The sequence below is a fragment of the Niameybacter massiliensis genome, assembly GCF_001282685.1.
In the GTDB taxonomy this organism is placed as follows: Bacteria; Bacillota; Clostridia; order Lachnospirales; family Cellulosilyticaceae; genus Holtiella; species Holtiella tumoricola.
Window position 1 is genome coordinate 1,535,437 of the sequence record NZ_LN875035.1, and the last position, 230,686, is coordinate 1,766,122.

The window sequence follows — 230,686 nt, forward strand, 5'->3', positions numbered from 1 at the left end:
CACCCATGCAAAAAATGAGTATTACAATACTTATAACCTGAACTTTACTATTATGTACTTGCCATTTTTCAGGAAAGATGTAAGCTCCCAATGCTACACCTAAACACATTATTAATAAAATAATCATATCATTTACTCCTTATTTCTAAACTTAAAATGCCATTTATCCAAATAAAAAGGGCTGTTTAATGACAGTCCTTTTATTAGCTATTCAATAAATACTTGATAACGGCATATTGCATCCCTTTGAGCTGCCTCACGTATCGCAACTAAATTATCATAGTTCTGCTTCAGTACTTCCACTAAACAACTAAATTCCTCATCTTCTTCATCTTGCTCAACACGTTTAAAAATTTCTAATACTTTTTCTGATTTCATCGGTTCTCTATAGGGTCTTTCTTCTGTTAATGCTGTAAATATATCTGCTACTTTCATAATTTTACAGCCCTCATCCAATCCACTATCTTGTATTCCAAATGGATATCCTGTTCCTTTTATATTTTCATGGTGGTATGCTGCCCACTCTTTTACTTTTCCTATTCCTTCTATATGACTTAAAATCTGATAAGTATAATAGGGATGTATTTTCATGATACTATATTCTTCATCTGTAAGCTTATCTGGTTTTTCAATAATTTCTATCGGTACTGCCAACTTACCAATATCGTGAACAAACCCTGCAAATCGCATTAATGTACATTCATATTGACTATATGCTCTTAACTTTGCTAACTCACTTGCAACTGCTGCAATACCACTTGAATGAGTTGCCGTAAATCTACACCTAAAGTCAATTATTTGTGAAAAGAATAGCCCCATTTGAATCATAACATCTTCTGTAAAGGCTATGTTTTTATAATATTCACATCTAGGTGCCAACATCATAGCACTCATACTATCTAGCCAAAAAGCTTCATTTTTACTAATCCTCATAAAAGCTTCTACTACTTTAGGATTAAACATTTTACCACGTTCTTCAATAATCTGTGTTCTTATTTCTTCACTTTTTAGCAAAATATTACTTTGCTGCTGAGCTAATACATCTACTCTATCAGCTAAATATAATATATTCCCCCCTAACATTTCCTCTTGCTTAGGATATTCATCCCACCTTATATGATGATACCGTACATGTACTGCAACATCTTTAAATGATTCTAATATACTTAAAAGCTTATAGCCCTTTTCCGCATGAATCCCCCCATTCATTCCTTTAAAGTCAAAAATATCTACACGATCTTGAGTTGATAATGCCCCTACATCATGAACTAATCCAGCTAATACCATCTCATCTCGTTCCTGTGTGGTTAGCCCAAGCTCTTCCGCTATCCTACCTGCAATATATGCTACTCTTCTATGATGCCCTGTTAGCTGAGAATCTACTAAATCAGCTATTCTTCCCACAGAATAAGCAATATTAAAGATGGATACATTATATTCCCCCATATTAAATTCCTCTCTAGTATATATTTCATTTTTTAATATTAGATACTAGTATATCATTATTCTTATAGCATTGAAATACTTCAAATATACAAAAAAACTTGCTAGGTCAGCTCTAACCTAGCAAGTTTGCTTATTCTGCTATATCTATTTTTTCATCTTTAGGTAAGATAAAGTTTAAAATTGCCGCTACTAAAAATGCCACAACTATACCACTTTGTGCAAAGATTAATCTTGCCCATTCTGGTAAATATTGAAGTGCATCAGGCACATTGCCTAACCCTAAACCTAATCCTAAAGCAATAGCAACAATCATTCCATTACGTCCACTCATATCTTGTTTAAATACAAGTTGCATACCACTTACTGCAATCATGGCAAACATAATAACTGTTGCACCACCAAGTACTGATTGTGGTGTAGCTGCTACAACTGCTCCTAATTTAGGGAAAAACCCTGCTAAAATAAGGAAAATGGCACCTGTCATAATTGTAAAACGGTTAACTACTTTTGTCATACTTACAAGACCAACATTCTGACTAAATGATGTATTTGGAAGTACTCCAAAGACCGCTGCAATAGCGCTTCCAAATCCATCTGCAAGTACACTACCACCTACTTCTCTATCCGTTGGTTCGCGGTCAAGGCCACCCATAGTAATACCTGAAACATCCCCTACTGTTTCTACTGCTGTTGCAATATACATAATGCACATTGGTATAATAACTTCTATTTTAAATTCAAATGGGAACATAAATGGTTGTGGCATACTAAACCATGCTGCATTTGTAACACCACTAAAATCTACTTTTCCCATGAAAACAGCCACAATATAACCTACAATAATTCCTATTAGTATAGCTGAAACACTTGCAAATCCTTTTGTAAATTGTTTTAAACCTATAATAATGAACATAACTAAGAATCCTAAAAATAAATTAGATAAAGATCCAAAGTCATCTGCCCCAATTCCTCCTGCTAAGAATTTCACCCCTGTAGGAATAAGTGAAAAACCAATAGCAATAACAACTGTACCTGTTACAACAGGTGGAAAGAATCTTTTAAGTGGTTTAATAAAGAAACCTAATATAATCTCAAGGATTGCACCTGTAAAAGATGCGCCCATAATGGCACCATAACTATAACTTCCAGCTGCAGCTTGTACAGTTGGTAAAAATCCTGAACTTGTACCCATAACAATGGGTAGCTTTGCTCCAATACGACCTAGTGGATAAAGTTGAATCAATGTAATAAGCCCTGCAATAAACATGGCATTTTGCATCAAAGCAGCTTTTTGTTCTGCTGGAATACTCATGACACCACATACAATAATAAGTGGTGAAACATTTCCAACAAACATAGCTAAAACGTGTTGCATCCCTAATGGTATAGCTTTTTTCAAAGGCACTCTGCCATCTAACTCATAAATACTTTCTTTTCCCATATTTTTCTTTTTCCTCTTCCTCTTATATTTCATTGGGAAGGTGAACATTTCGTAGTCTACTTATTTACGGCAAGTAGGTAGAAACCTTCGGTCCTTATCACCAAATTTATACGATATAATATATGTATACATAAGTCGATTTTATTATAGCATAGCCTTTTATATTTGTGAACTATTTTTTTGTATCTAATCATAATGTTCGAGTTTCATATTTATATTTTATTTTTTACACTTCTCTTTCTTATTCAAAAACAATTCTATAATTTAATTAAGTAATCACTTAATTAAATGGAGGCAGTATGGTTAATCCTATTCAGCTTTTCAAAGCACTCTCTGACGAGACAAGACTTCACATCCTTTATTACTTGCTCACAAAAATGTGTGTACAAAAGGTATTTCTAAACATCTTAACATTTCTGAAACTGCTGTAACACAGCATATTAAAATTCTCAAATATGCCGAGATTATTATAGATGCCAAACAAGGTTATCGTATTCATTATACTCTTAACCCCAACACACTTAATATTTTATCTAAATTTATAGATGAGTTAAGATGTCCTAGTACTATGAAGCAACATACTTCTTATCCCCTCAAAGAAAGTTGCACTAAAAGTTGCTGTCATTTCAAGCAAGAAGGGATTTATAATGAAAATATGTTTTCTAATCAATCAAGCTAACGACCTACAAAGCATACCTTATGGGCACTTTGGTTCAGCTCCAAATTTCTTAATCGTAGATAGTACTACCCAAGACTGTATTTGTATTGATAATGGTAACCTTCACCACGGGCATAATAAATGCCAATCACTACAAGCACTTAACCATACACACACTTGTAGCCATGATCATTGCCGTCACCATTAAGAATGAATATATTACATTTGTGTAACAATTCAAACTTCCTATTTACATTTTAACTGAATTATTTTAATATTATATTATCAAAAATTATGAAGGAGGTAAAAATGATGATGAAATTAAGAATGGCTGTAACAGGCACTTTAACAAAAACAAAACCAAATACATTAACACTCCCATCAGTTCTACCTCTAAATGAAAAAGGCTTACTACCTTCTAACTTATTCTAAAGTCCATTATGAGCGTGACACTGCTGTCGCGCTTTTTTTGTGTTCAAAAATAAGTTTGTATCATTTAGAGACTATGTAAAACTGAAAGGGGGCCATCGGGAGGCACTATTTTGAAAATAAAGTTTATATTATGGGTTATTTGCTATTTTAAAAAGAATATCAATTCTATTCTTGGTCATCATATTATTAATACTGATAAAGACCATGAACATTATTCATATAGTATTGGGGAACAGCAAAATAACTCACTAGAAGCACAAATTATTATAGATAGACAACGTCTTATATAATATGAAATGCCACAAGAAATTCATATTATCCTTGAATTTCTTGTGGCATTTTGTAATTTTTAATTTTCTTCATCATTGTCTCTTTATGTGTAGCAAACTGCTCATGCCTATGTGCATTTGCTCCTGAGGGATGAGGAAAACCTAATAGACACTGCTCTTCTTTTAACTTTCCAGCTTCTATCAACTTCACTAATACTTCTTCAACGCTTTTTCCTAGTGGTATAATTAAAGCATCTTTTAAGATCTCTAATTGAGGATAAAAATACGTTTCTATATATTTCATGAGTAATTCACTCTTTAGAAGAGGTGGTTGATGGCCAGTATAGTTTTTACCTTTGACAAAAGTAGCATAAGGAATCATAGAGGTTGTATGCAACAAGTAATCATGATCACCAAATAACTGGGATGAATCGTTAAGCCCATATTTTTTTTGTAACTCTAACTCATTAAGCATACTAATAATGTTTTTTCTTAAGCTGCCCTCAAATCGGGCCTCTTTCTTACATATATAAGGGATTTCTTCTTTTGACACACCTTCCTCAGTACACTTTCTTGCCGCTACAAGCGACTTATTCATCTGATTGAAACCAGGAGTAATCCCTACGATAAAGATTTTTGCATTGGAATTCATATACTCATTATGTGCACAATAATAAAGGCTTACATCTTTTACTTCTTCTATTAAAAGTTCTGGAATAAGAATATCTTCTTTTGTATAACTCTTTTTGATCGGTAATGTCTTAATGATTTCTAAATACTTATTAAATATACTAGACATAAAACCTCCTAACTAAATAGCGCTTGTTCTACTACTTCAAGTCCTATTCTTTCAATCACTTCTGCAAAACGCTCACCACTACCTGCATGCTCATTATAAAAAGCTAATACTTTTTCTGTAACTTCATATATTTCATCTTCTTTAACTTTTACTTTACAAGGTATTGCAAGTCTTGACTTTCTTCCTAGTCTTCCCCCTAAAAACACTAAAAATTCTACTTTATCACTTTTTAATGCATTAACTGGACATTCCGGAATACACTTCCCACATCTAGAACATTTTTCTTTTTCTAATGCTAAGTACTTTTCATCCACTCTAAAAGCATCATCTGGACAAACTTTTACACACTTCTTACAGTGAATACATACCTCTTCTATAAGTTCTACACCTTTCACTGCAAGAAATGCTAAATCATTCCCTTGTGCTTTCCCATAGCTATTTGGACAACCTAATACTGTAATTTTAAATTTCCCCGGCAATTTACGACCAAAGAAGCGCTTGTCCATCTCACGTGTAATACGATTTGTATCTGCTAACCCATGTTTACACACTGTACCCTTACAAGTTAAGATTGCTCGAACAGTGGGACCACCGCCGCCAATCCTTAAGTTTTTCTCATTACAAAATGCTAATACTTCTTCTAAATTTTCTTGTTTTATATAAGGGATTTCTAAAGTTAAACGACTTGTAAGTCCTAATTCACCATTACCATACTTACTTGCTACTTCAGATAAACTCGTCATTTCATCTACTGTAAAATACCCTGCATCGCTTAAAAAACGAAGTACAAAATATCCTTCTTGCTTCTGTGCAATAATTCCCTTTGCTTTAAGTTCAGCTAAATCTGTCATTCTTTCACGTCCTTTACTGCAAATTTTCATTGCGATTAATTATACGTCTGTTCTACAAATTTTTCAACATTTCTTTCTTAGCTTCCTCAACTTTCACCTTCTACCATATTCTCCCTTATCCAATTAACATCTCAGTTAGCACACAAAAAATAAGTGAGCTCATCTAAGCCCACTCCTCCTCACCATATAAAAATAACTCATTTGTTCAGAACGCTTAAACTATAGATCAAATTATATTAGTAATTATAATTGCTTCCATACGTTTTTAGCTTTATGTACATTACCATATACCTCAAACACCAATTTAAAGAGCTCTTTTTCTGAAAGTTTAAGTACTTCTTTTTCACTTTCTGGTATCACTAGCTCTATCTGCTCTAATGCCTGTATGTAACTTATGCCTTTTAACTCTATTTCAAAGTTATTATAACCATCTTTTACACCTATCTTTAATAAATTACTATCTATAGATACAGATTTCTCATCCCTATTACTTATGTAAGTACCTTGTATATCTATACTAAGTGCAAGTCTCTGCATTATATCAACTTTATATTTTAAAGTAAAATTATCATTTTCTATGTTAGGATTATAGATCCATCTATAATTCATATCCAAAAATTTTTCTTTATTATTTCCTATATTCCAACTTACCGTTTGGAATTTCTTTTCTTCCTTTTCTCCATAATTGTGTTCTGACTGGATAAACATTTGAATTTGGTCATATTCATTTTCTACTATAAATTCTATTTCAATATCATCGGTTAAGTAATGACTACTGCCAAAGCTAAGTTTCCCCTTTACATTGGCTTGATCATATAACCCCTCCACTTTAGTTACACATTCTATTTGAGTAATATATTTATTGGTATTAACTAATAGTTTAAATGTTATTCCATCCTTAAACTTTAATTCTCCTAACCTTTTTTCTCCTGCATTATAAAATGCTTCATACTGTTCTTCTATACTTGTATCTTTATCATCATTTTGGACAAGTAATTGCTGTTTAATGGCTTCTTGAAAAATACTATCAGTCATAAGAAGGTCATAGACCTCTAATAATACTTTTTTCAATGTAATTTCTTCTATAGTCACATTAAACAAAAAGCAATTCTCATCATCTATTTTCTGTTTTCCCAGAGAGCTTATCTGCATTTCTCTAACTTCTTTTTTAATAATTAGTTTTAAAGCTTCATTGAAACAATCACTTTCATGTTCTACATCTAATGTTTCAAAATCAAAGCTTCCATCAAGTTCAGGTAGCCTTGTCAATTTTCTAACCACTGAATTATTAAAATCCTCAACAAATGTAGCTTTTTGAATCGTATAGTAATCCTTAACAAAAGGTTCTAGCTTAAGTGCAAAAAGATCTTTATTGGTATAGCAACTCCCCTTTATAGCACATATTTGTTGATTAAGCAGACTTATATCTATTAGACTTTCATCTTCTCTAGTTGCTCGCGTAATTTGTAAAATCATATTAGTCAAAGCTTCTTTTAATTCAAGCCTTGTACCGTTTTGGGCAACTGAAATTAGCTGAAGTTGTGTATCTGATTGATACCCCACTCCGTTTACAAATTGCTTTTGAAATACTTCCTTTACTATTTCGCTTTCTTCAATTAATTTATCATTTGTATTCTTAATAGCCTTTCCCAGAAAAATGGTGGGTGATATAGTCGCTAGCACTGTATCTTTTGCTAATATGCCACCACCTAAAAGGATAACAATACATATGATTATAATACTAATATGTGTTCCTTTTTTATTCATTGGCCTCCCCCCTACATACTACTTAATCTATCTTCATACCACATCCACTACAAAATTTTGCCCCTGCATCTATAACTTGCCCACAAGAACATACTTTTTTATTATCCTCTTCAGCTTCTTTTTCTTCTTCTATAACTTCCTTAGATATTTTAATAGACTCACTTTGACTTACAGGACTAACTTGAGGCGTAATAGGAAAATGTACTTCTTCTTTTATTTCTCTTTTTTTGCTTGCTTCTTGTAGAAGTAATTCCTCTTTTTGTCTAATATCTTCTATTTCATTTTCTTTTATTTTAATCTCAGCTTCTAACTCTTGAATTTTGAGGCAAAATGTTTTACATGCTTCTATATTGATTGACCCTTGTAAATACATTTTATAAAATAGATCACTTAAATCATTTTTCTGCTTTTGCACATCTTGGTTAAGTGCATTAATACTACTTTTAACCCTATTTACTTCCATAAGAATATTAGATTTAATAGAAACTGTATTTACACCCTTATCTAATGTTTTCTTAAATTTATTTAAAAAATCAGCCATATCCATTCTCCCCTTTTAAATGACTTTAATGATTATGAACTCAATTCTATTGTATATCCTCAAAATATTTTTAACAATACATATTATTCTTTTTATTTTATTCATTTTTAAGTATTTATTTACTCTTTTAAATAACTACAAAAAGAGGCTACTTAATAGTAGCCTCTTTACATTTATATTAATTTATCCAATTAGCGTCCTGCTCTACGTCTATCGCCTTCGCTAAGAATACGTTTACGTAAACGAATTGCATCTGGTGTTACTTCTACTAATTCATCATCTTCAATAAATTCAAGTGCTTCTTCTAAGCTGAATATTTTTGGAGGTGTAAGTCTGATTGCATCGTCAGCACCTGATGAACGTGTATTAGTCATTTTTTTATTTTTACATGCATTAACTGTCATATCTTCACGTCTAGCATTCATACCAATAATCATACCTTCATATACTTCTATTGCTGGTGGTACGAATAAGATTCCACGATCTTCAAGGTTATTAAGTGAGTAACCCATTGTTGTTCCTGCTTCTTGAGCAATAAGTGCACCATTAGCTCTTCTTGGAAGTTCTCCTACGTATTCTGTATAACCTTCAATACGTCTTACAAGAGTAGCTTCTCCACGAGAATCTGTAATAAGTTCACTTCTAAATCCTAAAAGACCACGTGTTGTACAAAGGTACTCAATACGTACATAACCATTTTCTGGTTCCATACTTTGCATCATACCTTTTCTCATATTAAGGTTAGCAATTGCTGCTCCTGAATATTGTTCTGGAAGTGTTACAATAACACGTTCAAGTGGCTCTACAAGTTTACCATTTTCATCTCTGTGCATGATAACTTCTGGTTTTGATACTCCAAGCTCATAGCCTTCACGACGCATGTTTTCGATTAAGATAGATAAGTGAAGCTCTCCACGTCCAGATACTTTGTATCCATCTGTAGTATCCATAGATTCTACTCTAAGACCAACGTTAACTTCTAATTCTTTTTCAAGACGATCTTTGATATGTCTTGTTGTTACGAATTTACCACTTTTACCTGCAAATGGTGAATTATTAACTAAGAAGTTCATAGAAAGTGTTGGTTCTTCAACTGTGATTGGTTCCATAGGTTCAACTTTACCTACTTCCCCTACTGTTTCACCAATAGAAATATCAGTGATACCTGCAATAACTGCGATATCTCCACTTGTTACTTCTTCAATAGGTGTTTGTTTAAGGCCTTCATATGCCATAAGTTTTGCAACACGACCTGTTCTAAGTGTACCGTCATTTGCAGAAATTTGAACTGTTTGACCTTCTTTGATTTTCCCTTTATATACACGACCAATACCAAGACGACCGATAAAGTTGTCATAACCTAATGCACTAATTTGCATTTGAAGAGGTGCTTCATCATCTTTTGGATATTCGCCTACTTGTTTAATAATCGTTTCAAGAAGAGGTTCGATATTGTCTGATGGTTGATCTAATTCATATTGCATGATACCTTGTTTACCAATTCCATAAAGGATTGGGAAATCAAGTTGCTCGTCTGTAGCATTAAGGTCTACGAATAAGTCGAATGTCATATCTACTACTTCTTCAGCACGGTGGTTTGGTTTATCAATTTTGTTAATAACAAGAATTGGTTTTAACCCTTTTTCAAGAGACTTTTGAAGTACGAAACGTGTTTGTGGCATAGGCCCTTCAATTGAGTCTACTAAAAGAATAACTGTATCTACTGTACTGATAACACGTTCTACTTCTGATGAGAAGTCACTATGTCCTGGTGTATCTACAATGTTAATTTTGTAATCTTTATGTCTAATTGAACAGTTTTTTGAATAAATAGTAATCCCTCTCTCACGCTCTAGAGAGTTACTATCCATTACGCAGTCCACTACTTCTTGGTTTGCACGGAATACACCACTCTGATTTAAGAAAGCATCTACTAGAGTAGATTTCCCAGCATCAACGTGGGCAATTACTGCTATATTAATTATTTTATCATGATTCATCTATTTTCCTCATTTCTGCATAATTCTACGCATCTTATCACAAATAGATATTGTATCATTCTTATGCTGATTACTCAACATGTAACATCTAACTATATTTAGGATGAAATATGCGTTTTTTTAGCCATTTTTATAAATAAAGAATTATTTTCATCTGTATTACCTTATGTTATACTACTACTTAATTCATATTTCTTCCATCTTTCTTCATTCTAATATGCCGAAAGATAACTTGAAATATATGACAAAATTAGATAAGGAAGAGGTCATTTATGAAAAAAACTGAATACGGTTTATTTACAACCATTGGGATGATTGTGGGGATCGTTATTGGTTCAGGAATCTTCTTCAGAAGTGATAATATTCTTATTGCAACAGGCGGAAGTATTAAACTGGGTGTGCTTGTATTCTGCCTTGCAGCAATTAGTATCATTTTTGGAAGTCTTACTATTGCCGAACTCGCTTCCCGTACAACTAAAGCAGGAGGGATCATTACCTATGCAGAAGATACATGTAATAAGCATGTTGCCTGTGCATTTGGTTGGTTCCACACATTTCTTTACTATCCAACATTAATCTGTGTTGTAGCGTGGGTTGTTGGGATTTACACATGTTTATTATTTGCTATTGAAGGTACATTATTAGTACAAATTGGGATAGGTTCTATCGTAGTATGTGTACTCTTTGTCTTCAATATTTTATCAACGAAACTTGGTGGTTATTTCCAAAACTTTGCAACAGTAATTAAGCTTATCCCTCTATTTGTAATAGGTATCGCGGGACTTATTGGTGGCAATCCAACTCATTTAACGCCTAATCAATTAGAGACTGCTCAATCTGCTAGCTGGATCGCAGCTATAACACCTGTTGCCTTTGCCTTTGATGGTTGGATTATTGCAACATCAATGGGACATGAAATTAAAGACGCTAAGAAGAACTTAAGAATTGCTCTTATTTTTGCACCTATATTTATCTTAGCAATTTATCTTTTATACTTCATAGGAATTAGTTTATATATTGGTCCTGAAACAGTTATGCAACTCGGGGATGCCCATGTAGATTTAGCTGCACAACAGCTTGTAGGTCCATGGGGTGCTAAGATTATTTTAATCTTTGTTATCATCTCTGTAATGGGAACTGTTAATGGACTTATCATGGGACTTTTAAGACTGCCATACTCTCTTGCTCTAAGAGATATGTTCCCTCGCTCTGAAAAACTCAAAGAAACTTCACATGGTTTAAGTTTTTCACTTTCTAGCGCAGCGATTGCTTTTAGTGTTTGTGTATTTTGGATGATTATTCACTATTTCACTCAATCTAGTGGAATTTTACAAAACTCTGATGTATCAGAAATTGCAATCACTATTAATTATGTCCTTTATATTGTTCTCTATATCAAAGTTTTCCAACTTGGTCAAAAAGGAGAAATCAAAGGATTTTGGCGTAGTAAAATGAACCCAATTCTTGCAACTTGTGGTTCACTCATGATTTTATTTGGAAGCATAAGCAATCCTTACTTCTTTGTATATGCAGGATTCTCTGTACTGTTATTAATCGGCGGAGCATTATTCTGGCATAACAAATCTAAAAACCTATAAATAGAAAGTGCCTCCTATTCTTGTAAGGATAGGAGGCACTTTCTATCTAACTTTATGTATGATTTTATTTTAAAAATTTCTTAGTTAAAAAAGACTTCTTTTAGTTTTGCTTTGAGAGCATCTCTTAACTCATTAATTTCTGCTTCATAGTTGTCTGAACTATTCTTTGGTGTTCTATCATTTACAAATCTTCCTTTGTTCTCAACACCCCAGAAGCCTGCTGTATCATTATCTAAGACCTCAAATGCCTGCATATATTCATCCCATGCAGCATCATCAATACCGATACCATCACCAATATAGCCACGACCACCACCAAGGAATCCTGCATTCATAATAGTATAGATAGATTTATCTGTTAACATACCTTGTAGACCTGATTCTGTATCTTGATAAGCAAATTTCTTAGCGAAAACTTTCTCCATATAACCTTTTACAATAGCATTTGGTGTATCATGCCAGTTTGGATAAGAGAAGATAATATAATCTGCTTGACTTACTAGCTCTTGTTCTTTTTTTATCTCAGGTGTTGGTTCACCATTTCCATCTTTTGCATAATAAAATTCTTCTGGCATAAGTACTGGATTAAAGTTCATATCATATAAATCTCTTACTTCAACTTCTACACCATTTTCTTCAAAATACTGCATTGCAGTACGTGCCAAATCGTAATGCACGCTATCTTTTCTTGGGTCACCTATTACAAATAATGCTTTTTTAGCATCTGTATCTTTGAATCCTTTTGGACTGTAAACTTGTACTAATTCTGCTGGAACAATAGATGCTGATGTTGCAGCATCTACTTCTGAAGCCCCTGATGTTGCATCTGCTTCCTCTTTGTTTTCTACTTCGGCTTGTGTCACTTGTTCTACTGGTTCACTCACTTGTGGTACTTGTTCTTGTGCACATCCTACTAAAGCAATTGCTAAACCAGCTGCTAATAATGAAGCTAACATTTTTTTATTCATTTTAAATCTCCTTGTAAATCAATTTATATAAATATTATTTATACCGTTTTAATTGCTCTAAAAAATATAAAACTTCTTTTCTTAGAACTTCATTGTTACGTTTAATTACAGCAATAGTTACAGAAATGGGATTACCAGCAAACGGTATTCTTTTAAGATAACTATTGACTTCTAAATTACAATGCCATTCAGGTGTAATAGCAAAAGAAGGTAAATGAGCTAGTGCTGCTTCATAGGTTTTGATTTGATGTGTCACTAAACTCTTGTTGCAAAATTCCATTCCTAATTGACGCATCTCATAATCTAAGCTAAACATCCCACTAAACAAGATATTTTTCTTCACATGCACAAGTCCTCTTAAATCTCCTTTATTAATCTTAGCCTTTTTGCTTAATTCCCATTGTTCGCTGACATGTACCTTAAGCTCTCCTGTAAAAATTTCTTGCATACATAAGTTTTTGTTTATCAAAAACTGATCTAATTTTTTATATTGAAGAGATGTATAAGGAATAACAGCCATGTCTACTTCTTGGCTCCCTAATTTCTCAATACATTGTTCAATATTGCAATACTCTAATTCAAACTCATAATTCATTTGATTAAAAACCTTACAAACCTCAAAAAAGGCTGGCTCGATTACTTCACATCCACATGAAGCAATTTTAATCTTATTTTCACTAATATGATTTAATAGTTTTTGCTTCGTTAGCTCAAATTGGCTTACTACTTGCTTTGCATAGTGATAAACTTCTATGCCCTCTTTAGTAAGTGTAACCCCTCTATTACCACGAATAAAAAGTTGTCTTCCTATTTCTTTTTCTAATTGAGTCACTTGACTACTTAAATTAGGTTGCGAAAGAAATAAGACCTGAGCTGCTTTAGAAATACTTCCTGATTCTACAATTTCAACAATATATTTTAACTGGTTATACTCCATCTTTTCACCTACACATTGAACATTTTACCAATAACGGTTATATTTTACTTTTTGTTCACTAAAATAGTGTATAATTTGTAACTATCATTTACAACCGCTTGGTTATCCATATATTTTAACGCTATATTTATTTTTTTATATATCAAAGTTTTACCTATTATGTTTTCACTCACTATAAAAAGGCCCTTTATGGATTTATTCAATCCATAAAGGGCCTTTTTTATACTATGTATATCTTATGCTTCTGGGTTTGGTGCGCCAACTGGACAAACAGATGCACATGCACCACATTCGATACAAGAATCTGCATCAATAACGAATAAGCCATCTCCTTCAGAAATACAGCTTACTGGACATTCAGCTTCACAAGCACCACAGCTAATACAATCTTCACTAATACGGTATGCCATAATAAAACACCTCCATTTTTTCTCTTTAAAATAGTTGACCTTTTTATAGGATTTTCTATAAGGTTAACACACCTATAGCATATATTTTTGTAAGGCTAATGTCAAGATTTTTCCATCTTAAAAAGCACTTCATTATTCTACTTAATTGCATAAAAATATCTTATTAAAGTTTTATTTTTTATTGTTAAAAATGCTTCAATTTTTCTCCAACTTTTAAGAGGTGCAGAGGTACCTTCTCTCCCTCTACACCTCCTATTTACTCAGGTCTTCTAAAGTCCCATTTCCCTACTGCTGTTTCATTATCAAATGTATAACTTACAATAGCATCAAACTTTGTTCCATTCTTAGTCTTAAGCCCCTTTAAAGTGCCTTCGCCTTTTTTAAGCAACTGCTTCACTAATGTCTTAGTTGGCTTCTTCCCATAATGTGCAAGTGTTGTATCTTCTTTCCAAATAACAAAGCGGCAACCTGATTTATAACCCATACACCCAAAACCTTTAGCACCTTCAATAATATCACTACCACAAAGTGGACATTTGCCTAAGATTTCTTTTTCACCGTTTCCTTTAATTCCATTTGAAGAGGTATTTTTAGATGTACTTGATTTACTAGTAGATGCTTTATTAGCAGCTACCTTTTTACTCGCTACACTTGTTGGTGCAAAAGCTTCTTTGTTGTACTGGATAGGCGCTGTTCTTTGTGTCTTGATCGTGTCTACACCACTTACCACAAACTTAACAATATGATTCATAAAGGTTTCTTTTTTCACTGTTCCCTTTTCAATATCTGATAGGGTCTTTTCAAGCTTCCCTGTATACTCTAAGTCCATTAACCCTTTAACAGGTAATGTTTCTATGAGTTTCTTACCCTTTTCTGTACAGCGAATATTCTTCTTTTGCATTACTGTATAATGAGTATAACAAAGCTTCTTGATTGTCTCTGCACGGGTAGCTGGTGTACCAATACTAAAACCACTTAAGATAGCATCCATTAAATCACTATCTTCTCCCTCTTCACCTACATTCTCCTCAACGTCATCAGTATCATCATTATTGTCTGCTTTACCTTTACCGTTCTTAAACTGCTTACCGCATGTCTCCATAGCTCTAAGTAAAGTTTTTTCTGTATATGGTTTGGGTGGTGTTGTTGCATGACTTGTAACTTCAGCTTTTGCTACATCAACTATTGTTCCTTCTTCTAAATCAGGCAAAATGACATCTTTAGAATTATCTTTTTCAATTTTCTTCCAACCTAATACTTTTTGAATCTTTCCTTTAGAGATAAATTCTCCTTCTACACCTTCTATTTTTGTAGTGAATACAGTCTCTTCAACAATAGAAATAGGCATAAACTGCATCAAGAAACGATTACGTATAGCATCATAAACTAACTTTTCTTCTCCTCCTAGCCCCGTTGGTACCATATACGTTGGAGTAATCGCACTATGGCTTTCTACTTTTTTACTGTTAAAGACACGTGGGCTTCTATGGAATTTAATCTCATCTTCAAAAGGTGTACCTTTTTTCTGAGCCATAAGTACCTTTTGTACTTTATCTATTAAACTTTCGTCTAACACACTACTTGCTGTTCTAGGATAAGTAATAAATTTCTTTTCATATAAACTTTGAGCTACTTTTAATACTTTGTCTGAAGTAAACCCATTATATTTACTTGTAATATATCCTTGTAAAGCTGAAAGATTGAATAGTGCAGGTGGATATTCATTCTTCTCTACTACATCTTTTTGAACAAGTTTTCCTTGTTTAGCTGCAATGGCTTCTTTTACTGCAATGAGATCATTTTCTTTTTCAAATTTATCTTTCTTATCAACAGTATAGGCCCCTTCATAGCTTTCTTTATCAGCTTTAAAAGTAGCTGTTAGTTTAAAGTAGGGTTCTGAGTTAAAGTTAAGAATCTCCATATCTCTGTCATAAATCATTTTTAATGTTGGTAAAAGTACACGTCCTATATTGAATAATTCACCTTTACCCGATTTATATTTCAAAGTAGCTACAGAAGTTAAGTTAATTCCAATAAGCCAATCAGCATGCTGGCGACTTATACCTGCATCTTGTAATGGCTGCATAGTTTCATTAGGAACTATCTTCTCTAAGCCTTTTTTCACCTCATCTTCTGTCCATTCATTTAGAAGTATACGGTACCTTGGCTTCTTAACCTTCAAGAAGTTCATAATACAGTCTCCGATAACCTGTCCCTCCCTATCGTAGTCACAGGCTGAGATCACACCATCAACATCATCACGGTTAATAAGGTCTTTGATACACTTCATTTGTTTCTTGGCACCTTGATCTACTTTTTTCTTACCTTGTTCCATCTTGATCTTATATTTAAATTGATCCGGTATAAAAGGGAAGTTTTCCATACGCCAAATTTGCATCTTTTCATCATAGTCTTTTGCATCATAGAGTTCTACAAGATGACCAAATGCCCATGTAATAAGATAATCTTCCCCTTCAAAATATCCGTCTTTTCGTCCTTTGATGTGCAGGGCATCTGCAATATTTTTAGCGACAGATGGTTTTTCTGCAATAATGACTCTTTTCACTTAGATTGCCCTCCCATTAATATTTATCTACTCATTTTTTTCTTAGAAATAGTATTGTAACACATAACAAGAGACACTACAAAATGCTTTTATAGTGTCTCTTGATCTAGCTTATATCATACTTAGAAATATAAAAGCTCTAAGTTTGGCCTAGAGCTTTCATTATACTACTTATTTTCTTCGTCTGTGTTATCTGCTTCTACTACTTCTTCTGTAGCTTCTTCAGCTTCTATTTCGTCTTCTTTATCAAAATCTTTAATTGCTACGTATTCTACATCATCATCTTCTTCGCCATAAAGGTCATCTTCTAGTTCATCTTCTAGATCATCATCGAAATACTCATAGTATTCTTCAATGTATTCATCATTTCTTGATTTTAACCATAATACAAGACCTACTAATCCTGCAACTACAGCTAATGCGATTCCAAACCACAAACCTCTATTTGATCTTTCTTTTCTTCTTCCACAACACATGAGTTTTCTGACCTCCTTGACTTTCTTTTTAAATTTACGTTTATTCACTGTTTCATCTCCTTAACACAGTAAACTACTCTTATATACTATTATAACAATTTTCAAATCATATAACAACTCTATATTTATCTGTATTTAATCTGTTTACCTTTTAATAGGTTATCCATTTCATCTTAAAATATGAATTTCAATTGCTATTTCTCGTATATAAATTTATATCTCTAGTATCATTAAATTTATATATTCTATACAAATATTTTCACATGATTGGTTGCTTAAACTAAAGATACTCTCTTTATCATCTGTCCTAATAATTGTATCACCTATAAAATTAAATTTTTCTGTTTTCCGACTTATTGGTTGACAATACATTCCTGGATATTTCCTAGAATTAACTAAAAAACTAATTTGTATACTTGTTTTACATCTTGCTATACCTGGTAATACAAATATTGTACAATGTACATAATATGATCTATTACTTTCTAGCACTATTTGATTTTTTCCCATTATATATTTGATAGAATCTCCTCTAGAAACTATTTTATCCAACAAAGGGACTGTTTCATAGCACTTCACACACATATTTTTTTCTGCACAAATATATAAATAATCTCTAATAGCATCCTTTCCAGCAGGTCCTGTTGGTCCTTGAGGGCCAGTTGCTCCTGTAGAACCCTTTTCTCCTGGGGGACCTGTTACTCCCGTAGAACCCTTTTCTCCTTGTGGGCCTGTTACTCCCGTAGAACCCTTTTCTCCTTGGGGACCTGTTGCTCCTGTAACTCCCTGCTCTCCTTGTGAGCCTGTTGCTCCTGTTACCCCCTGCTCTCCTTGTGAGCCTGTTGCTCCTGTAACTCCCTGCTCTCCTTGTGAGCCTGTTGCTCCTGTTACCCCCTGCTCTCCTTGTAAGCCTGTTGCTCCCGTAGAACCCTTTTCTCCTTGTGAACCTGTTGCTCCTGTAACTCCTTGCTCTCCTCTTGGACCTGTTGCTCCTGTAACTCCTTGCTCTCCTCTTGGACCTGTTGCTCCTGTAACTCCTTGCTCTCCTCTTGGACCTGTTGCTCCTGTAGGGCATATAGGACAAGTTGAGTTAATAATAGTCGTATTCACTTCATTAGTATTTACTACTACCCGCCTTGTATTATTTTCCATATCTATAAAGGTATATTTAAGAGTTCCTGTATTATATATTGTCGTGCCATTTTTTAGATTTGTTGCCACTTGTACTACGAACTGAATATTGATGGATTGTTTTGGTCCTATATCCTTTAATACAATTCCCTCTGAAAGTAATGGACTATTAACTTGTACATTATTAACTATAACTGAATCTACTTGCAAATTCACATCACTTGACAAAGGATCAACAAATAATACTTCTTTGAGCGTTTGACTACTTGTATTAGTAAAAGTTATTGTATAAGTTAATTTATCTCCCGGCTCACATATCACTCTATTTACATTTTTTTGAATATCTGTTACGGGAGTACCTTCTAATTCCTCCAAACGGATATCATCAATAAGATAATCATTACCGTAGGCGGGACCACCTTCACTAATAAAGCTTACCGTTAACACCGTATTACTTGCACTATTAAAAACAGCACCTACTTGTTTCCATGTAGGAATTGAAGTAAGCCCTAGATTTTGTGTCAATAACTTATTAAATATATCTTCTGATCCTGAAATAATTACACGTAGTTCTGGATTAATATACCCTGTAAGTGCATCTAAATTTAATATCCATGTAGAAAAGACATAATCTGTATTTGCCTTTACTGTTACCTGAGTAGTAAATATAGATTGATCAGGATGTCCCCCATTAACGACCATCATCCTTCCTGTTTCATTACCTGTACTATGGTCTGCTGTATTAAACCACACAGCAAAATTCGTATTATCTATAATATTACTTATGGAATACTCTCCATCTACTGGTAAACGATCACCATATTGGACATATTCAAAACTTGTTTCAAAATTGTTATAGGGGGGATTCGCAGTAGGTGGACTTGTTTGAACAGAAGTTCCATTAGGTAATAATCCAAATTCTCCATTTCCTCCTTCTACAATTAAATTTTTTCCCACCGTTACATAAGTATTAAGTGCTAATGGTATATTGGCTACTGGTGAATCTATAAACTGTATGTCTGAAATATCTGATGTAGTTACTGTAATATAAACTGTATTTGGCGTTAAAGACATAATATTTGTCGTATCACTTGGTACTCCATCTATTACAGAAACGTCTGGATCTTGAGGTGTTACTGTTATTGATGTTGCTTTATTCCATTCATCATTTATTGTATTCACTGTATACCCTGCAGCTTCAACTACCCTATATTCACCAGTAGGTATATTATTAAATATGAAATCTCCATTACTATCCGTTTTGGTTATAATGCCTAGTCCTGTAAATGTTCCACTAACACTTATATCTCCCTTTTCTTGTAGAGCCATATAAATATTAGCAACGGCCTTACTATCTGACGTTACCTGTGGTACTCCACTAGGAACAAATGCTACATTTCCCGATATATTCATATACACCACCCGAACCTAAAATTATTTTCTATGATAATATATGAATATTTTTTCACCTTGCTACCTAATACTTACAACCTTGTTCTTTTTATTCCAACATTTATAAATGAAAAATATGAGTACAAAATTAACAAGCCACCTTAAGGTGGCTTATTAATTTTAAACTATTAATTAATTCTTAATAGAAATGGTCGATCATGTAATCCATACCAAGACCTATAGCATAAAACCGCTTCATAAAAGTTATTATATCTAATAGGTGTTACCATATCCCATAAAGCATCATTGCCTGTGCAACCACCTTTTGTTTCACCAATGTAGATGATTTGTGCTTTTGGATTAATGTGTTTTAGAAGTTGAATAACTGTTAAAATAGGTGCTTTTTGAGCACACCAAGAAATTAAAAGATAATCTATCTGGCTACCATATTTTCTAACGCTTTCTATACAATCTAATTGTTCTAAATCTTTAATCCAAAAATTAGTCAATAACTCCTCAGAGTAATCATCTGTTGCATGAATATTAACTCCAAAACTTCTCAAGCCATAGGTAAGACATCCTGTCCCTGCCATAATTTCTAGGACTTTTTTGTCTTTAATAAAAGATGCTAATGCCTTACAAACGTTTTTAGTTACTAGTGTGTAACCAACTATAGGTAACAGTGTCTCTCTATAATCATAACTATTGTAATCTTTAGGTATAATAATAGGTACACCGCAACTATCAAATCCAGCATAGATTTGGTCTGTATAATCAAAAGGAATATCTTCTGGTAAATCTTTATGAAAATAAGTTTTAAAAACTGACGGTACAGGAATAAGGGTTTCTCCTAGTTTGCGTATTGTTCTCATGTCATGCCCTCTTTATGTTAAATTTATCATTAATTTGCTACACTATTTTAGTGTAGCTAGTAAATAAATTGTTCCCTTTCTCACTAATCCATATGCTTATCAAAATATTCAAGTTCAAAATAGACTTCTATTAGTTTAGCTATAATGCTAAAGCGAGTTAATCATCTTATATTGATTAACTCGCTTTTTATAATCTCTATCTATTTCATTTTATTTCATCTAACTTATATGGTGTTACTTGGTATACGTAGTAGTTGAGCCAGTTTGAAAACATAATATAAGCATGAGAGCGCCATTTTACATCTGGTCCTTTGTCCATATCATCATCTCTAAAATAGTGATGTGGCATTTGTATAGGTAAACCTTTATCTAAATCACGTCTATACTCATTACCTAATGTCCAAGGGTCATACTCAGCATGACCTGTTGCAAAAATCTGTTTGCCATCTTTTGAAATTGCTAGTGCTATCCCTGCTTCTTCTGAATCCAATAAAATATCTACGCAGTTACAAGCTTTTACTTCTTCCCTAGAGATTTCAGTATGCCTTGAATGAGGAATAAATACACAGTCATCCAATCCATAAAGAAGTGGTCCCGTGCCTACTTTATAATGTTCAAATACTCCAAAACGTTTTGCTGGCAAGTCAAACTTTTTAATACCATAATGATAATAAAGTCCTGCCTGTGCTCCCCAACAAATATGGAATGTAGAAGTTACATGAGTTTTAGTCCATTCCATAATGTCTGCTAACTCTTCCCAATATGTAACCTCTTCAAAAGGTATTTGCTCTACTGGAGCACCTGTAATAATCATACCATCAAATCTTTCTTCACTAATTTCATCAAATGTTTTATAAAATGTATTAAGGTATTCACTAGATGTATTTTTTGATTCATGTGAAGCTGGTCTTAATAATGTAATATCGATTTGAAGAGGGGTATTTCCAAGTAGTCTTAGAAGTTGGACTTCTGTGTCTTGTTTAATAGGCATTAAATTTAATACAGCTATTTTAAGTTCACGTATATCTTGTTTAATAGCCCTCTCCTCATCCATGATGAAAATATTTTCTTTTTGTAAAATATCTGCTGCTGGTAATTGATTTGGTACTCTAATTGGCAAAATACTTCCTCCCTATCTTTGATACACTTGACGAATTTTTTCTTCTAATTCTTTATTGAACTTATTAAGTTTATCTACATTGCCTTCTTCCCATAAGCCCCAAAACATTTCATAAATCTCATTCATGTCGTCTTGTTCATTGTTCTTAGCAAGTGCTTGCACATTTCCAAAGATGTCTGCTACTACGTTTGATTCTGCCTGGAACCCAGCTTGTGCTTTAAGTACTTCATCTCGTATTTCTGCCATTTCTTGATCCAGCTTATGAGCAGCTTCTGCGGCTTTATTAAGACGCTCTTGAATTGTTTCTGGCATATTTTGCTTATATTTATATCTAAGAGAGTGTTCAATTGTTGCCCAAAAATTCATAGCTAATGTACGAATTTGAATCTCTGCAAAAATCAATTTTTCACCTTGAGCTGTTTGCACAGGGTATTTTATAATCATATGATAACTACGATAACCACTTGGCTTTAGGTTATTGATATAATCACGTTCTTCTACTAAATACATATCTTTGCCATGGCGCTTGCGGATAATTTCTCTTACTGTATAAATATCTTCAACAAACTGGCACATAATACGGATCCCCGCAATATCTTCCATCTTTTCTTCCACTTGATCCAGTGGAATATTTTTCTTTTTAGCTTTCTCTAATATACTTGAAATTTTCTTAACACGGCCTGTCACAAATTCTATTGGTGAATACTCATCCAGGTTAATGTACTCGTTTCTAATCCCTTTGAACTTAATTTTCAGTTCTTCTACAGCTTGTGTATAGGGTGTTAAAATCTTCTTCCAGTTATTAATTTCCACCTATTGTTCACCATCCTTTTGCCTAAACTCATCATTTTTATTATACCTTATTTACGGTAACTTGCTCAACTTAAAATTCTAGTGCACATATTTTCCCAACTTGTCTCATAAATTGTACTAGTTATGTATTTAGATAAGGAGGAAGTCTATGGGTAAAAAAGCACTAATCACTGGTACAATTGTTTTAACCTTAACCAGTTTTGCAACGAAAATACTTGGATTTATTTTTCGTATTTACATGTCCAATATTATGGGGGCTGAAGGTGTTGGATTGTATCAACTTATTTTCCCCATCTATATGCTCATCTGGGCAGCCTCATCTGCTGGCATTTCACTTGCTGTATCCAAAAAAGTAGCTGAACATACAGCTCATGGTAGACATGCAGATGGTATCCGTACATTAAGGTCCGCCTTAATTATTTCTGTAAGTATTGCAACATTTATGTCTGGTTTTATTTTTGTCGCAGCACCTTGGGTTGCAAACTCCTATATACACGAGCCACGTACTGCACTTGCTCTTCGCTATTTGTTTGTATGTGTTCCCTTTATGGCTATAGCTTGTTGTATTCGTGGTTACTTCCAAGGTAGACAAGAAATGGCTGTTTCTGGCCTTGCCCAAGTTGTCGAGCAAATTGCTCGTATGGCTATTATTATCTGCTTTGCTAGTCTTTATATTCCAAAAGGTATTGAATATGCCTGTGCTCTTGGTGCTCTTGGCCTTTGCGCTGGTGAGTTTTGTTCTGCACTCTTTACTTTCACTATGTTTCAACTAAAAAAACGCAAGTTACCACCAAGCAAACCAACATTACCTTACCGCAGCATTATGGGCTCACTGATGACCATCTCTATTCCTATTACTGCAAATCGTTTTCTTACTTCAGCCCTAAGCTCTATAGAAAACATTCTTATCCCTATCCAACTTCAAAAGTTTGGAATGAATAACAGTGAAGCACTAGGTATGTATGGTATGTTTAGTGGAATGGCACTTCCTCTTCTTCTCTTCCCTTCAATGGTTACAATGGCCATTTCAACTGCTCTTGTCCCTGCCATTTCAGAAGCGGTAGCTAAGAACAACACCAGAGTTCTCCATAAAACAGTAAGTAAATCTATACAATACTCTGCTGTAATTGGAATTGGTTCTTGCGTACTTTTTTTAACACTAGGAGATGAAATTGCTATGGCTTGCTATGGCCGCCAAGAAGTTGGAGACCTTCTTCGCTACTTAGCCATTATCTGTCCTTTCCTTTACTTAAGAGATATATTAACTGGTATGCTTAATGGGTTAGGACTTCAACGCTTAACCTTTAAGGGTAATAGTATTGCTTCTGTTATATGCATCGTCCTTATTTTAATCCTTGTTCCACGCTTAGGTATTATTGGATTCGTTGTGGCAATGCTTATTCAGTCTACACTTGTAAGCTGTTATCATTTATGGCACGCTCTCAAACATATTAACCTTTCTGTAGATATTGTAGGCTGGTTCATTAAACCTACTTTAGCTGCTGTAGCAGGTGGACTTACACTCAACTATGTGTTTGACCATCATTTAATGACTCTCTTTAGTCTACGTATCTCTACAGTAATTGGTTCCTTAAGTCTTGCAGCCTTCTACATAGTTTTTCTATTTTTATTCAAATCCATTACAAAAGAAGATATTAAATTATTTATTTAATTACTCTTGGCACTTGCGTCTTGCAAGTGCCTCTTTTTGTTTGCGTTCATATCCTTCATCTGTAAGCTCACAATATACAGTGCCTCTTAAAGCTTCTGGTAAATACGCTTGTTCTACATAATGATTTGGATAATTGTGAGGATAAAGATAGTCTATCCCTCTTCCTAAATCTTTTGCACCACTATAATGGCTATCTTTAAGATATAATGGCACTGTTCCAATATCTCTAGTACGCACATCACTAAGCGCTGCATCAATACCAAGATAACTTGCATTGCTCTTTGGTGCACAGGCTACATAGACTGCAGCTTGTGCTAATATAATACGCCCTTCTGGCATACCAATACGTTCTACTGCAAGCATTGCATTCGTTGCTACGACTAGAGCCATGGGGTCAGCATTACCTACATCTTCACTTGCACAAATAGTAATACGTCTTGCTATAAATTTAGGATCCTCTCCCGCTTCTATCATTCTCGCCAAGTAATGAAGTACTGCATCTTTATCACTTCCACGCATACTCTTAATAAATGCAGAGATGACATCATAATGGTTGTCACCCTTTTTATCATAGTTCAACATACGCTTTTGCATGCATTCTTCCATAACTGCTACATCTATATGAATAAGTCCATCTTCACTTCTTTCTGTAGTCATAGCTGCAAGTTCAATAGCATTCAGTGCACTTCTTGCATCGCCCCCACTTCTAAGACCTATAAATTCTAACGCTTCATCTGTAATCGTACACTTATATACACCAAGTCCACGCTCTTTGCTTTTTAGCGCTTCAATTATAATTTTTTTTATAGCCTCTTCACCTAATGGGCGAAGTTCAAAAATTAAAGATCTAGAAATAAGCGCTCTATTTACTTCAAAATAAGGATTTTCTGTTGTTGCACCAATTAATATAATCGTACCATCCTCTGCATAAGGAAGGAGCGCATCTTGCTGAGCCTTATTAAAACGATGGATCTCATCTACAAAAATAATGGTCTTGTGTCCAGTCATAGCCTGATGATCTTTTGCTTCCTTAACAGCTTCTGTTATATCTGATTTACCACTGGTTGTCGCATTCAAAATAACAAACTTTGCTTTTGTTGTATTGGCAATTACTTTAGCAATTGTTGTTTTCCCCGTTCCTGGTGGGCCATAAAAAATGAGAGATTGGAGCTTGTCTGCTTTTATCGCACGATACAGTAACTTATCTGGTTGTAATATATGTTCTTGTCCTACTACTTCTTCTAGTTTTTTAGGTCTCATACGAGAAGCAAGTGGTGAGTCTACACTTTTCTTATTTTCACTAATATAATCAAATAAATCCATATTATCCACCTCAATTCTTCGAAACATCATTATATCATATTTTTACCATATAGTTATGAAATTAACATGCAGACTAAATTCTATCATTTATTAAATACTGTTGACTTTTCTAAAATTTTATTCTATAGTAGTTCTAAACAAAACTACTAAGGGTGATAATATGCATTTCGAAGAAGCACTTACCAAGTTAGGGTTAACACCTATAGAAGCTACTATTTACACAACACTTTGTAAACATGGTGCTTTAACAGGATATGAAGTTGCAAAACTCTGTGGCATTTCTCGTTCTAATGTATACGCAGCACTATATAGTCTCCAAGACAAAGGTAAATGCTATCTTCTAGACGAGGAACCTAACAAATATATTGCAATATCAAAGGAAGATTTACTTCTTTTAGCCAAAAAAGATTTTAAAGCCATTTATGAAACAATTGATACATTCTATCCTGAGAATTTACTTGTTTCAGATCCTTATATAACAATCAAAGGTTATCAAAATGTTATAGATAAAATTACAAATACTATCAAAAGCTGCAAATCACATTTGTATATTTTGACAACTGCTGACATTCTTGAACAATTTAGGGATGTCCTAAGTGAGATTAGTACAAGTAAAAGAGTCACCATTATTTGTAATTCACATTTAATATTAGGAGAGGCTCTTGTTTATGTTAAAGTCAAACCGCCTCTTGGTTTTCATATGATTGTGGATACACATTGTGTCATCACTGGGGATCTAGCTAATACATCATCACAATGTCTTTATACCACTAATCAATCTCTCGTACGGCTTATGCGAGAATCATTAATCACAGAATTAGAAATGATTCGTCTCACGAATCAATAGGGAGGATTGCTATGCACACTTTACACGGTAATTTTACAACTGATACTCAATTCTTTGGAGGAAACAATGTCTTCGACCTCATTGAAGAATACGGGTCTCCACTCTATATTTACAATGAAGAAATTCTTCGTACACGTTGCAAAGAAATTAAAAACTTAGTTACTTATGAGAACTTTGTTCCACACTATTCAGTAAAAGCAAATACAAATATTCACTTACTTAAAATTGTTAGAGAAGAAGGCCTTCATGCAGATGTTATGAGTCCTGGTGAAATATACCTTGCACTTCAAAGTGGATTCAAACCGGAAGAACTTTTCTTTATTCCAAATAACGTTACAGCTGAAGATATGCGTTATGCGATCAATCATGGTGTTCTAATGAGCTTAGATTCTCTTTCTCAACTTGAACTTTATGGAGAAATGAACCCAGGTAGTAAAGTTGCTTTACGTTTCAATCCTGGTATTGGTGCTGGCCACCATGAAAAAGTTGTTACAGCAGGTAAAAAAACTAAATTCGGAATTAACCAAGAAGATATTGATATTGTTAAATCTCTTCTTAAAAAATATGATTTAACATTAGTAGGAATTAATCAACACATCGGTTCATTATTTATGGATTACGATCCATATATTCAAAGTACTGCTTCTATCTTACACATCGCAGAGCACTTTGAGGATTTAGAATTTATTGATTTAGGCGGTGGCTTCGGTATTCCTTATCATAAACAAGATGGTGAAGCACGCTTAGATATTAAAACACTTGGTCACAAACTCGATGTTGTACTTCACAACTTTGCTGAAAGCTATGGCAAAAAACTTCAATTCCAAATTGAGCCTGGACGCTACATCCCTTGCGAATGCGGACTTATCCTTGGTACAGTTACAAGTTTAAAAGAAAATGCTGGTGTACATTACCTTGGAACAGATGTAGGATTCAATGTTCTTCAACGTCCTATTATGTATGACTCACATCATGATATGGAACTTTATACTACACATGTTGCTTGTACTTCACCACTAACACCTTTTACTGTAGTAGGTAACATTTGTGAAAGTGGGGATATTCTGGCTAAAGACCGTCTTCTTCCTACTCCACATGTAGGTGACCTAATAGGAGTATTAGATGCTGGTGCTTACGGCTTCTCAATGTCATCTTCTTATAACCAACGTCCTCGTACTGCCGAAGTCCTTATTGAGGAAACTGGTAATGTAAAATTAATCCGCAAACGTGAGACACTTGAAGATTTACTTCGTCCTATGCTTGTATAACAAGGATTAATATTAAAAATATAAAAAGAACCTTCTATAGCTAGGAATTTTTCACTAGATATAGAAGGTTCTTTTTTATTATTCATTGCTAACTAGAATACCATTTCTTCTTGTTGTTCTAATCTTTTAGCAATTTTTATAATCTCTTGAAGCTTATTAATAATTTGCTCTGATATCCCATAGGTGTCTTGATAAATTCTCTGAGCTCCTACTAAATCTCCTGTTTCAATTGCACGAATAACATGATGCCCGTTATTATGTAAGGTCTTATGAATGCCTTCAATCGTATCCCATACTTCTTTAATCTGTGGATGTTTAATCTCTAAACCATTATAAAAGTGACCAAACTCACACTTATTCTCATTTGTTTGGATAGCTTCAATCTTTTTATTTTTTAACATTGTTTCTAACTTAATAACCCATTTTTGATGTGCTTTAATCGCTCTTTCAATAACTATTATAAATTGTTCATTTGAAAGTTTTGTATAACCCTCACTCATATTATGGAATATTGCTTTTATCTGGTTAGATACCCCTTCATCTATAGAACTAATACTCTTTGCATACTCATAAGTTTTCTCAGATACTTCGCTTACTTCTAAAGACATTTGATTCATTTTTTCTGTCTCAAGTACAACTTCATTCATCCCAACTGAAATCTCTTGTGCTGACTGATTAATCTCATTTATCGTTGTTGATAAAGTTTGAATTTGCCCTACTGTCATCTCTAGATTACGTCCGCCTTCTTCAAATGTATGATTAACTTGTTCCATCTTTGAATCCATTTCTTCCATTGAGTGAATGGTTGTTTTAACACTATGGATACCATCGGTTGTTGCTTCTCTAATATTTTGTGTAAAGGTCTGCATATCACCTAACTTACTTTTTGTGCCTTCTGCTAACTTTCTAATTTCTTCTGCAACAACAGCAAATCCTCTCCCCTGTTCCCCTGCTCTTGCTGCTTCAATACTAGCATTTAAAGCAAGTAAATTAGTTTGCTCTGCAATAGCTCTTACACCTTCTACAATCTCATCTACTTTATGTGAAAGTTGCTCTAAGACATTAATTTTATCTTCCATAATCTTTGCATTATCGAATACTACTTGTCTAATATTATTGATTTCATTAAGTTGTTGCATATTTTCTTTATTTGTAGTCATAAGCTCTAGTGACTTACTACTTACCTCTTTAAGGACGTGGGTGCTTTCTTCCAAACTCACAGATACTTCATTTATACTTAACTTCGCTTCTTCTACAATTGCCATATTACAATTACTTGACATCTCTAACTCTGCTGCAATATTTTTAAGTCTATTTGCACTAAAGCTCATTGTTACATCAAACTCACTCAACTTTGAGCTTTCTGCTAGAAGTTGGACTGTCATATCATAATTTAGACTATGTACATTCATATATCTATCTACAACTTCTAATACTTTTTGATGCTGTGGGTGGTTTGTTTTAGGTGCTTCACAGCATTTCCCTTTCATATTACTTTCCATATAATCAAAGATACTGCATACTTCTGAACACTTTTTACGTTTGAACATATTAAACGATCTCCTCGTATATTTTATATATTTTATATATTTTCACCTTAAGTCAACCCTACTCTTCCGCTAATATTACTGATATCTAAATTATAAACTAGGTTTACACTCGTTTACAATTATTTTTTATCTTTCCTGTCTCATTTACTTCTATCCTATACATTTAGCTCAACTTATAGTAAAATACATAAGATTAAGTATGATAAAAGGAGATTCCTATGAAAACTTTTGAGCTTATTGCTACTTCTACCTTTGGAATCGAATCTGTTGTTCGACATGAAGTAGAAGAACTTGGCTATGAAATAAATGAAGTTGCGGATGGTAAGATTACTTATATAGGTGATGTTGAAGCCATCGTTCTTTCTAATTTATGGCTTCGCAGTGCTGACCGTGTACTTCTTAAGATGGGAGAATTTAAAGCCCTTACTTTTGAAACACTTTTCAATGAAACTGCAGCTATTCCTTGGGAAAAATGGATTACACCAGATGCTAAATTCACTGTTAATGGTAAATCCGTTAAATCTGCTCTCTTTAGTATTTCTGACTGTCAATCTATCGTAAAAAAAGCTATTGTTACACGTTTACAAAAAGTTTATGGCATTGAATGGTTTGAAGAAACTGGTCCAAGCTATACTGTACAAGTATCTCTTCTTAAAGATATTGCAACTTTAACTATTGATACAACTGGTAATGAAGGTCTTCACAAACGTGGTTACCGTGTAAGCACTGTAGAAGCACCTATTAAAGAAACATTGGCTGCTGCACTTTTACAAATTAGTTACTGGCAAAAAGGACGTATTCTATATGATCCATGTTGTGGTAGCGGTACATTTGCTATTGAAGCTGCTATGATGGCTAAAAATATTGCCCCTGGGCTTAACCGTTCTTTTGCATCTTGTGCATGGCCTCAAGTGCCTCGTAAACTTTGGCAAGAGCTTCGCGAGGAAGCACGTGACCAAATGGACCAAAAAGGTAACCCTATCATCTATGCTTCTGATATTAATCGTAATGCGATTTTAGCTGCACGTGAGAACGCAGAAGCTGCTGGTGTAGGCGAATGTATCCAATTCTTTGCAAAACCAATCCACAAGACTTCTCTTCCTCATGGAGACTATGGTGTTGTAATCTGTAACCCACCTTATGGTGAACGTATTAGTACAAGTCAAGAACTTCCTAGACTTCATAAGGATTTACGTACCCTTATTGACTCTAATGAAACTTGGTCTTTCTATGCTGTTACATCTGCACCTGATTTTGAAAAAGACTTTGGAAAACGTGCTAATAAAAATCGTAAACTTTTCAACGGACGTATTCCAGTTAAATTCTATCAATACTTTGGACCTCGCCCACCAAAAGATGGTGAGAACTTCAAAGTTGTTGAGCCAAATGAGAAGCAACCAATAGAATAAAAAAAGGCACATAGAGCGTGTATACTTACCTGGCTCTATGTGCCTTTTTTATAAATTTTAAAATTAATTATTCTGGAAACACAATTTTAAAACTTGTCCCTTGATTGACTTTACTTGTAATTTCTACTACTCCACCATAAAGCTCTACAATATGCTTAACAATAGAAAGTCCTAGACCTGTACCACCACTTTTACGTGATCTACTTTTATCTACTCTGTAAAATCTTTCAAAAATACGTGGTAAGCTTTCTTCTGGAATACCTATCCCTGTATCTTGTACACAAAATACTTTCTTTCCATCTTCAATATAAGTAGAGATTATTACATTTCCTTCATCTGTATACTTAACTGCATTACTTACTATATTCATAATAACTTGTTTCACATAATCTGTATTGGCACACTCTAGAATAAGAGGTTGCTTAATATCTAGTTTAATTTCTACTTGCTTTTCAGTTGCATTTTGCTCAAGCATTGATACAACTTCTTCGATTAATGGTGTAAAGTTGACTTCACTCCCATCATTATTCTCCATATTTTCAATTTCAGACAGGCATAGTATATCTTGAATTAAGCGATAAAGTCTCTTGGCCTCTATATCAATAATATCGATAAATCTCAATGCTATATCTCTGTTATCAATTGCCCCTTCTTTTAACGTCTCTGCAAAACCTTGTATGCTCGTAAGTGGCGTCTTAAGTTCATGAGATACATTGCTTACAAATTGATAACGCATGACTTCTAGCTGCCTTGTTTGAGTAATGTCTCTTATGGAAATAATAAATCCATATTTTTTTCGTCCTTTACTAATAGGTCCTATACGAAAATGTAAAATTTGATCATTTTTAAGAAATTCACAAGAACCATATACACCTTGTCCCACCGCTTTTTCTATAACCTGCATAACCTTTGCATCACGGATTAAAGCAAGTATAGATTGATTCTTAATAGCATCTCCACCTAATAGTGTTCTAACCTTTTCATTTCCTTCTGTAATATAGCCTTCTTCATCTAAAATAATAATCGCTTCATTTAAATTACTTAATATAGATTCTGCTTTAGTTTTTTGATATTGGAGTTTTCTAATCGTTCTATAAAGTTTTTCCCCCATATCATCTAAGGCACTTGCTAATTGTTGAACCTCTTTTATACTATAATTTTTAACTTGATGAACGTATTCACCTTTTGCAAATGAACTTGCTTCTTCTGTCATATTTTGCATAGGGTCAACAATTTCTTTAATAAATGTTCTGAGTATCCAGTATAGAATAATGGATGCAATAACAGTTATCCCTACTGTCTTATAAATCATCTGAGTACCTAAATGCACAGCTACATTCTTTTCTAGTAAACCTCTAATACTTAACTCTTCGTAGCTGAGATAACTACTACTCATATAAATAAGCGCTAATACCCATATTGCTACCATTACAGGTCCAATAATCTTATTTTTCATGCATTACTCCTTTGTAAAGCGATAGCCTACTCCACGTACTGTTTCTATACAATCCTCTAGACCATACTGTGTTAGCTTAGATCTTAAATAACGGATATGTACATCTACTGTCCTTGTTTCACCATAGTATTCATAACCCCAAATACGATCGAGCAATACTTCTCTTGTCATTACACGACCTTTGTTTTGCATTAGAATTTTTAAAATCTCAAATTCTTTAAGTGTTAGTTCTAATTGTTGATCACCAAAAAAAACTGTATGACTTTCTATATCTAGTCTTAAATCTTTATAATTTAATTCTTGAGCTTCTTTATTTGTACTTTTTTCTATACGTTGATTTCTTCTAACTACCGCATTGACGCGAGCTACTACTTCCCTTACACTGAATGGTTTGGTAATATAATCATCTGCACCTAACTCAAGACCTATAATCTTATCAATTTCTTCCGCTTTTGCTGTTACCATGATAATAGGCATATTTTGAGTTTTAGGATTGCTCCTATACTTTTTAAGTGCTGTCATACCATCCATGTCAGGTAGCATAATATCTAAGAGTGTCAAATCTACTACTTCATCCTCTAAAATTCGATCGGCTTCTTGTATACATGTTGCTGTAAAAACTTTAAATCCATTTTGAGATAAGTTGTAAGCGATGAGTTCAAGAATATGTTCTTCATCGTCTACTATCAAAATTTTTACTTTTTCCATATTTATCCTCCACTCTTGTGTTTACATCTTTTATTATAAACGTAAACTACGTATAAGTAAATTTACCAGACACCTTTTTGAGGACTTTGGATATAATAAGTGGTAGAGAACGAGATTTTCTATTTATTTTTCACATTTAAGGGGGATTTGAAATGTCAAAGCTACTTAGTAAACAAGAACTCGAGGCCCATATTAATCAATTCCGTGATATTTTAGCCCATTTTGATTATAGTCAGCTTAAGAACATACGCTTTTTTAATCTAGAGTCTCTTTATAACTATATGGATACTGTAGAGGGAAATCCTTTTCAAGAACAGTATCAAGCTTTACAATCTGAACTTGATTTTCTTCAACCCTATCTCCCTTTTGTATCTTCAGAACGTGCAGCTCATTTTTTAACTGCTATGTCTAAAGCAAAAGATGATGAAGAAATTGCCGAGATAAAAAAAGACTATACCCAAAAACTTCGAAAAGATTTTATCAATGTCGCTCGTACTATGACGACCAATGATCAATGGGCATCTTTACTTTCTACATGTGAAGAAATTCGCCTTCATAAAGAAGAAAGTAGCCTTGCGAGTTATTAAATTAAATGTATAATAAAAAACAAGGCATTGCCTTGTTTTTTATTATACGCAGAAAGGATTTTTTCATGTCAAATGCTACAAGATTCTATAGTTTAAACGATTTTTTAAAAGAACGTCATGGCGAAAAAGTAATGAAACTCTCATTAGATGGAGGCTTTACTTGTCCTAATAGAGATGGAAAAGTCGCTACTGGTGGATGTATCTTTTGTAGTAGTCGTGGTAGTGGAGACTTTACAAGTTCTTCCAAATACTCTATTACAAAACAAATGGAAGAGAATATTACCTTATTATCTAATAAATGGCCTAACGTCACAAAATATATGCCTTATTTCCAAGCTTACTCTAGTACATATGCCCCTTTACAAGTATTAAAAGAGCAATATGAAGAAGCTCTAAGTTTTCCTAATGTAGTCGGTCTTGCTATTGCAACAAGACCAGATTGCTTAGAAGAAGATCTATTAGACTACTTAGGTGAGCTTAATAAACGTACACATCTTTGGATTGAATTAGGACTTCAAACAATACATTCAAAAACAAGTTCATTCATAAATAGGGGGCATGATCTAGCTTGTTTTGAAGAATCTGTTTACAAGCTTTATAACCGTGGTATAGAAGTCGTTGCACATATGATTATTGGGCTTCCTTACGAAACTCGAGAAGATATACTTGCAACAGCTACCTATATGAGTAAGCTACCTCTTCAAGGCGTTAAAATGCATATGCTGCATGTATTAGATAATGCACCTCTTGGCAAACTTTATAATAAAGAACCATTTCCACTACTTACAGAGGATGAGTATGTAGAAATTGTAGGAGAGATACTCAAAATTCTCCCTTCTCATTTTGTCATTCATAGACTTACTGGTGATGGTGATCGCAACCACTTAATAGCTCCTTTATGGACTACACATAAAACAATGGTATTGAATCATATCCATAAATATCTCAAATCAGAAAATATCTACCAAGGTTATAGATAAACACATATTGTATTTTTCTTAACTTTAATATACAATATATATTAAAAAGCGTGAGGAGGTGGCCTATGTTTAATACTAACGAAGACTTTACAATTAATAAACTTACTGTGCTCTATCTTTTATCAGAAGTAAAAATGCCTCTTACTCTTTCCCAAATCACGCAAATCGTTTTAGAAAGAGGCTACACCGATTATTTTTCTATGCAACAATCACTTAATGAACTTGTTGCATCAAAACTTATCACAAAAGCAACCGAAAATAATGCTTCTAACTTTGACATTTCTGAGAAGGGACTTCAAACATTAGAGTTCTTTGCTTCTAGAATACCAAATTCTATTCGCACTGAATTAGACACTTTTATTTCGAGTAACTGGAGAAAACTTAGAACACAAAGAGATGTAACTGCCGAATATATTCCTACTAAGGAACACGAATATATGGTACATTGTAAAGTTATGGAACACGATTCCACATTAATTAATCTTTCTATCAATGTAGCTTCTAAGAAGCAGGCCATAGCCCTTTGTGAAAATTGGAAAAATAATTCTGATAAGCTTTATAGCGAAATCTTACAAATTATATCAAAATAAACCAGGCTGTCCATTACAGCCTGGTTTATTTTATTGTCCACTTATTTATCTTAACTTTATAATTTGTTTATTAAGCCCATTGTTTATTACATCTACTCTCAGGATCTATTAACCTAGTGAGTACATAATAAAAAAACGTCTAGATTAATATCTAGACGTTTTATATCATCGGGGTGACAGGACTCGAACCTGCGGCCTCCTGAACCCAAATCAGGCGCTCTAGCCAAACTGAGCCACACCCCGAAAATAAGAGCGCGAGACGGGACTCGAACCCGCGACCCTCTCCTTGGCAAGGAGATGCTCTACCAACTGAGCCACTCGCGCATAAACTAATTAATGGCTTGTTCTTTTGACAAGAATTATCTTATCATATCACTTGTATAGAGTCAAGTCCTTTTATCAATTTTTTTCCTATTGATTAAAATAGTCGCTCATTTCCCTAAATATACTCTCAATAGTTTCATCTATATAAATCTTAGAATCTTGCAGGCTTGGTATAGATGTTTGTTGTTCTACTGCTGTCATGTTTTCTTCTGGTAAACTCATAGATACTTCATCTAATACGGATAAATCTAAACGACCATTTTTTAAATAATAACATTTTGACATTTCATTCATCAAATACACACCTCTCTATCTATATTATATTCTAACATTTTTCAAATTTTCTTTCAATAAAATACCAAAAAAAGGAACAAATTTAATTTTTTTGCTCCTTTTCTAAATTATACCCTTTTATTTAATTGTTATGCTTATACTTAAATGTATTTATTAATCCTCAGAGATATTACCTTCACTACTTACTTCTTCTAATACCTCAGCCTGCTCGTTATTATAATCTACAATAACACCATCAAGCATACTCCAAATCTCATCTTTCCCTAATTTACTTACTGAAGAGAAAGCCATAATTCTATCTGTAGGACGAAGCCCTAGCCCTTTCTTAACCATAGCAATATGTTTTTGCACTTGACTACGATTAAGTTTATCTGCTTTTGTCGCAATGATGTTAACTCTCTCATAATAATGTGCGATCCAATCGTACATCATCTTATCATTTTTGCCTACTTCATGTCTAATATCAATAAGTAAAATAACCTCTCTAAGGTTTTCTCTATTACAAAGGTAATCTTCAATAAGTTTACCCCATTTTTCACGCTCTGTTTTTGATACCTTAGCATAGCCATAACCTGGTAAATCTACAAAACGAATTTCGTCTTGTACATTATAAAAATTAATCGTTTGAGTTTTTCCTGGTTGTGAACTTGTTCTTGCTAAAGCCTTACGATTTACAAGGCAGTTAAGAAGGGATGATTTCCCTACATTTGACTTTCCTGCAAAGGCTACTTCTGGTTTGTTCATCTCTGGGAACTGTGACTTATTACCTGCTGTTATAATGAGTTCTGCTTTTGTTACGTTCATTTGTTCCTCCTAAGTATTATGCAAAGACATGCTCAAGTACATCTTCCATTGTTTCAGCATAAATAACTTTTACGCCGTCTAACACGTCTGCATCTATTTCTCTAATATTTTTTTCATTTTCTTTTGGTACAATTACTTCAAAAATGCCAGCACGTTTAGCAGCTAGGATTTTTTCTTTAAGGCCTCCTATCGGAAGTACACGCCCACGAATTGTAACTTCACCTGTCATTGCTATATCATTTCTAACTGGTTTATTGGTTAAAGCAGATATAATAGCAGTAGCCATTGTAATACCTGCTGAAGGGCCATCTTTTGGCACTGCCCCTTCTGGTATATGAATGTGGATATCAATATTTTGATAGAAGTTTTCTTTAAGTTCTAGTTTTTCGCGTTTAGAACGAATAAAACTCATGGCAGCTTTAGCAGATTCTTTCATCACATTACCCATGTTACCAGTAAGCTCAAAACTACCTTTACCATCCATAACATTGACTTCAATAGAAAGTGTATCACCACCAACCGCTGTCCATGCTAAACCACGTACTACACCAACTTGAGGCTTTTTGTTCTTTTCTGCATAATTAACTTTTGGTGCTCCTAAATAGTTTTGCACCTTTTTCGAATTAATAGTCACAGACTTTTTACTTTCTGTAGTCATTTCACGTGTTGCCTTACGGCAAAGTGTTCCAATTTGACGTTCTAAGTTTCTTACACCAGCTTCTCTTGTATAATGTTCAATAACATATTTAAGAGCTTCTTCAGAAATTTTAAGTGTCTTTTTAGTCAACCCATGCTTTTTAAGTTCTTTTGGAACTAAATAACGTTCTGCAATTTGAAGTTTCTCCAGTGATGTATAGCTACTTACTTCTATGATTTCCATACGATCAAGAAGTGGTCTTGGAATAGTAGAAAGTGAGTTTGCTGTGGCTACAAATAGAACTTTACTTAAATCAATTGGAACTTCTAGATAATGGTCTCTAAAGCTATGATTTTGAGCACCATCTAAAATCTCTAACAATGCGGCTGCTGGGTCCCCTCTAAAGTCTCCCATCATTTTATCAATTTCATCTAATAGCATAAGTGGATTATTAGAGTGTGCTTGTGTAAGCGCCGTTGCAAAACGTCCTGGCATAGCACCAACATAAGTTCTTCTATGTCCTCTAATTTCTGCTTCATCACGTACACCACCAAGAGAAATACGTACATAGTTTCTTCCTGTTGCTTCAGCAATAGATTTAGCAATAGATGTTTTTCCTACCCCTGGAGGCCCTACTAAGCATAAAATAGGTGCTTCTATTGATCTAGAAAAGTTCTTAACTGCTAAGAAATCTAATATACGATCTTTAACTTGTGTAAGTCCATAATGATCACGCTCTAATGTATCTTCTGCCACTTTTAAGTCATCTATTTCTTCTGTAGACTTTTCCCAAGGTAAATCTAGAACAGCTTCAATATAAGTCCTAAGCATGCTTGTTTCTGGTGAACTACTTGGTATTTTCATTAAACGATTGATTTCCCTTTCAATCTTTGCTTTAACCTCTTCAGGCATTTGATGTTCATTTAATTTTTGCTTATAACTATCAACATCCGCCTTAAGGCCATCTTTATCGCCTAGCTCTTCTTGGATTACCTTAAGCTGTTCACGCAAATAATATTCTTTTTGAGTTTGATCAATATTGTCTTTTACTTTATTATAAATTTGTTTTTGAATTTTAAGTAACTCTACTTCTTCTTGAAGTAATTCAACTACCTTGTATATACGTTTTGTAATATCTAAGCATTCTAAAACAGCTTGTTTTTTCGCTACTTCTAACGGCATATTGGCAATAATCAAATCTATTACTTCCACTGGAGAGTTACCCCCTAATATGCTATACACCATATCCATTGAAAGTTTTGTATTTAGAGAAGCATAGCTTTCAAATAACTCTCCTACAGTTCGCATTAATGCTTCTGTCTCAAGTGTTACTTCCAGTTCCTCTTCTTCAATTTCCTCTATGTAACCTTCCATATATTCTTTAGAAGTTACTTCTAACAACTTAGCTCTTTTAATACCTTCTACTAGAACTTTAAGCACTGGTGGTTTAAGTTTTACAATCTGTTTAACCTTTACAATTGTCCCTATTTCATAAAGATCTTCATGTTCTGGCTCTTCTAGTTTGGTATCCTTTTGTGTTACAAGTAAAAGCTCCTCATCGTGTAGCATCGCTGCTTCAATCGCCTTTACAGATTTGTCTCTCCCCACATCAAAATGAATAATCATATTAGGAAATACTGTTAAGCCTCTAAGCGGAATTAAAGGCATTTGTTTTCTTTCTGTCATCTCTTATTCCTTTCTTTATTCTCTCTATTTATCAGATGGTTATCATCTGTTTATATATGTACACACAAAAGAATACTTAAAATAAAGTACTCCTTGTGCGTTATTTGCATTAATACATAAGCAACTATGCGTGAAGGATATTTTCTGCCTTTTTGGTAATTGGCATATCCCAAAGATACTCAATAACTTCAGTTACTGTCTCAACTGGAATAATCTCTATATCTTCCTTTAAGAAAGTCTCTTGCATGTTTTCTTTAGGAATAATAACTGCTCTTGCTCCAGCTTTCTTAGCAGCTCTAATCTTTTCACTCACACCGCCTACTGGATAAACATTACCATTAATGGTTACCTCACCAGTCATAGCAATATTCCCAGGTACTGGCTCTTCAAAAAGAGCTGAGTAAAGGCTACAAAACATAGTAATCCCTGCTGATGGTCCATCTACAGGGATACCTGATGGATAATTAACATGGATATAGTAGTCTTCATAATCTACATTATATTTCACTTTGAGCAAAGTTAATACATTTTCTAAAGAACTATATGCCATACTCTTACGTTTTGCCTTACTTGTACTCATCTTTAACTCTTCTTCTTCAATTACTCCTGTAATATTAACTTTTCCTTTTCCAGTACCCACTTTCTGTGCAATAGATTCTACTTCTAATACCATACCACCAGAGTGTCCCATCACACCTAGGCCATTTACCTTACCTATATAATAGCCTGTATTTAACTTTTTGTGAAGTGCTGGGGTATAACCACCTGATTTTACAATCCATTCTACATCTGTTTTAGCGATTGTAGATGCATGTTCATAAAGCATTTTATTATAAGCCGTTTGTAAGATACTTACAGCATCACGACCATTAGCTGCATATTGTGTAATCATCTCTTTTGCTGTATCTTCAATTGGCATATGCTCTTTTGCAATGATTCGGTCTATAATTTTCATAATTTCTTCTTCATCTAAATCCTTAAAGAAAATCTCTACACATCTTGACCTAAGCGCAGAAGGAATCTCTTCTCTTGACCTGGTTGTTGCACCTATTAGTCTAAAATCTGCTGGAAGACCATTTTTAAATACATCATGTACATAAGTTGGTGTATTTTCATCATATGGACTGTAGTAAGCACTCTCTAAGTAAACTTTACGATCCTCCAATACTTTAAGAAGTTTATTCATTTGAATAGGATGTAGTTCACCTATTTCATCTATAAAGAGTACGCCACCATGAGCCTTGGTAACTGCTCCTGGTTTAGGTTGCGGTACACCAGCTTGTCCATAAGCACCTGCCCCTTGATAAATAGGATCATGCACAGAACCCATAAGTGGATCTGCCACGCTACGTTCATCAAATCTAAGTGTAGTTGCATCAATCTCTACAAACTTACTCTTAGAATTAAATGGAGACATCTCACACTGCTTAGCCATTTCAAGAGCAATACGTGCTGCGGCAGTCTTACCTACCCCTGGGCTTCCATAAATTAATATATGCTGTGGATTAGGGCTGCATAGTGCTGTCTTTAGTGCTTTAATACCATCTTCTTGCCCGATAACATCTGCCTCATCATGAGGGCGCATCTTCTCTGTTAATGGCTCAGTAAGACGTATACAACGCATTCTTTGCATCTTCTCATATTTCTCATCTGAATCTCTGCAAATATTTGTTTTAGTTTGCTTTGTATTTTTAAGTTGTAGTAGAAAGTACAACCCAATGACACAGGAAAAAAAGAACTGTACCCCTATCAAAATTCCATTCATGTTCTAAAATCCTCCTTGAAAATCTGTTTTCTAGATTATTGCCGGAGGCTAAAAAAAATATGCAAGGCAACGTTGCCTTGCATATTTTTTATTATGCTGATTCTCCATCAGATTTTAATGCTTTTTTCTTAGGTGCTTTAGAAGCATCTTTATAGACAATCTCTGGCTCAGCTTTATCTTTAATTGTATCTGCGTTGATGATAACCTTCTCAACATTTTCTGCTACAGAAGGTACTTCATACATTACTTCACGCATAACATCCTCTAAGATCGCACGTAATCCACGTGCACCTGTTTGACGTTCAATAGCAAGATTTGCTACTGCTTCTAATGCTTCTTGAGTGAAATCTAATTCAACGTGATCATAATTAAATAACTTCTGGTATTGTTTGATAAGAGCATTTTTAGGTTTACTTAGAATAAGTTGAAGTGCTTCCTTATCTAAACTATCAAGTGACACGATAGATGGAATACGTCCTACAAACTCAGGAATAAGTCCAAACTTAAGAAGATCTTGTGGTTCAAGAGACTTAAGTAATTGGCCTACACTCTTTTCTTTTTTACTTACAATGCTTGCACCGAATCCCATTGTTTTATGTCCAACACGATTTTCAATGATCTTATCAAGACCATCGAAAGCACCACCACAAATAAACAAGATATTTGTAGTATCGATTTGGATAAATTCTTGATGTGGGTGCTTTCTTCCACCTTGTGGTGGTACAGAAGCAACTGTCCCTTCTAAAATTTTAAGAAGAGCTTGTTGTACACCTTCACCACTTACATCACGTGTAATAGATGGGTTCTCTGATTTTCTAGCAATCTTATCAATTTCATCGATATAGATAATACCCATTTGAGCTTTTTCTACATCATAATTGGCTGCTTGGATAATTTTAAGTAAGATATTCTCAACATCTTCACCTACATAACCTGCTTCTGTAAGTGCTGTTGCATCAGCAATAGCGAATGGTACATTAAGCATTTTTGCAAGTGTTTGTGCAAGGAATGTTTTACCTGAACCAGTTGGTCCTAAAAGTAAAATATTACTTTTTTGGATTTCAACTTCATCGTCTTTATGTGAAGGTGTATTAATACGTTTGTAGTGATTATAAACTGCAACTGCTAAAGCTTTTTTAGCATCATCTTGCCCAATAACATATTGATCAAGATGTGCTTTTATTTCTTTAGGTGTAGGCATATCAAAGATACCACCTGCTTCTTCATCACCTTCAAACTCTTCTTCTATAATTTCGGAGCAAAGTTCAATACATTCATCACAAATATAAACTTGTGGGCCTGCAATCAATCTTCTAACTTGATCTTGACTTTTTCCACAAAATGAACATCTTAGTTGTTTTGTATCATCAAATTTAGTTGGCATGCTCCACCTCTTTTCTAATTATTTTTTTGCACTGATTACTTCATCAATGATACCATAAGCTTTTGCTTCATGAGCATCCATGAAATAATCTCTTTCTACATCATTTTTAATCTTTTCAAGAGGCTGACCAGTATTTTCTGAAAGCATTTGATTCATTTTAGCTTTAGTTTTGATAATATGCTGTGCATGAATTTCAATATCTGTAGCTTGGCCTTTAGCGCCACCAAGTGGTTGATGAATCATAATTTCTGCATTTGGAAGAGCAAATCTTTTTCCTTTAGCTCCCCCTGCAAGTAAGAACGCTCCCATACTTGCTGCCATCCCCATACAAATAGTGGATACATCACATTTGATATATTGCATTGTATCGTAGATTGCCATACCATCTGAAATAGAGCCACCCGGACTATTAATATAAAGCATAATGTCTTTATCTGGGTCATCTGCTTCTAAGAATAAAAGCTGTGCAACAATCAAGTTAGCAGTAACTTGATTAACCTCGTCTCCTAAAATGATGATTCTATCTTTTAATAAACGTGAATAAATGTCGTATGAACGTTCTCCTCTATTGGTTTGTTCTACAACTACTGGAACTAAGCTCATTTTTCACCCTCCCAACGCTTTCTATTTTGCTTTTTTGTATAAATATTATTTTGCTTCTACTTTTGCTGTTGATGTAATAAGGTCAGCAGCTTTTTGTACTCTAAGGTCTGAACTTAACATTTCTCTTTCGTAAGCACCGAATGATTTTTTAAGTTCTTCTACTTCCATTTTGTAACGTGTAGCAAGTTTTTCAACTTCTGCCATTACTTCTTCTTCTGTTACAGTGATTTCTTCAGCTTTAACGATTGCTTCAAGAACTTCTCTTGAACGTAATTGGAACTCAGCATCTTTTCTGAAGTTTTCACGGAATTTATCCATGTCCATACCTGTAAATTGTAAGTATTGAGCTAACTCAAGACCTTGTTGACGCATACGCATTTCGAACTCTTTAATGCTTCTATCAACTTGATCTTCAATCATGTTGTTTGGTACTGTAAGTTTTGCATTGTCTACAGCTTGTTGAATAGCTTGGTTTTCAACTTCTGCTTTGTAGCTAGCTTCTTTTTGTGTTGTAAGTTTTGCCTTAATATCAGCTTTATAATCAGCTAATGTTTCAAATTCTGAAACGTCTGCTGCGAAATCATCATTGATTGCTGGAAGTTCTTTAACTTTAATTTCTTTAACTGTTACTTTGAACATAGCTGGTTTACCTGCTAAATTTTCAGCATGATATTCTGCTGGGAATGTAACGTTAACTTCTACTTCTTTACCAATTTCAGCACCTATTAATTGATCTTCGAAGTTATCGATGAATGATTTTGAACCGATTACAAGTGCATAATCTTCACCTTTACCACCTTCGAATGCTTCACCATCTACGAAACCTTCAAAGTCAATGATTACTTTATCTTGTGGTTGTACAGCACGGTCTGTAACTGTAATTTCACGTGAATTTTTTTCTGCTTCAGCATTGATAGCCATATCTACATCTTCATCGCTAACTTCAGCTTTTGCTACTTCTACTGTAAGGTTTTTGTACTCACCAAGTTCAACTTCTGGTCTAACTGTGATGTGTGCAATATATTTCATTCCATCTTTTGACATTTCAGCTACTTCAACATCTCCTTGGCGAAGACGTGCTGCCATATCAATTTTGTTTTCTTCTACAGCTGTTGCTAATGTTTCATCAATGATGATATCAGCAGCTTTATTGAAGAATACTTCTGGACCATACATTTTTTCGATCATCGCTTTAGGTACTTTACCTTTACGGAACCCTGGCATATTGAAATCTTTTTTCATTTCATTATAAGCTTTGTTAACTGCACCTGTTACTACTTCTTGGCCAACTTCTACTGTAAGTGATACAATGCTATTTTCTAGTACTTTTACTTCTGTATTCATTAAAAATGATCCTCCTTGGATTTTAATATTCATTACGTTTAAGCGTAAATATTGCATTATAAATTAACATTCCGTAATTATAGCATAAAAAATCAAAAAAATCTACTCGTATTCCTTATTTGTAAAATTTTATTCAGTAAAGTTCCAAGTATTACATATAGTATGTGCGTATGAATTCATTTATAATCAAGTTATGTGATGTTTTGTACGTACTCATAGAAAGGATAACCTTTATGGATGTTAGCTTTAAACACATTTATATGCAAAATATCTCTCCTAAACTTATGGGCATCGATTTGTTCTTAAAGACCAACGATGCGCCGTATGACCCAATAGAGGTTGCCCTTATCTTAGGTATGCCAACACAGGAAATAACGGACATAATGAAGGAGCATAGTATTGCTACTATAACACTTGTTGATTTCTTTACAATTGTGTCTCATGCTTCGAGTTATATATGTAGACTGATACAGCGACAATGGAAATACGCCTTATCGCCAACTTATACACCTGAGATGATTGCTTATATCTATGAACTTAGCTTACAAAAAGTTCAAGATGCTTTTCAAACTCTTGGTAAATGCTACATAGCTCCAGATGAAATCATGGATGTGTTCACCCACATTCCAACTACAATTCTTGTTTTCGGTAATTAGACTAAGTGATGGTATGAAGTCGTAAGGGCTGTTACAGCGATGCTGTAACAGCCCTTGTATTATAAATATATCCAAAAAACGGTATCTTTATGCTATTTGATAAGCATAGCCCCCTTAATCTCTTCAGCTTTATCCACTCCTTTAACAACTTCAAGTAGCTTAAGCGCGAATTTCAAAGAGGCCCCAGCCCCAATACCTGTTACAATTTTATTACTTACTACAGTACGTTCTTCACTGTGTGTTGCACCATATAAAAACTGTTCAAATCCAGGATAACATGTTGCTTTTTCCCCTTCTAAAATTCCAAACTTTCCAAGCACACTTGGCCCCGCACAGATTGCTGCTATCCACTTATCGGCTGATTTAAACTCTAACACACGAGCCTTAACAAGTTCACTTGCAAAAAGATTGTCTACACCTGGAAGTCCTCCTGGTAATACAACCATTCCTATCTCATCATAGTTAATATCTTCTGCTTTTTGATCCATCTGCACTTTTATTCCACGTGCACTTGATACAACATCTCCATCAACACCTGCCATGATGACTTCTACACCACCTCTTCTTAATATGTCGACTACACTAAGCGCTTCTACTTCTTCGTATCCTGTAGCAAAAAATACAACAACTTTCATTTATGTCACCTCTTCATATAGATTCAATTTCTATCCCCTATCTTATCACAGCTAAATCTGCCTCACAACGCATCATGTAGTACAAAATACTATAATTGTCTTATAAAATCTATCTATTTTTTTGTCTATTTTCTGACTACTTAATATGATACAATGAAGTAAAGATTTATAAGGAGGAGGTAGTAGTTATGGAGATTGAACGTAAATTTTTGATTAAAGAACTTCCTGACCTCAATGCATATACTTGTAAGAAGATTAAACAAGGATATATTTCTACTGACCCTGTTATTAGAATTCGACAAATGAATGATACTTATTGCGTATGCCTTAAATCTCAAGGTCATATGATTCGTGAAGAATTTGAACTTGGTATTACAAAAGAACAGTGTGATGCACTGTGGCATAAAGTAGATAATACTCCAGTGGAAAAAACACGCTACTTTATCCCCCTAGATGGAAACCTTACTGCGGAATTAGATGTGTATGCTGGTCCCTTAGACGGCCTTCTAACTGTTGAAGTAGAATTTCCATCTCAACTAGAAGCAGCTAACTTCATAGCACCTGGTTGGTTTGGTGCAGATATTACTCACGACAATCGTTATAAAAATAACCATCTTTCACAATATGGTTTACCAAAATAGATAAAAGCCCCAACTTACGAGCACAGCTCTTTGTTGGGGCTTTTATCTATTTAAATACAGTAAAACCAATAATCATTAACAGTATTCCTACTAAAATTATCTCTATAACAGATGAACTATTTTGATCTAATTCATTTTTGTCTCTACGAATTTCATCTGTTTGACTCTTAAAGCTCATACTTCTAGCATAGAGATATTGAAAGTCTGCCCTTCTGCCCATATCCCCAAATGTGTTTGATCCTCCTATAAAAATATAGACTACACCAGCAATAACAAAACCATCTTTTAAAGAAAATGTAAAGAATTGTTCTGCCACTAAAATAGCTAAGGAAGTTAGTAAGAATATAATCCCCAATTTTAATATATACTTAAATAATTTTTGCCCCTTCTTATTCACATATTCCCCCCTTCCTGGTGATAAAATTTTATCTATGCCATCCATTAAAGCTCCAACTTTGTATTGTTCCGTCTTTAGTCCAACCTACCCTACTTATTACTGCTTAATAACATTATAAAGATATTTTATACAAAATCATTTATACAATTACTCTCTTATAATATCATTATTCTTATCTCTTACCAATACAAATCTCTCACTTACTTCAAATAAAAAAGAACTGCATTTTAATACTCACAGTTCTTCTTACTTAATTTTTCTCTTTGCTAAGTTTATACAATTGATAAGCATTAATCACTACAATTGCCGCATTAGAAATTACAACTGGATAAGCACCTACTAATACACCATAAATAACAAAAAGTACACATCCTATACTATTAATCACTCTAAGCTTGACCATATTAGTCATAAGTAAAGAAATAACTATACCTACTGATGCTGCATAGCCTATCCACTCAATCCATCCACCAAACATATACATCATCCTATCTTATTTTTCTAAAGTAACCTCAATCTTAGTATGTGCACTTTTATTGGCGACATGCATAAGGTTTATTAATAGTCTATGATATAATAGAAAATAAATAGGGAGGGATTATATGGAACAACTCTATACTAAATATGGCAAAAAAAATACCTTTATATTTGGGGTTATTATTACATTTATCTTAAGCCTTTTCATAGGTTTACTTACACAATATTTTAGTCGTACGTTTCGCTTCGAAGACAAAACATTTACACTAATCAAACAGACTAATACACATGCTACTTTTAAAGATTCCTATAATAACTTATTAGAAGTAGATAGCGAACCTTATTTATTCAATACCTACAATACACTCCTTCATATTAATTACTTGGATAAAACTATAACTTATAATAGCTTAGACTTAGATGAAGGCATTATTATCACTTTATCAGATGGATCTATCCACAAAAGAGACGTCTTTGGTATATACCTTACTAATTCTACTCAAACTACGTCCTCCATACCTACCGAAGTTATTCTTTTAGATAAAACTTTTCATGTATTAAATAATAATCTTTCTACTAGTATTTTAGTATGTTTTAATATCTTAAGCCTTATCTTAAACTTAATTGGACTTATGAATATTATTTATCCTGAAATATGCTGGAATATTCGATACTGTATGTCTGTTGACGGTGGAGAACCCTCTGATTTTTATATTGTTTCAAGTAGATTGGGTGGTTATCTTTTAATTGGCTTTTCTATCTTTTTTCCTCTTCTTCCTCTATTCACAAGTAACTCTTAATTACCAGAATTACTATAAGGGTCACAGAATAGCAGAATATCTATCTGTGACCTTTATACTAAATAATTCTATTCTCCACCTAGTAACCTATAATATTTAGGTACCTTTTCTATACTACATTTCGCACAATTTTTTTTTGCATAACAATCACACTTAGGCTTGCCACAAGCTTGGTGCATTCTTTGCCATATTTCTTCTATAGGTTCCTTTAGCACATTACCATAGCTTGCATAAATAAAATCACATGCTCTAAAATTACCTTTATAATCAATATAACTATGCTGTACACCTGCTCCACACCCATACTGTTCCTCTGATTCTACATATGGAAAGACTGATGTTTTTGGATAGTCTGGGTTATTATTGAAGCATACATGCAGCTGAATAAGTGCCTCTTTTTCTTCTTTTATCAATACCTCATCTTGTTGTTCTTCTAAGTTTCCACATGGGATAGGTTCTACTATTCTTAGTTCATGAATACCTTCTTTTTTCAAAAACTTTGCAACCTCATGAATCTCACCACTTTGTAACATTTCTCTTGTGCAAACCACTTGCCCCATTGTATAAAGTCCTGCATCCTTTGCATGACGAATAGCATCTAATGCAATTTTGTGTGCCCCTTCATACCCCCTCTTGGCATCATGCTCTTGAGCCTTTGTACTATCAAAGCTAATAGCAACACCAAATAGGCCAGCTTTTTTAAGACTTTCTGCTCTTTCCTTTGTAAGTCCATATCCATTAGAAAACATAAGTGTCATACTTCTTTTATCTATAGCCTGTATAATTTCTTCTAGATCTTGCCTTACAAGTGGTTCTCCACCTGTAAACCCTATAATACCTACGCCTAAACGCTGTAATGCTTGTACGATTTGAATCATTTCCTTAGTTGATAAGTCACATTGTGGCTGTCCCATCATTTCACTTGCACTACAATGCCAACAGTTATACATACATCTTTTAGTTACAGCAACATATGTAGAAATAGGTGCAAGCCTTACCCCTTTAACATGGTTAGTATAAAACTCAGCCCCTTCTCCAGGTACATTTTGAGCTATACATTTAAATGATTTACTATTTACTGGTGGTAAAAATGCATTAACGATATACTCTCCATCATGTTTAACAATACGTTCATTTTTAATAACATTTAAAGAACAATTAATTAAGTATTTTAATTTATAATTTGAGTTTTCTTTAAATCTTCTATGCAGATAAAAAAAGTTTTCTACTGCCCCTTTACTAAACAGCATCGGTATTATCTTTATCAATGATTTTAATTCCATATGATCTCCCTCTTACTTTCTAAATACACCCCATACAAAACTATGGGTAATCTGCTTAATTTTTTCTTTTTTTAACTCTATGGCAAGTTGATGTTGAATACTTTCATCCTTTAAATCTATCATACAGTCAAAACCTGCTAAGGCACCTGTATGGGTTACCCACCTTACAAGTTTTCTCATATCGTTAAATTGGAAAATCTGCCTTCCTTGCACTACTTTTATCTCTTCAAAGCCCACACTTCTAAACCATTTACCAAATATATGCTTATTCTTTGGATTAGGTAATGCTAACATAATTTCTTTTATAGCTTTTGGTTGCTTTATAAGTAGCTTAGGATAGACTTTTCTTATTTCAGGCAAAGTCTCCTTTGTATTCACAATCACCCCAAAAGTCCCTCCTGGCTTCAAAATGCGATGGACTTCTTTAATTATCTTATGTGGATTTTGATATTTGATCGCCCAACAACATACAACCATATCAAACCTTCCATCTGGTTGAGTATGCAAGAAACTCAGCATATCTTGCTCATAATATATAGCATGCGCAATCTGTTTTTCTCTTGCTTTTGATAACATGCCTCTTGATATATCTACTAAATGAAAATAAGCATTCTTATATTTTCTAGCCAGTTGTTCACTATTATATCCAGTTCCACATGCAAGATCTAATATACTCTCTACATCTTCATCACTGTTTTCTACTAGCTTTTCTAAAACCTTATCATTATGTACATGCATTATCTTTAAAAAATAGTTTTCATAGTAGTCACTCACTTTTGTATACGCTTTTCCTATGTCTTCATAATGTACAATTTTTCTTTGTAATCCCAACTTTCCTAACCTTTTAATGAGTTCAAAATATTTCATATCTGCTCCCTCTTTTTCCCTTGATATAGCATTTCAAACGAACTTGGTGCTATAAAGTTTATTTCATCAAAATACTTTTCACACAGTTTTCTTAAACCATCTTTCGAAAATCTATGACACTTCTCAAAACACAATAATTCAAAGCACCAGATAATCTTAGCAATACACTGCTTTCCATTAAACTCCCATATCAGAATTTCTCCCCCAGCTTGTAGATACTCTCTGCTAAGTGCAATAATTTCTTCTGGATTCTTTATATGATGTAATGCATCTCTTAGAATTACTCTGTCAAAAGTATTCTTTTTTAATATTCCTTCTAAATCTTGTAGGGTGTTGGCATAAATATGGATATGCTTATTTTTTCTGCTCACTTGATTGATCATCTCCTGACAAGGATCTACAAGTGTTACATCTGCACCCTTATGTTGTAATAAATTAGCTAAAGTACCAGTTCCTCCACCTATATCTAAAATCTTCTTTCCTTTTACTGTTCCTAGATGTTTCAAAATCTCTTCATTGGTATCTAACCGAAACCGCTTCATAAAACTATCATAGATACCTGCATAATTTTTAAATAGATAAGACATGCCTTCTCCTAACTCCTCATTATCACTCTACTATAAATTGTTTCTTATCTCTATTATATCCTTTCATCACCATCGCTTCTAATCTATTTAAAATATTTAATCTTTTTGTAAGAATATATAACATGTTATTTTTCACTAGTACTTGATTTATAAATCTTATAATCATAATATAAGTATGTACTATAATATAAAAATTTAGAAAGAGGAGACCTATGCAAAAACTCAAAGACTTATCACTGAAAACAAAGATCATTACCATTACTTCAGTGATCATATTGGCAATCTGCTTGATTATCAGCAGTATTTTCTACAGCAACATGTATCATCACACAGTCAATATGATGGCAACTGATGCTCTAAACATTGCTCAATCCGCTACTTTATTAATCGATGGTGATGAATTTGAGCACTTATCTCTTAACCAAAATCCTGATTCCCCATTTTATACCCAAGTAAGAGAAAAACTTCAACATCTTAATCTGAATATAGGAAATGGTATGCTTTACACTCTGGCAAACTTAACTACAGATAATTATACCTATATTATTGATGGTAGTGATGCTTACGTAGATTTAGGATATGAACAAACAAAAAATGACTTTTCTAAAGAAGCTCAATTGACTTTTGAAACAGGAGAAACTCATACAAGTGAACCTTACTACGTAGATACTTTCTCCAAATATTATATTTCTGCTTTTGCGCCTATCTTTAATAGCAATAAAGAGGTTGTAGGAGTTGTAGAATATGATTATGAAGGTGATGAATTAACTGCTAATACAAAAAAACTTACCTCTACAATTATCATTGTAACAACTGTATTAATTTTGCTTTCTATTGGTATTAATTATATCATTCTTACTTTCTTCTTTAAGCCAATGCGTTCACTTGTTGAAAGTATTCAATCCTTAGCAGAAGGTAATCTCCTTATTTCTATTGATGCTTCAAAATCAGATGAAATAGGAAAAATTAATAAAGCATTATATCAAACGGTGCATGCTTTAAGACATATGGTTACTGGTATTCAGCAATCAGCTACTCAAGTTTCTCAAACTTCTGAAAGCATTCTTGTTAGCTCAACTAATGCTACAATCGCTTACGAAGACTTAGCACAATCAACTAGTGAAATTTCATCTATTTCAACTCAACAACTCTCTGAAACAAAGAATATAAAATCTATACTCGAACAACTTAACTCAAACATTAATACTATTTCATCTAAAATCAATATTGCTCATCAAACTGCCAATGAAACAATCACACATACCACTCAAGGTTTAGATGCAGTTCAAACGACTCAATCTAAAATGGAAAATATCGAAGAAGGTATTAACCATACTCACGCAATCATCCAAAACCTTTCTACCAATATGGTGAAAATCCAAGGTATTGTAACAACTATTTCAGGTATAGCAGAACAAACTAACCTCCTAGCTCTAAATGCTGCTATTGAAGCTGCACGTGCTGGAGAAAGTGGAAAAGGATTTGCTGTTGTTGCAGATGAAGTTAGAAAGCTGGCTGAAAACTCTAATGTCTCTGCTAATGAGATTGTCGATATTATTGGCTACATTAATTCTCTTACTTCTACACTCTCTACAGCTATTTCTGAATGTGTCGACCATACAAAAGAAGGAAAAGATGCTACAACACATGTACTTAATTCCTTTGATGTGATTAAACATTCAAATCTGGATAATCAACATAAAATAGAAGAAATTAAAGAGACTGCAATGAGCATTGTTACTTCTATAGGTATCATTACTGATAATATGTCTACATTAGGCAATGTCTCTCAAACCATTGATATGAATACAATGAACTTAGCAGCTGTTACCCAAGAGCAAATGGCTACTTCTGAAGAATTTAAATCTATGGCCGAAGTCCTTCGCCAAGAAGCTGAAAATCTTCAAACAAATATTATGAAATTTAAAGTATAAAAAGGTTATTGCAAAATGAATAAGTACTTTTATTAATAGTAAAAAGAGCTCTAAAACTAATTAAATTTCTAGTTTTAGAGCTCTTTTATTCATTGAGACTAATAATTATGTGACAGCCTCTTAGTTAACTTCAACGCCAACTTGTTCTTTAAATGTGTCAAGGCCTACACGGTCAATGTAGTCTCCAAGGCGTTCATGTTTTGCCCCATTATCAGCATATACAGCTACAATTTTATCAATAAGTGTAAAGAGATCCTCTTCTTTTACAAGCGGTACAAGTAGGTCTCCCAATCTTGGTCTACCACCACCTTTACCTCCTACATAAACACGCCATCCATTTTTCACACCAATAAGACCAATATCTCTTGTATGACTATCTGAACAACTATTAGGACAGCCACTTACACCTATTTTAAGCTTATTCGGTAAGTTTTGACCATGATAAATACCATCTAACTTAGCACCAATAGCTACTGAATCATTAAGCCCTCTTTTACAAAATGTAGTTCCTGGGCAGATTTTAACACTACGTACACAAAGCCCAATTGCAGCTCCTGGCTTCATTCCTAAATCTTCCCACACATCATCTATATCATCCTCTTTAATCCCTACAAGGGCAATACGTTGAGCACCTGTTACTTTAAGTGCTGCTACATTATACTTATCTGCTACATCTGCAATTTTTCTTAATTGTTCTGGCGTTACAAGCCCACCTGTTAAGTGAGGTGCTATTGCATAAGTTTCTTTATCGCGTTGAAGCACGGCACCTTTTTCTAATAAATCAGCCATTGTTGTCCTCCTTATATCGTCTTTTTATTAGTATAGCAAGTCTATGAAAATTTATTTATATCAAATTTTCTATCTTTTTTATCTATACTCATATAATAATTATAATTAAATCTCATACTATCTTAAAGTCTATATATGCACTAAATTTCATCTCTTAACAACTCTATTATTGGTACAAACATCTCAATTTAAAATGGAAAATCTTGAAAATACAAAAGATCCCTCTTGTTCGGGGATCTTTTGTATTTTATTTAATTCTTTCACTTCTTTATTTTGCTACAGGAATCTCTAAAAATGTCTCTGCTACATTCACTGTAAAGTGAGTTGTAGTAAGTGGTCTCATTGTATACTCAGCATCTGTAGAATATAAAATAAGCCCTAATTTATGCCCTGCCTTCACAGTATAATCCATAGGTTGCATATCTACTGTAAATGTATATTCTGTACCTGGTTTAATCGGATCTACACGATAAGGTGCCACACGGTTTTGCGCATCCATCCAACCACGTGAAATGACTTTAAATGTAGATGGCTCTGATTCCATTACAAAGTCTACTATATCATCTGACCCAGCATTACCACCATAGATAATGCCATTTGGTACAACTACTTCTGTGTCAATTGTAGGTCTATATTCTGTTCCATAATCTACAAGCATTGCACTAATAATACCTGTTGACTGATCAAGTGCTGCTTTAAGTGTTACATTAATTGTCCCACTTATTCTCATATCTTCCTTTAAAGGTTCTGTTACATAAGCTAGACGATCAGCTCTTGCCTCTTCTGGAGTACCTACTATAGTTTGTCTCCACGCTAATCCATCTTGAACTGCTCTATCATATCCTGATATTGAAAGATTATCTACAAAGCTTTCCTTCTCCGATTTAGAAGAAGGATTAGTTGTTAATGCATGTATTTGACCTCCATTATTTAAATAAAGTTTTAGAGTCTCACCTTTAACTGGCCAGTTATCAAATGTTTCAAATTCTAAATTTGTATTGTTTTGGATTGTTACAGGTGCAATGTCTTCCATTACGTTATTATCAATCTCATAAAGCCAGTAATCAAACCAACGATTCATCATATCATTAAAATCAATACCTGCTAAATTATTGATACTAATATGTTCACCTTGATGTAATACCATTTTACGTGGTACATCATTTTCTTCTAAAGCTTTCCAAAGCATATCAAATTGTTTACTCTTTACATTCCAATCATTTAAACCATGTACAATAAATACACTTGCTTTAATTTGGTCCGCGTTATTTAAATAATTTCTTTCATCCCAAAATACATTGTAATCACCTGTTACACGATCTTGTTCCATACGCATTTGATCCATTGCACGTTCAAACACAGCTTTTACACTACTATAATCTTCTGGATCAAACATTCTACTCATACAATAAATAGCTAATAAGTCTGTATCATCACCTTGCCATCCTTCACCAGCTAAGTTTAATCCATTTGTTCTGTAATAATCGTACCAACTACTAATCGCTGCTACTGGTACAATTGTTTTAAGTCCATCAACACCTGTTGCAGCTATACCAATTGGTAAAGTTCCTCTATAAGAACGTCCTGACATTCCTACATTTCCTGTAGACCAATCCGCTTTTACTTCTATATTATCTGTTTTATTTGTAAATGCACGTGCATCTCCATTTAACCAATTGATAATGGCTACACCTGCTGCTATTTCATCTGCTGATCCTGTATCTACAATCCCTTCAGAGCCAATACTTCCAAGCCCACCAGCTGAAACAACTGCATAACCACGTGCAAAGAAATAATCATACCATCCATCAAAATCAAACTTCTCAAGTTGTCCATGTTCAGCTTGTCCTGCTATCTTGCGTGGTGCTGGAAGTTCTTTTTCTTCTGGTTTATAAGTTACATCTCCAAGAGTTGTTTCTGTTCTTTCACTTACTGTAAGGTCTTCATCTACGTTATGTAGATCATATAAATCGTCATTTGTTCCACGCTCATATGGACTAAGTTCAAATACAACTGGTACTTGCATCCCTTTTTCCGTTTCAGCAGGACGTTTAATCCAAACCTCAACTAAATCAAGTTTTCCATCAAAATCTGTATCTGTTTCTACTTCTACATATACTTTTTCATAAATCGCTTCATCGTGCTTAAAAATAGGTTGAGTTTTGCCATCAAAGACTAAAGCCTCTGGGATATCTTTATTGGTGTTATAATCACTCAAGAAACCATCTGCTAATAAAATCTCAAAGTATTCATGACCTTCTTTTGTTTTAGACTTAAGGCAATTATTTAATACTCTTGCTAAATCTTGATGTGTAAAGGATTTACTGTGAGTTGGCGCAAGACCTATAGCATCAGCAAAAGTAATCACTGTCTCTTCATTAAAATCTACACCTTTCTCATAACCTAATAACTGAAGAAAAATTTCATAGAACTCTTTTTCAGATATTGGTTTAGAATGAGCTAAATGAGCCATTAACTCCTTATATTTGCCATCTAATGAGATACCTAGTTTCAATAAAATAGCATGTAAGTCATTACCCGTTACTTTCTTTTGGGCAAATTGAGCTGTTAGCCCCTCTTTGTCTCCAACTATTAAGCCAATATTATTCATAGCCAACATATCCTCACTTATTGATTGCTCAATACTGGATACATTTTGTCTTTCACTTGCATACACTACCGGAAAAGATGAAAAAGTAAGTGATGTTACAAGTGCTAATAATGCAAATTTTCTCATGATGTCTCCTTTATTTATGTTTATTTTTATATTTTAGTCCAAATAATTATATCATCTATTCTATTTATGTACACATTTTTTATAAACTTAAGTATATTTTTTTAAGTAAATATGCCGTTATAGATACTATTTCATCTATAACGGCATATTTGCTCCATTAATTTTATTTTTTTAATGTAAACACAAGTTTCTGATCCATTACTACCCAATCAGCAAACATCGAAAAATACTCATACGGTACATAAACACTACCTTCTATAAACTTCGGTGCAACGCCTACACTAAACGGTGCAGACATTCCTATTGCTTTTACACTATAGTAATTATACAAATCTGTTCCTATCTGCACTTTGGATTCTATCTCATCATTGTTAAGTGTAGCTGTATAAGTATCTGCATCCCATGTTACTTCAAATCCCATTGCTTCCGCTACATCTCGCAAAGGTAGCATGACTTTCCCTCTATAATATTCTATTGATTTTACTTCTACTACTTTCTCATCTATTATAACTTGTTCTATTAATTTTTCTTTTAAAATTTTATAGACCTGCTCCATATTGATACCATTATTCTTTTTAGCTTTGTCTAGTATCTCTACTTTCTCTTCTATGAGCATGTCTTCTAACCATATTTCCATTGGATATTGAGTCAAATCAATCAACCCTAATTCTTGTGCCTTTTGCATAGCAGACATTGCATAGTGTGTATCCATTATAAGTGGTAATTCTCTACCTGTACCTGCTTCAATTAAAATAGTTATAAACTCTGCCCTTGAAATAGGTACTTCTATATTTATTAAATCTGTTGATACTGGTTGGCTTACAGGAACATTAATAGGTTGAATAATTTCCGCTGCCCATACTGGCATAGCAAATGCCCCTATACATATTGTTAATACAGCCAATAGACTTTTCTTCTTCATATCTAGTCCTCTCCAATTCCCATTCATTTTATCACTTTAGACGTATACTTCCCTAAAAAAGTTCTCTATTTTAATTCATACAACAAGGTAGGTATTACTACCTCTATTATACTTATTTCAAAAATGTCATATGTTCAGGAGTAACGATTAAATTTTACCTTTCTTGAATCTGTATAGAGGCTTTGATCATATAATCATTTTTCTCTTTTGCAGCTACTGCATCTACCAGCACATCCTCATAGGCATTACCAATAATACATAAATTATGTGCCTTAATGTACTTCATTATCTTATCATACAATAAGGGTGTCTTATCATAATACCCTCTTATATATCCTACTACATACAACCCTTTAGGTTTAATCTCTAATTTCTCATTTCTCTGATGTCTATCTGTCTTAGTATAGTAATAGTCATATTTATAATAATTACTCTGCTCCAATTTTTCCTTTGTAAGCATTGCCCCTACAGGATATCCTATAGCTAGTTCATTTGCATAGCAATAATCTAGATGAGCCATATAATTTTCCATATCGTAAGGTTCTTTTGTCCCATCTAATGAATTACTTAAGATAAGGCTTTCTTCTTCTTGCTCTTGTATTATTATTTGCTCTGTATAATGAAAGCTATCATGTAATGTTTTTATTTTATTCCCTATCATTTGTTTAGTACGCTGCAATTTTTTTATTTCTTCAGTAATTTTATTAGTTTCAAATTCAAATACTTCAAGAACACTTGTAATATTCCTTGTATCTATAAGTCCCTTTATTTCTTTAAGAGGCATGCCTATATCTCTAAGCGCAAGTATGAAATCAAATACTTCTAATTGATATTCTGAATAGTATCTATACCCATTATCCAGAATCTTATCTGGTTTAAATAAGCCTATCTCATCATAATGAAAAAGTGTTTTCTTATTAACTCTACATAACCTTGCAAACTCACCCGTAGAAAAATACTTTATTTTATTATCATTCATATTAAATCTCCTTATTGACTATCCAGTAACAGGATACCTTATTATACATTACAGACATTATTATTCCAAGGAGGATTGTATGCAGAATGCGTTACAAAACAAAGTTTCTTTTCTATCACTTATAAAATATACCTTCCCCACTGTAGTCATGATGGTATTCTTCTCTCTATATACCATTATAGATGGTATGTTTATTTCCAGATTTGTAGGAGCCAATGCCTTATCTGCTACCAACATTGTCTATCCCATTATTAGTATTTTAATAGGGATAGGAATTATGTTTGCTACTGGTGGGAGCGCTATTGTAGCTAAATATATGGGTGAAGGTAAAAATGACGAAGCTAAAGAAAGCTTCTCTCTTATTACCTTAAGTACTTTAATCTGTGGAGGGATTGTAGCAATACTTGCTCTCTTTTTTATTAAAGATATTATTTATGCTTTAGGTGCTACTGATTTATTATATTCATATGGACACAATTACCTATTTACCATGCTTATTTTTACACCTTTTATCTTATTAAAAGTGTATTTTGATTATTTCTTAGTCACAGCAGGGGCACCTAAATTAGGGCTTATTAGTTCTGTAACTGGAGGCATAGTCAATATTATTCTAGATTATGTATTCGTTGTATCTTTTAACTTAGGCGTTACAGGTGCAGCTCTTGCAACATGTATCGGTTATGTGCTGCCTTCCATCATCGCTATTATCTATTTTACAAAAAAGACAAATACTCTTTATTTCGTAAAACCAAAGTTTAATTTTAATGTTATCAAAGATAGTTGTATTAATGGATCTTCTGAAATGGTTACTCAACTTTCTTCAGCCGTCACAACTTTCCTTTACAATGTTACAATGCTTAAATTTTTAGGTGAAGATGGCATTGCTGCAATTACAATTATTTTATATATTCAATTCTTACTAAATGCAGCATACCTAGGCTTTACTTCTGGCGCCTCACCTCGTATTAGCTTTAATTACGGAAGCCAAAACAAAGAACAAGTTCAGAAACTAATTAAATATAGTTATATCATTATATTCATTTTCTCTATTAGCTCTTTTGTCATAGCCCGTGGCTTATCAGAAGCACTTATTGCCACTTTTACAGCTAAAGGAACGAGCTTATTTGATATTACTTTAAATGGTTTTATTATCTTCTCAATAGGATTCTTAGTTAGTGGATTAAACATCTTTACCTGTGGTATGTTCACCGCTTTTTCTAACGGAAAAGTTTCTGCCCTGCTTTCACTGCTTAGAACTTTTATATTATTTACATTGGGCATTGTAGTTTTACCGTTCCTATTCCACATTAATGGTGTATGGCTTGTTGTACCCTTTGCTGAATTTTCAACTTTAATATTCTCTATAGTATTCTTATATAAATACCGTAATCAATATATGTATGATAATCTCTTTTCTAACAAAGAAGCTTTAGATATACTATAATTTTTATTACCTTACCAAATATAAATTAAGTGATTTAATTTAAATACTTTATAAAAAATAGAGGTTAAACTACTCAACTGAGTAGCTTAACCTCTATTTTTTATAACTGGGCTGGAAGGATTCGAACCTTCGGATGCAGGAGTCAGAATCCTGTGCCTTACCGCTTGGCGACAACCCATTATGTTTGACTTTTATAATTTTATCATAAATTTTCTAAAAACTCAAGAGAGCAAAAAAAATCGACTACCTTAGTAGTCTTTTTTCTTCATACAGGGCTAGGAGGATTCGAACCTCCGAATGCAGGAATCAAAATCCTGTGCCTTACCGCTTGGCGATAACCCTATATAGCGTATCCACAGGGATTCGAACCCCGGACCCACGCCTTAGAAGGGCGTTGCTCTATCCAGCTGAGCTATGGATACATAAAGCGGGTGATGGGAATCGAACCCACGTGGCCAGCTTGGAAGGCTGGAGTTCTACCATTGAACTACACCCGCATAAATTGCTTCATGTATAATATTAAATTTTAAAAGATGCGGGTGAAGGGAGTCGAACCCCCACGCCAATGGCGCTAGATCCTAAGTCTAGTGCGTCTGCCAATTCCGCCACACCCGCATATGAGCCACCGGAGGCTCGAACTCCGGACCACTTGATTAAAAGTCAAGTGCTCTACCAACTGAGCTAGTGACCCAAATTTAATTGTTTGTCCTACTGGACAGCAGGGCTAGGAGGATTCGAACCTCCGAATGCAGGAATCAAAATCCTGTGCCTTACCGCTTGGCGATAACCCTATATGTAAAAACTAAGGGTGGAGAATGGGAATCGAACCCACGGCCTCCAGAGCCACAATCTGGCGCTCTAACCAACTGAGCTATCCCCACCATACGTATCCACAGGGATTCGAACCCCGGACCCACGCCTTAGAAGGGCGTTGCTCTATCCAGCTGAGCTATGGATACAAAGAGCGGGTGATGGGAATCGAACCCACGTGGCCAGCTTGGAAGGCTGGAGTTCTACCATTGAACTACACCCGCGTAAAACTTTTAGTTTTTACACCGTCGGCCTCAACCGACAAAATGTATTATACATAAATAAACACTCTACGTCAACACCTTTTTTATTTTTTCTTAAAATCTTCTAGAAACCCTTGATTCATCAAGCATTTGTAAGAGTGCAATATCCATAATACGACTATTTTTAATCTCAATCATAGCAAAAGATGGTACTGTGCTATCTTTTGGTAAAGTCATACTTCCTGGATTTAAAAGGGTAATGCCATTTTTTGTTTCTTTGTGGGCAATATGCGTATGACCAAAAATAGCAATCTTTGCATCATAAGCCTCTGCATCAATCCATAATTCCTCATAATCATGCTTTGCATGTTGCTGATGACCATGAGTAATCATAATCGGTACATCATCAATGTGCACCAAAATAGTATTTTCTATACCATAAGAAGAAAAGTCGCAATTCCCTGGCACTTTATAGACCGTTAATTCTGGATATATCATTTCAAGACGTCTAGCATCATCTATACAGTCTCCACAATGTATAATGTGTGTAAGATCATGTGATAAATACATTTCTATTAAACTTTCCACATGGCCTGTACGAGCATGTGTATCACTTATAACAAGTATCTTCATATTATTCACCTAAATATTCCATTAGTTTTACCTTCATAGCTTCTAAAGCTTTTGCACGGTGACTAATTTTATTTTTTTCTTCAGCTGAAAGCTCTGCTGTGCTCTTTTTAAAATCATTAATAAAGAAAATAGGATCATATCCAAAACCATTTTTGCCTTTTGCTTCATGTCCAATATGCCCTTCTATTGTAGCAAGTGTTACCATTGTAGGGATATTCTTCCCTGCTGCTGCAATAGCGCATACGAATCTTGCTGTTCGCTCTTCATCCTGTATATCTTTAATACGATCCAGTATAATCTGATTTTTAACTTCATAAGGTGTATCCTTCCCTAAATAGCGTGCTGAATATACACCTGGCTCTTTGTTTAAACAGTCAATCTCAAGACCTGAATCGTCTGCTAAAATAATAGCATCTGTATAAGCAGTTAAAGCTTCTGCCTTAATCACCGCATTCTCTTCAAATGTTGTGCCATTCTCTTCAATATCTATATCAATCCCTGCTTCTCCCATAGTTAATACTTCTACAGGAAGCCCCTCTAAGATTTTCTTGATTTCTTTTACTTTTCCTTGATTTTGTGTAGCAAATATAATTTTTTTCATTAGTTTACCCTCGTTAATCTATTTTTATATTGTTATAAACAAATTTCTTAAATATATTCTATTGTAAAGCTAAATAATCTATTTGTGAAGTCTAGGTTCCGATTCAATCAGCTAAATTATAGTCCCTTTCAACCTCTCCATTCTATAAATTAAATATTCTTTGACACACAAAAAAGGAGTCATTACACTTCGTGTAACAACTCCTTCCAATTTCTTATCTAAATGAGATTGTATTAAACATCTCGATAATCGCATTTCCTACTGCTCTTGCATAAGTTTGATTAAAGCTACTACTTGCTAATAGAGCTGCCTCTGTAGGATTAGAAATAAATGCTCCCTCTAATAATATAGCTGGCATTTTGCTTGTATTAAGTACAACTAAATCTGGTCGTGATTTAACACCTCTATTGTAAGTTCCACATTCAGCTATAATATGATCTAGTGCAATTTGAGCCATTTGTTTACTTCTGCCATCTGTTGTGCTTGGATAGTAAAGTACCTCTGTCCCTTTACTTGTTGCTGTATGAGAATTATTATGTACGCTAACAAACATATCCGCTTCGATTTCATTTGCCATATTCGTACGATCTCTTAACCCTGGATAGGTATCTTCTTCTCTTGTCATATAGATCTTAATATCGGAGTTTGCCTGAATATAGTTCATAATGGCTAATGTCTGAGTTAAGTTAACTGTTTTTTCAACTACCCCATTACCACTACTTCCACCATCTGTTCCACCATGTCCTGCATCTAGCACAAGTATCTTTCCATATTTCTCTTTTGGTTTAACCAATTCAATCACAAGCTTATCATCTTTTTTACTTAAGTTAACAGCTCTTATAGTCTGCTCTTCGATAATAAAACGTGTTGTTGTTCTATTTTCTACTGTCAACGTTGAGACTGCACTATCTCTAATAGTCCATTTCCCTTCACTAAACTGACTAGAGTAGTTATCTCCTAAATCGATAACTAATTTCTTCTCTCTATATCTATCATCAACAGTGATATCGCTTATACTAAAACTTGTTGGCATAGTAATTTCAAAGCTTGGTCTATATTCTCCTGTGTATTCAATAAACTCAAATAGTGGTTTGCTAAAGCGTATGATTGTATTTTCTTTTACAATTTCTGTTGTATGTGTAAATTTCACATCATCTTGTAGATTAATTGTAATTTTTACGTTATTGCCACTTTCCGTTGCATATACACTATCTATGTAATTGCCTCTAACACGATTCCACTCAACATCTTCTACTAAACTTGTATTTGGTAAAGTCACTATAAGCTGACTTGCATTTTCTTCTATTGTCATCTGACTTGGCGCAAATCCTTGAATTCCTAAATATTCACCTTTTAAATCTTCTCCTACTGCAAGTGCAGGAATTTCTTCTTTTGAAAGTTGAATAATAATGTCTGTACGATCATCACTTAGGCTCACAAGAGCCTCTGCTCCAGATGTTAAATCTAATACAACACGCGTTTTATCCGCTGCAAATTGACTTGTACGGATTTGTTTAACATAGCTATTGCTTGCTACTTGAACTGTACTACCTAATTGATTCTTACTATTTTTAATATCAATAATAAGCTTACCTTCTGAGCGACTTACTTCAAAATCACTAATTGGTGTACTTGCTTCAATCATACATGTTGCATCATTACGTCCACCTAATACTGTAGCACGGTCAATTGTTGTCATATTGTAACTTGCTGCCGCTTTATCTACAACTAACCCCGTACTATCTCCTTCATAAAACTGCTTAATTCCATCTACTGCATTTTCTAATTTATTACCTATAGCTGGTAATATAGGTGTTGGCTTACTTTCTGGCTTTTCTTCCGGTACTGGATCTGGCGTTGGCTCTGGTTCAGGTGTCACTTCTGGCTTAGTCTCTGGAAGTGGCTCTGGGTTATTACCACCATCTGGCTTTGTGCTACTTTCTGATACGTAAACTGCACGTTCATCTCCACCTACCCATTTTACTTCTAATCCAATATTCTCCCCTATAAATCGTAAAGGCACCATAATCTTATCATTAATAATCTTAGCTGGTACATCTAGCTGAACATTTTTACCATCTAACCATACTTCATCATTATCTGGCTCTAAAATCATGAGTGAGTCTTTATAACTTACATATATTTTTCTTTCATAACTTTTCCATTCTACCGCTGCTCCCAATGGTTCAAATACTTCACGAGCAGGTACTAATACACGTTCATCTATTTGGACAGGAGGCATAATCTCTGTCTTTTTTTCCTCCCCATTAATATAAAGTGTAATTGGTGGTAAATTGTATTGATGTGTTTTTCCATCATAAGTTAATTCCATAGAACTTGCATATATAGGGCTAACGCTCATTAAAGCAATAACTGTACTAAGCACTAACTTCTTCGTCGTTTTTTGCATGGTCTCCTCCTAAAAATGTCAACATTTGCTTCTAATCTATCCACATTATAGCAAATTTTTTAGGGGTACATACATTTTCTTTATACTTCTTAACAAACTTGTAATAATTTATAATCTCCACAATTTTCAAGTCGTTTTATCCAATTTATTGAAATCATAGTTCTCTTGTTCTACTTCCTTTTCCTTAGGGATACACAAGATACAGATAAACGCAATACTAATTAATCCAGTCAATACCCCTAATGCTGTCTGCCATACCATTTGCATATTATCATGAGGTAGTTTATCGTATACGACACCAATAAGTTGAGGAACTATCGCCCCCCCTAAAAAACCTGCAAAGTTTACTACTGACATAGTAATACCTGCATATTGCTTAGGATGGCGTTCTTTCGCATAGGCCCAAGATACAACAAAACTTGTTGCGGTAAGACCTAAGATAAAAAATACTATATTGAGTACAATCCAAGGCATAGGAATAAATACAACTATCAACCAACATATTAATTGCATACCACCAAATAAAATCATTGGTTTTCTTCTACTTTTCATGGTATCTGAAAGCTTTCCAATAATGATTCCACCTACTGCTACTCCCAGGGTAATAAAACTCATAGCATTAGCTGCTGTTGTTTTACTAATTCCTTTATATAAATCTTGGAACATACTTACTCCCCATGTCCCCGTTAATGCCATTGTTGAACCAAAAGTTAAAGCATAAGCTATCATAATAGGATATAATGCTCTATCTTTTAATATTTTTTTGATAACCTCCCAAATTCGAGACCATTCATTACATTCTACATTCATTTCTTCTACAGGATTTACAGGTTCTCTTTCTTTAATAAAACACCACCCTAATATACCTAGTATCAATGTGATTCCACTAATCATTAAAAATGAATTTCTCCAACCTATAAAACTATTCAAATAAGCTAATGGTGCCATGGCTAAAATTGCGCCTAAGTTTCCAATAAAAGAAGTACATCCTGACATAGTTCCAAACTTCTCCTTTGGAAACCATTCTGCAATGATTTTAAGAATACATACAAATACGACTGCCACGCCAATACCAACTAGGAAACGACCTATAAATGCTACAACAATATGTGGTGCACAAGCAAAAATTAAACTGCCTACTGTTGCTAGCATGGTTCCCATTGTAATCGTTTTACGAGGTCCTAATGTATCTGCTAAGATACCTATTGGTATTTGCATAAACATATAGGCGTACATATACATAGATCCTAACAGTGCAAAAAGACTCCCCGCTTCTTCACTATTCGTTAATCCAAAAGCCTCAAACATTTCATCTTTTACTACACCTGTAGCTACCCTATGAAAAAAGACAATGACATAAACACAGGCAGCAATTCCCCAGATCATATAAGCCTTATCCTTATTTTTTGTGTCCATAGTATCTCCCCTTATAGCTTATCACTTTTTTCTATTATACAAAGTGGACAGGAGTGTTGTCTATTATTATTCAGAAAATACGCTTTATTCTCTTATATAAATCTAACTACAAAAATAGAAGCTACTACACTTGTATGTAATAGCTTCTAACCTATTTATACTTTACACTAATTTACTTATTTAAACCTTCAGCGTACTCTTTGAATTTTATAGCCATTTCTTTATATACGTCTTCTGAACCTGCTGCTTTAAGCTTCTTTTGCATTTTAGCAATATCACCTGCTGGATCATCTGTAAAGCCTAAGCAAAGTAACTTATAGTCAGAAGCAAAGATATCACTCATTGCAGCTACTTGGTTCTTAACAGGATCACTATTAAAGTTAAAAGTTGAATACTCATTAGGAGATACTGCCGTTTCTAGCCATTTGTTGTAGAGTTCTGAATAATTAGGAATACCACCTTTTAAGCGTTTCCAATAAGCATCATTACGAATCCCCCAGTTACAATTTGCATCATAACCATAATTTGCATTAGCAGGTAATAAAGTAACTGTACCATCTCCATTATTTGTATAGTGTTCACCTTCAATACCATAACAGAATAAATCATGAATTTCTTCATCATTTCTCAATAAATCTAATGCCATAAGTGCTCTTTCTGGATTCTTAGATTTTGAGAAAATACTCATTCCATTTCCCATAAAGGATACAAGTGTAGCAGGGATCTCATCCATTGCATCAAATACTTGAACTTTCCATTCTGGATGTGCTTCATTGACAGAAGAGTACTGGCTTACAGCTGTATTTAAGTTCATAATGGCTGCTGCACTTCTACCAGATGCAAAGCTTTCACGATTGTCTGTTGTATTAACAACTGCACTCTTGCTCCAGTATCCTTTGTCTTTCCAATCTTTTAATTTGGTAATAACATTAAGGAATTCAGGATTCTCGCTTACATGTTTTACTGTGTAAGATTTATCTCCTACTGCCATGGAGCCACTTAATTGCCATGGTCCTACACCTGTAACTTTACCATAAACCTCTTGATTCCACATTCTATCAAACATAAATGTTGCATCATAATCTGATCCAACATCCATAGGGATCAATTGAGGTTCATTTTTAGCAATTGTATCAAGATATTTTTCTAATCCCTCTAACCCTGTTACATCTGCTACACCATATTTATCCATTAAATCTCCACGTGCCATATAAACATAACCTGATAATTCTTTATAATTCATTGGTAACATATAAACTTTACCTTCTACCTTTGCTTGTTCCCAAGCTTCTTTATAAATTGTAGAAGCTGTCATCGGTGCATACTTTTCTAAATTTTCTTGTGTAATTTCATAGAATCCTTGTTTAACGGCTTGAGAATTATAAAATGCCCAGTCTGCTGAATAAATAATGTCAAACTCTTCTCCTGAAGCGAAAAGAAGCGGATACTTTTGTTCATATTCTCCCCAACTCATAAATTTCACATCTAATGTTGCATTAATCTTTTCTTTTAATTTTTCATTAATCATTCCAAATACTCTATCAAAATCAGGTGTACGATCTCCTAATAGGTACATGGTCAATTTAACTTCTTTTGAAAGATCAATATCAGGTTCTTGGGTCTTATCTCCTTCTGCTAGTTGATTTATTTCCTGATTCGGTGTAGGTTTTGTACTTTCCGTCCTACTACTACACCCTCCAAGTGCCATAGATAACATTAATAAAACTGAGATAACTCCTGACAATAATTTTTTTCGATGCATAACTGTGCCCCCTTTATTTTTTCATTAACCTTTTACTGCTCCTATTGTAACGCCTTTAATAAAATACCTTTGCAAAAATGGATAAAGTAATATAATAGGTCCAATAGCAATAACTGTCATAGCCAGTTTCATCGGTTCACTCGGTATAGATGCAACGACAATACCACTTCTTGCTGCAGCAGCTTGCAAAGCACTTGCCTTGGTCAAAATATTATTTAAGTAATATTGAAGTGGAAACATCTTTTCATTATCGATAAAAAGCATTGCATTATACCAGTCATTCCAGTAGTTAAGTGCTGTAAAAAGTCCTACCGTTGCCATACCTGGCTTACAAAGTGGCAAAATAATTTTGGCATAAATCGTAAAGTCTCCTGCTCCATCTAATTTAGCACTTTCATAAATAGAATCTGGTATAGACTTCATATAACTCTTTAGTATAAGGAGATAAGTAACATTTACAACAATGGGTAAAATCAAAGATAAGAAGTTATTTTTGAAATGGAGATACTTGATACATAAAATATACCAAGGTACTAAACCTCCCCCAAAAATGGAGGTAAAATAATAGAAAAAGGAAACTTTGTTACGGTATTTAAAATCTTTACTATTTAAAACATAAGCTGCCATACTCATCATCAATAGACTACTTATTGTACCAATCACTGTAACACCAATGGTGACCGCATAAGCATTTAAAAGTGCACCTGGTGCTTTAAACAAAATTTCATAGGCTTCTCCTGAAAAACTTTTTGGCCATAGCCTGTAGCCATCTAGTAAAATAGATTCTTGTGTTGTCAATGAACCTACAATAATAAGCCAAAAAGGTATGGTACAGTAAATAGTAAGCACGGTTAAGAACAGATAGGAAAACACATTGAACATTTTACGATCTAGTGATGTTGGTACATTTTTAATTTTTCTTTTCATCATGTTTCCCCCTTAGAACAGTGAATAATCTGGTTCTACTTTCTTAACAATGGTATTGGCAATCATAATAAGGATGAACGAGAATACTGATTGATAAAAGCCTACTGCTGCTGTCATACCATATTCTTGCATACTGAGCATAGATCTTGTGACATACGTATCAATAACATCTGTGGCTTCATAAACCATAGGGTTATTACCTGTTACTTGCCAAAACATTTGGAAGTCCCCTTTCATAATGGTTCCAATTGCAAGTAAGAATAAAATCACAATGGTTGGTCTAATACAAGGTAAAGTAATATTCCAGATTTTCTGCCACATGGTTGCACCATCAATACTTGCTGCTTCATATAGTTCTTCATCAATACTCATAATACTTGCCAAATACATTGTTGTAGAGTAGCCTACTCCCTTAAAGACACTCGCCGCTGCCAGTATGGGTATCCATGCTGCCGGGTTTGAATACACATCAATCGGTTTCTTTCCAAAGGCCTCAAGCAATGTATTAATAGCCCCAAACTCATAGTTAAATAAACTATAGATAAAAGCACCTACTACAACCCATGAAATAAAATAGGGTAAAAACATTAAAGATTGTGTCAGGCGTTTAAAAAACTTATTAGTCAGTTCTGCCAATAAAATTGCACACATAATAGCAAAAAAAGTTCCAAGAATAAGAAATAAAATATTATAGAGAATAGTATTTTTTGTAATACTCCAGATCTTACCTGATTTAATAAAAAACTCAAAGTTATCAAATCCTACCCATGGACTTCCAAATATGCCATCATGATAATTAAAATTTTTAAAAGCTAGAACTATACCACCCATGGGAATGTAACACATTAAGATAAGAATCAGCGCACTTGGCAGTAACATCAGCCATTTGGTCCTGTTAACTTTTAAATCATAAAATATGCTGTGTTTTTTTTGTTTCACTGTATTCTCCCCCCCTCCTTTACTCTTATTATACGATTCTCTGCATAGTAAATTAACGGGATTATTTTTAGATAAGTAGAATTTTTTGTGTTGTTATAAACAAAAAAAGGTTACTCATAAAGCAACCTTTTAGTCTAATATTTTCGGAATACGCAATGTAACAATCGTTCCACTATCTATTTTGCTTGTACATGTGATACCATATTTGTCTCCATAGGCTAGTTTGATTCTTTCGTGTACATTTCTTACGCCATAACCACTCCTTTGTTGTTCCATAGACTTATCAAAACTAAAATGTTTCTTAAAAGTCATTTCGCTCATACCAATCCCATCATCTTGTACATTCAAGCAAATGTCTTCTCCTTCTTCTAGCACCGTTACTAAAATCATGCCTTCTCCGCTTGCCTTCTCAAAAATACCATGTATAATTGCATTTTCTACAATAGGCTGAAGAATAATTTTAATCACTTTATACTGCATAAGCTTTTCATCTGCTTGTATCATTAGTTCAACCCGTTGATTGAACCTTAAATTTAAAATTTGTACATAGAGTTCTACATGACGGAGTTCTTCTTTAATACTGATACAGTCTCTACCACGACTTAAGGAAATTTTGTAAAATTGTCCTAATGCTTTTACCATGGTTACAATTTCAGGAATTTCTCTATCTATAGCAATACAATTAATAAGATCTAGGGAATTATATAGAAAATGGGGATTAATCTGGGCTTGTAACGCCTTCAGCTCTAGGCTCTTAATTGCTTTACCTGCCTCTTCTTTTTCCTGCATAAGGATATTGATACGTTGCATCATATTATTAAACGCTTGCATGGTCACACCAATCTCATCTGTACCCTCTGCTTGAATCGTAATACTCATATCTCCTTCTTCAACCTTTTGTATAGACTGTGTAAGCTTAATGACACGATTAAGCGTTAAGCTAGATAATGCATAGGCTATACAATATGCCATACCGCCTACCACTATCACAAGCAACAATAAACTGACTATTAATCTTGTTATCTCTCCATATACATCTTCATAAGGAATGACACTTACCATATACCATTGTGTATCTGAAATAGAGGCATAACGATAGAAATATTTTTCTTTACCAATGAGTGTTTCATGCCACTGTTCCTGTGTTTCATTACTCATACGCAAAAATAAAGTGGTATAAAAACCTTTATCAAAGTGCTTATTAGAGGTAACTAACAAGCGATTTTGCTCAATTAAAAAAAAAGAACTATTTTCTGTAACAGGTGTCCTTATTGCTAAATCCATAAAATATTTTTTGCTAATCTCTATGCGCAGTACTGCTAAAATCTCTGATAAATCACTAGGGTCATAGAGCAATCTAACCATAGAAAAACATTCTTTCTCTTCTTCACTCGTATCTTGAAATAATTCTGGATCAAACCAGTAATTTACCTTTTTCGACTCACTTGCCTTCACAAACCAATCTTTATTTTGGATACTTTCTAGCTTAAAAATTTCTTTATTTTGCCCTGCATAGATACTTTCATTATTAACATAGAAACTTATTTTTTCTACATTTGTAACATCTCTAAAATGCTTAAAAATCTCTACAAGTGTCTTACTATCTATCAACTGATTATAGATTGGATAGCCTGACAAATCAGTTGTTGCCATACGATAAATCAACTTATTTTTAGCTAAGGTATTCATCATTTCATCTATCTGTCTAAAATTTTCTTCCATCATAAACTGAGTATTACTAAATGTCTTTGTTGCTGCAGATAAGGTTTGATCATGCATCATATAGGATAACTTGCTAAAAGTTACTATGGAAAAGCATCCAAGGGGTATAAGAAGTAAGAAAAAATACATGCCTAACAATTTATTTTTAATATGACCATTATAAAGTTTTTTCCCTAACCTATATTTCATCCTCATACGCCCAATGCCTTTCTCTAAATTGCTTTGGTGTAATCCCTGTTACTTTGCTAAAAACTTTTGTAAAGTACTTTCCATCTGCATAGCCTACTTTATAAGCAATATCATATAGTTTAAGTTTTGGATTTTTTAGCAATTCTTTTGCTTTATCAATGCGTAGCTGAGTAAGTGCTTGATTAATGGTTATACCTGTTTTCTTTTTATACATGACACATAAGTAACATTGTGTAAAATTAAAATAATTTGCCATATCTTTGATGCTAAATTCAATTTCTTGATAATGCTCCTCCAGGTATTGATGCATCTTATAAAAGGGATCATCTACTTCAGTAGGTGCACGTTGTACCATTTCAAAAAATTTGCGTAGTGTTTCTTTTACAACACCTGCTGTACGATATAAAGTTTCTGACTGATTGAGCCTATGTATTATTTCTCTTCTTTCTAGTTTAGAGCTTAACATTCGTGACTCTACTTCTTGTAAGACATAGAAAATTAATTTAAAGTAGACATTTTTAACATAATTAATTGATGTTCCATTGGAATGTTCAAACTGATTATAAAGCGTGTGTAAGAGCATCATCAACTCATGTTCTCTTCCTTCTTTTAACTCATGTTCAAAAGTATCAAATAACTCATGTTCAACTTCATAAGCTGGTTGTGCTGCTTGAACAACATAGACTTGATTTTCTTTTTCAAAGAAACACCTATTTATCCCTTCTCTTACAAATTCGCAGGCCTCTTGCAAATCAGATAACCTAACACTCTGGTTAATAATCGATATAAAAATAAGTCCTTCCTTATTAATCTCAACCATTTGACTGACTACACTCTGAATTTTTTCTTTAAATTGACTCCATTTCTCTCCACCTTTTACAATTAAAAACAAAATACCTACCCTATCCATACTTTTAATACAAGATTCTTTTGGAAAATTATACGTTAAAATTTCTTGATAAGCTAAATACTCATTAGAAGGCATAGCAACATGTAATTTAAACGCAGCAATATAATAATTAAGATTACTTGCAAAACTCGGTTTTGCTTCTAGAACAAGTTTCACAAAATCTTCTTCATTTAGAGTCACCTTGGTCATAAGTTGTTCCTCTAACAAATTCGTCTCCATTTTAAATACACGGATCTTTATTTCTTGTATTAGCTCTGTCATTAGCTTTGTAATATCTTCAAGGTCAATGGGTTTTTCTATAAAATTAGTGGCCTTAATTTGAATAGCCGTTTTTAAATATTCCTTATCTGCATAAGCACTTAAAAAGACAAAACAATTATCTGGTTGTTCCTTTCTAATTGCTTTTGCCATTTCAATTCCGTTCATATGTGGCATCTTAATATCACTAATAATAATATGAGGCTTGAGTTCCCTAGCTAACTTTAAGCCTTCCATACCATTTTCAGCACTATATACCTGCTCTACCCCTAACTGTTGCCACGGAATATGTTTGACTAAAATCTGTCTTGTAGCACCTTCATCATCTACAATAAGTACAATGATTGATTGATTCATGCTCAACACTCCCTTTAATCTATAGCCCTTTCCATATTAACTTTCTAATATCAACTTTCTAATACTTTCAAATTGTTCCACCTCTGTATTATACACTTTAAAGGATGGGCACAACTTCTGCATCCATCTTCGCACTTGTTCTTGTTGTATACAGGGTAATGCCTTGAATAATTCATAGTCTTGTGCACCTGCCCTTTGAGCAATATAACGCATACTTCTATAAACATCTTTTTCTCCTGGGTAAATAATATGTGCATCTCCTGCTGGAAGTTTCTTTCCCTTATGAGGACAACATGCCTCATGGTATAGATCTTCTCCTATATAATAATTAAATCCCCAGTGTAAAAAGCCACTAAGTCCATAATAAAAAACCATCCACAAAATATATCTAGAAACTAACAGGGGTAAGTCCATACTCCTATTCATAATTTTCCCAGCTGGAAAAGCACAGGTATAATACCATATTTGCTCACCCGCATCTTGAATCTCTTGAAACTTTTCTCTATGTTTTTCATAAGTATCTTGTTTAGGCACCCATATATCTATGCCTCCACCTAAATTAAAAGTTTCTACCGCCTCTATAATGTTTACTCCTGGTACACACTTTCTAAATACAGAAGCAATGGCTCTATAGCTTAAAGCATTATATACTTGAGGCTCATCTGCTAAGGACTGCATAATTCTTCTATTCCATCCTTTTTCGTCTACAATACTTTGCCATTTGCAAAAATATTTTTTGAGTTGGTAATACCCCTCTAAGCTTTCTGCTGCAATACTTGGCTCCCACAGTAAGTAATATCCTTTATCGTTCCATTCTCCCCAATGTGCTATACATGCCCCTACAATGAATGGTGCACCTTCTTCTAAGGCTATCTCACCTGCTTTAATAACTTCTGTAAAATCAAAATCAACAACTTCATTCTTCTCATTTCTAATAGACTTTGCGTAAGGGAGCATAATATGGGTACAATGCATTTCTAACTGCCTTCGTACATAAAGGCGATAAAGTGCCCAGTATGCTTTAGAATTTAATGTAACCCCATGGTTCTTTACGATATTATCGTAACAAAAAAAATTCATCATCCCCAACTTTTGGTGTTTTTGTTCAGGCAATCGTTTATCATACACTTGTAATTTAATAACAATCTCTACAACCTTTTGTTGTTTGCTTTCATCTTCTATAAAAAGTTTTAAGATACCCCTTACTTCTCCTACTGCTCCCTCTCCTACCTTAAACTGTATATAAAGAGGGATACGCTTTTCATAACTTTCTACTTTTTCCCAAGGTATGAGACAATCATAAACTTTAAAGGGTGCTTGCCGAGTCACAAAGGTTTTGCATCTTTCATAGTCTAGGGTGGTCATAAACTCTAAATCTGTATTTTCATCTACAGTAATAGACTCTAAATAAAATACTTCTGTTTCTATAGGTTGTTCTACTTCCCAGTTCATCTGAATATGACATAATTTAAATTTTTCCAGAGGGTCTAGAATACACTGAAAGCCTATATAGGCATTTTGAGCTGTATGTAAATGTGCATGCGTATTCTTATTTACCTCTGTATCTGGATAAAGCCATTCATTTTCATTATAAATAGATAGCATTTTAGACCTCCCTATATATTTGTATACGTCTATTATATATTATATTTGTGCAAAAAAGTCCCAAAATCATTTAAAATTTCAGGACTTTTTACAATTCTATTTATAGTATTTGTAGAAGTAATTTATATCTAATATTAGAAATGCATTAAACTATTTAATGTTTTATTCTTGTATCATTTGTAAGAAATCTTCTTCAGTTAAAATAGGTATTTCAAGTTCTTTTGCTTTTTTATTTTTACTAGAAGCAGATGTATTATCATTATTAATAAGGTAATCTGTCTTCTTACTTACAGAGCCTGTTACTTTTCCACCTAATTCTTCTATCTTATTACTTAATGCTTTACGGTTAGCAAAGTGATTTACATCTCCTGTAATAACAAATGTTTTCCCTTCTAGAGTAAGTGCACTAGTTTCTACCTTCTCTACTTGTTTAAATTTGATTTCTTTTGTTAAACGCTCTAGCATTTCTACATTAATTGGCAATTGGAAATAGTCATGCATCTCACGTGCAATAACTGGTCCGACTCCCTCTATTGTTACTAATTCCTCTGGTGTTGCTTTCTGAATAGCTTCCAAGTCATTTTCAAAATGCTTACAGATTAGTTTTGCATTCATTGGCCCTACTTGTAGGATGCCTAATGCGTAAATAAATTGATGTAAGTTAACTTCTCTTGTACGTTCAATAGCACTAATTAATTTATCATAAGATTTTTGTCCAAAGCCTTCCATAGCTTTAATCTCTTCTTCATAGTCTGATAAATGATATAAAGAAGCAAAGTCTACTAAAAAACCTTTTGCTAAGAATTTCTCTACTGTAGCTTCTGATAGTCCTTCAATATTCATAGCATCGCGGCTTGCATAGTGAACAAACGCTTGCTGACGTTGTGCTGGGCAGTTACCATTTGGACAATAAACTGTTTTAGCTGTCTTATCTTGTTTGATTACAGTTTCTGCACCACATACATGACATTCATGAGGTGGCTCAATTGGCCCTGACTGAGTTAAATTCTCAGCTATTTGTGGAATGATCATGTTGGCTTTAAAAACAGTTACTTGATCTCCAATACCAATTTTTAAATCTTCTACAATACTTAAGTTATGCAGACTTGCACGTTCTACCGTTGTTCCTTCTAATTCTACTGGCTCAAAAATAGCCACGGGATTAATAAGCCCTGTACGAGATGTATTCCATTCTATGGCTATAATCTGTGTCTCGCTGATTTCATCTTGCCATTTGAAAGCAATACCATCTTTAGGGAACTTAGCCGTTGTTCCTAAACTTTTAGAATAGGCAATATCATCATAAACAAGTACAAGTCCATCAGAGGCAAAATCACGTTTTTTAACTTCGTCTCCAAAGTAGGCTACAGCTTCTTCAATATTTTCTTGTGTGACTGCTTTGTATTCTACTGTTTCAAATCCAAGGCCTTTTAGCCACTCCATCTTTTCCATTTTACTATTGCAAGCTTCATCACCTTCTACAACCGCAAATGCATAAAGGCGCACATTTCTCTTAGCTGTAATCTCTGAATTCAGTTGTCGTACGCTTCCACTACAAAGGTTACGTGGGTTTTTGTATTTGTCATCCCCTTCTAACTTTTCATTGATACGTTCAAAGTCGCTATAGGTAATGACTGCTTCTCCACGAATTACGAGGCGCTCTTTGTAAGAAATAGTAAGAGGAAGGTTGAGAAATGTTCTCGCATTATTTGTTACATCTTCCCCTATTTCACCATTTCCACGGGTTACAGCTTGTATGAGCTTTCCTTCTTCATAAGTACATACAATAGTCAGACCGTCCAACTTCCAAGAAAGCATACCAAGCTGATTTCCTAAGAAACTTTTTAGCTTTTCTATTTCCTTGGTTTTATCTAAAGATAACATTCTAGATGGATGGGTTACTTTCTTCAAGTTACTTGCTACTTCATAACCAACCTTTTGCGTTACGCTTCCAGCAAGTACTGTCCCTGTTTCTTCTTCAAGTTTTAAGAGTTCATCATATAATTTATCATATTCAAAGTTACTCATCAGCTCACGATTTTCTTGTTCATAAGCATAGGCTGCTTTTTTGAGTAGCTCAACTAATTCTTGCATACGTTTCATCGTTTCTTCGTAGTTCATCATTATCTCCTTTTGTACATTCTTCATCCTATATAGTTTGCCGTTATAATCTTTTTTAATCTCAGATAAAGTGAGTTCTAAAGTCTAGATGGCAATCATCAGATCAACTATGTATATTCTCTATATTGCATGAGTTTCAACTTATTTTCAAGTCAAAGCGCCTTATATGATATAAAAATAAAAGGAGCGTCAACAACGCTCCTTTTCCCCTTAGCAAAACTCTATATTTGGTTTTTCCGCTGCTGCTTGTGTTAAAAAATCTTTTTTTACAAAAGTTAATTCATCGTATTCCGCTTCAGTAATTTTCCCCTTACTATACAACCTATCCGCTAATTTGATAAAATCTTTTGTGACTTGTACAAGTTCATCTAAACTTAATTCATCATTTTTATACATTTTATCCATATTATTTCCCCCTTACCACAATAACTTTAGCAGCGTTATAGGAATATTGTAACATTTACAGATAATTCCATCAAGTACTTTCTTACAATTTTTGTAACTTTGCAAAACGTGCACTCAATTTCTTTTCTTGACCTTTGTCAAAAGCTATTGTTACAAAGACATCATCTTCTGTATGATCCACATCTTTGATCGTTCCTGTACCAAACATTTTATGCTTAACTTTCTCTCCAACAGTATAAGAATCACTCACTGTAGGTAGATTTTCTATTTTTTTACCTACACCACCTACTGTTGCCTTATAATTAGAAGGTTGATTACCTCCTATTGCATTACGACTAAATGGTGAAAGTGGATTAGTATATGCTGTATTAAGCTTCATTTGACCATTTGTTGACGTTGGTGTGGCTAAACGTGTTGTTGTCCCACTAGCTGATTGCGTGTTAAGTTTACCAGCAAAGTAATCTGCTGCTGAACCACGGGCTGCAACACCTGTATTTAAGGATTGTTTATTTGCAGGACTCGACATAGTTTGTGTGTACTGTGGCTTTTGAGCAGGTTTTCTATCTAATGCTGATAAATTAGTAAGTTCCCTTGGTAACTCCTTAATAAAGCGTGAATTAGTACAACCTTGTGTACGTCCAAATAATGTACGTTGTTGTGCATAGAGCATGTAAAGCTTCTCACGTGCACGTGTGATCCCAACATAGCAAAGGCGACGTTCTTCTTCTACTTTATCTTCACCTTCTGTTAAGCTCATATAACTTGGGAATAATCCCTCTTCCATCCCTGGCATAAATACAACTGGGAACTCTAATCCTTTTGCACTATGAAGTGTCATCAGTACTATTGAGTTGCTATGTTGGTCGTAGTTATCTACGTCTGCAACAAGGGCAACATCTTCTAGGAAACCAGCAAGAGATGGCTCTTCAGCAATCTCCATATACGCAGCTGCTTTAGATACAAGTTCTTCAATATTGGCAATACGGTCTTGATAATCTTCACCATCTGTTTGGCGTAAGTAATCTCTATAACTTGTCTTTTCAATAATTGTTTCAAGTAAATGAGGGATATTGCCATCTTCTGCAACTTCACGTAGCTCTTCTATTAATGCCACAAAGCCTAACACCTTAAGAGCTGGTCCATTACCTAAGATACTCATCTCTTTAACTAATTTTGTTGCTTCATAGAAGTCCATTCCTTGTACATTGGCATAACGTGTAATCGTTTCAAGACTGCTTGCACCAATACCACGTTTGGGTACATTGATAATACGTTTCATAGAAACATCATCTTTTGTATTGGCTACTGTACGTAAATAAGCAAGCATATCTTTAACTTCTTTACGTTCGTAGAATCGTGTACCACCTAATAATCTATATGGAATACCATTTTTAATCATTTTTTCTTCCATTACACGAGACTGTGCATTGGTTCTATAAAGAATGGCATAATCTTTAAATTCATATTCACCTTGGTCAATACCCCTAACAATAATCTCAGAAACAGCATCTGCCTCACGATATTCATTGTCCATTTGGAGGATGGTAATAGGTTCACCCTTGTCATTTTCAGTCCAAAGGTTCTTTACTTTACGCCCATGATTATGCGCAACCACTTTATTGGCTGCATCTAAAATATTTTGTGTAGAACGATAATTTTGCTCAAGTCGAATTACACTTGCATTATCAAAGTCACGTTCAAAGTCTAAGATGTTGCGGATATCCGCCCCACGCCAACCATAAATAGATTGGTCATCGTCCCCTACTACGCAAAGGTTCTTATATTTTTTAGCAAGCATTTGTACAAGTTGGTATTGAACACCATTAGTATCTTGATACTCATCTACTAAGATATATCTAAATTTATTTTGATAAAACTCTAATACATCTTTATGATCTCTAAAAAGAATACACGTATTAAGCATTAAATCATCAAAGTCCATTGCATCATTTTCTCTAAGCTTCTTTTGATAATGGGCATAGATTTGAGCAATAACTTTATTTCTATAATCTTCTCCAGCTGTTTTTGCATATTCATCTGCTGTAATGAACTGATTTTTTTGATTACTAATTTCTCCAAGCACACCTGATATTGGGTGATTTTTCTCATTTATATTAAGCTGTTTCATAATATCTTTAAGGAGGGCTTTTTGGTCCGAAGTATCATAAATAGTAAAGTATCTACCATATCCAAGACGTTCACTATTACGTCTTAAAATACGTACACACATAGCATGGAATGTACTAATCCACATATCTTTAACCATTTCTTCTCCAATGAGTGCACCAATACGTTCCCTCATCTCGGCTGCTGCTTTATTGGTGAAAGTGATTGCGAGTATTGACCATGGAGATACATCCTTATTTTTAATAAGATGTGCAATACGATGTGTGAGCACCCTTGTCTTTCCTGATCCTGCCCCTGCTAGAACAAGAAGTGGTCCTTCTGTATGCAATACAGCTTCTTTTTGTTTATCATTTAATCCTGCTGTAAAATCCATTATTCTTCCTCCTTCATCCTGTGTACAAAAATAAAACAGCCTATTAAGCTGCTTTACTTTTTGATACGTTCTAAAATTAATTTATATCCATCTGATCCATAACTTAAGCATCTATTCACACGACTTATTGTTGCTGTTGATGCTCCTGTTATCTGTTGAATTTCTGTATAGGTTCTTTTTGCTTCTAGCATCTTTGCAACTTCTAGACGTTGTGCCAAAGATTTAATCTCATTAATTGTACATATATCTTCAAAAAAGGCATAACATTCTTCAATATTTTCTAGTTTCAAAATTGCTTCAAACAAACCATCTGTCATATCATCTTTGAGTTTGTTATTCACTTAAGTCACCCCTTGTCCTATTCTCCTCCTCATTTTACCGTATCAGGAAGGACATTTCAATTCTTTAGCGCAATAAAGTCTAGAATTCGTTCTGGATGCAAGTTGAGAATAAGCTCTTGTGGGAAATCAACCTCTTCAAATAAACGTATACTTTCTTCAAATTCACCTACTGCATAAGCAATATGAGCATCCGTATTTGCCATAACTGGTACATTATATTGCTTACATAAACCAAGTACACTAATAAGATTTTCACGTACCCCTGGTCTAAATCCACCTGGTTTTAAAGATGCATTATTTACTTCTAGTATAGTCCCTGTACGTTTTGCCGCAAGGACTACTGCCTCATGATCAAATGGGTAGCGATCATCCCCTGGATGCCCTAATATTTTTACGAAAGGATTTTCCATTGCACCAATCATTGCACGTGTTACTTCTTCTTTATCACCAAATCTTAAACATGGTGGATGCATACTTGCAATGGTAAAATCTAATCCACCAAGTGTATCTTCTGTTGCATCAATATTTCCATCAAAATCAATGATATTTGCTTCCATTCCTCTAAGGACAGTTACACCATATAATTGTCTTGGAATCGCTTTTAAATTATGAAAGTGGAAATCATGTGCCCCACCTGGTAATCCACTATTATGATCTGTAATAGCAATAATCTTTAGTTCTTTTTCTCCTGCAAATCTTGCTATCTCATCTACAGTACTATAAGCATGTCCACTTGAAACAGTATGAATATGCATATCTGTTAAAAGTTTCATTTAATCACCTTCTTTATTTAGTCTCTTTTTCTTGTCTCTTTTTATCTTACACGCTCAGACTTAATTTGACAAAATGATTTTCACCTTTTTAGCAATAAATTCTTTCCATTTATCATAAACTAACCTTATAATATATTTGTACACAAAAATTTATATTTTTTAAAACATTTATAATGGGGGAATGATGATGCCAAAGATTAAACTGGATATTAAACGTGCACTTTTTATTGTTATAGGTACTTTTTTAATAGCTTTATCTACAAATGCTATTCTTATTCCTAATCATCTATTGAGTGGCGGCGTAAATGGTATTGCAACCTTCTTACATTTCATCTTTAATTGGAACGTCAGTATACTTGTTCTCCTCTTAAATATTCCACTATTTTTATTAGCATTCTTTTTTTTAAAACGTCACTTTCTTGTTTCAAGCCTCTTTGGTATGTTGATGCTTTCCTTTTGGCTACAAGTAACAAAAGATATACAAATTGCTACAACCAATACCCTTAGTATCATACTATTGGGTGGTCTACTCAATGGAGTAGGTAGCGGTATTATCTTTAGAGGAGATGGTTCTACTGGTGGTTCTGATATCGTCGCTAAAATCGTTAATAAAAACTTTTCTTTGAGCATGGCTACTGTCAATATGATTATTAATGCTATCATTATTAGTTGTTCTATTCTCTTCTTCGGATTAGACTTATCTGTATTAACCCTTGCAACCATGTTTGTAGCTAGTAGAATTACCCATTTTGTAGTAGATGGTCTTAATTACAAACGTACATTATTTATTATTACCACCAAAGACCACTACCAACCCATGGCCAATGATATTATGTCTGAACTTCTCCGCGGCGTGACTATCATACCGGCAAAAGGTGCGTACACTAAAGAGGATAAATTTATTCTCTATACTACAATTAGTATTCAAGAAGTAGCCAAAATTAAGCACATCGTTGCTGAACATGACCCAACCGCCTTTGTAACCATAACCCCAACCGCTCAGGTTATTGGAAACGGAAAAGGATTCTTGCCAAATATCTCAGATTAACTCTACAGAGTAGGATAAGTATCCTGCTCTTTTTGCTATAAGTACGTAAAATAAATATTGGGTTAAGTGTGAGGGCATGTAGGCAAGCTTATTGTATTCCAACTTCTAGTCCTCAACTCTTAAGAGAGGCTAATTTCATTTCATCAAACTAACGGTCAAAACTCAGAAAAGAAGTTCACTTTTCTTCAAACATTTCCCTAAAACCAGTTTGATTTCATTCCCTAAGCCTCTCTAAAAAGCCTGTGGAAAAGTTTCCATACAATAACTTCCCTTACAACCCATCACATAATAGACCCCTTCTGGTATAAAGGTAGCTAAACTACATAATCTATTTTCTAAACATCCTTCATGTGAAAGTGCCTAATCATTCCTAAGTTGAGATAAAGAGCAAACTATGAAGGAGTATTATCAAGCACTAGGAAGTATTCTCTCTAAAGAAGAGACGTTTGCTCTTCTGTCTTCTCTTCGGCATACCATTGGAAGTGAAAACTTACTTCTCTGAATAGAAAAGAGCGGTGATGCGTGGGTGACCTCCATGTAGCTTTTTTTCGAGGATGGACTTAGAGTGTGTTAACGAATATGAAGGAAGGGGGTTGTGCGAGTGTTTGCTGTGTGCCCCTCAGAGTAAGCGTTAGCGAGTTTTCTCATATCCTAACTGAATAAGAGTTTACACAGTCTTAGTCCATTTGAGCAAAAGCGAAAGGGAGGCACCCATGTAGTGCCGACCGGACGACCTCACATACTAAAAGTTTTTACTCTATAAAATATTTACTTTAAAAGTTAAAAAGGCTGCCATCATGGCAGCCCTTCCTTCTAGCTTTAATTAACGTACAACTGGTGGGAATCCCACTTTCTTTTGTACTTTTCTAAGTGTTTTTGTTGCAAGATAGTTAGCTGTCTCTGCATTTTTCTTAATGATTCCATCAATATAAGCTTTATCTTTTGAAAGTTCTTCAAAACGTTTGTGAAGAGGACGTAGTTCTTCTACTACAGCTTCCCCTACTCTCATTTTGAAGTCACCATATCCTTTACCTTCAAACTCGTTTTGGATAGCTTCCATAGACATACCTGTTACCGCACTATAGATTGTCATCAAGTTACTAATACCTGGTTTTGCTTCTTGGTCAAAGCGTACCAGAGCATCCGAATCTGTTACTGCACGTTTGAACTTACGGATAATAGTGTCTGGATCATCAATTAATGAGATACTTGCATTATTATCTTCATCTGATTTTGACATTTTCTTTGTTGGATCTTGTAGACTCATAATTTTTGCGCCTACTTTACTAATATATGGTTCTGGAATCTTGAAAGTATCGCTATATAAGTTATTAAAGCGTGCTGCAATATCACGTGCAAGCTCGAGATGTTGTTTTTGGTCTACGCCTACTGGTACAAGGTCTGTTTGGAAAAGTAAAATATCTGCTGCCATAAGTGTTGGATATGTGAAAAGTCCAGAGTTAATATTCTCTGCATGTTTAGAAGACTTTTCTTTAAATTGTGTCATACGGCTAAGCTCACCCATATAAGTATAGCAATTTAAAATCCATGCAAGTTCAGCATGAGCTGGTACATGTGATTGATAATAAATAACGTTTTTTTCTGGATCTAAACCAGCAGCAATATATTGCATTAATAAGTTTCTAGCATTTTTTCTAAGTGTAGCTGGATCTTGTCTTACAGTAATCGCATGCATATCAACTATACAATAAAGACAGTTATATTCATCTTGTAAGTTTGTCCAGTTTTTAAGGGCACCTAAATAGTTCCCAAGTGTAATAACACCTGAAGGCTGCATCCCACTAAAAATGACCTTTTTTTCGTTTTCCATCTATCGCACCTCATTTTTCTATCTTTTTATGAATTAAAGTTATCATATCATATTTTTCTAGAAAGCAAAATGCCTTTCGGTATATAATAACACTAATAGCAACTGAAAGGAGCTTACAACTATGGAGAAAATTCCAAGCTTTACAATTAACCACTTAACATTATTACCAGGTATCTATGTTTCTAGAACAGATGATATGATGGGACATGCTATTACGACTTATGATCTTCGTATGAAAGCACCAAATAGGGAACCTGTTTTAAATACAGCCGAAATCCATACTATGGAGCATTTAGGTGCTACTTTCTTACGCAATCATCATGAGTATGCTAGTGAAGTAATCTACTTTGGTCCTATGGGATGTCGTACTGGTCACTATCTTATTTTAAAAGGTAATCGCCCTTCTAGTGAAATTGCACCTCTTATCACAGAAATGTTTGAGTTTATTGCAAACTATGAAGAAGAAGTTCCAGGTGCAAGTGCTCATGACTGTGGTAACTATTTAGATATGAATTTAGGTATGGCTCGTTATGAAGCTAAAAAATACTTAGAAACACTTCATAACTTAACATCTGAAAACTTGGTCTATCCAACTAACTAAAAAAGTGGTCTAATGACCACTTTTAATCTATAGAATGCTTTTCTGAACACTTACATTTATTATACTTTTCTTGATAAAATGCAACATATTCTTTCATCCCCATATTTTCTAGAGCACTTAAATAACTTTCCCATTCTTTCTCTATATCGTACTCTCCAGAAACCCACCTTATTTTCATCTCTACAACATATCTATTTAAGCTATTATAGATTTTACCCATTCCCATAAAATCAGTCATAAACATAGTCCTACGACAAATATTATCTTCTATCAAATAAGGGCTATACTCTTTATAGTTTAGTTCATGACGTACTAACATTGGATTAAAAATAAACTTACTTTTTTCACTTCTTGGGAATATACCCGGGCATGCTCCTAATGGACTATTCTCCATGCTATATTGCGCATAACTTTTTCCTAAAGGTGGACAGATAAATCTATAATTTCCTCCACTCTTTTCAAATGTAACACCTTCAGCTCCCCATATTAACTCTTGTATATTTTCAGGATTAAAAAACTGATCAATCCAAGCCATAGTAATCTCTGGATAAAGATTACTAGATGTAATCATAAATTGATTTGTTGTAATCTTACTATTTTGTTTTCCCCATAACTGTGTACCACTTGGCCCTTTTAGTGGTGGAATAACTATATATTCATCTCTTCCTCTTTCTTCTCCTACCACAATTGTACTATCTTTAGCAAGAAATGCTCCTACAACAGGTGTTTCTCTCATCCCCTTTGCTACATACTGTTCAATGTCTTGTGTAAAAATTTCCGCATCTAATAGACCTTCTTGATATAACTTCCTTAAATATAGTATTGCTTCCTTATAACCTTCTTGTGCTGGTGTAAATAATACATTTTCATCTTGCACCAGCATCATTCTATCTCCATTAATCACGCCAAATGATCCTATAAATGAATTCATACTGTAATTGTATACCCCATCTATATAGCTAAAGGGTATCTCATCAGCTTTACCATTTCCATTAGGATCTTGTGTTTTAAATGCCTTTAAAACATTATAAAACTCGTCTATCGTTGTTGGTATTTGTAGTCCTAGCTGATCCAACCATACCTTATTAATAAAAAGATAATTTTCTACCAATGCTGAATCCATTTCATTATAAAACGGTAACGTATAAATTTTATTATCTAAAAATGTACAGGCACTTTTTATAAAAGGCTTTTCTTCTAATAATGCTTGAATATTTGGAGCATACTTCTCTATAAGTTCATTTAAAGGAATAATCCTTTCACTTTGTATATATCCTAAAATATCTGTATTCTGCAAATCTCCTCCCATAATAAAATCTGGGACTTCTTCCATCTGTAATATATGTATCTTTTGTAAATCTCTTCTTGCACTATTAATTTGATTAAAATTAACCTCAATACCCATTTTCTTTTTAATGTTATTTAAAACTTCCATTTCATTATAATTGCCTAATCCCACTGGTGAAAATACAACACCATTCAATGTGATTTTACTCTCTTGTATAACCTGCATAGGTTGTATATCTATAGATATTTTATATCCTATACAAATTAAAAGGATACATATTATAAATGTAATAATATTTTTTTTAATATTTTTCATAACTCCCCCCCTAATTTATCTTAACCTTTGTCAGATTATTTTTCAATTAATAATATTATAAAATTTTATAATATATTAAAGCATTTATGCTTGTATTTCCTATATATTTAGCTTAAAATGTCGTTGAGGTGAAAAAGTAAATGTCTTCACAACTAAATTTATTTAAAAAATATTTAATATCGTTTTTACTCATCTTTATGATTCCAGTATCATGCATTATAGCCACTTTATTTAGCGTAGGTTATGACATTTTTTCTAAAGAACTTTTTTCTAAAGAAATAACTAATATTGAATTATCTATGAGTCATCTTAATAATGAATTAGATGAATGTCTACTCATTGCTCATCACTTGACGAACAAAGACGAGTTTAAACCCTTTAACTTAAATGAAACCCCCTCTGAAGGTTCGCGATTGATTAATACATTATTTAATTATATTATTTCTAATAAACTTTTGAATGAGGCAGCTGTATACTTTTATAATACTGACTATGTGTATACCAGTAAGAGTAGCTTGTCTGTAGAAAATTTTTATGAGCAATATTCTTCAAGTACTTATAGTCCTAATGCTTTAAAAGAATTAGTCGAAACCAGTACTGACTCTATATTTTTTAATGACTTAAAATATAACGACACGAACTACTTTGCTCTTTTAGTACCTCTTTCTGCCTATTACGAACAAATTGGATGTAGCATCTTTTTATTTGATCAAAATCTTTTGTATGACTCTATCTTTGCTTCGCAAGAAGATAATAGACAATTTTACTTTGTAAATACTTTAGATTTAGAAAACTCATTAGATTCCTTTGATCTTAGCCATATGCCTACACTTAATTACGAAAGTTTAATACGCTCACTAAGTACACTTACTAAAACTGGCGATTCTTTCTCCACACATTCAGATCAATATCTAATTTATGCATCTAAGCCTTCTCTTTCTGCAGATAACTTATTAATTTTAAGTACGGCTTCACACAAAAAAGTCTTTGCACCATTACATACCCTTAATCTGATTATGTTAGTAAGCCTTGTAGGAGCTATACTCTTTAGTTTACTTTGTAGTTATTATATTGTTAAACGTAATTTTGCACCACTTCGTGAAATGAACTATTCACTTACTATGCTAAAACAAGATTACTCTAAATTAGAAAGAGAAGTAACTCAAAGTATTCCTATGCGTCAATATTTCCTATTAAATCAGCTTATTAATGGGAATATCAATAACATTCCTGATTTCATAGAAAACTGTCATTCCTTGAATATGGATTTAACATCCCCATATCATGGCATCATAGTCGTTAAAGCACAAATTAATCACTTTGCATTTGATAAAACTATTATTGATACACTACAAAGTATGCAACAAACTTCATTAAAACAAAGTTATCTCATCCAACATATTTATCCTAATATAGATATCTATTTAGTTGGAACTGAAGGAAATATTAAACTTTCGACAATTGTTCTACCCCAAGCAACATTGTACTTTGGCAGTTTCTCCAGAAGACTTTCTAATATTTCTAAGTCTTATATTAATGCACGTGCTCTTAGTGAACTTGCTACATCTACACCAGAACTTGCTGATTCTATACAAGTTCTTTTTCAAGATTATAAAGCTATTGCATTACAACTTACCACATTTCTACAAGTTGGAGACTATCAAAAAATCCCTGAACTTCTCCTACAAACTATACAATCTCTAGAGGCTACAACACTTCCTTTTTCATTACAAAAGGTTATTTGTATAGAAATTATGATGGCATTTAACAACTACATTTCTAAACAAAAATATTCTATTCCATATGATAAACTAGATTTAGTCTCCTTATTTAAGGTAGAATCCTTCGAAGAACTAAAAGAGATTGTCTTAGAAGTTTCTTCTGAAATGTTAAATCTTATTATAGATTTTCGAAATGATCGTATTCTTGAGCCATCTATTACACTTATTAAAGATTTCATTAAAGAGCATTATGAGGACCCTAATCTATCTACAGAACAAATTGCTTTAGAATTTTCCATACCTACTTCTTATTTAGAAGACTACTTTTATAAACATACTTCACAATCGCTCTTAGATTACATGTATCATTTACGTATTGAAAAATCTAAGGAACTACTGAAGACAACACCATATACGCTTAAAATCATTGCTAATCAAGTAGGGTTTGTGCATATCTCTAGTTTCATTTCTTACTTTAAGGAATACGAGCACTGTACACCAGGGCATTATCGATCAAAATACCATATTTAATTTAATCCATACATCAAAAGAGCGCCATTGGCGCTCTTTTTCTCTAACTATACTGTTCTATAACTTTTTCTAATAAAGTTACCGCTTCATCTACATGCTGCTTTTCTATAATTAGTGGAGGTAAAAATCGTATAACGTTCTCTCCTGCCCCTATAACAAGTAACCCCTCTTCTATACATTGATTAATAACATGACGTGCTGGTATAGAAAGTTCTATTCCTATCATTAATCCCATTCCACGTACATCTACAACTTCATTTTTACGTTTCTTTAAGCACTCTAACTTTTCCTTTAAGTAGTTACCTATTTCTTGCACGTGCTGTAATAAGTTATTCTCACATAGCTCCCCTATAACAACCTGAGCTGCTGTTGTTGCCATTAAATTCCCACCAAAAGTAGTGCCATGGTCGCCTGGTACAAGTACATCTGCTTTTTCTTTCACAAGTACTGCTCCTATTGGCAATCCCGCTCCTAAACCTTTTGCTGTTGTAATCACATCTGGCTCAATGTCAAACTGACTATATGCAAATAAACTCCCCGTTCTTCCTACACCCGTTTGTACTTCATCTATGATAAGAAGGGCATTATAATCATGACATAGCTTCATCACTTCTTGAAGGTAGCACTTATCAGCTACATGTATACCACTTTCCCCTTGAATCACTTCTAGAATAACCCCGCAAGTATCATGAGTGATTACTTGTTTCAACTGTTGTATGTTGTTATATTCTACATAGTTAAAACCAGGCACCATAGGTTTAAACGGTGCTTGGTATTTCTCTTGTGCCGTGGCAGTCAATGCACCATAAGTACGACCATGGAATCCACCTGTCATAGAAATCATTTGTGTCTTAGTGGGTGATTGACTTACTCCATGTTTTCTTGCTATTTTAATAGCCGCTTCATTGGCCTCTGTACCACTGTTGCAGAAGAATACTTTCTTAAATCCACTATATTTTGCAAGTAGTGCCGCTGTTTCTATTTGTGGCTTTGTATAATAAAGATTAGAAGTGTGCATGAGTTTATGTAATTGACCTTCTAAACTTTTCATAAGCTTTGGATGACTATATCCCAAACTATTCACTGCAATACCACTTCCCATATCTAAATACTTTTTCCCATAATTATCATAGATATAACACCCTTCCCCACGGTCAAGTACCACATCAAAACGGTTATAAGTATGCATCACATGCTGACTTTCTAAGTCTTTTAGCATCCTCCCCCCTCCCCTTCATCATAAAGCATTGTTCCTATTCCTTCGTGGGTGTAGATCTCTAAAATAAGAGAATGTTCAACTCTTCCATCTAAGATATGGACCATCTTAACACCTTTTTCCATTGCCTCAAGACAACAAGTTACTTTAGGGATCATCCCACCTGCTATCGTCCCATCTTCTAAGTATTTATTGGCTTCTGATTTGCTTAAATAAGAAATAAGAGTACTTGGGTCCTCTTTATCTTTTAATACCCCTTCAACATCTGTCAAAAATACTAATTTCTCAGCCTTTAAGGCACCTGCTATAGCTACTGCTGCATAATCTGCATTAATATTATAGGTATTACCTTCATGATCTGTCCCAATAGGTGAGATAACTGGTATGAAGTCTCCTTCAATTAAAGTATTAATAAGCTTTGTATTGATATTTACAATTTCCCCTACATAGCCTAAATCTATATCCTTCTTAATCATTTTTGTTGACTCTATAATCATACCATCCTTACCACTTAGTCCTACAGCACTTCCACCCTGAAGATGAATCATAGAAACAATACGTTTGTTAACCTTACCAGCTAAAACCATTTCTACCACATCTACTGTTTCTTTAGTAGTGACGCGTAAGCCTTCTACAAAAGAAGATTCTATATTCATATCTGCTAATGTCTGATTAATCTCAGGCCCACCCCCATGTACAATTACTGGTTTTAACCCCACTGATTTGAGTATCACCATGTCTTGCACAATTGTATTATTAATCTCAGGATTAAGCATTGCACTCCCACCATATTTGATTACAACAATCTTATCCTTAAATGCTTGAATATAGGGCAATGCTTCACTTAATACTTTTGCTTTTTCTATAATTTGATTGGTCATTTTACTATCCCCTAACTTCTATATTCCCCATTAATCTTTACATAGTCATAGCTTAAATCACAGCCCCATGCTGTTACCTTTTCTACACCCTCACCCATTTCTACAAAAATTTTAATTTCATTCTCTCCTAAAATTCTTTTAGCTTTATGCTCACTAAATTTAATAGGCATACCTTCTTTAAATAGAGTAATACTTCCTACACAACTTTCCAATATCAAAGTCACTTTCTCTTGATCAAAAGGTACCCCTGCATACCCCATGGCTGCAAGTATTCTTCCCCAGTTTGCATCTTCCCCAAAGAACGCTGTCTTAACCAAGCTAGAAGTTAAAATACTTTTCGCTAAGAGTTTACCTGCTTCAAAACTTTTTGCGTTTTGTATTTCTACTTCTAATAATTTAGTTGCACCTTCACCATCTTTGACTATGGAGATAGCGATATACTTAAGCGCTTCAAACAGCATACTCTGAAACTGTTCAAATGCTTCTCCTTCTTGATCTATAATTGGATTACCTGCTTGCCCACTTGCAAGCACAATCACACTATCATTAGTACTTGTATCGCCATCTACCGTAATCATATTAAAGGACAAGTTGACACATTTGCTAAGAGCTTTTTGTAACATGGGTTTTGTAATATTAACATCTGTTGCTATAAAAGCAAGCATTGTTGCCATATTAGGATGGATCATGCCTGAGCCTTTCCCCATGGCTCCTACATGAATGGTATAACCTTCTATTTGTTCTTCTAATGCAATCTCTTTTGCAAATGTATCTGTTGTTAAAATAGCTTCCGCAGCTTCAGTTGCTGCTTTTTTTGTATCTTCAAGTTGTTCTGCTACCTTGCAAATACCTTGTGTAACAATATCCATAGGAAGTGGTACACCTATAACGCCCGTAGAACATACCAATACTTCTTCCTTTTGGATATTTAATGAAGATGCAGTAACCTCTGCCATTGTTTGAGTATCATTATGCCCTGTTGCCCCTGTTACTGCATTAGCATTTCCACTATTAATAACTACTGCATGCACAGTATTTTCTGCACTTAATACTTTTTGATCCCATATAACTGGTGCTGCCTTTACTACATTTTGAGTAAACGCTCCTGCATAAGTACAAGGTGCCTCACTATAAATGATAGCCATATCTTTTTTCTGTTTTTTAATTCCTGTATGTGTGCCAGCAGCTTGAAAGCCTTTTGCTGCTAAAATCCCATTATTATTCAATTTCATAATTCCCCACCTTTTCTTTGACCACTTATGCTGGGAAAAGTGGTACATAATGAATGCCTGTATCTTCTTCTAGACCTAACATAATATTCATGTTTTGTACTGCCTGACTTGCTGCACCCTTCATCATATTATCTAAGGCACTTACAATAATTAAGCGTTTGGTACGGTCATCTACTTTAAAACTAATATCGCAGAAATTAGAACCTTTAACCCATCTTGTTTCTGCTATACTTGTATCTCCAAGCAACCTTAAAAATTGCTCTTTTTCATAATATGTATTGTATACTTTATTAACTTCATGGTTTGTTACACCAGGTTTTAAGCTTGCATAAATAGTCGTTAATATGCCTCTATTCATAGGTACAAGATGTGGCGTAAAAGTAAGTGTTACCTTCTTGCCACCAAATGCTTCTAGTTTTTCTTCAATTTCGGGTGTATGCCTATGTGATGTTAATCCATAAGCTTTAATGCTTTCATTACATTCTGTATAATGTGTTCCTATATTAAGTCCTCGCCCTGCTCCTGTAACACCTGACTTGGCATCAATAATAATCGTACTTGTATCAATAAGTCCTTCTTTTATCAGAGGAATTAGACTTAGTAAACTACATGTTACATAACAACCTGGATTTGCAATAAGTCTTGCCCCTTGGATATATTCTCTGTTCCACTCACATAATCCATATATTGCTTCTTCTAATACTTCCTTGCCAAAGTGTTCAACCTTATACCATGTATCATATGCTTCACTGGTAATACGGAAGTCTGCTCCTAAATCAATAACCTTCGTCGTTGCTAGTAGTTCCTTTGTAACCACTTTGCTTGCAATCCCATGAGGTAAAGCAATAAATAATATATCCGCATCTATCTTAGATAAGTCATCTTCTATACAAACCTCATCTACTAAATCTTTAAAATGAGGATAAACCTTGCTATATGGCTCACTTTGATAACTATGAGAAGATAAATGAGTTAGTTTAACACTAGGATGATTATAAAGAAGCCGTACTAACTCTTCTCCTACATATCCTGTTGAACCTAATATTGCTACTTTATACATTTCTAATCTCCTCCTTAGCTCAGTAATCTCTGTAATCAGATTATTCATTTTTCTTAATTTATTAATTATTATACTTTTTAATGTTTAAATATGCAATATATTTTTTAATAAAAATTATATTTAATGAATTTTTATTCATTATGTAGACTAAAAAATGAGGCGGTTAAAACCACCTCATTGATTGTCTGCTATTTCCATGGATTGATAATACATATAGAGTTCATCTAACTCTTCTAAGGTAAAATTCTCTTGGACAAGCTCTTGCAACTTCTTACTATCTTCTTCATCTATGCCATCTTTAATCATATTCCATACTTCGTTTATATTGATGTTTTGTACTTTAGATAAAATCATATTAAGTAATTTTAATTGATCACTTAAAGATAAATTACTAAACATCTTATTTACTATATTTTGATAATCAATGCGCCCATTATTATAGACACCTTCCATTTGATTCACAATATGATCATCTAACATAAGTACATAGGCATCATAAATAGGTACTTGCTCATACTTTTCATCTGTTGGTTGTTCTCTTGTTTCTTCTACTTGCTTACTTATTTCTGCTTTGTCTATAGATTGAGTATTCCCTCCTCCTTCTACTAGTTGATCCACATTTATTGTAGAGCTTACCTCATCTGTAGACTCTTGTTCTATACTTATATCATTTTCTGATTGTATATTATTCTGATTAGGAAACTTGTCATTATCTTGTTGACTTGCTAGCTCTTCTTCTTGTGATAATTGTGATTTACCACTTATATCTTCCGTAACTACTTGGTCACTTACTACTTCTTGTTTCATTTTTTTCCCTGTTAAATTTTCTGTTAAATTAGCTAATTGTTCTTCAGTATAAACCTCTGGCCTCTCTGTCAAAAAATATACAGCAAATAAACCTATTAATAATACAAAGCTAATACTTGCACAAAGGTTCAATAAACGCAATAAACAGTCATTAGTATGCTTCCTCTTCCTCATGATGTAAAAGTTCTCCTTCCAAACTTCTTTACATATTTGTTAGAGTATTTGCCCTAATGACTGCTTATTATTCAATGTTTAAAAACTTATTTATTTATCTACAAAATACTATTGCTCTATTAATTCTGCAAGCACACGGCCATCTGCTCCCGGCATTTCAAATCCAAGAAGTGCAGTACAAGTTGGTGCAATATCTACATTGTATGCTTTTTCTAATACAGTCCCTGATTTTACTCCAGGTCCGCATAATACTAAGGCTGGTTGAGAACCACGAGTTGGTATATGTCCATGAGTTCCTACACTTGTACGGTAATCTTCATTAGCTACCTTTTTAATAAATGGTGCACTTAACATATAATTAAAGCCTACACCTTCTTCAGCTTCAAGTACAAAGTCAAAGTCTCCATCTAATTTATAAGCTTCTTTTACTTCTTCTGTTGTAAACATTTGATCAATTCTAAAACGGGTTTTGTTTTGTTTTAAGTATTCGGCAACTTCTTGTTTAAGTGTTTCATCATGGTCTCTTACATATATTTGTGCAGATGCTGCAGCTGAATGTGCAAATACTTTCCAGTCTATTACATTTCCTTCTGCATCTACTGTAATCCATCCTTTATCCATAAAGTCACGATTTAAGTTGATGCTTTCATCAATATTCACTTGTCCATGATCTGAACAAATAACAAATATTGTTTCATCATAGATACCTTTTGCTTTAAGTGCATCAAAAGTATAGCCTAACATATCATCTATAAATTTAATGGCTTCTTTAATTTTCTCACTATATACACCATATACATGTCTGTAATGATCAATTAATGTCATATGCATAAAAATAATATTTGGCATTTCTGTTTCGATTAGATACTTACTTGCAAGCCCAGAGAATTTATCTGAATCCTTGTATTTTTCCTCTTTCCAAGCATCACTACATATCTCATACATTTTTTCCATAAGCCCTGGTGTAGAATTGGCAATCATAGATGCTTTTTTATCATCAGCCACTTGGTGAATCCCTGCACGTTGAAGATTCCAAGTTACATCTGCCCCTACCATTGTTGGCCAACTATTAATAAGTACTTTAAGTCCATGTTTTTCACATTCTTCTGGAAGGATAGCTGCATGAATTCCATTACGTTCTTCAAACCAATCTCCAAATTTCATAAATGGATTAAATATTTCATTATTTACAACACCATGTTTATCTGGATATGTACCAGAAATCATTGAAGCATGTGCTGTATAAGTCAATGATGGATATACTGTTTGAGAGTTTTTTACGATTGCCCCATTTTGTACAATAGGTCCTAGATTAGGAAGTGTTTTAATATATTCTAAGTCCTCAGAAATCATAGCATCCAATGAAATAACAAGCATTCTTTTAGTCATAGTTTTTCTCCTTCAAGTCATGTTTTAGGTTTGATTAACTTCACCAAACATTTAAATATACCATACTTTTATAGTTTTACACAAGCTAAATGATAATTTTTATTATTTAAACATATTTCGATTAACTTGTTTTTCTTAGCTCTCTATTATATTATGACTAAGAATAGACTGGTTTATGATTACTTTTAACATATTTGATACCTATTTGGTATACACTATGAGACGAACGAGGAGACAATTAAATGACTATATACGAAGCTTTAAAAAATGACACAAACCCAATTATTTTAGATGTACGTGAAAACAGTGAATTCAACGAAGGCCATATTAAAGATGCCCTTCATATTCCACTGAACTCACTTGAAGCCCAAGCTGAAGGTGAAATGACAGATTATGACCAACCAATCTACGTTTACTGTCGTAGTGGTGTACGTAGCAAAGTAGGATGCCATATTCTAAATAGCTTAGGTTATACAAAGACCTATAACTTAGGTGGTATTCTTGACTGGCCTGAGGAAATTGTAAAATAGGTTGATTTTTCTTTTAAAATAGGCAAGACGTATTGCTCATATGCAATACGCCATGCCTATTTTTTGTTTTTATAACTTATTTTACTATTACTCTAAACCTTCTACATCCAAAACTTTTTGTATACAAGTATCTATACTTAAATCATCTTTGCGCATTGGATGTTGTACTTCATGATCTGGTATAGTCTTATGCTCTTCATTACATATCCCTTCTTCACTCGTTCCCATTTCCTTTGTAAACCTTACAACATATCCACTTTTAGGAAGCATTGCCAAAATAGGATCTGAACCAATGCCATCTCCTCCAGTTTTTTCACCAATTAACGTAGCAAGCCCTGAACTTTTTGCAAACATTGCAAGTCCTTCTGCTGATGAGTATACATAATGGTCTACAAGCAAATAAATATTCCCTTGAAATTGTATAGAATCCTCCGCTGGCTTTACTTCTACACAATATTTTTCATAGTAAGTAAAATCTTCGCTTACCTCTGGAGGAAGTTCCGGCAAGCTTGCAGTATCTAAATCCTTAACTTTTTTAGCATACATTTTAGGCATATGGTTTGCTTGCATATATCGTTGTAAATACACGCCGTCTTTATAGAAAGTATATTCCCAAGATACATATGATTTATCAATAATTTGGGGCAATAAAAAGTCTGACCAATATCTTGTATCACCGCCACCATTTCCTCTGATATCAATAATGAGTGCTTGGTAATCTTTAATGTTTTGTAAATATGCCTGAATGATCTTATAATCAGCTTTGGCATTCCAAGGATTTAGCATCTGGGGAATATGTATATAACCAACTCTTCCTTCTAAAGCATCCTTGGCAATTACCCTAGATTGCTTTATTTTCTCTTGTACTTCTTGTCCTATCTCTTCATCCTGCTTTTCTTCTTCCGCTAATGGTATATTATATCTTCTAAGTGCTAATGGTTTGTTAACTGTATCATAATTGATACCTTGCCAATATCCCTCAACTTTCATATTATGGTAGACTTCTCTCATCCATTCAACTTCTTCCTTGCTAAGTAACTGTGTATGACCGTTATGAAGATCGTCTAGACTATCACTGATAACCTGTGCAAATTCCTTATCATTCCTACTTTCTTTAACTTGCTGCAAATATCGCTCTTTGTTATTTAGCCAATCTACACCATTCATTCTTTTGTTCACTTCTAGATAAGGATAATTTTCCTCTATCGTTTTATAGAGATACTCAAAATCCTCTATCTTTTCTTCCATAGTGAGTGCCTGTAACGGTGTTTCCAAGATTTTATCTCTTTTATTATAGCTTTGCTGCTTATAAATCAACACCCCTGCTAGCATGATAAAAACAGCCATACTTATTCCTAACAAAACCTTCTTTGTTCCCCACTTCATCATTTTGTTTCTCCCAACCTTATTATTTTAATAATCATATTATATCATTTTTTTCTATCAATTCAATTTTCTACGCTTATTAACATTTCTAGATGTTCCTTGATTTCCTATTTATTTTATGCTACACTAACTTCAATCTAATACTAGTGTCTTTATGACCGAAGGGAATGAATGTCTCCCTTGGACTTAGTATCCAAAACTGCTCTTACAAGCTGATGACTTCTGCCACAAGCAGGGTTATCAGCTTTTTTTGCGTGATTAAAAGGAGGAATAAAATGATTCTTACAAGCTTAGCATTAATCTTTTTATGTGGTTTACTACTTGGTGGACTAATGAAAAAGTTAGGTTTACCTGACTTACTTGGTATGCTCATAACCGGCATCATACTTGGTCCTTATGCTCTTAACTTACTAGCTCCTAGTATTTTACAACTCTCTGCTGATTTAAGACAAATTGCTTTAGTCATTATTTTACTTCGTGCCGGTCTTTCTCTTGACCTTGAGGCACTCAAAAAGGTAGGGCGTCCTGCACTTTTGATGTGTTTTGTACCTGCTACTCTAGAATTATTAGGTACTCTAATCATAGCACCTACTCTACTTGGAATTTCTTTATTAGATGCAGCTATTCTTGGCACTGTACTTGCTGCTGTTTCACCTGCAGTTATCGTGCCAAGGATGGTAAATCTTATCGAAGAACAACGAGGTACACATCATAGTATTCCTCAACTGATTATGGCTGGCGCTTCTGTAGATGATATTTTTGTCATTGTGTTATTTACCTCATTTACAGGTATTGCAGAAGGTGGGCAATTTAGCATAGAAAGTTTCTTAGGTATCCCCCTTGCCATTCTACTTGGAATTGTTGTCGGACTTGTTGTTGGTCTTTTACTTACAAAATGCTTTAAATCTATGCATCTTAGAGATTCTATAAAAGTTATTATTATCTTAAGTATTGCCTTTTTACTTGTTAGTCTGGAAAGTACAATTAAAGCAACTATTCCCTTTTCAGGCCTTATTGCTATTATGACTTTAGGTGCTACACTCTATCGTAACTATTGTCCACTCGCTAGTAGGCTCTCTAATAAATTCTCCAAGCTGTGGATTGCCGCCCAACTGATACTCTTTGTTCTTGTTGGTGCGACAGTAGATTTAAGCTATGCACTTAAGTCAACTATCCCAGCCTTATTAGTCATCTCCTTTGCCCTTGTCTTTAGAGCATTGGGTGTATGGCTTGCACTACTTAAGACACCTCTTACTAAGCAAGAGCGTATTTTTTGTATTGTGGCTTATATGCCAAAAGCTACAGTACAGGCCGCTATAGGAAGTATTCCTCTTACAATGGGACTTAGTTGTGGGCCTATTGTACTTACTATTTCCGTTATTGCAATAGTACTTACAGCACCTCTTGGAGCCTTTGGTATAGACTATTTATCTCACCGCCTTTTACCTATTGAATAATAGCTATAAAACCACTTATATAACTGACAAAAGGCTATAAAACGAGAACAAAATTCGTTTTATAGCCTTTTATATCTAACTTCTACCTCTTACCAACACATTTTGTTAGCTGTCATACTTTTTTGTGCCTCATTATACTGCATCATTTCCCCCGCACCTTCTTGTCTATAAGGTGTTTTAGGCAATCTCACTTCTTCTAATTCTACAATATGGTCTAATTGACCTTCTATATAGCTATTCACGATACGCTTTGTTGTACGAAGCCTTTGAAGCATCCCACCTATTCTTAAATCTAATACTTCATAACCAATACTTTTATTCGTCATTTGCCATTCATTAAAACGCTTTTCTCCAAATACTTCTAAGACATCAATTAATGGCTCAACTTGTCTACTAATAATTTCTTTTAATTTTATCTTATCCTGTACTTGATAAGCATCTAATAGATTTACACCTAAATTCCACTTTAATTTTAATACCTTGGCAAATGCAGCATACATTTCGTCTACTTTTTTATAAAGTATATTGAATTCATTATCAGCTTCTTTCTCAAAATAATTTTGTAGCTCTTGGTAATATGAAGTTAAATCTTCTTGGATAGCTCTTGTATGATAGACAAACATGCTGCAAAGTGGGTCTTCGTAAAACATATATTTACTTGGATTTACTGTAGCCGATGGGTCACTGACCTCTGGTAAAATATCAAAGGCTTCTTGTTTCATAAAGTTTTCATAGCTTAATCCACTACAAAATGCTAATCTTTTCTTAAAGTCTTCTAAATCTACCGTCTCTTGATAACCATGTTCTGCAAAAAGCACTGTTCCAAATAAGCAAGTGCTAAGAGGTGCCTCACTTCCCTCATCTCCCCATGCTGTAGCTAAAACTTCTTTTACACCTGCTTTTTTACAAGCCATCAGTGCAGCATTAGTGGATACATAGGTTTTAGTATGATGCGGTGCATACCCAATCCAACGCCATGCCCCTCCAGCAAACATTACCTTTCTATCTAATTCTGTTCTCCTATTAAGATTATATGTATAATGCGCTTCACTATTGTTGTAGTAATCCCAATACATTAGATCTACTTCTTTAGGAATATTTCCTGCGTCATCTAATGATCCATGATTAAAGAACATATCATCCCAAATCATAGGCTGTAGCCCATAACGATTACAAATCTTTAATATATCCTCAAGATGCTTATTCATGATGGTAGACTTACTTTCAAGTCCATGTTTATCTGCATATCTTCCTCTCCCTAGATTAAAAGCTTCATCCATTCCTATATGTATACGTTTACTTGTAAAGGTATCTGAAAGTTGTCTAAGCATGTTATCTAAGAATCTTTTAACCTCTTCATTACCTACGCATAAAATATTATCTATATCTAGATACTTATTTTTAGGCTCATCCCATGCTAAGAAATGTTCTAAATGAGCTAATGTTTGAATACATGGAATAAGTTCTATACCAAACTTGAGAGCATACTGATCAAGTTCTTGTAACTCTTCTTTTGTATAACGTCCTCTCATATAACCAAAATACTGCTCACCTTCTAGCTCATATACATCTTCCATGTAAAGCATCATGACACTATGCCCCATAATAGCAAGACGCTCAATTAGTTCTTTTCCATACGCTATATTGAGAACACCATTTCTTGAACAATCTACCATCAAACCATTAAAAGTAAAATATTGCTTCTCTTCTATTTCAAACTCTTGAACGCCTTCTTGTAGCTTTTGAATAACATACCCTATTGCCCTAAATAAAGTATTTATATTCTTATATTCTATAACAGCATTTTCTCCTGTCACTTTTACTTTCAATCCATCTATAGAAGTTTCTAGGCACTTTAAAATTCTTCCTGTTTCTATTATTTCAAATTCAAATCGTCTTCCTAGTAAACTAAGAGGTTCTTTTAAACTTTCCTCTAAACCAACTACATTTAATTGAATCATCGTAAATTCTCCTTCTCTCTAAGTATTCTTTATATACGATTGATTAAATTAAATTTTACTATATTTTTACTATTTTTTCACTATATTTTATTAATAAATTCATCTATCTCAAATAAAGCAACTTAGGTCTTTGATAAAATATATCATTCTACCTATAGTTGAAAATTTCTCAATAAATAAGTTATTCATATCTCAAAAGTAACTGCTATACTTTAATAAGAACCAGCGCTGATTACTTTATAATGAGGAGCAATACTTATGAATATTAAACTAGGTGAAAAAATTAAATATTTACGTAAGAAGAAAAATATTTCTCAAGAGATACTTGCAAATTATCTTGGTATTTCATTTCAAGCAGTCTCTAAATGGGAAAATGGCGCCACTATGCCTGATGTATGTTTAATCCCTGCACTTGCTTCATTCTTTGGTGTATCAACAGATGAACTCTTTGATTTTAATCTCTATGAAATCGAAAACAATGTTAATGACATTGTTCTAAAATCAAGTGAATATTATTATTGCGATCCTGAAATGTGTGAAAAAATATTACGTGAAGGATTAAAGAAATATCCTGGTAATGACATCCTACTTAATTGCATCATTGGGGTTATACCTATACCAGAAAGAAGCTCAGAAGTTATAGACATGTGTCAGATATTAATTGAATGTACAAAACATGATGATATTAAATATGATGCATACCGTATTCTGGCAGAAGCATATAAATCTATAGGAGAATACAGTCTTGCTAAAGCAACAATAAATAAGATTCCTGAGATTTATTTTACTAAGTTAGAAGTTGCTGCTCTATTGCTTGATGGAGAGGATATGTATGAAGCAGCTCATAAACAAAAAAACCTATCTGCAGATTCTCTTATAGAAATGCTTATAAAACTTGCTGATTTCTATAACCAAGCAGGTGAAAAAGAAAAATCAAAAACACAATTACTTATTGTTAAAAAAGTAATCGATGCTTTTAAAGATGATTTCACTGCCGAATTTTTTAAAAGTACTATCTACGAAACTAGAAAAGACTTCCTAAAAGATATTGAAACAAAGATAGACTTATTGAATTAACCTTGGGTAAAAGGAGCAACTTCATTTTAAATGAAATTGTTCCTTCTAAGATTAACTATTAGTTTAGATATGTATAGATGTTACTTCTTTTTGCATCTGCATAGTTCAATAGCTTCTTGTGCCATATAGTAAACATCCTTTAATAAGTGATCTTTAATTTCTTTTAATTCTTTTTCCGAATACCACCTTAAATTAAGAGATTCATCCTCTTGTGGTCTTAACTCATCAGTCATACTTGTAGCATAAAATACAAAGTCTATATGTTCATGTCCCTTCTCAATCTCACCCCATATCGTGTGTATGGGATTAATCAATACCTTTTCTCTCTCATTATCTACATTTTTATCCTTTAAGCTATCTATGTCATATAATTCTATTTTAATTCCGGTCTCCTCTAAAGCCTCTCTTTTAGCAGTTTCCTCAGGTAATTCGTTTAACTCTATATGACCTCCAACAGGTAATAATATTTGGGCTTTTTTGTGCTTATGAAGTAAAACTCTATTATTATTTACAACATAAATAGATACTGTAAAGTGTCTATTCATACTTTCATATTCCCCTCTCTCAACCTATAAAATTTCTCACCAAATAAAAATATTATAAACTAATATAATCCTTTTAGCATTATTTCATTAATTTTAGGAACTTTTTTATAAGAATATGCGTCTAAACTATCATATATAGGGAGGTCTAGAGATGAAAAAACTATTATTAATTGTAATATGTATAATCACCTTGTCTCTTCTTGGCTGTAGCAAAAATACCCATCCCCCTCTTCCTACACTTCAACTCACATATAACGATCAGCAAATTCCAATTACTCAAGGTGGTTATCATTGGACTTATCAAACTGGCTTATTGACAAGTAAGAGCGTTGTTGCTGATGCTGCTAGCCCTAGCCAAATTGCCCTTAAAATGGGTGGAACTATGATCACTCCATCAGCTAATATCTCTTTAAATTTTTCAACTATACCAACTGATGTAAAGATTTACTCTTGGGTTGCTGAGTCTTCTACCCTTTATTCCACATCTACTGATAGTTTTGGCCTACCTTCTGAAGAGGGTACATATATCTTCGAGATTATCGGTACTTGGCCTGAAGGCTCTGTCTCTTATACCACTAAACTTATTGTAAAGCCATAATAGAAGCACCATTAATGTTAGATCAACCAACATTAATGGTGCTTCTATTTAATCTTCTTACATCATTTTTATATATCGTACAAGCTTTGCTTCAAACTCCCTTAAATCTAAGTTCCGCCCTACTCTTAGACTTTCTCTTTCTTGTACAAATAAAATCATAAGAGGGAGAGCATATACTTCAAAACTTGTTGCCACTTCAGGATATTTTTCACCATTAACTTCTATTGCCTTTATCTTTGGATATTTAGCAAGAATATTCTCTACTTTCTCCTTAATCACTTCACAAGCACCACAAGCACTTCCTGTAAAGTAGACAACCACTAAGTCATGTGCTTTAATCTGTTCTTTTACTTCTTCTTGGTTTGTTATAGATTGCATATCATCTCTCCTCCTACGCCTATTTCTATTTACTTCATCTATCTTTATTGTTTATTTAAGTACTTTATAAATGTATCTCTTTGTTCATATACTTTATTTTTACTTAGTTCTCTACATAGATTAAAATATATTGTTTAATAATATCCCATTTTTTTATTTTATCCTCAAATAATGTATTATATCCAAATTTCTTTATTTCATAATTAAAAATAACCTGCATCTCTATGAAAGCAAATAAATATTTACTCGTAAAGTCATAAAATGTTCTATTATATTATTTTTCAAAAATAATATCACCTTTTTGTGCAACCACTATTCCATTTTTGTTCCTATACTGCGAATATATTAAAATAGTTATTATACTCATTTCATCAGCAATATGTACAATTAACAACTTATCTTTTTATAAATATCTTACAATCCTCTATTCTTCCATCAAAAAATGTGACGGATTCTATCTTCTCATTTGTATATATAGGTTAGAGGTTAAAACAATGCTAACTCTTCTTTCTAAAGTATGACCTTTTTACCTCTTAAAAGTTTTTATATAATGCAAAGATGGGCTACTAAGAACTCATCCTAGGCTGTTCTTTATAGCATTTCTTTATCTAAGAAAAGTTTTATATTTCTAGGTCCCCCTCTTACCTAAAATGTATATTATTTTTCTTAGGATTGAATTTCTGTTAGCTGTGGCAAACTTCAGAAATTCATTGCATTATCCATATGCCTCACTCTTTTTTAGCTAAACTTAAGCTTCTTTTAGAATTTCAAGTTCTTGTAGTCTATGTTTCTAATGTGCACAATCTTAAAAGTTATTTAACTAGCAACTTATCGTGATCTATGCCTTGCATCCTTTCACTAATAGACGCTTACTTAAGTCACTTACAAGACCATCCACTTATAAGTCATAGTTTACAAAAGCCTCATTCACTTTGAAGTTAAACCTAGCTTATTTCGTGAGCACTTTGCCACACAACAATAAAGCTAACCTAAACCTGTCCATTTGATAAAAGGGGGAGACAGTCTTGGGTTAGCTTTTTGTTGTTTATTCTTATAAGCTCAATTTAAATCTATTTATTGCCTCTTTTGCTTCCACCCTGGCCCTTGCTTTTGCCTGGTGCTTGTCTTTTATCAAAGCCACTACGCCCTCTTCTAATATCTGATTCTTTCTTGCTTGGCGCTGCTTGGAAGGCTTTACTTACATTTTTAGCGTGCATTTCTGGCTTATCTGCTAACTTCTTTTTGAGACTTGTAATATGTTTAGTTGCCATATTAATAGTCCATTGTCTATCAATCATACGAACTTCAATACCTGTCTCATTGAACAGTTCTTCATAGAGTTCATTACAACGTTGTACATTGTTTGCAACTTGTTGACCTTCTTCTTGTTGGCTTCTACGTTTTTTCTTTAAACACTCTCTTGCTTCTTGTTCATTTAAAAAGATGCAATTGTTAGGTACACGTTGCTCTTTTGCTCCTGCACCCACCATACATACTGACATTCTCTCATCTTTTCTTTTTACTTCACATTGAAGTACTTTATCTCCTAATACGCAATACATCTGTCATTCCTCATTTTATCTATAGATTTTTCTATAGTATACCATATTCTTCTAGTTTTTATCACACCTAAAGTCCTAGTTATTACTTAGCTTGTTTCATTCATCATGACTCGTTATAATATTTGATTTAATCTCCCCCCTACTGATGTTCTGCCTATACTAGTGGAATGATTATAATCACTTTTGCTCCCGATCTATCTTCTCTATTCATAAGTTTTAAACTTCCACCATGCAATACTATAATCTGACGTGCAATATGAAGTCCCATTCCGTAGTGCCCTTTACGCGACCTACTTTCTTCTCCCATATAAAATTCCTTGCAAGCGTTTTGCAAATCTTGCTCACTAAAACCTTTTCCCTCATCTTGGATGATTATACTTAATTGTCTATATGCATGCTCTCCTATTGCATCAACTTCCATTGTTACCCTTGTCATTTCTTTTGTATGATCGATTCCATTGCTAATAATATTCATTACAGCTCTGTTCAAAAGTTCTTTATCAATATTTATCTTATATTCTTCAGTTCTATCTGCCACTTCAAATTGAACTTGTCTAACCTCAGCAAGTTGTCCACCTTGCTGGCTTACCTCTTCCATAAATGTCTTAAGGCTCACCCTTTTTCTATTTAATGTGCCTATTTCATCCGAATGAGAAATATCTAATAATAATGTCACATAGTCTTGGATCTGCTTGCTATTTTTCAAGATATATCCACTATATTCTTTTTGTTCTTCATCTAATGTATCATCTTCAACAAGTAACTCTGCATTTCCTTTTATAATTGTAAGAGGTGTTTTAATATCATGTGCAATGGCAGCCATTTGCTCTCTTTTCCTTTTTTCCAAATTCCACTGCACTCTAAGTGCATCGCCTAAAGCTTCCTTTAGTTGTTCGAGAGACTCACTAATCTCATTAAATTCCTTTATAGAAGTAGGTGCTACCTGAAAGTCTAAATTTTGATTTTTAATTTGTTCTACAGCCTCTTCTAAAGGGATAAGCGCACGCTTAATTCTTTTAACATAAATACCAGATACAATACTTACTCCTAACACTATACTCCCTACTAATATAAGTATAAATAAAAGCTCTACATTAGGAAGATACTTTTCTAAAATAGGAGAGCTATAGTGTGCACCTATTCTATATAGTAATACGCACCATTGTTGTTTACCTTCCACTAAAATATATTGGGTTAGTCCATCTGGTTTATCTCCAGTTTGCACATATAATCTTGCACGCTCTACTTCTGATGCCTTTAGATTTGTTCCTAATAAATTCTCCTCTATATCAAATAAGGCGTAACGACATCCACCTGGTATATCCGCTAGGCTTATAGTTTCTTTTCCTCCTAATGTGTCACGTACCTTGAATACCTTCTGCTCCTCATAGTTAGCTGGCAAAATAAACTGTGTCTGTACAAGTATATTCATGACTAAAGATACAATGGCTAAGATTAGCAAACTGGTAGTGCCAATAACAATCATGTATTCTATAAAAATACTTTTAAGTGTTCTTTTTCTTATACCCATTTATAACCAATCCCCCAAACTGTTTCAATAGGCACAAGGCCATAAGGTTTCAGCTTAATACGTATATTTTTGATATGCACTGTAATCGTACTCACATCACTTTCTCCCTCGTACCCATAGACCTTTTCATATATACTTTCTTTTGTAAAAACCTGTCCCTTATTATGAGCAAGATATTCACAAATAAGATATTCACTTTTAGTTAAATTAATCTTCTCCCCATTCACTAACACTTCTTTGCCTGAAAGATCAAAGTCCACCCCCGATACATGCAAAGTATGTTTTTTCTCTCGTTGCTCTCTTCTTAAATGCGCTTCTACACGTGCTCTTAACTCACCTGTACCAAAAGGTTTAGTTAAGTAGTCATCTGCTCCTATACATAATCCATACATAATATCATTTTCCATACTCTTTGCCGTTAAGAAAATAATAGGTACATCTACTTGGTGACGTATCTGCTTGCAAAGCTCAAAGCCATCCATCCCTGGCATCATCACATCTAATAATATTAAATCATAAAACTTATAGTCTTTTTCTAATACTTCATATGCCGAAAAGGCAGTAACAACTTCATGTCCTGCCTTTTTTAATACATTTGCAATTAGCTTTACTAAATCTGCTTCATCATCTACCACCAAGATCCTACTCATTGCACACTTCCTATCTTTATCCTACTCATTTCTCTTGGAACTCATCTTAACACCTTTAGTCTACACCTTTATACATCCTTATGAAAGCTCCATTTAATCAATTATATCTTATTCATTTGATATGTCTTATCCCTATAGAATCCTTTTAAAAATTGAGTTAAGGTTTCTCTTATCCTTTGAAAAATATAAAAGATAAAATGTAAAATACATAAACGTGAACTGGATAAAAGGCATAGAAGAATCCTTTCATACTACGTCCCCTTTGGCCGTTGTATAAACACATGAAAGGAATTGCAAAGATTCCTATCCACTCATAGTAAGTTGTAAATAAATTGGCTACTGTAAGGTCTATTCCCATTAAAAGAGGCATTCCTATTGTCCATAGTAATGTAAATATCCCAAATACACTTATTTGAAGTACTTTACGCTTCTTGAAGCCATAAAGAATTAAACCTGCTATTACATAGAAGATTCCTCCTTCAACAAACATTGGTAAAGGTAAAACTGTTGTCATCACTAATCCTAATACTGGCATCATACTCATTGGTAACAAATAGGCTAGACAATTTGGTAATATCCCCACTGCTAAAAATGCTATACCTTGTACTCTTTTCTTCTGTTTCAAACACTCTATTCCTTCTACTAATATTAGAATAAGTGTAAACGTTGCAAAAATATTATTTATCGGATAAAATCCATCTGGTCTGCTGAGCCCAAAGGTTGCAATACAATAATTAATCGTTCCCATCAAAACAGACATACCATACATACGTCCTATATATTTTTTTCGGCTACGTGTATGACTAAATCCTTCTAATACCATATATAAAAAGAGATACCCCGATATCCTCCCAAGTTGTGAAAATAATGTAGGCACTTGCCCTGTATACTCAAAGAAATAATGAATATGATCAAATACCATCAATACTAATGCAATAACCTTAATCTGAAATCCCGTTAAACCATTTTTCCATATTGGTACTACACTCCTATTTACACCCTCTTGTTGCTTCACTTCACTTACTAAATCTATACATTGACCATTTTTCTCCATAAAAAACACTCCTTATCTTTTTAACTGATGACTGGCATCTGTTTAATAGTATAAGGAGCATTTCTAAGGATTTTCTAAAGATTTATTTATTTTATTCAAGACCACATAACTTTCTAAGATAAGCTATGAGTTCTAAGCTTTGATTGAGATAGTCTTCATATTCGTCTGGCTCGAGCAAGACATAATCTTCACTCTCATAACGTCTATCATAATAACTATCTGTCAAAAACCTGGCAATACGTTTAAAATCCTGTAATTCAGGAAATGCCTCTTCAAGTTTAGCAATCATTGCTGAAAGACTATGACTACGCATAACTTCATTTGCATGTTCACGTACAAGATGTTTTAAGTATTTTTCTGCACACTGCTGGCAGTTGACGATTGTAGGATCTTCCATCCCCTTTACATCTTTAATGTGTTGAATCAGTTCATAATCAGTGTTGGCAAAGTCAAGCATAGACCTATTCACCACACACCGCCTCCTTTAATGGCAGCATATATTTTGTAATTTCACTTTCAAATGAGAGTTTACTGGCTAACTCATAAAAACGTGCCTTATTATAAATTTTCACATCTACTTCATAAGTGTAGTGTATTTTTTCCTCATAGTCTTCTCTTAAATCCATACGCAGCATCTTAGCTTCTTTCGGTGTTAAGGGTCTCTCTAATAAGATTAGAAGATCAATATCGCTGGTGGATTTAATTTCTCTTTTAGCATAACTACCAAAGAGATAAACTTCATACTCTCCAAGATCTAAAGCTTTAAAATGCTCATAGACTGCTAAAAGTCTTTCTTGATAGATACTAGGAATATCAATCACCTGTTCTCATCTCTTTTCTTTTGTAGAATACGTATACTTTAAAAATGTTGACCATTTTCATAGTAACTACTTTCCTTAAGTGGCACAAAATATACTTCAAGACATGATATACCTGCTCCAAAGTATTTTGTAATACATTCTGCGACTTTATCTTGTACTTCCTGACCACGGTCGAACCAGGCTACTTCAATAATTGCAGGAGGCTCTACTTCTTTACCTTCCAAAATAAAAGTAGTATGCATACATTCAAGTGTAAAGTAATCCTTTGGACAGCCCACAATCATTGCAAGATCATTTACAAGATCACGGCTTACTTGTTTTATTTTTGGCATTTGAATACCACGAATACGTAACATTGGCATAATTCTATTCTCCTTTAAAATGTCCATAGTCTAATCTAGTCATCTCTTATCATATCATAAACAAGGTTCTTTCGTTCAGATGAAAAAGTAAAAAGGAGGTTCCTAATGTTGAATTTCTATATTAATAGTTTATACTTTGTACTTTATAGTATGCTAGGTTGGTTGTCTGAAGTTATCTATTGTTCTATTCCTAGAAAAAAATTTATTAATAGAGGCTTTTTAAATGGTCCCTACTGTCCAGTCTATGGATTTGGCGCACTACTTGTTATTCACTTTTTATGGCCTTTTTATCCCTATCCTTTACTGGTATTTCTATTGGGTATTATAGTTACAAGTCTATTAGAATACATAACAAGCTTTCTCTTAGAAAAGCTCTTTCATGCCCATTGGTGGGATTATTCTCAGCACCACTTTAATATTCATGGACGTGTCTGCCTACTTAATTCTACACTATTTGGCTTACTTTGTTTGATACTTGTCTATGGGATCCATCCTTTTTTGACTAAAGGAATCTTCAATATACCTAGTACGTTTCTCCCACTTATTGTGATGGGATTTAATATTATTTTGTGTGTAGATATTGTTGTAACGCTCTACACCATTACATCTCTCAAAGACCGTGTTCATTCAATCTCTGAACTAAACACTACTTTGAAAGAAAAGTTGTATTTACTCGAAAATAAACTTTCATCTCTAGAAGAAAAACATTTACTCTCAGAAGGACAGCGTAACCTAAGGTGTGCTGAATTCATTACTTATCTTGAAAATGAAATGAATAAAAAAGTAGCTATTAAAAATATTCTCCATGACCGTCTGTTAGATGCATTTCCTAGCTTTCACTTTATTCATCTTGAAGAGTACATTTCAAAACTACGTGATCGTCTAAAATAAGTTTATCCTAAAACTTTAATTTCAAACCACGTACATTTTCCATAGTGTATAAAAACACATTTTTTGCAAGTCCTAATGACATACCATTAAATTTTAAAATCTGAATTCATTTGATACCAAAAGAGGGTGTCACACAGTTAACCTCATTGGTTATTGTGTAACACCCTCTTTAGAATTTACTATTTTTTAAGCCTCTTCTGTATTTTCAAATTGGCTATTATAAAGTGATGCATAGAATCCATTTGCTGCAAGAAGATTATCATGTGTTCCTTGTTCAACAATATCCCCATCTCTCATTACAAGAATAAGATCTGCATTACGAATAGTGGATAATCTGTGGGCAATAATAAAGCTTGTGCGACCTTTCATAAGGTTTTCCATTGCTTGTTGAATGAGTACCTCCGTACGTGTATCTACTGAACTTGTTGCTTCATCTAGAATAAGTACTTTAGGATCTGATAAGATTGCTCTTGCAATAGTAAGAAGTTGCTTTTGCCCTTGAGACACATTACTTGCTTCTTCATTAAGCACCATGTTGTAACCATCTGGAAGTGTTTTTACAAAGTGATGTACACGAGCTGCTTTTGCTGCTTTAATAACCTGTTCATCTGAAGCTTCTAAATTACCGTAACGGATATTTTCCATAATAGATCCATTAAATAACCATGTATCTTGGAGTACCATCCCAAAAGCATCTCTAAGTTCACTTCTATTGAAATCTTTGATATCATGACCATCAAGGCGAATAGCTCCTGAGTTTACATCATAGAAACGCATAAGAAGCTTGATCATTGTTGTTTTACCTGCTCCTGTTGGTCCTACAATAGCTACTTTTTGACCTGGTCTTACATGTGCTGTAAAGTCATTAACAATAATCTTTTCTGGATTGTAACCAAAGTGAACATGTTCAAAGTCCACATATCCTGATAGATTATCTATACTTACTGGTTCTTTCGCAAACTGTTCTTCTTCCTCTTCATTTAAGAATTCAAAAACGCGCTCTGCTGCAGCTGCTGTTGACTGCATTAAGTTAGCAACTTGAGCTGTCTGTGCGATCGGTTGATTAAATGATCTCATATATTGAATAAATGAAAGGATATCCCCTACTTCAATCGTATTTTTAATTGCAAGCCATCCTCCAAGAATGGATACCATTACATAGCCAAGGTTTCCAATAAAGCTCATAATTGGCATCATCATACCTGATAAGAACTGAGATTTCCAAGCTGAATTATAAAGTGTATCATTAAGTTTGTTGAACTCTTCTACTGCTGCTTCTTCTCCATTGAAAGCTTTTACAATATTGTGACCACCATATATTTCTTCTACCTGACCATTTACATGACCAAGGTATTCTTGTTGTGATTTAAAGTATTTTTGTGATTTCTTAACTACAAGTGTGATAAACACCATAGATAATGGAAGTACTAATAAAGCAACAAGTGTCATCACCCAACTAATAGAGAACATCATAATGAGTACCCCTATTAAAGTTGTAATGGATGTAATCATTTGTGTCATACTTTGGTTAAGGTTATTACTAATCATATCTACATCATTTGTTACTCTTGAAAGTACTTCACCATGTGTTTTAGTATCAAAATACTTAAGCGGCATACGGTTCATTTTCTCAGAAATTGCTTTTCTAAGATTATAAGATACTTTTTGTGATATTCCTGACATTACAAAACCTTGAATGAAAGAGAACAATGCACTAATAATATATAGACCTAATAGGAATAAAAGCATATTACCAATGTAAGTGAAGTCGATTCCTCCACTTCCACCACTTACTTTGCTTACAAGTCCCTCGAAAATCTTTGTTGTTGCTTTACCTAATAATTTCGGTCCTACAATAGAGAAAGATGCACTTCCTATTGCAAAAATAACAACTGTAATAATAGAAATTTTAAATGGAGCTAGGTATTTAATTAAATTTTTCATTGTGCCTTTGAAATCTTTTGCTTTCTCACCACCCATAGCCCCCATTGGACCGTGTCCACCACCTGGACCAAACCCTCTTTTTGGTTGTTGTCTTTGATTACTCATGAGTTAGCTCCTCCTTTGAAAGTTGTGATAAAGCAATTTGCTCATAAACTTCACAGTTCTTAAGAAGCTCTTCATGTGTTCCTTTTCCTACAATTCTTCCTTCATCTAATACAATGATTTGATCTGCATGAAGAATTGTACTAATACGTTGAGCTACTATGAGTACCGTACTATCTGCTGTTTCCTGTTTAAGTGCTTTACGAAGTACCACATCTGTTTTGTAGTCAAGTGCAGAGAAACTATCATCAAAAATATAGATTTCAGGATCTTTTGCAATAGCCCTTGCAATAGAAAGACGTTGTTTTTGTCCTCCTGAAACATTGGTACCGCCTTGTGCAATCTCTGAGTCAAAACCTTCTGGTTTGGCAGCAATAAAGTCTGATGCTTGAGCAATCTTGGCTGCTTTTTCAATTTGATCTTGTGTGGCATCTTGTGTACCATATCTTAAGTTGCTATCAATTGTACCTGAGAACAATACACCTTTTTGAGGTACGTAACCTATTTTTTCTCTTAAGTCATGTTGACTTACATCTTTGATATTGACACCATCAACAAGAATCTCACCTTGTGTAGTATCATAAAATCTTGGAATAAGGTTAATCAATGTAGACTTACCACTTCCTGTACTTCCAATAAACGCTGTTGTCTGACCTGGTTTTGCTACGAAGTTAATGTCCGTAAGTACATCTTCTTCCGCATTAGGATATCTGAAAGATACATTTTTAAATTCTATAATACCTTTTTGTGCTTGATTAAAAGCTTTTGTTGCTTTTGGATTTTTAATGGTTACTTCTGTTTGTAAGACTTCTTCTATACGTAATGCAGATACTGATGCTCTTGGAAGCATAATAGATACCATAGAAATCATGAAGAAACTCATGATAATCTGCATTGTATATTGAATAAATGCCATCATATCACCAACTTGCATTGTTCCTGCATCTACACTATGAGCACCTTTCCATACAATAAGTACGGTGATACAGTTCATAATAAGCATCATGATTGGCATCATTGTTGCCATTGATCTATTTACAAATAATGTTGTTTTCATTAAGTCTTTATTCGCTTTATCAAAACGTTCTTCTTCATGTTTTTGGGTACTAAATGCACGAATAACAAGCATACCTGTAAGAATTTCTCTCATAACAAGGTTTACTTTATCTACTAACTTCTGAACCATTTTGAACTTTGGAATAGCAATTGCAAATAATACTAATACAAGTGTTAAAATAGCCATAACTGCTACAGCAATAATCCATGCCATAGAAGTATTCGTACCAAGGACTTTAATTACACCACCAAGTCCTAGAATTGGTGCATAGAATACAACTCTAAGGAGCATAACCATAAGCATTTGAATTTGTTGAATATCATTTGTACTTCTTGTAATTAGAGAAGCTGTTGAGAATTGATCAATCTCTGCATTTGAGAAAGATACAACTTTGTTGAACACTTTTCCTCTTAAATCACGTCCAAGTCCTGCTGCTACACGTGCACCTAAGAACCCTACTGTTACAGTAGCTGCCATACTTATAAGAGCAATTAGTAACATTAATCCACCAGAGTATAGGATATAATTTGATTGCATTTTTTCCATATTAAGTCCAATAGCTTCATATTCAGCTTTTACAACTTGTGTTGCTGATTGAGTAATCATACTTTCTGGCATATTAGCAAATTGCTCATTGATTTTTTCTTGCATCGCTACTAATTGCTCTTTTGGCATCTGAGCAATCATTTGTGTAACATCTGTACCTTCTGGAATAGTTATACCAGAAGGTAGTTCATCCATTTTTGAAAGGGCTGAAAGAGGTAAAATAGCTCTACCAAATATATTATTAAGTTGTTCCTTAACTTCTTTATCTTTAGTGTTTAATTTATAAACTTGTTCCGTTGCTGCAAGAGGATACTCATTGACCTCACTTCCATCAACCAGTATATAATTTGCTTTTACTAACTCTTGTTCCTCGTCTGACATAAATAGTGTGAGTTTATCTAACTCTGTCTTGCGAATTACTTTAGGTATAGCATTTTCTACGCCACCTTGTTGAATACCTACATTGACAATATTAGATGTATAATCTGGCAATGAAAGGTCACAAATTGCTTGCACCATAAGTAATACAACGATTACTAATATAGACAAAGCTGATCGTTTTAAATACTTAATCATCTTCAACATCGCTTTTCCTCCTCAAAGTTGTCTCTTTTAATTATGATTTTGTATTAATTATATTTTCATAACTATTATAAGTCAATAACTTTTATTTGTGTAACTAAGATGTTTGGGGTATACTAAAAATAATTAGCCGTTTACAAAGGAGACTTTATTATGAGTACTACCAATTTACCTAATATATCTGATCAATTATTTGAATTGGTTGTAAAATTAAACACTAAAATTTTTAATCAAGAGGAGTTCCTTAAAAGTTTGCCTATTCCTCCATCTCAGGTAAAGGTTATTTTCTACCTAGTGCACAATGGACCTGCCTCTGTATCTCATATTGCAGATAAACTCTGTATTTCAAAACCTAATATGACCCCTATTATTGACAAACTTATTTTAGAGAATCTTGTTTCTCGTTCTGAAGATCCTACTGATAGACGTGTCATCCTTGTAGCAGCCACACCAAAAGCTAAAAAGGTCTTAGAAGGTCAGCGTCAAATCATAAAAGAGCGCCTTATCTCTAAACTACAAAGCGTTCCACCAGAAAATCTCCCACAATTATTAGAGGGTATAGAAATGCTCTCACCTATGCTAGATTTTCTTAAATAGTATTTTTAGTTATTATATTAAAAGCCCCCTTAAGATTTACCTTTATGCAAAGGTTCCTTAAGAGGGCTTTTATATTTTTTAAATTATTCAACTGATTTTAATGCATCAATCATATCAATATTTTTCAATTTAATATGCATCATAATCATAACTAAAAATGCAAACATAAGTGTCATACATCCTGATGTGATATAACTGCTCATATAAATATCTGGTACCATCATCATTGTATCTGTCTCTGCAGTCATTAAGATAAAACTAAAAAGTACTTTCCCCATAACTGAGCCTACAAGTATGCCTAATAGCGTTAAAATAATATTTTCTCTGAAGATGTACATGGTCACTTCATTATCAAAGAATCCTAAAACTTTAATCGTTGACAACTCTCTTATACGTTCAGATACATTAATATTAATTAGATTATATAATACAACAAAGGCTAAACACCCTGAAGATACAATTAACACTAACATAACCATATCTAAACTAGAATCCATACTAGAATTCTCTAATACTGAAACTAACGTTACATTGATTACTTTATCGGTATCCATTAATATGCTTTGTACACTATCTTCATTTTGTTCTGAACTAAATTTTAGAAGTTGTGCATTATAAGTAATTGCTTTATTAAATACCTCTTCATAGTACTGTGGTGATAAATAGAGATTATGTCCATAGTAGTTTTCTGTTATAGCATCTACTCTAACTTCATAAGTATTTGCATCTGAATCTTGGAATGTTATTATATCACCTTTAGATACACCTAATAGTTTTGCTAGCTTTTCGTTTATAATTGCTCCATCATTAGAAAGGTGATAGGTCTCTTGAGTCTTCCTATCTCGGAGTGTCATATAGTTATTTAATGCCTCTACATCTTTAGGAGCATATAACATAACTGTTTGTTTATTCATTCCTTCTTTTCTAAATGTGATCGATTCTTGATGTATATCTAAGCTTGACTCATAACCTTGTAATTGATTCAATGTTTCTTCATAAGCCTGATTCTCTTCTTCTGTTACATCTTCATTAAATACAACCATCGCGTCGTACTGAATCATCTGACTAAACTGCTTCTCCATTGACTCTGAATTAGACTTTTTCAAAGAGAAACCTGTTACAAGCATAGCCATACACCCTGCTATCCCAAGTACAGTCATAATCATACGTTGCTTATATCTAAATAAGTTTCTAAAGGTTACCTTTTGATTGAAATTCAGCCTTCTCCATAAAGGTATAATTCTCTCTAAGAATATCTTTTTCCCTAGCTTTGGTGCCTTAGGTCTCATGAGATTTGAAGGATGATCTCTTAGTTCTTCCATTAATACAAACACAGAAGCTCCTACTGTACATAATATAGACAAGATCATAGATTGTACAATATATGAAGTATAGTAGTGTATCTTAAGTTCTGGTGTATCAAACATACTTGCATAAGCACTATTAATAATATAAGGAAGTGCACTACTTCCTACTAAAATTCCAAGAATTGCTCCTATAATACTTGCTAAGGCTGAATACACTACAAACTTTTTAGCAATTTCTAAGTTAGTATATCCAAGAGCCTTCAATGTACCTATCTCCCCCCTTTTTTCTTCTACCATTCTTGTCATTGTAGTTAAACAAATTAAGATGGCAACTAAGAAGAAAAATACTGGAAAAACAGAAGCAATATTATCTAAACTTTGTATAGAATCGCCATAGGTTGAATACCCTGGGTTATCTGTTCGATCAAAGAAACAATACTTGCTACTATCTAGATCATTTAATTTAGCCTTTTCATTTTCTATTTCTTCTTTAGCTTCTACTAATTTTTGCTTATTATCCTGAATTTTCTTTTCACCATCAGCAAGTTGAATCTTAGCATCTTCTAATTGCACTCTGGCTTCTTCAAGCTCTACTTTCCCTTCAATCTTACCTTTTTCAAGCTCTCTTCTTCCTTGCTCTAGCTCGCTTTTGGCTTGATCTAATTCTCTCTCGGCTTGCGAAATCTGTACTTTTCCATCATTGAAAGTTTTTAGTTCTTCTTTGTACCGAGTGAGTCCATTGTGATACTGGATTATTCCTTCAACTACATTTTGTAGTTGTGCTCTATTTTCCTCATTACCTAACTTAATTACATCAATATTTCGAGCTATATTTATAGCTAAATCAATCTGAGTTGGTGCCTTTGCTAGTTGATCGATTAAACCATTTAATTCACCTAGACCTAAACTAGCATCCAAAATCATGCCTTTCCAGTACTGAATCTTCTCTCTTGGTATTGCACTACCTTGTGACGTTTGTCCTGCAATATTTCTTATATCTTTTGCAAGTTCATCATAAGTATTGATTAAACGATTTAAGTTCTTAATTTGTTCTTGATACGTACTTAAATCATTGTCTGGATCAATACCTTCTGCTAAAAGTTCTTCTTTCGCTTGGTCTAACTGTACTTTAGCTTCTTGAAGCTGTTTTTCACCTGTCTCAAACTGTTGTTTTTGTGTAGTAAGTTCATTTCTACCTTGTACAAGCTGACTTTCCCCTTCTGCTAATTGTGCTTCACCATCTTTAATACCTTTTTCATAATCTAATAAGCCTTGCTCGTAGTCTTTGTGTGCCTTTGCAAGCTCTAGCTTACTTTCTGCTATATCTTTTTCCCCTTTGGCAAGTTCTCCTTCACCATCTTCTATTTCTTTATACCCTTTATCAATTTCTATCTTTGCTTCTGCCTTAACCTCTTCTATTCTTGCTTTTGTTCTTCCTGAAAATAATGTTTTTAAATGTTTGTTATTCTCTTCCATCTTTTCTTTGTATGCTTGGCTATAAGGGGCAACACCCTCTACATTTTTAAACCTTACATAAACTTCCGTATAAACATCCATTGCAATATCAGACTCATTAACAACTGCAAAGTAATCTATACTACCTTTTCCAATAGTTGTACTACCTCTAGAATCTTTATCGATATACATTGGATGTTTTGCAAAGCCAACAATCTCATATGCTGTACGATTAAACATCTCCATTGTATCTTCATCTGACTCAATGTTGTAGAGATCACCTATCTTTAATTCTTTATCAAATTGCAACGCCTTTTCATCAAGTACAATCTCTCCTGGCTTTTGTGGAAGGCGCCCTTCTACTATAACAAGTTGATTAATACCACTTATACTTCTAGGGTTATAGCTCATAAATTTAACAACACTATTTTTATTTGTTAGATTCACATCTAAACTTTGTGCTGCCTCATATTCTAATATACTTTCATCCTCTGCGAGTAACATTAAATCATTTTTAGTAAGACCTAAACTGGATACAATTTTACTATCCATAAGTTTCTGATTACTATAAAATTCATTAATAGTTGCTTCCATGTCTGGTCCACTTGATTTAATACCTGAGTAAAAAGCTACCCCTAAAAAGATAATAACCAATATGGATGCAAATCTTGCTTTTGATGATAGAATCTCTCTTACTATAGATTTACTATGTGTACTATTTTTCATCTTTGATCACCTCTACCATTCTATAGATTCTACCGGTACAGGACTTTGATTGATTTCCACACTTCTAACTTTTGCATCATTAATCTTAATTACTCTATTTGCAATAGGAGCAAGTGCTGAGTTATGAGTGATAATAATAACTGTTGTACCTGTATTTTTACAAGTATCTTGTAGCGTTTTTAATATTTGTTTACCTGTTTTATAGTCAAGTGCACCTGTTGGTTCATCACAAAGTAAAAGTTTTGGATTCTTAGCTATAGCTCTTGCAATAGATACCCTTTGTTGCTCTCCACCTGAAAGTTGAGAGGGAAAATTATCTTTTCTATGACTTAAGCCTACAAGCTCAAGAGTCTGGTCTACATCTAAAGCATTTTTTGAAATCTGAGTAGCAAGTTCTACATTCTCTCTTGCCGTTAAGTTCTGCACTAGGTTATAAAATTGAAATACAAAACCTACATCATTTCTTCTATAACTGGTTAACTGTCTATTATTAAATTTGGCAATATCTGTACCATCAATAATGACCTGTCCTTCATCACAAGTATCCATACCTCCAAGTATGTTAAGTACAGTAGACTTCCCAGCTCCACTGGGTCCTAATATAATAACTAATTCACCTTTTTCTACTGAAAAAGTAATACCATCATTGGCAACAACAACATTTTCTCCTATTTTATATCTTTTGTACTCATCGGTAATTTGTATATATGACATATTCATATTCAACTCCATTCATTTCAAATTATTAATCATACTCTTGTCATTAAGTAGACACCCCGTATGATTAATAGTACAATAATAAGTATAATAGTTAGTATAAAGAATAGCCTTATCTAGAACAATAATCACATCTATTCAAATTGATATTAAATAGACATTCTATAAAAATATGTCTATTTAATACCATTTATTTTTAAATTGTTAATGACTAAAACACATAAAAGGTGAACAAAATGGCTGGAATTAAAGGAAATCGCAGAATTATATATACCAAAACAGTAATTAAAGAGAGCTTAATTGAATTACTGCAAGATAAAGAAATTCATCAGATCACTGTTACAGATATTTGTAAAAAGGCTGATATTAATAGGGGCACATTTTATTCTCATTACAAAGACGCTTATGATCTTTTACAATCTATGGAAGATGAACTTTTTAATCAAATATTAGAATACGTATTAGAAATGCCATTAGAAACTCATCTTAATACGTTACTCATCAGTATCTTTGAGCTAATTGCTGAGAATCAGTCTTTATGCAAAATACTCTTTTGCAATCAAAGAGGCAGCCAACTCTTAGATCGTATACTTTATATTGCCCATAAGGCTGATATTGAATCCCTCGTACAAAGTCCAGAACTTGATGGCATATTTCTAGATTATTTAATCAAATATTCTATTGGGGGGATCTTATCAGTTATCCAAGTTTGGCTTCAAAATGGTTTAAAAGAATCTCCTGCCGACCTTGTCAAATTTTTAAGCAATATGAGTACCTACACTTATTATCCACAAAATTAAAAAAGGAGCAGAAGAATTATCTTTTAATTCTTCTGCTCCTTTTTTAATTCCCTTTTATGCCTTAAATACACTGTTCATATTCTTCATTTTCTTCTTCATCTAAATACCTATTTATAAAAGCTGTTGAATCTTGAATAACATACTCGTAACCCATATATTGTATTAATGCATCAAGTTCTATTCTAGTTATACCATCTTCTATCCAATAATGTAGCGGAACTACACTTCCATCTTCTAATACTATATCAATATAATCTTGTTCCCTTTCTAATATATAAGATTGACCCTCTAGTTGTATATAGACTTTTTTATCTTTATATTCATAGTTAAAGGAATCTATAAATTGACTTATATAACTGACTGGAATAAATATATGTTCATCTTTTAATAGTATATCCTTCCCCTCTTCTGTAACGATTAGTTCGTTATCTACTGATATTTCCAATACTTTATATACATCCATTAATAATTGCTCATCTTGCACACTGTATGTAATAGGCAAAAGTTCTGTTAAGCCATTTAGTTCTATTCGTGTAATACCTTTATTAACTTCATAAGATAGCTCTGTTGTTTTCTTTTCATTAAATACTATATCCATTTTATTTTGTCTCGTATCTAGCTGTACTTCTCTACCTTTGATATTTAAATATACTATCCTATCTCTATAAGTAGCTGATACATCATCCATTATATATGTAAGATAGCTTACAGGTATAAATACTTTATTTTCTTTATATATAATCTCTTGTGCATCTACCTCCTCAATCACTCTTCCATTCACGCTTAGTTTTAATACTTTTTCCTCTGGTAAAATGGCTACTGCTCTTTTGCCTAATGTATTATAACGATTTTCAACGACTTCTCGTTTGTACTTTTTCTCTTGTCCCGTATAAGGATCATTTAAATAAATATATGTTGAGTCATAGCCTACTAATAATAAAGCATGTTCATTACCAGGCCAACTAAACATTTCTCCCGTATCCAACCTCCATCTTTGTTGATAAACTACGTCTAGCATATTTATTGTAGCCCATATCATAACAGGTCTTCCATCCTTTACAACTTCTAAGAGTTGATCTAGTGTCTTCCCTGTTAAGTTTTCCCCTCGCTCAGGCAAGTATTTATTAATGACTTGTAATATAGGCTTTTCAAATACACCATAGCTAGATTTTGAATACGGATTTCCTACAAATCCTTTATTAGGATCTCCTCCATATCTTACACCATTTTTATAGTAAGATACGGGTTCTTTAGGAAGACTATCTGCTACCTGCTGTTTTGTCACATCCACACCATAATATCTTAATAACATAGTCAGTGCTGTTGCCTCACACCCTGTAGGCAATTCTGGAAACTGATTAATCACTGGTATATTATTTATTTTAGTAATCTTACTATTGATTGTTATTGAATCATTTGCATATAGAGTTACTGTATGATTAAATAACCAACTACTCATCCCCATAACTAATATCATCTTTTTGATTGTTTTTAATTTCATATTTCCCCCATGTACATTACTATTTTCTATTTATAATAAGTAAAAAATTAATGATAACTTATAAGTAATTAAATCTTTGAACTATTGTTTATTTTTAATTTTAATTATTACATTTTTATACATTTTTGTCAAATACAATATTATCTTCTATATATTTCTTCTATAAAAAATCCATCTTAATAAATAATTTATTAAGATGGATTTTTTATTTTTATTGTTCTGCTAATTTTTTATAAATTTCATAACGTTCTTTTGCTTGCTGTTCTGTTTCAGTAAACAAACCTTCAGCTACTTCTGGGAACTGTTTTGCAAGTGCTGAGTAACGTACTTGATTCATAATAAAGTCTCTAAAGCTTTCTGTTGGTTCTTTAGAATCTAGTATAAATGGATTTTTACCTTGTTCTTTAAGGTCTGGGTTATAACGATAAAGATGCCAGTAACCTGCTTTAACAGCTTGCTCCATATTGGCCATACTTCTACCCATACCTTCTTTAAGACCATGACTAATACATGGTGCATAAGCAATAATCAAAGATGGTCCTTTATAACTTTCAGCTTCAATGAGTGCTTTGATAAATTGGTTTTTGTCTGCACCCATGCCCACTTGCGCAACATAAACATTACCATAAGTCATAGCCATACGACCTAGATCTTTTTTGCCTGCACGTTTACCAGCAGCGGCAAATTTGGCAATGGCAGCAAGAGGTGTTGCTTTAGATGCTTGCCCACCTGTATTAGAATAAATTTCTGTATCAAATACAAAGACATTAATATCTTCTCCAGATGCAAGGACATGGTCAAGACCGCCATAACCGATGTCATATGCCCATCCATCTCCACCTACAATCCATTGTGAGCGTTTAACAAGATAATCTTGTTTATCTTTAATTTTATCAACAAGTTCTTTAGTAGCTGAATTTGAAAGGCTATCTAAGAGTTCGCTGACTGCTTTAGATGCCTCTTTAGAAGCTTCACCATCGTCTTTATTTGCAAGCCAATTTTCAAGAACTGCTTTTTCACTGTCTCCTACTTTTTCTTTTAAGGCAGTAATATTTTCTGATAGTCCTTCTCTAATATGTTTTACGCCTAAATACATACCATATCCATATTCAGCATTATCTTCAAAGAGTGAATTTGCCCATGATGGCCCTTTACCTTCATGATTAGAGGTATATGGTGTACATGGTGCTGAACCACCCCAGATAGATGAACAACCTGTAGCATTGGCAATCATCATACGATCTCCAAAGAGTTGTGTTACAAGTTTGATATATGGTGTTTCACCACATCCTGCACATGCACCTGAGAATTCAAATAGAGGTGTCTTAAATTGGCTATCTTTAACAGTCTTGCCAGCTACTAGATGACCTTTATCACTTACTTTACTTACTGCATACTCCCAGTTAGGTACCTCTTTATCTGTTTGTGTTGCAAGTTTCTTCATAACAAGTGCTTTGTCTTTTGCTGGGCAAATATCTGCACAGTTACCGCAACCTGTACAGTCCATTGTATCTACTTGCATACGGTAACCTAATCCATCAAAGCCTTTACCAATAGCTTTCTTAGTCTCAAAGCTTGCTGGTGCTTTATCTTGTTCTTCTTGTGTTAAAAGGAATGGGCGGATACATGCATGTGGACAAACATACGCACATTGATTACACTGAATACAGTTTTCAAGAATCCATTCTGGTACATTAATACCTATTCCACGTTTTTCATAAGCTGTTGTTCCTGATGGGAAGGTACCATCTTCAATACCATCAAAGGCACTAACTTTTAAGCGATTACCTTGTTGTGCTTCCATTGGGCGCATAATCTTTTCAACAAATTCTGGTTCATTCGCTCTTTTCTCATCTGCACTATCAGCATCTTTCCAACTACTTGGTACTTCTACTTTAACTGCAGCACCGAATCCTTCATCAATAGCTTTATAGTTCATTTGAACCACTTTTTCACCTTTTTTACCATAAGCTTTATTTACGGCACCTTTTAAATACTCAGCCGCCTCCTCTTCTGATATAATTCCTGCTTGTTTGAAAAATGCACCTTGCATAATCATATTAATACGATTACCTAGTCCAATTTCTTCTGCTATTTTAGTTGCATTGATAATATAGAATTCTGCTTGTTTTTCTGCTATTCCACGTTTTAACTTAGTAGGAAGCTTTTCTTCTAACTCTTCTTTGCTCCATTGACAGTTAAGTACAAATGTACCACCTTGTTTTAATCCCTCTACTAAATCATAAAGATTCACGTAAGATTGGTTATGACATGCAATATAGTCTGCCTCTTTTACGAGATAAGTTGAACGAATGGGCTCATCACCAAAACGAAGGTGAGATACTGTAAGACCTCCTGACTTTTTAGAGTCATAGTCAAAGTATGCTTGAACAAATTTATCAGTATGCTCACCAATAATTTTAATTGCTTGTTTATTAGCACCTACTGTACCATCTGATCCATAACCCCAGAATTTACAACGAATCATGTTTTTTGGCTCTGTAACGATCAATTCGTTTTCATCTAAAGAAGTATGGGTAACATCATCATAGATTCCAATAGTAAAATGATCTTTAGGTTGATCTTGTTTAAGGTTATCAAATACTGCTTTAATTTGACTTGGTGTTGTATCTTTAGAGCCAAGTCCATAACGCCCCCCTACAATAAGAGGCATTGTGTCTGCTTCATAGTAGCAGTTACGTACATCTAAATAAAGTGGTTCACCCATAGCACCAGGCTCTTTTGTACGGTCAAGGACAGCGATGCGTTTAACTGTACTTGGCATTACCTCTAAGAAATGCTTCATAGAGAATGGACGATAAAGATGTACTTTTACAAGACCATATTTTTCACCTTGAGCATTAAGATAGTCTATTGTCTCTTCTATTGTTTGAGTCACTGATCCCATAGCTACAATAACATGCTCTGCATCTTTTGCCCCATAATAATCAAATAGACCATATTTTCTGCCTGTAAGATCAGACATCTTATGAATATAATCTTCTACAATTCCTACGATATTTTCATAGTATTTGTTAGATGCTTCGCGTGTTTGGAAATAAATATCTGGATTTTGTGCAGTACCACGTGTTACTGGATGGTTTGGTGATAAGGCATTTTCTCTAAAAGCCTTAAGTGCTTCTTGATCGACTAAGCCTTTTAAATCATCGTATTCGAGTGCTTCTACTTTTTGAATTTCATGAGAAGTTCTAAATCCATCAAAGAAATGGATAAAAGGTAGACGCCCTTTAATCGCTGCTAAATGGGCAACTGGAGCAAGGTCCATGACTTCTTGTACTGAACCTGTTGCAAGGAGTACACACCCTGTTTGTCTAGCTGCCATAACATCTTGGTGATCACCAAATATTGAAAGAGCTTGAGCTGCTAAGGCACGAGCACTTACATGGAATACACCAGGTAGAAGTTCTCCTGCTACCTTATACATGTTAGGAATCATAAGTAATAAACCTTGAGATGCTGTAAAAGTAGTGGTAAGAGCACCAGCTTGTAGTGAACCATGGAATGCACCTGCAGCACCCGCTTCAGATTGCATCTCTACTACTTTAACCTTTTGATCAAATATATTTTTTCTACCCTGAGCAGCCCATTCATCTACCACCTCCGCCATAGTAGAAGATGGTGTAATAGGGTAAATGGCAGCAACTTCTGTATAGGCATAAGCTACATAAGCCGCAGCAGTATTCCCATCTAATGTCATCTTAATTTTACTCATTTGTAAACTCCTTTAACTTATAATCTACTTCCGTTATCAACCCATTCCTTAGCATTTATAACACCTGCTTCAGTAGGAATGCTTACATTAGAATCTTTTAATCGTTCTTTTGTATCATTAAGGGCTGCTGTTGTATTACTATTTTGTGCATTTACATTATTAAGACGTTTGTTGTGTGTACCTGAAAGTGTTAAATCCATTTCGTCTTTCATAGAAATTTTCTCCTTTACTATATAATCTTTGACGTATCTATTCATCTTTTATTTATTCCCTAGATTGTTTATTTTATCCTTGTTTTCATATAAAAGGAGAGTGCTTTATAGTACTCTCCTTTTATTCATGACCTTGTCTTAAATATTCTTTAAGCTCTTCGATATTTCCTTCTTCAAATTCTAAAAGATGCTGCCCTAAAGCGCGTACCTCATCCTTTAAATTTTTATAACTATTTAACTTCTTACACATATCTACTGTACCCATTGTACTGCCTTGTATAAGCATTTCAGCTAAATGAGATGCTGATTGATTGTTTAATGTGGATGCTTTAATCATAATGTATGTTTTAATCTGATCTAATTTCTTTATACCTTTTGGTTCATGATCTTCTGCCTCAAGTAAGCTAATAGCTTCTTTATTAATTGCTTTATATCCTTCTAGCTCTTTAAGGAGTACTTGTTCAAAAGGTACATCTCCTGCTATTTCAATAAGTTCTGTCAAAGTATTTGTTCCCATTTCTGAATTTTGATATATAAAGTTAAGTACTTCTACATTTTCATTCATTTTGTCACCTCAATGTCATTTTTAAATTAGTATGAGTCAAAATACTTTTTTTCATAGCATTTAATTTTATTTCTTTAGGATATTTGATATTCTTCAACATTTCCTTTATAATATCTTCATATCTTTTTATAAAAGGATATGGGGGAGGTATGTATGAAAACAATCTATATTATGCTTACTAAGACTGAAAGCATCTTTTGTTATTTAATAAAAAAGTATACTCGTGAGCCTTATGCTCATGTTTCTTTACTTTTCACAGATGACTTTACACATGGTTATAGTTTTAGCCGCAAAAAAATTCGTAATCCTTTTATTGGTGGGTTTAGATGCGAAAACTATATCAAATGGGTAGCTGCTTTTCCAAAAACAGAATGTCAAATGTACCGTTTAACTATTAGTGATGTCCAATATGAAAAGCTTACTTCTTTACTTAGCGAGTTTTGCTTAGAAGAAGAAAAATATAAATATAATATCCTTGGTGTTATTGGACGCCTTTTTAATATCAAGATTCAACCTAAACATAGTTATTTTTGTTCTCAATTTGTTTCTTACATATTAAGTGAAGCTGGCATTTTAGAATTTAATAAAGAACCTATTCTTACAACTGCCAAAGATTTTAGAACCCACTCTGATTTAAATCTGATTTATGAGGGCTTCCTAAATACATTATTAGGTGATCCTAAAGGCCTTATTTTCTGTGATCAACTTGTTTCTTGACATAGAAAAGGAGCTATTACATATCATTTATGTAATAGCTCCTTTTTAGTATCTATTCTTATTTTCTATTCATTTTATCCACGTGCAAGTTTGACACGGATTTTAGATGAAATCCATTCTACTATTAATACAAGGATAATAAGTCCTGCTAAGATAGCACCTACTTGATTCCATTTATAAGCATTCATAGCAAAAATCAGTGGTGCACCAATCCCACCTGCACCTACTAATCCAAGTACTGTTGCGTCTCTTAAGTTCATATCAAAACGATAAATAATAGTTGATGCAAAATCTGGCATGAGCTGTGGTAGGATGCCATATTTAATCTTTTGGAAAGTTGTACAACCACTAGCTTCAAAAGATTCAAGAATTTTTGTATCTAAATCCTCAATAGATTCTATATACATTTTTGAAACCATACCAATAGATGCAACAGACATGGTTAAAAGTCCTGCAAACGGTCCTGGGCCTGTTACACGTATAAACATTAATCCATAAACAAAAGTCGGAATTGTTCTGATTGCCATAATAAGTACACGCCCAATAAGAGCAATTGGTTTAGGCACAAGATTTGTTGCACTTAAGAAAGCTATTGGAATAGCTAAAATAGCACCTACTATAGTTCCTAGGAAAGCAATACATACTGTTTCTAATAATAAATAAGGCACGCCTTGATTAGTAAAGTTGAAAAGAAGCTGTGTATCTGGATTAAAAATTCCTTTGATAATGTTACCTGCTACATCCATACCACCAGCTGTAACCCCTTTGAAATTCACTGCACTACTAGACCATCCAATGAGAATGACAACAATTAATACTGAAATAACTTGAAAGATCCATGTTTTTGGTTGTTTATTAAGCTGTGCTTGAATACGTTCATTCATGTTGTTATCCTCCTTTTAAGTTAATTTTTTACGTAAGTAATGGCTAATACCTTCAATAATCATAACGGTTACGAATAAAGCTACTAGGATCATCCCTACACTTCCATATTCTCTCCAACCGATTTTCTCATTAAGGATAAGGCCTAAGCCTCCAGCACCTACATAACCTAAAATAGAGGCATATCTTACATTCCCCTCAAAGCAGAAGAGACAATTTGCAATATAACCTGGTAAAACTTGTGGTACGATAGCAGCAAGGAAAGCCTTTAGCTTTGTAGCACCTGCTGCTTCCATAGCTTCAAAGGCACCCATATCTACTGTTTCAATTTGCTCGTAAAGAATCTTTCCTACATAAGCAAATGTAAAGACAGCAATAGCTGTTGTCCCTGCCAGTGTCCCAAGGCCAAAGATGTAAGTTGCAATTAATGCAATAACAAGTGTTGGTAAAGTTCTTACTAAGCTTAAGAAAAGGCGAGATAGACTAATAACTACACGACTTTTTACTACGTTACTCGCTGCAATAATTGAAAAAGGAATAGCTAATAGTGAACCTATTACTGAACCTAATAAAGACATTTTAATAGTGTCAAATAGAGGTCCCCAAATACTATTCATATAATCTAAATTTGGTGGAAACATTTGCTCTAAAATAACAAAAAACTGCTTCCCTCTTTTTATAAGTACAGTTAAATTAAACCCTGTCACATCAATAGCAATCCATGAAGCAATAACGAGAAGCAATATGACAAGTGGCATACGTGAGTGTTTCTCACTGACTACCTTTCCATCAGAGAGAATAATCTTTTTAGGTGGAAATATTTTGTCATACAGGCTCATTGTATCCCCTCCATTGTATCTGGTTCCTGTCCTCCATAAATACGGTCTAAGATTTCACTTGTTACCTCTTTACTTGGTCCATCATATACAATCTCCCCACCTTTTACACCAATTACACGGTCTGCATATTCAAGGGCTAAGTCTACGTGATGGATATTAATAAGTACAGAGATGTTCATCTCTCTATTGATACGTCTAAAGTCATTCATAACTTGTTTTGCTGTTACTGGGTCAAGAGCTGCAACTGGCTCATCCGCTAAGATAATCTTAGGATTTTGTGCCAGTGTACGAGCAAGGGCAACACGTTGTTGTTGTCCACCTGAAAGTTGATCTACCCTTGTATAAGCTTTATCTAAAATTCCTACTTTATCTAAAGCTTCTAAAGCAGCTACTTTATTAGACTCTGGATAAGCCCCAAGGAGCACTCTCCAAAATGGCATATCTGGTATATTAGATGTTAAAACATTTTTAATAACTGTTGTTCTTGTTACTAAGTTAAAGGATTGGAAGATCATCCCTATTCCTCTACGAAACTTACGAAGTGATTTTCCTTTTAGACTATTTACACTTACTCCATCTACTGTAAGTTTTCCTTCTGAGATATCATGCATACGGTTAATTGTACGAATTAATGTGGATTTCCCTGCACCTGAAAGACCAATGATGGCTACAAATTCGCCTTGCTCAATTTCAAGCGATACATTATTTAATCCTTTATAACCATTCGGATATACTTTGCTTACATTTTCAAATTTAATCATAGTGTGCTCCACTTCTCCTATCGAATAAGGCATAATTTTATACTATCGTTAAATTAACATATACGTAAAAATGGGTGAGTTTATTAAACCCACCCATCCTGTTATTTATACAGATTATTTTCCTGCATTAAGTTCTTGAATTAATTTTTGGGCAGCACGCTCATTATCATAATCAGCAGGATTTGCTACTTGGTAACCTTTGTGACTGTAGATAGAAATTACTTCTTGGCCTTCTGGTGTATTACCAAGGTTGATAAATGCATTTTGTACAGCTTTTTTGAAGTCTTCATCCATAATATCTGATGTCATACTTGCAGATACTGTATCATTGTAAATAGCTGGTGTTACACCGATTACATTTGTTTCATCCCAAATAGATGCTGTTCTACCGAACTCGCTTGTCCATTTTTCTTCATTGTCACGACGTGCATCTGCATAAGTTAATACGATATCAACTTGTCCTGATGCAAGACGAGCAAATGCACTACCATAAGAATCTGATTGTACAGCATTTGCTAAATCAGTAATGCTTTTACCGAAGTTTTCTTGTAACCATAACGCTGGGTAAATGTAACCTGCTGGAGATGTTGTAGACATAATGCTCCAGTTTGCATCATTTAATTCTTCCCATGTAAGCGCTTCACCTGCGTTTACTTTAGCAGCAAGTGCTTGACCTTTTTCTGATGGACCAGTAATAATTAATGAACGGTAAGAAACAGCTTTGTCCTCAATACCTTCTGTTGGTAAACCATCATTCCAATCTTTAGCATTATCTGAGTCTTTGTTTAAAGCATCACGTGTTGCAGTTAATATAACTTCTGCACTATCATCGTATAATACGTAAGTACCACCTGGGATTAAACCAATATCTGCAGTACCTGCACTAAGTGCTTCCCCTACTGCTTCGTAGTTTGTTCCTACAGTAATCTCTACATTTTTAACATCATAACCTTCTTTAGCTAACTCTGTTTGTAACATCCCTTTTAAAGGTGCTGTAGCTGTTACGATTTCTTCTGGATCACGTGAAGGTACGAAAGCTACTGTTAACTTTTCAATTTGTTTGTTACCTGTTGCTTCTGGTGCTGGTGATGTTGCACCATTATCTGGTGTACCTGCACAACCTGTAAAGATTGATAAACATAATGTTGTTGCCATAAACAATTTTAAAAACTTTTTCATGGTATCCTCCATTTATTTTAAGTTTTGGTTTCCCAAGTTATCTATTTAAAGACCGGGGTCCTTAAAGTCTCTATTCATTTCTAATATTTTTAATTACCTATATAAAACTTAGAAGGTAAAATGACAGTCATGGTCTCTGAACGTGCGCCTGTTATTCTTTCAAGAAGTAACTTAATAGCTGTTTCCCACACAAAATCTGGTAGCATCTGTATGGCTGTATACGTTGGAAACTTAGATCTTAAAGTTTCAATATCCTTATACACGACTACTGCTACATCTTCCGGTACCCTAAGTCCTGCCTCTTCTATAGCTTCAAGAGCGCCTTCTGCGATCTGATCATTGCCAAGAAGTACTGCTCTTGCTAATCTCTTATTCACTATGGCTTCTTTCGCCATCTGATAACCGCTTTCCTTACTCAGTTCACCTATAAAGAAATTCTCTTCTTTATACTTATCTTGCGCTTTGAGTATACGCATTAAAGCATGATGCCTTGTCTTGCCTATAACAAGTGGGCCTTTTTCATAATAACCACCTATATAGCCAATGTTTTCATAGGCCTTTGTCTCTAAAATATAATGAACCATCTGCATAAGACCTTCATTATAGTCCATAATAATTCTATCATATTGATAATCGTGTCTATCGGAGTTAATAAATAAAATAGCATAGCTCTGTTTCTTTAAATACATAACTTCTTCTTCACTAAAACTACCTAAAGCAATAATGCCTTCAACTTCCATAGGTTCGCCATATACCATACGCTCAAATTCGACAGGTGCTTTGCAAAATCTAGTTGCGATGCTAATATAATCTCTTAATTTTATATTATCTCTATCTTCTCTGATAATATGCCAATCTGCTATTCCAATTTTAATTCCTTTTTCTGCTTTTATACGGCGTTTTTTAGGTGGTACATAGTTAAGTTCATGGGCAATATCAAAGATTCTGTTGCGTACTTCTTCGCTGATTAAAATATTTTTATCTTGATTAAGTACTCTTGATACTGTTGCCATCGAGGTATTTGCTCGTTCTGCAATTTCTTTTAAAGTTGCCATTTTTCTTCCCTCCTCTACCTATTATATGTATAAATACGCAAAGCACAAGAGATTTTAGTAAAGTTTTATGCAAAAAAATGAGATTTTACATATTTTTAACGTAGCGTTCGATAATAGAAAAACATTACATAACCTATGTTAATAAATTAAAAGGGATGTTGACTTTATCGCATTCAACATCCCTTCTATCTTTATTCTTATAAGTTCTTGTTTTCTATTCTTCATCTTCAGGCTGTACAGCAACAACTCTACAACGAACCCCTGTTGCCTCAGGATCATCTTGCCACATGGTAAGCATTTTACATACTACATCTGGTTTAATCTTATCTAAATTCTTTAGATTTTCGATAACATAGATACCTTTAGCTTCACACATCTTTTCTGCCTCTATATGCTCATGATTACGACGAATATCTTGTGTGTCTAAACCAATAAAACTTACTCTACAATCAATTAATTCCTCGATAAGTTCCCAAGATAAAACAGGACTTTCTCTAAAATACAGCCCACTTCCATACGGGTGTTTTTCAATAGTTCCTGTTCGTATTAAAACAAAGTCTCCTGGTTTTACATAATCTAGATCTACATCATCACTTGTAATTTCTTTTCCTTGAACATGGCTAACATCTAATAAAACCCCTCTGGTTTGCATATATTCAAGAGGAACATTCGGCCTATCGTACACATCAAAATGTGTTCCTACATGCCCCATAACAATTTCTTTTTTCAATTGGGATTGTGCCCACTGATAAGCTTTATTTGTTTTTCTTACTGTTAATGTTAAGTCTATATATTTCATATCTTCATCTCTTATCTTTGTAGTTTTCTATCTTTTACTTCACATTACAGTATACCAAAATCTCACTGATAAAGTCTAGTTAAGTTAGTTTTTTGAACATTAATAGATGATTATATAATTTTCTACATAGCTACACCATTCCGCTCCTGCATTTCTCCTGACCATTTGAAGGCTTGTTTAGCTACAAATACAGCAATTACTTCATTGATAACAGCTGCTGCTGCTATTGTTCCTTGAATAATCTGAGCACATTCAGGTGCTGGCCCACTTAATATACCAACTGCAATACCTGTAAAAACTAAGGATACTCCTGAATGAGGTAAAAGTGTGAATCCAAGGTACTTTCTTACTGGCTCAGGTGCCTTCATCACCTTTCCCCCTAATGTTGCTCCTCCTATTTTACCTACTGCACGTGCGCCAATATAAATGATTGTAAACAGCCCTGCACCAAATATAAGATGATAATTAAGAGGTGCACCTAAATTTAGAATAGCACAGATTAAACTTATGCCTAATACAGGTTGGAAAGCCTCTAGTATAGCTTCTAAGCGCTCTTCAGGCACCATATTGGCAAAAGTTGCTGTAAACGCCATACCTATAAGCATAAAGTTCAGTACAGATCTTTCAAAAATAAATTTGTTGATTCCAAATCCAATAGCTGTTGCTAATAAAATAAATAAAATAGTTAATGCCAAAGTGAATCCTTTAGGCCTATCCTTTTTAAGAACTACACCACCTAGAAGCCCTACTAAACATCCTACAACTAATGGTAGTAATACCACTAAAAAAATCATATAAGCTGGTAACTTTTGTGTTGAAATATTAGCCGATACAATGCCCATTACTGTAAAGAATACTGTTACACCGACTAAGTCATCTAGAGCGGCCATGGGAATAAGCGTTTTAGTAACAGGCCCATCTGTCTTATATTCATTTACAATAGATAAAGCTGGTGCTGGCGCGGTAGCAAGAGCAATTCCACCAAAGATTACAGCTAAATAAATTGGGATATTCATAAAGTAAAAGACTATACCAAAGACTAAGGATACAATGAAAAAAGTTCCTAGTGATTGCATTAAAGTAATCATTATAATTTGCTTTCCTGACTTTTTAATACGTTTCCATATTAATTCACTACCAATCAATACACCCACTGCACATTCAAAGATATGCATGAGTATTTCATACCAACCTGCTTCCATAACCTCTTGACTTAATAACCCAATAGCATGAGGCCCAAAAACCATTCCGGCTATAAGCCATCCTAAAATAGCAGGCATTTTCATTTTGGTCATTAACTTACCTGTTCCAAAACCGATAACAACGAGTAAAAGAAATCTCACTAAATCCATTAATATACCTTCTTTCTATTTACCAATACCATATAATAATAAATCAATTGATTTTTTCATTTTCTTCTCATGTAATTCTAAACGTTCTTGCTCTGTATAATCTGACATCTCTTCACTTTCAAATGTGCTATTATAAAATTCACTGAAGGACATAATATATTCAATAGCCTCTTCCTTTGTAATATCTTCTCTTAACTCTACTAAGTTAAGAAATTCTCTAAGAAAACTTCTATTAAAGGCATCTAGTTGTACTTTTCTTTGTTTCACTTCAGCTCTAAGGTGAGATGGTGTCTGGAATAATGCAATACTAAAAATATGAGCAAGCTCAGGGTGATCCTTAAAAAACGCACATCTTACCTTCATAAAGGAATCCATTGTAGCATCACGATCCTCAGGTATGAAGCAAATATTCTCTTCTAGATACTGATACATTTTAGAAAAGCATTCTTCTACACAAGCTAAAAAAACTTGGTCTACATTCCCAAAATAATGGTAAATCAATCCCTTAGAAATTCCATTCTCATTACAAATAGTATTGATAGAGGTTTCACTGTAATTTTTAGTTCCATATTCTTTTAATGCTGCTTGCAAAATACGATTACGGCTTTTCTCATTTTGCTCTTCACGTTTCATAATTAATTGCTCCTCCATTTTAGACCCATAGATCTATTTTATTTTCCAACATTTAGACCTCTAAGTCAATATTTAATTTTCTATTATTTTAAATTTAAAAATACAAAAATGAGGCTCTCCCCCCTAAGGATAGCCTCATACTTATACACACTTTTTAATTTATACACACTTTTTATTTGACATTTCTCATGATAATGTCTTCACGTTTTGGACCATTTGAAACCATAGTTACTGGGTAACCAAGTTGCTCCTCAACAAACTCTACATATTTTCTAGCATTTTCTGGAAGGTCTTCGTAGTTTCTAATACCACTAATATCGCATTTCCATCCATCTAAATAAGTTAAAACTGGTTTTGCTTTATTAAGTTTTGGTGTACATGGGAATACATCTGTTACTTCACCATCAATTTCATATCCAGTACATACTGGAATTTTGTCTAAGTAACCTAATACATCTAGTAATGATAAAGCTACATCTGTTGTACCATGAAGCATACATCCGTATTTTGTTGCTACTACGTCAAACCATCCCATACGACGTGGACGACCTGTTGTCGCTCCGTACTCACCACAGTCTCCTCCACGTTTTCTAAGTTCTTCAGCTTCTTCACCAAAGATCTCACTTACAAAAGCTCCAGCCCCTACTGCTGAAGAGTAAGATTTAACAACAGTTACAATTTTCTCAATTGCATGTGGTGGGATACTTGCTCCTACTGTTGCAAAACCTGCAAGAGGTGATGAAGAAGTAACATATGGATAGATACCATTATCTGTATCTTTTAACGCTCCAAGTTGTCCTTCAAGTAAAATATTTTTGCCTGCTTTCATTGCATCATTTAAATAATAAGCAATGTTTGTTACCATTGGTTCAAGACGTTCACGATATTTAATCACTTCATCAAAAATTTCTTTTGGATCAAGTAAGCTTGCCCCATTATAAAGTGCACTAATCATTTGGTTTTTAATTTCGCATACTTTTTCTAAACGTTCCATAAGGATTTCATCATCGAACATTTCACCAACTTGTACACCAATTTTTAAGTATTTATCTGAATAGAATGGCGCAATACCTGATTTTGTTGAACCAAAGCTTTTAGCCCCTAATCTTTCTTCTTCTAATTCATCAAGACGTACATGATATGGCATTAAAATCTGTGCACGGTCAGATACTAGAATGTTTGGCATTGGAACCCCGCGACTTGTAAGACCATCTAATTCTGCAAATAATTTACTTAAATCAAGTGCAACACCTTGTCCAATAATATTTACTACATCTTTTCTAAATACACCTGATGGTAAAAGATGTAAAGCAAATTTTCCATACTCATTAATAATTGTGTGACCTGCATTCGCCCCACCTTGGAAGCGGATGATAATATCTGCATCTCCTGCTAATAAGTCTGTTACCTTACCTTTTCCTTCATCGCCCCAGTTTCCACCTACAATTGCACTAACCATTTACATGTACCTCCTACACTGTTGTTGTCTTTATCATACTATAAATCCATCTATAAGTATAATTACCATTTTTTATTAGTATTATAAGTTATACTTATACCATAACTTTATGCTATAAGTATAACTTAATGAAATAGCCTTACTTTACTATGGAATCCATACTTTATCTAGTATTCCTGATAAATAAGCAAGTACTATACCAAAATTTGTAATGGGTACTTGTTGTAACTTTGCACCTTTTAATCTAGTCTTAATTTGTTTAGGAGTATGCATGCAACCTCCACATTGAATAACTAGCGCATAAGCAGACAGATCCTCCGGGAAACTATTCCCACATACATTTTCAAACTGAATTTCTACCTGTGTCTGCTTCTTAATGGCCTGAGGAATTTTACATCTTGCAATATCCCCATGTAAAGGATTATGACTACAACTTTCTGCAATAAGCACTTTATCTCCTGACTTTAATTGCTTTAATGCATAAACGCCTTCTACATATTGCTCTAGATCACCTTTCCGCCTTGCCATTAATATAGAGAAAGAAGTAAGTGGTATGGATTTTGGACATACTTCATATACCTCACTAAAAATTTGTGAGTCTGTAATAATCAAATCAGGTGGTTCTTTTAAAGATGTTAATGTTTCTTCTAGTGTTTCTTTTGTGGTCATAATAGGAATGGCATGTGCATCTAAAATTTCTCTTAATATCTGAACTTGTGGCAGGATAAGTCGCCCTTTAGGTGCTTGCAAATCCTGTGGCATCACTAATAATACCCTATCTCCCACTCCCACCTTATCACCTATACATTTTGGCTCTTCCATCTGCATGAGTTTATTCGTAATAGCTACCTTTAATGTATCTATTCCTATTTGATCTTTTGCACTAATTGTAATACTTTCTTTTATCTCTATACCTTTATTTTCTTCTATTATATACTTATTATACACAATAAGATAAGGTGTTTTTGCTTGGTCCAGTTGCAATAACACTTGTTGTTCTTCTTCCTCTAGCTCTTCTTCCTTAGTTATCCATAATACTAGGTCTACTTGCCTTAACATCTCCATTGCCTTTTGTATCCTTAGTTCTCCTAGTGTACCTTCATCATCTAAACCTGGAGTATCCACAAATACAATCGGTCCTAATGGATGCCACTCTTTACTCTTATGTACAATATCTGTAGTTGTTCCTGCAATTGGAGATACAATCGACAGCTCTTGGTCAAGTAATACATTCATCAATGTAGATTTTCCTGCATTTCTTTTTCCAAATAGTCCTATATGGAGTTGATTTCCTTTCGGGGTTTGTTGCATATACACGCCTCCTTAAAATCTAAAATCTCGTTCTCCTGCATTTATGCGTTCTATCCATTCCCCTGCTTGTGCACGAGCCTTTTCACTTTGAATTGTCTCAAGTTGTTTCTTTATAACTTGTTTACCTATTACTTTTAACTTCTCATCTCCGTAGTCTTCTAGATACTCATTTAAAGTAAGGAGTGCATTAGGTGTACAAATATTACCTATTTGTCCTGTCTTAGCAAGTCGCATAAAACGATCCCCTGTACGCCCTTGTCTATAGCATGCTGTACAATAACTTGGTATATAGCCTCTCAGTAATAAATCTTTTATAACCTCTGCAGGTGATCTATGATCATCTACTTCAAATTGCGGCTTGTGATCTGGAGATTGATAGCCCCCAACAGCAGTACATGACCCTGCACTCATTTGTGATATTCCAAGTTCTAATGCCTCCTCACGAAGTGCAGCATCCTCTCTAGTAGAAATAATAAGCCCTGTATAAGGTACTGCAAGCCTTAGTACCATAACAATATGTTTAAAATTCTCATCACTTACACCTGGATATTTACTGGTTTCTACATTTTCTGCTGCCTTAATACGTGGTACAGATATAGTATGTGGTCCTACCCCCATATCTTGCTCTAGTTTTTCTGCATGCATCAACATGGCAACTGTTTCATAACGGTAGTCATACAAACCGTAAAGTACTCCAAATCCTACATCATCAATCCCCCCCAACATAGCACGATGAAATGCAGATGTATGATAGCTATAATTATGCTTTGGTCCTTTAGGATGAACACTTTCATAAGTTGGTCTATGGTAAGTTTCTTGGAAAAGAATATACGTACCAATCTGTGCTTCTTTAAGCATCTTATATTCTTCAATGGTTGTCGCAGCGATATTGACATTAATACGTCTAATCTGACCATTTTTAAATTTCATTTGATAGATTGTATCAATGCACTCTAGTACATACTCTATTGGATTATTAACAGGGTCTTCTCCAAGTTCTAAAGCTAAACGTTTATGCCCTAACTCTTCTAATGCTTGAACTTCTTTTTTAAGTTCTTCCATTGTAAGTTTTTTACGTTCTAATTCACAATTACTGTGTTTATAACCACAATATTCACAGCCATTAACACAATAATCACTTACATATAAAGGTGCAAAAAGTACTACTCTTTTCCCGTAGATATCTTCTTTAATCTGCTTAGCTGTTTCTTTCATCTGCTGGAGTAAATCTTCATCTTCTACCATCAGCAACACTGAAGCTTCCTTATGAGTAAGTCCCTTTAAATTTGCTGCTTTTTCTATAAGTTGAGTCACATATTCTTTGTTACTAGCTTTGTCTCTTGCTTTATCTAACACCTCATAAATGTAACCTTCCTCAAACCATTCATTAGCACATTCAGACCAGTTAACATTTTCCCATCCTATCATTCTTTATTCCCCCCTCATCTATTTTTTTGTAAGAGCTGATTTTACTGTAACACCTTTAATCTTTCCTAATCTTCCAGTCATTGCACTTAGTTCATCTACCGTCCCATCTACTATTACAGAAATAACACTAATACCTTTCTCCCTATAGGGAATCCCCATCCTACCTACAATCTTATCTGCTGATTCATGCAAAATTTGGTTGACCATTACAGCACTTTCTAATTCTTCAATAACAATTCCAACCACTCCAACTCTTGTTTCTACCATATTTTCTCCTTCCATTCACTAAAAAAGCCCTTTTGCATGAGTGCAAAAGGGCATACTGATCCATGTAGATGTAAATGATCTTCTGGATTGATTAGCGCTATGTGTCCTTTGCCCATTGCTTAGAAATTTCCTCGCAAGAGGGTCTAGATTGCTCGAAATCCATTCTTAAGAAATATTCCTAAAAATCGATGACTAACTTTATCATAGCCTAATTTATTATTTATTTCTAGTCTAAATTTTATATATTTTTATTATTATTCTCACATTTTATCTAGTTCCATTTATCTCTATCATCACAAGCTCTGGTGGGTTAAAAATACGTGGTAATCTTTTATTAATAGAAAGCCCTCTACTTACAATTAAGTTGGACCCATTTAGCAGGTTATAACTTCCTCCTGCATATTTAGGAAATCCCCCTTGACCTGGCGCATATAAACCATTAATAAGTCCTGGTACTCTTACTTGGCCACCATGGGCATGTCCTGAAACGACTAAGTCATATTCTCCTCTACTATAAAGGTCAACAAATTCTGGACGATGGCTAAGAAGTATCTTGTAGCCTCGCTCTTTTACTACTTTTTCTTCTAACTCCACATAGGCTAATTCAAATCCAGTTTCACTATATAGCCCACGCCATTTATCTGGATCACTTATACCTGCTATTATAATAGGCATCCCTTTTATCATTTCTACTCTATAGTCTTCTTCTAATACAATTACACCATAACTTTCAAGAAAAGTTTTAATCTGTTCTATTTCTCCTGTCCAGTATTCATGATTTCCTGTTACATAATAAATAGGTACTGTATTTTGTAATCCTTCTAAAAGATAAGTAACACCCTTAATAGGCTCTTCATCATCTACAATATCCCCACTTAGTAAAATAAGGTCAGGCTCTTGTTCATTAAGTTTCTCTAATAACTTTTCTTGTTCCTTCCCATAGTTATAACTATGCAGATCCGTTAATAAGGCTATTTTTATAGGTTGTTCTAACTTGAATTTATGTGTAGATACTTGATATTTTTTTATCACTAATCCATTGTATAAACCCAATATAACAATGATTGCTAGTCCACCTAATACTAAATAAAATATTAACTTATTAGCGCTTTTTAGTTTAACTAATCCGTATAATACAGCTATCCCTATTAATACTGTCACTATACATAGTCCTATTAAAAAACTCATATTCTCTTCTTCCTTTCTACTACAAACAACTAAGGAGCCATTGCAGTCATTTTTGCATTAGCTCCTTGGTTACTCTATCTTGTTGCAATTTTAATACTTCCAATACCAGCTTCAATATCTATTGTTTGGTCACTTCTATTAAGGATATTCACATCACCTAAACCATTATAATGCTGGTCATTAATTTCAATTTCTCCAGCACCTCTTGAAATTTGGTAGTTATAATCTTCTTCTCTACCCTCTAATATAATCTCTAAGTCACCTAGTCCGCCTTCTATTTCCATATCACCTTCAAGAGCAGTCTCTATTCTTACACTTCCAACACCCATTGTAATTTTAGCTTCTCCAAGATTACTTCCTTCTAAATTAACCTCCCCAACACCACCTTCTATAGAAGCATATGCTGTATTAAGGCCTTCAATATTAGTACTTGCTACACCCGCTATAAGATTGAACTTTTCTGTTGTAATATTTTTAAAGTTCCCTTCTCCTACACCTAACATAACAGTTGTCTTTTCTAACTTTGTTCCACTTGGTATCGTAATCACAATTTCTCCACTATATTCAGACATTGAATGATTACCAAATAAACCCCACTTCATCTTGTCGCCTTCTTGTTCAATATAAAGTGTATCACCTCTTACCCCATAATTAAGCTCTACCTTTGAACCTACATTCATACGAATAGCGTAGTCATTACCTTCTTGAATATTAATAGCTACTGTTCCACTTGTTACATCTATCTTACTAAAACGCTCCACACTTTTAACATCTCCATTAAAAGCTTGTGTACGAATAACCTCTAAATCATTTCTATCACTTCTATATCCTACCTCTTCGTTCCATCCTCTAAAATGTATCCCTGTATCATCAGAATAAAGTGAGCTTTTCCCCCCTAATGCAAGGCCTGCTACACTTATCCCTATTCCTCCAACAATAAGGCATACTGCTAATACAATAAGTGTTGACTTTTTTAACATACCGCATTCCTCCTTTTCGCTTTACTGCATAAGTTACTAATTCCTCTTATAATCATAGGTATACCTTTACCTACTACTACATACATAAGTACACCTGATAATATGCCTATACCAAGAAGTGTACATGCTGCGCCAAGAAAAACTGCACCTGTTGCTGGCTGAACAAATAATGCCCCAATTCCTACTACGCCACAAATCAAAGATGTTCCTAACATTACAATTGCTACTAAACACCCTGAAAAAATTAAAGCAATCATTGTTACAACTGCTGCAAATCCTACTGCTGCAATTGCTATTGCAAGTGGAAATGCAATTGGGCTAGCAAATAATGCTACTATAACAATCCAAAGCGCTTGAAAACTTTGTTTTGGTTTCATGGATTTTACTTCTGCTTCTTTTACTACGAAATCAGCCAGCAATTGTTTAGCTATTTGAGCTGGGTTCCCTAATGCAGCTATAGCTTCTTGCTCATGCTCTACACCAGCTTCTTCTAAGTATTCTTCATAATATTGCATTGCTGATTCGCGTTCTTCCAATGGTAACTTATATAAATTTTGTTCTAGGATTCTTAGAAATTCCTCTTTATTCATTATTATTTCCTCCCATCAATACCCTATCTACTTTATCTTTGTATATTGTCCATTCTTCTAAAAAGGCATCGTACTTTGCATGCCCTAATTCTGTTATTTGATAATACCTTCTATTTCGTCCTTGATAAGGTTCATCATATGTGCATAAACATCCTTCTTTTTGTAACCTTCTAAGTACTGGATATAATGTTGACTCTGATATTTCTAATGCTGCTCTTACCTCTTGTGTGAGTCTATAACCATATACGTCCCCTTTACGTACTACAGCTAATACACAAGCATCTAGCAAACTACCACTTAATGGAATTGCCACAAATACTACCTCCTCTTTAGTCCCTATAAACCGTCTTATATTATTAATTCTTCAATATTATATGATGTATAATATCATAAGTCAACTTATATCTAATATTTTTCTAATAATTAAAATAAGAAAAGGCTATTACAGAAAATATAATCTAAATCCCTGTAATAACCTTTTCTTTTCTCTCTTCTATTTTGATATATGATAGGCTTTATGAACTACCCATTTATGTTCTTCCCATTTATATAAAGTTATGTTATCAAAACTACATTCAAATTGGCAAGGGTATTGATGAACATAATCCCATAACTTAGAGTAAATGGGTTGAATTTTCTTAGATGAAACTGTTACATGAAAGACCTTATCCTTACCATCCTTTTTATCAAATGTTAGATAAGGTAACTCTTCTAGTGTATCAATTAACCTATCATGTAATACTTTTCCCTCTTTAGACATGACTACATCCATATAAATAACACGATCATCAAAGTGATTATATCCTTCTAATCTAAATGGTGCTGCCTTTTCATGCTTACAAAATTGTTCCAGCTTCATATCTAAATCATTTGGAATGCCATCATATTCAAAAGGTGCCTTAATAGTAAAATGAGCTGGTAAGGTAGATGATTTTGCTCCTAACTTTTCATATACTTCTTTTCTAAGTTGATTATTAAATCTCCCTCCTTCCCCTCCTACTTCACATACAATAACATATCTCATCCTTTTTCCTCCTTATTTTGTTACAGTATTGCCATCGATAATTTATAAAATTGTCCTATTGGTTCCTTATAAAAAAAGAGAACTAGGTTCCTCACTTTAATGATTTCCCTAGTCCTTTATTTTTATTTAATCTACACCTACAACTGCTAAAACTTGTTTTTTGAAATTATTAAGTACTACATTTGCATCTGCTAAATCTTTACCAATGATTGAAAGGTAAATTTTCATTTTTGGTTCTGTTCCTGAAGGTCTTACAACAAACCAGTTACCATCTTCTAAAATAAATTTCATAACATTCGAAGTTGGTAAATAAATTGTTTCTTGTGTTCCTTCTAAGCAGTTATATCTTGTAGAAAGTTTATAATCTTCTACAGTTGCTATTTTCACACCATTTACATCTACTGGTGTATTGTCACGAAGTGCACTTAAGATAGCAGCTATTTTTTCTTGTCCATCTTTTCCTTCCATTTCTACTGAAATGAGGTCTTCTCTATAGTAACCATATTGTTGGAATAAGTCTTCAAGTGCTTCGTAAAGATTTTTGCCTTGTTCTTTATAGTAAAGTGCCATCTCTGCAATAAGAACAGAAGCAATAACAGCATCTTTATCACGTACAAACTCACCTGATAAATAACCATAGCTTTCTTCATATCCAAATACAAAATTATTTGCACCTGTTTCTCCAAACTCTTTAATCTTTTCCCCAATATATTTAAAGCCTGTTAAAACGTCCATAACTTGTGTTCCATAATGAGCAGCAATAGGTTTTACCATATCTGAAGTTACAATTGTTTTAACAATAGTATCTTGTTCACTTAAAAGCCCCATCTCACGACGTGCATTTAAGATGTAATCGCTTAAAAGAATACCTACTTGGTTTCCTGTTAATACTTTATAGCTTGTTGCACTTTCTTTCACTACAACCCCAATACGGTCACAGTCTGGATCAGTACCAAAAATTAAATCTGGCTCTGTTTGTTTTGCCATTTCAATAGCAAGTTCAAATACTGCTTTATCTTCTGGATTTGGGTATGGTGCTGTTGGGAAGTTACCATCTGGTAATTCTTGTTCTTTTACAACATCTACTTGTTCATAGCCTAATTTTTTAAGCATTGTACGTACTGGAATATTACCACTACCATGTATTGGTGTATAAATGATTTTAAGCCCTGAAGCTTTTTCTTTAATAAGGTCTTTACGGATGCATAAAGTTGCTACCTTATTGTAATAAGCTTTATCTACTTCTTCTGTTATGTATTCGAGTAAACCTTTTTCTTCTGCTTCTTTTAAGCACATTGTATGTACACCATCAAATACATCTGTTTCATCAATAAAGTTTAAAATTTCTTTTGCTGCTTCATCTGTAATTTGACCACCATCATTACCATATACTTTATATCCATTATAAATTTTAGGGTTATGAGATGCTGTAATAACAATCCCTGCATCAGTTTCTAAATGTCTTACAGTGTATGAAAGCATTGGTGTTGGTCTTAATGATGGATAAAGAAATACTTTCACCCCATTCGCAGCAAGTACACTAGCTGCTGTATCTGCAAATTCCTTACTCATATTTCTTGAATCGTAGGCAATTGCTATACTTGGTTGCTTTTTATGTTTTAATAAATATGTAGCTAATCCTTGAGTTGCTTTTCCTACTGTATGTACGTTCATACGATTGCTACCTGCAGCAATTTTACCACGTAAACCGCCTGTACCAAATTCAAGATTTTTATAAAATCTATCTTCTATTTCCTTTTCATCAGTTAATTGCTCTAATTCAGTTTTTAAACCTGCTTCCACTTTTTCTTCTGTAAGCCATCTATTGTACCCTTGTTTAAAATCCATAGTATGCCCTCCTCATATTTTTTCAACTCTATTATGTCATTTTCTAGTAAAAAAATCTAGTTACAATTTGATTTGCGTAATGAAATCGTGAGTATTGCCAAAAACTTCCCTCTAAAAGGGATATGAATTTAATTACAGTATTATATAAATATACTTTTATACATATAATTTCTGTATTTTTTATTCAAAAATATTTAATTCTTTATTTTTAACCTATAATTTTAATAATAGATTTCCTATTTATTAAGATTACTAAAAAAATATCTATTGATATAACAAAAAGGAGATTCTGAGTGATATCACTCAGAATCTCCTTTTTGTTATGACCCATACGGGAATTGAACCCATGATTTCACCGTGAGAGGGTGACGTCTTGACCTCTTGACCAATGGGCCATGCTTAACTTCTTTACTTATTATAATCCTGCCTATAAATAAAATCAATATTTTTTATTATTTTTTATAAAATTATTAACAAAATTATTTTAAGACTTTTATAAGTACTCCATACCTTTTCTTCTATATTTTTAAACTAATACCTAATTATTTTTACTTTTGCCATTTTATGTAATCCTATTTTATCTATAAATAACTTATGTTATACTTTTATTGTTAAATTTTTATTAAAGGGAGAGACAACATGAAGATAAAAAAACTTTTATCACTCGTAGCTTGCTTAGGTTTATCAGTATCCCTATTAGCTGGATGTGCAAATGCACCTTCTGGCACACAAACTGAAATCAAAACTGAGACAACTGAATCATCTGAGGAAAATATCCTTGAAACAGATGTTATTGTAATTGGTGCTGGTGGTGGCGGATTAAGCGCTGCTATTGAAGCCCATGATGCAGGCGCAAATGTTATTATTGTTGAGAAAATGCCATTCGTAGGAGGAAATACTGCTCGTGCAACTGGTGGTATTAATGCTGCTGGTACAGCTTTCCAAAAAGAAGCTGGTATTGAAGATACAGTAGAAGTTCACTTCGCTGATACAATGAAAGGTGGAGAAGAACTTAATGACCCTGAACTTGTTAAGTTTATGACAGAAAATGCAGCTCCAGCTATAGCATGGCTTACAGATTTAGGTGCAGACCTTTCTGATGTAGGTTCTTTAGGTGGTGCATCATTTAAGCGTGCTCATAGGCCTACTGGTGGTGCTCCTGTTGGCGACCACTTAGTTAATGTACTTTTCCAAAATACAACCAGCCGTAACATTACAACAATGCTTAATACAGAAGCTACAGAAGTTATTTATGAAAACGATAACGTAACAGGGATTAAAGCAATTGAAACTGTAAATGGAGAAAAAGTAAATTATACAATTAAAGCAGATGCAGTTATTATTGCTTCTGGTGGTTTTGGTAACAACCCAGAACTTTATACACAATACCAACCACAATTAGATGGTTTTATTTCAACAAATCAACCTGGTGCAACTGGTGATGGTATTATTCTTGCTGAAGCACTTGGTGCAGACTTAACAGATATTGAGCAAATTCAGATTCATCCAACAGTACATACAGAAACTGCAGCACTTATTACTGAAGCTGTTCGTGGTAACGGAGCTATCCTTGTAAATGCCAAAGGTGAGCGTTTCACAGATGAAATGTCCACTCGTGACAAAGTATCTGCTGCTATCTTAGAACAAGAGGGTGGTTCTGCTTACTTAGTCTTTGATCAAACTGTTCGTGAAAGCTTAAAAGCTATTGAAAAATATGTAGCTCAAGGCCTAACAGTAGAAGGTGAAACACCTGAAGCACTTGCTAGTGCACTTAACATGGATGGTACTACACTTAAAACAACCATTGATACATGGAATAAAGCTGTAGAAAGTGGTACAGATTCTGCATTTAATCGTAGTGCAGGCATGGAAATTCCTTTCACTAAAGCACCTTACTATGCTATTCCTATGGCTCCTGGTGTTCATCATACAATGGGCGGTATCAAAATTAACACTGATGCACAAGTTATTAATAAAGAAGGTAATCCAATAAATGGCCTATTTGCTGCTGGTGAAGTAACTGGTGGTGTACATGGTGCTGAACGTTTAGGTGGAAATGCTTTAGCTGATATTATCGTATTTGGTCGTGAAGCTGGTACAAATGCTGCTGCACTTGCTAAGTCTGATAATAACTTTATCGGTGCTGCTACTACTTCTACTTCTACTGAAACAGATAAAGCTGACCAACCAAAAATTAATGAAGAAGCTAAACCTCAATATAAAGATGGTACATACCAAGGTGAAGCAACAGGAAATAATGGTAAAATTTCAGTCGAAGTTACTGTAAAAGATGGTTTCATTGATACAATTGAAGTACTTGAACATCATGAAACATCTACAATCTTTATGTCTATTCAAAATGATTTAATTCCAAGCATTATCTACAGCCAATCTACAGAAGGTATTGACGCTGTAACAGGTGCTTCTAACTCAAGTTCAGCTGTATTTGAAGCTGTTAATATGGCTTTATCAACTGCTCAATAATGTTATAATCATCAAACACTAAAAACCTCCTATATAACTAGCGTAATAACTAGTTATATAGGAGGTTTTAGATTTTCCTGTTGCTTTCTTACTTATTGCTTCTAAACTTTATAATTTCTTCTAATGTTGCATACGATCCAATAGCACCTTTTCCTAATGTGCTATATCCTGCATAATCATTTGCAAAACTTAAATAGTCTACTAGTTCTTCTTCATTAAGTGTTCCTAGTGCTCCTTGATCTACTTGATTATTAAGTAGCATAAATAAAAATGCACCAATAAAAGAATCACCTGCTCCTGTCGTATCTACTACATTCAATTTATTGCCTGGGACATGTGCTTTCTTGTTTCTTGTATAAATTTCAGCACCATCTCCACCTTTTGTATAAATTATGATTTCTCCATTTCCCTTAAATAAGTCAGGAAGTGCATCTTCTATTTTGTCAAATCCCGTAATAAATTCAAGTTCCTCGTCTGAAACTTTAATAATATGAGCATAGGGTAAAAATTCTAATATTGCTTGTCGGCATGCCTCTTCTGATTCCCATAATGGTAAACGTACATTAGGATCAAAACTTATAATTCCACCATGTGCTAATACACTGTTAATAGCTTTTTTATGAGCTGATTTCATTGGTGATTCCACTAAATCTACTGAACAAAAATGTAAACCATAGCACTCTTCAAACCATTCTTCTTTAATCTCATTTGCTTCTAATAACATATCCGCACTTGGATTACGGTAGAAAGAAAAATCTCTATTACCATCTTCTTTTAAGGATACAAATGCAAGTCCTGTGCCTGCTTTATTTGTTCTTAGAACATACTCACATCCTACACCTGCTTCTTCTAATACCTCTATAATATAGTCTCCAAAGGCATCTTTACCTAATTGAGAAATAAATTTAGCTTCTCCACCTAACTTAGAAATTGCTGCACATACATTAGCTGGTGCTCCCCCTGCTACACGTTCAAAACTTACTACTTCTTTTAGTGCACACCCTTTTTGGTTTGGGATAAAATCAATTAATGCTTCACCTATAGCAAAGATTTTTTTCATATTCTACTCTCCTATTTATCTTCTATTTCTTATACACGAATAACTCTTGTTCCTGCAATTAAATCATGTAATGCTTTTCCATCTTCTCTTCTTGCCATCAAAAACTGAGAAACAAGCAGAAATCCAATACCTATTAATGGTATAGCGTACATGATTTTACTCAGTTCTCTCACTATAAACCTCCACACATTAGGTTGCTTGTAATCTTCTGTGGTAATCTTCATACCCAATAAATATTTACCTAACTGATACCCTCTACAAAATATAGGTGTAAGAATACTATAAAGTACAAATATCAAACTCATCATAAAAAGTGCCTTATTTGTTTGTACACCTAGTTGTATAAGTACTCCAAGTCCTAATGCATAGATTGCTATATTATCGAAAAGTACTGCTCCTATTCTACTAATTAATTTAGTTTTCAATAGTTATCGCCTTCATTTCCCATAAATTTAATTTTCCATTTAGCTCTATTCCTTCAACTTCAATTTGATTTTCTTCTGTACTTGGATAGTAACGTGATGTAAAGACTTCTTCTCCGTCATTTAAGAAAATTTCAAGTGATGATGTATCTCCAAATATACGGATATTTTTCACTACTTCTATTTGGACACTTCTCTTGTCACGTCCATAACCACATTCATCAAATATTAAAGAAATTACTTTTTCTTCCGCTTTATATTCAAGAACTGCACCTTTTCTTATAATAATCTTTAAATCCTTTTTAAGCGTTTCTAACATAAGTTCTAATTCAAATGTATGAGCTGGTAGCTGAATCTTTGTATTATTTTCCTTTAATTCTAGGCCAACTACTTTACTTCTTAGATTCTTTAACTCTTCTATAGGTTGTTGAATCAGTTTGCCCTCTTTCATATGAAGTTCACGAGGAATTGTAAGGGCATGTTGCCAACCATGTTCTGTCGTTGGATTGCTATATAGATCATCAATATCAGGTAACCCCATCCACCCAATCAAAATACGTCTTCCTTGCTCATCTATAAATGTCTGTGGTGCATAGAAGTCAAATCCTCTATCCATCTCCTCAAAGCCACTTAAGGCATATTCACTTGTTGTAATATCACCTTCTACAACATAGTAACCACTTTGATAAATATTATTATACTTTATTCCATCAGCTTCAATCCCTTGTGGAGATAATAATAAAACTTTTTGCCCATCTAGTTCAAAGAAATCTGGACACTCCCACATATATCCAAACACATCTTCACTTTGAATTTTATTAATAACTTTCCAGACTATTTTATCTTCTGATGCAAAGAGTAAGATTTGTCCTCTATCCTTTTTATCTCTTGCCCCTTGAACCATATAGTACATATTATCTTCTTTCCATACTTTAGGATCGCGTACATGACAAGTCATCTCGCTTCCATAGTCTTCATTTGTCATAAGAAGCTCTTTATGTGTAAAAGTTTTACCATCTTCGCTGACAACCATGACTGTATTATGCTCTCTACCTGTCGTGACATAATCATGCTTACCTACTTGTTTCACATTTCCAGTATAGTATAAATACATTTTATTCTCGTCAATTAATGCTGAACCTGAGTAAACACCATGACAATCAAATGGTTGATCTGCATATAAGGCTGTATTTTCATTTTTCCAGTGTATCATATCTATACTTGTATAGTGCCCCCAGAATTTTAATCCACCCTTTTCATCAAAAGGCGAGTATTGAAAGAATACATGATATTTTCCTTTAAACTGGCAAAGTCCATTGGGATCATTTAGCCAACCTACCTTTGGCATAATGTGAAATTTGAGTGCATAAGAGTCTTTCAAAATTCTCCCTGCTTCTTTTTCTTCTATTATTTGTGTCAATTTTTTTAAGTCTCTATTTAAAGCATTCATGATTATTCTCCTGTTCAACTACAAGAAGCTGTCACAAAATACTCCTTCTCTATATGAAATAAAAGTACATTATGACAGCCCTATATATTTAATATCTTATTTTGTTTCTTCATCCCATCCTAGTACTAAAGTCATTACAAATGCCACACTTAATGAAATAGCAAAGAGGATTAAGTATTGAATTGGTGCATGTAAGTGAAGAAGGATTCCAAAAATTCCTGTTACACCAGTACCTGTAGCACCAAGTCCTACAATAGATGCATAAAGTGCACCAAATGCTGCCCCAATAGAAGCACCAATAAATGGTTTCATATATCTTAAATTAACACCAAAGATTGCTGGTTCTGTAATCCCAAGCATTGCACTAAGTGCAGCTGGGAAAGCTAATGCTTTTAATTTTGTATTTTTTGTTTTAACTGCTACTGCAAGTGCTGCTCCACCTTGAGCAATGTTTGCTGCTGAAGCAATTGGTAACCAATAAGTATATCCATATTGTGAAATCTGTCCTAAGTCAATAATTGAGTACATATGATGAATACCTGTTACAACTGTTGATGCATAGATACCACCCATTAAAAATCCACCAACACCAAATGGTAATGCAATAAGTTGTTGTACACCTGTTAATACTGCATTTTCAATAAATACAAATACTGGTCCAACCATTGTTAATGTTAAGTATCCTGTAACAAAAACAGTCACAAGTGGTGTAACAAATAAGTCTAGCATTTCTGGTACAATTTTATGAAGTTTTGTTTCGATCTTACTCATAATCCATACTGCTATAACAATAGGAATAACGTGTCCTTGATAACCTACCATTGGGATTTCATATAAGCCACCCCATACACTTTGCATTACTTGATAACCTTCTGTGGATACGGTCCATGCATTTTGTAGGTCTGGATGGATCATAATCATAGCAATGATCGCTCCAAGATATTGATTTCCACCGAATACTTTTGCTGCACTAAATCCTATTAAGATTGGTAAGAAAATATAAGCTACGTTACTAAATAATTTTAAAAATACAAACACTGAACTTTGAGTATTAAAATCAATGAATCCATTATTTACAGCAAACATTACAGCTTCTGTAAGCCCCATCATTAACCCACCTGCAACGATCGCTGGGATAATTGGTACAAATATGTCTCCTAATGTTTTAATTAATTGTTTAAACTTATTTGTATTAGCTGTTGCCATGTTTTTCACTTCTTCTTTTGAAACTTCTTTGCCTCCTGTTAAAGACATCAGTTCTGCATAAACCTTATTAACTGTACCTGTTCCAATGATGATTTGAAGTTGACCTGATGCAAAGAATACACCTTTAACACCATCAATATCCTCGATAGCTTGCTTATCTACTTTTTCGTTAGAAGCAATAATTAAACGAAGTCTTGTTGCACAGTGTGCAGCTGATACTAGGTTCTCTTGACCGCCTAGGCCTTTTAAAATGAGTTCTGCTACTTTTCTGTAATCCATTTTAAACCTCCCTGTTAATGTGTTATCGATTTCATAGTCTGTAAAAAAAAACTACTTTTATCGTTTAATTTTTCTATTGTTTTCTTATGTATAATGTGTAATCGTTTTCACATTTTATATTTTTATTATACGATTCTCTATCTCTATTTGTAAATAGATGTATTTATACAAAAACAATTTCTTACATTGTATAAATTGCACAATTTCTATCTTTGATATACACTTATACATCTTTGATTTCACTAAATTTTTTATTAAATAAAAAAAGAGAGACTATTAAAACAGTCTCTCTTTATTTAAAGCTCTCTCGGAGTTTTAGTTCATACCCAAGCTTAACTTCCTTAATCATCTTAGTCTCTGATTGCATAGCATCTAATAACATCTTTGCAGCTTCCTTACCACTCGTTTTATAGTAGTAATGCATAGAAGCTAACTTAGGTGAAATAGCTTTTGCTAAAACCGAATCTCCTATACCTGCAAACTTGATTCTCTCTATTTGTTCAGGTTGTTTTTCTTTCATCCATTCTAGTGCACCTACTGCAATTTTATCTGTTGCACAAAATACACCATCTATACGTTTATCTAGCTGCATTAACTCATTTATAGCTTGATAACCTGATTCCTCTGAAAAATCACCTATTTTAATTAACTCTTGTTGTACCTCAATTCCACTATCTTGTAATGCTTGCATAAAACCTCTTTTTCTCTCATATCCAACTGCTATATCTTTTTCAGTTACACCTATATATCCTATACGTTTACAACCTTTTTGGATAAATTCTTTCGTAAGGGTATAAGCAGCACCAAAGTCATCATGATATACACAAGAATATCCTTCCACCTGTTGCCCAACAACAATAATAGGCACCTTAATCTTCTCCATAACTTCTAAATGTGCTGGAGTTAAGATTGTGGCTACAAAGATAATACCATCTACTTGGTTATTCTTAAAAATATTTAAGTATTCGATTTCCTTTTGGATGTTAAGATCTGTATTCCCAAGTAAAATATGATAGCCTGCTTCTGTAAGTTCTTTGCCAGCCCCTTCTATAATTCTACTTACTGCTTCTGAGCTAATCTTAGGTAATATCACTCCTATTAAATTAGTCTTTTTAGTTCTCAATGTCTGCGCATGAGCTGAAGGAATATATCCTGTTTCATCAATTATCTTTTGTATTTTTTCCCTATTTTCTTGACTTACGTATCCATTGTTTAAAAATCTTGATACAGTTGCATTGGATACACCTGCTAAGGTAGCAATTTTACTTATGTTCATATCGTCACCTAATCTATATTTAAAATAATATACGTTTGTGCTTTAAGACTAACATACTCCTCTATCTTTGACAACGTAAAAGATTAATGACTACTGGGCTATAGCTTTTTCAATTGCTTCTTTGATATCTATAATAATATCTTCAATATTCTCGAGTCCTACTGAAAATCTCACCATGTCATCTGTTACACCACACCCTTTTTGTTCTTCTTTTGTAAGTTGTTGATGTGTTGAGCTTGCAGGATGAATAGCTAAAGACTTTGCATCTGCAACATTTGCAAGCTGAGATACTATTTCTAAGTTATCAATAAACTTTCTTACAATTTTTTCGCCGCCTTTTATTCCAAAAGTAAAAATTGATCCTGCTCCCTTTGGAAAATACTTTTTGCAAAGTCCTTCATATTTACTCTCCGCTCTACTTGGATAATTCACCCAAGCAACTTGAGGATGACTTTCTAAAAATGTGATAAGTTTATGTGTATTTTCTATATGTCTTTCTACACGTAAAGATAATGTTTCTAATCCTTGTAGAAGTAAAAAGGCATTAAATGGACTAATACATGCACCTGTATCTCTTAAAAACTGTACCCTTGCTTTTGATATATAAGCACTTTCTCCTAGATCTTGTGCATAACGTATACCATGATAGCCTTCATCTGGTTCTGTCATATTACTAAACTTTCCACTAGCTAACCAATCAAATTTTCCACTATCAATAATGATTCCTCCAATAGATGTACCATGCCCACCAATAAACTTTGTAGCCGAATGTACTACAATATCCGCACCGTGTTCTATAGGTCTTAATAAATAAGGTGTCGCAAAAGTACTATCTACAATAAGTGGAATATGATGATTATGTGCAATTTTTGCAACTTCCTCTATATCAATAATGTTAATACCTGGATTCCCTATTGACTCTATGTAAATCACTTTTGTATTCTCATTTAATGCCTTCTTAAAGTTATCTATATCATCTGGATCTACAAAATTTGTATGAATACCATACTGAGGTAATGTATGAGCAAATAAATTATAAGTGCCTCCATACAAAGTTGAAGCTGCTACAATTTCATCTCCTGCTCTTAAAATGGTTAAAATTGCTGCTGTAATCGCTGCGGCTCCTGAAGCTAATGCTAGTGCCCCTATACCTCCTTCAAGTGCTGCCATTCTTTTTTCAAACACATCAGTAGTTGGGTTCATTAATCTGGTATAAATATTTCCTGACTCTTTAAGCCCAAATAAGTTCTCCGCATGCTCTGTATTATCAAATACATAAGACGTAGTTTGATAAATAGGTACTGCTCTAGATTTTGTTACTGGATCAGGTGTTTGCCCTGCATGTAATTGTAATGTTTCAAAATGTAATGCTCTTTCCATAAATTCATCCCCTCTTTACTCATAAATTTAGATATAAAACATAAGTCCTTCACACTCTTTTTGCTGATAGTAATCCTGTAGTAAATCCTGTAAGGTCATATCTGTTAATGCTTCTTGAAGTTCTTCATCAATAGGTTGCCAAACCAGCTTCTTAATGCAACATCTCATTAAGTCATCTCCGTCATCTATCTCTGGCTCTTCAATACACAAATTACCTTCTAGTACTTCTAGTATCTCTATGACCTTCATCACCTCGGGTGCTTTACCTAATTGATATCCGCCTGATGGTCCTTTAGTTCCTTGTACTAATTTAGCCTTTTTTAAAAGTGCAAAAGCTTGCTCTAAGTAGTTAATAGATACACCTTGCCTACTGGCTATATTTCCCAAAGATATAGGCTTTTTGTCTGAGTGGGTAGCTAAATCAACCATTGCACGTAGTCCATATCTTCCTTTAGTAGATATTTTCATCTTCATGTCCTCCTAAAGATAGTATTCTACCTCTCCATACCTTTCTTGTAACATCTTTAAGTACTCTTCTAATAGTTGAAATACTGTAACTTGTTCGGTATACGCAGCTACTGATTGATTCATCTTTTGCCATAACCTTTTAGTTGTACAAATGTCGCCAAGTTTACAGTTACATTTACTCCCTTCTTCTACACAAGGAACTAAAGCTATCTTTTCGTCTACCCCCATTAAAATTTGTCTTACTGTAATTTCCTCTAATGGTTGCTTGATAAGATACCCACCTTTAGTTCCTCTTACAGAAGTAATTAGATGTGCTTTTCTTAGCTTAAAGAAAATTTGTTCTAGGTAGTTTTCTGTAGTTCCTATTTTTGATGCAATCACTTTAGATTGAATAGGATTACCATTTGATAGATGTGCTAAATATACCATTGCTTCGATTGCATATTGTGCCTTTAATGAAATTTTCATAAGGATTCCTCTATGGTGTTTTTATTTCCTACTTTTATGATAAAGATTCTATTCCTACACCCCTTAATTGTCAATAAATTTTATGAAATTTTTAAATGTTTTTTCTTATGTCAACATTTCATTTAACTTCCTATATGACTCTGATAAATCAAGAAATGTACGTACCTATCTTGTAAATACAAAATGCTCCTCAGACGACTCTTCTATATTCAACTCATATCCATCCTCTTTGAAGCTTTTGATAGCTTCTATGGTGTCTATTCTATTTTCTCCTATATAACGTACCATTAAGCCTCTTGCCTTTTTAGCATACATACCTACTACTTTATAGCTATCTCCCTTCTTCTCTTTAAAGCTTACTTTTATAACCGGAAATTGCTTTTGTATTATTTTTAATTGAAGTGCCTTACTATACTCATCAGATGCTAAATTCAAAAGTATTTGATCGCCTGTTGTTCGTTCCAGCGCCTTCATCATATGCGTTGTAAGCCTGTCCTTCCAAAATGCATACAAGTCTTTTCCTACTGAATTAGTAAACTTAGTTCCCATTTCTAACCTATAAGGCTTAATACATTCAAGAGGTTGGATTACTCCATATAAGCCTGATAAAATACAAACATGTTCATGAAGATATGCTAACGTTGGCTGATCTAATGTGGATGCTTCTAATCCCTTATAAGCTTCTCCATAAAAATATAAAAGTGCCTCATACGCATTTACCTCTTCTATATCTGCAAAATTCTTGTAGCGTTCACTGTTTATCTTGGCTAGTTCATCGGACATCTTCATAAGTTTTGCCAGTTCTGGTTCTGTATATCTTTTTAACAGTTCAATAAGTTCCACACTCTCTTCATGAAATTTCAAAGGGTTGTATGTCTTATATTCTTGTTTTTCTAACGTTCTAAAAATTTTTGCTGGTGATATAATTGTAATCATTTCATTCTCCTGTTCTTCTCACTCACTTTATTAATGGCATTAAGCAATTGATTTAATCTATTTAATTTATTAAACAATTTATTATTTTACTTATTCTATTATATAAAATTTATTTACCACTTTACAAACAAAAGAATTTATATAATAATTATTATTAAATAAATTCTTTGCTCGGAGGTTTTAATATGGAAAATATCGAATTAGTAGAAGGTATGCAAGCACCAAACTTTTCTTTACCAGGCTCAGATGGACAAACGCATCAGTTAAGTGATTATATCGGTAAAAAAGTAATTCTTTACTTTTATCCAAAAGATAATACCCCTGGCTGCTCAAAAGAAGCCGAAGCTTTCCGTGACCAATATGAACATTTCTCAAGCGAAAATACAGTAATTCTAGGTGTTAGTCGTGATACACTTACTGCTCATGCTAAATTTATCGATAAATATAGCTTACCCTTTGTGCTTCTTTCTGACAAAGAAGAAGTGGTATGTAAACTCTATGATGTATTAAAAGAAAAAACAATGTGCGGCCGTACAGGCATCGGTATTGAAAGAAGTACTTTCATCATTGATGAAACTGGAAAACTTGTAAAAATCTATCGTAAAATAAAAGTGGCTGGACACGTTGATAACGTTAAATGTGCACTTTCAGAATCTCTATAATAAATTTCAAAAAGGAGCTAGTGCATAAAACATGCATCAGCTCCTTCTATCATTTAATAACTTAATTACTCGCTTATTTAGATGATCTATCTATAATGTCTTGAATATCATTTTTAATATTATCAGAACGTCCTCCAAATATAGCTTGTATGTTATCTCCTACTTCCATAACACCACTTGCACCTAGTTCTTTAATACGTCCTTTATCAACATTTTTTACATTTTTAACAGAGACACGTAACCTGGTAATACAAGCATCTAGGTTTGTAATATTCTCTTTACCACCTAACGCTACAAGGATAGCTTCTGGTAGGCTCCCTTCTTCTCCAAGTGCTTCCGGTGAGCCGTGTACATCCTCATCATCTTCTCTACCTGGAGTTTTTAAATCCATCTTTTTAATTAAGAAGCTGAAAATAAAATAATAAATAGGGAATAAAATAACCCCAACTATAACAATGTAGAACCAGTTAGTTGGTACACCTGCTCCTGCTGGTAATAGGCCAAATAAACTAAAGTCAATTAAACCACCAGAGAATGTCATCCCTACAAATACATTTAAGATATCCATAAGCATATAACATAAACCTGCAATCACACAGTGCACACCATAAAGAACTGGTGCAACAAATAAGAAAGCAAATTCCATTGGTTCAGTAATACCTGTTAACGCTGCAGTAAGTGCTGCTGAAGCAAGTAATCCACCTACTTGTTGCCTTCTTTCTGGTTTTGCAGTTTTATACATAGCAAGAGCCGCTCCACCTAAACCAAAGATCATAAATGGGAATTTTCCTGCCATAAAACGAGTGGTTGTACTTACAACTTCATTCATAACACTTTGTGGTGCACCAACAAGTGCCCCCATGTTAGATAACTGTGCAAAGTAAGCTGTATTAGCACCATCTACAAGCATAGTACCACCACCATCAAGCAATACATTAGATCTTACAAATCCAGTAAACCAGAATGGTGTATAGAATACATGGTGTAATCCTACAGGTATAAGTGCACGTTCTATTGTACCGTATAAGAATGTACCAATTGGACCTGAGCTATTTACCCATCCTGCTACTACTGCAATACCATTTTGGATGAATGGCCAAATAAATGCTAAAATAACACCAATAATTAACATAGTAACAGATGTTACTATAGGTACAAATCTTGAACCTCCAAAGAACCCTAATACTTGGGGTAACTGAATCTTATGATACTTATTGTGTAAAATAGCTGCTGTTACACCAGCAACAATCCCACCAAATACAGATATATTTAATGTAAAAATACCTAATGTTGTTGTAACATAAGTACTATATGCATCTGACACATTACCTGGTGTGAGAACGCCTAATGATGTTACACCTAAAGATAGCATTGTTGAAATAGATTGATGCATAATAATGAATCCAATAGCTGCAGCAAGCGCTGCTGTACCTTTATCTGATTTCGCAAGACCTACTGCTATACCAATTGCGAACAATAAAGGTAAGTTGGCAAATACAATATCACCAACATTTTTCATAATTGTTAAAATGGCTGTAACCCATCCAATACTAATAAATTGAATAAGTCCTATATAAATGGCAGGTGGGTTTTCGAGGGTTGTTAGATTTAAAAGTGCTCCACCTACTCCTAATAAGATCCCAGCCGCTGGTAGGAGTGCTATTGGTAACATAAATGCCTTACCAACACGTTGTAATACTCCAAAGACTTTACTCATCATTTGTTTTTCCTCCTATAATTCAGAATGGACATTATTTTATTATAGGATTTCACCATAACCCAATTTTTATGTCTAACTTCAAATAATTTATGATATTATAAACTGTAATCTTTATAACACTAGTCTTTTAATCCTATTGTTATACTTACATTTTATCGACTTAATATTTACATTCTATTTACTACAAGGAGCTTCACATGACTAAATTAAACAAAAAACTTTCTTCACTTTGCAAAACAAAAGTACTTCTTTTAAGTTCTTTAATCTTTTTATCCGGTTGTGCACCAGTTGCTACAACCGAAATACCTAAAGGAGACTCAGCTACCTCTGAATCCACTACACAAAATTCTACTACTTCTGAAGTCGGTGAACTTGAAGTCAGCCTACCAGATACCACTTTACCTGATTCAGCTGTATCTGAATCAAATAGCTCTACTTCAACTAGTCAAGTAGAGGTTCATTTCATCAATACAGGAAATAGTGATAGCATTTTGATTAAAGACGGGGTAAAAGCTATGCTTATTGATGGTGGAGATACTGATGATGACCAAAAAGTTATGGAGTATTTAAAGGCTCAAAATATCCAATCACTTGAATATATTATTGCTTCACACCCACATGCTGATCATATTGGCGGGCTAGACACTGTTATTAAAACATTTCCTACTCAATATCTATTTGTAGCAAATGGTGATGCTGATACTAAAGTTTATAGAGACTTTATTAATGCTGCTATGGATAAAAACCTTCAGCCTAGTGTTCCTTTAGAAGGCAAACAATTTAAATTAGAAAATAGCTATTTTGAAGTCTTTAATACAAATGGTGGTTCAACAACTAATGAACAATCTTTAGTTATTCGTCTTACTCATGGTGAGGATACCTTCCTCTTTACAGGAGATGCTGAAAAAGAAACTGAAGCTGAAATTTTAAATCAAATGACAGGAGTAGATTTACTTAAAGTTGGTCATCATGGTTCTCATAGTAGTACAACTGATGGTTTCCTAGAGCAATTAAGTCCTACATATGCCGTTATTTTAGCCGCTAATCCAAATAAATATGGACATCCTCATATAGAAACAGTTCAAAAACTTGAAAAAGCACAAATTGAAGTACATCGTTCAGATGAATGTGGTGATATTATCTTTACTTCAACAGGAAATGGGCTTACTACTGAGTGCCCTGTTGGTAGCTATAACCGTGGTTCAAAAGCGGATACTGCTAGCAGTACTAATAGCAACAATACTACTAGCAGTAACACTAACAGTACTAATAATATCAATACTACTACCAACACACAAAGCATAACTAATGCTACAGGTTCTACAGAAAAAACTATTTACTGGACACCAAATGGTAAAAGCTATCATACCACTAAAGACTGTTCAGCACTTTCTAAAAGTAAAACAATCTTAAGTGGTACCCAAGCTGAAAGTGGCAAATTTGATCCTTGTGATCGTTGCCACTAGTATCCAAGTTTTCTAACTGTTCTATATCAAAAAAGGAGAGTTACGAAATTCATATACGAATTTCGCACTCTCCTTTTTTCTATTAATCTCTCCAGAATAATATATTTTCAACTTCCTCTGCATCTAAGTGAACAAGCCAGCCAATATCCCTAGTACTTATACCTATTTTATGCAAGTGAAATATCAACTTAATCATTTCTGAATCTTGCATAGTATCCCCCCAATTTTTTCTTATAGTAATAGTATATGCGAACGCTTATATTAAAGAGCAATAACATACCTACTGTTATAAAAAAAGTCATACTCCCTCCTATCAAAGGATATGATTAAGAAGGGGGGATTTCTGTGAGCTATTTACTTTCCATTAGTTTTATTATTATTGTTATCTACTTACTATTTAAGAATCCCAAATATACTCTCCCTATTGATAAAATTATATTTAAGATTATTCTTTATGAAGTAATTGCTGCCATTCTTGTTTCTCTAAGCAGTTTCTTTTTAGAAGAACCTTTAAGTAATTTATTTACATCCTCTAGTGCTACCTATATACTTGTAGAAAACTTGATTACTGTTGCACCATTAGAAGAACTTGCAAAATTCATCGCTGTCTATATTGCTACTAAAGGTTTTAAATCACTTAGGCGTAAAGAAGATATACTTTTTTATCTTCTTTTCTCTGCTTGCATCTTTTCAGCTTTGGAAAATTTACTCTACATCTTTATTTATGATGGTGATTTACTTTTAGCTTTATTGCGTAATTTTGTCTCTACACCTTGTCATCTTTTTTATAGTATTGTATTTGGCTTCTTCTACACATTATATCTACAACATCATACATATAAAATAGGCTACTTCTTACAAGGTTTATTCTTCGCTTCATTCTTTCATGGTTTTATGAATTTCTGCTTATGCTACTATACTTATACCCAAAGTTTACTTGGCCTTATTTTTGCTTGTGTGGTTTTAGGCTCCTTTTACTTAATAGGCGCTGAACTTATTAAGAGACATCTTGAAAAATCCTTATATGCTGTTCAAATTGCCGAGTGCGAGGAGGTTGAATCTCTTTGAACTGTCTCCATTGTAGTAAACACTTAGAACCTATGACCCGTTTTTGTCCTTATTGTGGCAATCCCACTAGTGATTTTGGATCCAGTTGGATCATTTATATTCTTTTTTTAGTAACGCTCATTTTTCTTCTTGTTTTAGTCTTTGGTTAAACAAAAAATGGGTTTGTTACACCCGCGCGCCGAGTGTTACAAACCCTATATTTTCATTATTCGACTTAGAAGAATGCTTCTTGAAGTTGTCTCTCAACGCTTTCTTCATCTTTATTTTCAATAACAACAACTTCTTTATTAGCTGGTTTGCTATTATCTTTTGTTTTTACATATTCATCCCAATTTTCAAGTTTCCAAGTATCTCTGTCAGAAGCTCTTTCGATCATACGTTGATGAATTGTTTCTAAATCACAGTATACCCAAACCATAACAAGTTCAGTATCAATTTCAGCAAGTTTAGCTCTAAGCTCAGCTACGTATGCTTCATTGTTAAACTCTTTTGTAAATGGTGCATTTACAATAACATTATCGTTGAATTCTAATGCTTCAAATGCTACGTCAAGAATAGCTACGTATTCAGGGTCTCTTAAGAATTTATTAAAGAACTCTGAATCTCTATTATATGGCTCATTAGCTGCTTTGTAAGCTGCCATTGAGAGTGGAATAATCGTATCTTTGTCAAGATAAACTGGATTATTTAATTTTGCTGCTAATTTTTTTGATACAAAAGTTTTTCCACTTGCTGGTGGAGAACCTACTAGAAATAATCTTTTTTTCATTGTATTTCTCACTTTCTTAACTGAATTTTTTGACACCATCTGCGGTGTTCTACTATTAGAATATGTAATTTATAACTGTTACATCAGTATTCTTCATATTACTACATTTTACTTGATTTTACAACATTTCTTAAGTATATTTTAAGTAAAAAAATATTTTTTTGCAATAAAATAAGTACAGATCCTTTATAACCTGTACTTATAATGATTTATTCACATGTCTCTACCCTTACCATAAAATGTCCTGTTGCATTATGCGGATTGGCAATATACAGATTTCTAAGTGCTTCATAATCTGTAATCATTCCATCGGTAATATTTTCATATTTTAGTACATTAATACCAGAAGGTCCTTTTTGCTTTACATCAAAACTTATGTTGTTGTCTCCTACTTGTGAAATAACGTGCCATACCAAATGCTTATCATGTGGTAAATGATTTACACAAAAATTTCTACTTGAACGTTGTTCTTCTCCTTCTTCACCAACAGGTACACATGCAATAGTTGTAGCTACTCCCATAACAACACTCCCTCCAGATCATGTTTTTATTTAATATGTCTAATTAATACTTATATTATAAACCATTTTCATGAAATAGTAACTATATTTTTAATATTATATTTTTAATTTTACAAAATAATTCATTCGTTTTTTAATCTTTTTATAACCTATTTTATTATTTTACTTTTACTTTGCTTAACTAAAAACTCAAATACAAAATAATTAATTTATTTTATTTAATTTATTCTTGCAATTAAATTTCTTATTTTATATAATACTCTTGTCAATTATTTAAATACTTACGATAAAAGTTTTTCTTTAAAAGAATTATTATTTACACACATATTTTATTATAAGTATTCTATTGAGTTTATCTTTAAAATAACTCACTAATTAGCATATCCTTAAAAGAGTAGATGTCCTATCATCTACTCTTTTTTATTATTCGTCTATTGTGTACAATCTATTCAGTGCTAGTTTATATAAAGAACTGCATATATTTATATGAGTATATGACGGAGGTATTCGCTATGACTGATTTCTACCAAGATCAAAGACTCAATGATCTCTTTCTTAAAAGTGAAACTCATTTTTATAAAAATTATTATTGTAATCTGCACACTGCTACTCTCGTCCCCTTTAAGGAATTATCTGATTGCAATTGTCCTAGCTATTTTAAACTTCAGCTTTCTACTTCTCCAACCTATTATGAACTTTCTACTATAAGTACTTTACTTATTAGCCTTTATTCAATGTGCACTACCTTTTCTTTTATTATAGATGTAACATCAACTCAAATTATTTTTTATATAGGCTTACGTTCTGATTCTAATACTAACTGTTCTGTACAATTATTTCAAAAGTTATTCTATAATAAAAATCATAGGATTGATATTTCATCTTTACATCCTGAAAATATAAATAGTATTGTATCTACAACATTAACTCCTGATTCTACACAACTTACCTCTTCATTTTTCACTGATTTTTTAAATCAAACTAAGGGACAATGCTTTAAATTTTTTCTTTTTGCTACACCTCTATGCAACACTATCTATAATCAATCCGCTAACAATATACAAGAACTATTTACTGCCCTTACACCCTTTAGAAATTATGAATGTAATCATCATCATCATCATACCACTACCTGTACTGATACCCATACGACTAATACTAATCAGAGCCAAAATACAAGCTGTACTGAAGGGAAAACAACAACTTCTGCCCATAACAACTCTAATTCATGCACCCAAGCATTAACCCTAAACTCCAATAAAAGCACTTCTGTTACAGTTAATCAAAATAATAATACCTCTTCAAATAAAGGAAATACAGATACATTAAACAATAGCCTTTCAAATACTAATGCCAATCAATGTGTTAAATCTGATACTGATACTCATTCAACTGGCATCACTGATTTGACAATAAATTCAACGAGATATCAGACCGAAAATAGACGTGCACAAATGCTTATTACTCAAGCTACTCAATTATTAGATTACTATCACGCTACTTTCAAACTTCCCCTATACACTTTCAATACTTTTGTTACTGCTTGTGATTTACCTACAGCCTTACTTGCTAATAGTACTTATATCAATTTACTCCCTACTCAGCCACTTTATAATACCTTCATTAATACTTGGTCCCAAAATTGCGAGGACTTTGAAGTTATAAAATGTGCTTTACTTAATTTACAACTCCCAAAATTCTGCTTATCTTTCCCAGAAAAACTTTACTTTGATCTTGGTCTTCCTGTAACCTCTTCCTCTCTTTCTGATCTAATCTATAATATACTTTCATATACACCTGAAGCACCCACTTCTACCACACAGGATTCATCTAGTAATATATAGAAAAGACGAGTATCATTCTAGGATGATACTCGTCTTTTCTATATGTATAGTGCTTTAAGTCTGAGGTATTAAAAATGGTTCCACCACAGGTTCTACTATCTCTTCTTTTACTTCAAATATAAATGCCGGATCTACCGGTACTTGATTTACTCTTAGTTCATAATGCAAAAGTGGTTTAGTTGCATCTCCACTATCTCCTGAAAATCCAATCAAGTCTCCTGCTTCTACCCTATCCCCTGCCTTTACTGCATATAAACTCATATGCATATAGCGAGATTCAATACCATCTCCATGATCAATAAATACCATATGTCCACCACCATTGTTCACACCTTTAGAGTCTGGTGCTGCCTTTGTGATAGTACCTGCTTCAACTGCATACAGAGGTGTTAACATTGGTATATCAATATCTATACCTTCATGAGTATATCCACCTCTATTTTCACCAAAAGGTGCTAACATCCTTGATATGCCTTCTACTGGTGATTTAAATAAAAGATTTGTTTGTGCAAAACTTATTAATGGTATGCCTAAAAATAGAGTTATCCCTATTAACCATCCATATTTCTTCTTCATTCGTATTTTCTCTCCTTTCTTTTATATTAATTTATATATTTTAACTATATATTATTTATATCGGTTAGTAAATAATTAAAAGGAGGTATTTCTACCTCCTTTGTCTACGGTTTATTTAAGCTTAATAAAATTTTTCTCCTCTTTGGCAAAGCTCAACAACTTCGTCAATACGCCTTTTAGCTTCATCACCTGTCTTTGAGGATTTAATATATTCAATCAAATGTTCCTGTTCACTTTTAGGTAGTGTTGCAAAATAACGCATCGCATCTTCATCTTGGGCAAGTTGCATTGTGAGTCCAAGAGGTAAACCATCATCTTCTAAGTCATACATCTCTTTTGCCTCCTTAAATGATCGCTTATATATTTGTTATTCGCACATTTCATTTTTTTTATGCCAGATTCCTTTAAAATAAAAAATACATGAAATAATTGTAGCAATTACCCATCCAATTGGCCAAGAAAGCCATATACCTGTTGATCCAAATGGTATAGCAAGAATAAAAGCTAAGATAACACGTAAAATTAAATCAGAAAAAGTTGTAACCATAAAAGCCCACATGACACCTGCTCCTCTTAATATACCATCAGCCATAAGCTTAACTGCAATAACTAGATAAAAAGGGGCTACAATTCTAAGAAAAGTTTCACCTACTTTTATAGCTTCTATATTAGTTGCATTCATAAAAATTTGTATCATTTGCTTTGGTAAGCAGAAGAATAAAAATATAAAAGGTATAACAACACAAATCATAAGCTTCAATGCTTCTTTAAATCCTTCTTTTATACGCTGTATTTTTTTTGCTCCTATATTTTGAGCTGTAAAACTAGATAGACTACTTGCCATCGTGGTAAATGATGTAATTGCAAACGTGTTAAGTTTTATAGCTGCAGAATAGCCTGCAATTATATTCGACCCATAGCTATTTACAAGCCCTTGAATAAACAGGTTGCCTACTGATATAAAACTCTGTTGTAAAATACTTGGGATAGCTACTTTAGCAATACGTCCTAGCATCTCTTTTGAAAACTTCGGATAATGTTCTTCTGTATGAATTTGTTTCGTTCTTTTAACAAGAGCTAAAGCCGCAAGTATAGATGCAATACCCTGTGCAATAAAAGTTGCCCAAGCCACACCTGCTACTCCCCATTTAAATCCAACCACAAAGAGTATATCTAGTATTATATTCCCTATAGAAGAAGCAATCAAAAACCATAACGGCGTAGTTGAATCACCTAATGCTGTGAATACTCCTGTACAAATATTATATAAAAAGAGAAAGATTAATCCTCCAATATAAATATTTAAATAAAGTGCACTATCTTGAAAAATATTATCTGGTGTATGTAATAAAGTCATTAAAAGCCCACTACCCCAAAGGCCTAATCCTGTAATGAATATACTTAATGTAATAATAGATATAAGAGAAGTACTTATTGCAGTTTTAAGCTTCTCATACTGTTTTGCCCCAAATAGCTGGGAGATTACAACGCTACAACCAATATTAGAACCCGTGGCTACAGCCATAAAGATCATTGTTATAGGGTAGGATGCCCCAACTGCTGCTAGCGCATCAGCTCCAACAAATTGTCCTACTACTACACTGTCTGCAATGTTATAAAGCTGTTGAAAAATTACACTTATTAACATAGGAATAGCAAATTTAAAAAGTATTTTGCTTGGTTTTCCTTCTGTCATATCTGTTATAGATGCCATTTTCATTCCTTCTTTACTTAATATTTACCTATACATGATATGACTATTGGACGAAATTTTCAATCTATTACTTTCTTTTCATCTAACTATTTTACCTAAATGTTCTAGAAAACGATCATAAAAGATAGGGCTATAAGTTTCTCAACCTATAGCCCTATCTTTTATGGTTATTATAAATTAGTCACAATAAAATTCATCAATATTTCTTAAGTCCATCCCAAAGTATCTCCATCTGCCTCGCATGAATCTCCAACCTGCTACTGAGCGCCTTCCTACATAGGTAATAAAAGCCCAGAATCCCCTACCATTTTCAGGCCATATATAGGTAAATCTATAGAGACATGGGAACACTGCACCTGGGTCAACAGCTTTAACAGATGGTCCCATTCCCTTAGGTCCACCTTGTTGGATTTCACTTGTTTCATTGTATCCTTTTGAGTTAACCTTCTTACCTTTTCCTTTTTCTGGTACAAAGTTTGGAGGAGGACTAGGTGGAATACCATTTGCCCTATCCATATCTTCACGTCTATACATTTGCTCTACTCCTTTTATCTGATGTTCTCTATACCAGTATATGGGAACATTATGCAATAAGTTCCAGTCTACGTGCCGCTTAATAGTTATCTCTTTTTAGTCTTACATATAAGTTGTGTCATTGTTCCCATTGGGCAATATACACACCAAGATTTAGGTTTATAGAGTATCATTGTAATAATACTTATAATAAGTGAAGTGAGCATCATACTATAAAATCCAAATGCAAATTGAGCTATCCATGGTGCCACTATACTTACATCAGATATATTCCAAGGTACTTTAATAGTCCATAAAAGTGTAATTATTCCTCTAAGACTTTGTGCTCCTTGAAATACAAGGTACTTATTAAAAATCATACTTACAAACATTCCTAAGAAAAATATTAAAAATCCATATCTAAAGTACTTATGCTTCATCCATTTTGGCATAGATTGATACCTAGATAATTTCAGCTTATTTCCTAATAAATCTAAAAGTTGCCCACGTCCACAATAATGATGACAATATGATTTATTACCTGTAAATATAGAAATCATTAGTGGGGTCAAAAAGCAAATCATACCTAGCCAACCAAATAAAACATTAAAAAATCCTAAAATAAAATACAAGCTAGTTAAAATCCATAAGTATTCCCACCATTTTTTCTTCTTTTTATTATTTGTCATTTAGTCTACCTCTTTCATATCAATTGTAGAAGCCGTGCATACTTTACTACATTTAGTACATCCCACACATTTATCTAAATTAATAATTGCCGTTACTCCTTCTGGAATAGAAATAGCACCTACTGGACAATTATTCATACATACACCACAAGCTGCACAATAGTTGAAGTCTACTACTGCTTTTTTTCTTTTTCTCTTATCGCTCATACCTGCCTCCCAAAATTAAACTCATAATGTATCTTTATCTTACAGATAATTATGGGTTCATTCTGTAACTGTGTCACATATCTGTTATGTATTCCATTATACATCCTGTTATTTTCTTCCTATTGCCCCATCTTTTAACATATGCTATACTTTTACCGCATAATCTGTTATGCACTATACGAACTATAAGCGGAGGCTAGAATGAAAAAATTTCTATTAGTGGCTACTGTAGCCCTATCTACACTATCTTTTGTAGGGTGTGCGGCACCTACATCTGAAACATCTGTTGCAACTACACCAACCTACAAAAATGGTACATATCGTGGGGGATACTTAGACGGAACTGTTGAAGTAGAATTTGCTTTAACTGATAATGTTATTGAATCAGTAAAATACAGAAAACTTAAATATAAAGATACAGACTTCTTAGCAAAAGATGCAAGTGAAACAACTGTATTATTAGCAGGTCAATATCAATCTCTTATTGATCACTTAGTAGGTAAAAATATTTCTGCCATTGATGATTTATACCATCCTGGTGAAATCGCTGAAACAATTGATGGTTTATCAAGTGCTTCTATCAAAGAAGGTGAAGTAATCGATACACTTTCAGGAGCTACACTTAGAAGTGGTAAAATCATTTCTGCACTTAATGATGGTTTAAACAGAGGCGCATATAAATTAGCTGAATAATAAATTTAGGGAGGTGACTAATCATCTCCCTAAATTTAATTCTCTGTTCCTATTCTGTTATTTCTAATATTTTCAATTGACAATTACATTAAAATTTGATATTTTAACTACTGTTGACTTAATTAAACGGACATTTAAAATAACTTGTTAGGAGAACTAATATGAACGAGACTAAAGTAAAAGTAATCACTGCTGATCCTTCGGCATTAGGTCTTTTCGGGCTTGCTATTGTTACATTAGTAGCATCTTCACAAAAGTTAGGACTTACATCTGGTGTATCACTTGTTTTACCATGGGCAATCTTCCTTGGTGCATCTGCTCAGCTTATGGCATGTATCCATGACTTCAAACACAATAACACTTTCGGTGCAACAGCTTTTGGTGCATATGCATTTTTCTGGTATGCAATGGGCTTTACATGGTTAATTCAAAACGGAGTATTTGGTGAAACATTAGCAGCTAGCGTAGATGGTAAACAATTAGGTTTCGCCTTCTTAGGCTACTTAATCTTCACTATCTTTATGACAATTGGTGCTATGGAAACTCACAAAGTATTATTTACAATCTTTGTACTTATTGATTTCTTATTCATCGGTTTAGCATTCTCTTCATTTGGTATTATGGAACATGGAATGCATCAATTAGCAGCTTATGCTGAACTTGCTATTGCAATTGTATCATTCTACGGATGTGGCGCTGCTGTACTTAATACACACTTTGGACGTGTATTCTTACCAGTAGGTAAACCATTTGGCATTTTTAAAAAATAATATAAATAATAAAAGGAGTAGGGTTAACCCTACTCTTTTTATTATTTATATTACCTTAAAGCTCATCTTTCTTCACTTTACATTTATCTTTGGGTATCTCAATATATCCAAGCCCTACGCGTCTATTCCATAAATGTTCACCTATATCTTTTAGGCTAATTTCTTTCTCTAAATCTGCATTTGAACTAAGCAAGAATTTTCCAAAGCACCAAAATTTGATGGTAAAACCCTCTTCATCATCTACTACTAAACATACGTGATGCTTTTTCTTAATCTGACCTAAACTTGTAAAATAACTTAAATCGCCTCCAAGTCCTAATGAAATTAAAATTGTCTTATCATTAGATAACGCAATGCAAATCCATATGCCTTTATGATAGACTTCTTTGACTAAAACGCCCCTAGTCTTCCTATTCCACTCTCGTACTGAAAGATTAGTACATCTAGGCTGTAAGATATCAATGTCACTGATTCTTTTGTCCTTTAAAAGGTTATTCATTTTTTGAGCAAGTTGATAAATTTCTAGTAATTCAACCATCTTACCCCTCTTTTCTATCCTATGTCTATTTAATGTTTATTGCAATCTGTCATTCTCTCTTCCTTTACTATACACCCTCTTACTAAATAATAGTATGCCAGATTCTAAAAACAAATAGACAGTCCCACATGATTTAGGACTGTCTATCTCTTAAAAGTTTACTTCATCTGGATTAATACCTGCTCCACCACAGAATGGAATCTCATCAATAACCTTTATATCTTCTACTGTTAACTCAAAATCAAATACTTTAGCATTTTCAATAATTCTACTTTCTGTAACTGATTTAGGAAGTGGCAATATATGGTGCTGTAAACACCACCTAATACAAACTTGTGCAACTGTTTTGCTATACTTCTTAGCTAAATCTATAAGTACTTCATTATTAAGTACATTGCCTGTTCCAAGTGGACTCCATGCCTCTACAAGAATATTATGTGCTTCACAATATTCTATTAAATCAAAGCGTGTAAAACCTGGATGGAATTCTACTTGGTTTACCATCGGCTTCACAGTCGCTGTTTCTAATAGCGCTTCTAAGTGATGTGGCAAGAAGTTGCTTACACCAATAGCCTTGATACGTCCATCATGATATAACTTTTCTAGTGCTCTCCAAGTTTCAGCATTTAGCTCTTTCCAGTTTGGAAATTGTTTTTCGATAGCTGGCCAATGAATAAGGTAAAGATCTAAATAGTCTAACTCTAATTTGCTCATTGTCTCTTCAAAAGCAGCTAATGTCTTTTCATAGCCTCTTTCGGTATTCCAAACTTTACTTGTTATAAAAAGTTGCTCACGAGGAATACCTAATTCTTTAATTGCCTTTCCAACACTGCCTTCATTTTGATAGCAGGCTGCTGTATCAATGTGAATATATCCTTCTTTTAATGCTACCTTAACAGACTCAACTGCTACTTCTCCATCTGGAGTTTGCCATGTTCCAAATCCAACACATGGAATTTCTACACCATTTACTAATGTAAATGTATCTGAAAGCTTATTAAATCTATGTTTCATTTCATTTACTCCTTCCTTTTTCTTTATTATAACTAGTGACTTACTCATCTACTAGTGTAATTATATAAAAATGGCTAAGTCTACGTACTGTATAGACTTAGTCATTACTCTACATTATTGTGGTAAATACTCTAATTTCAAATAAGAGAATTGCTCATAAGGAATAGTAAATTCTAATATGCCTACTGCATGAGGTGAAATAATATATTCATTTGCTACGACAACAAGACCTTTATCTGAAAGATACCATGTATCTTCTGTTAAAATATCTTTAATATCCTTTTCATAGCCTTCAAAGAAATAATCTTTATACTCATATTTCTTTGTTTCTTTTAAAATAAAATTATTGATAAATTCTGTAGCCTTTGGTACATCTGTTAAAATTTCATTTAGAGTTAATCTTTCACCTGTCTTTGTACTAAAGGTTTGAGCAAAACGTGTCCCATTAGGATGTGCTCCACCTGTATATTCATAATAGTTATCTATAAAGCTTATAACTTTATCATCTGCTCTACCTGTTGAGTATGTTTCACCTAATTCATATCCATGCCAATACTCTTGTTGTTCTTTAGTCCTTTGTTGATAATCCTGTTCTGCTAGCTTAATATATTCCTTCTCTCTTTGTTTAAATACTTTAAGTAGTTTCTTATAGTAAGTATTAATCTTTAAACTTGCCTTTTTATTTTCAGGTATAGTCACGCTAGGGCTATTACCTTGTACTGATAACATAATTACGCCATCTTTATCTTTAAATATTTCATCTATATCTTCATATTTAACTGTAATGATAGGTTCTACTGGCTCCTCTTTAGCGTATAAAGAAGTACAAGGTACTACATTCAATACACAAATGATTATAAGAATAATAGAGACTAAACGTTTCTTCATAAAAACACTCCTTATATCTATAAACTCTATCCTTATTATACCAAATTTCTACTATTAAATGCATAGTATTAAACATTGTATACATTTCTCATTAGAAGCATAAATAAAATGGAGTTTATGCCATGTAACAGGCACAAACTCCATTTCATTTATATTCTATCTATTAATTAGCAATCGATTGTAATACCTGTATCATATTGAGTATCATCAATAAGAAGTTTAACTTTCAAGCTACCTTTTAAACCTTCTTTGCTTACTGGGAACTCTACTGCACGTTCGTCAGATTCTTGGAATGTTCCTACACACATTGCAAGGAATGGTCTCTTAGTTGTTGGTACAAAGTAACGGTGTGTTGCTTCTTCACCTTCTAAGATAAGCATTACAAGTTGACCCTTTTCAAATGTTGCTTTTAAGATAATACGGTCTTCTTCTTCACCAACTCTTACATTATATGTATCTGGTACATCTTTTACTTCTTCAGCTGGTACTTCTGTCATCATTTCTTCTGTTACACCAAGTGTTCCTAATAATTCACCTTTGCCAAATGTTAATGCATCTGCCTCACAGTATAATGGAAGTTTTTCTGCACGGTAGTAGTTTGCTGGAATACGCATTTCAAACATAATTACATCATCTTTAATTTCAAATGTAATAGAATTGAATTCTACTTCGTCTACACTCACTGCTACTGGTGGGAAGTTACATGTTTCACCATCTTTTGTACCAATACCACCTGAATGTACCATGTAATGGCCTTCACCATAATATTCTACGTTTGAAATATATGTTGAGAAGAATTCTTTACCAAGTTCTTTACCAAATTGCCATACTTGCTCAATAGTCATATCTTCTGTGTTGATACGGTATCTAACACCACGTGAGAAGTTTTGGTCTGCTGGTACATATTTTTCTTTAACTTTAGAACGGTAGTGACCATTATCAAATACCATAATATCACCATCTGGTAAAACAACACATGCATGTTGTTCATATTGCCAATCGAAGTCACCATCACCTACTGGAGTAAAGAAATATTTATCCACCATTTCTTGTGGCCAACCTTCTGGATCCCCAAGAATCCAATTAAGTTCCCCTGTTTCATAGTCTAAGTTAATAACGATATCTTGGTGACGTCCTGATAATGATAAGCTATTTGTTCTCTTATCGTACCATACAGCATTGTTATGGAACCAGTCATGAGCATCTTGGCTTCCTGAACCACCTTTATCTTGTGGTAATACTTTTTGATAATCCCAAGTTTTAAGGATTTCACCTGTTTTACGGTCAACAAGCGCGCACATATCTTCTACAGTACCTCTTGGAAGGTCTTGTGTTAAGATAAGAAGATTACCATCTTCCATTTCAAACTGGTCATGATGGTATCCACTTGGAAGACGGTATTCTTTATAAATTTTACCAATCATACCAAGTTCATATAAACCTGTTGTATGGTATGGAGGTGCTACAAGACGATTGGTACCGATAAGTAAACGCCCATTTTTTACACGTTTAATATCAAATGCAAGGTTTAATGTCATGTACCAACGTACATCACCTTTATAGTCATATGCAGCTGTCATCGCTGGTGAAGTTGGTGATACAAATACTACATTACTTCCCATATATTCTGGTGTTGTTTCAACTTTAGTTGGTTGCTTTACTTTTTCTGGAGCTTCCTCTGTTTGAATTTCAAGAGTCGTTGTGCGACCCCCTTCAAGTTCAATAACAACTTGGTTGTTATATCCAGCATAAAGACCTAATACTTGTACAACATGTTCTTTAGCTTTAGGAAGTTCAAAAGACATATCTCCTGCTTCTTCTTTACCTTTTACAACAACACGTCCTGCTACTTCTTCTTCTGTTTTGAACATTACAACTGCTGTAAGCGGTGCAATAAGGTAAGGATTAAGTTTTACATATGGTTTTTCAAATGTGAATTCCCCTGTATTGTACTCGTTTAAAAATGCTTGTTCATTTTCAAATTGCTCTGTAATAATGTGTTTAAATTGTTTATAAATAACTGACATAATGTAGACCTCCTAGTCTGTGTCATAAGTATGTTTAAATTATAACAAATTCAAACCAAAACAAAATTAACCTATGTTACGAATTTCATTTTTGTCTAATTAATCATATACTATAATATAATTCATAGCAGAAAGGAGAATTTTCTATATGTTTAATTGTCTTCCCCCTGAAACTGCTTCTATGCCAAACTCCTTATTCCATGCTTTACAAGGTCAATACTTTGTAGGTTACGCCGATAATATTTCCTTAAATAATGGCAACAATGCCTGGGCTTCCCTCTCTAATCCTATTGGCTCTGGCGTAAATCTCTTTGTAAATGTTTGGACAGTCACAGAACCTTCTACTACACCTCTTAACATTCAAGTTTGGTTAAATGCTACACTTCCCGTTCCCCTTACTCCTTCGACATTTGTAACTCCTACAAATACAGCTTTTTTCCCTTTACCTACACCCGAAGTTCAAATTTTCAAAGCCTCTAATACCAATGCTACACCTACTGGTGGTGCCATCGCTTATACAAGACTCTCAGTACCTGGTCAAACATTAGCTGATGAAGAAGATGGTAAGTTTATCATTCCACCTGGTGGTAACTTTGCACTTTTCTTCTCAAATCCTAGTACTACTACAAATACTGCTAATATAAAAGTCGCATTTGGTTGGTGGGAAGAACCCATTTGCAGATACTAAAAGTGAATACTAAAATATGAAAAAGGGGGGCGGTTGCATAAGCAACAGCCCCTTGCTAATTATACTTTTTCCCATTCTTATCAAAAGTTCTTTTTAAAGCTTTCTCTACTGGTATGATAGATACAATTAGAATAATTGTTTGTACCACTACCAGTCCACTACAGATAATACCCTGTACAGCTTCTCCAAGAAAATAAGAAATGATAGTGAAGAAAATACTCACAATTAGTATCATCAAGCCCCATGTTCTCCACACTTTCCCACAATACTGGTGAGCAAAATTCCATGTATCTTGATTTTTCATGGACATAGATGTACGGTATCCATATACTCCATTAATATTTTTAGGAGGATTCTTCTCAAACATTATCCCAAATCCCAACATCATCAGTGGAATAAGAAGATTACATATTAATAAAAAGGTTTCCAAGTGCGTCCACTCCTTTTATCCATTTACCTTATGTTTATTAGTATGCTACACAACACTTTTTTCACACCATTTCCCACTTAAAAATCTCCCTGTAAAGATGATGGCACGAAGTGTCCAATCTGCAAACATACCAATCCATACAGCCATTGGTCCAAATCCCCAAACTCTGCATAAATAGATACATAATGCTACTCTACAGAACCACATAGTCAATGTAGAAATAATCATTGAGAATTTTACATCCCCTGCTGCACGCATACCATACGCTGGTATAAAAGAAAGTCCCCAAACTAGTGGTTTGACAATAGTTATAGCAAGCATCATACTAAAGCACATTCTTGCACTTTCCACTTCCATACCTGCAAGCATTGTAACAGGCTTAGTGATAAGGAGTACAAAAAAACAAGATATAATAATGACAACTTCTGCATACCCAGTCAGCTTCACAATATAGTATTTAGCTTCCTCTTTTCTTCCTGCCCCTATACACTGCCCAACCACTGTCATAAGCCCAATTCCTATTCCCATGGCCGCCATACCATTTAGTGCTTCTAATGTATTCGTCATAGCTTGAGCTGCTATCGAAATAGTTCCCATCTCAGATACCGTAGATTGAATAGCTAACTTTCCAAATTGGAACATACCATTTTCAATACCTGTCGGAATCCCTACAGCTAATACTGCTGCAATTAGTTTAAAGTTTGGACGTATTTTAAAGTATCCATTAAGTACAATAGGTTGTTTTGGTTTATGTAAAAAATAAAAAATAACAATTGTGCAAAAGATACGAGAACATAATGTAGAGATAGCAGCTCCCATTACGCCCATTCTAAATACAAAGATTAATAAGATATTTCCCACTATATTTAAGCAATTAGCCAGTACAGAAACTTTCATTGGGAATTTAGAGTTTCCACTTGCTCTATAGAACGCTGCTCCTACATTAAATAGCGCAAGAAATGGATAGGATAATGCTGTGATGAAGAAATATGTAAGTGCATTAGACATAACGTCTTGCTCTACTTTTCCAAAGATCATTTGAAGTAATGGTGCTCTAAAAGCTATTGCACCTATCATAAGAAGTGTAGCTATAGCCAGTATAGATATAAATACTTGTCTAGCTGCTTCATTACATTTTTTCTCGTCCCCTCGACCTAAATACTGAGAACATATAATCGTTGCCCCCACTGCCATAGCCGAGAAAACTTGTATAATAAGTACATTAATAGAGTCTACTAAAGATACAGCAGAGATAGCTGCACTTCCTACATTGCTTACCATCATGGTATCTGCCATTCCCATAAATGAGTTAAGTAGCTGTTCAATAATAAGCGGAATCAGTAATATTCTCAGATTCTTATTACTAAATAGCCTTGTCTCCTTACTGATCTGTGCACGGTCATATAGCCTAGTAATCATGTTGTCCCTTCTTCCCTAACTTAATTTAATATCTTTGTTATTATACATCCATTCCTCTCTAATTTAGAATGTATTATTTTAGCCAAAATAAAAAAGTCTTGTAGTACTTAATCATAAAGTATCTACAAGGCTTTCTATTCATCCTAATTCTATTTAAATAATCTTATGATACTAACCTTAAGCAACTTGCTTCATAGTTTCTTGCGCTTCTACTTCATCAATCTTATCTTTTCCAAGATTACGCATTTCTAAATAAATTGCTACAGTAGATATTATAACAGATAGACAATCCGCTACTGGCCCTGCTAGCCATACACCTCTTAATCCAAATATATTAGGCAATATAAGAAGTGCTGGAACAAAGAATATGATTTGTCTTGAAAGGCTAATAAGCATTGCTTTCTTAGATTTCCCAACAGCTTGATAGTAATTAGATGCTGTTATTTGAACTGCTATTAAAGGAATCGCAAATAAGAATAACTTCATACCTGATACAGTAATTTCTGTAAGTTTTGGATCATTATTAAACATTTCCACTGCCATTTCTGGACATATTTGAATAAATGCAGCACTTACAAGCAAAATCACTAATGCAGCCATTAAACTATATTTATAAGTTTGTTTTACACGATCATATTTTTTTGCTCCATAGTTATATCCTATTATAGGCTGTGCTCCTTGGTTAATTCCAAAAAGAGGCATCACAAAAATACTAGACAAAGAAGAGATAATTGCCATTGCTCCAATTGCCAAATCTCCTCCGTATGTCATAAGTGACTTATTGGAAATAACACTTACTATACTACTTGTTATTTGCATACAAAATGGTGCCATACCTACAATTAAGATTTGTTTCATAATCTTAGTATCAATTTTTACACTTTCTGAGGTAAGTTTAATTGAAGATTTTTTACTCTTTGTAAAGTAATATAGTACCCAACAACCTGCTACACATTGTGAAATAACAGTTGCATAAGCAGCACCTTGAATGCCTAATCCCAAGCCAAAGATAAAGATTGGGTCTAATATAATATTAATTATTGCACCTATAAGCATTGTATACATACTCATTTTAGGATTACCATCTGAGCGTATTGAATTATTCAAAGAGAATGTAAAGATATTAAAAATAGTTCCCCAAAATAATGGTCGAATATAAGCCAACGCATAGGATAATGTATTTTCACTTGCACCAAAAAGCTTCAATATTTGTTCAGCAAATATATTTCCTAATACAGCAATAAGTATACTTGTTATAACAATTCCACTAAAACCATTTCCTAATATTTTCTGTGCACCTTTTTTATCCCCTCTCCCAAAAGCAAGAGAAATGTTAGCACATGTTCCAATTCCTAAAAGCATACCAAATCCTGTAATAATTTGAGTAATGGGCATTGTAACGCCTACCCCTGTAATTGCAAGACCTCCTACATTGGGAATATTTCCTATATAAATACGGTCTACAACATTGTATAGCATATTAACAATCATTCCAATAATTGCTGGAATCGAGAATTTAATAAGTAGGCTTAGAATACTCTGTGTGCCTAATTCATTTTGTGTTTCTTCCATTTTCATAAACTATTATCCTTTCTACCAATCTGTTTGTCTTATGCTGAAAGTAATTATAATATAGAAAGATTGCTAAAGAATAATACTTATTTTCAATGTGCGGGTTATAACTAAAATTTATAACCCAATATTTTTTGTTAATTCCTCCACTAAAAGAGTAGCTTCATAAGAGAGAGGCTCTCTTTTTCTTTTAAGCCACCCTACATACATATCAATATTCTCTTGTAACTTAATAAACTTGAGTCCCCTTTTCTTAAGGTACTCTATATTTTTCTCTATATCAAAGCTATAGCTATCTAAATTCCAAAGTAAATCACTCACTGTTTCTCTATCTGTTGCATGAATCGTATTTCCCACAAATTTAGACCATATATCTAACAACTCTGAATCTTGATTTACAGATAGATCTTTTTCTTTTAGATATTCGATATAAGTTAATTTGTCTAATTCCTCAAAAGCTACCTGATCACGGTTATATAAACTACTTTTAGGGCTTACCGCTACACCTAATTTTGTTTTATCAAGTATATTAAATTCTATTTTTCTCTTATCCAGCACTTTTTCTATAAGACTTAGTTGAGTCGTATTCATAACGATAATAGCGATTTCTGACTTCATATAATAAAGATGCTTTATAACAGCACCTAGATTATCTTCCTTAATAATAATTTGCACTCGGCTGTCTTTTAAAAGGTTATAAATTTTACTAATAACAGGTGTTAGATGAAGCATTCCTGTTTGAGATATCTCTAGAAAATTTACATGTTTCTTTTCTTCTACTCCATATGCTTTCTTTAGTTGCTCCACTTGTCCTAATATCGATTTAGCATATTGGACAAGCAACTTTCCATCTTTAGTTACCTCTACGCCTTTATTCGTACGGTTAAAAATTTGGACATTTAACTCTTTTTCTAAGTTATTTATTGCACTGCTTAAATTGGGTTGAGAAACAAATAAATTCTTAGCCGCTTTATTCATAGATCTTGTTCTCTCTATTTCAAGTACATATCTGAGCTGTTGTAACTGCATACCATCCTCCTATTTTATTACTTTATAACTTATATTATTTCCTACCACCTATATTCACTTTGCTTCTATTGATTTATAAAAAGGCTCACAAGTCTTTATAACTTGCAAGCCCTGCTTAATCTTCCTTACAGTACACTATTTCCTACTACAAGCGCAAGATAACCCCAATCCCAAATAGCACTTTCAAAACTATTTTCTAAATACTCACGAATATCACTTTGATCATATCCTGTTACACGTGCAACAATCATCATATAGTCACGTACCGTATAATACTCTAATTTCTCTTTTCCATCTGTTAACCATTTAAGGAAAATAGCCTGTTTAATAGTTGCATATTCTAGAGTGACCCATTCAAAAGCAACTACCATATCCTCAAGTTCCATCTCTGCCATTAATCCGTTAGCAAAAATCTCTGTTAATAAATAATTCGTCAAAAGTCTTTCATAAGCTTTAATTTCTTGATTAAAGATTTCAATTTTTTTTATTAGCTCTTTATTAGAATAAAGAGTTTCCAATTGTTCTGCTTTTGTAGCTATGTCTTCTAAAAACGCTACATAAAGTTTTTGCTTACGATAATTATCTACTACATCTAAAAACAGTTCATTTCTTTCCCAGAAGGAATCCATTAAATTGAACTTCATCTTTCTAATGGCGGTTATTAAGGGTTTCATTTGTTTTGCATCTGTATAGAGATTAATCTTATCTACTGTAAGTTTTGGATCTTCTAACAGCTCTAATAATGCATAGAAGATCATCATGATGCGCTCTGTTAAAGTGTAATGTTCATCTTGCATAAGTGTGAACATCATCTCACGAACAACATAAAGTAATGAAGACTTGCCTTCTTCTTCATGATAAAACTGGACTGGATTTTCATTTAGTAAGTCAATTACTACAGGGCAGGCTATAGAAAGTGAATATTCTATTCTATCTTCAAATTGATTGATTTGTCTTGGAAAGGTTGTACATGTTTTAGATAAAGTTTCTTCTCCTAATTCTATAACCAATCTACAAAGCTTCTGAGTATTTAAGAATGGACATTTTTTCTCTTTGTTTAGGGTAATAATTTGACCATCCTCTTCTTTTTCTAAGCACTTACATAAACTCAGCTCAGGTAACGTCTCACCTTCTAATTGCATTTGATTTAACTTTAACCCTTGCCAATTTTTTGCTGTCTGATTATCTACTGCAATACGCCATTCTTGGCAACAGTTGAAAGAACATTTATCTGCAATACAATGAAATGTATCATAATCATTTACTTTAATTGTATGACTCATAGTACCTCCTAGGCTTACTCATAAAATTGTCTTTTGTCATTATAATACAAACGTGGCAGATACTCCATATAGAATATCTGCCACTCTTCATTTTTATCTATTGATTAGCTTAGTTGACCTTCTCTTACCTCTTTAATTTTTGGAGGAAATGCTTGATCAAATGCCGCTACATCCTCAGCGGATACTTCAAAGCCAGAAGAAAATCTAAAAGTTCCTGAAACATTTTTTAAAGCCTCTTGATTCAATAATTTCACCATAAAAAATGGTGCTTCGTCTTCTTGTGGTATGTCCTCTAAATGTATTCCATATTTACTTGCTGATTCAAATCCAAATTTATGATAATATGCTGGATTCCCTGTAATAAACACAACCTTATAACCTAACTGGGTAGCCACCTCTAGAGAATGTTCTATAAGCTTTCCACCAACACCTTTACCTTGGCACTCTGGCGCTACACTTAATGGTCCAAAAGCAACACATTCTATTGCATTCCCCTTATCATCAATAATTGTACCTTTGCTATATGCAATATGTCCTACTATTTCCCCTTTATGCCCTGCAACTAAATCTAATTCTGGGATAAAGTCCCCATGACCACGTAATTGATTTAATATAAAATGCTCATCACATCCTGGTTTATAGACATTCCAAAAAGCTTCTCTTGTCAAGTTTTCTACCGTTCTATAGTCTGCTTCTTGCTCTCTTCTTATGGTTAGATTCATTCTATTTCACTCCTATTATAATGTACTGATTACTTCTTGATTTAGCGTCTTAATATACTCTACCGCAAGTTGAATCGATGCTTTGTAGTCTTTCATTGCTGAATACCCATAATGTGTATGTGCATAACGTACTGGTACACCAAGCACTAAACAAGGTACCGCACCTAATTCTAAATGAATTGGACCAGCATCTGTGCCACCCCCACTACGCACTGCACATTGATATGGAATTTGATGTGTTTTCGCTACATCTTTAGTCTGTTGTATAAGGCGTGGATTGGCGATAAAACTCCTATCAAAATGTCTAATCTGTGTGCCTTTTTTCAAGCTACCTTGTGCACTATAGCTGTCCATAAATGTATCATCTGCAGGAGAGCCTTCAAATATAATAGCTAAATGAGGTTTTATCGTTTTTACATTAACCTTTGCACCTCTACATCCTACTTCTTCTTGTACAGAAATAGAGCCCACTACATCTACATCTAGCTCTAACCCTTCTAACGCAAGTAACGTTTCAATAACACATCCACACCCTAAGCGATTATCAAAGGCTTTTCCCAACATCACTTCTGTGATTTTATTATAACTAAAAGTTGCATCGGGTGTTACAGGGGCACCTGCTTCAATCTTAAAGAGCTCAACTACCTCTTCATAACTTGTAGCCCCTACATCAATAATCATATCTTCTAACTTCTGCCCATCTCCGCCTCCAAAATGAGGTGGTTTAGAACCCATTACACCTTCTATGTATGTACCTTCACTATTCTTAATCCATACTTTATGCCCAGGTACTGTCTGTGCTACCCATCCACCTAAAGGTAAGAATTTGAGCGTACCATTGGGTCTAATGCTCTGCACAATAAAAGCTACTTCATCTGAATGCCCATCTAACATAATAACAGGCTTATTACCTGAATGATTCTTTCTATAAATCACAAGGTTACGCATGCTATCTTCTTGAATATTAAAGATATGCCCGTATTTTTGTTTAATAATCTCTACTACTTCATCTTCAAATCCTGGCGCCCCTTTGGCATTAGACAATACTTCAATTAAAGCTACTGATTCTTCTTGTGTATAGTTTATCATCATATATCCCTTTCTACTTTCAGCTTAAATTTATTGAAAAAATCATAGATTATTCTTATTTTTCATCATATCATATTGTCTCTTCTTATTACCACAATTGAAATTAATTTAATACTGTTAGTAAAGTTAATAGCCCAACCGTGGGTATGGTAGCAAGTGTGGCACAAATCGTAATAAATAGTGCTATATGCTTTTCTTTCTTCAGAACTTTTTCAATGGTTATATAGAGTCCAATACCAATAAGTCCTCCTAAGCTATTCATAAGCAGATCTGTTATATCTGTTCTACCAATTGCAAATATAAATTGGCTGATTTCATATAACAAACTTAGACTTATACAAGCTATGAATTGCTTCCCAAATGACCATTTCTTACACAATATGCCTATATAAATTCCTAAAGGTACAAAGATAATAATATTATTAAGCGCTTCATTCATACGCCCTGTTCCTTTAAATGGAACTAAATTCAAGCTTCTTACACCTACTATTTTATATAAATTAGAAGGTAACGACATTTTAAAAACTATAATCCAAGTCATAGCCATGATATAAATAACAAACAATATTTTCAAACCTACATTAAGGCTTTTCTTTTCCATAGGATACCTCTTTTTCCATCTATTATATCTACATTTTATCTTTCACTTCTTAAGTCTCTACAAATACTATTCTTAAGTTTTCGTAAGAAGTATCTATTTGCGCTCGCAAATTAATCATTGCGCACGCAAACTTTTAGGTATATAATTAACAATCGAGGTGATTATATGGAACTTTTAAAATGGCTTTCTATTTCTGACCGCTATACTAAAATGCATCTAGACCGTGAACTTGCTCCTCTCGGACTTAATAGTAGTCAGCATATGTATATTCTGAAAATTTGTCAGGAACCAGGTATAACACAAGATAAATTTATTAATGTATTTTACATTCATCCAAGTAATGTAACACGTTCTATTGCTTATTTGGAAAAGGCTGATTTCATTAGAAAAGAACCCCATCCAAAAGATAAGCGTACCTGTTGTCTCTATCCTACTGAAAAAGGATTAGCAGCTTATGCTGATATTTTGAATATACAAAGTAATTGGCACGAACGACTTCTTGCCGATTTTTCTCCAGAAGAAAGAGAACTTTTCCTTGCCTTTCTTCATAAAGCAGGAAAAAAAGCTATTCTTGAAGTAACAAAAGAAATAGAAAATCAATAATCAAAGAAAGGAACATATTATGAATGCAATGAAATCTGAAAACCCTCTTGGTTATGAAAAGCTCCCTACACTGTTAAGAAGCTATGCTGTACCTAGTATCATAGCTATGTTAGTAAGTTCTTTATACAATATTGTTGACCAAATCTTCATAGGGCAAGGTGTTGGCTACCTTGGAAATGCTGCAACTAATGTAGCTTATCCCCTTACCACCATTTGTCTTGCCATTGCCTTATTAATTGGTGTTGGTAGTGCTGCTCGCTTTTCTATGGCACTGGGTGCAAAAGAAAAAGAAAAGGCAGAACTTGCTGTAGGTAATGCTATTAGTATGATGATCCTATTTGGACTTATCTACTTAGTATTTATTCAGCTCTTTTTACATCCACTCTTAACTTTATTCGGTACCACACCTGATGTTATGCCTTATGCCAAAAGCTATACACGTATTACTGCCATTGGGATGCCACTCCTTATTATTACAAATGGGATGAGTAACTTAGCAAGAGCTGATGGAAGTCCTAAATTCTCCATGATTTGTATGATCGTTGGTGCAATTATCAATACCATCTTAGATCCTCTTTTTATCTTTGTGTTTAATATGGGGATTGAAGGTGCTGCCCTTGCTACTATTATTGGGCAATTTATTTCTTTCTTAATGGCTATTAGTTATGTGCATCGCTTTAAACATATTGACTTAAAGAAAAAACATTTTAAATTACAAAAAGTAGAATGCTTCAAGATTGCATCCTTAGGTATGAGTAATAGTCTTAATCAATTAGCCATTACTTTTGTACAAATTGTTCTTAATAACTCTCTTACATACTATGGTGCCTTATCTATCTATGGTAGTGATGTACCTCTTGCATGTAGCGGGATTGTTATGAAGACAAATGCTATTTTACTTTCTATTATTATTGGGCTTGCTCAAGGCTCACAACCCATCATCAGCTTTAACTTTGGTGCTAAGAAGTATAATCGTGTAAGAGGTATTTATAAGCTAGCCATCTGTTGTAGCTTGGTAATTTCACTTATTGGCTTTATTGCCTTTCAGTTTTTCCCAAGACAAGTCATCTCCTTATTTGGAACAGGTGATGAACTCTACTTTGAGTTTGCTGTAAAATTCATGAGGATATTCTTATTTATGGTTCTTATAAATGGTATTCAAGTTATTACTTCTAACTTCTTTGCTGCAACAGGCAAGGCGATTAAGGGGGTATTCTTATCACTTTCTCGTCAGGTAATCTTCTTAATACCACTTATTCTCATTCTTCCTCTTTTCTTTGGAATCGATGGAATCTTATTTGCAGCTCCTATAGCAGATGCGCTTGCATTCTTTGTAGCTATCTTCTTAGTTAGAAAAGAACTTAATCATATGAAAACATTAGATACACCAGAAACGTTAAATACGCCAGCGTAAGTGTATTTGTAACATAAAAAGAAGGCACCTTCGTCATTACGGAAGGTACCTTCTTTTATTGATGAATATAAATAATCTTATATGTTGATTTCTATAATGTATAAGCTGCTTCAAATCCTTGCCTTACTGCCCCTTCAATACGGCCAACTTTAGCGGCATCTCCAATGACAAAGACACGATTACAAATCCCCTTTGCAATTTCTTCTAATGGATTAACAGAGTGTACACCTAGCGCAAGCACTGCATAATCCACTGGATACATTGCTTGTTTGTTCTCTTCTATATTCTCTAAGAGTACACCTTCTTTGTGAATAGCTATGAGCTTTGTCTTTGGCATATACTTTACATCATAATGAGATAATTTATCCATTGCATCTAAATAATGTTGTACATAAACACCTTTACCAATAGAGTCTAGCATTTCAACTATAGTAACTTCATTGCCTTTACTACACAAAAATTCAGCCGTCTCAAGTCCTGTTGCCCCAGATCCGATAACAGCTACTTTCTTGCCTTCTAACTCCTTATCTTGGCAAAGCACTTCTTTAAAGGTCAAAGCATTTTCTAGCTCTATACCTGGGATGGTAGCTGGTTTAATAGGCTCTCCACCTGTTGCTAATATAATAGCATAGGGATTAAATGCCTCTAGCACCCCTTCGGTGACTTCTGTATTGCATACAATACTTACACCTAACTTTTGAAGTTGGTTAAGTTCATATTCTACAATCCAATCTATCTTTCTCTTATGAGGTGGTTTATCAGCAATATTAATCTGTCCCCCCACTTTACCTTCTTTTTCTACAAGGATAACTCTAAAGTCTCTCTCCGCTAACACTCTTGCTGCTTCTAATCCAGCAACTCCTGCTCCAACAACAATGACCGTACGCCCATCCCCATCTCTTTTATAGTCTGGGTAAAGTGATTCACGACCTGCTCTTGGATTCACTGCACATTTTACTGGTCCCTTCCCTGCAATCGCATCACTTACTAAGGTTTCAAAACAGAAGGTACAAGAAATACATCTATTAATTTCACATTCACGCTCTTCTAATGCCTTTATTGCCCACTCTGGATCTGCAACTACTGCACGACCTAGCCCAACAAAGTCAACCAAATTATCCTCTAACATCTTCTCTGCAAACCAAGGTTCCTTAATCATATTTACTGCAATGATTGGAATATGGATGGCCTCCTTAACTGCCTGAATAAGTGATGATCGGCAGCCTTGAGGATAAGTCATAGGTTCTGATAGTGAGTTAAAAGATTCATAGATACCATTTGATACATTGATATAATCTATCCCTAAGCTTTCTAATGCCTGACATACCTTAATACCCTGTTCTAATTTTAAATATTCTTCTACCCCATTTGGAGCTAATAATTCATCCACTGTAAGACGAATACCTACTACGAAATCTTGGTTACATACATTACGTATTCCTTCATAAATTTCTTTTACAAACTGAAGTCTCCCCTCAAAAGAACCACCAAAACGGTCTGTACGTTGATTGGTATAAGGACTTAAAAATTGTGAGATTAAGTAACCATGTGCACCGTGTAATTCTACTCCATCAAGCCCTGCTTGGGTAGCACGCTTTGCAGCTTCTACGAATTTGCTTATTACTTGTTCTACTTCTTCTGTTGTCATCTCGTGCGTTTCTTGGTTACATACACCACAAGATTTATTTGAAGAAGACCATACTGGCTCATTACTATTTAAATTAGAAAATGTCTCACGTCCAGGATGGTGCAACTGCGCCAGTACTTTTACATCATAGCTATGAATTTCTTCTACAACTTGCTTCATGGATGCGATTTGCTCATCTCGTGCAAGGCTCGCCTGCCAAGGTGCTGCAACGCCATGTTCATCATCTACTCTGGTATTTTCCAAAATGATCATACCTACGCCACCTTGTACACGTTCCATTAAATATGTACGAAATGCCTCACCTACACATTGCTTATCATCTGATACTCCCATTGCCAACGGACACATTACAATACGATTTTTAAGTTCTAAACTTCCAATCTTACCTTTTTCAAATAGCTTTGTATACTTCATCTTTTTTCTCACCTCTATGATAGAATTATATCAATCTAGATACACCTCTATCTTACGTAGAAAATCTAGTGAAAATCACAATTTTTTCATATTTTCCTCATATTTACAATTAAAATATATTTATTTTTCTTTATGTTCACCCATTACTTATAAAAATAAAGGTTGCTATGAAATGATACTTTCATAACAACCTCTAATACGATTTACTCTAAGTTAAGATGATTTCTTAATATATAATTTGTTGCTTCAAACATACCTACTGTAAGTACTAATACAATGAGATTACCTATAAACATATTCATATTAACATTCGCTGTAAAGTCTCCTGCAAATATTGCTAAGCCTAATACCCAGTTGACTACTAGGTTAATCACAAAGAAAGCAATAAATGATGCTGCTGTACGATGCTTTTGGAAGTTAGGGAACTGTCCAATAGCTAATGCTAAGTAAATAGAAACAATAAATTGGATATAGCTTAAAAATCCTGCAACGATAAATTGTACAATAATGAGTATACTCACCCTACCAACTTCTTCTTGTAGAAGGTATATAGCTTGTGACATAAGCTCTGATAAGAGAGGCATGAGTTCTGTTATAAACTCTTTGCTTATAAATAAGATTCCAAAAGCTGCTATTCCTACTAATCCACTTAAAATAATCCATACTATAGCTACAATCATTTTAGAAAGTATTAAACTTCTTGTTTTAACAGGTAAGGTAAACATGAGATAACCTTCATCTGATAAAAGATTCTTTTGGAAGCGTTGGATTGTTGCAACAATAGTTATGACCCCTAATGCTATAAATAATGCTACTAAAGCAACAACTGTGAAGTCACCTACTTTATTAAGTTCTTCAAATACACCTTGTGTATTTCTTCCTAAGAATCTATTTAATAAAGCTACTACCAAAATTGCCCCATATAAAGGTAAGAAAGTTCTTCCTGTAGCCTTAAATTCATATTTCATTAATTTCCCTAACATCTAAATACCTCCCTAAATAATGAATCAATAGATTGACCTTTTTCTGCTCTAATATCATCCACATTCCCTTGTAACATCACTTCACCATAGCCTAAGAAAATAATATCATCACAAATATTTTCCACTTCTTGAATAAGATGTGTTGCTATAATAACTGAACTATCTTCAGAGTAATTTTTAATAATCGTATTAAGAATATAATCTCTTGCAGCTGGGTCTACACCCCCAATTGGTTCATCTAGAATGTATAGTCTTGCTTTTCTAGACATAACAAGTATCAATTGAACTTTTTCTTTTGTTCCTTTTGATAACGTCTTAAGCTTACTCTCTTCATCAATTTTAAGTACACCAAGCATTTCACGTGCTCTATCTTTATCAAAGTCTTCATAGAAATCATCAAAGAATCCTAATAAGTCTTTAACTTTCATCCAATCATTTAAGTATGTTCTTTCTGGCAAATAGGAAATCATTTTTGTCGTTTCAATTCCTAGTGTCTTGCCTGCTACTATAATCTCACCACTTGTTGGTTGGATAAGCCCATTAATTAATTTAATTAATGTACTTTTACCACTTCCATTAGGTCCTAATAATCCAATAACCTTACCTGGTTCTATTCTTAAGCTAACACCTTTTAGCGCTTCCTTATTACCATAATTTTTTCTTACATCGATAATTTCTAATATAGGTTGCATTACTTCATTCCCCCTAAATAATGTTGGATCAATGTGATCACTTCATCTTGCTTGTATCCAAGTTGCATTAATGACTCAATAAATGATTTGACTTTTTCCTCTGCAAATTCATCTCTCATTTTTGCTAATAACTCCTTATCCTCTGTTACAAATCTTCCACTCGTTCTTTGACTATAGACTAATGCATCACGTTCAAGTTCTGCTAATGCTCTTTGCATTGTATTTGGATTGACTCCAGCTTCTTCTGCTAAATCTCTTACAGATTTAAGCTTACTTCCACTTGGTAACTCACCCGTTACTATCATTAGTTTGATACGTTCTACGAGTTGCATATAAATAGGTCTTGTTGTATCAAAATCCCATGGCATTGTATCACCTCTTTATTGTATTAATCACTTAATACAATAATATTATTGACTGATTGATTTGTCAACACAATTTTTTAAAATAAAAAGTGATTAGAAAGTAATGCCTTTAATTAGCTGTACTTTCCAATCACTTTTATTTGCTCAACTTTTATTATTTTTTATTGTTTTTTCATTACATAATAAAGTGGTCTAGCGCCATTAAATATATAATCTCCATTTTTGAATTCATAAAACATATATGTTTCTCCCTCTATTTCCTTAATGATACACTTAGATACTGTATCCTCATACTGATTTACAACCATATCTTGACTCCAATAAATTTCTTCACTCTCTACTAGTGAACCATCTTTAAACTTCGTAATGATTTCCCCGTTTTCCTTCAACTCCATCGATTTAATAAATAAATTTTCTTCTTGTTTATCATTAGGGTTAAAGGCTTGTATTTCATCTATCACATTTATACTTTTCCAAATTCCTTTCATTGCATCATTGTTTACAAAAGGAATATTGGTATCATCTCTTTTCACTTGTACAAGCTCTGGTGCTTTATCTAGTATAGGTACATCTTCTGCTTGCTTGAGAACATATAAATATGGTTTTTCAAGACGTTTATAGGTATAATCCCCTGACTTCCATTCATAGAACATATACTTTTCTCCGTCTATTTTTTTGATAGTATAAGCTGAATTTGTTTCATTTATTCTATTGACAATATGCCCTTTTGTCCATCCCTGTTCATAATTAGAGGTTATAGATCCTCTTTTATCCTGTACAACTTGAATTAGATCCCCGTTAGAACAAAAGGTCAACTCTTGTAAATAGCCTTCCCCATCCCAACTTCTCTTGTTGGGGGCAAACATTTTTTCATTCTCTACAAAGTCTACGGTTTTCCATGTGCCTACTACGTTTTGATCCAGTCTAAAGGTATAACTTATATCATCTACTCTTAGTAGGTACTGCGCCGAAAGGGTTGCTGTCATTAATGTTGCTGCTATAGCAACTATAGCTATGACTTTTTTTCTATTCACTCTTTTAGGTACTTCCTTACTCTTTATTACCTGACTCTTCTCCCATATTGTATCAAATGATAGCTTTGTATGTTCATTACCTAGAGCATCTTGTATGGCTGCTTTGATTCGTTTTTCTTTCATTCTATTTGCCTCTCCCTTCTATAGTTAAGTATAGGTATACTCTTATTCTTTCTTAATTTGTTCAGTCCTGTATTCAATCTAGACTTGCATGTGCCTACAGGTATTTCCAATACTTCAGCAATGGTTTCTAACTTCATTTCTAAATAGTAGTGCATATAGAGTACTTCCTTCATTTTCAATGGAAGTTTGCTTATTATGTACCAAAGTTCTTGGTTCATCTCATTGTCTAAAATACTTATTTCTACGTTATCTTTTGAAGGTGTATTAAAGATTGTTTCTAATGTGAATCCATATCTTTGTTTCTTCATCGTCGTATGCGTTACATTCAGCATAATTTTGTACAACCAAGGCTGAATAGGCTTGTGCTCATTGTAGGTGTGATAATACACTATTACTTTAATAAAAACTTCCTGAGTAATATCCTCTGCTAGTTCCCTTGATTGGGTTAAAAAGAATGCTGAGCGATATATATAATCCTTATAATTTTTAAAGAGTTCTTCTGCTTCTTCTCTTGAAATGGCGCCTTTCAATTTTTTTCCTCCTTTCTTCTTACACTGTATATACCAATCAAAATTATAAAAGGTTCATTTTTTACCATAATTTTCTTTCATCACTTCTTATATCTCAGAATATTTTTACTCTTTATCTAGCACCAATAGCCTAACTCTTTCATAATATAAAAATAATAAATGCGTATGAGGTGAAACATGAACAATGCTCAAGCACAGCCCTCTGATCCTTCTAAATATACCTTGTCTAATACTAATCTTCTAGAAAGTGCTTCCTTTACAGCTCCCATTATAGCTGTCATACCTACCAATGCTCTTGTCCAAGTTGTTGATAGTGCTGAAGACTGGTATTTAGTAACCTATGATGATCAAACAGGATACGTCCCTGCTTCTAGCTTATCAACTACCAAATATACCTGGTTAGATGTATTATTACGTTCCTATCCTTCTGCCGAATCTAATCCTATAGCGTCACTTCCTCCTAAATCTGAAGTAGAAGTTTTATCTGTAACTGGAGCTTGGAGTCTTGTTATGTATAACAGTGTAAAGGGCTATATCTTTAATTATTTTTTGACAGATGATGGAAACCCTCCAGCTGAATACGACTATACTTATTTCAATACCAATATGACTAGGTTTGTCAATGAAAACAATATTCAAAGTCCTACTGTGAACTTGATTACAACGGATTTAGAAAATAAGATTACCTATGTCTTTGAAAAAGTTAACGATGGCTCTTGGAAATTACTTTATCAATGGTTATGTACTGTTGGTAAACCTAGTACACCTACTATACAAGGTACTTTTTATGTAAGTGGGAGGAAGCCTTACTTTGGTACGGATAATTACAGAGCCAAATATGCCACTCGAATTAAAGGTAGCTATTATTATCACACCGTTTTATTTAATGCTGCCGGAACAGAAGTTATTGATGCTCGCTTAGGAGTAGCTATAAGCCATGGATGTATCCGACTTGCAGTGGAAAATGCACAATGGATTTATGATAATGTATTAGATGCAAGTGCAATAGTCATTCATTAAGCAAGTACGTTAAATAGAAAAACATGGTATAAAGTCATTGATTGACTTTATACCATGTTTTTATTTAAAAATTTATATATATTGATTATGCCATGCTATTTGCTACTTTATATTTATAAAGCATTTCAGCATGATTTTGTTCTTCTATTTGAATATCAGCTAATAATTTACGTACATCAGAGTCTCCAAATACAAATACATCTGTATTATATTCACCAGAAACTAATTTTTCAGTTCCTATACTGTCAGTAGCTAAGAAACAATCATGTTTTTTAGCATCTGATTCTACACCTGCTCCGTAGCTTGCTACAGGGGTATACATTTTACCTTCACTATCATTACAGTCACAACTTGGTACCTGTCCATTTAGTACTTGTCCTAGAGATTGATGGTGTTTTTCTTCATGCTGTTTTAAAGTAGTGAATAAGTCTTTAAGCACATGGTCTGTTGCTTCATTTGCATACTTATCGTATTTTTCAATACAAGCTTGTTCTTGAGTTTGTAAATCTTTAATTGTAGCTGTTTCTTTTTCTGTTAATACCATAAAGAATCACCTCACATATTGTATTTCTTACACTTTTAATATTAGCAATTTTTATAGTTATATGCTGTTTCCTGTTATTTGGAATAAACTACTTAAGCTTTTTACTTATTCTTTCACTCGATAATTCTTAATCTCATCTATTTTTAGTGGCTTACTATAATAGTATCCTTGTATAGAAAAATTATCAGATGCAAATTTTTCTATTTTTTCTTTTTGCCATTCTTCTTCTACACCCTCTACTATTACTGCTATTGATAGCTCAATAGATAATTCATTGATTACTTTCATTACATTCTGTACTACTACTGACTGCTCTATATTATCAATAAAATGTTTATCTAGTTTAAGCTTATGAAAATCAAAGGAATCTAACAAAGAAATGTTAGAGTATTCTACACCAAAATCATCAATGGCAATGAGAAAGCCTACTCTTATTAACTCCTCAATATGTTCTTTCACACATTGCTCATCTATAATACTTGTATTCTCTGTAAGTTCTAAGCACAGCCATATTCCTCTCTCTCGTAATAGTTCTGCTTCTTTTTTTAGAATATCAATGAATTCTTTATGAGCAATTTCTTTATAAGATATATTCAGTGACACATAAAAATCTTTTGCATAGCCTTCTATTCCTTTAATCATAGAATAATTCTTTGTGATCTCCTGTATTTCCCAGAGTACTATTTCTTCCATCATATCTGTCTCTTCTATATATGGAATCAATATATTTGGATAGATCATTTTGCCTTTATCCTCTAATCTTAACAAACACTCTAACCCCATAATCTGATTTGTTTTTGGATTTACAATGGGTTGATAGACTAAAAAATAATTATTATTTTTCATAAATCTTTTAATTTTTCTTTGCTTATATGCTCTTTTCCCCATTGGTAATAGACTGATCTTCGTCAATAGAAGAATAATACCTAATAAGATCGCCAGATAAATCTGATTTTTTATATTCACTCTATTATTAACTTGTTTTATTTGTGCTAATTCATATTTTTTATCTACATATTGATAGAGCATTTCAGCTTGGCCCTTTTTCCTCTTTTCACCTAGCTTTTCCCAATACTCCTCATATAAATAGTAACTCTCAAAATCTCCTTTTTTTAGGCAAATCTCTTTTATGCCATTAATGGCATCTTGGTAATCACCATAGCTACTACCTCTAAATCTTTGCTCTAAAATCTGCTTATAGTTTTCTATTGCCTTATCATAGTCTCCTTTAGCTGTATAGAGCCTGGCAAGTGCAGTCACATACTCCGTTTGGAACGTTTGATATGCCTGCGTACTGTCCCAAATATTAGAAACCTGTAATTCGCCTAATAATATCTCAGCTTCTTCTATTTGTCCTTGCCCTATATAGATTTTAGCTTTATTCAAAGTACTAAAACAGGCAATTTCCTTTCTTTTTTCTAATGGAAGTTGATTTATATATCTCTCTATTTGTCCTAAATCTTTAAGCGCCGTATCATACTCTTCTAACTCTATTCTATTTTTCACCAAATTAAGTAGCCTATATATTTCTAGGTCTGCCTGCCTAAGTTTGTTTATTGTATCTAGTTGAATATTCTCTAATATTTCAACTGCTGTTTCCATTGCACCTAAATGGTTCGCAACAATAGATAAATCCACTAATGCCTTACCTCTATAATAATATTGTTGTGGCATTTCGCTAAGTTCTAATATCTCTTCAATGCATTCGACTGCTTCTATATATTTCACGTTTAAAATACATAGGCCCGCCTTTTTTCTTAAAAAATATATTTCTGCATCTTTATCTAGCCCCTTTGTGATTAAGATTACATCTAAATAGTCTATTAACTTATAGCTACTATTAGGAATCTTATTTAATACCATCAGAATATCCCATATATTTTGATAGCTACTGTTATATTCACTTATAGTGAATTCTTGAAAAGCCTTATCTATATACTCTAGCGCTTCTTGTGTTGCTCCTTCTTGTATCTTACTTTCTGCTAAAGCTTTATACCTATATATTTCTTGTACTCTCTCAGTGCTATTTTCTTTTTGCTCCCTAAGATACACACTTCCCCCTAATACAATTATTAATAAACATATAATAATGATTACTGTTCTTTTAGTCATATTGCATTCTCTCTTTTTTCCCAGTATTTAGGTATCTTTAACAATATCATACTTCTTCTATTTCATCCAATGCTTATATAATACTTTTATTTCCACCTTTTCACTTTATAATGCATTTTTAACTTAGTTTAATATAATCAATATTTCTTTTAAATAAAAAATATGGCATAAAATCATTAGCTGACTTTATACCATATTTTCCTTTAAGACCTTTTATTTAATTAGAACTAATAACTTATTTCTACTAGATGGAACATATGAAGCTTAGGTAAGCAAATAATTGTTTTACCATCTTCATATTCAACTTGTATCGGTTGTTCTGAAGGTGTTTTTAGTTTTACGTCCTTGCATACAAATGGTAATGTAATCGTAATTGCATCAATTGGATATACTGGTGATACTGTTTGTTGATTGATGATCCCTACATAGTCTTTATCCTCTTTATGCCAATGTGTAAGTTCTACAAAGGCTGGTGCATTACTTTCAATCTTTTTATTCTCTACTAATGAATTAATTAAACTAAATACTGCTTTTTTGCAGTAATGTGCATAAGCAAGTTCTAGAGGTGTAACAACCCAAAGTATTTTCCCTTCCCCTACTTGTTTTTCCATAACTGCTGGCATATCTGTATGAATCCCTGGTGGATTAGAATGGATTGCAGAAAACTCTTTATCTCCAGCCTTTGTATATGGATAGGTAAGTGTTGCAAGGATTGTTGCCTCTTCCTTAAGTGTACACTCTATTGCTCTTCTCTCTATTGGATAAGGACTACTTGCATTAAAGGATTCAAATAAACCTTTGCCTGCTTCTGTAGGATTTAAATAGGTATAGCCATATTCGCTTCCTTTTAATTCTTTAATTCCTAATAATTCTTCAAAATGCTTATGTCCAAGCTTACCTGTAATAAATACTTTACCGCCGCGTCTTACATAGGCTTCGATTGCATCCATCTCTTCATCTGTTATAGAATATGCACCATTGATAGCAAGTACCTCTGTCTTTATATCTTTCAGATTTTTACTACCTACTACATCGTAGAGCATATTATATTCTTGTAGTACTCTTGCAATTGCAAATGGAGACTGAATGAAATTGTCATTTGCCTTTAAGTTCGTATTGTACCAAATAGATACATCCGCGATCATGTCTCCACTTACATACTGCTCATAATCACAGCTGTTTCTAAATACTGGTCCAATAGCATCATGATAAACTTCTGTATTAATCGTTCCATTTGGATTCATCGCATCACATACAGAAAATGCACCATTATGTACTAATGCATTCATTGCATGGATGTACAAGTCTTCCTCACAACGACTTACAGTATGGGCATAGAGATTTGGATCACATCTAGATGTAATATATACAAAAGGTTTATTAGGTGTAACATTATTATAATATTTACACATAAAAGTCTGTTCTAAATACCCACCATAGTAGTCCCCTCCTGCATAGTCACAAGATTCAAGTAAGTTTTCCGTATCCCCATTAATCCAGCCACAACCTACTGCTGCAAAGTTATGCTCCACACTTACTGCACTCTTGATTTCTTTTATGGCTCTTGTGCTTTCTGCAACAAACTCTTCAAGCCATCTCTGTCTTCTATTTGCAAAGTCTACCCATTGTGGATTATTCCAGTCTTCTCTATGTGGAATATAAGTTCCTGTTTCTTTCCAGTAACGTTCTCTACATGCTGGGCAGTAACAAGTACCTGGCCAGAATGGCATATCTAAAAACATCCCGCCAAAATCATAGGTAGCTACTAACTCTTGTAGGATTTCACGTACATAAGCACGATATTCTAAGTTATTAGGACATACAAGCCCATATCTTGTATTATTTTCTCTTGAAGTTGTACCTTCGCTATTTACAATACGCCATGCTGGATGTTGCTCATAAGCATAATTATCATAGATTTGTGAGAAGTATACGACAACACTAATATCATTTTCCTTACACTTTTTAATCATTTCTCCTACATAGTCAAGCCCGCGTCTTTTGAGTCCTTCATGCATTCTACCATATTTACTTGGCCAGTAATGTAAGCCTACATGTGACTTTGCCTTTACAACCACATTGTTTACATTTGCCTCTTTTAAAGTTCCTACAAAATGGTCTATATCTAATTTAGATAAATACTCCTCTGGTTGTGAATCATCTAAATGCATATCCATAAAAATACGTCTGTAATCTTCTTTATACCACATTTTTTAGTTTCTCTCTTTTCTTATATATATTTTTTAGTTATTAGTTTAATTATAACTCAATGTTATAAAATTTATCTTGACCTGCTGACTCTCTTGCATATAGGCACATCAATGCACTTAAAATACCGTCTTGTAGTGACGCCTTTGATGCACCTGTTCCGCTCATTACTTCCACAAAGTTCTCACATAATGCCTTGTCTCCGCCAAAATGATTGAGCCCTGATGTGTCAACATAATGTTTTTCAACAGTACCAGTTGTATGAGAAAATACAGTAAGTTCACTTGTTGCAAAATCAAATTCTAATGTGCCCTTATAGCCAATTAATCTTGCCCCTCTTTTGCCTGCTTTCTTCCTTACAACAAAATTCTGAGTATATACAGTGTGCATCCCTGTTTCATAACGTGTTAATATACTTGCACTATCATGATTACCAGTATCCTTTGCAAAAGCGCATCCTTCTCCATCTACTCCTTCATGGTATTGATTTCTAATAGTATAACTACTTTCTGGACATACTTTATATTCTTCACATGTACTACAAGTAATACCAGCGTCTTTATCACCCTTGAAGATTTGCTTAGACTCCATCGCACAAATTGCAATAGGTTTAATACCAAGTAAGTAATTAATATAATCTAGGTCATGGGTACTCTTTTGTAAGAATAAGCCACCTGTTAAGCTTTCATCACGATACCAATCATGGTAGTACACTCTACCATAATTCACGTTATTGACTGCCTCTACATGCTCAATACGTCCTAATCTCCCACTATCTATGATCTCTTTTGCCAACTGACAAATAGGTGTTAATCTAAGTGGGAAAGAGACTACTGCCTCTGCCGTATATGACTTAGAGGCTTCTTCTAACGCTTTAACTTGTTCCAGACTAATGGCTACTGGCTTCTCCAAGAACATAGGGATATTGTACTTCATGACTCTAATTGCAATATCTGTATGAGACTTACAAGGTGTACCAATCATGACACCATCTAATGCCTCCTTTTGCATCATCTCATCTACATCTTCATAAAAAGTAACCTCTTCCACCTTATAACCACTACTTTGAATACGCACCTTAGCCTGCTCAACACAAGGGTCACACACACACACTAAGTTAACCCCCATCTCAAAGTCATTAAAATTTCTAAGCACATATTCTGCTCTTAATCCATATCCTATAACGCCTATATTCATAGCTGTCTACCTTTCTATCCTTTAATTCCTGACGATGCAAGGCTCGCCTTAATATGTTTTGAAAAAATTACTGTTAAAAAGAGTACTGGTAATATGGTTAATACCGATAATCCCATAACAAAATTTTGCTTAACTGCCTTATTCTGAGAGATATTATACAGTGCCACATTCAATGTCCATAAATTTTGTCTTTCCGTTACCATCCATGCCCAGAAGAAGTCACTCCAGTTAGACAAGAAGGTTTGTAAAGCAACAATCGAAATAATTGGTTTTGAAAGTGGCATACAGATCTTTGTAAATGTATAAAGGTTAGAAGCGCCATCTATTCGAGCTGCTTCAAACAAGCTACTCGGTATACGGTCAAAAAAGCCTTTATAAAGATATACAAAGAAACCATAAGGTAATAAATGTGGCACTAAAAGTGCCCAGTAGTTATCATAAAATCCAAGTCGTTTAAACATAGTAAACTGAGGAATCATAACTGATACAAAGGGAATCATTGTCGTTCCTAGGAAGAACAATAACCAGAAGTTTGCTGCCTTCTTACTAAGCATCCTAGAAAGGGGGAACGCTGTAATAGCACCTAGCACTACTTGAGTAATAATTGCCCAAGATACTACGATTAAAGTATTAATAATAAAAATTAAAAAGCTATACTTAGCAACTACTTCATTTTTGGGGTACATCCATGAAGGTAATTGGAAATAATAAATAAAACTTTCTAAAAGAAGTAAGTTATTTTTCTTTACCTTAGTACCTTTTAATACACCATTTGTCTCATATTTATCTGCTAAATTTTTAGATACTTTATCATAGATCTCATCTTTTTCTACAGTCGTAATATTATGTGCCTTTTGAATTCCATTTCTATCAAATGTATAGCCTATCTTATTTGATGCACGTATGTAACGGTCTTCATATAATAAAACCTTTCTATTAATACTAGCATTTGCATAAACCCCTGTGTCTTTTTCTAGTTCTAATTTCATGCGATGTGCCCTTGAGTAAAAGATATCCTCTCCATTCATAGTACCTACAAACTTAAGTTCAAATAAAGAATCTCTTGTTAACTCATAAACGGATGAAAACATAGCTAATATTTGATCTTGCTGAATCTTATCTAATAACTGTTCATCAGTTAAATGTTCGAAGGCTGAGTAGTCCATCTCTATGGTTAAACTCTGTGCAGTATCTGGTAATAGTTTAGGTGGTATATCATAAATCTTTACATTGTCTTTCATTGAATTACTTATAATGTAAATTAAAGGATACAAAATTAATAATGCAAAAAGAATGGATACAATATATGATGTAATAGTCAAACTGGATTTTTTCATATTCTTCCCCCTATTCAACCTCTGATTGATCAAGTTTCATTTGAACAATTGTTAAAATACCTATTACGATGAAAAGTACACAAGCTGCAGCTGTAGACTTACCATAAGACAAGTCCTTATTGACCATATCATAGATATAAATCCCCATAGAGGTTGCAGCACCACTTGGTCCTCCTGAAGTATATTGATAAGGTAAATCAAGGATTTGCATTGTAGAAATCGTAGCAAGAATTAATTGAATAATAATGATAAACTTAATGTTAGGTAAAGTAATATGAGCAATTTTCTGCCATCCTGTACAACCATCTATCTCACTAGCTTCATATATATCAGAAGACACGCCTTGTATAGCCGCTAAATAAAGAAGTACGCCTACACCTCCACCTATAATACCCGGGAAGATAATTGCAAACTTGGTGAGACTTGGATCACTTAACCACATTTGTGGCTCTGCTCCAAAGAATTTAAGAACTTGATTGGCAAGACCATAGTCAGGATGCCAAATCCATTTCCATATGATAACATTAATTGAAATAGGAATAAGGGCTGTAGTCAGATACACTGTTGAAAAAAACTTCTTACCTTTTGTCAACTCATTTAAAAAGATAGCTTGGACTAGAGGTATAAAGAATATAAGTCCTATATGTAAAAGTAAGAAAATAAAAGTATTTTTCCATGCACCCCAGTAAAATCCTGACTGAAAAATATTTTGATAGTTTTGTAGTCCTACAAATTTTCCTGGTGGATTAACAGGGTCATACGTAAACAGAGACATATAAAAAGATTGTAAAATAGGATAATATCTTAACCAAACTGTAAAAATAATACCTGGTAATAAAAATGCTGCTGCCGAAAAAAGATCTTTTCTTTTTAAGTAACTAGACTTTTTCATTATATTCCTCCCATATTCCTAAATCTGTTTAATAACATTATATATTTTTTTAATTTTATCTTTAATGGTACATTTTAAAGAAAAAGGTATCTCTTTTTAATCTAATTCTTTTTATAAGTGAAGATATTAATTTAAGATACTTTTTGCTTAATTATCTAGGTTACTCTTATTATTCAAAATTGTTTATAATATTATTATCATTTACTTAGGAGGTATATTATGTTTAAAAAAGCAACTGCACTTTTAACAGCTACACTCATTGCAAGTATGGCATTTACTGGATGTGCATCTACTAATACCACATCTACTCCAACAGCAGACCCAAATACTAATCAATCCTCTACTAATTCGGATGATTCAACTTCTCAAGACGACCCTGTTACACTTACTCTTTGGCTTACAAGTAGAGAACAAGATGATGTAGAGGAAAGCATTGAAGAAGAATTTCTTAAAAGAAATCCTAATATTAAACTTAACAAAGTTATTAAAGAAGGAGACCCTGGCAACGAATTTTATCAAGCTGTAGCTGCTGGCAATGCACCTGATTTAGTATCAACTTCTTTCACTATGATGGATAAATACATCAATGCTGGCATTTTAGAGCCACTTAATACATACTTTGATAACTGGGATGAAAAAGATAGCTATAATCCCCTTTATGTAGACCGTTTTACTAAAAATGATAATCTTTATGGTATCACGATTCTCTCAAGTACTTTCTATCTAGGCTATAATAAAGCACTATTTGAAGAAGCTGGCATTACTGCTGCTCCTACTACTTGGGATGAAGCCTTTGACGTTGCTAAGAAACTTACTAATCCTGACAAACAACAATATGGCTATGGTGTCCTTTCTTCTCAGTGGACCGAATGGTTCTTCCAATACTATGTATGGCAAGCTGGTGGAGACTTAACCGTTCAAAATCCAGATGGTACATTAGAGCTTACCTTTACTGACCCTGCTGTTATTCAAGCAGCTGAGTACTACCAACAACTTAAACGTGAAAAAGTTATGCAAGCTGATCTTACCCTTACTTTTGATGATATGATTCAACAATTTGCACAAGGTAAACTAGCTATGATGCCATTTGCAGGTGACTGGATATCTTGGGCAACATCTCTTGGTGCAGATCCTGATAATATCGGCCTTGCTCTCCTTCCTGCTGGTCCCTCTGGTAAATCTGTAACAACAGATCTTGGTGCTTGCTATGTCATCAATGCAACTACCACTCAAGTTCAAAAAGATGCTGCATGGAAATACATTGAGTACTACACTTCTAGAGAAGTTATTGAAAAAAGACTTAAAAATCTAGAAAGTAAGGGCGCCGTAAATGCTGTTACTTATCCATATACTGATTTTGATATTTCCTCTATTACATCTCTTAACCCTGAATATGCTCCTGTTATTGAAGCTGCTAGAGGTGGACGTCTAGAATTCTATGGTAAAGATATTATTGGAACCTATGTTGATCGTGTTGTTCAAAAACTTCTTTCTGATCCTAACGCTGATCCTCTTGTAGAATTTACAGCTGCTCAAGAAGCTGCATATAAAGAAGTTGTTAATGAATTTAATAAAGCTATTCTAGAAAATAAATAATTCCTCTTATTAATACAAAAAGGTACATCTATAGTTTGGACTTATAGATGTACCTTTTGTTTTATTTTTTATAATGTTATAATGTTATCAAAATCTACTTACAACTCTACTAGGAGGAGCTATGTTTAGTCCCAAAAATAGATTGGCTTTTACAATGTACAAGCTTATCTTTCAAATCCGTAAAGTAAATGTATTCAAGAGACTGATTATTTCTTTTCTTATCCTTATTACTTTACCAACCTTAGCCATTACCATCATTACCTATAATACATATACTGAAGAAATTGAAAACAATATCTCTACACTTTTATCTTATACAACACATAATGTAGCTCAATCTATTACCAAACAAATGCAGCATTATGAAAATCTAGTTTATAATCTCTATCTAGATGATAATCTTATGCAGCTTGTAATTGACTCATTAGCTGATAATTTGTCATTTGATGAACAACAGTCTATACAAGATACAATTAATAATTATCTTTATTCCTATATTCCCAACTCAGATAGTAAAATATTGAACTTACAAATTGTTACTCCAAAAGGACAATTTACCCAAACCTCCTATTCTTCTAGCCAAAGAGGAGGATATCTTAAAGATCCTATGACTTTTGTTAATTCATCTTATTATACAAAGGCCAAAGCTTTTAAAGGCCATCCTATATGGTTTGATACCACACTAGAAGATAATCTCTTTTATAGACAAACAGTTAATAGGCCTATAGTTGACTCACTTTCTCTTATGCAATCTATTCCTAATTATTATTTAAAGGATTCTGTAGGTGTCATTGTAATGAATATTTATCTAAATGGGATTATTGAAGATATTAATGCATCATTACTTAACAGGAGTGGACATCTCGTACTAGTTAGTCCACAGGGTAGTTTAGCTTCTATCAACTCTAAGCTAAAAGGTCCTATTCCAACTAATGTGCCACAACTTATTTCAGAAATAGGCGATCAGCTTGAAGGCATCTTTTATACAGAAATAAATGATAGTACTTGCTTAGTTGCCTTTGAAAAGCTTTCTAATAGTGATTTTTACATTCTTAACCTTGCCTATTATGATGCTCTTATAAAAAATGCTAAAAGTATTAGAAACTTCACTCTTTTATCTATGCTAATTGTTATCTGTATTTCTATTTTAATTGCTTATATCGTAACACTAAGTATTACTGTTCCACTTAATAAACTTAAACATACCTTAGATAAATTACCTAGTAAAAGTTTTAATGCTACCTTTAATGATACTAATCATGATGAAATAGGTATACTTGGTCAACATTTCAATACAATGGTTAAGCAAATTCAAGATCTTATTCATAAGGTCTACTTATCCGAAATACAAGCAAAAGATTTAGCTTTTAAAAAGAAAGAGGCCGAACTCAATGCTCTTCAAATGCAAATTAATCCCCACTTTCTCTATAATACTTTAGACATTATTCGTTGGGAAGTCATTGCTCTAGAAGAAGGCAATGGTAAGGTCAGTGAAATGATTGAATCCTTTTCTGCATTTCTTCGACTTAGTATCCCTAAACATTCAGAACTGGTTACAATTTCCGAGGAAATAAAACATATTGAAAGCTATCTCCAAGTTATTAACTATCGCTATACATCTAAGGTTGTATTATGTAATAATTTAGACCATAATACCTTAAATCTTTATATACCTAAGCTTACCTTGCAACCTATTGTAGAAAATTGTATTGTACATGGGTTTAAAGGCCATTTAGATAATAAAATCATTACTGTAACAAGTCATATTACAACTGATATGTTACTTCTCTATATTACAGATAACGGAGTTGGTATGCCATTAGAACGTCTTAATCAAATAAATACACATCTATCTCATATTCATACTTCATCCCAAACAAGTATTGGCTTATATAATGTATGTGAGCGTATCCAACTATATTTTGGAGCTGAGTATGGTTTATGTATTGCAGAGAGTCCCTCAAAGGGAACAACAATAGAGCTTAAATTACCTCTTAACGGTATTATGCAAACAAAGGAGGCTCATCATGTTTAATCTTATTATTGTAGATGATGAAGATATCATCCTTAATGGTCTATCTAAATATGTTAATTGGAATATACTTAATTTCCAAGTTGTTGGAACTGCACATTCTATGGCCGAAGCCCTAGAAATTATTGAGTCTAATCCTGTAGATGTAGTCTTAACAGATATACGTATGGAATATGAAACTGGACTCGATCTAATTGCTCAACTTGCCAAAGATTATCCAGCTATAAAAACTGTTATTCTTAGTGGCTATGAAGAATTTGAATATGCTAGGCGTGCGCTTCAATATGGTACTTTTGATTTTCTCACAAAACCAGTTAATTTTAATACACTCCATGAAACATTTAGGCGTCTAAATGAAGTTTTAGAGGAGGATATGACTAAGCGTCAAGAAGATGAAGAATTTATAGAACTAAGAAAATCAACTTTCTTGAATAATCTTACTCGTAAAAATGCACTAATAGATCCTCTGCTTGCAAAGCAGCTAGAAATTCCCCTTACCTCAAATATGCTTCAAGTTGCTAGAATAAGAATAGAGCATATGGATGATGAGGATATGACTAAGGCTAAATCTATCTTAAGGCAAACGCTCTCTGCTATCTTAACAGTGCCTTACTACATAAGTTTTAATAATACACTTAATGAAGTAACCTTAATCATCTACGATCTTCCTCAAGAAGTTGGCCTAGTCTTACTAGAGTCTTTCACCCAGGATCTACCTTATTTAGTTACTATAGGACTTAGCAAAAGCTTTACCCATTTAAATGCTTTTCATGCCGCCTACTTTCAAGCTGGTAAAGCTCTAGACTATAAAGTTATTAAAAAAAATTCTCTTATTATTGCATTTGAAGAGATTGAAAATATCCTTTATGTTGAAGATGTCATGTCTTATGAGCTAAGAGAAAAGTTACTCCATTATTTACTTCTCAAAGATATTTCTGCCCTTACTCAACTGGTTATAGAAGAGATTAGACATATTGGTGAGCACAGCGATACATTGAACCTTGTTTACTCCTTTTGTATTGAGCTCTATCTACTCATCCATAACTTTTTAAAAAATCACCATTCAGAAATGGTGCATGACGAAATTCATGATTTATTAAGACAACTTATCTTTAGAGAAAATATTGAGGATATTATTGATTACACATTACTTTATATTGAAAATCAAAAACAATACATACAAGATATAAGTCCTTGCTCAGGAGATAGTATTAAGACAGCTCAAAATTATATTCATGAGCATTACGCCGAGAATCTTACACTTAATACTTTGGCAGATCTACTCTTTATCCATCCTATTTATTTAAGTAAGTTATTTAAAGAAAAAACAGGGCAAAATTTTATAGATTATCTTACTCATATTCGAATTGAAAAAGCTAAATACTTTCTTCGTGAAACTCATTTCAAAATTTATGATATTAGTGAAATGGTAGGTTATGAAAGTCCAAAATACTTTAGTAAGCTCTTTAAAGAAGCTGTGGGCACCACGCCAAAACTCTATCGTTGTAATCATCAACTTGATGCCTAGTACTAGGCATTAATATAATCTTGTAGCCAACCATGTTAAATTCTCGAAAGGAAATAAAGATGACATTAAAAGATAAAGCAAAAAAATTAAAAACTGATATACCTGCTTTATTTATGGCATTAAAAGATAAGGATACGCCAATAATTGCAAAAATATTTGCAGCTATTACTGTTGGATATGCATTATCACCCATAGATTTAATCCCAGATTTCATCCCTATCCTTGGATATCTAGATGATTTAATTTTACTTCCTGTACTGGTTACACTTACGATACATTTCATACCTCATGAAACCTTTGAACGATGTAAATTAGAGGCTAAGGGGATCTGGAAAAATGGGAGGCCTAAAAAGTGGTATTACTCTATTCCTATTCTACTGATATGGTTATCCATAATTATAATGATTATAAATATTATTTGTTTCAATTAAAACACTGTACCATCGAGATCCTACAATAAATATAAACTCACTAAGAAAATATAACCTCCTCTTAAGATAATCCCTTAAGAGGAGGTTATATTTTCTTATATTTATCGTAAAATTGCTTCCATTCTACACTTTAAATCTAATATTTTCTCTTCTATCATCCTTGCTGTTTGAATAAATTCAGCATCTTCTTTTCCAGATGGATCATCAAGCCCCCAGTCTTCTCTGTGCTTACATGGTAAGTTTGGGCATTGTACATTGCACCCCATAGTAATAACAATGTCTACCTCTGGTATATCTTCTAAAAGTTTGCTTCTTTGTGTTTCATTCATATCTATATTATAAAGTTGCTTCATAATTCTAACCGCATCTTGGTTAATCTGACTTCTAAGCTGGGTTCCTGCAGAATAACTTTCAAATGTATCACTTGCTAAATGTTTTCCAAGTGCTTCAGCCATTTGAGACCTACATGAGTTATGTACACAGATAAATGCTACTTTTACTTTTTGCATATTGCTTTTTCCATATCTTTCTTTGAAAGCATTCTTCCTGATGAAACACCCTTTTCATCGACCATCAGCGCAGGCAAACTCATGATACCATACTTCATTTGTTCTTTAATATCTGTTACTTTATCAAGGGTTGCATCAAGGCCTTGCTCTTTAATAATCTCTTCTGCATAACCATACATCATTGTACATTTTGAGCAACATGCCCCAAACACTTTAATATTCATATTCCTATCACCTTTCCTATTTACATGATTAAAAATGAAAAAGCATTAAATCCATAACCAATCATCATGATACCTATTACAACAATCCCTACAAATATAGTAAGTAACTTGGGCTTGATTACATTTTTTAGCATAATGATTGATGGTAAAGATAATGCTGTTACTGCCATCATAAATGATAAAACTGTCCCTAGCCCTACCTCCTTATAGAGTAAAGCCTCTGATATAGGTATGGTTCCAAAAATATCCGCATACATTGGAACACCTACGAGTGTAGCAATAAGAACTGAAAAGATATTCTCCTGACCTAAAACTGCTGAAATTACCGATTCAGGTATCCAGTTATGAATTAATGCGCCTATTCCTACACCTATTAGTACATACTTCCATACTCTCACAAAAATTTCTTTTACTTGGTCTTTGGAGTAACTTAGTCTCTCTCTCTTTGTCAAAGTAGGGAGTGTAATATCTATTCTCCCTTCCACATGTTCAAAGACAAAAGGCTCTACGTACTTTTCTAATTTCAGCTTACTAATAATAGTTCCACCTACTACAGCTAAGATAATCCCAACAATTACATAAGCCATGGCAATATTCCATCCAAAAATACTGGCTAATAATAACACCGATGCCAAGTCTACTAATGGAGAAGATATTAAAAATGAAAAGCTCACCCCTATTGGTAATCCTGCTTGTGTAAACCCTATAAAAAGTGGAATACTCGAACAACTACAAAATGGAGTAACTGTTCCTAATAAAGCACCCATAACATTCCCGGCAATACCATTAAATCTACCTAGAATCTTTTTAGTTCTTTCGGGTGGAAAATAACTCTGAATATAAGAAATCATAAAAATTAGTGCTGCTAACAAAATAAAAATTTTTATAGTATCATATACAAAAAAGTGTATACTACCGCCTACTCGTGTTGCCATATCCAACTCAAATACATCTTCTACTAGCCATTGTATCAAATTATATAACCACTTCATCTGGAGCAACTGTTCATTGAACCATTCAAACACCATCACCCCTCCTCTATCTTACAACTACATTGTTCTTTATGTGATAACAGTTCATCCATAAATTCTTTATACTCTGTCACTTTAGTTTCATTAAGTTTATATTTCATCCATATCCCATCTTTTCTCGCAAGAACAAGATCACATTGTGTAAGCATCTTCATGTGATAGGATAAGGTTGGCTGTGTAATATTCAATCCTTCTAAAAGGTTACATGCACAAAGTTCACCACAAGAAAGCATATCTAAAATCCTCAATCTTGTTTCATCAGCTAGTGCTTTAAGTAAAGGGACATACTCACTATAACTATATTTCATCATCATTCCTCCTGTGTATAAAACACATAGATAATCATCTATATATCAGTATATTATCCAACATATAGATAAATGTCAATATGTTTAAAATATCTATCTTTAAAACTTTGTTTATAATAAAAATATATCATTACATAGTATCTCTAATAAGTGCTATATTTCTATCCTATCCCATAATATAATTTAATCATTTCTGCACTCTATAAAAGCCATCCTAAAATGTTATTTTTAAGATGGCTTACTCTATTCTCTTTATTTTTTTATATAGTCTACTTAAATTGATAAAATCTTATTTCCTGCTTTTAGAGCTTCTGTCAATGGGATCCCCATTCCAATCACCTCTATACCTTGATTTATTAATTCTGCTTCTACACCATATCTAGAAGCACATGTTGCACATGCACGTACTTCTACGCCTGCGTGCTTAGCCATTTGAATTTCTAACTGAATATCTTCATCTATAGCTGTAAGTTGAGCCGATGGCCCCCATATAATCACTTCTACTTCTTCCCACCATCCTTGAATTTTTGCATTTTTAGCATACATAAATACCATATGCAAGGCTGCTTCTTTGTCTCTTGTTACCCATAGTACTGTTAGCTTATTATTCTCCATAATCCCCTCCATAAGTAATTTATTATAATTGATCTTTTTTCATGATATACATGGCATCATCAGCTTGTTTTAATATTGTATCTAGGTATTTCTTCGAAATTTTAAAGTTTTCTGTATAGGTATACCCCCAGTCAATATCTACATGACTTTGTTCCTTAGATTCAAGAGGTATCTTCCTTATTTCATTCTGTAGTAATTTCATTTTAGAAACAATCTGATCTTTTGGGTAATTCACTAATACTATTACAAACTCATCCCCACCTAAGCGAATAACAGAATCTTGGCTTCTTATATTTTTCTTAAATAGAGAGGCGACTTCTATTAATACATGATCTCCTGTTTCATGTCCCATTGTATCATTAATTTTCTTAAATGCCTTTAAATCTACCATAATAAATGCTACTTGCTTCGATACTTCATTATTATTGTGATAAAGAAAACGGAATTCTTCTAAATATCTTCGGTTGTATACTGAAGTGAGCGCATCCTCATAAATCTTACGATAGGTATCTGTTATAAGTTCAATAATTGTTTTATCTCCTTCAGCACTCATTCCAAACTTTTCAAACAGTGAATGATCTGCAACTCCATTAACAATTTCTAATATTAACTCATGGACCTTTCCCGTTTCATCCACTACCTTAACAGGTCTTGAAACAACGTGATAAACTTCATCATCTCGAAATTCGTATTTTTCTTTTGGACTTCCTGTTAAGAGAGCATTCATACTTGTACAATTCTCACAGCGTGCTTTCTTATTCCACATTTTATAACATTGATGTGTCTTCTCTATACTCTTTGTCTTTGCCCTAAAGGACATTACCTTTGTTTCCCGAGTGTCAACAAGACGAACTACATCAAAAAACGGTTCCATATATTGTATTGCTTCTTTTATTTTATTTATATTTTGTATTTCTATCATTTTTATAGTATCCTCTAGTCAAATTTCATATTTATGGTTATATACTGAACGCCTTTATATTTAACGGTTAAGAACTAGACATTTTATATTATTTATGTATTCTATTTATAAACTTATTATTTTTATTATACTAAACCTCACGATTGCATACAACTTATGATTATTTACTTCTATCCTACTTATTGTATTTTTAAGTATTAAGCTATGGTATCTATATGATGAAATGATTATATATAGTATTGAATCTCCCAAATACATGTTACTTCAAAGTAGTAGAAATATTAAAAAGCATAAATCCATGTAGATTTATGCTTTTTAATATTCGATATTCTTATTGCTCTTTTTAAAGTGATAAAATGGTTTTTTATAAATAATTTTTTCAATTGCTTACATAGAATTCCATCATATCATCTAATCTTAGACAGCCAAGTTTCTTAGATTCATATGATCCACAATCAATTCCTATTTTATCATTATATTGTTTTTCATCATCCTCTATATAGCTATACCATATTTTATGTTCATTACATAGAGAGTGGGTAAAAGTATGACCAAATATAACTGTTATATCTTTTCTACAAGGGGCTTGAGTAAACTCATCCCTTATCCAAATCATATCCCTTCTACTTTGTTGATCTATAGCCTTTTCCAATTCATACTCACTAAAAGCACGAATTCCACCATGTACTAGCAAGAACTTTCTATTATTCACTTCTATGAATTTATATAAAACAGCCTGTGTTAAAAAATCTTTAATTTTTTCTTTTTCTTCTACTTTTAGCCTATTATATTGCTCTAATGTTACCTGCCCACCATTACAATCTCTTAACCAATTATTAAAGATTTTTTCTTCTCCCGTATATAGACTAAGCATCATATCTTCATGGTTACCTATAATAAATTCTATATTGGGATGCTCCATTGCTAATTTAAGGGTCTCTATAGACTTTTCTCCTCTATCTATTAAATCCCCTAGTATATATAATGTATCATCTACTTTTAAATTTATCTTTTCTAGCATTTTTTCAAATAATTCTACTTCCCCATGTATATCACTCATGACATAAATCATGGCTTTATCCCCCTTACACTATGCAATTATATGTTGTAGTATATTTTTAAAATACATTTACTTTAATATATCATATAAATTTTTATAATGCATTATTTCATAACTTGTATCAATTTCTTTCCACTGGTGATGGTTCAATCCATATACTCTCAAAACTAAAAAACAAGGACTTTTTAAGAGTGAACCCCTAAAATATTTACTCTCCAATTATTAAGTAATGCCATTCGCTACACTACGTTACGCTCATGATAGCTAGCGTCATATACTTTCCAAAGTCACATTGCTCACACTCAGTAATATTACAAAAATCATGTAATATTACTGAGTGCACAGGCTTCGCCCTATGCTGACAAAATAAAAAAGTTCCAAATGAGAGCTAGCTCTCATTGGAACTTTTTTATTTTGTCAGCGCGCTGCTAGTAGCTTTCGCGACTATTCAAACTCAATTGCTTAGACTTTATCAGTATTTACAGGCCTTGATTTTATTATATTTCTTATCTTTATTATCATGTTTTCGCTGTGATTTTCTAATGCTTCATAAATTATTAGTATCGTTTTAGTATCTTCACATAAACAAAATAAATTACTTTTTATCTACCTCTTCTATTAATCCTTGTACATGAGCAGAAAGCTTTGTCCCAGTAGCTCTTCTAGTACTATTAGGATATTTTTCATATTTAGTAAATATTCTCACACTCTCTCCTATTAGGTTTGAATAATCTTTTTTAATATGCGAAAAAATCTTCTTTATATATCCATAGTTTTCCTCGCTTTGATTGTACAAATCTTCTAGTAATTCCAATTCGCATTCTTCAAACATATATATTATTATGGGACTTATATCTCTAAAGTTAATTTTTCCTTCATCCCTTAATTTTTCTTCCGAACAAAGTAAAGATTGTGGAACATGATTTATCCAATTCCTAGTTTTAGTTATATGTAATATCATTTCTTCTACTTCTTTATCCAAGTCTTTTATCTCAAAACCTAAACTTCCTTTATTTTTTCTTTTTTTTATGATGGTTCTGAAGTTTATATACGATATTGATTCCTTTTGTGTATCACCAATTAAATTTACTATATATCCATCTATGTTACTTATACAATCTTGAAATTTACCATAATCATTATTATCTATATATATCTTTTCCTTACCTTCTTTTTTATGTTCTTTTATATACTCATCCATTTCATGTAAGTATTCTTTATATCTATGGAGACATTTATATGTTCTTGCGATAATCTCATTTAAATAAATAATAAAATCTTTTTTTTCTTGTAATTTAAATACCTTTAATTGTACCTTTTCTTCTTTTGATAACCTCATCTACCCTCATCCTTCCTCTAACATTCTAATGCACTTATAACATAATAAACTTAAACTAATCTTTATCTGATAAACATAGTACATATGTAAGTCTATCACTAATTTGTTCCTGAATTTGATTTATGAATGTTATATTACTATATTCATCACGTACAATCCAAATATATTCTTTCAGTATAGATGTATGTTTTTTAGCAAATTCTAATACCTTATATAAGGTTATCAATTCTGATAGAGTAAACTCTACCCTTGACAATGGTACTGCATATGTTCCAACTGCAATTAATTCTGGGTCACATTGCCACTTCTTGGACATGGCTTCTTTTGTCTCCTCTAATACACTATCCGTATCCCTTAAATCATTATAATATCCCTCTAATTTATCCATAACATATTTTAATAGATTACGATCAATCTTCTCTAAGTTAGTATATTGAATTTCATTATAATGCTCATATATCGTTTCTATAATAGCCCATAAATTCCTAGCTGTTTCCTTTGGATGTTCATATCTAGTATCAAAATTAACCCAAACTTTTATTTTATTAAAATCTTTATTAGCATTGTACAAACATCTTCCCCCCTTTATCTTATTATGAAATAATTATATCGTATCTACATGGAAGCGTCTATTCATGTAAATACGATATTTTTTAACTATGTAACTGTTAATTTAAAATTCTTCTTTCCACCTTCAAAATCGTCAACACTAACTATATTGTAGTCTTGTTCTTTATACCTTAAAATCATACTTTTATTTAATGATGATTACTCCTCTATTTAGGCTTCTAATAGGCTCATACAGACGTTTTCTTACGTTTATCGAACTATTTTAGCCTAACGATTACAGCTATTTTTACACGTTTAAAAAGTGAGTACGTGAAATAAAAAAGTGTTAGCTCTCTGACTAGGTGTGTTATATATACGTTTATTTGTAGCCTTATAATCTGTACTCACAACTATCCCCCCTATCTAAAATAAATAATTATCGTGTCACTGCTTCTAAAACTCTGGTGTATAGGTACAATTACTCTACATATATGGATCTCTTATACTTGTCACTCAAATTTAAGTGAACCCCCATTACCCATATATGCTCATTTATCTCCTATTTCTTGTTTTAGATCTCGATTAGTTTATCATGTTTTCAATGTACTTTTATATCTACCCTTAATACTACTTACTAGCTTTAAAACGCTCTCAAATCGTCTATATTTAGCTTATATAAGGTTTTATTTTATGATGTATAGTTACACCAACTTACTTGTATCTGCATAGTTCTAAACGTGAATTTAGTGTTAATCTAGGGGAGTCTCTACAAAAAAAAGAGAAGCTCCAGGCTTCCCTCTACATTCATACATCTATTAATATAATATTAATCATTATGTTATATTGCCATAAATAATAACCTTTGATACAATTAATTAATTACTATTATGGAGATGATTTTATGCTAATTACAGAAAAAATTTTATATGCTATTGCTGATGGAATAATTGATTTATATCTATCACTAAAATTTACTTCTAATGAAGCAAAAGAACAAAGAATACTTAAAGAAATGCAAAATTACCCTAGTGTTGATGAATACAAAAAACATAAGAAAAAGGAATATATCCAACGTGCATCTTATTACACTAAATTAGATGAAAAAACTGTTCAACGTATTATTGAAGAGCAGGATACACGAAATAGCTAATTTATAAACCAGTTACCTATTTTCATTATATTTTTTTCTTATGTACTCTAATGAATATCCTAGAACTATATATGTAAGTATAAATATTAGCACCATTTCTTCTTCATAGAACAACCATGTTTCTACTGAATACTTATAGATTATTATTCCAATAGTTATAAGTATGCTACAAACTATTGGAGTAAGTACTAACATAATTTTTGGTATTCTTTCTAATTCTTCATTTAAACATATACTAAAAATATGTATCCATACCATTACAATGAGTATAGGTGTCAATGCATCATCCATATAGAAAATTTCTCGTAATATCATATATGGTACAATTGAAAATAAAATAGCTAAGAAAATTATCTTTAACTGCTTCCCCTCTCTTTCAACTTCTTCTTGTTCTCTTCTTAATCTTTCTTCTTTTAATCCTGGGTAATCCTTTTCAAATTTATTTCTTTCCCATAATTCGTCTGCTTTATTTCCTGTTCTTTTTAAAATTTCTCTAATCACTATAGTTTTAAAGTCCATAATTCCCCTCTTTTCAGTTGTATAGCAAAAGAACAAAACTATCTACCTTGTTCTTTAAGTTTTCTCACTGCTCTTATCAATGTGCTTTTGCTTATTCTAGTCATCTTCTCAACTTCTGTATATGAATGGTCTTTCAATAAGTCTAATGCCATCTTTAATTGAGTGTCTGTATACTTCTTTGGTCTACCCTCTTTAAATCCATCTTTAGTCTTAGCAATAGATTTCCCCTCTTGGGTACGTTCTACAATCATATCTCTTTCAAACTCTGCAAAAGAAAAGAAGATATTCCTTATCAATTTAGAAGATGGTGTATTATCCATCATGCCTATATTTAAGATATTAACCTTTACACCCTTTTCTATTAACTCTGTAACCAATTCACTACCTTGTGTCATGGAACGTGCTATACGGTCTAATTTAGTAACTATAAGGGTATCTCCATCTTTTAACTTATCTAGTAGCTTATCAAATTGTGGTCTATCCATCTTTGTTCCTGTAAAGCTATCTGAATAAATTTCAACTGCTCCATTTTCTCTCAACTGTTGTTCCTGACTCTCTAAACCATTACTATCTTTAGCTTGTCCCTTTGTACTTACCCTTGCATATCCATAAATCATAACTTTTTCTCCTTTTATTTTGACACTAAGTTTTGAATACGTTGTATGTATTGATTATATGTTGCTTTTTTATCGGTGTCAATACTTTTAAGTTATGACTATGCTACCAGTAAACAAAAGACTTTGTATTAATACAAAGTCTTTTGTTTATATCCTAACTATCCTCATCCGAAATGTTACCCTACCCATTCCAGCACCTGCATTTAATCCCTCTGATTTTAAACAATCATTATTCACCTCGAAATGATATATAATCAATATACTATCCATCATTAAGCATCAAAAAATTAATATAATAGATTTATTAATTTATAATTAGATTTCCTAATTTTACCCATACACGTGTGTCATGACCTTTATCGAACTGTAATCCTGCTAATGTAACACCTATTCTTACTCTATCAAAGTCATCAAATTGATATCTGGCATTAAAATCATTCCCTATAATTTTAATTGTATCAGTATCATTATCAACTACATATTCAAATTTTATGTAATCAGGGTTATAGTCAGAATAATCTCTCGGAAAATCTCCCCCAGTCCACTCTTGTATATATACATCCTCTAAATGAACGTCTTCTGGTAGATTTTCTAATTGTACTATAAATTCTATATACTCTAGACGTTCATTTAGAGTAGCAGTATAGTTACCGCTTATATTTTTAACCCCTATTTCGTAATCATCAAAAATTTCTTTTCCCCTATAATCAAGATTTATTGTGTGCAAGGATTTATTCTTAAATCCAAGATTTCCGGATACATATGTATTATTCCTATAGTGTTCATAAAGCGGTATCGCACTTACTGCAATAAATATGCCTATTATTGATAAACTTAAATATTTTTTTATTTTTTTAGTGCTATTTTTCATATTATCCCTAACCATCCAATCTATTTTACATTCTTAATAAGAATATACTAATGTATTGTTATTAAGTCAATAAATTTCTGTTTTGCATAATTTTTTTACTTAAAAAACATTTGATATCTTAAGTAATGACACTTTTATCACAATTGTTTTATTAAAATTTAAATCCACCAAAATGTCGGATATAAGATTTTTATCTATCTACCTTTATTCAAGTATCCTGCTAATTTTATTACTTTCCCTGTGTCTCCTTTAACAGTATTTTTCTCCACCTTATTTTCTTTGGTTCTATTATGTAGTTCAGTAAAGCTTTTGAGTCCATTCATAATTTCACTTGCTTTATTTTTTCCAAGCTTTTTTTCTTTATCATCTTTTCCACCGTACATTTCAAACATCAAGAATTCCCCCTTTATTAAAAGTCATATTTCCCACGACCATACATTTTATTGTTAATTACAACTTGTTTTTCGAACTCTTCCCTAGTCCTTTTACGCTCCTCGACCCACTCTTGCTCCTTCTGCTTTTCTATTTTCCTAAATGTTGGTCTGTACCCTAATGTTGTTGAATAAAGTTGATTATCTAAATCGCTTACCTCTCTTTCACTTATCTTAGATGGAAGTTTTATACACAAGGTTGATCCCCATACTTCCTGTAATGCCTTTTGTGCATCTAATGTTAAATATTCTTCTTGGTTCTTTATCTCTTTAAATAATTCATTTATTCTATTTGCTTTATCAATAGCTTGTGTTATTGCTTCTAAATAAGCTTGTTTTGCTAGTTCGATATTTTCTATTGCTTCATTCAAATCTATCTCTCTAGCTTGCTCTTTTGCTTCTTCAAGCATATTATTTAAATCCACTTGTAATTTTTGTTTCTTTGCTTCTTCAAGTAGCCTCTCTTGATATTCTAATTGGTTACTTAATTTCTCTATATCTTCATTGATTCTTGCTATCTCATCCAATAAGCTGCTATCTAATGTCTGCTTATATTTAAGCTCTTTTACTTCTATGCTTTGTCCTAAATTCTTTATTTCTTTTCTCAACTGCTCGTTTTTTGCTTCTTGAACCTTCATTAGGTTGCTTCTATCTTTTATCTTTTTCTTCATTTCATCTAAAAATTTCATATTAAATTATCCTTTCTCTATTAATGCAATTAATTTTCTGATAACGGAAAAGGAAACCTCCATTTTCATTTATAAAAAACTAGGGAACTTTCGGGCGACAAGGAACCGCAACTCACTTTTTACTACTGAAAGAACCTAGATATATCAATGGCTTCATGCATGTATATTTGTTACTTCTTACCCTCATAATAGTTGATATTCACCCCTTTGCCTTGCTACTGCTTCCTTACAACTTTTCAATAATCGGAAATGATTTTACCTCTCGTGAATTTGCACAATCAGCTTCTTAAATAGGTCGAGATTCACACTTTTGTTTTAACCTACTCAATCCCTTGCCATTACTAGGTTTACACACGTTTTATTAATTATCTGTCAATTCATCTTTATATATATAAGAGTATGAATCTCATTAAATTGCCCTCAACCCTTTGATTTCATTAACTTTATCAAACTTATTCCTAAACCGAGTGACACCACTATATAAAAATCTGCTTCTTAGTTTTTTTTCTACCTGAAGATACCAATTAAGCTAAAAACCATACAAAAGTCTGCCCCTTACCAAAACATATCTATCGGGTTGTTTGTTGCTTCTACTCTCGATTTCTGTACATCTTCGTATATGTCTGCATACCTAGAAGCCGATGCTATAGACTTTTGTCCTAATGTCTTAGCCACCTGCTCCAGTGCGAAAATCTCTCCATACTGCTTGTTTGAATGATAGGCATTATATCCATTGGTCTTACGTGGTGTATGTGTTCCTATCCTCTCATAGCCTAATTCCTTAGCATACTTTGATAAAAGCTTTTGTATCTGCCTATATGATAAAGGTTGCCTTTGTCCGTCTTTCATTTGCCTTGATGGAATTAAATATTCATGGTCGTACATGTCTTTTATATATTCCTCTAGGATTTCTACGGTCTTTTGACTAATGATTGGAACATCTCTATTAGAATCGGTCTTGCTTTGATAGATATAATACTCTCTCTTGGCTATATGCTCCTTTAACTCTCCTGCTCTCATGGTTCTAATTTCATTACATCTAAATCCACCACTTCGTGCAATTATGTAGTATATAAATAACCTCTTATCTCTCTGTTGCAAATATCTCATATAGACACGTTCATGTTCTATATCTTTAAAGGGCTTTGTAGAATTAGGAAATGCCTTTAAATCTTTCTCCCTAATTTCTCTCATTCCTCTACTCATACATATTCACCCTCTATTCTTCTGCATAGATCGGTTCAAGGGCATCAATACATTTTTTCAATTCATCACCTTTTAAAGTATTTAATTTATAAATAATTGACCTTATCCAAACAATAATACTTCTTTCACCACTTACCTTTGAATTTAATAGGCATAGCATATTTTCAAAGCATTTAATACGGTATTGCTTTTTCTCTTCTAGGCTACACTTGCTAGGCTTCTTTATTTCTTCTCTCATCTAATACACTCCTTTCCACCTATTCAATGCCTGCAATTAATTCTTTAAATAATTATTGAATTATATCTTCTAATTTTATATTTAAAACACTTGCCAATTTATTTATAGTTTGTATCTTTGGCTTTTGATAGCCCTTTTCAATCTTACTTAATGTTATCCTGTTTATGCCTGTTTTTTCTGCTAACTCTACAAGTGATAGCCCTGCTCTTATACGTGCAACTACTATCTTTTTAATATTAATCTCCATAAATCACCTCTTTTCATATAATATTATGTAACAAAGTGTTACATTGATTTTAATTGTATTATACTGTAACATAATGTTACAAGTCAATGCGAATTTTATTTTGAGGTGAATTATGGAAAATGATTTTGGTATACGATTAAAAGAAGCTAGGTTAAATAAAAAATATACTCAACAAAAGCTTTGTGATATTCTAAATAATAATTATTTGAGTGGGAGTAACAACACTCTTACTAGAAATGCTATTACTATGTATGAAACTGGAGCAAGAAAGCCCAATTATGAGATATTAGTTGCTTTATCATATGCTCTTAATGTTGACGTTAACTACCTTATAGGTTCATCAAATAAAAAACACTCTCATATAGTGAATAATGCTTATAAAACACTTGAAGCATCTATTCAAAACTTAATAAGTCAAGACAATGAGGAACTCAGCACAATACTATTCATGCTAATAAATAACATAAATGACACTTTGAAAGTAAAGGATATATCAATAAATACTTTAGGAGAACTTAATGACCTAATATATGAGCATAATAAAAAAAGGGTATCTAAATAACCCTTAAAGTTCTTTCTAATCCCTAAAATGCGAACAGGAACTACGTTCCCTATAATACAAGCCGAAAAAGTAGAATGAGGGTAGCATATTGCCTCCTCATTCTACTTTTTTAATTCTCCTGCATCTGTATTCCTTTACATACTACTCTCTCCAAAAACTTATTCCTAACCTTATCAAGTGTATTTAAATCTATAATAATCCACTTATATGTCTGTTTATCTAAATATATTACTACAAATTTGATCATCATATATAATTGAAATGTTCTAAGTAATCATCTAATAAAGCTTCTTCACTTTGTGTAGCACTAAAAGAAAACCATAACTAATATTTAATACTAAAACTTAATTTTCTTGAAAACAATTTATCCCTTAATGAAAATTTTTTATGGAAAGGTTTTCAAATATCACCCCAACATTCTTTAGCAATCCCTTTATTTTAAATTCCTAGTGGCATTATCCTCTTTTTATTTTTCAACATTTCTTTTCTATCTAATATTTTCATGATACTTTTATGTGCTATCTTTATAATTTCAAGCTCTCACTAGCAATTCAATATTGCTATCTAATCCTTGAATTTATTTTTATCCACCTATCCCTTATTATCACTAAACCTTATTCACACCCCCTTTTGTCTTTTCCACTTCTATTCAGATATATTGATTCAATATTTATCTAAATACCTTTTTATTAGTTCATTCCTATAACCTTCATCTTCTTCTATGTACTGTTTTGTATCACTTGAGTTGTTTTGTCCTAACATTTATTGGGCTTCTTCAATGTTTTTTATGCGTGAAAATATCCTATACCATATATTTTTCTAGCTATATGTGTACCTATCTGATCAAGTCCTACATTCTTCCTTTCTTCCTTCATAATCTCATAAATAGTTGTATCGTCTAAAGACTTCTTTTTCTTTCTAGTATTTGGAATAAATAGGCATGCTCTCTCTTCCCCTTAATATTATCTTACTAATGCTTTTCTAATTTCACTTGGAATAGGTATTTCCCTATACTTCCCTGTTTTCTGCACTGTTAGTCCTAGCCATCTTTTGTCTTTAAAATCCTTTATTCTTCACCTTAATAATTCACCTTGTCTAAAGTCTGTCCTTGGTGCCAACAAATAAAAAACATATACTCTAACATCTCTATCCTTCAATGCTTGCTCAAAGTCTTTTTCTAGCTATCTATTTTAAATTGGTTTCACCTCAATCTTTCACATCCTTTCAATCATCTAACTTAGATACTGAGCAAGGCAGTATCATTTGTTCTAAATCATGTTGACTTTGCTCCCTAAAAATCACATTATCTGCAAAATACTCTAGTTCATGTTCTAGCTCTCTCCCTGTTACATTTTCTTCTACCAACGTTATATAAATATCTTCATATACTTCATATACAATAGACTGTCTGGATATAATTCTTTAACTTCTTTATACTTTGCTAAAACTGACTCCTTTTTCATATATACAGTAATCTCATTCCAAACCTTCCTAGAAATTACCTTAATTTCTTCATCTAACCTATATGTAATAGCCAAGTAAATTACACAATCCATATACTTCTCTATAACTTCATTTATTTCTATTAGCGCTTTATTATCCATATAATCAAATCTCCTTTATCATTAGCTCTTTATTTATATCCACACTATATACTTATTAGTCCGTTGCTCTACTTTTTCATCTGTTACATTAAACTGTTACGTTGCAAATCACACTACAAACCTTGTATTCCCAATGTTGTACATTGTTACATTAAAAAGCGCAAAAAACTTAAAACATTTTAAAGTATGTTTGATACCTCATATATCTATCATTATTTTATACTTTTAATGTTTTCTAATGTAACAATGTAACTCATCCCCTTTAAAGACTTGAAGTATATGGTCTTATTACTGTTACAGTAATTTTATTTATCAATGCAACTTAATGTAACAACTGTAACACTAAATAGGCATACTATAATTAGGTAAGTGTGGTAATTTATAATAGCGCCCTAAGCTTCCATTAATTCTAGATGTTTGATTTTCAAATCCCATTGCTGACAAAGCCTTTCCAACTGATCTTGGTTTTAACATCTTACCATGCACTTCTTCCATATAAGAACATATAGCTGTGGAAGTAATATATCCCCATTGCTCCTTTGGCTGGTTAAGTGGTAAATATTCTTCAAGAAGCATTTGTTCATCCGATTTTACCATATAACCTTTATTCCTATGGTTGTTGTACTCTATTTCATTTTGCTCCAGATATGTTTTATTACCTTGTAGCAACAACTCCATAACCTCACCCCACATCAAATCAATATCTATATTATGGGTATGGTCTAGTTTTTCAACATCTATTACAACAAAACGTCTATTCCCTGTATCATCCCTCAAAAATTCATTATCATTTACAGTACAAGCAAAAAATGTTCGTCTTGGATATTTTTCTGCTTTCCTACTGTAGGGTGTCCTAACTTCATCTGATGGAGATGTTAGCCATGCCTTTAAAGCATCTCTATCAGATTTTCTCATTGTGCCACCTAATTCTCCTAACTCGCACAACCAATAAGATGTTGCTTGAATAATATCATCTTTTCTACTAAGGTCTAGCTGTATACCATCTTTAAAAAAATCCTTCACATGTGCTTTAGGCATTAATGCTCTAAACCATCTAGTTTTTCCAACTCCTTGCTTCCCCTTTAATACAAGGGAAAACTCTGCATTATCATTTCCATTATTTAATCCCATTTTAGCGCCTGTTAGTAACCATTTTAAAATCATACATTCATTAAATTTTATATCTTCTTGGTTATAATAATTTGGATAACTAATTGTTTTTAATAGTTTTCCTAACTCACTTACCTCTGCATTTGTTGTTTTAAATTTCTTGTGTGCATCCTCTAGATACTGCTTAATCGGATTATATGCTTTTGTATTAGCTATGTAAGAACTAAACCCCCATAAATCATCTTTTGATAGCACTAATCCTGTTCGCCTACAATCACTATTTATTTGAGTAAGAAAGTCATCATACATATACCACTCTTGATTACTTTCAATACAACGCTTTAATTCATTATATTGAAGTTCAATTCCTTTATTGTCATATAGCACTTTTAAGTTTTCCCATATTTTAAGTGGTGTTCCTCTTGCATTACATTCATATTTAATGCTTGTAGGTTGCTGATTTTTAAACTTAATTTTCATATCTTCAACTTTTTTATCAAATATGTCTTTTTGTCCTCTTTTTATAGCTTCGGCTTCAAATAGTTTATGTCTTTTAGCTTTTTGAATATCGTCACTTATCATCATAAAAGAATAGGTCTTTTCATCATTAAAATCTACTGTTGATAGGTTTGGTGTAAGTTGCTGCGGCTGTTCCACTAACTCACCCCCTTCTTATAGTAATCTGGATTATAATATTTTCCTGTGTATGTCCTTAATGCCTTTTCTATGGTTAATCCTCCATAAGTTGTACCTGTCTGCCTTCTATCCCATTTATCTCGCATAAGCGCTGATTGTCTATAAATACGATCAATCTGACTTGTACTTCCATTGGTCCAGAAAATAAGATAGTTTATTAAACTTAAATCATCCCTTGAAGCATCACCACTCCCAAAACCATAGTAAAACAAGTCATTAAATGTACTGTTTTTACTAGCCTTTTCTATAACTTCACTATCTGATAAATACTCACTACCAGAATTCCCCTGTTGTGTGGTCATAGTGCTTGCTTGCTTTTCTTCCTTTAGGTATTTGTCAAATAAAGGTCTGATAGCTTCCGTACAATCTTTTACAGCTTCATAGCCCTGTATCATATTTCCTGTTACAGTAAAGAAGCGCCCTGCATCATAACATTCAAAGTTACCTTTTCTACATCTACCTCCTGGCTTTTTACCATAACAAATAATATGAATACCTTTTCCAGAAGGACTTATTTCTGCATAACTTCTTAGAGTAGTTAATACTTCATCTACAATAGGATTATCTAAATCCACATCATCAATATCTACTCCAAAAACACCCTTACCTAAAACAAAACCTAATCCACTAAAACCATATGTATATGTTGCTTTTAATGCTGTATCAAAATTACTCCATGTATTATCATTTGTACTGCTGGCATTACCACCGGTATGCGGATTTTTAGGTATCTTATTAAATTTACCATCTTCCTTTGGCTCTAGCTGATAACAAAGCCATCTATTAATGCTTTTTAATTCATCTGGTATATTATTGTAGTTCACTACATCACCTTCTTTTGCTTACATATACACCTTTTCATTGAAATATCTTTTTGATATTTTCCCAGCTACAACAATGTAGCCCTGTGCCTTCAACTCATCATTAAGTTTCTTAATAATTCTATATCCTGTGACAGTTGATACTCCTAATGTCTTCGCCACATCTTCTGCCCCTAAAAATCTTTGTTCCTCTCTAATTACTTCATTCATGTTTTGCTCCTCTCCAACACATTTAACTATGTACTTCCATAAATAATTTAAGAGCATCCTTAAATCCTTCTACATATGCTCTTTCTTCTGCAACCCCTGTTCGTTGGTTACATAAAGTTTCATATTTACAAAACTGTTTATATCCTAAAATCTTCATTAATTCTTTTTCTATTGCTTCAATTTCTCCATCACCTTCAAAAACGAAAGGTTTCTTCATTTCTTGTGAAGCATTAAACAAACACCATATTTTGTTATTCATCATATATTCACATCCTTTATTAAATAATTTTCCCTCTTATAATTGTAAAATCCCCAATATATTCATCCATCAATTATAGATATCACTTAACTGGTGTGTTTCATCATTGTAATTTTGTTTATTTAACGTGTTACTATCATCTAATTTTTGAATTAAGTTATTAATGAAATCTCTTTGATCTACTACTTTACCTTCTTTACTAGTATTAATTTAAGCATTACCTTTAATTGTGCTTTAATCTCTTTACTTGTCCCTTTTATTGTAAAACTCATAACCTATTTCTCCTTTCTTTCACTGTGGAGTTTAATCCAACACTCCCTAACGTCTGGCGCTGGCATATGTATGTGTTAGAATTTTCTACTCTTTAACTCACTCCCCCCAAAAAATATTTCTTGAGGAGCTACACCTAATTCACTAGCTATTTTTTTTACCACTTTTATACTTGGATTAACTGCCTTTCCTGTTTCCAGCATACTAAGATACTGTCTTGTTATTCCTACTCTGTTAGCAAATTCATATGCTCTTATATGCCCTTTTTGAATTCTCAATGCTTTTAGATTCATTTTTTTATAATTCACCTCTCATATTGACAACTGTAGTTTGCATTTATAAATATACCACTGCAAAATATAGTTGTCAACTTTATTTTCATTTTGACAAATACAGTTTGCACTTTTATAATATTAATTGAGGTGAAAAATATGAATTTAAGCGATAAAATTAAAGAGTTACGTATACAAAAAGGTATAAGCCAACGAGAATTAGGGCGTCGAATAGGTATGAGTGGGCAGATGATTTCAAAAATTGAAGGAAATCGTACTACCCCAAGTTTAGAAACTTTGGTGAAAATTGCTGATGCATTTGATGTTCATGCCTCTACACTGGTTCCCGACGGTTACTTAAACCAAGACCTTAACCTAGACTTTTTGAATTCAAATAAATCTTTAGATGAATATAAGGATTTAAGAAATCAAGCTATTGCCTTTGATTTTCTTAAGTATGCAACCCTTGACGATACTACTATGAGAGATAAGGGCTACCCTGATCCATTACTTCCTAAAGATATTGTACAAAGTTTTAAACAAATTTCTTGTTCACTAGGGCTCTTTAAACTTTACGAGATGAATTATGATGATACTTTAAATATGCTTTATTCAGATGAGTTTCGAAGTTTAATGAACCTCTTATCGCTTAAATATACAAGTGAGGATAGTGATAATTAATGCCTGTATATAAGAATGAGCAATTAAATACTTGGTACTGTAAATTTTATTACACTAATTGGGATGGAGTAAAAAAACAGAAAATGAAAAAAGGCTTTAAAACTCAGAAAGAAGCTAAAGCCTATGAACGTGATTTTTTAAGTAAGGCCCATGCTTCCTGTGATATGAGTTTTAAAAGCTTAGTAGAATTATATTTTGAAGATTGTAAAAGTAGATTAAAGCCAACTACCTTAGATAATAAACAATATGTGGTTAATTTAAAGATATTGCCTTACTTTGAAAAGATGCCTATAAATACAATTACACCAACAACTGTACGAAAATGGCAAAATGAATTTATTTCTAGTGAAGAAAACTATAGTCAAACTTATTTAAGAACTATCAATAATCAACTATCTGCCATATTTAACTTTGCTACAAAGTATTATAAACTTCCTTCAAATCCTGCTCGTACTTGTGGAAATATGGGAAAAAATAAAGCTGATAGTATGCTCTTCTGGACTACTGATGAATTTAAAAAATTTATAGTTTGTGTAGAGGATAAACCCCTTTCAAAAGCTGTATTTAACTTATTATTTTGGACTGGTATAAGAACTGGGGAACTTCTAGCACTCACCTACAATGATTTTGATTTTGAAACCCAAACTGTAAATATTGATAAAAATTACTCGAGATTAAATGGTGAGGATTTAATTCTTGAGCCTAAAACCCCTAAAAGTAAAAGGGTAATCACAATACCCCTGTTTCTATGTGAAATCATACAGGAATATAAAGAACAGCTTTATGATTATAAGCCACATGAAAGACTTTTTCATGTTACAAAATATTATCTTCACCATGAAATGGATAGAGGAAGTAAGAAGAGCAAAGTAAAACGTATTCGAATACATGATTTAAGGCATTCTCATGCTTCACTCCTAATTGAAATGGGATTTTCACCACTTTTAATATCTGAAAGATTAGGTCATGAAAAAGTAGAAACTACGCTTCAAACCTACTCACATTTATACCCAAATAAACATAGTGAAGTAGCTGAAAAATTACAAGCTTTGATATAATAGTATCGTTTCAGTATCTCTTTATAAACAAAAACCCTACAAGCCTTTATTCTACAAGGCTTGTAGGGTTTTTGTTTATTATTCAAACTCAATAGTTGCTGGTGGTTTGCCTGTGCAGTCATAGAGTACACGGTTAACACCTTTAACTTCGTTTACAATTCTTGTTGTTACTTTCCCAAGTACTTCCCATGGAAGGTCAGCTGATTCTGCTGTCATAAAATCACTTGTTGTTACTGCTCTTAATGCGATAGCGTAATCATATGTTCTTTCGTCACCCATTACACCTACTGAACGCATGTTTGTAAGAGCTGCGAAGTATTGACCAATTTCTTTGTCGATACCTGCATTTTTGATTTCTTCACGATAAATCCAGTCTGCATCTTGTACAATGCGTACTTTTTCTGCTGTTACTTCACCGATTATACGGATACCAAGACCTGGGCCTGGGAATGGTTGACGGTATACTAAGTATTCTGGAATTTCAAGTTCAAGTCCTGCTTTACGTACTTCATCTTTGAAGAGAAGACGAAGTGGCTCGATGATTTCTTTGAAATCTACACAGTCAGGAAGTCCACCTACGTTGTGATGTGATTTGATAACAGCTGATTTACCAAGACCGCTTTCGATAACGTCTGGGTAAATTGTTCCTTGTACTAAGAAGTCTACTGCACCAATTTTTTGTGCTTCTTCTTCGAATACACGAATGAATTCTTCACCGATGATTTTTCTCTTAGTTTCTGGATCTTCTACACCTTTTAATTTTTCGTAGAATCTTTCTTGTGCATTAACGCGGATGAAGTTAAGGTCATAGTTACCTTCTGGTCCGAAGATTGCTTCTACTTCATCACCTTCATTTTTTCTAAGTAAGCCATGGTCTACAAACACGCATGTTAGCTGTTTACCAATTGCTTTTGAAAGCATAACTGCTGCTACAGATGAATCTACACCACCTGATAATGCACATAATGCTTTTCCGTTACCTACTTTTTCACGAATAGCTTCAATTGTTGTTTCTACAAATGAATCCATTCTCCAGTCACCTTTGCAACCACAAATGTTGTTTACAAAGTTAGCAAGCATTGTCATACCTTCTTGTGTATGCATAACTTCTGGGTGGAATTGAACTGCGTAAAGCCCTTTCTCAGCATTTTCCATTGCAGCTACTGGACATACTGGTGTGTGTGCAGTAATTTTGAAATCTACTGGTGCTGTTTCAATATAATCTGTATGACTCATCCAACAGATTGTTGAGTCAGAAACATTTTCAAATAATTTTGATGTTGTATCAACTTTTACTTCTGTTTTACCATATTCACTTACTGGTGCTGTTGCAACTTTACCACCTAAAAGGTGTGCTGTAAGCTGAGATCCGTAGCAAATACCAAGTACTGGTATGCCTAGTTCAAAGATTGCTTTATCACAGATTGGTGACTCCTTGGCGTATACGCTATTTGGTCCCCCTGTAAAGATAATGCCTTTTGGATTCATCTCTTTGATTTTTTCAATACTTAAGTTATAAGGATGTACTTCACAGTATACGTTGTTTTCGCGAACACGTCTTGCAATAAGTTGGTTGTACTGTCCACCAAAGTCTAAAACGATAACTAACTCGTGGTTCATTTCTATTTCCTCCTCAGAATATGTGCTAATCTCTTGTTGTCTATATCTTTATATTACTTAACAAACTATAGCCTAGGCACCTATGTGCCTAGGTTATGTTTTCTTAGTATTCTACACTGTAGTTTGGAGCTTCTTTTGTAATATGAATATCATGTGGATGGCTTTCTTTAAGACCAGCACTTGTAATACGTACGAAAGTAGCTTTTTCTTGAAGTTCTTCGATTGACTCTGCACCTGCATAACCCATACCAGCACGTAATCCACCCATCATTTGGAAGATTGTATCTGCCACGCGACCTTTATATGCAACACGTCCTTCAACACCTTCTGGAACGAGTTTTTTCGCATCATTTTGGAAGTAACGGTCTTTACTTCCGTTTTCCATAGCTGCAATAGATCCCATACCACGGTATACTTTGTATTTTCTTCCTTGGTAAAGTTCTGTAGCTCCTGGACTTTCTTCACAACCAGCAAGCATTGATCCCATCATACATACGCTTGCACCTACACCAATTGCTTTAACGATATCTCCTGAATATTTGATACCACCATCAGCAATAACTGGTACACCGTAAGGTTTAGCTGCATTTGCACAATCTTCTACTGCTGTGATTTGAGGAACACCTACACCTGCAACAACACGTGTTGTACAGATTGAACCTGGTCCAATACCTACTTTAACTGCGTCTGCACCTGCTTCAATAAGTGCTACTGTAGCTTCTGCTGTTGCTACATTACCTGCAATAATTTGAAGGTCTGGATATTTTGATTTAATAAGTTTAACAGTATTGATAACACCTTGTGAGTGTCCATGAGCTGTATCTACTGTAATTACGTCAACTTTTGATTTTACAAGAGCGTCTACACGTTCAAGAACATCGCCTGTTACACCAACAGCTGCACCAACTAAAAGTCTACCTTGCTCATCTTTTGCTGCTTGTGGATAAAGAATAGCTTTTTCAATATCTTTAATTGTAATAAGTCCTTTTAAGTTACCTTCTTGATCTACAATAGGTAATTTTTCGATACGGTGTGTTGAAAGGATTTCTTTTGCTTTTGCAAGATCTGTTCCTTCCTCTGCTGTAATAAGGTTTTCACTTGTCATAACTTCTTTGATTTTACGATTATGATTTGTTTCAAAACGTAAATCACGATTTGTAATAATACCTACTAATTTTGTACCTTCGGTAATAGGAACTCCAGAGATTCTGTATTTTGCCATTAGTTCATTTGCATCATATACATAGTGGTCTGGTGTTAAGAAGAATGGATCTGTAATAACACCATTTTCAGAACGTTTAACTTTATCAACTTCTTCTGCTTGTTGGCTAATAGACATATTTTTGTGAATGATACCTATTCCACCTTGGCGAGCAATTGCAACAGCCATACGTGTTTCAGTTACAGTATCCATCCCTGCACTCATGATTGGAACGTTAAGTGTAATCTTTTTAGTAAGCTGTGTTTGAAGTGATACTTGATGTGGTAATACATTTGAGTAATTAGGTACAAGTAAAATATCATCAAATGTAATGCCCTCTTTAATAATTTTTGACATGTGAAGTTCCTCCTAGTGTTTGTTGTAATAATAGACGATATAAAAAAATTCCTCCAGCGTGCTTAGAGGAATGTACAGGCAACCAGCAACTTATGTTAACCCTATAAGCTACAGTATACCTTATTAACTTCCTCGTAGTCCACTTATTTACGGTAAGTGGGTAGATACTCTCGGCCCAATTGCCAAGTATATACGAAAAATGTTGTTTCTGTTTTTATTATCGACTATTATAGCATATCCTTTGTAAAAATGTTAGTAGTGTTTTTTAATATAATAATAACAAGTTTATACAAGAAAAATATGGACTATATACAACTAGTCCATATTTTTCTTAAATTTTTCAAACTATTCTTTTTATTAACCTCTATATTTAAAAACTTTATTAGGCGCTTGTTTGTACATAAGATTTAGCATTTCTTCATTTGGTGTAATAAGAATTTTTTGTAATTGACCATCTTTTGGGTACATAATCGCATAAGTTTCTTTTGTTCCATTACCATCACTTGCATTAATTACTTTTTGACCACGTGCAAGTTCATCTTGGTGACGTTCATCTTTAATACTAGCCATAGCATTCATCTCTTTTAAATCTAATTCTATAACACGTTTTCTTTTTTCTTTATTATAGATTACATCAATATCTAAAAGATTATTAGTTAAACTATATTCATGCTCTTTTTTTAATTTACTTGATAAAAATGTTGCTAACCAAAGTACTGCTAAAACTAAGATTGGTGCCATAAAAATAGGAAGTACAAAAAATAAAATTAAAGATACTAAAACTGCAACAGTCCATATAATTCCTTTTTGTGCTTTATCATTTTTACTCATTGTCATCGGTACTAATTGCTCTTTAAAAACATCACCCATTACTGTTTCTCCTTTTATTTTACTATGTTTTTTATTATTTTATTTTACCATAGCTTTATATTTTTTTCAAATTACTCTGCCTTTACAATTTGTCGAAATAAAGATGTTAAAAAACTTAAACTTTTTAAAATTAATGTCGTAAAATCAGTAATTTTATACTATAATATAAGAGATGTTTAATATCTAAATATTTTTAAGGGGAGTAGTCATGTCCAAATTTACAATGGAAAACGATCAATTTATCAATAATTATTTACATAGACATCTATTGATTATAACCACATTTACGTTACTACTTATTTTTCTTTATACTTTTAATTCAGCACTGTTTATATCAACCAGTAAGTTTATTATGTTTGTTATGGCAATCTATTTACTTATTAACTCACTTTCAACTAGACATATCACTCAAAACCCATTTCTTTCATATACATCTATATTTTATGGTGCCATTAATACATTACAAGGACTTCAATTTATTTTGACTTCTATTTTAGGCGTAAAAGTCAATAGCTACTACCTATCTATGGCAACTTATCATGCTGGGCGATTAAGCTTTGCTTTTATTCTCGTATTGCTTGCCTATTATTATGTACATCGTAAAGATCAATTAGAACGGGTAAGTTGGTACCTCATGGTAGTATTTATTCTTACTTGTATTGTAGCAATCCCTGCCATGATGACAGACAACTTTATTCTATTTATTAAAGGAAATTCTCTAGGTGCACTTTTCTTTAATTTACTAACTAATCTCTTTACACCTGTTGCACTCTTTATAACCTTTAAAATTTTATTTCCTTTACGCCACCAATTTCCATATACGCATAAATTGATTATGATTATCTTTTTAGTACTTGCTAGTATTATGGAACTTATTGATTTCTTATATTTTGAACCCTTAACTGCACCCCGTATTATTCCATATCTTTTCAAAATCTCTACACTTTACCTCTTTATCATTGGTCAAATTGATTGCTGTATTTTAAGACCTTTTAAAGAACTATATTCTGAACATAAGATACATGAAAAAGATATAGAAGACACACATAAAGAACTTTATCAATATTCTATCTACGCTAAACAACTAGAACATAATTTAAAAGCAAAAACGACTCATTATGAACGTATACTAAGCTTATTTCCTGAGCCATTTCTTCTTTGTATAGATGATAAAATTTTAGACACGAATCAAGCTGCTTTAGATCTTTTCCATTCTGTTAATAAACATGATTTAACAGGAAGTAGCTTATTAAGTTATTTGAAATTAGATGATGATTTGTTAGAAGCCTATAAGCAACTTCCTGCTCATCCCGGTAGCCTTCTAAAAGGTGAAACCTCTCTTATTACTTTGAATAATGAAATTTACGACATTGAGTATTTGTTTACAACTACATATTTGCATGAATCTATAAATATAGTATGTATTTTGCGTAACATTACAGAGAAAAAGCAAAAAGCATTAACAGAAAAAGCTCTTGAAAAACAAAACTTAAAACTAAGCTACTTTTCTAATATTTCTCATGATATTAAGATGCCTATTAATATTATTTATAGTGCACTTCAAATGCAGTCTCATGCTACTACATTGACTGAATGCTTACATTATACTGATATGATGCAAGCCAATTCTCTTAGATTACTCAAATTAATTAACAATATCTTGGATGTCACCAAACTTGAAAATAACATGATTAATTTCGCTCCACAAATATTTAATGTAGTCGATGCCGTGGAAACGCTTTGTGAAATGTCTTATTTGTATATGCAAGAAAAAAATATTACGTACGTTTTTGATACTGACTTAGACGAGAAATTTATCCGTACCGATGCTGCTGCATTTGAACGTATTATTTTCAATCTACTTTCTAATGCCATTAAATATACACCTAATAATGGTGAACTATTTATTGCTATAATAGATTTAAATGAAAATATTGAAATTCATATCAAAGATTCTGGTATTGGTATTGCATCTGATAAAATAGATAATATTTTTGATAGATTTATCACTGCTGACCAAGGTACTAGTTCTAAAGAACATAGCTGCGGCATAGGCTTATCTATAGTAAGGGATCTTATCCACCTCATGGGAGGATCTATTCACTGTGAAAGTGTATTAGGTGAAGGTACTACTTTTATCATTCAGCTACCTACTCCTACTTTAGGGGATATAGAAATCGATTATCCTTACCAAGCAACTTATACATCACATAACATTAAAATTGAGTTCTGTGATATTGCTTAAGTTACATGTACATAAGGAGGTTATAACTTGGATTTTCTAATGATGCTTAAAGCGGGCATTCTTGGAATCGTAGAAGGTCTTACAGAGTTTCTACCTGTTTCTTCAACTGGTCACTTGATTATTTTTTCTAATCTTATTGACTTCTATAAGCACTCTGATAAAGCCTTTGTAGACTTATTCAACATGATTATTCAATTGGGTGCTATCCTTGCAGTAGTCGTTTATTATTGGAAAAAGATTTGGTCTACTGTGACTCACCTTTTTCCATCATCTAAAACGCCTTTAGCTGAAAGTGGATTATATTTCTGGGGTATGATTCTTATTTCATGTATTCCAGCAGCTGCTATTGGTCTTCCTTTTGATGATATGGTTCAGCAGTATCTTTTTAATCCTCCTGTTGTAGCCTGTACCCTATTCTTTGGTGCACTCTGGATGATTTACGCTGAAGGTAAATTTAAAGGAAATACAATTACACCATTATCTGCTACACCTGTTACACCAGGAAAAGCATTATGTGTAGGACTCTTCCAAGTTCTCTCAATTATTCCTGGTATGTCTAGATCTGCTTCTACTATCATTGGTGGTTGGGCATGTGGTATGTCTACTGTAGCCGCTGCTGAGTATTCTTTCTTCCTTGCTATTCCCGTGATGGTAGGTCAAGCTCTTCTTCACTTTATTAAGCTTCTTAAAATGCCTACACCGCTTAATGCGAGTCAGTGGGGAGCCTTAGGCGTAGGATTTATTGTATCCTTTATCGTTGCCTTACTTGTCATTGATGCCTTCTTAAGCTTCCTTAAGAAGAAACCAATGCGTTACTTTGCTTTCTATCGTATTATCTTTGCATTTGTTGTGCTAATTGCCGGTCTATTTGGTCTTCTTG

The 230,686-nt window shown here is 33.4% G+C and carries 215 protein-coding genes, 13 tRNA genes, 2 pseudogenes and 3 riboswitches (2 of these 233 running past the window's edge); of the genes and pseudogenes, 48 read left to right on the forward strand and 182 right to left on the reverse strand.

Annotated features, from left to right (window positions below):
- The 3 genes from BN2390_RS12570 to BN2390_RS12580 form a co-directional block, all read right to left on the reverse strand.
- A protein-coding gene (locus BN2390_RS12570; RefSeq protein ID WP_053984697.1) for a LysO family transporter crosses the window boundary here: on the reverse strand, positions 1–127 show its 5' portion. 164 nt of this gene lie to the left of the window's left edge; the window shows 127 of its 291 coding nt (coding positions 1–127); it begins with the start codon at positions 125–127; its stop codon lies off the left edge, out of view.
- Positions 128–207: 80 nt separating this feature from the next.
- Entirely contained in the window at positions 208–1,446 is a 1,239-nt protein-coding gene (locus tag BN2390_RS12575; RefSeq protein ID WP_053984698.1) for an HD domain-containing phosphohydrolase, read from the reverse strand.
- Positions 1,447–1,576: 130 nt separating this feature from the next.
- Positions 1,577–2,887: a uracil-xanthine permease family protein gene (locus BN2390_RS12580; protein WP_053984699.1), complete on the reverse strand. Its 1,311-nt coding sequence runs from the start codon at positions 2,885–2,887 to the stop codon at positions 1,577–1,579.
- 32 nt (positions 2,888–2,919) lie between these two features.
- Positions 2,920–3,021: riboswitch (purine riboswitch) on the reverse strand.
- A gap of 239 nt (positions 3,022–3,260) precedes the next feature.
- Between BN2390_RS12580 and BN2390_RS21420 the strand changes: the two are divergent.
- The 3 genes and pseudogenes from BN2390_RS21420 to BN2390_RS12585 all read left to right on the forward strand — a co-directional run.
- Positions 3,261–3,566: pseudogene (locus BN2390_RS21420) on the forward strand (ArsR/SmtB family transcription factor); the annotation flags it as partial.
- Positions 3,535–3,753 (forward strand): NifB/NifX family molybdenum-iron cluster-binding protein, encoded by a 219-nt coding sequence (locus tag BN2390_RS21425; protein ID WP_082238778.1) that lies wholly within the window; start codon positions 3,535–3,537, stop codon positions 3,751–3,753. The pseudogene BN2390_RS21420 and the gene BN2390_RS21425, both read left to right, overlap by 32 nt.
- 334 nt (positions 3,754–4,087) lie before the next feature.
- A complete protein-coding gene (locus BN2390_RS12585) occupies positions 4,088–4,267 on the forward strand; it encodes a hypothetical protein (protein ID WP_053984700.1) in 180 nt (59 codons plus the stop codon).
- Positions 4,268–4,292: 25 nt separating this feature from the next.
- On the opposite strand, the gene BN2390_RS12590 is transcribed toward BN2390_RS12585, so the two are convergent.
- From BN2390_RS12590 to typA, 5 genes are all read right to left on the reverse strand, one after another.
- Positions 4,293–5,045 (reverse strand): uracil-DNA glycosylase family protein, encoded by a 753-nt coding sequence (locus tag BN2390_RS12590; protein ID WP_053984701.1) that lies wholly within the window; start codon positions 5,043–5,045, stop codon positions 4,293–4,295.
- Positions 5,046–5,053: 8 nt separating this feature from the next.
- Positions 5,054–5,926 (reverse strand): 4Fe-4S binding protein, encoded by an 873-nt coding sequence (locus BN2390_RS12595; protein WP_082238779.1) that lies wholly within the window; start codon positions 5,924–5,926, stop codon positions 5,054–5,056.
- A gap of 213 nt (positions 5,927–6,139) precedes the next feature.
- Positions 6,140–7,663: a hypothetical protein gene (locus BN2390_RS12600; RefSeq protein ID WP_053984703.1), complete on the reverse strand. Its 1,524-nt coding sequence runs from the start codon at positions 7,661–7,663 to the stop codon at positions 6,140–6,142.
- A gap of 22 nt (positions 7,664–7,685) precedes the next feature.
- The gene (locus BN2390_RS12605; RefSeq protein ID WP_053984704.1) at positions 7,686–8,204 is read right to left on the reverse strand and encodes a hypothetical protein; all 519 of its coding nucleotides are present in this window, start codon (positions 8,202–8,204) and stop codon (positions 7,686–7,688) included.
- 191 nt (positions 8,205–8,395) lie between these two features.
- A complete protein-coding gene (gene typA / locus BN2390_RS12610) occupies positions 8,396–10,204 on the reverse strand; it encodes a translational GTPase TypA (protein ID WP_053984705.1) in 1,809 nt (602 codons plus the stop codon).
- Between the two features lie 272 nt (positions 10,205–10,476).
- Here typA and BN2390_RS12615 point away from each other — a divergent pair, with 272 nt between their 5' ends.
- The gene (locus BN2390_RS12615) at positions 10,477–11,802 is read left to right on the forward strand and encodes an APC family permease (RefSeq protein WP_053984706.1); all 1,326 of its coding nucleotides are present in this window, start codon (positions 10,477–10,479) and stop codon (positions 11,800–11,802) included.
- Between the two features lie 80 nt (positions 11,803–11,882).
- Here BN2390_RS12615 and BN2390_RS12620 read toward each other — a convergent pair whose 3' ends face one another.
- From BN2390_RS12620 to BN2390_RS12660, 9 genes are all read right to left on the reverse strand, one after another.
- On the reverse strand, positions 11,883–12,770 hold the full coding sequence (locus BN2390_RS12620) for an NAD(P)H-dependent oxidoreductase (RefSeq protein ID WP_053984707.1): 888 nt from the start codon (positions 12,768–12,770) through the stop codon (positions 11,883–11,885).
- Positions 12,771–12,804: 34 nt separating this feature from the next.
- The gene (locus BN2390_RS12625) at positions 12,805–13,707 is read right to left on the reverse strand and encodes a LysR family transcriptional regulator (protein WP_053984708.1); all 903 of its coding nucleotides are present in this window, start codon (positions 13,705–13,707) and stop codon (positions 12,805–12,807) included.
- 236 nt (positions 13,708–13,943) lie between these two features.
- On the reverse strand, positions 13,944–14,117 hold the full coding sequence (locus tag BN2390_RS12630) for a DUF362 domain-containing protein (RefSeq protein WP_053984709.1): 174 nt from the start codon (positions 14,115–14,117) through the stop codon (positions 13,944–13,946).
- A gap of 256 nt (positions 14,118–14,373) precedes the next feature.
- Positions 14,374–16,683, reverse strand: coding sequence for a type IA DNA topoisomerase (locus BN2390_RS12635; RefSeq protein WP_053984710.1), 2,310 nt, complete (start codon positions 16,681–16,683; stop codon positions 14,374–14,376).
- 167 nt (positions 16,684–16,850) lie between these two features.
- Positions 16,851–17,207 (reverse strand): hypothetical protein, encoded by a 357-nt coding sequence (locus BN2390_RS12640; RefSeq protein WP_154668825.1) that lies wholly within the window; start codon positions 17,205–17,207, stop codon positions 16,851–16,853.
- 165 nt (positions 17,208–17,372) lie between these two features.
- A complete protein-coding gene (locus tag BN2390_RS22270; RefSeq protein WP_053984712.1) occupies positions 17,373–19,703 on the reverse strand; it encodes a DUF11 domain-containing protein in 2,331 nt (776 codons plus the stop codon).
- 167 nt (positions 19,704–19,870) lie between these two features.
- Positions 19,871–20,554 carry a hypothetical protein gene (locus BN2390_RS12650; RefSeq protein WP_053984713.1) on the reverse strand — a complete coding sequence of 228 codons (684 nt, stop codon included), beginning with the start codon at positions 20,552–20,554 and terminating at the stop codon, positions 19,871–19,873.
- 205 nt (positions 20,555–20,759) lie between these two features.
- Positions 20,760–21,674, reverse strand: coding sequence for a homoserine O-acetyltransferase MetA (metA, locus tag BN2390_RS12655; protein ID WP_053984714.1), 915 nt, complete (start codon positions 21,672–21,674; stop codon positions 20,760–20,762).
- A 12-nt stretch (positions 21,675–21,686) separates the two neighbouring features.
- On the reverse strand, positions 21,687–22,487 hold the full coding sequence (locus BN2390_RS12660) for a GTP diphosphokinase (RefSeq protein WP_053984715.1): 801 nt from the start codon (positions 22,485–22,487) through the stop codon (positions 21,687–21,689).
- Between the two features lie 148 nt (positions 22,488–22,635).
- Between BN2390_RS12660 and spoVB the strand changes: the two genes are divergently transcribed.
- Positions 22,636–24,159 (forward strand): stage V sporulation protein B, encoded by a 1,524-nt coding sequence (gene spoVB / locus BN2390_RS12665; RefSeq protein ID WP_053984716.1) that lies wholly within the window; start codon positions 22,636–22,638, stop codon positions 24,157–24,159.
- Here the strand turns inward: spoVB and BN2390_RS12670 are convergent, their stop codons facing one another.
- A complete protein-coding gene (locus BN2390_RS12670; protein ID WP_053984717.1) occupies positions 24,160–25,482 on the reverse strand; it encodes a replication-associated recombination protein A in 1,323 nt (440 codons plus the stop codon).
- Between the two features lie 160 nt (positions 25,483–25,642).
- Between BN2390_RS12670 and BN2390_RS12675 the strand changes: the two genes are divergently transcribed.
- Both BN2390_RS12675 and lysA read left to right on the forward strand, forming a co-directional pair.
- Positions 25,643–26,329: a TrmB family transcriptional regulator gene (locus tag BN2390_RS12675; protein WP_053984718.1), complete on the forward strand. Its 687-nt coding sequence runs from the start codon at positions 25,643–25,645 to the stop codon at positions 26,327–26,329.
- Between the two features lie 11 nt (positions 26,330–26,340).
- A complete protein-coding gene (gene lysA, locus BN2390_RS12680; protein WP_053984719.1) occupies positions 26,341–27,597 on the forward strand; it encodes a diaminopimelate decarboxylase in 1,257 nt (418 codons plus the stop codon).
- Between the two features lie 92 nt (positions 27,598–27,689).
- On the opposite strand, the gene BN2390_RS12685 is transcribed toward lysA, so the two are convergent.
- Positions 27,690–29,147 (reverse strand): methyl-accepting chemotaxis protein, encoded by a 1,458-nt coding sequence (locus tag BN2390_RS12685; RefSeq protein ID WP_053984720.1) that lies wholly within the window; start codon positions 29,145–29,147, stop codon positions 27,690–27,692.
- A gap of 218 nt (positions 29,148–29,365) precedes the next feature.
- Between BN2390_RS12685 and BN2390_RS12690 the strand changes: the two genes are divergently transcribed.
- Entirely contained in the window at positions 29,366–30,556 is a 1,191-nt protein-coding gene (locus tag BN2390_RS12690; protein ID WP_053984721.1) for a THUMP domain-containing class I SAM-dependent RNA methyltransferase, read from the forward strand.
- Positions 30,557–30,623: 67 nt separating this feature from the next.
- Here the strand turns inward: BN2390_RS12690 and BN2390_RS12695 are convergent, their stop codons facing one another.
- Positions 30,624–32,012, reverse strand: coding sequence for a HAMP domain-containing sensor histidine kinase (locus tag BN2390_RS12695; protein ID WP_053984722.1), 1,389 nt, complete (start codon positions 32,010–32,012; stop codon positions 30,624–30,626).
- 3 nt (positions 32,013–32,015) lie between these two features.
- A complete protein-coding gene (locus BN2390_RS12700; RefSeq protein WP_053984723.1) occupies positions 32,016–32,720 on the reverse strand; it encodes a winged helix-turn-helix domain-containing protein in 705 nt (234 codons plus the stop codon).
- 152 nt (positions 32,721–32,872) lie between these two features.
- Here BN2390_RS12700 and BN2390_RS12705 point away from each other — a divergent pair, with 152 nt between their 5' ends.
- From BN2390_RS12705 to BN2390_RS12715, 3 genes are all read left to right on the forward strand, one after another.
- Positions 32,873–33,307, forward strand: coding sequence for a hypothetical protein (locus BN2390_RS12705; RefSeq protein ID WP_053984724.1), 435 nt, complete (start codon positions 32,873–32,875; stop codon positions 33,305–33,307).
- A gap of 65 nt (positions 33,308–33,372) precedes the next feature.
- On the forward strand, positions 33,373–34,287 hold the full coding sequence (locus BN2390_RS12710) for a tRNA modification radical SAM protein MnmL/YtqA (RefSeq protein WP_053984725.1): 915 nt from the start codon (positions 33,373–33,375) through the stop codon (positions 34,285–34,287).
- A 65-nt stretch (positions 34,288–34,352) separates the two neighbouring features.
- The gene (locus BN2390_RS12715; RefSeq protein WP_053984726.1) at positions 34,353–34,877 is read left to right on the forward strand and encodes a DUF4364 family protein; all 525 of its coding nucleotides are present in this window, start codon (positions 34,353–34,355) and stop codon (positions 34,875–34,877) included.
- A gap of 168 nt (positions 34,878–35,045) precedes the next feature.
- Here BN2390_RS12715 and BN2390_RS12720 read toward each other — a convergent pair.
- From BN2390_RS12720 to tig, 9 genes are all read right to left on the reverse strand, one after another.
- Positions 35,046–35,120, reverse strand: a tRNA-Pro gene (locus BN2390_RS12720).
- Positions 35,121–35,128: 8 nt separating this feature from the next.
- Positions 35,129–35,201: transfer RNA gene (locus BN2390_RS12725), tRNA-Gly, on the reverse strand.
- Between the two features lie 87 nt (positions 35,202–35,288).
- Positions 35,289–35,495 carry a hypothetical protein gene (locus BN2390_RS12730; RefSeq protein ID WP_053984727.1) on the reverse strand — a complete coding sequence of 69 codons (207 nt, stop codon included), beginning with the start codon at positions 35,493–35,495 and terminating at the stop codon, positions 35,289–35,291.
- A gap of 153 nt (positions 35,496–35,648) precedes the next feature.
- Positions 35,649–36,299 carry a ribosome biogenesis GTP-binding protein YihA/YsxC gene (gene yihA / locus BN2390_RS12735; RefSeq protein WP_053984728.1) on the reverse strand — a complete coding sequence of 217 codons (651 nt, stop codon included), beginning with the start codon at positions 36,297–36,299 and terminating at the stop codon, positions 35,649–35,651.
- Between the two features lie 16 nt (positions 36,300–36,315).
- Entirely contained in the window at positions 36,316–38,622 is a 2,307-nt protein-coding gene (gene lon / locus BN2390_RS12740; protein ID WP_053984729.1) for an endopeptidase La, read from the reverse strand.
- 124 nt (positions 38,623–38,746) lie between these two features.
- A complete protein-coding gene (lonB, locus tag BN2390_RS12745) occupies positions 38,747–40,387 on the reverse strand; it encodes an ATP-dependent protease LonB (RefSeq protein ID WP_053984730.1) in 1,641 nt (546 codons plus the stop codon).
- Positions 40,388–40,478: 91 nt separating this feature from the next.
- Positions 40,479–41,771 (reverse strand): ATP-dependent Clp protease ATP-binding subunit ClpX, encoded by a 1,293-nt coding sequence (clpX, locus tag BN2390_RS12750; RefSeq protein ID WP_053984731.1) that lies wholly within the window; start codon positions 41,769–41,771, stop codon positions 40,479–40,481.
- Between the two features lie 18 nt (positions 41,772–41,789).
- Positions 41,790–42,374, reverse strand: coding sequence for an ATP-dependent Clp endopeptidase proteolytic subunit ClpP (clpP, locus tag BN2390_RS12755; protein WP_053984732.1), 585 nt, complete (start codon positions 42,372–42,374; stop codon positions 41,790–41,792).
- A 45-nt stretch (positions 42,375–42,419) separates the two neighbouring features.
- Positions 42,420–43,718 (reverse strand): trigger factor, encoded by a 1,299-nt coding sequence (tig, locus tag BN2390_RS12760; protein WP_053984733.1) that lies wholly within the window; start codon positions 43,716–43,718, stop codon positions 42,420–42,422.
- Positions 43,719–43,951: 233 nt separating this feature from the next.
- On the opposite strand from tig, the gene BN2390_RS12765 reads away from it, so the two are divergent.
- Positions 43,952–44,374, forward strand: coding sequence for a hypothetical protein (locus tag BN2390_RS12765; RefSeq protein ID WP_053984734.1), 423 nt, complete (start codon positions 43,952–43,954; stop codon positions 44,372–44,374).
- A 92-nt stretch (positions 44,375–44,466) separates the two neighbouring features.
- Here the strand turns inward: BN2390_RS12765 and BN2390_RS12770 are convergent, their stop codons facing one another.
- The gene (locus BN2390_RS12770; RefSeq protein WP_053984735.1) at positions 44,467–45,009 is read right to left on the reverse strand and encodes a DJ-1 family glyoxalase III; all 543 of its coding nucleotides are present in this window, start codon (positions 45,007–45,009) and stop codon (positions 44,467–44,469) included.
- Between the two features lie 188 nt (positions 45,010–45,197).
- Between BN2390_RS12770 and BN2390_RS12775 the strand changes: the two genes are divergently transcribed.
- Complete coding sequence (locus BN2390_RS12775; protein ID WP_053984736.1) at positions 45,198–45,650, forward strand: CYTH domain-containing protein; 453 nt, start codon at positions 45,198–45,200, stop codon at positions 45,648–45,650.
- 46 nt (positions 45,651–45,696) lie between these two features.
- Here the strand turns inward: BN2390_RS12775 and BN2390_RS12780 are convergent, their stop codons facing one another.
- On the reverse strand, positions 45,697–46,047 hold the full coding sequence (locus BN2390_RS12780) for a hypothetical protein (protein ID WP_154668826.1): 351 nt from the start codon (positions 46,045–46,047) through the stop codon (positions 45,697–45,699).
- 250 nt (positions 46,048–46,297) lie between these two features.
- A complete protein-coding gene (locus tag BN2390_RS12785) occupies positions 46,298–46,534 on the reverse strand; it encodes a YgjV family protein (protein WP_330373782.1) in 237 nt (78 codons plus the stop codon).
- A 115-nt stretch (positions 46,535–46,649) separates the two neighbouring features.
- Between BN2390_RS12785 and BN2390_RS12790 the strand changes: the two genes are divergently transcribed.
- Positions 46,650–47,324 carry a DUF6199 family natural product biosynthesis protein gene (locus tag BN2390_RS12790; RefSeq protein WP_053984739.1) on the forward strand — a complete coding sequence of 225 codons (675 nt, stop codon included), beginning with the start codon at positions 46,650–46,652 and terminating at the stop codon, positions 47,322–47,324.
- 68 nt (positions 47,325–47,392) lie between these two features.
- On the opposite strand, the gene BN2390_RS12795 is transcribed toward BN2390_RS12790, so the two are convergent.
- Genes BN2390_RS12795 through BN2390_RS12805 form a run of 3 tightly spaced genes read right to left on the reverse strand, consistent with a single transcriptional unit; the run spans position 47,393 to position 50,061 of the window.
- Entirely contained in the window at positions 47,393–48,607 is a 1,215-nt protein-coding gene (locus BN2390_RS12795) for a radical SAM protein (protein ID WP_053984740.1), read from the reverse strand.
- A gap of 12 nt (positions 48,608–48,619) precedes the next feature.
- On the reverse strand, positions 48,620–49,474 hold the full coding sequence (locus BN2390_RS12800; RefSeq protein ID WP_053984741.1) for a class I SAM-dependent methyltransferase: 855 nt from the start codon (positions 49,472–49,474) through the stop codon (positions 48,620–48,622).
- Positions 49,471–50,061, reverse strand: a complete 591-nt coding sequence (locus BN2390_RS12805) for a class I SAM-dependent methyltransferase (protein WP_053984742.1) — start codon at positions 50,059–50,061, stop codon at positions 49,471–49,473. The genes BN2390_RS12800 and BN2390_RS12805 overlap by 4 nt, the downstream gene beginning before the upstream one ends.
- A 212-nt stretch (positions 50,062–50,273) precedes the next feature.
- On the opposite strand from BN2390_RS12805, the gene BN2390_RS12810 reads away from it, so the two are divergent.
- A complete protein-coding gene (locus BN2390_RS12810; protein WP_053984743.1) occupies positions 50,274–51,995 on the forward strand; it encodes a methyl-accepting chemotaxis protein in 1,722 nt (573 codons plus the stop codon).
- A gap of 120 nt (positions 51,996–52,115) precedes the next feature.
- Here BN2390_RS12810 and BN2390_RS12815 read toward each other — a convergent pair whose 3' ends face one another.
- The 4 genes from BN2390_RS12815 to BN2390_RS12830 form a co-directional block, all read right to left on the reverse strand.
- Positions 52,116–52,784, reverse strand: coding sequence for a nitrite/sulfite reductase domain-containing protein (locus BN2390_RS12815; protein WP_053984744.1), 669 nt, complete (start codon positions 52,782–52,784; stop codon positions 52,116–52,118).
- 268 nt (positions 52,785–53,052) lie between these two features.
- A complete protein-coding gene (locus BN2390_RS12820) occupies positions 53,053–55,521 on the reverse strand; it encodes a Xaa-Pro dipeptidyl-peptidase (RefSeq protein WP_053984745.1) in 2,469 nt (822 codons plus the stop codon).
- 163 nt (positions 55,522–55,684) lie between these two features.
- Positions 55,685–56,443: a copper amine oxidase N-terminal domain-containing protein gene (locus BN2390_RS12825; RefSeq protein ID WP_053984746.1), complete on the reverse strand. Its 759-nt coding sequence runs from the start codon at positions 56,441–56,443 to the stop codon at positions 55,685–55,687.
- A 154-nt stretch (positions 56,444–56,597) separates the two neighbouring features.
- Positions 56,598–57,422: a MerR family transcriptional regulator gene (locus BN2390_RS12830; RefSeq protein WP_053984747.1), complete on the reverse strand. Its 825-nt coding sequence runs from the start codon at positions 57,420–57,422 to the stop codon at positions 56,598–56,600.
- Positions 57,423–57,501: 79 nt separating this feature from the next.
- Here BN2390_RS12830 and BN2390_RS12835 point away from each other — a divergent pair, with 79 nt between their 5' ends.
- Entirely contained in the window at positions 57,502–58,866 is a 1,365-nt protein-coding gene (locus BN2390_RS12835; RefSeq protein ID WP_053984748.1) for an MATE family efflux transporter, read from the forward strand.
- A 106-nt stretch (positions 58,867–58,972) separates the two neighbouring features.
- Here BN2390_RS12835 and BN2390_RS12840 read toward each other — a convergent pair.
- The 25 genes from BN2390_RS12840 to BN2390_RS12960 form a co-directional block, all read right to left on the reverse strand.
- Positions 58,973–59,044, reverse strand: a tRNA-Gln gene (locus BN2390_RS12840).
- 92 nt (positions 59,045–59,136) lie between these two features.
- Positions 59,137–59,208 (reverse strand) — tRNA-Gln (locus BN2390_RS12845).
- 6 nt (positions 59,209–59,214) lie between these two features.
- Positions 59,215–59,288 (reverse strand) — tRNA-Arg (locus tag BN2390_RS12850).
- A 4-nt stretch (positions 59,289–59,292) separates the two neighbouring features.
- Positions 59,293–59,363 (reverse strand) — tRNA-Gly (locus tag BN2390_RS12855).
- Positions 59,364–59,400: 37 nt separating this feature from the next.
- A tRNA-Leu gene (locus BN2390_RS12860) sits at positions 59,401–59,481 on the reverse strand.
- A gap of 3 nt (positions 59,482–59,484) precedes the next feature.
- Positions 59,485–59,557: transfer RNA gene (locus BN2390_RS12865), tRNA-Lys, on the reverse strand.
- Positions 59,558–59,585: 28 nt separating this feature from the next.
- Positions 59,586–59,657, reverse strand: a tRNA-Gln gene (locus tag BN2390_RS12870).
- 16 nt (positions 59,658–59,673) lie between these two features.
- A tRNA-His gene (locus BN2390_RS12875) sits at positions 59,674–59,747 on the reverse strand.
- Positions 59,748–59,751: 4 nt separating this feature from the next.
- Positions 59,752–59,825 (reverse strand) — tRNA-Arg (locus BN2390_RS12880).
- A 4-nt stretch (positions 59,826–59,829) separates the two neighbouring features.
- Positions 59,830–59,900: transfer RNA gene (locus BN2390_RS12885), tRNA-Gly, on the reverse strand.
- Positions 59,901–59,993: 93 nt separating this feature from the next.
- The gene (locus tag BN2390_RS12890; protein WP_053984749.1) at positions 59,994–60,512 is read right to left on the reverse strand and encodes a metallophosphoesterase family protein; all 519 of its coding nucleotides are present in this window, start codon (positions 60,510–60,512) and stop codon (positions 59,994–59,996) included.
- Position 60,513: 1 nt separating this feature from the next.
- Positions 60,514–61,113, reverse strand: a complete 600-nt coding sequence (locus tag BN2390_RS12895) for an XTP/dITP diphosphatase (protein ID WP_053984750.1) — start codon at positions 61,111–61,113, stop codon at positions 60,514–60,516.
- 214 nt (positions 61,114–61,327) lie between these two features.
- On the reverse strand, positions 61,328–63,523 hold the full coding sequence (locus BN2390_RS12900; protein ID WP_053984751.1) for an N-acetylmuramoyl-L-alanine amidase: 2,196 nt from the start codon (positions 63,521–63,523) through the stop codon (positions 61,328–61,330).
- Between the two features lie 126 nt (positions 63,524–63,649).
- Positions 63,650–64,939: an MFS transporter gene (locus tag BN2390_RS12905; RefSeq protein ID WP_053984752.1), complete on the reverse strand. Its 1,290-nt coding sequence runs from the start codon at positions 64,937–64,939 to the stop codon at positions 63,650–63,652.
- Between the two features lie 172 nt (positions 64,940–65,111).
- Positions 65,112–66,701 (reverse strand): DUF3502 domain-containing protein, encoded by a 1,590-nt coding sequence (locus BN2390_RS12910; protein ID WP_053984753.1) that lies wholly within the window; start codon positions 66,699–66,701, stop codon positions 65,112–65,114.
- A 24-nt stretch (positions 66,702–66,725) separates the two neighbouring features.
- Positions 66,726–67,628, reverse strand: a complete 903-nt coding sequence (locus BN2390_RS12915) for a carbohydrate ABC transporter permease (RefSeq protein ID WP_330373783.1) — start codon at positions 67,626–67,628, stop codon at positions 66,726–66,728.
- Between the two features lie 12 nt (positions 67,629–67,640).
- Positions 67,641–68,567 (reverse strand): ABC transporter permease, encoded by a 927-nt coding sequence (locus BN2390_RS12920; protein ID WP_053984755.1) that lies wholly within the window; start codon positions 68,565–68,567, stop codon positions 67,641–67,643.
- A 129-nt stretch (positions 68,568–68,696) separates the two neighbouring features.
- Complete coding sequence (locus BN2390_RS12925) at positions 68,697–70,478, reverse strand: cache domain-containing sensor histidine kinase (protein ID WP_053984756.1); 1,782 nt, start codon at positions 70,476–70,478, stop codon at positions 68,697–68,699.
- Complete coding sequence (locus BN2390_RS12930; protein ID WP_053984757.1) at positions 70,468–72,003, reverse strand: response regulator transcription factor; 1,536 nt, start codon at positions 72,001–72,003, stop codon at positions 70,468–70,470. Before BN2390_RS12930 ends, BN2390_RS12925 begins: the two co-directional genes overlap by 11 nt.
- Before the next feature lie 36 nt (positions 72,004–72,039).
- Positions 72,040–73,608 carry a DUF4091 domain-containing protein gene (locus tag BN2390_RS12935; protein ID WP_053984758.1) on the reverse strand — a complete coding sequence of 523 codons (1,569 nt, stop codon included), beginning with the start codon at positions 73,606–73,608 and terminating at the stop codon, positions 72,040–72,042.
- A gap of 162 nt (positions 73,609–73,770) precedes the next feature.
- Positions 73,771–75,729 carry an NAD-dependent DNA ligase LigA gene (gene ligA / locus BN2390_RS12940; protein WP_053984759.1) on the reverse strand — a complete coding sequence of 653 codons (1,959 nt, stop codon included), beginning with the start codon at positions 75,727–75,729 and terminating at the stop codon, positions 73,771–73,773.
- Positions 75,730–75,939: 210 nt separating this feature from the next.
- Positions 75,940–76,134, reverse strand: a complete 195-nt coding sequence (locus BN2390_RS12945; RefSeq protein ID WP_053984760.1) for a hypothetical protein — start codon at positions 76,132–76,134, stop codon at positions 75,940–75,942.
- A gap of 82 nt (positions 76,135–76,216) precedes the next feature.
- Positions 76,217–78,634 (reverse strand): DNA helicase PcrA, encoded by a 2,418-nt coding sequence (gene pcrA / locus BN2390_RS12950; protein ID WP_053984761.1) that lies wholly within the window; start codon positions 78,632–78,634, stop codon positions 76,217–76,219.
- A 53-nt stretch (positions 78,635–78,687) separates the two neighbouring features.
- Positions 78,688–78,975, reverse strand: coding sequence for a YerC/YecD family TrpR-related protein (locus BN2390_RS12955; RefSeq protein ID WP_053984762.1), 288 nt, complete (start codon positions 78,973–78,975; stop codon positions 78,688–78,690).
- Positions 78,976–79,031: 56 nt separating this feature from the next.
- Complete coding sequence (locus BN2390_RS12960) at positions 79,032–79,748, reverse strand: phosphatase (protein WP_053984763.1); 717 nt, start codon at positions 79,746–79,748, stop codon at positions 79,032–79,034.
- Between the two features lie 187 nt (positions 79,749–79,935).
- On the opposite strand from BN2390_RS12960, the gene BN2390_RS12965 reads away from it, so the two are divergent.
- Positions 79,936–80,796: a YitT family protein gene (locus BN2390_RS12965; protein ID WP_053984764.1), complete on the forward strand. Its 861-nt coding sequence runs from the start codon at positions 79,936–79,938 to the stop codon at positions 80,794–80,796.
- Positions 80,797–81,619: 823 nt separating this feature from the next.
- On the opposite strand, the gene trpS is transcribed toward BN2390_RS12965, so the two are convergent.
- On the reverse strand, positions 81,620–82,627 hold the full coding sequence (trpS, locus tag BN2390_RS12970; protein ID WP_053984765.1) for a tryptophan--tRNA ligase: 1,008 nt from the start codon (positions 82,625–82,627) through the stop codon (positions 81,620–81,622).
- A 121-nt stretch (positions 82,628–82,748) separates the two neighbouring features.
- Between trpS and BN2390_RS12975 the strand changes: the two genes are divergently transcribed.
- Entirely contained in the window at positions 82,749–83,228 is a 480-nt protein-coding gene (locus BN2390_RS12975; RefSeq protein ID WP_053984766.1) for an S-ribosylhomocysteine lyase, read from the forward strand.
- 22 nt (positions 83,229–83,250) lie between these two features.
- Here the strand turns inward: BN2390_RS12975 and BN2390_RS12980 are convergent, their stop codons facing one another.
- Positions 83,251–84,831 carry an extracellular solute-binding protein gene (locus tag BN2390_RS12980; protein ID WP_053984767.1) on the reverse strand — a complete coding sequence of 527 codons (1,581 nt, stop codon included), beginning with the start codon at positions 84,829–84,831 and terminating at the stop codon, positions 83,251–83,253.
- 197 nt (positions 84,832–85,028) lie between these two features.
- Between BN2390_RS12980 and BN2390_RS12985 the strand changes: the two genes are divergently transcribed.
- Positions 85,029–87,083 (forward strand): helix-turn-helix transcriptional regulator, encoded by a 2,055-nt coding sequence (locus BN2390_RS12985; RefSeq protein WP_198524911.1) that lies wholly within the window; start codon positions 85,029–85,031, stop codon positions 87,081–87,083.
- A 43-nt stretch (positions 87,084–87,126) separates the two neighbouring features.
- Here the strand turns inward: BN2390_RS12985 and BN2390_RS12990 are convergent, their stop codons facing one another.
- The 6 genes from BN2390_RS12990 to BN2390_RS13015 form a co-directional block, all read right to left on the reverse strand.
- The gene (locus BN2390_RS12990; protein WP_053984769.1) at positions 87,127–88,302 is read right to left on the reverse strand and encodes an aspartate aminotransferase family protein; all 1,176 of its coding nucleotides are present in this window, start codon (positions 88,300–88,302) and stop codon (positions 87,127–87,129) included.
- Entirely contained in the window at positions 88,296–89,180 is an 885-nt protein-coding gene (gene argB, locus BN2390_RS12995) for an acetylglutamate kinase (protein ID WP_053984770.1), read from the reverse strand. Before argB ends, BN2390_RS12990 begins: the two co-directional genes overlap by 7 nt.
- An 11-nt stretch (positions 89,181–89,191) precedes the next feature.
- Positions 89,192–90,412: a bifunctional ornithine acetyltransferase/N-acetylglutamate synthase gene (gene argJ, locus BN2390_RS13000; protein WP_053984771.1), complete on the reverse strand. Its 1,221-nt coding sequence runs from the start codon at positions 90,410–90,412 to the stop codon at positions 89,192–89,194.
- A 25-nt stretch (positions 90,413–90,437) separates the two neighbouring features.
- Positions 90,438–91,472, reverse strand: coding sequence for an N-acetyl-gamma-glutamyl-phosphate reductase (argC, locus tag BN2390_RS13005; RefSeq protein WP_053984772.1), 1,035 nt, complete (start codon positions 91,470–91,472; stop codon positions 90,438–90,440).
- Positions 91,473–91,646: 174 nt separating this feature from the next.
- Positions 91,647–92,453 (reverse strand): hypothetical protein, encoded by an 807-nt coding sequence (locus tag BN2390_RS13010; RefSeq protein WP_053984773.1) that lies wholly within the window; start codon positions 92,451–92,453, stop codon positions 91,647–91,649.
- A 108-nt stretch (positions 92,454–92,561) separates the two neighbouring features.
- The gene (locus BN2390_RS13015; RefSeq protein ID WP_053984774.1) at positions 92,562–93,842 is read right to left on the reverse strand and encodes an alkaline phosphatase family protein; all 1,281 of its coding nucleotides are present in this window, start codon (positions 93,840–93,842) and stop codon (positions 92,562–92,564) included.
- Between the two features lie 242 nt (positions 93,843–94,084).
- Between BN2390_RS13015 and BN2390_RS13020 the strand changes: the two genes are divergently transcribed.
- Complete coding sequence (locus tag BN2390_RS13020; protein ID WP_053984775.1) at positions 94,085–94,372, forward strand: rhodanese-like domain-containing protein; 288 nt, start codon at positions 94,085–94,087, stop codon at positions 94,370–94,372.
- Between the two features lie 87 nt (positions 94,373–94,459).
- Here BN2390_RS13020 and BN2390_RS13025 read toward each other — a convergent pair whose 3' ends face one another.
- Complete coding sequence (locus BN2390_RS13025; protein ID WP_053984776.1) at positions 94,460–95,761, reverse strand: S41 family peptidase; 1,302 nt, start codon at positions 95,759–95,761, stop codon at positions 94,460–94,462.
- A gap of 151 nt (positions 95,762–95,912) precedes the next feature.
- A riboswitch (Fluoride riboswitch) is annotated at positions 95,913–95,990 on the forward strand.
- 46 nt (positions 95,991–96,036) lie between these two features.
- Between BN2390_RS13025 and BN2390_RS13030 the strand changes: the two genes are divergently transcribed.
- On the forward strand, positions 96,037–97,215 hold the full coding sequence (locus BN2390_RS13030) for a cation:proton antiporter domain-containing protein (protein ID WP_053986321.1): 1,179 nt from the start codon (positions 96,037–96,039) through the stop codon (positions 97,213–97,215).
- Between the two features lie 89 nt (positions 97,216–97,304).
- Here BN2390_RS13030 and BN2390_RS13035 read toward each other — a convergent pair whose 3' ends face one another.
- The gene (locus tag BN2390_RS13035; RefSeq protein ID WP_053984777.1) at positions 97,305–99,176 is read right to left on the reverse strand and encodes a beta-N-acetylhexosaminidase; all 1,872 of its coding nucleotides are present in this window, start codon (positions 99,174–99,176) and stop codon (positions 97,305–97,307) included.
- Between the two features lie 258 nt (positions 99,177–99,434).
- Here BN2390_RS13035 and BN2390_RS13040 point away from each other — a divergent pair, with 258 nt between their 5' ends.
- Positions 99,435–100,253: a helix-turn-helix domain-containing protein gene (locus tag BN2390_RS13040; RefSeq protein WP_053984778.1), complete on the forward strand. Its 819-nt coding sequence runs from the start codon at positions 99,435–99,437 to the stop codon at positions 100,251–100,253.
- An 80-nt stretch (positions 100,254–100,333) separates the two neighbouring features.
- On the opposite strand, the gene BN2390_RS13045 is transcribed toward BN2390_RS13040, so the two are convergent.
- Positions 100,334–100,798 carry an NUDIX hydrolase gene (locus BN2390_RS13045; RefSeq protein WP_053984779.1) on the reverse strand — a complete coding sequence of 155 codons (465 nt, stop codon included), beginning with the start codon at positions 100,796–100,798 and terminating at the stop codon, positions 100,334–100,336.
- A gap of 151 nt (positions 100,799–100,949) precedes the next feature.
- On the opposite strand from BN2390_RS13045, the gene BN2390_RS13050 reads away from it, so the two are divergent.
- Positions 100,950–101,396 carry a YajG family lipoprotein gene (locus BN2390_RS13050; RefSeq protein WP_053984780.1) on the forward strand — a complete coding sequence of 149 codons (447 nt, stop codon included), beginning with the start codon at positions 100,950–100,952 and terminating at the stop codon, positions 101,394–101,396.
- A 57-nt stretch (positions 101,397–101,453) separates the two neighbouring features.
- Here the strand turns inward: BN2390_RS13050 and BN2390_RS13055 are convergent, their stop codons facing one another.
- From BN2390_RS13055 to BN2390_RS13090, 8 genes are all read right to left on the reverse strand, one after another.
- Positions 101,454–101,774 (reverse strand): thioredoxin family protein, encoded by a 321-nt coding sequence (locus BN2390_RS13055; RefSeq protein WP_053984781.1) that lies wholly within the window; start codon positions 101,772–101,774, stop codon positions 101,454–101,456.
- Positions 101,775–102,844: 1,070 nt separating this feature from the next.
- Positions 102,845–103,336, reverse strand: coding sequence for a hypothetical protein (locus BN2390_RS13060; RefSeq protein ID WP_053984782.1), 492 nt, complete (start codon positions 103,334–103,336; stop codon positions 102,845–102,847).
- 154 nt (positions 103,337–103,490) lie between these two features.
- Positions 103,491–104,867, reverse strand: a complete 1,377-nt coding sequence (locus tag BN2390_RS13065; RefSeq protein WP_053984783.1) for a sensor histidine kinase — start codon at positions 104,865–104,867, stop codon at positions 103,491–103,493.
- Complete coding sequence (locus tag BN2390_RS13070; RefSeq protein ID WP_053984784.1) at positions 104,858–105,517, reverse strand: response regulator transcription factor; 660 nt, start codon at positions 105,515–105,517, stop codon at positions 104,858–104,860. The genes BN2390_RS13065 and BN2390_RS13070 overlap by 10 nt, the downstream gene beginning before the upstream one ends.
- Positions 105,518–105,686: 169 nt before the next feature.
- Complete coding sequence (locus BN2390_RS13075; protein WP_053984785.1) at positions 105,687–106,571, reverse strand: TraX family protein; 885 nt, start codon at positions 106,569–106,571, stop codon at positions 105,687–105,689.
- Positions 106,572–106,662: 91 nt separating this feature from the next.
- On the reverse strand, positions 106,663–107,040 hold the full coding sequence (locus tag BN2390_RS13080; protein WP_053984786.1) for a HEPN domain-containing protein: 378 nt from the start codon (positions 107,038–107,040) through the stop codon (positions 106,663–106,665).
- On the reverse strand, positions 107,033–107,392 hold the full coding sequence (locus tag BN2390_RS13085; RefSeq protein ID WP_053984787.1) for a nucleotidyltransferase domain-containing protein: 360 nt from the start codon (positions 107,390–107,392) through the stop codon (positions 107,033–107,035). The genes BN2390_RS13080 and BN2390_RS13085 overlap by 8 nt, the downstream gene beginning before the upstream one ends.
- Positions 107,393–107,430: 38 nt before the next feature.
- The gene (locus tag BN2390_RS13090) at positions 107,431–107,754 is read right to left on the reverse strand and encodes a DUF1904 family protein (RefSeq protein WP_053984788.1); all 324 of its coding nucleotides are present in this window, start codon (positions 107,752–107,754) and stop codon (positions 107,431–107,433) included.
- 105 nt (positions 107,755–107,859) lie between these two features.
- On the opposite strand from BN2390_RS13090, the gene BN2390_RS13095 reads away from it, so the two are divergent.
- The gene (locus tag BN2390_RS13095) at positions 107,860–108,645 is read left to right on the forward strand and encodes a putative ABC transporter permease (RefSeq protein WP_053984789.1); all 786 of its coding nucleotides are present in this window, start codon (positions 107,860–107,862) and stop codon (positions 108,643–108,645) included.
- Between the two features lie 186 nt (positions 108,646–108,831).
- Here the strand turns inward: BN2390_RS13095 and BN2390_RS13100 are convergent, their stop codons facing one another.
- Both BN2390_RS13100 and BN2390_RS13105 read right to left on the reverse strand, forming a co-directional pair.
- Complete coding sequence (locus tag BN2390_RS13100) at positions 108,832–110,694, reverse strand: ABC transporter ATP-binding protein (protein WP_053984790.1); 1,863 nt, start codon at positions 110,692–110,694, stop codon at positions 108,832–108,834.
- The gene (locus tag BN2390_RS13105; protein WP_053984791.1) at positions 110,687–112,879 is read right to left on the reverse strand and encodes an ABC transporter ATP-binding protein; all 2,193 of its coding nucleotides are present in this window, start codon (positions 112,877–112,879) and stop codon (positions 110,687–110,689) included. Before BN2390_RS13105 ends, BN2390_RS13100 begins: the two co-directional genes overlap by 8 nt.
- Before the next feature lie 150 nt (positions 112,880–113,029).
- Between BN2390_RS13105 and BN2390_RS13110 the strand changes: the two genes are divergently transcribed.
- Positions 113,030–113,473, forward strand: coding sequence for a MarR family winged helix-turn-helix transcriptional regulator (locus tag BN2390_RS13110; RefSeq protein WP_053984792.1), 444 nt, complete (start codon positions 113,030–113,032; stop codon positions 113,471–113,473).
- 83 nt (positions 113,474–113,556) lie between these two features.
- Here BN2390_RS13110 and BN2390_RS13115 read toward each other — a convergent pair whose 3' ends face one another.
- Positions 113,557–116,961, reverse strand: coding sequence for an FtsX-like permease family protein (locus BN2390_RS13115; protein WP_053984793.1), 3,405 nt, complete (start codon positions 116,959–116,961; stop codon positions 113,557–113,559).
- A 12-nt stretch (positions 116,962–116,973) separates the two neighbouring features.
- Positions 116,974–117,675 (reverse strand): ABC transporter ATP-binding protein, encoded by a 702-nt coding sequence (locus BN2390_RS13120; protein ID WP_053986322.1) that lies wholly within the window; start codon positions 117,673–117,675, stop codon positions 116,974–116,976.
- A gap of 239 nt (positions 117,676–117,914) precedes the next feature.
- On the opposite strand from BN2390_RS13120, the gene BN2390_RS13125 reads away from it, so the two are divergent.
- Positions 117,915–118,478 carry a TetR/AcrR family transcriptional regulator gene (locus BN2390_RS13125; protein WP_053984794.1) on the forward strand — a complete coding sequence of 188 codons (564 nt, stop codon included), beginning with the start codon at positions 117,915–117,917 and terminating at the stop codon, positions 118,476–118,478.
- Positions 118,479–118,539: 61 nt separating this feature from the next.
- Here the strand turns inward: BN2390_RS13125 and BN2390_RS13130 are convergent, their stop codons facing one another.
- The 4 genes from BN2390_RS13130 to BN2390_RS13145 form a co-directional block, all read right to left on the reverse strand.
- Positions 118,540–119,979 (reverse strand): C39 family peptidase, encoded by a 1,440-nt coding sequence (locus BN2390_RS13130; protein WP_053984795.1) that lies wholly within the window; start codon positions 119,977–119,979, stop codon positions 118,540–118,542.
- 211 nt (positions 119,980–120,190) lie between these two features.
- A complete protein-coding gene (gene nifJ / locus BN2390_RS13135; protein ID WP_053984796.1) occupies positions 120,191–123,712 on the reverse strand; it encodes a pyruvate:ferredoxin (flavodoxin) oxidoreductase in 3,522 nt (1,173 codons plus the stop codon).
- A 17-nt stretch (positions 123,713–123,729) separates the two neighbouring features.
- Positions 123,730–123,924 carry a CDIF630_02480 family spore surface protein gene (locus BN2390_RS13140; protein ID WP_053984797.1) on the reverse strand — a complete coding sequence of 65 codons (195 nt, stop codon included), beginning with the start codon at positions 123,922–123,924 and terminating at the stop codon, positions 123,730–123,732.
- A gap of 121 nt (positions 123,925–124,045) precedes the next feature.
- Positions 124,046–124,489, reverse strand: coding sequence for a hypothetical protein (locus BN2390_RS13145; protein ID WP_053984798.1), 444 nt, complete (start codon positions 124,487–124,489; stop codon positions 124,046–124,048).
- 153 nt (positions 124,490–124,642) lie between these two features.
- Between BN2390_RS13145 and BN2390_RS13150 the strand changes: the two genes are divergently transcribed.
- Positions 124,643–125,206: a hypothetical protein gene (locus BN2390_RS13150; protein WP_053984799.1), complete on the forward strand. Its 564-nt coding sequence runs from the start codon at positions 124,643–124,645 to the stop codon at positions 125,204–125,206.
- Between the two features lie 74 nt (positions 125,207–125,280).
- Here the strand turns inward: BN2390_RS13150 and phnE (BN2390_RS13155) are convergent, their stop codons facing one another.
- The 20 genes from phnE (BN2390_RS13155) to BN2390_RS13245 form a co-directional block, all read right to left on the reverse strand.
- Positions 125,281–126,090, reverse strand: coding sequence for a phosphonate ABC transporter, permease protein PhnE (gene phnE / locus BN2390_RS13155; RefSeq protein ID WP_053984800.1), 810 nt, complete (start codon positions 126,088–126,090; stop codon positions 125,281–125,283).
- A gap of 15 nt (positions 126,091–126,105) precedes the next feature.
- On the reverse strand, positions 126,106–126,927 hold the full coding sequence (gene phnE, locus BN2390_RS13160; RefSeq protein WP_053984801.1) for a phosphonate ABC transporter, permease protein PhnE: 822 nt from the start codon (positions 126,925–126,927) through the stop codon (positions 126,106–126,108).
- Positions 126,924–127,688 carry a phosphonate ABC transporter ATP-binding protein gene (phnC, locus tag BN2390_RS13165; protein ID WP_053984802.1) on the reverse strand — a complete coding sequence of 255 codons (765 nt, stop codon included), beginning with the start codon at positions 127,686–127,688 and terminating at the stop codon, positions 126,924–126,926. Before phnC ends, phnE (BN2390_RS13160) begins: the two co-directional genes overlap by 4 nt.
- A 114-nt stretch (positions 127,689–127,802) precedes the next feature.
- A complete protein-coding gene (locus BN2390_RS13170; protein WP_053984803.1) occupies positions 127,803–128,867 on the reverse strand; it encodes a phosphate/phosphite/phosphonate ABC transporter substrate-binding protein in 1,065 nt (354 codons plus the stop codon).
- Positions 128,868–128,956: 89 nt separating this feature from the next.
- Complete coding sequence (locus BN2390_RS13175) at positions 128,957–129,922, reverse strand: LacI family DNA-binding transcriptional regulator (RefSeq protein ID WP_053984804.1); 966 nt, start codon at positions 129,920–129,922, stop codon at positions 128,957–128,959.
- Between the two features lie 214 nt (positions 129,923–130,136).
- Positions 130,137–130,721, reverse strand: coding sequence for a cyclase family protein (locus tag BN2390_RS13180; RefSeq protein WP_053984805.1), 585 nt, complete (start codon positions 130,719–130,721; stop codon positions 130,137–130,139).
- Positions 130,722–130,843: 122 nt separating this feature from the next.
- On the reverse strand, positions 130,844–132,073 hold the full coding sequence (locus BN2390_RS13185; protein WP_053984806.1) for a cation:proton antiporter: 1,230 nt from the start codon (positions 132,071–132,073) through the stop codon (positions 130,844–130,846).
- 15 nt (positions 132,074–132,088) lie between these two features.
- Positions 132,089–132,706 carry a TetR/AcrR family transcriptional regulator gene (locus BN2390_RS13190; RefSeq protein WP_198524912.1) on the reverse strand — a complete coding sequence of 206 codons (618 nt, stop codon included), beginning with the start codon at positions 132,704–132,706 and terminating at the stop codon, positions 132,089–132,091.
- 172 nt (positions 132,707–132,878) lie between these two features.
- Complete coding sequence (locus tag BN2390_RS13195) at positions 132,879–134,165, reverse strand: adenylosuccinate synthase (RefSeq protein ID WP_053984808.1); 1,287 nt, start codon at positions 134,163–134,165, stop codon at positions 132,879–132,881.
- Positions 134,166–134,312: 147 nt separating this feature from the next.
- A complete protein-coding gene (gene hydF / locus BN2390_RS13200; RefSeq protein ID WP_053984809.1) occupies positions 134,313–135,476 on the reverse strand; it encodes a [FeFe] hydrogenase H-cluster maturation GTPase HydF in 1,164 nt (387 codons plus the stop codon).
- Between the two features lie 12 nt (positions 135,477–135,488).
- Positions 135,489–136,904 (reverse strand): [FeFe] hydrogenase H-cluster radical SAM maturase HydG, encoded by a 1,416-nt coding sequence (gene hydG / locus BN2390_RS13205; RefSeq protein WP_053984810.1) that lies wholly within the window; start codon positions 136,902–136,904, stop codon positions 135,489–135,491.
- 18 nt (positions 136,905–136,922) lie between these two features.
- Positions 136,923–137,171, reverse strand: a complete 249-nt coding sequence (locus BN2390_RS13210; protein ID WP_053984811.1) for a TM1266 family iron-only hydrogenase system putative regulator — start codon at positions 137,169–137,171, stop codon at positions 136,923–136,925.
- Positions 137,165–137,287, reverse strand: a complete 123-nt coding sequence (locus tag BN2390_RS22275) for a hypothetical protein (protein WP_278308269.1) — start codon at positions 137,285–137,287, stop codon at positions 137,165–137,167. The genes BN2390_RS13210 and BN2390_RS22275 overlap by 7 nt, the downstream gene beginning before the upstream one ends.
- 151 nt (positions 137,288–137,438) lie before the next feature.
- Complete coding sequence (locus BN2390_RS13215) at positions 137,439–138,359, reverse strand: metallophosphoesterase (protein ID WP_053984812.1); 921 nt, start codon at positions 138,357–138,359, stop codon at positions 137,439–137,441.
- Positions 138,360–138,433: 74 nt separating this feature from the next.
- A complete protein-coding gene (locus BN2390_RS13220; protein WP_053984813.1) occupies positions 138,434–139,339 on the reverse strand; it encodes a DUF4097 family beta strand repeat-containing protein in 906 nt (301 codons plus the stop codon).
- Entirely contained in the window at positions 139,333–139,929 is a 597-nt protein-coding gene (locus tag BN2390_RS13225; RefSeq protein ID WP_053984814.1) for a DUF1700 domain-containing protein, read from the reverse strand. Before BN2390_RS13225 ends, BN2390_RS13220 begins: the two co-directional genes overlap by 7 nt.
- Entirely contained in the window at positions 139,922–140,242 is a 321-nt protein-coding gene (locus BN2390_RS13230; RefSeq protein WP_053984815.1) for a PadR family transcriptional regulator, read from the reverse strand. The genes BN2390_RS13225 and BN2390_RS13230 overlap by 8 nt, the downstream gene beginning before the upstream one ends.
- Positions 140,243–140,422: 180 nt before the next feature.
- Positions 140,423–140,953 carry a 2'-5' RNA ligase family protein gene (locus BN2390_RS13235; RefSeq protein WP_053984816.1) on the reverse strand — a complete coding sequence of 177 codons (531 nt, stop codon included), beginning with the start codon at positions 140,951–140,953 and terminating at the stop codon, positions 140,423–140,425.
- A gap of 126 nt (positions 140,954–141,079) precedes the next feature.
- Positions 141,080–142,801, reverse strand: a complete 1,722-nt coding sequence (locus BN2390_RS13240) for a phospho-sugar mutase (protein WP_053984817.1) — start codon at positions 142,799–142,801, stop codon at positions 141,080–141,082.
- A gap of 323 nt (positions 142,802–143,124) precedes the next feature.
- Positions 143,125–143,196 (reverse strand) — tRNA-Glu (locus BN2390_RS13245).
- A gap of 244 nt (positions 143,197–143,440) precedes the next feature.
- Between BN2390_RS13245 and BN2390_RS13250 the strand changes: the two genes are divergently transcribed.
- Positions 143,441–145,285, forward strand: coding sequence for a flavocytochrome c (locus tag BN2390_RS13250; protein ID WP_242847673.1), 1,845 nt, complete (start codon positions 143,441–143,443; stop codon positions 145,283–145,285).
- 88 nt (positions 145,286–145,373) lie between these two features.
- Here the strand turns inward: BN2390_RS13250 and BN2390_RS13255 are convergent, their stop codons facing one another.
- The 9 genes and pseudogenes from BN2390_RS13255 to yaaA all read right to left on the reverse strand — a co-directional run bounded on the left by BN2390_RS13255 (position 145,374) and on the right by yaaA (position 154,230).
- Entirely contained in the window at positions 145,374–146,345 is a 972-nt protein-coding gene (locus BN2390_RS13255) for a carbohydrate kinase family protein (protein ID WP_053984818.1), read from the reverse strand.
- A gap of 29 nt (positions 146,346–146,374) precedes the next feature.
- Positions 146,375–146,770, reverse strand: a complete 396-nt coding sequence (locus BN2390_RS13260) for an RDD family protein (RefSeq protein ID WP_053984819.1) — start codon at positions 146,768–146,770, stop codon at positions 146,375–146,377.
- Positions 146,760–148,217, reverse strand: coding sequence for a glycoside hydrolase family 32 protein (locus BN2390_RS13265; protein ID WP_053984820.1), 1,458 nt, complete (start codon positions 148,215–148,217; stop codon positions 146,760–146,762). The genes BN2390_RS13260 and BN2390_RS13265 overlap by 11 nt, the downstream gene beginning before the upstream one ends.
- A gap of 120 nt (positions 148,218–148,337) precedes the next feature.
- Positions 148,338–149,702: pseudogene (locus BN2390_RS13270) on the reverse strand (PTS transporter subunit EIIC); the annotation flags it as partial.
- Between the two features lie 292 nt (positions 149,703–149,994).
- Positions 149,995–150,978 (reverse strand): LacI family DNA-binding transcriptional regulator, encoded by a 984-nt coding sequence (locus tag BN2390_RS13275; RefSeq protein ID WP_053984822.1) that lies wholly within the window; start codon positions 150,976–150,978, stop codon positions 149,995–149,997.
- Positions 150,979–151,068: 90 nt separating this feature from the next.
- Positions 151,069–152,358: an O-acetylhomoserine aminocarboxypropyltransferase/cysteine synthase family protein gene (locus BN2390_RS13280; protein WP_053984823.1), complete on the reverse strand. Its 1,290-nt coding sequence runs from the start codon at positions 152,356–152,358 to the stop codon at positions 151,069–151,071.
- A gap of 27 nt (positions 152,359–152,385) precedes the next feature.
- Positions 152,386–152,826, reverse strand: a complete 441-nt coding sequence (locus BN2390_RS13285; RefSeq protein WP_053984824.1) for an RrF2 family transcriptional regulator — start codon at positions 152,824–152,826, stop codon at positions 152,386–152,388.
- Between the two features lie 12 nt (positions 152,827–152,838).
- A complete protein-coding gene (locus BN2390_RS13290; RefSeq protein ID WP_053984825.1) occupies positions 152,839–153,294 on the reverse strand; it encodes an RrF2 family transcriptional regulator in 456 nt (151 codons plus the stop codon).
- Between the two features lie 165 nt (positions 153,295–153,459).
- Positions 153,460–154,230, reverse strand: coding sequence for a peroxide stress protein YaaA (gene yaaA / locus BN2390_RS13295; RefSeq protein WP_053984826.1), 771 nt, complete (start codon positions 154,228–154,230; stop codon positions 153,460–153,462).
- A gap of 185 nt (positions 154,231–154,415) precedes the next feature.
- Between yaaA and BN2390_RS13300 the strand changes: the two genes are divergently transcribed.
- A complete protein-coding gene (locus tag BN2390_RS13300; protein ID WP_053984827.1) occupies positions 154,416–154,892 on the forward strand; it encodes a peroxiredoxin in 477 nt (158 codons plus the stop codon).
- 73 nt (positions 154,893–154,965) lie between these two features.
- Here BN2390_RS13300 and BN2390_RS13305 read toward each other — a convergent pair whose 3' ends face one another.
- The gene (locus BN2390_RS13305) at positions 154,966–156,612 is read right to left on the reverse strand and encodes a PTS transporter subunit EIIC (RefSeq protein ID WP_242847674.1); all 1,647 of its coding nucleotides are present in this window, start codon (positions 156,610–156,612) and stop codon (positions 154,966–154,968) included.
- Positions 156,613–156,809: 197 nt separating this feature from the next.
- Here BN2390_RS13305 and BN2390_RS13310 point away from each other — a divergent pair, with 197 nt between their 5' ends.
- Positions 156,810–158,078 (forward strand): ComEC/Rec2 family competence protein, encoded by a 1,269-nt coding sequence (locus BN2390_RS13310; protein ID WP_053984828.1) that lies wholly within the window; start codon positions 156,810–156,812, stop codon positions 158,076–158,078.
- Between the two features lie 82 nt (positions 158,079–158,160).
- Here BN2390_RS13310 and BN2390_RS22280 read toward each other — a convergent pair whose 3' ends face one another.
- Positions 158,161–158,289, reverse strand: coding sequence for a hypothetical protein (locus tag BN2390_RS22280; RefSeq protein ID WP_271010967.1), 129 nt, complete (start codon positions 158,287–158,289; stop codon positions 158,161–158,163).
- A 134-nt stretch (positions 158,290–158,423) separates the two neighbouring features.
- Between BN2390_RS22280 and BN2390_RS13315 the strand changes: the two genes are divergently transcribed.
- Positions 158,424–159,146, forward strand: coding sequence for a PrsW family glutamic-type intramembrane protease (locus tag BN2390_RS13315; protein ID WP_053984829.1), 723 nt, complete (start codon positions 158,424–158,426; stop codon positions 159,144–159,146).
- A 214-nt stretch (positions 159,147–159,360) separates the two neighbouring features.
- On the opposite strand, the gene BN2390_RS13320 is transcribed toward BN2390_RS13315, so the two are convergent.
- Both BN2390_RS13320 and BN2390_RS13325 read right to left on the reverse strand, forming a co-directional pair.
- Positions 159,361–159,915 carry a P-loop nucleotide/nucleoside kinase family protein gene (locus tag BN2390_RS13320; protein WP_053984830.1) on the reverse strand — a complete coding sequence of 185 codons (555 nt, stop codon included), beginning with the start codon at positions 159,913–159,915 and terminating at the stop codon, positions 159,361–159,363.
- A 209-nt stretch (positions 159,916–160,124) separates the two neighbouring features.
- On the reverse strand, positions 160,125–160,436 hold the full coding sequence (locus BN2390_RS13325; protein ID WP_053984831.1) for a hypothetical protein: 312 nt from the start codon (positions 160,434–160,436) through the stop codon (positions 160,125–160,127).
- Positions 160,437–160,948: 512 nt separating this feature from the next.
- Here BN2390_RS13325 and BN2390_RS13330 point away from each other — a divergent pair.
- Entirely contained in the window at positions 160,949–162,280 is a 1,332-nt protein-coding gene (locus BN2390_RS13330; RefSeq protein WP_053984832.1) for a hypothetical protein, read from the forward strand.
- A gap of 54 nt (positions 162,281–162,334) precedes the next feature.
- Here BN2390_RS13330 and BN2390_RS13335 read toward each other — a convergent pair whose 3' ends face one another.
- The 6 genes from BN2390_RS13335 to BN2390_RS13360 form a co-directional block, all read right to left on the reverse strand.
- On the reverse strand, positions 162,335–162,856 hold the full coding sequence (locus tag BN2390_RS13335) for a M23 family metallopeptidase (RefSeq protein WP_053984833.1): 522 nt from the start codon (positions 162,854–162,856) through the stop codon (positions 162,335–162,337).
- A gap of 121 nt (positions 162,857–162,977) precedes the next feature.
- Positions 162,978–163,187, reverse strand: a complete 210-nt coding sequence (locus tag BN2390_RS13340) for a YdeI/OmpD-associated family protein (RefSeq protein ID WP_053984834.1) — start codon at positions 163,185–163,187, stop codon at positions 162,978–162,980.
- A 36-nt stretch (positions 163,188–163,223) separates the two neighbouring features.
- Positions 163,224–164,570, reverse strand: coding sequence for an MATE family efflux transporter (locus BN2390_RS13345; protein ID WP_053984835.1), 1,347 nt, complete (start codon positions 164,568–164,570; stop codon positions 163,224–163,226).
- Between the two features lie 177 nt (positions 164,571–164,747).
- Positions 164,748–165,104 carry a hypothetical protein gene (locus BN2390_RS13350; protein WP_053984836.1) on the reverse strand — a complete coding sequence of 119 codons (357 nt, stop codon included), beginning with the start codon at positions 165,102–165,104 and terminating at the stop codon, positions 164,748–164,750.
- Positions 165,105–165,190: 86 nt separating this feature from the next.
- A complete protein-coding gene (locus BN2390_RS13355) occupies positions 165,191–165,772 on the reverse strand; it encodes a 4Fe-4S binding protein (RefSeq protein WP_053984837.1) in 582 nt (193 codons plus the stop codon).
- On the reverse strand, positions 165,773–165,979 hold the full coding sequence (locus BN2390_RS13360) for a 4Fe-4S binding protein (protein WP_053984838.1): 207 nt from the start codon (positions 165,977–165,979) through the stop codon (positions 165,773–165,775). It abuts the gene before it with no gap.
- Between the two features lie 201 nt (positions 165,980–166,180).
- Between BN2390_RS13360 and BN2390_RS13365 the strand changes: the two genes are divergently transcribed.
- Together BN2390_RS13365 and BN2390_RS13370 are read left to right on the forward strand one after the other, a co-directional pair.
- Entirely contained in the window at positions 166,181–166,672 is a 492-nt protein-coding gene (locus BN2390_RS13365) for an FMN-binding protein (protein ID WP_053984839.1), read from the forward strand.
- Positions 166,673–166,833: 161 nt separating this feature from the next.
- The gene (locus BN2390_RS13370) at positions 166,834–167,442 is read left to right on the forward strand and encodes an acetate uptake transporter (protein WP_053984840.1); all 609 of its coding nucleotides are present in this window, start codon (positions 166,834–166,836) and stop codon (positions 167,440–167,442) included.
- Between the two features lie 55 nt (positions 167,443–167,497).
- Here BN2390_RS13370 and BN2390_RS13375 read toward each other — a convergent pair whose 3' ends face one another.
- The 4 genes from BN2390_RS13375 to BN2390_RS13390 all read right to left on the reverse strand — a co-directional run bounded on the left by BN2390_RS13375 (position 167,498) and on the right by BN2390_RS13390 (position 171,909).
- Complete coding sequence (locus BN2390_RS13375; protein ID WP_053984841.1) at positions 167,498–167,980, reverse strand: DNA-formamidopyrimidine glycosylase family protein; 483 nt, start codon at positions 167,978–167,980, stop codon at positions 167,498–167,500.
- 150 nt (positions 167,981–168,130) lie between these two features.
- Complete coding sequence (locus BN2390_RS13380) at positions 168,131–168,994, reverse strand: aldo/keto reductase (protein ID WP_053984842.1); 864 nt, start codon at positions 168,992–168,994, stop codon at positions 168,131–168,133.
- Positions 168,995–169,108: 114 nt separating this feature from the next.
- The gene (locus tag BN2390_RS13385; protein ID WP_053984843.1) at positions 169,109–169,882 is read right to left on the reverse strand and encodes a DUF3298 and DUF4163 domain-containing protein; all 774 of its coding nucleotides are present in this window, start codon (positions 169,880–169,882) and stop codon (positions 169,109–169,111) included.
- 167 nt (positions 169,883–170,049) lie between these two features.
- A complete protein-coding gene (locus BN2390_RS13390; RefSeq protein ID WP_053984844.1) occupies positions 170,050–171,909 on the reverse strand; it encodes an aryl-sulfate sulfotransferase in 1,860 nt (619 codons plus the stop codon).
- Positions 171,910–172,057: 148 nt separating this feature from the next.
- Between BN2390_RS13390 and BN2390_RS13395 the strand changes: the two genes are divergently transcribed.
- Positions 172,058–172,597, forward strand: coding sequence for a DUF6143 family protein (locus BN2390_RS13395; protein ID WP_053984845.1), 540 nt, complete (start codon positions 172,058–172,060; stop codon positions 172,595–172,597).
- A 55-nt stretch (positions 172,598–172,652) separates the two neighbouring features.
- Here BN2390_RS13395 and BN2390_RS13400 read toward each other — a convergent pair whose 3' ends face one another.
- From BN2390_RS13400 to BN2390_RS13435, 8 genes are all read right to left on the reverse strand, one after another.
- Positions 172,653–173,027 (reverse strand): SdpI family protein, encoded by a 375-nt coding sequence (locus tag BN2390_RS13400; RefSeq protein ID WP_330373789.1) that lies wholly within the window; start codon positions 173,025–173,027, stop codon positions 172,653–172,655.
- 45 nt (positions 173,028–173,072) lie between these two features.
- Positions 173,073–174,446, reverse strand: coding sequence for an MATE family efflux transporter (locus tag BN2390_RS13405; RefSeq protein ID WP_053984846.1), 1,374 nt, complete (start codon positions 174,444–174,446; stop codon positions 173,073–173,075).
- 177 nt (positions 174,447–174,623) lie between these two features.
- Positions 174,624–176,024 (reverse strand): MATE family efflux transporter, encoded by a 1,401-nt coding sequence (locus tag BN2390_RS13410; protein WP_330373790.1) that lies wholly within the window; start codon positions 176,022–176,024, stop codon positions 174,624–174,626.
- Positions 176,025–176,135: 111 nt separating this feature from the next.
- Positions 176,136–177,047, reverse strand: coding sequence for a LysR family transcriptional regulator (locus BN2390_RS13415; protein ID WP_053984847.1), 912 nt, complete (start codon positions 177,045–177,047; stop codon positions 176,136–176,138).
- Between the two features lie 125 nt (positions 177,048–177,172).
- A complete protein-coding gene (fliB, locus tag BN2390_RS13420) occupies positions 177,173–178,330 on the reverse strand; it encodes a flagellin lysine-N-methylase (protein ID WP_053984848.1) in 1,158 nt (385 codons plus the stop codon).
- A 104-nt stretch (positions 178,331–178,434) separates the two neighbouring features.
- Positions 178,435–179,052 carry a GNAT family N-acetyltransferase gene (locus tag BN2390_RS13425; RefSeq protein WP_053984849.1) on the reverse strand — a complete coding sequence of 206 codons (618 nt, stop codon included), beginning with the start codon at positions 179,050–179,052 and terminating at the stop codon, positions 178,435–178,437.
- A gap of 15 nt (positions 179,053–179,067) precedes the next feature.
- Positions 179,068–180,144: a M42 family metallopeptidase gene (locus BN2390_RS13430; protein WP_198524913.1), complete on the reverse strand. Its 1,077-nt coding sequence runs from the start codon at positions 180,142–180,144 to the stop codon at positions 179,068–179,070.
- 100 nt (positions 180,145–180,244) lie between these two features.
- A complete protein-coding gene (locus BN2390_RS13435) occupies positions 180,245–180,742 on the reverse strand; it encodes a VanZ family protein (protein WP_053984851.1) in 498 nt (165 codons plus the stop codon).
- Between the two features lie 165 nt (positions 180,743–180,907).
- On the opposite strand from BN2390_RS13435, the gene BN2390_RS13440 reads away from it, so the two are divergent.
- Positions 180,908–181,345 (forward strand): MarR family winged helix-turn-helix transcriptional regulator, encoded by a 438-nt coding sequence (locus BN2390_RS13440; protein ID WP_053984852.1) that lies wholly within the window; start codon positions 180,908–180,910, stop codon positions 181,343–181,345.
- 19 nt (positions 181,346–181,364) lie between these two features.
- Entirely contained in the window at positions 181,365–182,759 is a 1,395-nt protein-coding gene (locus BN2390_RS13445; protein ID WP_053984853.1) for an MATE family efflux transporter, read from the forward strand.
- Between the two features lie 91 nt (positions 182,760–182,850).
- On the opposite strand, the gene BN2390_RS13450 is transcribed toward BN2390_RS13445, so the two are convergent.
- The 6 genes from BN2390_RS13450 to BN2390_RS13475 form a co-directional block, all read right to left on the reverse strand.
- Complete coding sequence (locus BN2390_RS13450) at positions 182,851–184,821, reverse strand: NAD(P)/FAD-dependent oxidoreductase (RefSeq protein ID WP_053984854.1); 1,971 nt, start codon at positions 184,819–184,821, stop codon at positions 182,851–182,853.
- A 203-nt stretch (positions 184,822–185,024) separates the two neighbouring features.
- Positions 185,025–185,804 (reverse strand): hypothetical protein, encoded by a 780-nt coding sequence (locus BN2390_RS13455; RefSeq protein ID WP_053984855.1) that lies wholly within the window; start codon positions 185,802–185,804, stop codon positions 185,025–185,027.
- A complete protein-coding gene (locus tag BN2390_RS13460; RefSeq protein WP_053984856.1) occupies positions 185,798–186,496 on the reverse strand; it encodes an ABC transporter ATP-binding protein in 699 nt (232 codons plus the stop codon). The genes BN2390_RS13455 and BN2390_RS13460 overlap by 7 nt, the downstream gene beginning before the upstream one ends.
- Positions 186,496–186,864 (reverse strand): GntR family transcriptional regulator, encoded by a 369-nt coding sequence (locus BN2390_RS13465; RefSeq protein WP_053984857.1) that lies wholly within the window; start codon positions 186,862–186,864, stop codon positions 186,496–186,498. The genes BN2390_RS13460 and BN2390_RS13465 overlap by 1 nt, the downstream gene beginning before the upstream one ends.
- A 158-nt stretch (positions 186,865–187,022) precedes the next feature.
- The gene (locus BN2390_RS13470; protein ID WP_053984858.1) at positions 187,023–188,018 is read right to left on the reverse strand and encodes a hypothetical protein; all 996 of its coding nucleotides are present in this window, start codon (positions 188,016–188,018) and stop codon (positions 187,023–187,025) included.
- A complete protein-coding gene (locus BN2390_RS13475) occupies positions 188,015–188,548 on the reverse strand; it encodes an RNA polymerase sigma factor (protein ID WP_053984859.1) in 534 nt (177 codons plus the stop codon). Before BN2390_RS13475 ends, BN2390_RS13470 begins: the two co-directional genes overlap by 4 nt.
- 177 nt (positions 188,549–188,725) lie before the next feature.
- Here BN2390_RS13475 and BN2390_RS13480 point away from each other — a divergent pair, with 177 nt between their 5' ends.
- Positions 188,726–189,568, forward strand: a complete 843-nt coding sequence (locus BN2390_RS13480; RefSeq protein WP_053984860.1) for a L,D-transpeptidase family protein — start codon at positions 188,726–188,728, stop codon at positions 189,566–189,568.
- 85 nt (positions 189,569–189,653) lie between these two features.
- Here the strand turns inward: BN2390_RS13480 and BN2390_RS13485 are convergent, their stop codons facing one another.
- The 6 genes from BN2390_RS13485 to BN2390_RS13510 all read right to left on the reverse strand — a co-directional run bounded on the left by BN2390_RS13485 (position 189,654) and on the right by BN2390_RS13510 (position 197,858).
- Positions 189,654–190,112, reverse strand: a complete 459-nt coding sequence (locus tag BN2390_RS13485) for a ferritin-like domain-containing protein (protein ID WP_053984861.1) — start codon at positions 190,110–190,112, stop codon at positions 189,654–189,656.
- A 105-nt stretch (positions 190,113–190,217) separates the two neighbouring features.
- Positions 190,218–192,224 carry an EAL domain-containing protein gene (locus tag BN2390_RS13490; protein ID WP_053984862.1) on the reverse strand — a complete coding sequence of 669 codons (2,007 nt, stop codon included), beginning with the start codon at positions 192,222–192,224 and terminating at the stop codon, positions 190,218–190,220.
- Between the two features lie 227 nt (positions 192,225–192,451).
- Entirely contained in the window at positions 192,452–194,434 is a 1,983-nt protein-coding gene (locus BN2390_RS13495; RefSeq protein WP_053984863.1) for a family 10 glycosylhydrolase, read from the reverse strand.
- Positions 194,435–194,483: 49 nt separating this feature from the next.
- Entirely contained in the window at positions 194,484–195,629 is a 1,146-nt protein-coding gene (locus tag BN2390_RS13500) for a Gfo/Idh/MocA family protein (RefSeq protein ID WP_082238786.1), read from the reverse strand.
- A gap of 14 nt (positions 195,630–195,643) precedes the next feature.
- Positions 195,644–196,966 carry a carbohydrate ABC transporter permease gene (locus BN2390_RS13505; RefSeq protein ID WP_053984864.1) on the reverse strand — a complete coding sequence of 441 codons (1,323 nt, stop codon included), beginning with the start codon at positions 196,964–196,966 and terminating at the stop codon, positions 195,644–195,646.
- 10 nt (positions 196,967–196,976) lie between these two features.
- Positions 196,977–197,858, reverse strand: a complete 882-nt coding sequence (locus BN2390_RS13510) for a carbohydrate ABC transporter permease (RefSeq protein WP_053984865.1) — start codon at positions 197,856–197,858, stop codon at positions 196,977–196,979.
- Positions 197,859–198,077: 219 nt separating this feature from the next.
- Here BN2390_RS13510 and BN2390_RS13515 point away from each other — a divergent pair, with 219 nt between their 5' ends.
- The 4 genes from BN2390_RS13515 (at position 198,078) to BN2390_RS13530 (ending at position 203,445) form a co-directional block, all read left to right on the forward strand.
- Complete coding sequence (locus BN2390_RS13515) at positions 198,078–199,454, forward strand: extracellular solute-binding protein (protein WP_053984866.1); 1,377 nt, start codon at positions 198,078–198,080, stop codon at positions 199,452–199,454.
- 121 nt (positions 199,455–199,575) lie between these two features.
- Positions 199,576–201,489 carry a cache domain-containing sensor histidine kinase gene (locus BN2390_RS13520; protein WP_053984867.1) on the forward strand — a complete coding sequence of 638 codons (1,914 nt, stop codon included), beginning with the start codon at positions 199,576–199,578 and terminating at the stop codon, positions 201,487–201,489.
- A complete protein-coding gene (locus tag BN2390_RS13525; RefSeq protein ID WP_053984868.1) occupies positions 201,482–203,014 on the forward strand; it encodes a response regulator in 1,533 nt (510 codons plus the stop codon). Before BN2390_RS13520 ends, BN2390_RS13525 begins: the two co-directional genes overlap by 8 nt.
- 59 nt (positions 203,015–203,073) lie before the next feature.
- Positions 203,074–203,445 carry a YkvA family protein gene (locus BN2390_RS13530; protein WP_053984869.1) on the forward strand — a complete coding sequence of 124 codons (372 nt, stop codon included), beginning with the start codon at positions 203,074–203,076 and terminating at the stop codon, positions 203,443–203,445.
- Positions 203,446–203,546: 101 nt separating this feature from the next.
- Here the strand turns inward: BN2390_RS13530 and BN2390_RS13535 are convergent, their stop codons facing one another.
- From BN2390_RS13535 to BN2390_RS13575, 9 genes are all read right to left on the reverse strand, one after another.
- Complete coding sequence (locus BN2390_RS13535; protein ID WP_053984870.1) at positions 203,547–203,954, reverse strand: arsenate reductase ArsC; 408 nt, start codon at positions 203,952–203,954, stop codon at positions 203,547–203,549.
- The gene (locus BN2390_RS13540; RefSeq protein WP_053984871.1) at positions 203,942–204,178 is read right to left on the reverse strand and encodes a thioredoxin family protein; all 237 of its coding nucleotides are present in this window, start codon (positions 204,176–204,178) and stop codon (positions 203,942–203,944) included. Before BN2390_RS13540 ends, BN2390_RS13535 begins: the two co-directional genes overlap by 13 nt.
- Before the next feature lie 20 nt (positions 204,179–204,198).
- A complete protein-coding gene (locus tag BN2390_RS13545; protein ID WP_198524914.1) occupies positions 204,199–205,206 on the reverse strand; it encodes a permease in 1,008 nt (335 codons plus the stop codon).
- The gene (locus BN2390_RS13550; protein WP_053984873.1) at positions 205,206–205,517 is read right to left on the reverse strand and encodes an ArsR/SmtB family transcription factor; all 312 of its coding nucleotides are present in this window, start codon (positions 205,515–205,517) and stop codon (positions 205,206–205,208) included. Before BN2390_RS13550 ends, BN2390_RS13545 begins: the two co-directional genes overlap by 1 nt.
- A gap of 273 nt (positions 205,518–205,790) precedes the next feature.
- Complete coding sequence (locus BN2390_RS13555; protein ID WP_198524915.1) at positions 205,791–206,132, reverse strand: DsrE family protein; 342 nt, start codon at positions 206,130–206,132, stop codon at positions 205,791–205,793.
- Between the two features lie 22 nt (positions 206,133–206,154).
- Complete coding sequence (locus tag BN2390_RS13560; protein WP_053984875.1) at positions 206,155–207,054, reverse strand: GGDEF domain-containing protein; 900 nt, start codon at positions 207,052–207,054, stop codon at positions 206,155–206,157.
- Positions 207,055–207,433: 379 nt separating this feature from the next.
- Positions 207,434–208,126 carry a metallophosphoesterase gene (locus tag BN2390_RS13565; protein WP_053984876.1) on the reverse strand — a complete coding sequence of 231 codons (693 nt, stop codon included), beginning with the start codon at positions 208,124–208,126 and terminating at the stop codon, positions 207,434–207,436.
- A 583-nt stretch (positions 208,127–208,709) separates the two neighbouring features.
- The gene (locus BN2390_RS13570) at positions 208,710–209,453 is read right to left on the reverse strand and encodes a hypothetical protein (RefSeq protein ID WP_053984877.1); all 744 of its coding nucleotides are present in this window, start codon (positions 209,451–209,453) and stop codon (positions 208,710–208,712) included.
- A gap of 55 nt (positions 209,454–209,508) precedes the next feature.
- A complete protein-coding gene (locus BN2390_RS13575; RefSeq protein ID WP_053984878.1) occupies positions 209,509–210,024 on the reverse strand; it encodes a hypothetical protein in 516 nt (171 codons plus the stop codon).
- A gap of 879 nt (positions 210,025–210,903) precedes the next feature.
- Between BN2390_RS13575 and BN2390_RS13580 the strand changes: the two genes are divergently transcribed.
- Positions 210,904–211,152 carry a hypothetical protein gene (locus BN2390_RS13580; RefSeq protein ID WP_053984879.1) on the forward strand — a complete coding sequence of 83 codons (249 nt, stop codon included), beginning with the start codon at positions 210,904–210,906 and terminating at the stop codon, positions 211,150–211,152.
- A gap of 12 nt (positions 211,153–211,164) precedes the next feature.
- Here the strand turns inward: BN2390_RS13580 and BN2390_RS13585 are convergent, their stop codons facing one another.
- From BN2390_RS13585 to BN2390_RS13620, 8 genes are all read right to left on the reverse strand, one after another.
- On the reverse strand, positions 211,165–211,671 hold the full coding sequence (locus tag BN2390_RS13585) for a hypothetical protein (RefSeq protein WP_053984880.1): 507 nt from the start codon (positions 211,669–211,671) through the stop codon (positions 211,165–211,167).
- Positions 211,672–211,709: 38 nt separating this feature from the next.
- The gene (locus BN2390_RS13590; protein WP_053984881.1) at positions 211,710–212,288 is read right to left on the reverse strand and encodes a recombinase family protein; all 579 of its coding nucleotides are present in this window, start codon (positions 212,286–212,288) and stop codon (positions 211,710–211,712) included.
- Between the two features lie 304 nt (positions 212,289–212,592).
- The gene (locus tag BN2390_RS13595) at positions 212,593–213,174 is read right to left on the reverse strand and encodes a hypothetical protein (protein WP_198524916.1); all 582 of its coding nucleotides are present in this window, start codon (positions 213,172–213,174) and stop codon (positions 212,593–212,595) included.
- A 179-nt stretch (positions 213,175–213,353) separates the two neighbouring features.
- Positions 213,354–213,551, reverse strand: a complete 198-nt coding sequence (locus tag BN2390_RS13600; protein WP_053984883.1) for a hypothetical protein — start codon at positions 213,549–213,551, stop codon at positions 213,354–213,356.
- A gap of 17 nt (positions 213,552–213,568) precedes the next feature.
- The gene (locus BN2390_RS13605; protein ID WP_053984884.1) at positions 213,569–214,279 is read right to left on the reverse strand and encodes a hypothetical protein; all 711 of its coding nucleotides are present in this window, start codon (positions 214,277–214,279) and stop codon (positions 213,569–213,571) included.
- A gap of 555 nt (positions 214,280–214,834) precedes the next feature.
- Entirely contained in the window at positions 214,835–215,485 is a 651-nt protein-coding gene (locus BN2390_RS13610) for a tyrosine-type recombinase/integrase (RefSeq protein WP_053984885.1), read from the reverse strand.
- A 13-nt stretch (positions 215,486–215,498) separates the two neighbouring features.
- Entirely contained in the window at positions 215,499–215,723 is a 225-nt protein-coding gene (locus BN2390_RS13615) for a hypothetical protein (protein ID WP_053984886.1), read from the reverse strand.
- 52 nt (positions 215,724–215,775) lie between these two features.
- On the reverse strand, positions 215,776–215,970 hold the full coding sequence (locus BN2390_RS13620) for a helix-turn-helix domain-containing protein (protein ID WP_053984887.1): 195 nt from the start codon (positions 215,968–215,970) through the stop codon (positions 215,776–215,778).
- Between the two features lie 112 nt (positions 215,971–216,082).
- Between BN2390_RS13620 and BN2390_RS13625 the strand changes: the two genes are divergently transcribed.
- On the forward strand, positions 216,083–216,532 hold the full coding sequence (locus BN2390_RS13625; protein WP_053984888.1) for a helix-turn-helix domain-containing protein: 450 nt from the start codon (positions 216,083–216,085) through the stop codon (positions 216,530–216,532).
- 1,224 nt (positions 216,533–217,756) lie between these two features.
- On the opposite strand, the gene BN2390_RS21730 is transcribed toward BN2390_RS13625, so the two are convergent.
- The 7 genes from BN2390_RS21730 to BN2390_RS13655 all read right to left on the reverse strand — a co-directional run bounded on the left by BN2390_RS21730 (position 217,757) and on the right by BN2390_RS13655 (position 221,795).
- The gene (locus BN2390_RS21730; RefSeq protein ID WP_154668828.1) at positions 217,757–217,897 is read right to left on the reverse strand and encodes a hypothetical protein; all 141 of its coding nucleotides are present in this window, start codon (positions 217,895–217,897) and stop codon (positions 217,757–217,759) included.
- A 2-nt stretch (positions 217,898–217,899) separates the two neighbouring features.
- On the reverse strand, positions 217,900–218,136 hold the full coding sequence (locus tag BN2390_RS13630) for a hypothetical protein (RefSeq protein WP_053984889.1): 237 nt from the start codon (positions 218,134–218,136) through the stop codon (positions 217,900–217,902).
- A gap of 342 nt (positions 218,137–218,478) precedes the next feature.
- Positions 218,479–219,903, reverse strand: a complete 1,425-nt coding sequence (locus tag BN2390_RS13635) for a VapE domain-containing protein (protein ID WP_053984890.1) — start codon at positions 219,901–219,903, stop codon at positions 218,479–218,481.
- Complete coding sequence (locus BN2390_RS13640) at positions 219,903–220,766, reverse strand: phage NrS-1 polymerase family protein (RefSeq protein WP_053984891.1); 864 nt, start codon at positions 220,764–220,766, stop codon at positions 219,903–219,905. The genes BN2390_RS13635 and BN2390_RS13640 overlap by 1 nt, the downstream gene beginning before the upstream one ends.
- A gap of 18 nt (positions 220,767–220,784) precedes the next feature.
- Positions 220,785–220,973 (reverse strand): hypothetical protein, encoded by a 189-nt coding sequence (locus BN2390_RS13645; protein ID WP_053986327.1) that lies wholly within the window; start codon positions 220,971–220,973, stop codon positions 220,785–220,787.
- A 22-nt stretch (positions 220,974–220,995) separates the two neighbouring features.
- Entirely contained in the window at positions 220,996–221,235 is a 240-nt protein-coding gene (locus BN2390_RS13650; RefSeq protein WP_053984892.1) for a hypothetical protein, read from the reverse strand.
- A 344-nt stretch (positions 221,236–221,579) separates the two neighbouring features.
- Positions 221,580–221,795 (reverse strand): helix-turn-helix transcriptional regulator, encoded by a 216-nt coding sequence (locus BN2390_RS13655; RefSeq protein WP_053984893.1) that lies wholly within the window; start codon positions 221,793–221,795, stop codon positions 221,580–221,582.
- A 138-nt stretch (positions 221,796–221,933) separates the two neighbouring features.
- Here BN2390_RS13655 and BN2390_RS13660 point away from each other — a divergent pair, with 138 nt between their 5' ends.
- Positions 221,934–222,455: a helix-turn-helix domain-containing protein gene (locus BN2390_RS13660; RefSeq protein ID WP_053984894.1), complete on the forward strand. Its 522-nt coding sequence runs from the start codon at positions 221,934–221,936 to the stop codon at positions 222,453–222,455.
- A complete protein-coding gene (locus BN2390_RS13665) occupies positions 222,455–223,513 on the forward strand; it encodes a tyrosine-type recombinase/integrase (RefSeq protein ID WP_053984895.1) in 1,059 nt (352 codons plus the stop codon). Before BN2390_RS13660 ends, BN2390_RS13665 begins: the two co-directional genes overlap by 1 nt.
- Positions 223,514–223,591: 78 nt before the next feature.
- Here BN2390_RS13665 and guaA read toward each other — a convergent pair whose 3' ends face one another.
- The 3 genes from guaA to BN2390_RS13680 form a co-directional block, all read right to left on the reverse strand.
- Positions 223,592–225,133: a glutamine-hydrolyzing GMP synthase gene (gene guaA / locus BN2390_RS13670; RefSeq protein ID WP_053984896.1), complete on the reverse strand. Its 1,542-nt coding sequence runs from the start codon at positions 225,131–225,133 to the stop codon at positions 223,592–223,594.
- 103 nt (positions 225,134–225,236) lie between these two features.
- Positions 225,237–226,691 (reverse strand): IMP dehydrogenase, encoded by a 1,455-nt coding sequence (gene guaB, locus BN2390_RS13675; protein WP_053984897.1) that lies wholly within the window; start codon positions 226,689–226,691, stop codon positions 225,237–225,239.
- A gap of 115 nt (positions 226,692–226,806) precedes the next feature.
- Positions 226,807–226,907, reverse strand: a riboswitch (purine riboswitch).
- Positions 226,908–227,048: 141 nt separating this feature from the next.
- Positions 227,049–227,561 (reverse strand): hypothetical protein, encoded by a 513-nt coding sequence (locus tag BN2390_RS13680; RefSeq protein ID WP_053984898.1) that lies wholly within the window; start codon positions 227,559–227,561, stop codon positions 227,049–227,051.
- Positions 227,562–227,769: 208 nt separating this feature from the next.
- On the opposite strand from BN2390_RS13680, the gene BN2390_RS13685 reads away from it, so the two are divergent.
- Complete coding sequence (locus BN2390_RS13685) at positions 227,770–229,806, forward strand: PAS domain-containing sensor histidine kinase (protein ID WP_053984899.1); 2,037 nt, start codon at positions 227,770–227,772, stop codon at positions 229,804–229,806.
- A gap of 27 nt (positions 229,807–229,833) precedes the next feature.
- Positions 229,834–230,686, forward strand: partial view of an undecaprenyl-diphosphate phosphatase gene (locus BN2390_RS13690; protein ID WP_053984900.1) — the 5' portion only. The gene runs 8 nt beyond the window's last position; the window shows 853 of its 861 coding nt (coding positions 1–853); it begins with the start codon at positions 229,834–229,836; its stop codon lies beyond the right edge, outside the window.

Coding starts and splice junctions, on each gene's coding strand:
- BN2390_RS12575 (WP_053984698.1), bottom strand. CDS start 1,446: ATGGGGGAATATAATGTATCCATCTTTAATATTGCTTATTCTGTGGGA.
- BN2390_RS12580 (WP_053984699.1), bottom strand. CDS start 2,887: ATGGGAAAAGAAAGTATTTATGAGTTAGATGGCAGAGTGCCTTTGAAA.
- BN2390_RS21425 (WP_082238778.1), top strand. CDS start 3,535: ATGAAAATATGTTTTCTAATCAATCAAGCTAACGACCTACAAAGCATA.
- BN2390_RS12590 (WP_053984701.1), bottom strand. CDS start 5,045: ATGTCTAGTATATTTAATAAGTATTTAGAAATCATTAAGACATTACCG.
- BN2390_RS12595 (WP_082238779.1), bottom strand. CDS start 5,926: ATGAAAATTTGCAGTAAAGGACGTGAAAGAATGACAGATTTAGCTGAA.
- BN2390_RS12600 (WP_053984703.1), bottom strand. CDS start 7,663: ATGAATAAAAAAGGAACACATATTAGTATTATAATCATATGTATTGTT.
- BN2390_RS12605 (WP_053984704.1), bottom strand. CDS start 8,204: ATGGCTGATTTTTTAAATAAATTTAAGAAAACATTAGATAAGGGTGTA.
- typA (WP_053984705.1), bottom strand. CDS start 10,204: ATGAATCATGATAAAATAATTAATATAGCAGTAATTGCCCACGTTGAT.
- BN2390_RS12615 (WP_053984706.1), top strand. CDS start 10,477: ATGAAAAAAACTGAATACGGTTTATTTACAACCATTGGGATGATTGTG.
- BN2390_RS12620 (WP_053984707.1), bottom strand. CDS start 12,770: ATGAATAAAAAAATGTTAGCTTCATTATTAGCAGCTGGTTTAGCAATT.
- BN2390_RS12625 (WP_053984708.1), bottom strand. CDS start 13,707: ATGGAGTATAACCAGTTAAAATATATTGTTGAAATTGTAGAATCAGGA.
- BN2390_RS12630 (WP_053984709.1), bottom strand. CDS start 14,117: ATGGCATACCGTATTAGTGAAGATTGTATTAGCTGTGGTGCTTGTGAA.
- BN2390_RS22270 (WP_053984712.1), bottom strand. CDS start 19,703: ATGAATATATCGGGAAATGTAGCATTTGTTCCTAGTGGAGTACCACAG.
- BN2390_RS12650 (WP_053984713.1), bottom strand. CDS start 20,554: ATGAGAACAATACGCAAACTAGGAGAAACCCTTATTCCTGTACCGTCA.
- spoVB (WP_053984716.1), top strand. CDS start 22,636: ATGGGTAAAAAAGCACTAATCACTGGTACAATTGTTTTAACCTTAACC.
- BN2390_RS12670 (WP_053984717.1), bottom strand. CDS start 25,482: ATGGATTTATTTGATTATATTAGTGAAAATAAGAAAAGTGTAGACTCA.
- BN2390_RS12675 (WP_053984718.1), top strand. CDS start 25,643: ATGCATTTCGAAGAAGCACTTACCAAGTTAGGGTTAACACCTATAGAA.
- lysA (WP_053984719.1), top strand. CDS start 26,341: ATGCACACTTTACACGGTAATTTTACAACTGATACTCAATTCTTTGGA.
- BN2390_RS12685 (WP_053984720.1), bottom strand. CDS start 29,147: ATGTTCAAACGTAAAAAGTGTTCAGAAGTATGCAGTATCTTTGATTAT.
- BN2390_RS12690 (WP_053984721.1), top strand. CDS start 29,366: ATGAAAACTTTTGAGCTTATTGCTACTTCTACCTTTGGAATCGAATCT.
- BN2390_RS12695 (WP_053984722.1), bottom strand. CDS start 32,012: ATGAAAAATAAGATTATTGGACCTGTAATGGTAGCAATATGGGTATTA.
- BN2390_RS12700 (WP_053984723.1), bottom strand. CDS start 32,720: ATGGAAAAAGTAAAAATTTTGATAGTAGACGATGAAGAACATATTCTT.
- BN2390_RS12705 (WP_053984724.1), top strand. CDS start 32,873: ATGTCAAAGCTACTTAGTAAACAAGAACTCGAGGCCCATATTAATCAA.
- BN2390_RS12710 (WP_053984725.1), top strand. CDS start 33,373: ATGTCAAATGCTACAAGATTCTATAGTTTAAACGATTTTTTAAAAGAA.
- BN2390_RS12715 (WP_053984726.1), top strand. CDS start 34,353: ATGTTTAATACTAACGAAGACTTTACAATTAATAAACTTACTGTGCTC.
- BN2390_RS12730 (WP_053984727.1), bottom strand. CDS start 35,495: ATGAATGAAATGTCAAAATGTTATTATTTAAAAAATGGTCGTTTAGAT.
- yihA (WP_053984728.1), bottom strand. CDS start 36,299: ATGAACGTAACAAAAGCAGAACTCATTATAACAGCAGGTAATAAGTCA.
- lon (WP_053984729.1), bottom strand. CDS start 38,622: ATGACAGAAAGAAAACAAATGCCTTTAATTCCGCTTAGAGGCTTAACA.
- lonB (WP_053984730.1), bottom strand. CDS start 40,387: ATGAATGGAATTTTGATAGGGGTACAGTTCTTTTTTTCCTGTGTCATT.
- clpX (WP_053984731.1), bottom strand. CDS start 41,771: ATGCCAACTAAATTTGATGATACAAAACAACTAAGATGTTCATTTTGT.
- clpP (WP_053984732.1), bottom strand. CDS start 42,374: ATGAGCTTAGTTCCAGTAGTTGTAGAACAAACCAATAGAGGAGAACGT.
- tig (WP_053984733.1), bottom strand. CDS start 43,718: ATGAATACAGAAGTAAAAGTACTAGAAAATAGCATTGTATCACTTACA.
- BN2390_RS12765 (WP_053984734.1), top strand. CDS start 43,952: ATGGATGTTAGCTTTAAACACATTTATATGCAAAATATCTCTCCTAAA.
- BN2390_RS12770 (WP_053984735.1), bottom strand. CDS start 45,009: ATGAAAGTTGTTGTATTTTTTGCTACAGGATACGAAGAAGTAGAAGCG.
- BN2390_RS12775 (WP_053984736.1), top strand. CDS start 45,198: ATGGAGATTGAACGTAAATTTTTGATTAAAGAACTTCCTGACCTCAAT.
- BN2390_RS12785 (WP_330373782.1), bottom strand. CDS start 46,534: ATGATGTATATGTTTGGTGGATGGATTGAGTGGATAGGCTATGCAGCA.
- BN2390_RS12790 (WP_053984739.1), top strand. CDS start 46,650: ATGGAACAACTCTATACTAAATATGGCAAAAAAAATACCTTTATATTT.
- BN2390_RS12795 (WP_053984740.1), bottom strand. CDS start 48,607: ATGGAATTAAAATCATTGATAAAGATAATACCGATGCTGTTTAGTAAA.
- BN2390_RS12800 (WP_053984741.1), bottom strand. CDS start 49,474: ATGAAATATTTTGAACTCATTAAAAGGTTAGGAAAGTTGGGATTACAA.
- BN2390_RS12805 (WP_053984742.1), bottom strand. CDS start 50,061: ATGTCTTATCTATTTAAAAATTATGCAGGTATCTATGATAGTTTTATG.
- BN2390_RS12810 (WP_053984743.1), top strand. CDS start 50,274: ATGCAAAAACTCAAAGACTTATCACTGAAAACAAAGATCATTACCATT.
- BN2390_RS12815 (WP_053984744.1), bottom strand. CDS start 52,784: ATGGCTGATTTATTAGAAAAAGGTGCCGTGCTTCAACGCGATAAAGAA.
- BN2390_RS12820 (WP_053984745.1), bottom strand. CDS start 55,521: ATGAGAAAATTTGCATTATTAGCACTTGTAACATCACTTACTTTTTCA.
- BN2390_RS12825 (WP_053984746.1), bottom strand. CDS start 56,443: ATGAAGAAGAAAAGTCTATTGGCTGTATTAACAATATGTATAGGGGCA.
- BN2390_RS12830 (WP_053984747.1), bottom strand. CDS start 57,422: ATGAATGATAATAAAATAAAGTATTTTTCTACGGGTGAGTTTGCAAGG.
- BN2390_RS12835 (WP_053984748.1), top strand. CDS start 57,502: ATGCAGAATGCGTTACAAAACAAAGTTTCTTTTCTATCACTTATAAAA.
- BN2390_RS12890 (WP_053984749.1), bottom strand. CDS start 60,512: ATGAAGATACTTGTTATAAGTGATACACATGCTCGTACAGGCCATGTG.
- BN2390_RS12895 (WP_053984750.1), bottom strand. CDS start 61,113: ATGAAAAAAATTATATTTGCTACACAAAATCAAGGAAAAGTAAAAGAA.
- BN2390_RS12900 (WP_053984751.1), bottom strand. CDS start 63,523: ATGCAAAAAACGACGAAGAAGTTAGTGCTTAGTACAGTTATTGCTTTA.
- BN2390_RS12905 (WP_053984752.1), bottom strand. CDS start 64,939: ATGGACACAAAAAATAAGGATAAGGCTTATATGATCTGGGGAATTGCT.
- BN2390_RS12910 (WP_053984753.1), bottom strand. CDS start 66,701: ATGCATCGAAAAAAATTATTGTCAGGAGTTATCTCAGTTTTATTAATG.
- BN2390_RS12915 (WP_330373783.1), bottom strand. CDS start 67,628: ATGAAAAGAAAAATTAAAAATGTACCAACATCACTAGATCGTAAAATG.
- BN2390_RS12925 (WP_053984756.1), bottom strand. CDS start 70,478: ATGAAATATAGGTTAGGGAAAAAACTTTATAATGGTCATATTAAAAAT.
- BN2390_RS12930 (WP_053984757.1), bottom strand. CDS start 72,003: ATGAATCAATCAATCATTGTACTTATTGTAGATGATGAAGGTGCTACA.
- BN2390_RS12935 (WP_053984758.1), bottom strand. CDS start 73,608: ATGCTATCTATTTATAATGAAAATGAATGGCTTTATCCAGATACAGAG.
- ligA (WP_053984759.1), bottom strand. CDS start 75,729: ATGAACTACGAAGAAACGATGAAACGTATGCAAGAATTAGTTGAGCTA.
- BN2390_RS12945 (WP_053984760.1), bottom strand. CDS start 76,134: ATGGATAAAATGTATAAAAATGATGAATTAAGTTTAGATGAACTTGTA.
- pcrA (WP_053984761.1), bottom strand. CDS start 78,634: ATGGATTTTACAGCAGGATTAAATGATAAACAAAAAGAAGCTGTATTG.
- BN2390_RS12960 (WP_053984763.1), bottom strand. CDS start 79,748: ATGAAACTTTTAACAGATATGCATATTCATACTGTTTCAAGTGGACAT.
- BN2390_RS12965 (WP_053984764.1), top strand. CDS start 79,936: ATGCCAAAGATTAAACTGGATATTAAACGTGCACTTTTTATTGTTATA.
- trpS (WP_053984765.1), bottom strand. CDS start 82,627: ATGGAAAACGAAAAAAAGGTCATTTTTAGTGGGATGCAGCCTTCAGGT.
- BN2390_RS12975 (WP_053984766.1), top strand. CDS start 82,749: ATGGAGAAAATTCCAAGCTTTACAATTAACCACTTAACATTATTACCA.
- BN2390_RS12980 (WP_053984767.1), bottom strand. CDS start 84,831: ATGAAAAATATTAAAAAAAATATTATTACATTTATAATATGTATCCTT.
- BN2390_RS12985 (WP_198524911.1), top strand. CDS start 85,029: ATGATTCCAGTATCATGCATTATAGCCACTTTATTTAGCGTAGGTTAT.
- BN2390_RS12990 (WP_053984769.1), bottom strand. CDS start 88,302: ATGCTAAAAGACTTAGAAAGTCAGCATGTGATGCATACTTATAACCGT.
- argB (WP_053984770.1), bottom strand. CDS start 89,180: ATGACCAATCAAATTATAGAAAAAGCAAAAGTATTAAGTGAAGCATTG.
- argJ (WP_053984771.1), bottom strand. CDS start 90,412: ATGAAATTGAATAATAATGGGATTTTAGCAGCAAAAGGCTTTCAAGCT.
- argC (WP_053984772.1), bottom strand. CDS start 91,472: ATGTATAAAGTAGCAATATTAGGTTCAACAGGATATGTAGGAGAAGAG.
- BN2390_RS13010 (WP_053984773.1), bottom strand. CDS start 92,453: ATGAGGAAGAGGAAGCATACTAATGACTGTTTATTGCGTTTATTGAAC.
- BN2390_RS13015 (WP_053984774.1), bottom strand. CDS start 93,842: ATGACTAAAAGAATGCTTGTTATTTCATTGGATGCTATGATTTCTGAG.
- BN2390_RS13020 (WP_053984775.1), top strand. CDS start 94,085: ATGACTATATACGAAGCTTTAAAAAATGACACAAACCCAATTATTTTA.
- BN2390_RS13025 (WP_053984776.1), bottom strand. CDS start 95,761: ATGATGAAGTGGGGAACAAAGAAGGTTTTGTTAGGAATAAGTATGGCT.
- BN2390_RS13035 (WP_053984777.1), bottom strand. CDS start 99,176: ATGATTCAATTAAATGTAGTTGGTTTAGAGGAAAGTTTAAAAGAACCT.
- BN2390_RS13040 (WP_053984778.1), top strand. CDS start 99,435: ATGAATATTAAACTAGGTGAAAAAATTAAATATTTACGTAAGAAGAAA.
- BN2390_RS13045 (WP_053984779.1), bottom strand. CDS start 100,798: ATGAATAGACACTTTACAGTATCTATTTATGTTGTAAATAATAATAGA.
- BN2390_RS13050 (WP_053984780.1), top strand. CDS start 100,950: ATGAAAAAACTATTATTAATTGTAATATGTATAATCACCTTGTCTCTT.
- BN2390_RS13055 (WP_053984781.1), bottom strand. CDS start 101,774: ATGCAATCTATAACAAACCAAGAAGAAGTAAAAGAACAGATTAAAGCA.
- BN2390_RS13060 (WP_053984782.1), bottom strand. CDS start 103,336: ATGTATTGCGTATTAGGAGATAAAGTACTTCAATGTGAAGTAAAAAGA.
- BN2390_RS13065 (WP_053984783.1), bottom strand. CDS start 104,867: ATGGGTATAAGAAAAAGAACACTTAAAAGTATTTTTATAGAATACATG.
- BN2390_RS13070 (WP_053984784.1), bottom strand. CDS start 105,517: ATGAGTAGGATCTTGGTGGTAGATGATGAAGCAGATTTAGTAAAGCTA.
- BN2390_RS13075 (WP_053984785.1), bottom strand. CDS start 106,571: ATGGAGAAAAATGGTCAATGTATAGATTTAGTAAGTGAAGTGAAGCAA.
- BN2390_RS13090 (WP_053984788.1), bottom strand. CDS start 107,754: ATGCCAATGTTACGTATTCGTGGTATTCAAATGCCAAAAATAAAACAA.
- BN2390_RS13095 (WP_053984789.1), top strand. CDS start 107,860: ATGTTGAATTTCTATATTAATAGTTTATACTTTGTACTTTATAGTATG.
- BN2390_RS13100 (WP_053984790.1), bottom strand. CDS start 110,694: ATGAGTAATCAAAGACAACAACCAAAAAGAGGGTTTGGTCCAGGTGGT.
- BN2390_RS13105 (WP_053984791.1), bottom strand. CDS start 112,879: ATGTTGAAGATGATTAAGTATTTAAAACGATCAGCTTTGTCTATATTA.
- BN2390_RS13110 (WP_053984792.1), top strand. CDS start 113,030: ATGAGTACTACCAATTTACCTAATATATCTGATCAATTATTTGAATTG.
- BN2390_RS13115 (WP_053984793.1), bottom strand. CDS start 116,961: ATGAAAAATAGTACACATAGTAAATCTATAGTAAGAGAGATTCTATCA.
- BN2390_RS13120 (WP_053986322.1), bottom strand. CDS start 117,675: ATGTCATATATACAAATTACCGATGAGTACAAAAGATATAAAATAGGA.
- BN2390_RS13125 (WP_053984794.1), top strand. CDS start 117,915: ATGGCTGGAATTAAAGGAAATCGCAGAATTATATATACCAAAACAGTA.
- BN2390_RS13130 (WP_053984795.1), bottom strand. CDS start 119,979: ATGAAATTAAAAACAATCAAAAAGATGATATTAGTTATGGGGATGAGT.
- nifJ (WP_053984796.1), bottom strand. CDS start 123,712: ATGAGTAAAATTAAGATGACATTAGATGGGAATACTGCTGCGGCTTAT.
- BN2390_RS13140 (WP_053984797.1), bottom strand. CDS start 123,924: ATGAAAGACGAAATGGATTTAACACTTTCAGGTACACACAACAAACGT.
- BN2390_RS13145 (WP_053984798.1), bottom strand. CDS start 124,489: ATGAATGAAAATGTAGAAGTACTTAACTTTATATATCAAAATTCAGAA.
- BN2390_RS13150 (WP_053984799.1), top strand. CDS start 124,643: ATGAAAACAATCTATATTATGCTTACTAAGACTGAAAGCATCTTTTGT.
- phnE (WP_053984800.1), bottom strand. CDS start 126,090: ATGAATGAACGTATTCAAGCACAGCTTAATAAACAACCAAAAACATGG.
- phnE (WP_053984801.1), bottom strand. CDS start 126,927: ATGAGCCTGTATGACAAAATATTTCCACCTAAAAAGATTATTCTCTCT.
- phnC (WP_053984802.1), bottom strand. CDS start 127,688: ATGATTAAATTTGAAAATGTAAGCAAAGTATATCCGAATGGTTATAAA.
- BN2390_RS13170 (WP_053984803.1), bottom strand. CDS start 128,867: ATGAAAAAGTTTTTAAAATTGTTTATGGCAACAACATTATGTTTATCA.
- BN2390_RS13175 (WP_053984804.1), bottom strand. CDS start 129,922: ATGGCAACTTTAAAAGAAATTGCAGAACGAGCAAATACCTCGATGGCA.
- BN2390_RS13180 (WP_053984805.1), bottom strand. CDS start 130,721: ATGAAATATATAGACTTAACATTAACAGTAAGAAAAACAAATAAAGCT.
- BN2390_RS13185 (WP_053984806.1), bottom strand. CDS start 132,073: ATGGATTTAGTGAGATTTCTTTTACTCGTTGTTATCGGTTTTGGAACA.
- BN2390_RS13190 (WP_198524912.1), bottom strand. CDS start 132,706: ATGAAACGTGAAGAGCAAAATGAGAAAAGCCGTAATCGTATTTTGCAA.
- BN2390_RS13195 (WP_053984808.1), bottom strand. CDS start 134,165: ATGGTTAGTGCAATTGTAGGTGGAAACTGGGGCGATGAAGGAAAAGGT.
- hydF (WP_053984809.1), bottom strand. CDS start 135,476: ATGCAACAAACCCCGAAAGGAAATCAACTCCATATAGGACTATTTGGA.
- hydG (WP_053984810.1), bottom strand. CDS start 136,904: ATGATAGGATGGGAAAATGTTAACTGGTCTGAATGTGCTAATGAATGG.
- BN2390_RS13210 (WP_053984811.1), bottom strand. CDS start 137,171: ATGGTAGAAACAAGAGTTGGAGTGGTTGGAATTGTTATTGAAGAATTA.
- BN2390_RS22275 (WP_278308269.1), bottom strand. CDS start 137,287: ATGGGCAAAGGACACATAGCGCTAATCAATCCAGAAGATCATTTACAT.
- BN2390_RS13215 (WP_053984812.1), bottom strand. CDS start 138,359: ATGAGTTTTTTAATAGGACTATGTATAGTGACAGTATTAATAGGGATA.
- BN2390_RS13220 (WP_053984813.1), bottom strand. CDS start 139,339: ATGTTAAAAAAGTCAACACTTATTGTATTAGCAGTATGCCTTATTGTT.
- BN2390_RS13225 (WP_053984814.1), bottom strand. CDS start 139,929: ATGAATAAAGAGGAATTTCTAAGAATCCTAGAACAAAATTTATATAAG.
- BN2390_RS13235 (WP_053984816.1), bottom strand. CDS start 140,953: ATGAGATATGTTATTGTATGTGAAGTAGGAGGGGAAGGAGGGAGATTT.
- BN2390_RS13240 (WP_053984817.1), bottom strand. CDS start 142,801: ATGGATTTTAAACAAGGGTACAATAGATGGCTTACAGAAGAAAAAGTG.
- BN2390_RS13250 (WP_242847673.1), top strand. CDS start 143,441: ATGAAGATAAAAAAACTTTTATCACTCGTAGCTTGCTTAGGTTTATCA.
- BN2390_RS13255 (WP_053984818.1), bottom strand. CDS start 146,345: ATGAAAAAAATCTTTGCTATAGGTGAAGCATTAATTGATTTTATCCCA.
- BN2390_RS13265 (WP_053984820.1), bottom strand. CDS start 148,217: ATGAATGCTTTAAATAGAGACTTAAAAAAATTGACACAAATAATAGAA.
- BN2390_RS13275 (WP_053984822.1), bottom strand. CDS start 150,978: ATGAACATAAGTAAAATTGCTACCTTAGCAGGTGTATCCAATGCAACT.
- BN2390_RS13280 (WP_053984823.1), bottom strand. CDS start 152,358: ATGGAAAGAGCATTACATTTTGAAACATTACAATTACATGCAGGGCAA.
- BN2390_RS13285 (WP_053984824.1), bottom strand. CDS start 152,826: ATGAAAATATCTACTAAAGGAAGATATGGACTACGTGCAATGGTTGAT.
- BN2390_RS13290 (WP_053984825.1), bottom strand. CDS start 153,294: ATGAAAATTTCATTAAAGGCACAATATGCAATCGAAGCAATGGTATAT.
- yaaA (WP_053984826.1), bottom strand. CDS start 154,230: ATGATTACAATTATATCACCAGCAAAAATTTTTAGAACGTTAGAAAAA.
- BN2390_RS13300 (WP_053984827.1), top strand. CDS start 154,416: ATGGAAAATATCGAATTAGTAGAAGGTATGCAAGCACCAAACTTTTCT.
- BN2390_RS13305 (WP_242847674.1), bottom strand. CDS start 156,612: ATGATGAGTAAAGTCTTTGGAGTATTACAACGTGTTGGTAAGGCATTT.
- BN2390_RS13310 (WP_053984828.1), top strand. CDS start 156,810: ATGACTAAATTAAACAAAAAACTTTCTTCACTTTGCAAAACAAAAGTA.
- BN2390_RS22280 (WP_271010967.1), bottom strand. CDS start 158,289: ATGCAAGATTCAGAAATGATTAAGTTGATATTTCACTTGCATAAAATA.
- BN2390_RS13320 (WP_053984830.1), bottom strand. CDS start 159,915: ATGAAAAAAAGATTATTTCTAGTAGGTTCTCCACCAGCAAGTGGAAAA.
- BN2390_RS13325 (WP_053984831.1), bottom strand. CDS start 160,436: ATGGGAGTAGCTACAACTATTGCATGTGTACCTGTTGGTGAAGAAGGA.
- BN2390_RS13330 (WP_053984832.1), top strand. CDS start 160,949: ATGACTGATTTCTACCAAGATCAAAGACTCAATGATCTCTTTCTTAAA.
- BN2390_RS13335 (WP_053984833.1), bottom strand. CDS start 162,856: ATGAAGAAGAAATATGGATGGTTAATAGGGATAACTCTATTTTTAGGC.
- BN2390_RS13340 (WP_053984834.1), bottom strand. CDS start 163,187: ATGTATGACTTAGAAGATGATGGTTTACCTCTTGGACTCACAATGCAA.
- BN2390_RS13345 (WP_053984835.1), bottom strand. CDS start 164,570: ATGGCATCTATAACAGATATGACAGAAGGAAAACCAAGCAAAATACTT.
- BN2390_RS13350 (WP_053984836.1), bottom strand. CDS start 165,104: ATGTATAGACGTGAAGATATGGATAGGGCAAATGGTATTCCACCTAGT.
- BN2390_RS13355 (WP_053984837.1), bottom strand. CDS start 165,772: ATGACAAATAATAAAAAGAAGAAAAAATGGTGGGAATACTTATGGATT.
- BN2390_RS13360 (WP_053984838.1), bottom strand. CDS start 165,979: ATGAGCGATAAGAGAAAAAGAAAAAAAGCAGTAGTAGACTTCAACTAT.
- BN2390_RS13365 (WP_053984839.1), top strand. CDS start 166,181: ATGAAAAAATTTCTATTAGTGGCTACTGTAGCCCTATCTACACTATCT.
- BN2390_RS13370 (WP_053984840.1), top strand. CDS start 166,834: ATGAACGAGACTAAAGTAAAAGTAATCACTGCTGATCCTTCGGCATTA.
- BN2390_RS13375 (WP_053984841.1), bottom strand. CDS start 167,980: ATGGTTGAATTACTAGAAATTTATCAACTTGCTCAAAAAATGAATAAC.
- BN2390_RS13380 (WP_053984842.1), bottom strand. CDS start 168,994: ATGAAACATAGATTTAATAAGCTTTCAGATACATTTACATTAGTAAAT.
- BN2390_RS13385 (WP_053984843.1), bottom strand. CDS start 169,882: ATGAAGAAACGTTTAGTCTCTATTATTCTTATAATCATTTGTGTATTG.
- BN2390_RS13390 (WP_053984844.1), bottom strand. CDS start 171,909: ATGTCAGTTATTTATAAACAATTTAAACACATTATTACAGAGCAATTT.
- BN2390_RS13395 (WP_053984845.1), top strand. CDS start 172,058: ATGTTTAATTGTCTTCCCCCTGAAACTGCTTCTATGCCAAACTCCTTA.
- BN2390_RS13405 (WP_053984846.1), bottom strand. CDS start 174,446: ATGATTACTAGGCTATATGACCGTGCACAGATCAGTAAGGAGACAAGG.
- BN2390_RS13410 (WP_330373790.1), bottom strand. CDS start 176,024: ATGAAAATGGAAGAAACACAAAATGAATTAGGCACACAGAGTATTCTA.
- BN2390_RS13415 (WP_053984847.1), bottom strand. CDS start 177,047: ATGCAGTTACAACAGCTCAGATATGTACTTGAAATAGAGAGAACAAGA.
- fliB (WP_053984848.1), bottom strand. CDS start 178,330: ATGAGTCATACAATTAAAGTAAATGATTATGATACATTTCATTGTATT.
- BN2390_RS13425 (WP_053984849.1), bottom strand. CDS start 179,052: ATGAATCTAACCATAAGAAGAGAGCAAGAAGCAGACTATAGAACGGTA.
- BN2390_RS13430 (WP_198524913.1), bottom strand. CDS start 180,144: ATGATGATAAACTATACACAAGAAGAATCAGTAGCTTTAATTGAAGTA.
- BN2390_RS13435 (WP_053984851.1), bottom strand. CDS start 180,742: ATGGAAAAGAAAAGCCTTAATGTAGGTTTGAAAATATTGTTTGTTATT.
- BN2390_RS13440 (WP_053984852.1), top strand. CDS start 180,908: ATGGAACTTTTAAAATGGCTTTCTATTTCTGACCGCTATACTAAAATG.
- BN2390_RS13445 (WP_053984853.1), top strand. CDS start 181,365: ATGAATGCAATGAAATCTGAAAACCCTCTTGGTTATGAAAAGCTCCCT.
- BN2390_RS13450 (WP_053984854.1), bottom strand. CDS start 184,821: ATGAAGTATACAAAGCTATTTGAAAAAGGTAAGATTGGAAGTTTAGAA.
- BN2390_RS13455 (WP_053984855.1), bottom strand. CDS start 185,804: ATGTTAGGGAAATTAATGAAATATGAATTTAAGGCTACAGGAAGAACT.
- BN2390_RS13460 (WP_053984856.1), bottom strand. CDS start 186,496: ATGCAACCTATATTAGAAATTATCGATGTAAGAAAAAATTATGGTAAT.
- BN2390_RS13465 (WP_053984857.1), bottom strand. CDS start 186,864: ATGCCATGGGATTTTGATACAACAAGACCTATTTATATGCAACTCGTA.
- BN2390_RS13470 (WP_053984858.1), bottom strand. CDS start 188,018: ATGAAAGAAAAACGAATCAAAGCAGCCATACAAGATGCTCTAGGTAAT.
- BN2390_RS13480 (WP_053984860.1), top strand. CDS start 188,726: ATGAACAATGCTCAAGCACAGCCCTCTGATCCTTCTAAATATACCTTG.
- BN2390_RS13485 (WP_053984861.1), bottom strand. CDS start 190,112: ATGGTATTAACAGAAAAAGAAACAGCTACAATTAAAGATTTACAAACT.
- BN2390_RS13490 (WP_053984862.1), bottom strand. CDS start 192,224: ATGACTAAAAGAACAGTAATCATTATTATATGTTTATTAATAATTGTA.
- BN2390_RS13495 (WP_053984863.1), bottom strand. CDS start 194,434: ATGTGGTATAAAGAAGATTACAGACGTATTTTTATGGATATGCATTTA.
- BN2390_RS13500 (WP_082238786.1), bottom strand. CDS start 195,629: ATGAATATAGGCGTTATAGGATATGGATTAAGAGCAGAATATGTGCTT.
- BN2390_RS13505 (WP_053984864.1), bottom strand. CDS start 196,966: ATGAAAAAATCCAGTTTGACTATTACATCATATATTGTATCCATTCTT.
- BN2390_RS13510 (WP_053984865.1), bottom strand. CDS start 197,858: ATGAAAAAGTCTAGTTACTTAAAAAGAAAAGATCTTTTTTCGGCAGCA.
- BN2390_RS13515 (WP_053984866.1), top strand. CDS start 198,078: ATGTTTAAAAAAGCAACTGCACTTTTAACAGCTACACTCATTGCAAGT.
- BN2390_RS13520 (WP_053984867.1), top strand. CDS start 199,576: ATGTTTAGTCCCAAAAATAGATTGGCTTTTACAATGTACAAGCTTATC.
- BN2390_RS13525 (WP_053984868.1), top strand. CDS start 201,482: ATGTTTAATCTTATTATTGTAGATGATGAAGATATCATCCTTAATGGT.
- BN2390_RS13530 (WP_053984869.1), top strand. CDS start 203,074: ATGACATTAAAAGATAAAGCAAAAAAATTAAAAACTGATATACCTGCT.
- BN2390_RS13535 (WP_053984870.1), bottom strand. CDS start 203,954: ATGCAAAAAGTAAAAGTAGCATTTATCTGTGTACATAACTCATGTAGG.
- BN2390_RS13540 (WP_053984871.1), bottom strand. CDS start 204,178: ATGAATATTAAAGTGTTTGGGGCATGTTGCTCAAAATGTACAATGATG.
- BN2390_RS13545 (WP_198524914.1), bottom strand. CDS start 205,206: ATGGTGTTTGAATGGTTCAATGAACAGTTGCTCCAGATGAAGTGGTTA.
- BN2390_RS13550 (WP_053984873.1), bottom strand. CDS start 205,517: ATGAAATATAGTTATAGTGAGTATGTCCCTTTACTTAAAGCACTAGCT.
- BN2390_RS13555 (WP_198524915.1), bottom strand. CDS start 206,132: ATGGAGAATAATAAGCTAACAGTACTATGGGTAACAAGAGACAAAGAA.
- BN2390_RS13560 (WP_053984875.1), bottom strand. CDS start 207,054: ATGATAGAAATACAAAATATAAATAAAATAAAAGAAGCAATACAATAT.
- BN2390_RS13565 (WP_053984876.1), bottom strand. CDS start 208,126: ATGATTTATGTCATGAGTGATATACATGGGGAAGTAGAATTATTTGAA.
- BN2390_RS13570 (WP_053984877.1), bottom strand. CDS start 209,453: ATGAGGTTATCAAAAGAAGAAAAGGTACAATTAAAGGTATTTAAATTA.
- BN2390_RS13580 (WP_053984879.1), top strand. CDS start 210,904: ATGCTAATTACAGAAAAAATTTTATATGCTATTGCTGATGGAATAATT.
- BN2390_RS13585 (WP_053984880.1), bottom strand. CDS start 211,671: ATGGACTTTAAAACTATAGTGATTAGAGAAATTTTAAAAAGAACAGGA.
- BN2390_RS13590 (WP_053984881.1), bottom strand. CDS start 212,288: ATGATTTATGGATATGCAAGGGTAAGTACAAAGGGACAAGCTAAAGAT.
- BN2390_RS13595 (WP_198524916.1), bottom strand. CDS start 213,174: ATGGTTAGGGATAATATGAAAAATAGCACTAAAAAAATAAAAAAATAT.
- BN2390_RS13600 (WP_053984883.1), bottom strand. CDS start 213,551: ATGTTTGAAATGTACGGTGGAAAAGATGATAAAGAAAAAAAGCTTGGA.
- BN2390_RS13605 (WP_053984884.1), bottom strand. CDS start 214,279: ATGAAATTTTTAGATGAAATGAAGAAAAAGATAAAAGATAGAAGCAAC.
- BN2390_RS13610 (WP_053984885.1), bottom strand. CDS start 215,485: ATGAGTAGAGGAATGAGAGAAATTAGGGAGAAAGATTTAAAGGCATTT.
- BN2390_RS13615 (WP_053984886.1), bottom strand. CDS start 215,723: ATGAGAGAAGAAATAAAGAAGCCTAGCAAGTGTAGCCTAGAAGAGAAA.
- BN2390_RS13620 (WP_053984887.1), bottom strand. CDS start 215,970: ATGGAGATTAATATTAAAAAGATAGTAGTTGCACGTATAAGAGCAGGG.
- BN2390_RS13625 (WP_053984888.1), top strand. CDS start 216,083: ATGGAAAATGATTTTGGTATACGATTAAAAGAAGCTAGGTTAAATAAA.
- BN2390_RS13630 (WP_053984889.1), bottom strand. CDS start 218,136: ATGGATAATAAAGCGCTAATAGAAATAAATGAAGTTATAGAGAAGTAT.
- BN2390_RS13645 (WP_053986327.1), bottom strand. CDS start 220,973: ATGAATGAAGTAATTAGAGAGGAACAAAGATTTTTAGGGGCAGAAGAT.
- BN2390_RS13650 (WP_053984892.1), bottom strand. CDS start 221,235: ATGATGAATAACAAAATATGGTGTTTGTTTAATGCTTCACAAGAAATG.
- BN2390_RS13655 (WP_053984893.1), bottom strand. CDS start 221,795: ATGAATCTAAAAGCATTGAGAATTCAAAAAGGGCATATAAGAGCATAT.
- BN2390_RS13660 (WP_053984894.1), top strand. CDS start 221,934: ATGAATTTAAGCGATAAAATTAAAGAGTTACGTATACAAAAAGGTATA.
- BN2390_RS13665 (WP_053984895.1), top strand. CDS start 222,455: ATGCCTGTATATAAGAATGAGCAATTAAATACTTGGTACTGTAAATTT.
- guaA (WP_053984896.1), bottom strand. CDS start 225,133: ATGAACCACGAGTTAGTTATCGTTTTAGACTTTGGTGGACAGTACAAC.
- guaB (WP_053984897.1), bottom strand. CDS start 226,691: ATGTCAAAAATTATTAAAGAGGGCATTACATTTGATGATATTTTACTT.
- BN2390_RS13680 (WP_053984898.1), bottom strand. CDS start 227,561: ATGGGTGATGTTTTTAAAGAGCAATTAGTACCGATGACAATGAGTAAA.
- BN2390_RS13685 (WP_053984899.1), top strand. CDS start 227,770: ATGTCCAAATTTACAATGGAAAACGATCAATTTATCAATAATTATTTA.